This is a genomic window from Streptomyces venezuelae (assembly GCF_008642355.1).
In the GTDB taxonomy this organism is placed as follows: Bacteria; Actinomycetota; Actinomycetes; order Streptomycetales; family Streptomycetaceae; genus Streptomyces; species Streptomyces venezuelae_B.
This window is the reverse complement of the sequence record NZ_CP029193.1, coordinates 570485-801170: the sequence shown is the minus strand read 5'-3', so window position 1 is coordinate 801170 and position 230686 is coordinate 570485. Positions and strand designations below refer to the sequence as shown.

The following is a 230686-nucleotide window of genomic DNA, read 5'->3' as shown; positions in this document are numbered from 1 at the left end:
TACCACCGCGCGCTCGTCGCCGACCTGCGCCGCTGGGCCGAGACGGGCTTCCAGGTGCCCGACTTCCTCGACTCGCTGCTCGCCTTCCAGCCCGCCGCGCACCGCGAGGACGGCCTGCAGCACCTGGTCGTCTTCCCGATGTACACGCAGAACGGCAACCCCGACCGCAACTTCGAAGCGGTCGTGCTGCGCATGGTCTGGCCCGACTGGCTGGCCGAGCTCGAGCGCACGCGGTACGACAACCCGCTGTTCTGCGGCATCACCTTCGAGGACTTCACCGCCGGGTACGACACGAACTCGGCCGTCCTCTTCCCCGAGACCATCGCCGTGCGCGAGGCCCCCGAGCGGTTCTCCTGGGGCGGCATCTTCTGCGACCGCGAGGCCGCCCGCTTCCGCCGCGTCACCGAGGCCGCCGTGGACCTCCTCGGGCTCGAACTGCCCGACGACATCCGCCAGATGGTCGCCGACCAGGACCGCTGCGAGCAGGCGTTCGTCCTGTGGGACATGGTCCACGACCGCACCCACAGCCACGGCGACCTGCCGTTCGACCCCTTCATGATCAAGCAGCGCCAGCCGTTCTGGATGTACGGCCTGGAGGAGCTGCGCTGCGACCTCACCGCCTTCAAGGAGGCCGTGAAGCTGGAGGCCGAGGGCGTCCCGCAGGCCCGCGACGTGCAGTACGCCGTCCTCTTCGACCGGATGTTCCGCTTCCCGGTCACCGGCGACCGCGTCAAGAACTACGACGGGCTCGGTGGACAGCTGCTCTTCGCGTACCTCCACAAGCACGATGTCGTCCGCTGGACCGACAACCAGCTCAGGATCGACTGGGAGCGCGCGCCGGAGATCACCAACCAGCTCTGCGGCGAGATCGAGGACCTCTACCGCGCGGGCATCGACCGCCCGAAGCTGGTCCACTGGTTCGCCGCGTACGACCTGGTGTCCACGTACCTCGCCCCGCACCCGGGCTCGCGCTGGGCCAAGGGCCCCGACGCCCTGGACACCTCGCTGCCGCCGCGCAAACTGGTCGACGAGGTGCTTCCCGACGAGTTTCCGCTCAGCATGTTCTATGAGGCGCTCTCCAAGAAGCTGAAGCACGTGATCGCCTCCACCAAGGGGATCACCGCTACCTCGGGCGCCGAGAAGGCCGCCGCGTGAGCGGCCGCCAGGAGGAGGCGAGGACCATGTCCGCACTCGATGGAGCCGTGGTGGCCGTGGCCGGAGCGGCCGGGCCCGCCGGACGCGCCACTTTGCTCAGGCTGGCCGAGGCCGGAGCCACCGTCGTGGCGTCGGACGCCGACGCCGCGCGCCTGGCCGAAGCGGTGGACGCCGCCCGGTACGCGCACGGCGGGGCCACCGTCATCGGTGACACCGTCGACCTCCTCGACCTGGACGCGGCCCGTGAGTGGGCGACGCGCACGGAGAAGGAGTTCGGGCGGATCGACGGCCTGGTCCACCTCGTCGGCGGCTGGCGCGGCAGCAAGAGCTTCGCCGAGACCAAGCTGGAGGACTGGGACCACCTGGAGAACCTCCTGATCCGCACCGTCCAGCACACCTCACTCGCCTTCGAGGACGGCCTGCGGCGCAGCGACCGTGGACGCTATCTGCTGATCAGCGCCGCGGGCGCCTCCAAGCCGACCGCGGGCAACGCCGCGTACGCCGCCTCCAAGGCCGCGGCCGAGGCCTGGACGCTCGCCCTCGCCGACGCCTTCCGCAAGGCGGGGGGCGAGGACGGGCCGCGTGCGGCGGCTGCGATCCTGGTGGTCAAGGCGTTGGTGCACGACGAGATGCGCAAGGCTCGGCCCGACGCGAAGTTCGCGGGCTTCACGGACGTCAAGGAGCTGGCCGAGGCCGTCGCCGGCGTCTGGGACAAGCCCGCAGGAGAAGTGAACGGAAACCGTCTGTGGCTGACCGAGAAGCCGTGACCGCACGCGACACGACCGGTCGTGACCGAGAAGCCGTGAACCCGCCGAAGACCGACGCCCGCCGTCACCACGACCCGGACGTCCGCGGCTTCGCCAGCGACAACTACGCGGGCGCCCACCCCGAGGTCATGGCGGCGCTCGCGCTCGCCAACGGCGGCCACCAGATCGCGTACGGCGAGGACGACTACACGGCCAACCTCCAGCAGGTGATCCGTGGCCACTTCGGCCCCACCGCCGAGGCGTTCCCGGTGTTCAACGGCACGGGCGCCAACGTCGTGGCGCTCCAGGCGGTCGCCGACCGCTGGGGCGCGGTGATCTGCGCCGAGTCCGCGCACATCAACGTGGACGAGGGCGGCGCGCCCGAGCGCATGGCGGGCCTCAAGCTGCTCACCGTCCCCACGCCCGACGGCAAGCTCACCCCCGAGCTGATCGACAAGCAGGCGTTCGGCTGGGACGACGAGCACCGCGCCATGCCGCAGGTCGTCTCGATCGCGCAGAACACCGAACTGGGCACGCTGTACACGCCCGACGAGATCCGCGCGATCTGCGACCACGCGCACCGGCTCGGCATGAAGGTGCACCTCGACGGCTCCCGGATAGCCAACGCCGCGGCCGCCCTCGACGTGCCCATGCGGACGTTCACGAACGCCGTCGGCGTCGATCTCCTGTCGCTCGGCGGCACGAAGAACGGCGCGTTGTTCGGCGAGGCCGTCGTGGTCATCAACCAGGACGCCGTCCGGCACATGAAGCACCTGCGCAAGATGTCGATGCAGCTCGCGTCGAAGATGCGCTTCGTGTCGGTGCAGCTGGAGGCCCTGCTCAGCAAGGACCTGTGGCTGCGCAACGCGCGTCACGCCAACGAGATGGCGCAGCGCCTCGCGGAGGGCGTCCGCTCGGTGCACGGCGTGGAGATCCTCTACCCCGTGCAGGCCAACGCGGTCTTCGCCCGTCTCCCGCACGACGTGAGCGAGCGCCTGCAGAAGCGGTACCGCTTCTACTTCTGGGACGAGGCCGCGGGCGATGTCCGCTGGATGTGCTCGTTCGACACGCGCGAGGAGGACGTCGACGGGTTCCTCGCGGCGCTCAAGGAGGAGATGGCCCGCTGAGCCGACGTGCTGCATAGGTATACGTCTGACCGTAAAGTAATTGACGTACGGTCGGGCGTATTCCTATGCTCCCGTGGCATGCGGCTGACCCAGGAAAAGCCCGACCTGTCTGTGTACTTGGCGGCGGACGAGGTCGTCGACCACCATCACCCCCTGGTCCGGGAGGTGGCGGCCGGTCTTGCACGAACATCCGCAGATGCGTACGCGTACGCCCGCGCCGCCTTCGAGTACGTGCGCGACGCCATCCCGCACTCGCAGGACGTGGGCCGCAATGAGGTCCCCTGGCGCGCCTCCGACGTCCTGCGGGAACGCACCGGCATCTGCACCGCCAAGTCCCACGCCCTCGCCGCCCTGCTGCGCGCCGAGGGCATTCCCACGGGGTTCTGCTATCAGCGCCTGCGCGACGACAACACCAGCGGATACTCCCTGCACGGCCTGGTCGCCGTCCGCCTCGACGGCGCCTGGCACCGGCAGGACCCGCGCGGCAACATCCCGGACGGCGTCGACGCGCAGTTCCGCATCGGCGAGGAGCGGCTGGCCTGGCCCGTGGACCCGGAGTGCAACGAAGTGGACTATCCGGTCCTCTATGCCGAACCAAGTCCTGTGGCCGTCCGCGCGCTCAGGGAAGCCCGGGACCGGCTGCATCTCTGGCAGACATACCCCTCGGGACTGTGAGGCACGACGGACCATGACCCTCCACCGGACCGTCTCCGACGAGGTCCGTGCCCTCGCGCCCGACTTCACCCACGTCGTCATCGAGGGCCGTGGACTCGTCAACGGGCCCGGCACCGACGCCACGGAGGCGCCCTCCTCGACGACGCGGCCCGCCGCCTCGCCGCCCGGCTCGCGGGACGCGCCCCGCGGCTCGACGACGCGCTCCCGCGCGGCGGCGGTCACGAAGTCCTCGTCGTGAAATCGTCTGGTGCGACGACGAGGGCGTCACATGCCGTCGCTGGAACTGGCGCCAGGGCCCGCGCACGCGCCTCACCGAGGAGTCGGTGAACGCGGTCTTCCTGCTGGAGGGCATGGGTCCGGACGCGGGCCTCGACGCGGCGTGTGCGGAACTGGCCGGGCTGCTCGCACAGTTCAGTCCGGGCGCGGATGTCACCGTCCGCTGACCGGGGTCAGCCGGCCTCGGCGGCCTTGACCTCCGCGGGGGTCGGCGCCGTGCCGCCGAGGTGTGCGGGCATCCACCAGGTGTCGTCCGGCCCCTTGGGGCGTACGGGGTAGGCGCGCTGCGCCGCCTCCAGGAGCTCCTGGCAGGCCTCGCGCAGCCGCCGCGTGATCGCGCCCGCGTACTGGTCCTTCGGCGCCTCCACCGGCTCGCCGACCCGGATCGTGATCGGGATGTGGCTGCGCTTGAAGTTGCGGGGGTGTCCCTTGGTCCACAGCCGCTGCGTGCCCCACAGGGCCATCGGGATCAGCGGCACGCCGGCCTCCTGGGCCAGTCGCGCGGCGCCCGACTTGAACTGCTTCAGGGTGAACGACTGCGAGATCGTCGCCTCGGGGAAGACGCCGATGATTTCCCCGGAGCGCAGCGAGTCCAGCGCGTGCGCGTAGGCGGTCTCGCCCTGCTTGCGGTCGACGGGAATGTGCTTCATGCCGCGCATCAGCGGCCCGGAGATCTTGTGCCGGAACACCGATTCCTTTGCCATGAACCGCACCAGGCGCTTCTGCGGCAGCGCGGCAAGACCGTCGAAGATGAAGTCGAGATAACTGATGTGATTGCTCACCAGAACCGCGCCGCCGGAGCGTGGGATGTTCTCCGACCCCTTGCAGTCGATCTTGAGGTCCCATGCCTTGAACAGCGTTTTCGCGGCACCGATGACGGGACGGTAGACAAGCTCTGCCATGGGTGGGAAGGGCCCTTCGTTTTCTGCCTGGGGAGGGGGGTCCCGGCATCAAGTTACGCAGCCGTAGGTTTTTCGGCGTTGCGCAGATCGTGCCCCATCAACGGACGGGTGACCAGCCTTGGTGCCGCGTATGCGGGAGATTCTCGTCACGTCGGAATCATTCGGGGGCGCATGAACGCTGTACTGGGGAGCGCATTGGTGCAGGACTGACGAGGGCGGAGGCGCACGTGCGGGAACAGGGGGCCGGGCAGCGGCTCGGCGCGGCCGACATCGGGGAGCGGCTGGGCGAGCGGGCGACGCTCGTACAGTTCTCCAGCGCCTTCTGCCAGCCCTGCCGGGCGACACGCAGAGTGCTCGCGGACGTGGCCGGAATGGTCCCCGGCGTGTCCCACGTGGAGATCGACGCCGAGGAACGGCTCGGTCTCGTACGGCGACTCGGCGTCCTCAAGACCCCCACCGTGCTCGTCCTGGACGCGGCGGGCCGCGTGGTCCGCCGCGCCGTCGGACAGCCGCGCAAGGCCGATGTGATCGCGGCGCTCGGCGAGGCCGTATGACGGGCCGACGCGCAGGTCACGGCGATCGGAACGGCTCCGCGGCAGTGATCCTTCTTTCATATTCCGGAACAGACTTGACTGCACGCGCCATCTATCGCGAGCCTGCTTGCATGCCCCGGGACCTCCTTCTGTACGAGCGCGTCCACGTGGACCTCGGCCGCCACGCCAGCGCCCGCTGTCCGCAGTGCTGAGCAACGACGCCTCCGCTCGCACCTCCGGCAACTCCCGGCAGAAGGACAACTCCATGACGGCATCGCCTGCCCTCAGCACGCCCCGGCTCGCCACCCCCGATCTGCTGCGCTCGGTCTTCCGGCAGCACGCCGCGGGGGTGGCCGTGATCACCGCCGCGCACGGCTCCCGCCCCGTCGGCTTCACCGCCACCTCGCTCGCCTCGGTCTCCGCCGAGCCCCCGATGCTCTCGTTCGGCATCGGCACGGGCTCCTCCTGCTGGCCCGCGGTCTCCGAGACCGAGCACGTCGGCGTCCACATACTCGGCGAGCACCAGCAGGAGCTCGCCGCCACGTTCGCCCGCAGCGGAGCCGACCGCTTCGGCCCGCCCACGAGCTGGCGCGAGGGCCCCGAAGGGGTTCCCGTCCTCGACGGCGCGCTCGCCTGGCTGGTCTGCCGGATCGTGGCGCGCGTGCCCGCGGGTGACCACCGCATCGTGCTCGCGCAGGCGGTCGTCGGCGACGGCGTGGAAGAGGGCCGCCCGCTCCTGTACCACCACGGGCGCTTCAACGCGTTGCGTGACTGAAAGTTCCCGTTCGGGGGGGCCGCGCCCCGATTACGGAGCGTTGGGAAGGTCACAGTTCAAAGCGCTTGCTCAGGGGGAATGAACTGGGTGTACTCATGAGTAATATTTCGGGAGGAGCGCGGGCCGCCCCGACCGGGATCCGCCGCTTCAGGCGCCTATGCTGCCTGCAAGAAGGCAGTAGCCATAAGCCTAGGCAGCAGCCCAGTAAAGACGATGCAGTAGGAGAGCCGGCGTGAGCTTGAGGATCGTTGTCTGTGTGAAGTACGTGCCCGACGCCACCGGCGACCGGCACTTCGCCGATGACCTGACCGTCGACCGCGACGACGTCGACGGCCTGCTGTCGGAGCTCGACGAGTACGCGGTCGAGCAGGCGCTGCAGATCGCCGACGAGGCGGACGACGCGGAGATCACCGTGCTGACCGTCGGCCCCGAGGACGCCAAGGACGCGCTGCGCAAGGCGCTCTCCATGGGTGCCGACAAGGCCGTCCACGTCGAGGACGACGACCTGCACGGCACCGACGTCATGGGCACCTCGCTGGTGCTCGCCAAGGCCATCGAGAAGACCGGTTACGACCTGGTCATCGCCGGCATGGCCTCGACCGACGGCACCATGGGCGTGCTGCCGGCGATCCTCGCGGAGCGCCTCGGCGTCCCGCAGGTCACGCTGCTCTCCGAGGTCTCCGTCGCGGACGGCGTCGTCAAGGGCCGCCGTGACGGCGACAGCGCGAGCGAGCAGCTCGAGGCGTCCCTGCCGGCCGTCGTGTCCGTGACGGACCAGTCGGGCGAGGCCCGCTACCCGTCGTTCAAGGGCATCATGGCCGCCAAGAAGAAGCCGGTGGAGTCGCTCGACCTGGACGACCTGGACATCGACGCCGAAGAGGTCGGCCTCGAGGGTGCCTGGACCAAGGTCGACTCCGCCGCCGAGCGCCCGGCCCGTACCGCCGGGACGATCGTCAAGGACGAGGGCGAGGGCGGCAAGCAGCTGGCTGAGTTCCTCGCCGGCCAGAAGTTCATCTGAGCTTCAGTCGCCCCCTCAACCGCCCAACTTCTTCGTAATCGCAGGAGATTGAAGTCCCATGGCTGAAGTTCTCGTCTACGTCGACCACGTGGACGGCGCCGTCCGCAAGCCCACCCTTGAGCTGCTGACCCTGGCCCGCCGCGTCGGCGAGCCCGTCGCCGTCGCCCTCGGCTCCGGCGCCGAGGCCACCGCCGCCACGCTCGCCGAGCACGGCGCGGTGAAGGTCCTCACCGCTGACGCCCCCGAGTTCGCCGACTACCTCGTCGTACCGAAGGTGGACGCGCTCCAGGCCGCGTACGAGGCCGTGTCCCCGGCCGCCGTGCTCGTCCCGTCCTCCGCCGAGGGCAAGGAGATCGCGGCCCGCCTCGCGGTCCGCATCAAGTCCGGCATCATCACGGACGCCGTCGACCTCGAGGCCGGCGACGAGGGTCCGGTGGCCACGCAGTCCGCGTTCGCCGCCTCGTACACCACCAAGTCCCGTGTCTCCCACGGCACCCCGGTCATCACGGTCAAGCCGAACTCGGCCGCCGTGGAGGCCGCCCCGGCCGCGGGCACCGTCGAGGCCCTCACGGTCTCGTTCTCCGAGAAGGCCACCGGTACCAAGGTCGTCTCGCGCACCCCGCGCGAGTCGACGGGCCGCCCCGAGCTGACCGAGGCCGCGATCGTGGTCTCCGGCGGCCGCGGAGTCAACGGCGCCGAGAACTTCACGATCATCGAGGCCCTCGCCGACTCGCTCGGTGCCGCCGTGGGCGCCTCGCGTGCCGCGGTCGACGCCGGCTGGTACCCGCACTCCAACCAGGTCGGCCAGACCGGCAAGTCGGTCTCCCCGCAGCTGTACATCGCGTCCGGCATCTCCGGCGCGATCCAGCACCGCGCCGGCATGCAGACCTCGAAGACCATCGTGGCCATCAACAAGGACGCCGAGGCCCCGATCTTCGACCTGGTCGACTACGGAGTCGTGGGCGACCTCTTCGACGTCGTCCCGGCGCTCACCGAAGAGGTCAAGTCCCGCAAGGGCTGAGCTCAGCGAACCGACGAGGCCCTCGCACCGCACCACGCGGCGCGGGGGCCTCGCGCGTCACAGCGTCAGGCTCGCCTGCACCGGCAGGTGGTCGCTCGGGAACTGCCCGTCCAGCGAGAACGTGTTGATCGCGGCCTCGTGGATCCGCACCCCGGGTGTCGCGAGGATCCAGTCGATGCGGTCCCCGTCGGGGGTGAGCGGCTTGTACCCGTGGAACGTGGCGTACGCCTTGCTGCGCCGGTCCGCCGCGTCCCAGGTGTCGACGAGACCGGCGCCGAGCAGCGTGTCGTACACCGGGTTCTTGTGTGCGGCCACGTTGAAGTCGCCCGTCACGAGCAGCGGCAGGGACCGGTCCAGGCGGGCGAGGCGCTCGACGACGAGTTGCGCGGCACGCGCGCGTGCGTACTGCGACGCGTTGTCGAGGTGCGTGTTGAGCACGTACAGCTCGTCGTCCGTCCGTAGGTCGTGGAAGCGGACCCAGGTGACCATGCGGATGGATCCGCCGCCCCAGGTGTTGGAGCCGATCATCTCCGGGGTGTCCGACAGCCAGTAGTGGTCGTACTCGACCGGGGCGAGCCTGCGGGTGTCGTAGAAGACGGCCATGAACTCGTCGCGGCTGCCGCCCGCGCGTCCGGTGCCGATCCAGTCGTAGTGCGGCCCGAGGTCGGCCGCGATGTCCCGCACCTGCTGGTAGAGGCCTTCCTGGGTGCCGACGATGTGCGGCCTGGTGCGGCGCAGCAGCTCGCGGGTGACCGGGCGGCGGTCGGCCCAGGTGTTCGGCGGCGTGGTGCTCGCGTAGCGGAGGTTGAACGACATGACCTCCAGTCGGCGTCCCGGGCGCTGCACGGCGTGTGCGGGCGCGGTGGCCAGCGCGGTGGTGAGCAGGGGGAGCGCGGCGGCTGCGGCGAACGCCGTCCGCAGGCCGGAACGGCGCGTGACGCGGGGGTCGGTCGGCACACGGTCTCCTTCGGTTCGGGGCGCGCGGTCAGGATGAGGTGCGCGCGTACGGGTGCGGAAGCAGGATCTGAGACAGCGGCAGAAGAATCCGGGACCGGCGTGAACTCCTGTGGTCCGCGACGGGTCGGCGGCGCGACGGAGGCGGGTCCACGGCGCGAGAGGGTGTTGACCAGCACGAAGGTCACGGATAACTTCGCTATACGGATTGTTGATTCCGTGAAGCGGAAATTTCGGGCGCGGCACCGAGCGTGTGGAGGATGCAGGAATGGGTCAGCAAGAGAAGGTGGCGACGAGCCTCGCCGGAGCGGTCAGCGACGGCATCAGCGCTTCCCTCGCCCCGGTGGACGCGGAGCTGGAGCGCCGCTACCCCGGAGACCCAGGAACCCGCCAGCCCGTCCACACCGTGTACGTCCCCGGGGAGCAGTTCGACGCCGACTCGATCCGTACCTGGGGCGACAAGGCCCTGGCGATGCTCGACGAGCACGCACCGGACGCCGCCTCCTTCGCCGCCGTCCTCGGCCTGGGCGACGACCTCGCCGAATCCGTCTACACGCGCGTGCGCACCAAACTGGAGCGCGAGCCCATCGAAGACCTGCGCATCGACTTCGAGGACGGTTACAAGGGCGCCGACGAGGACCAGGACGCCGCCCGCGCGGCCCGCCTCGTCGCCGAGGCCTACAAGAACGGCACCGCCGCCCCGTACATGGGCATCCGCATGAAGTGCATGGAAGAGGCGGTGCGCGCCCGCGGCATCCGCACCCTCGACATCTTCCTGTCCGGCCTCATGGAGGCCGGCGGCCTGCCCGACGGGCTCGTCCTGACCCTGCCCAAGGTGACGTACCCGGAGCAGGTCACCGCGATGGTGCGCCTCCTGGAGGAGTTCGAGAAGGCCCGCGGCATCGAGCCCGGCCGCATCGGCTTCGAGATCCAGATCGAGACCAGCCAGTCCATCCTCGCGACCGACGGCACCGCCGCCGTGGCCCGCATGATCCAGGCCGCCGAAGGCCGCGCCACAGGACTGCACTACGGCACCTTCGACTACAGCGCCTGCCTGCACGTCAGCGCCGCCTACCAGGCCAGCGACCACCCGGCCGCCGACCACGCCAAGGCCGTCATGCAGGTCGCCGCGGCCGGCACGGGAGTACGCGTCTCGGACGGCTCCACCAACGTCCTGCCCGTCGGCTCCACCGCGAAGGTTCACGACGCCTGGCGGCTGCACTACGGCCTCACCCGGCGCGCCCTGGCCCGCGCCTACTACCAGGGCTGGGACATGCACCCCGGCCACATCCCGACGCGCTACGCCGCCGTGTTCGCGTTCTACCGCGAGGGCTTCGAGGCGGCGGCCGCCCGCCTGGCCGCCTACGCGGGCCACCACGAGGGCGGCGACGTCGCCGACGAGCCCGCCACCGCCAAGGCGCTCGCCGGTTACCTCCTGCGCGGCCTGGACTGCGGCGCCCTCGACGCCGGCGAGGTCACCCGCCTCACCGGCCTCACCCTGGCCCGCCTCCAGGGTTTCGCGGGCCCGCGCCGCGGCGACCTCACGGTCTCCGGCAAGTAGCGGCGTGCCAGGTCGGTAACAGCAGACACTGACGGTCACCGCTGCCCCGTACTCTGTACGCCACAGAACGTGGCGTGACAGGAACGGGGCAGCGGTGTTTTCGGGGGATCAGGAACAGACGGGCGAGGCGGGCAGACTCCTCGCCGGGCGCTACCGCGTCGTGGCACAGCTCGGCCGGGGCGGCATGGGCGTCGTGTGGCGCGCCGTCGACGAGGTGCTGCACCGCGAGGTCGCCGTCAAGGAACTCCGTACGTATACGGACGCGGCAGGCCCCGAACTGGCCGACCTCCGCCTGCGCATGCAGCGCGAAGCACGCGCCGCCGCGCGCGTGCGCCACCCCGGAGTCGTCGCCGTGCACGACGTGACGGAGGTCGACGGACGGCCCCTCATCGTCATGGAGCTCGTCGACGGGCCCTCCCTAGACGACGTGCTGCGCGACCGCGGCGCCCTCGACCCCCGCCAAGCCGCCGACATCGGCGCCAAGGTCATGGACGCGCTGGCTGCCGCCCACCGCGTCGGTGTCCTGCACCGCGACGTGAAGCCCGGCAACATCCTCCTGGAGACCGGCGGCCGCGTCGTCCTCACCGACTTCGGCATCGCCACGATGGAGGACCCGAACGACGGCTCGGCCACGCACCTCACCCGCAGCGGCGAGCTGGTCGGCTCCCTCGACTACCTGGCGCCCGAGCGCGCCCAGGGACACGACCCGGGCCCTGCCTCCGACGTCTGGGCCCTCGGTGCCACGCTGTACGCCGCGGTGGAGGGCTCCTCGCCGTTCCGTCGTACGTCGACGTGGTCCACGCTCACCGCGATCGTGGTCGACCCACTGCCCGAGCCGCGGCGTTCGGGGCCACTGACCCCCGTACTGCGCCGGCTCATGGACAAGGACCCGCAGGCGCGCCCCGACGCGGAGGCGGCACGGCTGCTGCTCGCGGAGGTGGCGGCCGCGGGGCCCGGCAGCGCGGGGCCGCCCGCGCAGCCGCCCCACGGGCCGACGGAGCGCAGCATCCCGAGCACACCGCCACCGGGCTTCGGGCCGCCGCCGGAGGTGCCGCAGCCGCCTCCGACGTCGCAGAGCCCCGTGGCGCCGAGCCGCGCGGAGACCCGTGCCGAGATGCGCTCCACGCAGCGCCGTCCGCGCCGCGGGCGCGCACTTCTGGCCGCCGCTGCCGTCGCGGTCGTCCTCGCGGCGACCGGGGCCACGGTCGCCGTCCTCAACGGCGAGGAGGACAAGGGCAACCAGGCCCGGGAGGGCACGACAGCCGGAGGCGCCGCGTCGAACGACGACGACGGCAGCAGCGGTCCCCTCGGCGGCGAGTCGGAGCGGCCCAAGCCGTCGGGGCAGGGCGACGAGAAGCCCCGCGAGCGGCGCACGAAGCCGTCCGACGACGCGGCCGACGCCGCCAAGAGGGACGGAACCGGCAAGGACGGCAAGGACGCCTCCGACCGGGACGCCGACACGAGCAAGGACGGCGGCAAGACCCCGTCCCGCCCCGACGCCACCACCAAGCCGACCGAGGGCGGCTCCGCGCCGGACCCGGTCTGCCACCCGGCGGGCGGCGGCAAGTACAACTGCGAGGTGTGGCGCACGGCGAACTCGTACACCGCGGGCGGCGCCCGGGTCGGCACGCTGAACGCGGGCACCAACTACTTCTACTGCCAGCAGAACCTGGGCCGCCGCGAGACGTCCGGCCAGTGGACGAACGTCTGGTGGGCCAAGACGGACGACGACAGCGGCAACACGAACGTCTTCGTCAGCGACGTCTACGTGAAGGGCGGCGACAACGACAAGCCGCTGCCCGGACTGCCGGTCTGCTGATGAGTGACACGCTCTACGCCCGCGTCCAAGCCGCCGCGGAGGACACGTCGTACCGTCTGCGGCGGACCGGGCGCGGCTTCGACATGACGGTGGACGTACCGGGGCTGGGCCGCAACACCACCCAGGTGCACACCTACCGCGTCGAACTGCACCCGCGCGACAAGACCTTCACGATGACGGACATCGTCCGCACCCACGAGCGGGGCGCCTTCGGGACATCGACCCGCACGGTGAAGCGGGGCCGCGTTCGATACCGGACCTGGAGCCGCTCCCTGGACGGCAGCGAGCGGACCTCGTTCTCCTCCGCGGACGGCCGCCGCCTGATCCGCGGAGCGGCCCAGGAACTGGGCTGGCGGGAACTCCGTCCCCCTACGGGCAAGGCGGCCCTCGTCTTTGGAGCCATCGGAGGCCTGACAGCCCTCGGCACGCTCATCGCTCTCGCGGTGGTCTTCTGGCCCTGAGTGCCCTGAGTGCCCTGGAGCCCTGAACGAGGTGGCGGCGGCAGGTGTCCCGACTACCGGTCCGCGGGCGGCAGTTCCCCCGACCCGCGCTGGATGAGCCGCGTCGGCAGCTCGACCCTTTCCGGCGCCTCCGACGCGCCGTCGAGCTGGCGGAACAGCCGTTCCGCCGCCGTCCTGCCCAGCTGCGCCGCGTCCTGCGCGACGACCGTCACTCCCGGGTCCAGCAGGTCCGCCAGCTCGATGTCGTCGAAGCCGACGAGGGCCACGGGACGGTCGAGAGCGGCCAGGACGCGGACGACCGTCACCGTCACACGGTTGTTGCCCGCGAACACCGCCGTGACCGGCTCCGGGCCGCTCAGCATCGTCTCGGCCGCCACGCGCACCCGCTCCGGATCGGTGACGCCGAGCGACACCCACGCCTCGTCGACGGGAATGTCCGCGTCCTCCATCGCCGCGCGATAGCCGCGCAGGCGCTCTATCGCGGTGTGAATGCGCGGCTGGTCGCCGATGAAGCCGATACGGCGGTGACCGTGGGCGATGAGGTGCGCGACGCCGTCCCGCGCGCCGCCGAAGCTGTCGGAGAGGACCACGTCGGCGTCGATCTTCCCGGCGGGCCGGTCGACGAAGACGGTGGCGACACCGGCGGCGATCTCCGGCTCCAGATAGCGGTGGTCGTCCCCGGCCGGAATCACCACGAGACCGTCGACGCGCCGCGCGCACAGCGCGAGCACCAGCTCCTGCTCGCGGTCCGGGTCCTCCGCGCTCGACCCGTTGATCAGCAGCGCGCCGTGCGCCCGCGCGACCTCCTCGACGGCGCGGCTCAACGGGCCGTAGAAGGGGTCGGCCAGATCCTCCAGTACGAGGCCGATACTGGCGGTGCGCCCCTTGCGCAGCACGCGCGCGCTGTCGTTGCGGCGGAACCCCAGCGCGTCGATCGCCTCCTGCACCCGGCGCTCGGTGTCGGGCGTGACGCCCGGCTCTCCGTTCACGACGCGTGAGACGGTCTTCAGGCCGACTCCCGCGCGCGCGGCGACATCCTTCATGGTCGGCCGGTTGCCGTACCGGTTCTCGGGTCGTCGGGCGGCGGTCTCGGCCACGGTGCGCTGTCCTGTCCTGTCGTCCACGAGGGGGTCCATGATGTGGTCCATGAGCATGTGGCGTCGAGCATAGGGCCTGGACAACGTTGTCAGATGCAAGGGAGACTGACCTTCGCACTCTCCGGCCTGCCGATACACCAGGAGACCCGACACAGATGCACATGGACCTCGTCGCCGCACTCGACATCGGCGGCACCAAGATCGCCGGAGCCCTGGTGGACGGGCACGGCCGTATCCTCCTGCGCGCGCAGCGTCCGACGCCCGCGCGTGAGGACGGCGACACGGTGATGCGGGCGGTCGAGGAGGTCCTCGGCGAGCTGACCTCCAGCGGCCTGTGGGGGCGCGCGACGGCCGTGGGCATCGGCAGCGCGGGCCCCGTGGACGCCTCAGCCGGCACGGTCAGCCCGGTCAACGTTCCCGGCTGGCGCGGCTACCCGCTCGTCGACCGCGTCCGCGCGGCGACCGGCGGGCTCCCCGTCGTCCTGGTCGGCGACGGCGTGGCGATGACCGCCGCCGAACACTGGCAGGGCGCGGCGCGCGGCCACGACAACGCGCTGTGCATGGTCGTGTCGACAGGCGTCGGCGGCGGCCTCGTCCTCGGCGGCAGGCTCCACGCGGGCCCCACGGGCAACGCCGGACACATCGGCCACATCAGCGTGGACCTCGACGGCGACGCCTGCCCGTGCGGTGCGCGGGGCTGCGTCGAGCGGATGGCGAGCGGCCCGAACATCGCGCGCCGCGCCATCGAGGGCGGCTGGCTCCCCGGCGCCGACGGCGACACGTCGGCGGCCGCGGTGGCGAACGCCGCCCGTGCAGGCGACCCCGTGGCGCTCGCCTCCTTCGAGCGGGCGGCGCAGGCGCTGGCCGCCGGGATCGCCGCCACGGCCACCCTCGTCGAGATCGACATCGCGGTGATCGGCGGGGGAGTGGGGAAGGCGGGCGACGTGCTCTTCACCCCGTTGCGCCGCGCCCTGCGGGACTACGCCACGCTGTCCTTCGTACGCCGCCTGACCGTGGCGCCCGCGCTGATGGGCACGGACGCGGGGCTGGTGGGCGCGGCCGCGGCCGCGCTCGACCTGGAGCCGAGCGCGGCGGCACGCCTCACCGCTCCCGCGGCCGGGCGCTAGGGCTTGTGCCGGACGCCGCCGGGCAGGCGGGACTTCCGGCACGAGCCCTAACAGCTCAGCGTGGCCTCCGCCCAGTCGCCGTGGTCGGAGTCGATGCCGTCGCCGCCGTCCGTGACGACGAGGCGTACGACCTGGGCGCCGGTCACGTCCGCGGAGAGTTCCTGCGCGGGCATGGCGTTGGTGAGGACACCGGTCGACGCGGCCTTCTTGCCGTCCGCCCAGATCTCGAAGGCGACCGTGCCCTTCGCGATCGTCTCGTCGTCGACGCCGACCTGCGCGGTGACCTTCTCGCAGGCCGCCCCGGCGTAGTACTCGACGGTGCTCTCCGCGTGCACGCCGAGTCCCTTGGCGTACACCTTGCCGCCGATGGTGATCGGCCGCCCGTCGCCGAGGCCCCTGTCTCCGTTGCTGGTGTTGCGCTCCACCGGGCCCCAGCCGTTGGTCGCCGACAGCCACGGCAGGTCGCCGAGGAGCGAGTCGCCGGTCGGGGGTGCCACGACCACCTGGGCGGTGAGCGGCAGCACCGTCTCCGCACGGACGCCCTGCGGCGAGCGGTACGTGGCCTTGAGGCGCACGTCGTACGATCCCGGCTTCGTGCCCGTCGGCGCGGTGACGGTCCAGGACGTGGCGAGCGACGTGCCGGTGCGCAGCGAGCGCGCCGTGCTGGGCGAGGTCGCCTTCACGGTCCACCCCGAGGGCGTGCCGAGCGTCACGGCGACCCGCCGGGCGGGCGTACGGCCCAGGTTGGTGACCTCGGACGTGACATGGGCGGGCTTGTCGGCCTCCACGAACAGGCCGCCCTTGAGGCCGAGTTCGGTGGCCGGCGGGTGGTGCGCCCACTTGCCGTCGGCGGAGACGCGCAGCAGTACGGTGCCGTGCGCGGGGACGGTGGCCGCGATCCGGCCCGCCGTGTTGTAGGTCTTGTGCTGCCACAGGTCGCGCAGTGTGTACGCGTCGGCGCCGGGGAGTCCGACCGCCTTCGCCGTCGTGGCGACGGACTGCGGGCTGTTGGTCTCGTTGAAGAGGGCGACGGCGCGGCTGCCGTCCTTCATCTCCTTGGCGACGACCCAGCGTCCGCCTCGGGACGAGACGACCTCGCCCTGCTTGCCCAGCGGGTCCTGGTCGACGGCGATGACTTCCCTGTTGCCGAGGATCTCGAAGGTCTCGGGGGAGGCCTTGCGCAGGTCGGAGCCGATGAGCAGGGGCGCGGCCATGATCGACCACATCGAGAAGTGGGTGCGGTACTCGGTGTCGGTCATGCCGCCGTTGCCGACTTCCAGCATGTCCGGGTCGTTCCAGTGGCCGGGCCCGGCGTACTTCGCGAGCGGCAGGTTCCTCTTCATGATCGACAACATGGAGCCCCAGTTGTCGCTGATGTCACCGGTGGTGCGCCAGAGGTGACCGACGTCCGCCGCCCATTCCCACGGCTTGTTCTCGCCCCATTCGCAGATGCTGTAGACGATGGGCCTCCCGGTGCTTTCGGAGGCGGCCTTCAGGGCGTCGCGCATGGCGATGTACCGCTGCCTGGCATCGACACCCTGGTTGTTGCAGTTGTCGTACTTGAGATAGTCGACGCCCCAGTCCGCGAACTGCTGGGCGTCGCTGCGCTCGTGCCCGAGCGCACCGGGGAAGCCCGCGGAATTGCAGGTCTTGGTGCCCGCGCTCGTATAGATGCCGAGTTTGAGGCCTTTGGAGTGGACGTAGTCGGCGACCGCTTTGATCCCGTCGGGAAAACGGACGGGATCGGGCACCAGTTTGCCGTTCGCGTCGCGCTGCGGAAGCGCCCAGCAGTCGTCGAGATTGACGTACTGGTATCCGGCGTCCTTGAGGCCCTTCTCGACGAAGATGTCCGCGATTCCCTTGACCATCGCCTCGTCGAACTCCGCCCGGCAATGCGTGGAGTTCCAGTTGTTGAAGCCCATGGGCGGAGTGAGGGCGAGGCCGTCGGGGAGCTTGGCCGAGGGCACGGCGGAGTTCGGCATGGCGACGGTTCGGGTGTCGGCGGCTGAGGTGTCGGCGGCTGTGGTGTCGGCAGCCGGGGCGGCGGTGTCACGGGTCGTGGCGACCGCGGTCGGTGTGGCGAGCCCGGCGGCGCAGAGCAGGGCGGCGGTCAGTGATCCGACCACTCTCGTCCGGGTCGTGCGGGCTGGGAGATGACGCATCGTTACGTTCCTCCGTACTCGCGTATCCGCGTACCTGCGTACGCGCGAGAGATGGGGGGTGAGGAGCTTGCATGGACGTGTCACGCGGGCGCTTACGGTAGAGCTTGTTGGACTCTGTTGGAAGAGGAGCGGTAAGGGTTCGGTTGCCTGGTGCCGGAACCCTCGACGGCGGTGACTGTTGGGCGTGAGATCCACCCCGCCCGTTCGGTTGTGTTCGGTTGCGGTCCGAGGAGGGGCACATGGCACAGTCGTCGTTCAGCGGGCCTGTCGGGCCCTCAGGGGTGAGCGGCATGGCAGGACATCGGATGTCCTGCCCATTCATACCCGCCAGACGTTCTGCCGCGTCGTCTTCCCGCCCCTGCGCCCGGTCGACGTCATCGTCGGAGTGATCACGGTCATCGAGGCGCTGCGGGCCTTCGCCATCGCCTACGCGGTGAACATGGGCCGCGACGGCCTGGAACTGCTCTCCGTCCTCATCACCGCGTCGTCTCCCCCGCCTTCCCGGCCCGACCGCCTCTCCCTCGACTACTACCGGCAGGCCTACACACGTTTCCGGTACGGGCACAGACTCCCCCGCCGGGAGCGGGGAAGGGGTGAAGACATCGGAGCCTCGCCGTCGACGAAGTTCTGTCGCGTCCAAAGGTGCCGCATCCAGAACCGCCCCTGCACACGAAGTACTTGAGGCAGGGACGTACCCGGACCCCCGACCGGGCACGGCCCTGCACCTCGGTGCGGCCGCTGGCGTCGGGCGGTGAGCGACCCCGACGTCAGCGGCAATAGCCAGTGGCGGCGGTGAGCACGCCGGAGCGAGGCCGTCGGCTCCTGCGTACTTCTCGGGTCGCCGGGCGAGGTGAGGCCGTGGCGGTGACCGCGCCTGTGCCTGGCCCTGTTGCCGTGGCGGGGAGCGTGTGCGACGGGCTCGCCCGGCTTGTGGACGAGGAGAGCAGCGGTGGTGGGATCGGCCGCGACGCTTACCGGTCCTCCTGGTCGAGGCGTGCGTCCGGAGGAACTGGTGGAGCGGGTCGGGGCGGGACCACTCGGGACCACTGGAGCCGGTGGCGAGCGGGGCGCATCACGGTCCACGGGCGAACCGCCTCCAATGGGGCCCGCCTCCAATGGGGCGCGACCTCCCCGCGGACCTCACCCCCGACCCCCTGTCCCCGGACCCCGCCGGACCGGCGGCCGACCGCTCGGACGAGATCCGTGCTTTGCGCGCGACGGCGGACACGTACGACGTGACGCTGCCGCGTCTCGCCCTCACCCAGGGCGGATCGCCGACCCAGCCGACCCGACCGTGGAGCAGACCGGTGGGGCCGTGGAGGGGTACGCGGCGGTCACGACAATTCCCTGCTGAGCAGCGATGCGATGACCCTGGAGAGGCGGCTCAGAACACGCGCCGGAAGCGGAGTTCCGTGAGGGTGACCTCGTCATAGACGTCGTCCTGCGTGGCGCTGTCCGCTTCGTAGCCCGACCGTTCGTAGAACTGTTGGGCTCGTCGGTTGTCGGCGAGGACCCACAACACCGACCCTCCGAAGCCCCGGGCCTTCATCTGCGCATGCGCCTCCTCCAGGAGCTTGCCGCCGATGCCCTGGCCGGTCAGGTCGGGGGAGACGTACAGGGCGTACACCTCGCCCAGGCTGTACACCTCGCCCAAGGCGTACGCCTCACTCCGGCACGGTCCGAAGCAGACCCATCCCACCGCGTCGCCCCGGTCGTCGATCGCCACCAAGTCCCGGGAGGTCCGGCCGGGGTGGGAGAGCATCCGCCGTCGTTGTGCCGCGTCGTCCTCGATGGTCAGCGCGCCCAGGTAGGTCCGGGGAACGATGCCCGCGTACGCCGCCCGCCACCCCCGGACACGTATCGCCGAGACGGCCCCGACGTCAGCCTCATCCATCTCTCGTACGTGAACCATCGCGTCAGCGTAATGCCGCGAACGCCGCGCTACCGAAGTGTTTTTGGGGTCGCCGCTTGCGGTGTGGGTCGGTCAGGAGTGGTGGTGCCGGGGTACCGGAACCCGCGGGCGACGGCGAACCGGATCAACCGCATCGCCTCGCAGCCGGCCCATGCCCTCACAGCCTGCGCGCACCTGCGGCGGCGGCGCCTCGAACGCGCGGTCGGAGTTGGTGCGAGCGGCGGACTGCCGACCCGGGGAGCGGGTGTTCGCCAAGCCGGTGCCGGCCCTGTACGGGCTGTGGACGCTTCGTGGTCTCACGCCCGACGAACGGAGACCGAAGGACTCGGCGTAGAGCCGGGAGTCAGACCGCCTCCGCCCTGATCCTCCGCGCCATCAGGCCTCCCGCCCCCGCCAACACCGCCGTCAGCGTGAACGTCGCCATGAGCGCCGCCGCCACCGACGAACCGTGCGCGTCCGACAGAGCCACCGCCGCGCCCCCGAGACCGCTGAGCACCGCGACCGCCAGCGTCTGCGCGAGCTGCATCGCGCCGCTCGCCTCGCCCTGCCGGTCGGCGGGAGCCTGTTCCATCGTGTCGGTGGTGGCCGCGTTGAAGGCGATGCCCATGCCCGCACCACCGATCGCCCACCCCGCCACAGCCGTCAACGAAGGTGTCGCGTCGACCAGGATGCCCAGCGCCATCACCACGATGCCGACGAGCAGCACCGCGAACCCCGCCCCGATCGGCACCGCCCTCGACCGCCCGCTCCAGCGGACGTCGGCTCGGCCCTGCCAGGCCGCGCCCAGCACCCACGCGATCGCGCCCGCCGACAGTCCGAGCCCCGCCTCCGTCGCGCTCATCCCCCGTAGCTCGACCAGGCCGAGCGGCAGGAACGCCTCGCTCCCGAAGTACGCGCCGCAGAGCAGGAACCGCAGGACGACACCCGTCGGCACACCCCGTCGCGCCCTGAGCGTGCCGGCCGGAGTGACCGAGCGCAGCGCCACGAGGGCCGCGCCGCCACCGGCCAGAACCAGCAGGGCCAGTAGAACGGGCCGGCGCAGTTCGAGACCGGCCAGGAGAACACCCGTGCCCGCGGCGAGCAGCACGCTGCGCGCCACCGGCGTGGACCACCACGGTCCGGCATCCGCCGCGGGCACCCGTTCGGGCCCCCCGAGACGACGCAGCGGCGGCAGCGCGAGCGCGGCTGCCAGAGCCACCAGCGGCAGCAGGAGCACGAACACGCCCCGCCACGACACGTGGTCGGAGATGAGCGCGGCGATCGTCGGGCCGATCAGCGAGGGAACGGTCCAGCCGCCCGACACGAGCGCGAACATCCGGGCGCGAAGCCGCTGCGGATAGGCCAGGGCGATCGCGGTGTACGCGAGTGCCATGACGGCGCCGACTCCCAGCCCTTGCAGGAAGCGGCCGGTGAGGAACAGCGGCCAGTTCGGCGCCGACCCGGCCAGCGCGCAGCCGACGGCGAACACGGCGAGTCCGAGGGCCAGCGGGCGTGCGGGGCCGTGCCTGTCGGCGGCGCGGCTCGCGGCGACGGTGCCGATGAGGTTGGCGAGCATGAGCGCGGACAGGCCCCAGCCGTACGCGCCGAGGCCGCCGAGCTTGCCGGCGATCTCGGGCAGGACGGTGGCCACGCCCATCGACTCGAAGGCGACCAGGCCGACCGAGAGGACGATGCCCCAGGTCAGCGCGGCATAGGGAGCGCATAAGGCACTTTCGTTGGCGACATCCGCGGTGTCTGTGGTGTTCCTGGCGTCCGCGGCGGACGTGGTGTGCGTGGCCTCCACCGAAGATGTATCACCCGCCGCCTTCGGCTCCTGCTCGGGCACGGCGACCCCTCCTTTACGTTTCGATCCGGATCGGAACGAAACGACATGCTACCTATACTCGCCCCCATGGCAACACCCGACCCCGCGCAGGCCCGCCCCGCCGGGCGCCCTCGCGACACCCGGCTCGACGAGGCGATCCTGACGGCGACTCAGGAGCTGCTCGAGGAGACGGGCTACCCCGGCCTGACGATGGAGGCGGTGGCCCGGCGGGCCGGTACGACCAAGCCCGCCATCCGGCGCCGTTGGCCGTCGAGGCAGCGTCTCGTCATCGCCGCGCTGGCCGACACGATGGGGACCGCGCCCACACCGGACACGGGGTGCACGCACTGCGACCTGATCCAGGGCATCGACACGCTCAGCCGCGCCTTCGGGGGGAGCCTCGGGCGGCGTACGCTGCCCGCCCTCACGGCCGAACTCGCCGACGATCCCGCACTGGACCGCGTCTTCACCGAGACGATCTTCCATCCCAGGAGGGCCACCACGGAGGCCGCCCTACGGCGTGGCGTCGAGCGCGGCGACATCAGGCCCGACGCCGACATCGACCTGCTTCTCGACATGCTCGGCGCCCCGACCTACCACCGGGTCCTCTTCGGCCACCTGCCCGTGACGGACACCCTCGCCCATGACGTCGTGATGACCGTCATGGGCGGGGCGGCGACACCGAGTTGGCGCGAGCACTACCAGCTCCACCACGAAACGGCGCAGGACCTCAGGGCGCCTCGTGGCCGGGCGGGTCGAGGAGCGCCGCGCTGAGCGTCGGCGCCGGTGACAGGGTCGCGCTGAGCTTCGTGACACGCAGCATGCGCAGGGTCAGCCGGTGCGAACAGACGATGCGCAGGTGGCCGCCTCGCGCCGTCACCCTCCGGTGGGCCCGCATGAGGAGGGAAAGCCCGGAACAGTCGATGAACGTGATCCGGCTCAGGTCGATGACCACGACGGACTCGGGGCCCGTGGTCACGGCGTCCATCAGCGCCACGGTGCGGTGGTAGGCCACCAGGTCGATCTCTCCGTGGAGTTCGATCACTATCGCGTGGTCGAGTCCATACACCCGTGGAGGCTGATCGAAGTCCTCACGCGTGTGTGTCTTCAGTTCGTGCTGCCGCATTCATCCCCCCAGCGCCGGCGCCGACATACCCCTGGAGGAGCGTGGCGCAACGGGAGTGCCAGTTACGAGAGGCGCCCGGGGACTGGGGGGCCTGCCGGGAAAACGCTAGCGGGGGTGGATGCGCCCCGAGGTGCGGGAACGATTCACGGAAGGGCAGCGCCACTCCTTGGGGTGAAGTTGCGGCGTTCTCCTTGACGGTGGGGTGTGAAGCGACACGTGAGGGCCGTGGGTGGCCTCCCCTTCCATCAGGGCCGGGTTTCCATGGCAGGGTGTTGCGGGCAAGCCACAGGGGGCCAACAGAAGAGGGGGAACCGTGATCGTCTGGATCAATGGTGCGTTCGGCGCGGGGAAGACGAGCGCCGCACGGGAACTGATCGAGCTGATCCCGAACAGCACGCTCTTCGACCCCGAGGTCATCGGCGGCACCCTGCCCCACCTCCTGCCGCCCAAGCGCCTCGACGAGGTGAACGACTATCAGGACCTGCCGATCTGGCGACGTCTGGTCATCGACACCGCGGCCGCGATGCACGCCGAGGTCGGCGGCGTCCTCGTGGTGCCGATGACGCTGCTGCGACAGGAGTACCGCGACGAGATCTTCGGCGGTCTCGCGGCGCGCAGGATCAGTGTGCACCACGTTCTGCTCGCCCCCGACGAAACGATCCTGCGCGAGCGGATATCCGGTCGGCCCGTGCCGCCGGAGCCCGACGGCGACCTCCGGGTGCGCCAGTGGGCCTTCGACCACGTCGAGCCTTACCGCGCGGCCCGCGCCGAATGGATCGACGGCGACGCCCACGTCGTCGACACCAGCGTCCTCACACCCTTCGAGACCGCCGAACGCGTCGCCGAAGCCGTCCGCAGCGGCGCCGCGCCCGTCTGCGACATCGTGCAGACACCGGAGCCCACCGCCGAGACCCTCGCCGCCGGGGTGCTGCTCTTCGATGAACAGGACAGAGTGCTGCTGGTCGACCCCACGTACAAGCCCGGCTGGGAGTTCCCCGGCGGTGTCGTCGAGCCCGGCGAGGCGCCCGCGCGCGCGGGAGTGCGCGAGGTCGCGGAGGAGACCGGCATCCAGCTCACCGGCACGCCGCCCCTGCTGGTCGCCGACTGGGAGCCGCCGAACCCGCCCGGCTACGGGGGGATGCGCTTCCTCTTCGACGGCGGGCGGCTCGACAGCGGCGCGGTCAGCATGCTCCTGCCGGGGCCCGAACTCCGCGACTGGCGCTTCGTCACCGAACAGGAAGCGGCCGACCTGCTGCCCGCCGTGCGCTACGAACGACTGCGCTGGGCGCTCCGCGCACGGGAACGCGGCGCCACGCTCTACCTGGAGGCAGGGGTCCCCATCCGCGGATAGCGGATAGCCGTCAGCCGTCAGCGGCGGCGCGCAGCACTGTGCCGAGCACAAGAAGGAGCCCCGTCCGAGGACGAGGCTCCTGGGCTGCCGGCCAGAGGCCGGCCCGGCGGATCGCGCTCAGTTCGCCGCGTACTTCTGGAGGAACAGCGCCTCGGCCACCGAGAGCCGCTCCAGTTCCTCGGGTGACACGCTCTCGTTGACCGCGTGGATCTGCGCCTCCGGCTCGCTCAGGCCGATCAGCAGGATCTCCGCACGCGGGTACAGCGCCGAGAGGGTGTTGCAGAGCGGGATCGAGCCGCCCTGGCCCGCGTACTGCATCTCCTCGCCGGGGTAGGCCTCGCCCATCGCCTCGGCCATCGCCGCGTACGCCGGGCTCGTCGTGTCCGCGCGGAACGGCTGGCCCTGCCCGATCTGCTCCGTCCGCACCCGAGCACCCCACGGCGTGTGCGATTCCAGGTGCGCCTGGAGCAGCTTCGTCGCCTCGGCCGCGTCCACGCCCGGCGGCACCCGCAGGCTGATCAGGGCCCGCGCGGCCGCCTGCACCGACGGCGTCGCGCCGACGACCGGCGGGCAGTCGATGCCGAGGACGGTGACGGCGGGTCGCGCCCAGATGCGGTCGGCGACCGTGCCCTCGCCGATCAGTTCCACACCGTCGAGGACCTTCGCGTCCCTGCGGAAGTCGCTCTCCTCGTACTGCAGCCCGTCCCAGACGGCGTCGCTCGTCAGACCGTCGACCGTCGTCGAACCGTCCTCGGCGCGCAGCGAGTCCAGGGCGCGCACCAGCGCGGCGAGCGCGTCCGGGGCGGCGCCGCCGAACTGGCCGGAGTGCAGGTTCCCTTCGAGGGTGTCGACACTGACGCGTACGAGCGTCATGCCGCGCAGCGTCGACGTCACCGTCGGCAGGCCGACGCGGAAGTTGCCCGCGTCACCGATGACGATGGTGTCGGCCGCCAGGAGGCCGGGGTGCTCCTCCGCGTACCGCTCCAGGCCGCCCGTGCCCTGCTCCTCGGAGCCTTCCGCGATCACCTTCACGTTCACCGGGATGCCGCCGTTCGCCTTGAGGGCGCGCAGCGCGAGCAGGTGCATGATGACGCCGCCCTTGCAGTCGGCGCTGCCCCGGCCGTACCAGCGGCCGTCGCGCTCCGTCAGCTCGAACGGCGGCGTCGCCCACGCGGCCTCGTCGAGCGGCGGCTGGACGTCATAGTGCGCGTAGAGGAGGACCGTCGGCGCGCCCTCGGGGCCCGGCAGGAAGCCGTACACCGACTGTGTGCCGTCCGGGGTGTCGAGCAGTGCCACGTCCTGGAAGCCCTCGGCACGCAGCGCGTCCGCCACCCAGCCGGCGGCGGCCTCGCTCTCGCTCCTCGGGAACTGGTCGAAGTCCGCCACCGACTTGAAGGCCACCAGTTCGGTGAGCTCCGCCTTCGCCCTCGGCATGAGTGAGGCGACGGTCTCGGCGATCGGATTCGGCGACATGGGCACGCTCCTCGTGGGTGCGACGTTGTACGTGTGAGTACATGTGATCCTCCCACAGGAGGGACCCGGGAGGGTCCGCCGTAGGATGCCGGGGGAAAGCGCGGCCAACAGCGGGATCAGGAGCGGTAGACCAACGTGAGCAGCGAGAACTCAGCGGACGACACCCGGCACGTGTGGGACGTCGTCGTGGTCGGAGCCGGCCCTGCGGGGGCCTCGGCGGCCTATGCGGCGGCGGTCGCGGGACGTACCGTCCTCCTCCTGGAGAAGGCCGACATCCCTCGGTACAAGACGTGTGGCGGCGGCATCATCGGCCCCTCGCGCGACTCCCTGCCGCCCGGCTTCGAGCTGCCGTTGCGCGACCGGGTGCACGCGGTGACGTTCACCCTCGACGGCAAGTTCAGCCGCACCCGCCGCTCACGGCAGATGCTGTTCGGGCTGATCAACCGCCCCGAGTTCGACCAGCAGCTCGTCGAGCACGCGCAGAAGGCGGGCGCCGAGCTGCGTACGGGTGTCACCGTCGCGCGCGTGGAGCAGCACGGCTCCGAGGTGCCCGACCGGCGGACCGTCGCCGTGGTGCTGCAGGGCGGCGAGACCGTCCTGGCCCGCGCCGTGGTCGGCGCGGACGGCAGCGCGAGCCGCATAGGCGCGCACGTCGGCGTGAAGCTCGACCAGGTCGACCTCGGTCTGGAGGCCGAGATCCCGGTGCCCGAGACCGTCGCCGAGGACTGGGCGGGGCGGGTCCTCATCGACTGGGGCCCCATGCCGGGCAGTTACGGGTGGGTGTTCCCCAAGGGCGACACCCTCACCGTGGGTGTCATCTCCGCGCGTGGCGAAGGTGCGGCCACCAAGCGGTATTTGGAGGACTTCATCGCCCGGCTCGGCCTCGCGGGCTTCGAGCCCAGCATCTCCTCCGGGCACCTGACGCGCTGCCGCGCCGACGACTCGCCGCTCTCCCGCGGCCGCGTCCTCGTCTGCGGCGACGCGGCGGGTCTCCTGGAGCCGTGGACCCGCGAGGGCATCTCCTTCGCGCTGCGCTCCGGGCGGCTCGCGGGGGAGTGGGCGGTGCGGATCGCCGAGGCGCACGACGCGGTCGACGCGCGCCGCCAGGCCCTGAACTACGCCTTCGCCATCAAGGCCGGGCTCGGCGTGGAGATGAGCGTCGGCCGCCGCATGCTCAAGGCCTTCGAGCGCCGCCCCGGCATGCTGCACACGGCGATCACGGGCTTCCGCCCCGCGTGGAACGCGTTCGCGAGGATCACCCGCGGCTCGACGACGCTGGGCGAGCTGGTGCGTACGCATCCGATGGTGGGGCGAGTTCTGCAGGCGCGGGGCGAGAAGGAAGACCGCTAGCGGCGCCCGTCGTCGCCTTCCCGGCGTCGGTCAACTGGCACCGGTTCCCCTCGTACGTGTACGTCTTGCCGACGTACAGGTCTATTCCACGCGCACCACGAAGTAGCCGCACGGGTCAGGAGTGGCCTGCGGGGCACCCCGGGGAACGGGCGCTCTTCTCGCACTGGTCTCCGCGGCCTGCTGCGGCATCGTCGACTTCACGGGCGGCCTGCTGTCGAGACGGATCCACTTCACCGTGGTGACGTTCCTCGGGCAGTTCGGCGGCCCGCTCCTCGCCCCGGGAGTCGCTCTCGCGGCGACTGTGCCCGTGGATTCGGTCCGGGCCGTCGACTTCGCCTGGGCCGTGCCGCGGTGGTCCTCCTGCTGCTGCCGAACGCGTGCCGGTACGTGACAGCGTTCCGTCAGCCCCTCAGGCTGTCGGGCCTCGCGGTACTGATCGGGGCGGGAGCGGCGCTCGGTCGCATCCTCCACCTGCGGGCGGCCCAGCAGCAGATGCCGTCCATCGCCGTCGTCCTGGCCTCGCTGCACCCGCCGTCCCGACCGTCCTCGGCGTCGCGGCGCCGGGCGAGAGGGTCACGCGCGCGCAGACGACCGGCCTGGTGGGAGCGGTCGTGGCCGTCGTCCTGCTCATCCTGGGCTGACGGCCCCGCAACCTCGGGGCGCGCCGCTCCTACTCCCGGCGGAGTACGTGTGATCACCTCGCCCGTCGGACGCCCGCGCCGCCCGCCCCGGTCTAGCGTGACCGGCATGGACGAGCAGCGCGAAGGCAGGCCGGGCGGTCCGCTCCCTAGGTGGGGCGGACCGCCCTGGTGGAATTCCGGGGGCGGCGCCGAAGGGACGAGCGGCCCCGGAGCCTCGGCGGCGCGTCGGCTGCCCTGGGCGACCACCGCCGCGCTCACCGTCTTCGTCCAGGTCGGGTCGCGTTTTGCCGAGCGCGGGCAGCTCGAACGGCAGCCCCTCGACACCTTCGCGCGGGTACTGCTGTTCCTGGCCACGGCGGTGCTCCTGTTCCGCCACCGGCACCCCGTGCCGGTCGTGTACGCCACCGCGGCACTCACCCTCGTCTACGTCGCCGCCGGGTTCCCCTACGGCCCGGTCTTCCTCGCCGTCGCCGTGGGCTGCTTCGCCGCGATCGTCGCGGGGCACCGGCGGGCGGCCTGGGGAGCGGTCGGCGGGCTGTGGGCGGGGCACCTGCTGATCGCCCACTGGCTCTACCCGTGGCTGCCGCCCGGCGACGACGGCGCCCGCCCGTGGAGCGAGGAACTGGCCGTCGCCGTCTGGGTCGTGGCGATCGTCGCCGTCTCCGAACTCGCCCGCGTACGCCGTGAACAGTGGGCGAAGGAACGGGCCGAGCGCGCGCGGGCCGCGCAGCGGCGGGCGGACGAGGAGCGGCTGCGGATGGCACGCGAGCTGCACGACGTCCTCGCGCACAGCATCTCCGTGATCCACGTGCAGGCGGGCGTCGGCCTCGCGCTGCTCGACTCCGACCCGGAGCAGGCCCGCACCGCTCTGACCACCATCAAGGCCGCCAGCAAGGAGGCGCTGGGCGAGGTGCGGCAGGTCCTCGGCACCCTGCGCACCCCCGGGGACGCGCCGCGCGCCCCGGCTCCCGGACTCGACCGGCTCCCCGAACTCGTCGAGCAGGCCGGAAGCGCGGGCCTCACCGTCGAAGTCACCACGGAGGGGCCGCTGTTGCAGCCCGCACCCGGCACGGACCTCGCCGCGTTCCGGATCGTCCAGGAAGCGCTGACCAACGTCGTACGCCACTCCGGTTCACGTCACGCACGCGTGCTGGTGCGCCACGAAGCGGCGTCCCTCACCCTGCGGATCGACGACGACGGACCCGCCACCGGAACCGACGCCGGCGGCAGCGGCAACGGACTCGCCGGAATGCGGGAGCGCGCCGCCGCCCTAGGTGGCACGATCGAGGCGGGCCCGCGCCCGGAAGGCGGCTTCCGCGTGACCGCCGTACTGCCCCGGGCGGTGGACGAGGATCCCCGGGCCCGCACCGCACCTCGGGAGGACCAGTGATCCGCGTACTGCTCGCCGACGACCAGTCGTTGGTCAGAGCGGGTTTCAAGGCGCTGCTCGACGCACAGGACGACATCGGCGTCGTCGGGGAGGCCGCGGACGGCGACGAGGCGGTGCGGAAGGTGCGGGAGCTGCGCCCCGACGTCGTCCTGATGGACATCCGCATGCCCGTTCTCGACGGACTCGCCGCCACCCGCGCGATCACCGGAGAGCCCGGCCTGGGCGACGTGAAGGTGGTCATGCTCACCACCTTCGAGCTGGACGAGTACGTCTTCGAGGCGATCCGCTCGGGGGCGTCGGGCTTCCTGGTCAAGGACACCGAACCGGACGAACTGCTGCGGGCCGTGAGGGCGGTGGTCGAGGGGGACGCGCTGCTGTCACCGGGTGTGACGCGCCGCCTCATCGCCGAGTTCGCGGCGCGTTCCAAGGAGCCCGCGACCGCCGGCAGCCTCGCGGGCCTGACCGAACGGGAGCGGGAAGTGATGGCGCTGGTCGGCATCGGCCTCTCCAACGGGGAGATCGCGCGCCGTCTGGTCGTCAGTCCACTCACGGCCAAGACCCATGTCAGCAGGACCATGGTGAAGCTCAACGCCCGGGACCGCGCCCAACTCGTCGTCCTGGCCTACGAGTCGGGTCTCGTCCGCCCGGGCTGGCTGGGCTGAACCGGCTCGTCGTGCCGCCGCGACGCCCGTCCGTGGCGCAGGAGGACGGCGGCGAGGACCGTGAAGAAGACGACGGACCCGGCGATCACGCCGGCCCGGACCAGCGTGCCCTCGCCGGGTGAGCGCACGCCGAAGAAGAGCGCCGGTGACGCCACCGCGAGCAGCGTGCCTCCGGCGAGGAACGCCGCCACGAACAGCGCGTAGGCGATCTCGACCGTGTCCGCGTCGCGCTGCGCCTGCGTCCGTCGCCCCATCCTCCGAGTGTGCGGTGCGCGCTCCCCGCGGGCAATGACCCGGCCGCACACGGGGAGAGGCGCGGATGCCGTGCGTGCCGCCGGGAAGGCCCCCTCCGGTGGCGGGCCGCATGAAGCGTGCATACAACGGGATACACGCTCACGTGCGGGGCGAGGGTGTCCCGCTGAAATGGAGAGACGACATGGCCGCTGAGTCATTCTCCGCCGCAGGGGAAACATCCGGGACCGGCGAACCGCTGGTGTCCACGTCGGTCCATTGGGGCACCGCGCAGCTCGGCGTCCCGACCCGCGTGGACCCCGCCCCCTGGCAGCACCCGGCAGGCCACACCACCGACCAGGCCGTCCCCGCACGGGAAAGGGCCGCGGACGTCGCCGAGGGCGTTCCCCCCGAGCGGGCCCGGCCCGTCGACGCCACCGAGGACAGGCCCCGGGATCCGGCGGCGCCCGAGGCCGAGGACGATGCCGTGGACGAGCTCATACGCGTCGCGGTGGTGTCGAGGCCACTGGACGACGTGGTCGACCTGGTGACCCTCCTGGAGCAGTCACCCGACGGCATGCCGACCGCCGCCTCCGTACTCCGTCTGGCGGCCGTGGCCCGTTCCGTCGACGACGTCACCCGGCTGGTGGAGCTCCTCGGCCCGCCGAAGCACCCCGCCGACCACATGGACGAGGCCATCCGGCACGCCGCCGAGGAACGGCCCATCCCCGAGGTGAGCCGACTCGTGCACATCCTCTCCCGTCCGCCGCACGACCCGCACAGCGGCGCCGAGGTGGTGCACGCGGCGGGTACGACCAGGTCGGTCGAGGACCTGATGCAGCTGATCGGCAGCCTGCGGGAGCAGAAGGAGACCGGTGGCGCCCCAGGTGCCGCGGGCGCACCTGCCGCCGACAGTGCCGCGGGCGGCACCCCGGGCACCAGCGCCCCCCAGGGCATCGCCGGCACCGACGCCGGGAACACGACCGCCACTCCGTCCGCTCCGAACGCCTCCGACGCCCCGGCCGCGCAGGTGCGGACCCGGACCTCATTGGTGTGGCTGCGTCGCGTGGCGGGTGTGCTGCTCCTGCTCTGCGCGGCGGCCCACTTCCCGCTGACCTGGTCGGGGGCGCCCACCGTCGGCCTCGCCGTCGCGCTCGGGGTCTCCGTCATCTGCGCCGTGACGGGCGCGGCACTGTGTCTGAGCGGCTCGCCGTTCGTGGCCGTGGCGGGCACCCTGGTGGCCGGTGCGCTGACCGTCGCCCATCTGGTGGACGACCGGCTCGATTCGAAGGCGCTCGCCTTCGTCCTGCGGCCGGAACGGGTGACGGCGCCGCTGCCCACCCTGTCCGCGGCGATCGCGACACTCGCCTCGCTGCTGGTCGTGGCGCTCACGATCGCCGCACTCAGGGCCGCGGCCGGGCGGGACCGCACCTGACCACTTTGAATGCGTATGCATTTAATGCTGGTGCAATGAACGCTCGGAACTCTGCTACCGTGCGGTTCCATGGCGGCGAAAACGGCCGAGCAGGGGCTCGACGAGCGCGAGCAGGGGCTCGTGCAGCAATGGCGCGGCATCCTCGCGGTGCATGCGCGCACCCTGTGCGAGCTCGACCGGGAGCTGCACCCGCACGGTCTGGGCGCGAGCGACTTCGAGGTCCTCGACGTGCTGGCCGAGGGTTCCTCGGACGACGGTGGATGTACGTTCCGCGTGCAGGAGATCTCCGCGCAGGTCCACCTGAGCCAGAGCGCGCTCTCCCGTCTCATCGGGCGCCTCGAGAAGGACGGCCTCGTGGAGCGCGGGATGTGCAGCGAGGACCGTCGCGGCGTACGCGTCTCCCTCACCGACAAGGGTCGCGCACTGCACCAGGAGGTGCGGCCGCTGCAGCGGGCCGTCCTCGGGCGGATGCTCGGCAGTTCCGCGATCTGACGCCCGTCCGGGCCGACGGCCCCCGCCGGCCCGCTGCTGACGTCACCCCATGACGATGGCGGACCTCTCCCGCCACAGCGCCGCCAGTGCGGTGTCGCCCGTCACCTCCGGGAACGGCAGCCGGTTCCACAGCGCCAGGTAGAGGCGCGCCGCGGGTCCCGACACCTCGCAGTCGGCGGGCGCCGTCGCGCCGTGCTCGGCGGCCGGGGGCCCGTCGGTGAGGCGCACGGTCCAGGTCGGCCCGTCCGTGGCCCGCACCCGCAGCGCCCGCGGGGTCACACTGCGCACGCGGCTCTTGTCGCGCGCGTGGAAGCCGAACAGCAGCTCCTCGATCCCGTCCACGGCGAAGGCAGCGTCCAGCGGCGACGGCGTACCCCCACGCGCGGACTCGGCGTCCACGCGATGGACGGTCGTCTCGTTCGCCTGCCGCCGGGCCCAGAAGGCCAGCGAGGAGGGCGCGGGCAGGAAGGTCCAGCACTCGACGTCCGGCGGAGCCGATTCGAGCGTCGCGACGAGAGCGGCGTGGCCCTCGCGGAACCACTCGACGAGGGCGTCGCCGTCCAGGTCGGGGAGTTCGCCGCCGAGCTGATACGAGGTGCGCCGCTCGGCGAGGAACGCGGCGGCCCAGCGGTGAACCATCCCGACGTGCCGCAACAGGTCCCGTACCTGCCAGTCGGGACAGGTCGGCACCTTGGCGTCGGTCCCCGCCTCGGCGGCGGCACGGGCCAGCAACCGGCCCTCGTCGGCAACTATTTGAATGTGCTCGGAAATCTCCATGCGGGCGATTGTGTCGGATGGAGTGCCCTGGAACCGGAACCTCCGGGCGATCTGGGACCGATTGCGTACGCTCCGTGGCCACCGGGAAAGCGGACACGGGGCCGGGACCGACCGATGCCGGTCCCGGCCCCGTGTCCGCCCCCGTCTCAGACCATGAACTGGTCGTACTTCGCCATGTGTTCGCGCAGCTCCTCCATGCTGGGATTGCGCCCGTCGGCCGTCAGCCGGCCCAGTCCGCGGAAGTAGTCCTCACGGTCGTAGATCGGGTAGAACATGATCAACAGGGTGGCGTCCTCGGTGCCCCGGTTGGTGAAGCCGTGCGGCTCCCCCTTGGGGACGTACGCGAACGCGCCCGGCTCACCGACCACCTTGCGGTCCCCGATGGTGAACTCGATCTCGCCCTTGACCACGTAGAACATCTCCGTGGACTGCTTGTGGATGTGCGGGGCCGCGCCCTTCGCCTCCGGAGCCATGTGGTGCTCGAAGAAGCCGAACTCCCCGTCGGAGTCGGGCGTGGTGAGTTTCAGATACGTCCTCTTCGTGTCCCGGATGTCGACGTATTCGCCTTCACCTGCGGGGACGTACAGCGGAACGGACATGGATCCCTCCTGGAATCATGAGCTGACGGGTTGACCGAGTTGCGGGTTCATGGAGGCGCGGGCCTGCGCCCACCGGCCGATCATTGGCGCGGCGAGGCCGCAGACGGCGAACAGCGCGGCCAGCACGGCCCACCCGGTGGTGCCTGCCGTGATGACGAGGCCGACCACGAGCGGTGCCGCGATCTGCTGGACGGCGACGCCGAGCCAGAAGACCGACAGATAGACGCCTTCCTGGCCGGGCGCCGCGAGCAGATACGAACCGCCCCAGCCCCCGGCGGACTGGAACAGCTCGCCCGCGGTCAGCGCGACCATGGCGAGAAGCAGCACACCGACCGCCGCGAGGACGGGCGGCTTCGGTGCCGCGATCAGGAGCAGGCAGCACACGGCGAGGGCGATGCCCGCCCGCACGAGCGCCCGCGCGGAACCGGCGATGGTCTCGGTGCCGCGGCTCGCGCGCACCTGCAGCGCCACCGCGAGCACCGTGTTGACCGCCACCAGGGGTGAGATCACCGCGGCCGGGGCCTGTGTGTGCTCGACGATCCACAGCGGGATGCCGATGCTCAGGAGCGTCATGTGCATCGTGAGCACCGCGTTGATGCCGGTGAACGACAGGAACGGTCTGTCCCGCAGCGCGTCGACGGAGAAGCGGCGCCGCAGGCTCTTCGCCGGGGTGGTGAGCACCGGAAGGCGGTGGGCGAGCAGCGCGAGTACGGCGAACGAGGCGGCGTTGAGCAGGAGGATCGCGGCGTAACCGGGCCGGGTGTCGATCAGCAGGCCGACACCGCCGAGGAGGGCACCGACGGTGAAGCCGACGTTGCGCAGCGACCGCAGCACCGCGACGACCTTGACCCGGTCGTCGGTCGCCGTCACCTGCCCCACCAGGGCCTGTTCCATCGGTGCCGCCGCCTTGTCGACGAGGCCGAGCAGGCAGACCACCGTCAGGAACTGCCACAGGTTCTGGACGAACGGATAGAGGACGAAGCAGCCGCAGCGCCACAGGCCGACGCCGATCAGGACCTTCTTCGGGCCGATCCGGTCGGCGAGGATGCCGAGGGGGACGGCCGTGGCCAGCGCGACAGCGGCGGACAGGGTCAGGCCGAGGCTCAGCTCGCCCACGGAGAGTCCGACGGACCGCGTGATGAACGGCACGGAGACGGCCAGGAAGGCACCCGTGCCGACGGCGTCGATCATCGCCATCACGGAGAGCCGCAGGCCGACCCGTCCGCCGGGGACGGACCGCCGCCATCCGCGGGCGCGCTGCCGGAGAACAGACATCTGCTTCCTCACTCCGTGGTGATGTGGATGGCCGCGTCCGCGTCGAGGACGCTTCGGCGCGCGCTGTCCGCGTCGGGTCCCGTCGCGATCACGTGTCCGGCGCGGTCCCACGAGGACGCCCAGGGCCGCACCTCCTGACCCGGCTCGACGTCGATCTCCACCGTCCGTACGCCGGGCAGTGCCCGTGCCGCGTCCGCCCCTTCGACCGCCGTGACGGTGCCGGGGTCGGCGGCCAGGAACCGGATGGCGGAGGTGCGTTGCGCGGTACGGGGGAGAGTGACCGGACGGCCCGCCAGCAGGTCGATGAGGGCCAGCCTGATCCGCGTGCCGTACGCCAGGTCGTTCAGGTCGATCAGGTAGTCGCCGGGACAGCGTCCCGCGCACTCCACCAGCGCCGGTCCGGACGCGGTGAGGATCCACTCGGCGTGCAGGATGCCGGTGCGGTAGCCGGTCGCGGCGACGAGCAACCGCATGGCCTCCTCGAAGGCCGCCCGGGTGTCCCGGTCGAGCGGAGCGGGCAGCAGATGGCCGAGCTCCACCGGGTACGGTCCCGGGATCACCGTCTTGGCGGTGACGTTGTGGAAGATGATCTCGCCCTGGCGTACCAGTGCCTCGACGCTGTACTCGGGCCCGCGCAGGCGCTCTTCGGCGAGGAAACGCCACGCCAGGTGCCGGTCGGGGACCTGCTCGTACTCGGCCGCGGACGACGTGCGTTCCCACGCCGCCGCGGCGGTGGCCGCGTCGACGGAGTCGAGGAGCTGCACGCCGACGCTGGCCTGCCGGTTGGCCGGCTTGACCACCACGGGCCCTCCGCCCGCGAAGGCGAGGATGTCCTCGGGCCCGTGCACCTCGCGCCAGCGCGGGCCGCGGACGCCGCCCGCGTCGCACACCTCGCGCAGCCGGACCTTGTCCCGCAGCGCCCGCGCGGCGGGTTCGGTCGCGCCGGGCAGCCCCAGCTTCTCGGCGAGCGCGGCCGCCGCGGGCACCGCGTACTCCAGACCCGGCACGACGGCCGCCACCGGGCGCGCGGCCTCCAGGTCGGCCGCCAGGTCCAGGGCCCCGGCGGACTGCTGGTAGTGCGCGGGCACGATCCGGTCGAGGCAGCCGAAGCGCGCCGCCGCGTCCCGCAGGTCCCGCTTGCGGATGATGTCGGGCTCTTCGAGGACCACGACCGACCCGTCGGGAACACTCCCGTCGATGGCACGCAGGTAGGCCGCGTTGTAGCCGACGAACACGACCTGTGCGTCGGCACCCGGCGCGGCCGGTGACTTCACGGCCCGGCCGTCCGCGCGTACCGGCGTCCCGTCGACGACGACCTCAAGGGTGGCGAGCGCCTCCGCGAGGCGGCTGCGGGCCTGCTCGGGCGTGGCGCCCGAGACGATGACGTGCCCTTGGCGGGCCTTGGAGTCACGCACCTCGTCGACGGTGTCGCCGGGACGCAGCCGCAGCGTCAACTCATCCACGTACGACTGGCGTTGGAGTCGCTGCAGGCCGCGGATCGCGTCGACGCGCCCCGGCGGGAAGGTGAAGAACCGCACCGCCGCCGTCGCCGTCGGCTCCGGCACCTCGGCCGGTGCCCTCGCCAGACCCGCGAAGATCGCCCGCTCGACGTCGAGACCACCGGCCAGCTCGATGAGCCGCGGGATGCGGTCGCCGCCGAGCCGGGCCTGCGACTCGACGACGCGCGGCCCCCGCTCGGTCCAGATCACCTCGGTGTGCGCGGGCCCGAACCGGTACCCGCACACGGTCAGGAAGCGGACCGCGAGCTCCTCGACGGCTTGCGCGCGCTCCGGAGGCAGCGGCGCCGGATGGACGTGCCCCACCTCCACGAACAGCGGTGGCGGCCCGAGCACCTTCTCCGTGATGCCGACGACCTGGTGCACGCCGTCCTGGCTCAGCGTCTCCACGCTGTACTCCGGACCGCGCAGATACTCCTCGACCAGGAAAGGGCCCTCATAGCCGTACGTGTCCACGAGCGCCGTCCAGGCCGCCAGGTCCCGCGGCTCCCGCCACAGGAACACGCCTCGGCTGCCCGCGAGCGCGACCGGTTTGACGACCGCCGGAAGACCGACCCGCTCCACCGCGGATGGAACCTCGCGGCGGGAAGGCGCCGACTCGTACACCACGGGGGACAGTTCACGCCGCGCGAGCAGCTCACGCATCGCGTGCTTGTCGGAGAGGAAGCGGATCGCCGCCGTCGGGTTGACCTCGGCTCGCAGTTCCTCGGCCACCTCGTGGGCCGTCACCATCGTCTCCTCCCTGCCGAGGTGGAGGATCGCCGACGCGCGGTGTTCCGTGGCCACGTCGCGCAGGGTGCGCCGCAGCAGCTCCGGGTCCGCGAAGTCCACGGTCACGAACAGGTCCGCGGCGGCGCGCACGTCGTCGAGGTAGCCGGGTGTCTGCAGGCGCGGATCCCAGACGGCGCCGACCCAGAACCCTTCGGCCCGCGCCTTGCGCACGAGCTGCCGGTAGGGCATGACCATCAGCAGCCGCGGCCGCTCACCGGTGTCCCAGTCCGTCAGGGGCGGGGGAGCGGTCATCGGACACCGCCCGGGGTCTTCTCGTGGGCGAGCACGCCGAGATACCGCTCACCGGTGTCCGGCAGCAGTGTCACGATGCGTCGGCCCCGGTACTCGGGCCGGGCGGCGAGCACGCCGCACGCGTGGACGACCGCGCCGCCCGAGACACCGGTCATCAGGCCGGCGTGCCGTGCGAGTCGCCGGGTGGTGTCCAGGGCGTCCGCGTCGGACACCGTGATCACCTCGTCGATGAGGCTCTGCTGCGTGGTCGGCGCGATGAAGCCGCCGTTGAAGCCCGGGATGCCGTGCGCGCCGGGCTCACCGCCGGACAGCAGCGGCGAGCCCGCGGGCTCCACCGCCACGATCCGCACAGCGGGGTGACTCTCGCGGAGATAGCGCCCCGCGCCGCTGAGCGTACCGCCGGTTCCCACTCCGCAGACGAACACGTCGACGCGTCCGCCGACGTCGCTCCAGATCTCGGGGCCCGTGGTCTCGTAGTGCGCCCGCGTGTTGTCCGGGTTGTCGTGCTGGCGGCAGAACCAGGAGCCGGGCGTGCGCCGATGGAGCTCCTCGGCCAGGTCGACCGCCGCGCGATAGCCGCCGGAGTGCGGGGTCCGTACCACTTCGGCGCCGAGCGACCGCAGCATCGCCACCCGTTCCGGGGTCGCGTTGTCCGGCAGCACGATGACGCACCGGTAACCGCGGTCCGCGGCCAGGGCGGCCAGCGAGATACCGGTGTTGCCGGACGTCGCCTCGATCACGGTGCCGGAGCCCGGCACGAGCAGCCCCCGCTTCTCGGCGCCCCGCAACATGGCGAGGGCCGCCCTGTCCTTGCTGCTGGACCAGGGGTTGAACAGCTCCAGCTTCGCGAGCACCTCGGCGTCCGCGGGGGCGCCGTCCACGATCCGGTCCAACGGCAGCCGCAGCAGCGGCGTGCCGCCGACGAGGTCGACGAGGGAGTCCGCGACCGGACGCCGGGCGACCGGCTCGGTACGGATCCCGATCTCCTGGACGGCCGCCTCCGCCGTGCGCGCCGCCAGCTCGGCCGTCTCCGCCACCGCGAGCACATGACCGGACCGGTCGCCGTTGCGTCGTAACTCCCGCACCACAGAGCCCGGTCGGGGCTTGATGACGACCTCCTCGACGCCCGGCAGCGCGGCGGCGCGCTCCCGGCCGGCGACCGACACCACCCGGCCGGGCCGCGCCGTCAGATAGCGGATCGCGGCGCCCCCGGACGGATGCCGCGGCAGCACCGGGTCGGGCAGCGGCTGACCGAGGTACTGCCGGGCGACCAGCTCCAGGGACTTGACGCCCAGGGCCCGGTCGACCAGATACGTGATCTTTCCGCCGGCGGGCCGCGGGTTGATCTCGACGAGCTTGGGCCCGGACGCGGTCAGTTTCACCTCGACGTGCGCCATGCCCAGGTCGAAGCCGACCGCCCGCAGCGCCTGCACGGCCAGGTCGCCGCAGGCGCGCACGAGCGGCTCGGGCAGTCGGGAGGGGAAGGTGTGCGCCAGCTCGACGAAGTGGCCGAGGCCGACGACGGACTTGTCGGTCACGCCGAACACCTCGTACCGGTCGCCGTCGGCGAGCACCTCCACGCTGACCTCGGGACCGCTCATGTACTCCTCGACCAGCAACTCGTCGTGGCGGGCCTGGCCGCGCGTGTTCTCCGCGCGGGACCGGATCAGGGCGACGTGTTCGGCGGCCTCCTCCGCCGTGTCGACGAGGCGGACGTCCGCGCTGCTCGTCTCGTCGGCCGGCTTGACCACACAGGGCAGGCCGACCTCCACGGCGGCCACCGCCGCCTCGCCCGGCGTCCGTACGGCGCGGAACTCCGGTATGGGCACGCCGAGTTCGGCGCAGCGGCGGCGCATCAGCGCCTTGTTGCGTGCGGTGGCGACACCGTCGACGCCGACGGTGGGCAGACCGAGGTGGGCGGCCACCTCGGCGGCCACGACCACGTCGTACTCGGCCAGGGTCAGGAACGCGTCGAAGGGCTGCTCGGCCCCGGCGGCGTGCACGTGCGGCAGGAGCTCCTCGAAGACGTTCGTCTCGCACCGGACGACGTCGTCGACGTAACGCTCGAAGTAGGCGGGCCCGCCCGGGACCGCGAGGTAGCGCTCCAGGTCGCGGGTGAAGAAGGTGACGCGGCAGTCGAGTTCCTTGATGATCTGCAGGCCCTCGAAACCGGAACCGGAGAGATTGCTCTCCAGGACTCCGACATGGATCATTCTGTGCCTCCGTCGGCAGACCGGCTCATGGCCGGGGTCAAGTACGGTGCTGGATGGATGAGTTCCGGGTGCACGGGCCGTCACCAGCACCCGGTGGTGGCCAGGGTGCGGAGCAGCTGCTCCGACTCGGCGCGTTCCGCGGGCGACAGCGGTACGGTGACCGCGGCCACGGGGGCCGCCACGCGGGCCCGGGGCGGCACATCGCCCAGGACCAGCGCCCCCGCACCAATCAGCGCGTCGTCGCCGACGGTGACAGGGCCGAGGACGATCGCGTTGGTGCCGAGCACCACCCGGTCGCCGACGACGGGGTGGCGCCGGGCACCCGGCGCGCGCCGCCCGTCCCGCCACCAGCCGACCGCGCCCAGGGTGACCTGGTGGAAGATCGTGACGTCGTCGCCGATCTCGGCGGTCTCCCCGATGACGACGGCGGCCCCGTGGTCGATGAACACGCGCCGGCCGAGCCGCGCGCCCGGATGGATCTCGACGCCGCCGGTCGCTGCCCGCGCGACATAGGCGATGGTCCGGGCGAGTCGGCGTCGGCCGCGGGTGTGGAGGAGGTGCGCCGCCCGGTGGGCCCACAGGGCCGGCAGGGCGGGATGCAGCAGTGCCTGCGCGCGGGTGTGGATCGACGGGTCCCGCTCCACGATCATGGAGAGGTCCTCGCGCGCCCTGGTGAGTGTCCTGCGCATGGGACCAGCCCCCTCAGTAGTCCGGACTCTGGACGAGGTGGCCGGGATCTTCGACGATCTCCGGGATGTAGACCCGCTCGTTCCACACGTCCTGGGCCACGGGCTCCAGGGCGATGGACACCACCCCCTCGTCGACGGAGAAGGCGGTCCTGACCGCGCTCGTGATCGCGTCCACGAGCGCTGAGATCTTGGCCTCTTCGAGGTTGTCCGGGAAGTGCTTGATGTTGACGTGGGGCACCGGGATGACCTTTCGGGTGAGGCGCGCGCCGCGCAGGGCGGTGACGAGTTCGTCCACTCCGTGCGCGCGCAGCAGTGCGTAGTGGTCGGCCTGCAGCCGGTTGACCCGGGGAGGCCTGGCCGACAGCGCGGGGCCATGGCCGTGATCGATGAAGGAGTCCTGGTCGCCCGCGGCCCGGAACACCGTGACCGGCGCCGCGAGCCGTTGCCCCGCCATGTCCTCGGGGCCGTACTCGAACAGGAACGTCAGCCGGACCACGCCGACGATCCTGCGCACCAGCTCGCGGTCCAGATGCTCGAACCGGTCGCAGAGGCACGCGATGAAGGACTCCTCGTCGTGCGTCGACGCGAGGCATTCGGCGATCGCGGACCGCTGGACGGTCCCCGCGAAGACGGAGTAGAGGATCGCCACGAAGGCGGGGTCGGTGAAGTCGACCGTCGCCTCACCGGGTGCGCCGTCCCGCACCTCCACGGGGGGTTTGCCCGGCGCCAGGAGGATCACCTCGTCGACGCGCTCACCGGCCTGCTCCAGCCGCCGGGCCACCGCGAAGGCGACGCGGGCCCCGAAGGAGTATCCCCACAGCGTGTACGGGCCCTTCGGCTGCGCCTGCCGGATCAGTTCGATGTCCTTGGCGACCATCTCCTCGAACGTCGGGTACGCGCGCTCGCCCGGGTTGATGCCGTATGCCTGGACGCCGAGGAACGGCCGGGTGAGGCCGAGCCGTCCCGCCAGGAGCCGCAGGCTCATCGGGTAGCCGCCGAGGCCGGGCCAGCAGAAGACCGGCCGCCCGTCGTCCGTGCCGCCGAGCCGCACCAGCCGGGACAGCGCGGTGGTCGGCGTGCGGTCGACGAGCCGGGCGAGACCCGCGATGGTCGGCGCGTCGAACAGCACCTGCAACGGCAGGGAACTGCCCAGCTCACGGTTGATCCGGCCGACCAGGTTGACGGCGGTCAGCGAATGGCCGCCGACGGCGAAGAAGTCGTCCCGGATCGAGACCCGCTCTTGGCGCAGCACCTCGCGCCACAGCGCGGCGACCGCCTCCTCGGTCGGCGTGCGCGGCGCTACGACGGGTGCGTCGGCGTCGTCGACCGCTGCCCGGTCAAGCTCGCGCAGCGCCTGGTGGTCGATCTTGCCGTTGGGGGTGAGCGGGAAGGAGTCGAGGACGGTGACCCGGTTGGGCACCATGTACGGAGGCAGGGTCTCGGCCAGGTTCTCCTTGAGGATCTCGGCGGGACCCCGCATGTGGACGGAGTCCTCCTTCATGCCCTCACTCAGCCGCTGCTCCTCGCTGATCCGGCCGCCCACGGCGAAATAGGACGCCGTGTCGCCCGGGTTCGCGCCGAGGAGGGCCGTGATGCGCCGGGCCGATGCCAGCGGATGGCCGGTCTCCGAGCTGTAGCCGGAGGACATGAGGCCCAGGCCCAGGTCGTTCATCTGGAGGCGTTGCAGTTCACGGCCGAGGTCGGTGTAGCGCTGCCAGGGCTCTGCCGCCCGGCCGATCATGGTGACCCCGAAAGCGGCGCGTGTGTAGACCTCCTGGTTGATGGCGATGACGTCCTGCTTGCGGACCAGTCCGTCGGAGACCCGCGCCAGAGCCCCGTCGCGGTACCGGTACTGGCCCTCCGCGAGGTCGGCGATCCGGCCGGGGTGCGCCTGCACGTACAGGTCGACCGGGTGGGGCGCGGCCGGGTCCGCGGCTGTCCCGATCTCGTACGCGGCCAGGTAGAGGTCCTCGTCCGGGCAGCGCAGCACGTCCTTGACCCCGGGCTCGTCCGCGCGGGCGGTGACGCGCAGGCCGTACTCGGGGAGGACGTGGTCGAACAGGCCGACCATGTGGCCCGCTTCGAACCCGAGGACCTCCCGGATGTTGTTCCGGTAGACCGGCTCGATGGCCGAGCGGCGCCCGACGAAGTGGACCCGCATCCTGGACGCCGACCGGCCGGTACCGGGCGCGGGTGTGGGCGTGGGCGCGATCAGCGTGAGGCGGTGGTCTACCGGGTGGTAGTAGTAGTGGCCCGCCTCCAGGCCGGCGATGCCGGACAGCTCCAGGTACAGCTGGGTGGCGTAGAGGGAGCCGGGGGAGGCGTACCCGTACTTGGGCAGAAGGCGTTCGCCGCTGGGGAACTGGCCGAAGTGGCGGAGCAGGGCACCCAGTTCGTGCCGGGTGAGGGTGGCCGGGTCGCGGGGTGCGGCGGTCCGTTCGGCGGGCCGGGCGAGCAGGGCCAGGAGGTCGTCGCGGGTGACGGGGCCGCCTTCGTAGAAGCGGTACGTCTTGCGGGCGAACACGGTGCGGCGCTGCCGGGCCGTCGCGGCCCGCCCCGGTAACGCGACGGCGGGCAGCCCCTCGTCCTCGCGGACCCCCAGATTGCCGAGCTGCGCCTTGAGCTGCAGTTTGCTCTGCTTGGACCGGTGGTGGGAGCCGTGATTGCCCTGGTCCATCAACGCGGCTCGCTCCGGGTCGAGTTCGACGAAGGCGACGAGGTTGGCGCCGGTCCGCGGATCGTCACGGACCAGTACGGCGGCTGACTTCACCCAGTCGTGCTTCTCGACGGACACCTTGATCTCGTCCAGCTCGACCCGGAAGCCGCGGAGCTTGACCTGGCTGTCGGTGCGGCCGAGGAACTGCACCGTGCCGTCGGCGTTCCACCGTGCCAGGTCTCCGGTGCGGTAAAGGCGGGTGGCGCGGGCCTCGCCGCCGCCGGAGACGAACCGGTCCGCCGTCAGCACCGGCTTGTTCAGGTAGCCGCGGGCCAACTGGGGCCCCGCTATGTACAGTTCGCCGGACTCGCCCGACGGGACCGGCCGCCGGTCGGTGTCGAGGATGTGGAAGCGCATGCCGCGCACGGGCCGTCCGATGGACAAGTGCTCCGGACCGTGCCGGAGGGCGTGCCGGTCCACGCGGTGCGACGAGGCGTTGATGGTGCACTCGCTCGGGCCGTACAGGTTGACCAGTTCACAGCCGGGCAGCGCGTCGAGAAGTTCGGTCGCCAGACTCCTGGTGAGCGCCTCGCCACCGCTGAAGACCTGCGTGAGCGAGGTGCAGTCGGCCAGCCGACCCGTGTCGGCGAGCGCCCGCAGCAGCGTCGGCACGCCCTGGAGCGTGGTCACCTCGTTGGCCATGACCAGGTCGAGGAGCCCGCCGGGGTCGGCATAGACCCCCGGCCGGCTCATCACCACGCTCGCGCCGCAGGCCGGGGCGAGGATCTCCCACTGTGCCGCGTCGAAACTCAACGGCGTCTTCTGCAGCACTGTCTTCGTCCGGTCGAGCCCCTGCTCGTCGGCCAGCCAGCGCATCTGGTGGACGATGCCGCGGTGCTCGATGCCGATGCCCTTGGGACGGCCCGTGCTCCCGGAGGTGTAGATCACGTACGCGAGGTCGTCGCCCCGTACGAGCCCGGGGACATGTGCTCCCGTGGCACTGTCGTCCCCGGTCACGGTGAGGATCCGCGTCTCCGGTGGGGTCAGGGCCGACAGCCGGTCGGACAGGGACGCGTCCGTCAGGACGACCGCGGTCCGCGAGTCCGCGACCATGTAGCGCACGCGCTCGTCCGGATACTCGGGCGACAGCGGCAGATAGGCGGCGCCCGCGCAGAGCACGCCCCAGACGCTCACCATGAGGTCGACGGAGGGCGGCAGGAAGATGCCGACGGGTTCATCCGCCGCGACGCCGAGGTGCCGCAGGCGTTCCGCCAGGTTCTGGCTCCGCTCGCCGAGCTGCCGGAAAGTCAGTCTGTCCGCGCCGCAGGAGACGGCGGTCCGGTCGGGCTGGGCGAGAACAGCCGCGCGCAGCATGTATGGCAGGGACAATTCCTGAGGCCCCGTGAAGTTCGTCATCATTCTCTGACCTGAAATCCATAGAATTTTGGAATGCGTCATTGCAGAGATCGGCCCGCGGTCGAAGACCGGCGCGGCGCGAGAGCAGCCAAACAGGATGAGAAAAATTGGAAAGGGCGCGACGAAACGAGGTCACCGGTACAGATACGCCTGGGTTTCGTCACGAGTGAGACGCGCCGAGACGTGCCGAGGCGCGCGTGCAATGCGTGAAGTGCGCGAAGTGCGTGAGGTGCGTGTCGCGCATGTCAGGCGTACGGGGTGTGACATGCGGACGAGCGGTCGCCAGCGGTGAGGGCCCAGAAGGGCTCAGCAGCGTGATCCGGTGTGCCGAGTCGCTTCAAGGAATTTCACGTACATGCCCTTACACTCTCCCCCGTTTTGACCTGACCGGCTTGCGATCGGGCGAAGCGGTGCGGATCAGAAAAGTCCGACCTTGAATTGCCGATACCAGCAAGCCGTCTCTAGTTGAGCGCTCACCTTAATTCCTGACGGGACCGCTTGTAAAACAGTAATTTCGATGCATTGCTCAGGAATTGGCCGGACTGCATGCGGTGTGGGCACTCGATCGGCATCCGGTTGCGCCGCGCGACGAAAGGCGGGAGTGCGCGTGCTGGTGAAACGGACGTCCGCTTTACAGACGCCGCGTTCCGGCAAGGGTCGGCCGGATGGCCGGATATGAGGGTTGACGTGGCGCCTGGCGCGGTGCTCTCGGGTCACTCCGTGCCCAGGACGCTCGGAGGTGCGGCTTTCTACCGGTGACGCGTCGTGCAGCCGATCACGGCGGCCAGACCCGCGAGCACGGCCACGCTGGTGAGGGCGATCGGCAGGGTGAACCACTCGGCCATGAAGCCGATGGCGGGCGGGCCGAGGAGCATGCCGCCGTAGCCGAGGGTGGAGGCGGTGGCGACCCCGTCGGGCCCGGCCAGCGCGCCCGCGCGCTCGATCGCGACGGGGAAGATGTTGGCGAGCCCGAGACCGGTGACGGCGAAGCCGAGGAGCGCGAGCCAGACCGTCGGCGCGAGCGCGCCAAGCAGCATGCCGGCGGCGGCCGTGGCGCCGCCGGTGACGAGTATCGGGGTCTGGCCGAGGCGTTCGAGCAGCGTGGTCCCGCTGAGTCGGCCGATGGTCATGGCGAGGGCGAAGCAGGAGTAGCTGGCGGCTGCGACGCCCGGGTGGGCGGCCAGGTCTTGTTCCAGGTGCAGGGCGCCCCAGTCGGCGAGCGCACCCTCGCCGAAGGCGGTGCAGAGCGCGATGAGACCGAAGACGAGGACGAGGCGGCGGGTGCGGGGGGCGGGGCGACGGGGGGTGCTGTCAGGGGTGCGGGTGCCATTCGGGGCGGGTGCGCAGGTGCTGTCGGGGGTGGATGTGCAGGTGCTGTCCGGGATTGGGGGGCTGTTCGTGCCCGGCCTGCTGTCGCGGCTGTCCCGGGTGTCCCGGGGGCCCCGGATGTTTCGGGCGTCTCGGCCGTCCCGGCTGTCTCGGGCCTCTCGGGCCTCCGCGGGTGCGGGCGGCTCGATGCGCAGCAGGGCGCGTCCGGCGACGGCCGTGACGAGCAGGCCGATCACGGTGAGGCCGAGCAGGTGGCGCGTGGGGGAGAGGGAGCCCGCGATCAGTCCGCCGAGCCCGGCGCCGGCCATGCCGCCGAGGCTGAACGCCGCGTGGAAGCTGGGCATGATCGGGCGGCGCAGCGCGGCCACGAGGTCGACGGCGGCACTGTTGAAGGCGACGTTGATGCCTCCGTACGCCGCTCCGAAGACCAGCAGCACCGCGCCCAGAGCCGGTGCCGAGTGCGTCAGGGGAGGCAGGGCGACGCTGAGGGAGAGCAGCACGCCGCAGGCGACGGTCACGGGGTGGGTGCCGAAGCGGCGGCAGAGCCGTCCGGTCAGCGTCATCGTGATCACGGCGCCGACGGAGACCCCGAGCAGCGCGAGCCCGAGGTCGCCGGCCGACGCGCCGGTCCGGTCCTTGATGGCGGGGATGCGGACGACCCATCCGGCGAAGATGAATCCGTCCAGAGCGAAGAAGATCGTGAGGATGACGCGGAGGCGGCGGAGGCCGGGGGGTGTGGGGGAGGGTCGCGGCGCTGTGGTCCCGATTTTGTTTAGTAGCGGCACAAAGTCAGAGTAGGGGTGCGCGCGGGGCGCGGACAAGACGAGTGCGTGGGGGTGTGCGCGAGGGTGACGTGGCCGGTCGGGGGACGGATTCGCGGCGTGTCGGCGGCGTACGCGACGGTGCGGGGAAGGAACGTGCGGATGACGAGCGAACGGCGGGCCCGTGTACGGATCATGGGAGACTCGCCCTCATGAACGGCAAGGCTGACCCCCGTGCCGAGGGGGAAGTGACCACGCGTACCCGCCTGGAGCGAGGGCGCGGCGCGCTGGGCCCCGCGCTCGAACTGGTCCACACCGGGCGCGCCCCCACCCGTGCCGTGCTCACCGCGGAGCTGGGCGTCACCCGCGCCACGGCGGGCGCGGTCGCCGCCGAGCTCGAGGCGCTCGGGCTGATCCGGATCGACGCGAAGCCGAGCGCGGCCGCGGGTTCGCAGGGCAGGCCGTCGCACCGGCTCGCCGTCGCGGAGGAGGGGCCTGTCGCGCTCGCCGCGCAAGTGCACGCCGACGGGTTCAGGGCGGCGCTGGTCGGGCTCGGCGGGGGCATCGTGGCGACGGCGCCGGGTTGTGAGACCGTCGACGCCGACCCCGCGCAGGTCCTCGGGGCGGTCGTCGACGCGGGCGCTCGACTGCTGCGCGAGACCGGGCGGCGGTGTGTGGGCGCCGGTCTCGCCGTGCCGTCCGCGGTCGCCAAGCCGGAGGGCACCGCGCTCAACCCGCTGCACCTGGCATGGCCCGCGGGTGCGCCGGTCAGCGAGATCTTCGCGCAGTGCGTACGGGAGGCGGGCATCGAAGGGCCGGCCTTCGCGGGCAACGACGTGAACCTCGCGGCGATCGCCGAGCACCGCCATGGCGCGGGCCGGGGCGCGCGGGACCTCCTCTGTGTGGCGACCGGTCACCGGGGCGTGGGCGGCGCCCTCGTCCTCGACGGCCGCCTGCACACCGGGAGTTCGGGCCTCGCCCTGGAGGTGGGTCACCTCACGGTGAACTCCGAGGGGCGCCCCTGTTACTGCGGCAGCCGGGGCTGCCTGGACGTCGAGACGGACCCTCTGGCCTTCCTGACGGCGGCGGGCCGCGAGCCCGGCCCCGAGGGACTGCTCGTGCAGGCCCGGGGGCTGCTCCGCGACGCCTATGGCGACCCGTCCGTGCGCTCCGCCGCCGAGGCGCTCATCGACCGGCTCGGCCTCGGGCTCGCGGGCCTGGTCAACATCCTCAACCCCGACCGCATCATCCTGGGCGGCCTGCACCGCGCCCTGCTGGAGGCGGACCCGGACCGCCTGCGCGCGGTCGTCGCGGACCGGAGCCTGTGGGGACAGAGCGGCGGCGTACCGATCCTGGCGTGCACGCTGGACCACAACAGCCTGGTGGGGGCGGCGGAGTTGGCCTGGCAGCCGGTCCTCGACGATCCGCTGGGGGCGTTGGGGTAGAGCGGCGCCCGCGCGATTCCCACGCCGCTGCCGCCCTCAACCGGACCGCCGTACCCGCTCGGCCACCCCGCCGGACAGCTCCAGTTGGCCGTCCTCCAGGTTCCACTTCCCTTTCCGGTAGGCGTGGTTGCTCACCCAGAACACCATGACCCGCCCGCGCCGGTACTCCGCGGCCGTCGCCAGTGACCAGTCGTTGCCGCCGTCGTGCCAGGCCACCCGGCCGTCGTCGGAGTCGACGACGACCCAGCCGTAGCCGTACGAGCCGTCCAGCTCCGGCACCCGCACCCGCGGCGCGAACAGTTTCCGTTTCGCCTCCTCGGAGAGGATGGTGTCTCCGGTGAGGGCGCGGTGCCAGCGGAACATGTCCCGGGCGGTGGAGAGCATTCCGCCGTTGCCGTGCAGATTCCAGTACGGTCCGTCGGGAGCCCACGGGTGGTCCATCGGCCGTCCCTGCGCCCGCCCGTGCCGGTTGTACTCGACGGCGACCTGCGCGCGGTCCCAGTCGGGCAGCACGTAACCGGTGCGGGTCATTCCGGCGGGGCGGAACAGACGCTCCGAGAGGAAACGCTCGTAACTCTGCCCGGAGGCCTCCTCGACGACCGCGGCCAACAGGCTGTAGCCGACGTTCGAGTAGTGGAATTCCTCGCCCGGCACCGACCGCAGCCGTGCCTTCATCGCTTCGTCGAGCATCTCCGCGCGTGAGACCGGCTCGTAGTCGTCGCCGAGCCCTTCGGGCAGCCCTGCCGTGTGAGTGAGGAGCTGGTGGAGGGTGATGCCCCGCTTGTCCTCGGGGACCGGTCCGAGGTACCGGTCGATCCGGTCGGTGACCCGCAACTCGCCCGCCGTCTCCAGCTTCAGGACGGCGGCTGCGGTGAACTGCTTCGTGATCGACATGACGTCGTACACGGTGTCGCACGTGGCGGGAGTCCTCCTTGCGTGGTCGGCGAGACCGCGCCCCGCGCAGTGCTTGAGCCTGTCGCCGCGGGCGGCGGCCACGGTGATGCCGGGGCCGTCGGGCAGCGCTCCGTCGAGGAAGCGGTCGACAGCGGGATCGACCCGCTCCGACGGGACCGACGCTTCCCTCCCGTGACCACCCCCCGATCCGGCCGCGGTGCGGACATCCGAGCATCCGGCGGACGAGGCTGCGAGCACGAGCAACAGCACGAGGGAACCGAGGCGCTTCACACGGGACTCCAAGACAGCGACGACAGATACGAGGCCGAGGCTGACTCATGCCGTGTCGCTCGTTCGACGGATGAGCTGTTCGACAGTGTGCGAGTTTCCGTACGCGCAGGTCAGCGGAGTACGCCGGAACCGGAGGAGCCCCACATGACATCCCCGATGTCACCACCCACGCCACCCACATCGCCCGATCCGCTCACACCGCCCGCGCCGCCTCACGCGGCGAGCCCCGCCGCGGAAGCCGCCTTCATGGCCGAGCTGCGCCGCCTCAAGGCCTGGTCGGGCCTCAGCTACCGGGAGGTGGAGCGTGCGGCGGCCGCGGCGGGCGAAGTGCTGCCGTACTCGACGGCGGCGACCATGCTGCGCAAGGACCGGCTGCCCCGCGAGGCCGTCCTCGTCGCCTACCTCGTCGCATGCGGCGTCGACGCCGACGACACCCGGCGCTGGGTGGCCGCCCGCAGGGAACTCGCGGCGGGCCCGCCGCCGCCCGCACCCACCGCGGAACGGCCGCTGCCGCCCGTACGAAACGGGCGGCAGCGGCCGCGTCTCATGCTGGCCGGCCTCGCGGCGGCCGTGGCGGTCCTCGTCGGCGCGGGCGCGGTGGCGACCGGCGCGACGACCGTGCAGGAGGAGCAGCAGACGGCGGGACTCGCCGGGCAGCCATAGCGTTTGCCGGCCCCCAATCGCGCGTCAGGCCGGCGGATACACCAGCGTGATCTCGCGGGTCAGGCCCGTCTCGTCGGCGTCCGGGTACATGGACACCTCACCGTCGGACCAGCGCACCAGGAAGTCGTCCGGGTGGCGGTTCTCCGTGTAGTCGCCCGCGGCCAGGACCGTGGCGTGCTCCCAGAGCCGGTTGGGCTTCTTGAGCTGTGTCTCGCCGTGGAAGCCGTTCTGGTCGATGTCCTTGTAGAGCGTCAGCTCGCCGTCGGTCCAGCGCACCATCAGGTCGTGCTGGTCGTTGCCGGTGAAGTCGCCCGAGGTGAGCGTCGAGGCGTGCTTCCACGTGGCGTTCGGGGCGGCGAGCTTCTTCTCCCCGTGGAAGCCGTCGCGGTTGACGTTCGTGTACAGGGTGACTTCACCGTCGCTCCAGCGGACCAGCAGGTCGTCGGTCCACTTGTTGTCACTCGTGTAGCGACCGCCGGTGATCGAAGTGGCGTTCTTCCACAGGCCGTTGGGCTTCTGGAGCTGGACCTCTCCGTGGAAGCCCTTCTCGTCGACGTCCGGGTAGAGCGTCAGCTCGCCGTCGGACCAGCGGACGATGAGGTCGTCACGGTCGGCGCCGGTGAAGTCCCCGGACGCCATGGTGGCCGCGTGCTTCAGGTGCCGTTGGGGCCCGTGAGGCGGATCTCCTTGTCGAAGTTGTCCGCGTCCTCGCCCGCGCCCCGGAACAGGGTGACCTCGCCGTCGGACCAGCGCACGATCAGGTCGGAGTAGTCCCACGTCCCGGGGTTGCCCTCGGTGAAGTAGCCGCCCGCCATGGCCTCGGCGTGCTTCCAGGTCTCGGCCTTGCCCAGGACACCGCGGCCGGCCGGCGGCCGGTTGTTGACCGCGTCGTCGTACAGCGCCTTGGCGTCGCCGTCGAGGTAGGAGCTGTACGAGATGTCGTCCTTGTCGCCACCGGTCTTCCAGCCGCCGATGACGCCGATGAGCCCCCAGCCGTTGCCCTGCTTGACGAGGAACGGGCCCCCCGAGGCCCCGCCGGAGTATTTGTCGCACTGGATGCGCAGGAAACTGCCGGGGATCTTCGGGTCGGTGCTGTTGTAGCGGACGGTCTTGTCCGTGCAGTCCAGCGGGCGCTTCTGGTTGGCCGGGTAGCCGATCAGACGGGCCGGGGAGTGGTCGTACCCCGCGTTGATCTTCAGTTCGGCGCCGCCGACGACGTCCTCGACGTTCTTGCCGCCGCGCGGTTCGAGCTGCAGGAAGTTGAAGTCGAGGTCCGCCGCGGCGTCAGGGCCCTTCGCCAGGTACCGCTTGTCGACGTAGATGCGTCCGGGCTTGACGGTGAAGGCGCCGTGCGGCTTCTTGCCGTCGTCGTACTGCGGGACGAACGTCAGGTTCTTGCGCGCGTCCTGATCGTCGAAGCAGTGCCCGGCGCTCATCACGAGGTTCTTGCCGGGGCTCTTGACGACGGTGCCGCCGCAGAAACGGCCGGTGTTGGTGCCGTCGTTCCAGAAGAAGGTGCCGACGATCGGCAGCCCCTCGAACGGCCGGCTTGCGGAGCGCGGCATCCGGGTCGGGGCGGAGAAACGCTTCTCCTCCTGCTCCTGCACGGGCCGGGCCTCCCGCATCCGCTGCGGCGTCCAGTAGTCGTCGGCGTCGGCCGGCGTGAACCCGCGCGCGTCCTCGTCACCGTGGTCCGGGACGGGAGTCGGCGGGACGGTGGCCGGAGGAGTGGCGGTGGCCGGAGGAGCGGCGGTGGCTGAAGGGGTGGCGGTGGCCGGAGGGGTGGCGGGCTGCCGTGCCTCGGCGGTTTCCCCCTGGGGCGTCGGATCGCCGGGGTCCGCGTACGCCGGGAGGCCCGGCAGCAGGATCAGTGCCGCGGCCCCCGCCGCGACGCCCAGCGCTCTGCGCACATGCATGGTCGTTTTCCCCCACATAAGACGAGAGGCGGGTCACCGTTTGTGGCGTGACCGCGCCAATATGAGTCATGATCGTAGAACTATGGCGGACTGGAGGACATATGGACAACTTCACTTCTCTGTCCGCACGTAGCGGATATGTCGTAATTGCCGTGCCTGTACTGCTTCTTGGGGCGGCAGCCGCGGCCCACGGCGACACCCTGCCGTTCCCTGGGCGGGGCTACGTCTCCGTGGGAGGCCCCGCGCGAGCGGGTGAGGTCGTGGACATCACGGTGAAGGAACGTCCCGGCAATCCCCGTCCGACGGCGGTGGACGTCGCCAGCCCCGCGCTGACCGACGACACGGTCCTGGGGGACTCCGGACGCGCCTGGGTGGGCGCGGGCCGCATCAAGGGGAACGTCCGGCCGGGCACGTACGACGTGAAGGTGACCCTCCGACACAAGGACGCGGACTGCGTCGGCGAAGGGGAGCAGGAGTACGTGTGCGACTACCCCCCGATCGTGCTCAAGGGGAAGGTGAAGGTGGCGGCCGAGTCCGGGGAAGCCGCCCGGAGCGGGCCCGGCTTCGGCGCGGGCATCGCGGTCGGAGCCGGTGCGACCGTCGTCGTGGCGGCGATCGGCGCGGGAGCGGTGTGGACGCGCCGCAAGCGCCGGGCAGGGAGCGGAACCTCGTGATGACGCGACGCGCGTCGAGAACCGCGCTACGCACGACGAGAGCGACCGAACGCACGCCGAGAGCGGCCGAACGCACGACGAGAATCGAGCGACGCACGACCAGAACCACGCGACGCAAGACGAGAGAACGGGCAACGCTCCTCGCCGCGCTGCTGCTTCTCGCGACCACCGCCTGCACCGACGGCAACGACGGCACCGGCACCCCGACCGCCCGGCCGGGTGCGAGCGGTGTCGAGGACGCCCTCACCCCCACCCTCGGCAACGGGGGTTACGACGTCGCCCACTACGCCCTCGACCTCGACTACGTCCCCGACACCAACCGCCTCAAGGGCACCGCGGTCATCACCGCCCGCGCCACCCAGAACCTCAGCCGTTTCAACCTCGACCTGGCGGGTCTGAAGGTGCGCACCGCCACGGTGAACGGCGACAGGGCCCGCGTCAGCCGCTCGGGGAACGAGCTGACGGTGACGCCCACCGAGGCACTCGGCGACGGGGACACGTTCAAGACCACCGTCACCTACGACGGCACCCCCAAGATGATCGAGGGCGCGGACGGCGGCCTCGAGGGATGGATCGAGACGGACGACGGCTCCACCGCCCTCGGCCAGCCGACCGGCTCCATGACGTGGTTCCCCGGCAACCACCACCCTTCCGACAAGGCGACGTACGACATCGCCGTCACCGTCCCCAAGGACGAGGACGGCGATCCCTACGACGTCGTGAGCAACGGGGAGTTGACGAAGGAGCAGGACAAGGGCGACCGCGTCACCCGCCGTTGGCGGACGAAGGAGCCCATGGCGAGTCACGTCGCCAACGTCACCGTCGGCTACTTCGAGGTGCACAAGGGCAAGACCTCCGACGGCGTGCCTCTCTACATCGCCGTCGACCCGGACGAGAGCGAAGACGCCGAGGACGTCGAGGAGTTGGTCCCCGACGTCGTCGACTGGGCCACCGAGAACTTCGGGCCCTACCCCTTCTCCTCCGCGGGTGCGGTCGTCGACCACCTCCCCGGACTCGACTACGCCCTGGAGACCCAGACCAAGCCGTACTTCGAAGAGGCACCCGACGAAACGCTGATGGTGCACGAGATGGCACACCAGTGGTTCGGCAACTCGGTCACCCCGCGCGCATGGAAGGACCTCTGGCTCAGCGAGGGCCTCGCCACGTACGCGGAGTGGCTCTGGCAGGAGGACCAGGACGGCAAGTCCGCGCAGCAGACCTTCGAGGAGTTCTACGAGGGCACGCACCCGGAGAGCGAGGGGATCTGGGACTTCCCGCCCGCTGCACCGCCCAGCGGCGGGCGCATGTCGGACTCGCCCGTCTACGGGCGGGGCGCCATGGTCGTGCACAAGGTGCGCGAAGCCGTCGGCGACGCCACCTTCTACGACATCCTCCACACCTGGACGAAGCGCCACCGCCATGGGAACGCCGACACCCGGCAGTTCGTCGACCTGTGCGAGGAGAAGTCGGGCAAGGACCTGTCCGAACTGTTCGACACCTGGCTCTTCGGGGCGGAGAAGCCGTCAGGCATCTGACGGGGCGGCCAGTTCCAGGCGGGCCGCGGCGGCCCGGCGTCGCAGGTCGGGCACCAGGGAGACCAGACCGAGCACGGCCAGGCCCGCGCCGATCCACAGCGGCGCGCGCAGCCCGAACGTGTCGATGGCGGGGCCGCCGACGGACGTGGCGATGATGATGCCGAGCGTGATGAACGACGAATGGACCGTGTTCACCAGGGACCGGGCGTTGCCGACGCGCTGCACGCGGGTCACCAGCGCCGGGTTCATGGTGACGCCCACGAGACCGATGCCCAGCATGAACACGACGGCGGGGGCGGTCAGTTCGGCGAAGAGCGCGAATCCGACGAGGAAGGCCAGGTTGAGCGCCAGACCGAGGACGAGCACGGGGAGCGTGCGCCGGTCGGCGAACCGACCGACGACGGTGTTGCCGATGACGGTGGCGGCGCCGTACGCGACGAGGAGGAGTGGCACGGCTCCGGTGGAGAAGCCCGTGAGCTCGGTGAGGATCGGGTTGAGGTAGCTGAAGGCGGAGAAGGTCGCGCCGATCACGAACGTGCTGGTGGTGAGGGTGAGCCACAGCCGGGGGCTGCGGAAGGCGCCCAGCTCCTGGCGGAGGCCGCCCTGCTCCTCGCTCTCGCCGTCGGCGCCCGGTACGCCGATGAGCGTGGCCGCCGCGGCGAGCACGGTCAGCACGGTGATCGCCCAGAACGCGGCGCGCCAGCCCAGGTGTTCGCCGACGACCGTGGCGAACGGCAGCCCGAGCAGCGTGCCCAGCATCAGCCCGTTGAGGGCCACCGCCACGGCGCGGCCGCGCACTTCGGGCCGGGTGATGCGGGAGGCCAGCGAGATGGAGACGCCGAAGAACGCCTGCGACGCGATGCCGGTGAGGACACGGGCCACCAGCATGGTGCGGTAGTCGGGGGCGAGGGCGGCGAGCACGTTGCCTGCGAGGAAGACGCCGAACAGCAGCACCAGGGCGGACTTCTGACGCATCCTCAGTACGGCGACGGTGAGGAAAGGACCGCCGAGAGCCATCGCGGCGGCGAAGGCGGTGATCAGGTAGCCGATCTCGGAGATCGTGGCATCAAGACCGTCCGCCATCTGCGGCATCAGTCCCGCGACCACGAATTCACTGGTCACCATGGCGAAGATGCCAAGGGCTAGTACGTATACGGCGCGAGGCATGGCGGAGTACTCCCGTCGGACATGTTTTGGATGGATCAGTACAGAAAAAGGGCATGGGGAGACAGGGCGGGGCGCACCCGGTGAAGTGAAAGGAGTCGGGAGGGGCGTCGCGTCGCTAGATGCCCGTGAGCGCGTCCATCGCGGTGTCGGCGATGGCCTGCAGCGCGGCCCGGTCGGCGCCGCCCTGCGCGGAGACCCGCATGCCGCCGATGACGGCGTTGATGTAGCGGGCCAGCGTGTCCGCGTCGCGCCCCGAAGCGATGTCGCCGTCCTGCTGGCCGGCGCGGATCGTGGCGGCGAGCGCGGTGAGCCGCACGGCGAGGTCCCGCTCCAGCATCGCGGCGGCCTCCGGGTCGCGCCCGGCGAGCTCGACCGTGGTGTTGACCGTGAGGCAGCCGATGCTGTGCCCGCCCCTGCGCTGCTGGAACTCGCCCTCGATGACCCGGTCGAACAGTGCGCGCAGGCGTTCCGTGGCCGGTCGCCCGGCATCCTCCAGGATCTGGAGCTGGCCGGCGTTCATGCCGTCCATGTAGCGGGTCAGGGCGCGCCGGAACAGGTCGTGCTTGCTGGTGAACGTGTTGTAGATGCTGCTGCGGCCCAGGCCGGTGGCTTCGCACAGGTCCTGGGTCGAGGTGGCTTCGTAGCCGTTCGCCCAGAAGGCATGCATCGCCGCGTCCAGGGCCCGCTCCTCGTCGAAGCTCCTCGGTCGGGCCATGGCGGAGACGGTACAGGTTTTGGAACGATCAGTGCAATACGAGATCTCCCGGGCGCTCCAGGCGCACCTACGTCCACCGCACTCCGAAAGCCTGCCCCGGATTGACCGTCAGGATCTGCTCCACCAGCTCCTCGCCCACGTCGGTCACGAGTCGCGGACGCACCCGCCGCAGCAGATGCGGCATGCCGGGGCCGCCGTGCACCGACCGCGCCCCCGCCGTCGTCGTGTCGCCGCCCAGGAGCAGGCGGTCGCCGAACCCCGCGTCCGCCAGGGCCCGCACCGCGTCCGGCATGCGCCAGTCCGTGGCGTGATGGGCGCGGGAGGGCCCGTCCAGGGCCACATAGGCGCCCGACTCGGCGGCCCGGAGGTGGGCGGTGAGGTCGGGGGAGCGGTTGAGGTGACCGAGGACGACGCGGTGCGGCGGTACGCCGCACTCGCCGCAGAGCAGGTCGAGTACGTCGAGCGCGCCCGTGCCCAGCTCCAGGTGGACGGTGATGGGCGCGCCCGTCGCGTGGTGTGCCTCGGCCGCCGCCGTCATGGTCCAGCGGGCGTGCGCGTCGAGGCCGTGGAACCCGCCCGCGACCTTGATGAGCCCTGCCCGCACCCCGGACTCCCCGATGCCCGCGGTGAGTTCACGGACGAAGAGCGCCGCGAGCCCGTACGCACGCAGCTGTTCCAGCGATTCCGCGCTGTAGTGGACGGCCTGATGCAGCCCCGTCGCCGCGACGACCCGCACACCCGTCGTCTTCGACAGCTCCGGCAGCAGTCCGGCGCGGCGCCCCATCCCGTGCGGCGTCCACTGGATGACACTCCGCCCGCCGGCCTCGCGGAACGCGGCCAGCTCCGCCGCCGCCGCGGAGGGGGAATCCAACTCCTGGCCCGGGAGCTGCGGGCTGCGCAGGAAGAGGTGGTCGTGGGCGTCGCAGACGCCGAGATCCGCGGGGGAGATGTCCCCGAGGACCGTACGGACCGCGGGAGCGTCCGCCCGCCTCGGCTCGGACCCGTTCACCACTGCCGCCCCCTGCGCGACGCGCCGCGCTCCGGCGCCGACACGTGCAGCACCTGGAAGACATCACCGACCTCCCGCGGTGCCCCGCTCTCCCGGAGTGAGAAGTGCACGGCCTCCCACCTCTGCGGATCGACGGCGGTCAAAGCGCTCACCGCACCCTCGCGCCGCGCCAACCGCTCGGCCTCCGCCGCGAGTTCGGCAGCGAGTCCCGGGAGGGGGGTCGCCGACGGAATGCGCTGCCGACGGCGGACGGCGACCCTCGGCACGGCTCCTGACGCCGGTCCCTCCTCGTACGCGAGTGTCGTCCAGTGCTCCACCACCGGCCGCCCGAAGTCCTCGCACAGCCCCTGAAATCCGGGCCCCCACAGGAACGCGTTCATGCCCTCGGTCGTGTTCCATAGGTAGAACGGTGCGTACTGGTTCACGGGCGAACCGTCCACACCACGCTCCCGCATCAGATACGCCTTGAAACCGAGCCCGGGAAATTCGTCCAGCAGATGGCCCTTCGACGCGACCCGGTGGCGTATGACGCCCATGTCGTAGTCGGCGGGCAGGGTGATCTCGTACTGCATCGCATGCATGACGTATTCCTTCCGCGGCAGGCTCAAACGGCGCAGTCGTGGGCGTCGACCAGGTCGCCCCATTCGGTCGTCGTGCCGTCGGCCGCCGCCTCGACCATGGCCAGGTGCGTCATGTCGGCTCGACCGGGCCGCCCTCGCGCTGCGCACGCCCATCCTTGCTGGGTGAAGGCCGACTGGGGTCAGGAGCGGGCGGGAGGGGTGCGGGCCGCGGCGAGCAGCGCGAGCAGTCCCCGCACCGCCGTGTCGAACGCGGCCGGCGAGCCCGACGACCGCGCCAGGACGTAGCCGCCCTGCACCGTCGCGACGACCGTCGACGCGATGTCCTGCGGAACGAGCGCGTCGGTGAACTCGCCCTGGGAGCGCCCCTCTTCGACGATTCCGGCGATCCGGTCGCGCAGCCAGTCGAGGGTCTCGGTCACGGGTGCGCGCAGTTCGTCGCTCGCGATGACGTCCGGGTCCATCGTGAGCCGTCCGACCGGGCAGCCCTTCAGCACGTCGCGCTCGCGCAGCAGGTACGACTCGATGCGGGCGTACGCCGATCCGTCGCCGCCCAGGACCGCATCGGCCGTGGCGCGCATCTCCTCGGCGGTGCGCCGGATCGCGGCGAGCGCGAGATCGGGCTTGCCGGCGAAGTGGTGGTACATGCTGCCCTGGCCCGCGCCCGCGTGCTGCTGGATGGCCTTGGGGCTCGTGCCGACATACCCCCGCTCCCACAGCAGCTCGCGGGTGGACTCGATCAGGCGCTCCGGAGTGCTCATGAAGACACTGTACATACTAGTAGGTACAGAGATCCAGTGAGCTCGTACTCCCACGGTGGTACGCGCGGTGCCGCTGGCCGTACGACGACGTGAGGGCACCCCCCGGGCGAGTTTGGAGGCATCGCAGAAACCGCTTCGGAGGAGATGAGTCCAGATGCAGACGCTCGCGCACTGGGACGGCGGGCCCGGCCCGTGGATCCTGTTCTTCCCGCTGGTCTGGGCGGCCGTCGTCGTCGGCGCCGTCGCCCTGCTCCGCCGCACCGTGTGGCGCGGGCGCCGCGGTCCGTTCCGGGGGACGGGCGGAGCCGCCGGACCCATGGGGTACGCCCGGCACACCGCCCTCGACGAGAACTCGCCCATCGCCGTGCTCGGCCGCCGCTTCGCCTCCGGTGAGATCGACGAGGACGAGTACTGGCGCAGGCTCACCGTCCTCAACGAGGAGTTCGGCCGCACCTCCAAGGGGGGACCGGCATGAGCACCACCACCGGACGGGTCGCCGCGATGCCCGTGGACACCGGCGCCGCCGCCCGCGTCGCCGATGCCGTGAAGGTGTACGGCAGCGGGGACACCGCCGTACGGGCCCTGGACGGGGTGAGCGTCACGTTCGGCGCCGGACGCTTCACCGCGATCATGGGCCCGTCCGGGTCCGGCAAGTCCACCCTGATGCACTGCGCGGCGGGCCTGGACACGCTCACGTCGGGCGCCGCGTACATCGGCGACACGGAGCTCGGGAAGCTGGACGACCGACGCCTCACCCTGCTGCGGCGCGACCGCGTCGGCTTCGTCTTCCAGGCGTTCAACCTGGTGCCGACGCTGACCGTCGCCGAGAACATCACCCTGCCCCTGGACCTCGCGGGCGTCCGCGGCGACCGTGAGTGGGCGGACGCGCTGATCGACGTCGTCGGCCTCCGCGACCGACTGCGTCACCGGCCCGCCGAACTCTCCGGCGGCCAGCAGCAACGCGTCGCCGTGGCACGGGCGTTCGCCGGGCGCCCGGATGTCGTCTTCGCCGACGAACCGACCGGCAACCTCGACTCGCGCACCGGCGAGGAGGTCCTGAACCTGCTCGGACGTGCGGTACGGCGGATGGGCCGCACCGTCGTCATGGTCACGCACGACCCGGTGGCCGCCGCCCACGCCGACGAGGTCGTCTTCCTCGCCGACGGACGCCTCGTGGACCGCATGGAATCACCGACGGCCGACCTGGTCCTGGACCGGATGAAGGCGTTCGACGCTCGGCAACCGACTCCCCCCGCGCCCGCGACCACGCACTCCGCCGCGCCCGCGGTTGCCCACTCCATCGCGCCCGCCGTGACGCATTCCGCCGCCCCGCCGCCTTCGCCCGGTGCGCGGCCCAGCGCCAAGGAGCCGCAGTCATGGACTCCCTGACCGCCACCGTACGGCTCAGTGCCTCCTCGCTGCGCGGCCACCGGCGACGCTTCGCCGGTACGTTCCTCGCCGTCCTGCTCGGCGTCGCCTTCCTCGCGGGCACCCTCGTCATGGGCGACACACTGCGCGCCGGCTTCGACACGATGTTCGGCAACGCCACGAGCGGCACCGACGCCGTCGTCCGCAGCGCCGGCACCATCACCACCCCCGACGACAGCCAGGGCACCCGCAAGCCGGTCGACACCGACCTCGTCGAGACCATCGAGAAGGCCGAACACGTGGCCGCCGCCGCGCCCGACATCCAGGGCGCGGGCCAGCTCCTCGGCAAGGACGGCGAACCCATCGGCGGCCAGGGCCCACCCACCCTCGCGGGCAACTGGATCGACGACAGCGAGCTGAACGCGTACCGACTCGCCGAAGGCCGCGCCCCGTCCGGCCCCGGCGAGGTCGTCGTCAACCGCGGCGCCGCCGAGACCGGTCACCTGAAGATCGGCGACACCACGACACTGCGCACCCCCGACCCCGTGCAGGTGCGCATCGTGGGCCTCGCGACCTTCGGCGGCGAGGACGGCATGGCGCAGACCACCTTCACCGGCATGGCGCGCGCCGACGCCGAGAAACACCTCACCCCGAAGCCCGGCGAAGCCTCCGCCATCCGCGTGCGGGCCGGCCCCGGAGTGAGCCAGCAGGAGCTCGTCGACGCGCTGACTCCCGTACTGCCCACGGGCGTTGAGGCCATCACCGGCGAGGCGTCGGCAGCGGAGAGCACCGACAACATCTCCGGTCAGTTCCTCTCCGTCTTCACCACGCTCCTGCTGGTGTTCTCCGGAGTGGCCCTGCTGGTCGCCACGTTCAGCATCCACAACACCTTCGCCATCGTCGTCGCCCAGCGCACCCGCGAGAACGCGCTCCTGCGCGCACTCGGCGCCTCGCGCCGCCAGGTGGCGGTGTCGACCCTCGTCGAGGCGAGCGCCGTCGCCGTCATCGCGTCGACCGCGGGCCTCGCGGGCGGCATCGGTGTCGCGGCAGGACTCCAGGCGCTCTTCCCCGCCATCGGATTCCCCTTTCCCGAGGGGGACTTGGTGATCGGCGCACTCTCCATGCTGCTGCCGCTCGCCGTCGGCGTCGCCGTCTGCCTGGGCTCCGCGCTGCTGCCCGCCGTACGGGCCGGGCGCACCGCACCCCTCGCCGCGCTGCGCGAGACGGCCGTCGACCACTCCGGCGTCTCACGTCGCAGGGCCGTCGTCGGCACCGGCCTCGCCCTGGCCGCCGTGGGCCTCACCCTCACCGGCGTCCTGGTCAGCCCCTCCGTCTGGCTCGCCGCCGGGGGAGCGGTGCTCGCCCTCGTCGCCTTCGTGGTGCTCGGCCCCGTCGCCTCCTCGCGGGCCGTACGCGTCCTCGGCGGCCCCCTCGACCGGCTGCGCGGCGTCACCGGCGGCCTGGCCCGGCGCAACGCGCTGCGCAGCCCGAAGCGGACCGCGGCCACCGCGAGCGCGCTGATGATCGGTGTCGCCGTCGTCTCGCTCTTCACGGTCTTCGGCGCCTCCCTGAAAGCCACGATGGACCAGACGGTCAACCGCTCCTTCGCCGGGGACGTCGCGGTGAGCACCCCCGGCTTCGGCGCGGGCGGCAGCGGCCTGAGCCCGAAGCTGGCCCCGGCCCTCGCGCAGCGGCCGGAGGTCGCGACCGCCGTCGGCCTCGGCAAGGGCGCCGCGGAGGTCAACGGCGAGGGCCGGGCCCTCACCGTCACCGACCCGAAGCCCTTCGCCCGGTCCTTCGACCTCGGCGACGTCGACGGTTCGCTGGGCGCGCTAGGCGACCGGGGCATCGCGATCACCAGGTCGGAGGCGGAGAAGCAGGACCTGCAGGTCGGATCGCGGGCCGAACTGGCCTTCGCCGACGGGAAGAAGGAGACCTTCACGGTCCGCGCGGTCTACGGCAGGTCGGAGCTCGCAGGAGACTACGTCGTCACCCGCGAGGCCTGGGCGCCGCACCGCATGCAGGACTCCGACACGCTCGTGTCCGTCACGTTCAAGGACGGCGTGAGCACCGCCGAAGGGAAGGCCGCGGTCGCGGCGACGGCGCGGGACTTCGGGAATCCGGACGTGCAGACCCGCTCCGAGTACGCGGAGACCTCGGCGAGCGGCATCGACATGATGCTCACCCTCGTCTACGCGCTGCTCGCCCTCGCCGTGCTCATCGCCCTGCTCGGCATCGCGAACACGCTGACCCTCGCGATCCACGAACGCACCCGCGAGCTGGGTCTGCTGCGCGCGGTCGGCCAGACCCGGGCACAGCTGCGCGCCATGGTCCGCTGGGAGTCGGTGCTCGTCGCCGCCTTCGGGACGGCGGGCGGGCTCACGCTGGGCGGCTTCCTCGGCTGGGTGCTCGTCAAGGCGTCCGACAGCACGACGGAGAGCGCCTTCGCGTTCGCCGTGCCACCGGCGCAGCTGGCCGTGGTCGCCCTGGTGGGCCTGGCGGCGGGCGCGTTGGCGGGCCTGCGCCCGGCTCGGCGGGCGGCGCGTCTCGACGTGCTGCGCGCCATCGCCACCGAGTGAGGCCTCGCCCGCAGGGAACGCCCGCCCCGTCCTCGTACCCGAGGGGCCCGCGGCATCCGGGGGAGCGGACGATCACCGCCCGGTCAGCCGACAACGGCCGACCGGGCGGGAGTCTTCTCTGCCGCCCCGTACACGGGATACGGAGCGAGGGTCACCGCGGGGGACACCGCGGGGAGTGTGAACCACACGACCTTTCCCGCGTCGCCCTGCGGCCGGACGCCCCAGCTCTCGCTCACCGCCGCGACCATCGCGAGGCCCCTGCCACAGGTGGCGAAGGGATCCGTGTCACGGAGTTCGGGAAGCCGGGGATCGTGGTCGTGGACGGAGACCGTGAGCCGGTCGAGCAACAGCTCGATCTCCACGGTGCACATCTTGTCCGGCTCGGCATGCCGGTGGACGTTGGTGAGAAGTTCCGTCACACCGAGGGCGGCCTGGTCTATCAACGGATCGAGATGCCAGTAGCGCAACTGCGCAGATACGATTCTGCGGACCTGACCGATCCGCGACGGCAGGGCTTGGAGCTCTACCATGCAATGCCTGCTTGGCTGGCTGATCACGGCTGCGACTCCCCGAATTGAGGTCCGGAAGAAGACGACGATCGGATCCAGCAGGGGCCGCGTGGTCTGCCGCCTGCTGTGTGGCCGGCGGGGCTGGTTCGCAGCGTCATCGCCGGTAAACCCAGAGTGATGTGAGACCAGAGTGACCCAGGGGGTGCGGGCATGCAACTCGCGCGTCGTGTCGCGGGGTCCGGTCAGCTCCGTCGGACCCGGTGTTCCGTGGCGTCGCGCACCGCCTCCATGAACCGGCGCACCGTGGGCGGGCCCGCTTCTCCCGGACGCGGTTCGTGGTCGGCGAGCGTGAGCCGGTAGCGGGTGCCGTTCACTTCGGCGAGGGCGCGGTCGTCCGGGGCGAACCAGGGCTTGCCCGTGCGCACCGCCTGCAGCGGCGCGCTGTCGATCTCCGTGCCGTAACTGGTCAGCAACTCCAGCCTGCCGTCGGCGATGCGGATCTGACCGGCACGGGTGAGGGAGCGCAAGCGCCGCCCGATCCGCACACCCGTGGCCGTGAACTCCGGCTCCGCCATGGCACTCCGCCCCCTTGTGCGTTTCGGGTGAATCGCTCCGACTCGGGGACTGGTGCCCCGTGCCGTGAAGTCTGCACGTCCGAAGCGTCGAGCACCAGTACGTACGGGGATGTCCGTGCAGGGCTTCCACCGCACCCGTCGACGGTGCGCCGTCAAGCTCTGCCCAAGGCTGTCGCGGCTGCTCCTTTGAGGTGCCCAAAGGCGTGTTTATGCAGGTGAGGCGGGTGTTGGAGGTGTTTAAGATCGAGGGGTACGGCCGCGTCCGAATCGCGTCCGGCACGACGCGAAGGAGCCCCGCCGTGAGCACCCCACAGCAGTTTCGAGCCGACGGACCCCAGCCGACGCTCGACGTCGACCACAGCGATGCGACGTACCGAGCATGGCTCAAAGAGGCCGTCCGCAAGGTGCAGGCGGACGCCAACCGTTCGGCCGACACCCACCTCCTGCGCTTCCCGCTGCCCGAACACTGGGGCATCGACCTGTACCTCAAGGACGAGTCGACCCACCCCACCGGCAGCCTCAAGCACCGCCTCGCCCGCTCGCTCTTCCTCTACGGCCTGTGCAACGGCTGGATCCGGCCCGACCGGCCGGTCATCGAGGCGTCCAGCGGCTCCACCGCCGTCTCCGAGGCGTACTTCGCGAAGCTCATCGGGGTGCCCTTCATCGCGGTGATGCCCCGCACGACAAGCGCCGAGAAGATCCGTCTCATCGAGTTCCACGGCGGCCGGTGCCACTTCGTGGACGACCCGCGCACGATGTACGCGGAGTCCGCCGCCCTCGCCGTCCAGACGGGCGGTCACTACATGGACCAGTTCACCTACGCGGAACGGGCCACCGACTGGCGGGGCAACAACAACATCGCCGAATCGATCTACCAGCAGCTGCGTCTGGAGCGGTACCCGGAGCCCACGTGGATCGTCGCCACGGCGGGCACCGGCGGCACCTCGGCGACCATCGCGCGCTACGTCCACTACATGCAGCACGACACCCGCATCTGCGTCGCCGACCCGGAGAACTCCTGCTTCTTCGACGGCTGGACGAAGAACGACCCGGACGCGACGAGCGACTGCGGCTCCCGCATCGAGGGCATCGGCAGGCCCCGCATGGAGCCGAGCTTCGTGCCCGGTGCGATCGACCGCATGATGAAGGTGCCGGACGCGGCGTCCGTCGCCGCGGTCCGCGCCCTGGAGCAGGCCATCGGCCGCAAGGCGGGCGGCTCGACCGGCACGGGCCTGTGGAGCGCACTGAAGATCGTCGCCGAGATGGTGGCCGCGGGGCAGACGGGCAGCGTCGTCACCCTGATCTGCGACCCCGGCGACCGCTATCTGGACAAGTACTACTCGGACGCGTGGCTGGCCGAACAGGGCCTGGACATCACGCCCTACGCGCAGGCCGTCGAGACGCTCCTCGGGACGGGGGCGTGGCCCGAGCTGCGGACGCGGTGACGCTCGCTCGCGGCGGGTCATGCCGCCCGTGAGGCGAGCGGGCGGGTCACCCCGCCCGCGAAGCGAGCCGCTCGTCCAGCGTCGTCACCGCGTCCCGGAACGCCCGGCCGAGACCGGCGCGGCCGAGCTTCAGGGCGACGCGCAGGACCGCCGCGCCGTCCATGGCGAACGTCCACTGCACGCGGGTGCCGGGACCGGTGCCACCGGCCGTCGGGGAGAGCCGCCACTCCTCGACGAGGGCGCGCAGACCGGGCGCGTTCGTACGGTCCACGCGGTACACGTAACGCTCGGGGCCGTCCGCCGCCAGTATCGACTCCTGGAAACGCGTGCCGCCCTTGAGCCGGACCTCGCGGCCCGTGCCGCCCCCGGTCGGCCGGCACAGGGTGACCGCGGCGAACCACTGCGGCCAGCCCGTCACGTCGTCCGCCAGCGCCGCGTACACCGCCTCCGGCGGCGCACTCACCTCGCGCGTGAAGACCAGCCGCACCGGAGCGGACGCGACGAAGTCGAGCCCCACGGGGTTCAGTCGGTGTGCCATCGGACTCTGCCCCCAGCGGAACGTGACGGTTGACCGGGCGTCGTCACGATAGCTGGCGGGCCGTCAGATGTCTGCGTCGGCCCCGGAGTCAGCGAAAGCCTCGGAGTCATCGGAAGCCTCGGAATCGGCGGAGTCGCCGGAACCCTCGGTGGATGCCGCGCGCTCACCCGTCACCACGACCCGGTTCACGTGCTCGGAGATGTCCACGTGCGCCTCCGCGGGCAGCCCCGCGTCCGTCACCAGCGTGTCGACCTGCGACAGCGAGGCGAACGAACTCAGCCCCACCGTCCCCCACTTGGTGTGGTCCGCGACGACCACGACGCGCCGCGCCGACTGCACCAGACGCCGGTTGGTCTCCGCCTCCGCCAGATTCGGCGTCGACAGGCCGGCCTCCAGCGATATGCCGTGCACACCGAGGAAGAGGACGTCGAAGTGGAGCGCCCGGATCGCCTGGTCCGCGACCGGACCGACCAGCGAGTCCGACGGGGTCCGCACACCTCCGGTCAGCACGACCGTCGCCGCGCCCGGCCGCTGCCCCGAGGTGCGCTGCGCGGAGTGGAAGACATCCGCAACCCGCACCGAGTTCGTCACCACCGTCAGGTCCGGCACGTCCAGGAGGTGGTGCGCCAGCGCATACGTCGTCGTACCCCCGGACAGGGCGATCGCCGTGCCGGGCGCCACCAGGGACGCCGCGGTCCGCGCGATGTCCTCCTTGGCGGTCAGCTCGAGGCCCGACTTCGCCTCGAACCCCGGCTCGTGCGTGCTCGCCTCGACCACCGGGACCGCGCCGCCGTGCACCTTCTCGAGCATGCCCTGACGGGCCAGCGCGTCGAGGTCGCGGCGGACCGTCATGTCGGACACGCCGAGCTTGCGGGTGAGCTCGTTGACCCGGACCCCGCCGCGGCGGCGCACCTCGTCCAGGATCAGGGCACGGCGCTGCTCGGCCAGGAGGTTCTGATGGTCGCTCACGCCTGGTCCGGCCCTTCTGCCTCGGCATCCCCGGCGCGCCCGCCCGGCGCGCTGCCTCATCCTCGCACGCGCCACCGACAGCCGTGCCACCGACCGGGTGGGGCGTGCGCCGCCGGGGAAGAACACGGGAGGGGGAGATTACGTGACGAGGGGTGCGCGGAGGCCCGCGCCCCTGGATCCTTGTCCTCTCACCACGCGCATCTCGGGGGAAGCGGAACAGTGGAGCGAGCAACGCAGGACGAGACGGCCCTGGAACTCCTGGTCCACGGAGTCGGGGGCACCACACCGGAAGAGATGCTGGGCGACCCGCGCACCGTGCGGATCTCCGGCGACGACACGGCGGCCGTGTTCCGCCGCACCGAGGACGCCGACGCGGAACGCCGCCCCGACGACTACCGCGGGAAACCGGTCCCCGAGGCGTACGTATGGTGCAACCTGACCTCAGGCAACGGCTCCCGTGCCCTGTGGCTCCTGCTGCTGCCCTTCATGGTGGTCAACCTCGCCCACTGGATGCGGCCCACCTCCCGCCACCGCAAACGGCTCGTGCGCACCTACGGCCTGCTGGTGCGGCTCGTCGGCCTCACCCTCACCGTGCTGCTCGTCGCCGCCGCCTGCGAGCTCGCACTCGACCTCACCGCCTGGCAGTGCGCGGGCACCCCCGACTGCTCGGGCGACCGCGCCTGGCTCGGCTTCCTCGCCGCCGACGCCTCCGGCGACGGCGGCTGGTGGTCCCAGCCCGGCCGCCGCCTCGCCCTCGCCGCGCTCCTGCCCGCCGCCCTCACCGGCCTCCTCTGGTACCTGTCCCACCGCACCTGGAGCGCGTACGAATCCCAGCAGCCGCTGCCCCAGCAGCCCGACCCGGAGGAGGAGACCAGCCGCACCGCCCTCGGCAGGCCCGGGTTCTGGTACGGGCGGCGCCTCGTGGCCCGGCTGCGCGCCGCGCACACCGCGGCGGGACTGCTCACCGTCGCCGCGGCGGTCGGCACCTCCGCCGCACGTCACGACCGGCGCGCCGGCGGCCCCGGTCTGCTCGACGCCCTCGGCTGGGCACTGGACGCGACGCTCGTCCTGGGCGGCGCGGTCGTCGTGTGGGTGGTGTGCCGCAGGGGGCGTACGGAGAACCGGCTCGACCGGCGGCTGGACAAGACCCTCGTCCGCTGGCTGCCGCTCGGCGCCCTCGTCCTGCTCGCCCTCGTCCTCCTGTACGCGGGCTGGTCGCGCCCCGGCTGGCGCTCCGAGGGCAGGCTGCCGGGCGACGCGACGTTCGGCGGCATCGCGCTCGTCCAGGGCGTCCTGATCCTCGGCCTCGCGGTCGTCGCCCACCTCCTGTACCGCACGTCGCCCGACTCCCGCACCGCGATCCGCGGCTTCGCCGGGCCCGCCGTCGCCATGCTGTCCTGCGCGCTCGGCGGCGTCATGACCGGCGGCGGTGCGCAGCGCGTCTCCGACTGGCTCGACGGCAGCGACGGCTCCATCGACGGACCCGCACTGGTGCTCACCTGGCAGGCCTCCGTGATCCCGCCGCTCCTCGTGGTCGTCGCGGTGCTGTGCGGGTGGTTCGGGTTCCGTACCGTCCAGCGCAAGCGCCGGGAGATGGACCGGATGGCGGCCGACTACCCCGACGAGCGCAAGGACTCCACCCGCACCCGCCGCATCGCGGGCACACGCGCGCGTGCCGCCCTCACCGATCGCGCGCCCCTGCTCGTCGGCATCATCTCCGCCGTCACGCTGCTCCTGGGGGCGGCCGCGCTCACCGGCGCCTGGGTGACGGACGAGGTACCTGCGAAGGCCGCGGGCGGCCTGCCCGACACAGTGGAAGGGGCGGCGCAGGCCTCCCAGGCCCTCGGCTCCTGGCTGATCGGCTTCGGCTTCATACTGTTCGTCACCTGGGGCCGCCGCGCCTACAAGGACCCCTCGGCCCGCCGCACCATCGGCATCCTCTGGGACGTCGGCACCTTCTGGCCGCGCGCCGCCCACCCCTTCGCGCCGCCCTGTTACGCCGAGCGCGCGGTCCCCGACCTGACCTGGCGGATGGCCGGCTGGACGCGCGCCACCAGCGCCACGGGAGGCCGCCTCGTCCTCTCCGGCCACTCGCAGGGCAGCGTCCTCGCGGCGGCCGCCGCCTGGCAGCTGCGCCCCTCCGTCCGCAGGCGCGTCGCCCTGCTCACCTACGGCTCGCCCCTGGAGCGCCTCTACGGACGCTGGTTCCCCGCCCACTTCGGCCCCGCCGCCCTGACGTCCCTGCACCGCGAGGTCGACTGCTGGCGCAACCTGTACCGCACCACGGACCCGATCGGCGGCCCCATCCAGCTGCACGGCGACTGCGGCCCGCAGGTCGACCGCGCCGCCCTCAAGGACCCCCTGGCATACGGCCGCACCGAGGAACACCCGCTGCCCGCACCGATTCTCGGCCACGGCGACTACCAGGCGGACCCCGCGTTCGCCGAGGAACGGGCACGGCTCCTGGCCCGCCTCAAGGCGAGCGTCCCGCCCCCGAGGCCCGAACCGACGCCCTCGGCTGCGGCCCAGGGAGCCCCGGAGGCGGAGGGCTTCACACCGGCTCCGGCAGATCCTCCGGGTACAGCAGGGTGAGGTCGTCCGTGCTCGGCTCGCCGAGCTGCGCGACCCGCCCCGCGTGCCGCTCCACCATCGCCTCGAACGTCTGGCGGGCGGTACGGCCGTTGCCGAACGCGGGGCCCTTGGGGAGCGCCGTGAAGTACTTCAGGAGCGCCTCGGACGTACCCGCCCCGAGGCGGTACTCGTGCTCCTCGGACTGCTGTTCCACGATCCGCAGCAGCTCCTCGGGGGCGTAGTCGCTGAAGGTGATGGTCCGTGAGAAGCGGGACGCCACGCCGGGGTTGACGGAGAGGAACCGCTCCATCTCCGCCGTGTACCCGGCGACGATCACCACGACGGCCTCGCGGTGGTCCTCCATCAGCTTCACGAGCGTGTCGATGGCCTCGCGGCCGAAGTCGCGCCCGGAGTCCTCGGGGGAGAGGGCGTACGCCTCGTCGATGAACAGCACGCCGCCGCGCGCCCGGTCGAACGCCTCCTGGGTGCGGATCGCCGTCGAGCCGATGTGCTCGCCGACCAGGTCGACGCGGGACACCTCGACGAGGTGGCCGCTCTCCAGGACGCCGAGCGAGGCGAGGATCTCGCCGTAGAGGCGGGCGACGGTCGTCTTGCCGGTGCCGGGGGAGCCGGTGAAGACCAGGTGGCGGCGGACGGAGGCGGCCTTGAGTCCGGCCTGCTGCCTGCGGCGGCCCACCTCGATCATGTCGGTGAGGGCGCGCACCTCGCGCTTGACGCTGTCCAGGCCGACCAGGGCGTCGAGCTCGCCGAGGACCTCCTTGGAGGCCCGGGAGGTCTTCTCGGCGGTGGACGCCGCGGGCTGCGGGGTCTGGGAACTCGATGGGCCCGGCGGGCTCTGCTGGGCGGGCAGGGTGCCGAGGAGCCCGACGGTCTGGGTGGCGGTCTGCACGGCGGGTGCCGGCTGTGCCGGTGCCGCGGGAGTACGCAGGCCGCCGCTCTCGTCGCTCGCGCAGTCCTCGACGAGCGGGCCCTCCTCCGAGAACTCGAAGCCGCCTCGGGCGCACCGCTCCGTGCGGCACTTCTTCAGCGTCGTACGGCACCCGTCTATGACGTGGAAGCCGTAGCCGCCGCTGTCGCTGACCCGGCAGCCGTGGAAGCTGCCGCGACCACCCGCCGACACGTAGAAACCGGCCTCGGCGGGCGAGGTGACCGTGCAGCGCTCGATCGTCGGGTCCGCGCCCTTGGTGACGATCACACCCGTCTGGACGGCGTCCACCGTGCAGTTGGCGAGCGTGCCGCCGCTGCCGTGATCGCGGAACCAGGCGCCCGTGGCCGCCTCGCGGATACGGCAGTCGTCGAGCTGGGCGGTCGCCCCGTCGCTCACCGAGACCGCCGTGTTGCGCACCTGCGAGAGGTCGCTGTCGACGACGTCGGTGCGCGAGCCGCGGTCCAGGACGAACAGCGCGTCCGGTACGTCGTGCACCCGGCACGACTCCAGGACGGCCGTCGCGCCGTCGCTGACCCACACCGCCGGATAGTCACCCGTACTGTCGTGGATCTCGCACTGATTGGCGTCCACGCGCGTGCCCGGGTCCCAGACGGAGAGGCCGTTGCGCCCGAACCGGCTGACCGCGGACCGGGTGAGGGTGAGCACGGAACGCGAGCGCAGGTCGATCGCGTTCTCGGGGATGTCGTGGATGCGGCAGTCGGCCATCGTCAGCACGGCGTCCGTGTCGAGCGTGACGCCGTCCGAGGTGGTGCGGTGCACGTCGCAGTCGGTCAGGTGCGCCGTGGCCCGCCCGGTGACCTGCACGCCCGAGCCCTTGACCTCGTACACCTCGCAGCCGATCGCCTCAAGACCCGTGTGCTCCCCGGTCACCGAGAAGCCCGCGCCCGACGCGTGGTGCACCCGGCACCGCTCCAGACGCGGGTGGGCGCCGCCGCGCACCGCGACGCCGGACTGGCCCGCCGCGACGATCTCGCACTCCTCGAAGACACCGCCGCCCCCGTCGAGCACCGCGATGCCGATGCCGCCCGGGTTGTCGACGGTGCAGCGGCGCACCGTCGGCCGCGCGCCGCCGCGCACTTCGAGACCGGCCGCCGACCGCGTCACCACGCGGATGCCGATGAGTTCGGGGGCGCCGTCCTCGACGAGGAGCGCGGGCGCGGACGAGTCCTGGCCCTCGACGTGCAGGTCCTGGACGACCGCGGAGGCGCGGACGGTCAGGGGCACGCCGTCGGAGGGCGCGATGCGCACCGAGCCGGGGGAGCTCTCCGGGCCGCGCAGCGTCACCGCGCGCTGGACGACGAGGTTCTCGCGGTAGGTGCCCGCGGCAACGGTCAGTACGTCCCCGTCGTTCGCGGCCTCCAAGGCAGCGGCGAGCGATGCGTACTCGCCGGTGCGGCGCCGCCACCGCGACGTGCCGGTGTGCGTCACCTGGACCGTGCCCTGTGCCATGGAGTTGCTCTGCCCCCACCTTGTCGTACGCGGGACCTCGCGGCGCTTGATGTGTCACTGCCTGTCGTGGCACCGCGCGAGGGGCCGAGGAGTTCGGCCGGTCCACCGTAGCGCGCGCGAGCAGGCCGAGTTGACCTGATGGCCGGGGCGGGCGCTTCAGGAACCGGTGCCGGTCCGGCCCCAGTCGGGTCCCGCCTTCTCCCAGGCCCGGTCGAGCCGTGTGTGCCGCGCCTGGACCATGCGCCAGAGGATCAGCCTGCGGGCGCCCTCGACGAGGCCGGCGCTCGCCGTGGCGGCACCGAATCCGGCCAGGACGGCGTGCGTCGTCGCCGTCGCGCCGTCCAGGGGGCGGCCGACGACCTTGCCGCGCTCGTCGGTCCATATGCGGAAGTGGTCGCCGGGGTCGGGGGACTTGAGGTCGGAGAGCACCACGCCGTAGTGATCCGTGCGGTCCGGGGCCTGCCAGCGGGCCAGGACGCGGCTGTGCGCGTCGCGTGTCGACGAGGTCTCGGGGTCGGGGTCGATCGGGGAGTGTCCGACTTCGCGCAGGACGGTGCCGGTGACCGCGTGGCGGGTTTCGTGCTGCTGCCGCACCGAGGCGAGCAGGGCGTCCCGCGACAGGCTCGTGGTGAGGACCCCGACGACCGGGACGGCGACGAGGATCAGTACCAGGGCGGCCAGGGCCAGCCAGGCCTCGGCCAGGTCGGTGCCACGGCGCAGTGGGTTGTGCCGCCACCGCCAGAGGCCGACGATTGCTCGCACTGACCCGCACCCCCTTCCGCGTCCCTCCGCTGTGCTGCGTGCCCAGGATCCCAACGTCCGTGGTCCGGCGTCGAGTTCCCCGCCGGACATCGATCATTCGGGGAGTCCGTGTGCGTATCGGATGCGGATTTTTCCGGGCGAGTCGGGTGCCTGGGTGTGCGCTCGTGACCGGACGCGGACACACGAAAGCCGCCGCCGGGTCGTGACCCGGCGGCGACCGGCGTCATGCGGGCCCGGCGGCGGCCTCACGCGGAGCGTGCCCCCTGGCCGCCTCGAACCCGGTGGCGATCAGTACCCGCGGTAGGGGCGGTTGTACGGATCCTCGTACGACGACGGGGCCGGGCGGGGCTGCGCGGGGCGCATCGCCTCGTACCCCGTGCCGGGGGCCGGCCGCTGGGGCTGAGCGCCCGGGTAGCCGCGCGGGCCCGCGGTCTGCTGCGGGATGTACGGCGCCGGGGCCTGCTGCAGCGGTGCGGGCTGCTGGGCCTGGGGGTAGCCGTACCCCTGCTGGGGGTGGGACGGGGCGGCCGGCAGGGCGGGCAGTGCGGCCGGCAGTGCGGGCAGGTGACTGCCCGTGTCGTACGCGGAGGGGACCCGGATCGGGGCGATCTGAGGAGTGCCCCGCTCTGCGACGAGGGAGTCATAGATCGGAGTGTCCGGGAAGGACGGCGCGGAGTAGTAACCGCCGCCATAGGTGGAGCGGGGGGAGGTCATGCTCCATAAGTTAAGCCCTAGATGTGCTGGTTGGGGAGACCGATAAGAGGGTTGTTTTACGTGTCGGCTGTGGCTGTGGATCCCCAATGCGAGCGAACTTGGGAAAATCGGTCGCCGAACGATGTTCGGATCGTGTAAAGGCCGAGCTCCTGAGGGGTTACCCGGGGTTGGCCCCAGGGGCTTCGCGGGCACGGTCGTGGGCCTGCCGAAGCTCCGGGTAATAGGTTGGTCATGAACGGAAACGGCGGCCCTGCCGGACGGCGACTTGCGATGGGGGCGGACATGACAATGTCTAAAGGATCGAATGTTCCCGTACCGGCACCCGCGGTACGGATCGAATTGGGGTGGGGTTCCGGGGCGGGAGTGCCCGACGCGGATGCCTCCGCGCTGCTGTTGTCGTCTTCCGGAAAGGTGCGCTCGGACGCGGACTTCGTCTTTTACAACCAGCCCGCGCACTCCTCCGGAGCGGTGCGCCACGACGGCAAGACGACCTCCGGCGCCGGGGTCAGCGATGTGCTCACCGTCGATCTCGCGCGCGTGGAGCCCGAGATCGAGACCGTCGTGCTCGCCGCGTCGGCCGACGGGGGCACGTTCGGCCAGGTGCCCGGTCTGTACATCCGCGTCCTCGACGCAGCGAACGGCGCCGAACTCGCGCGCTACGACAGCGCGGACGCCACCGTGGAGACCGCCTTCGTCCTCGGCGAGCTCTACCGGCGCCAGGGCGCCTGGAAGTTCCGCGCCGTCGGCCAGGGGTACAGCAGCGGCCTCGAAGGGCTCGCCACGGACTACGGCATCTCGGTGGACGAGCCGCAGCAGGCCGCCGCCCCGGCCCCCGTCGCCGCACCCGCCGCTCCCGTAGCACCTCCCGCCCCCGTCACCCAGCAGCCCGCCGCCCCCGCGCCGCCTCCGCCCCCGCCGGCCGCCGCCGCACCTGTGCGCCTGACCAAGGTCACGCTGACCAAGGACGCGCCGTCCGTCTCCCTGACCAAGCAGGGCGGCACATCGGGCGGCATGCGCGTGAACCTCAACTGGGAGGTGCGCAAGCAGTTCAAGGGCTGGGGTGCCAAGCTCGGCAGGGCCGTCGCCATGCACGCCGACCTCGACCTCGACCTCTGCGCCCTCTACGAACTCGCCGACGGCCGCAAGGGAGTCGTCCAGGCCCTCGGCAACGCCTTCGGAGCGCTCAACCAGCCCCCGTACATCCTGCTCGACGGCGACGACCGCACCGGCGCCGTCGCCACCGGCGAGAACCTCACCATCAACCTCGACCACATCAAGGACTTCCGGCGCATCGTCATCTTCGTGACCATTTACGAAGGAGCGCGGAGCTTCGCCGACCTCAACGCCACGGTCACCCTTCAACCGCAGCACGGCGCCCCCGTCGAGTTCTCCCTCGACGAGTGCACGGTCCCCTCGACCGTGTGCGCGCTGGCCCTGCTCACCAACAACGGCGGCGACCTCGTCGTCCAGCGCGAGGCCCGCTACCTGGTGCCCGACCGCGGCGTGAGCCCGCAGCGCACCATGGACCACGCCTACGGCTGGGGCATGAACTGGACGCCGGGCCGGAAGTAGCCGCTCAGGGCTGCTCGGGCGAGGGCTCCGGAGCGGTGGGGTCGGGACGGGTGTACGTACGCCCCTTCCACGCGGCGCCGCGTCCCCTGTAGTGCTGCACCGCCGAATCCACCGTCATCAGGAGGTAGAGGAAAGCGGTGCCGGGCAGCAGGGGCGCGAGGGTGAGCGGCTGACGGTAGTAGCGCAGCATCGGCAGATACGTCGCCGTCATCACGAGCCAGGCGAGGCCACCGGCGACCGCCGCCGCGCGGCTGCCCGTCGCAAGCCCCGCAATCAGCGCCACCGGGGGCACGAGATACACCACGGCGAGCCCCGCGACCGTGCCGACGAGCAGCGGGACGTTGTGCCGCAGCTGCGCGTACGCGCTGCGCGAGACCATCCGCCACAGGTCGGCCAGGCGCGGATAGGGGCGCACGCTGTCCACGCCGTCGGCGAGCCCGAGCCAGATGTGGCCGCCCGAGCCCTTCACCGCCCGCGCGAGCGCCACGTCGTCGATCACCGCCTGCCGGATGGTGTCGGGGATCCGGGCACGCTCGGCGGCGTCCGTGCGCAGCAGGACACAGCCGCCCGCCGCGGCGGCCGTCCGCGCCCCCTTCCGTGCGATCCACCGGAACGGATAGAGCTGCGCGAAGAAGTACACGAAGGCCGGGACCACCAGGCGTTCCCACGGGCTCTCCACCCGCAGCCGGGCCATCTGCGACACGAGGTCGTAGCCCTTGCCGCCCCCGCCGCGCGCGGCGGCCACCAACCGCCGCAGGCTGTCCGGCTCGTGGGCGATGTCCGCGTCGGTGAGCAGGAGGTATTCGGGGTCCCGCGCGCGGGCGAGGCCGATGCCGTGGCGTACCGCCCAGAGCTTGCCCGTCCAGCCCGCGGGCGGCTCACCGGGGGAGCCGACGGTCAGCGGCAGCCCGCCGTGCCGCTCGGCCAGCGTGCGGGCCAGCTCGCCCGTGCCGTCCGAACTCCCGTCGTCCACAAGGAAGACGTCGGCGCGCCCCGGATAGTCCTGCGCGAGCAGCGAGGGCAGGCTTTCCGCCAGTACGGCCGCCTCGTCCCGCGCGGGCACGACGACGCCGACCGAAGGCCAGACGTCCGGCTCCTCGCGCGGTGGCAGGCGCACGTCGGTACGCCAGAAGAAACCCTGCCCCAACAGAAGCCACAGCCACGCGGCAAGCGATCCGGTGGCGGTCCACGCAACGGCGCTCATCCGCCGAAGTCTGCCCCACGGGACGGTGCCTGTGGGGCCCATCGACTATGGTGACCGGGTGAAGATCGCGCTCATGGACTCCGGCATCGGACTGCTCGCCGCGGCGGCCGCGGTGCGTCGCCTTCGGCCCGACGCCGATCTCGTTCTCTCCTCCGACCCTGACGGCATGCCGTGGGGACCGCGTACGCCTGAGGACCTCACCGCACGCGCCGTCGCCGTCGCGGAGGCCGCCGCCGCGCACCGACCCGACGCGCTGATCGTGGCCTGCAACACGGCCTCCGTGCATGCGCTGCCCACCCTGCGGGCCCGCTTCGAGTCGGAGTTCCCCGTCATCGGGACCGTACCGGCGATCAAGCCCGCTGCCGCGGCGGCGGGCGGCGGGCCGGTGGCCATCTGGGCCACGCCCGCCACCACCGGCAGCCCCTACCAGCGCGGGCTCATCGAGGACTTCGCGAACGGCGTCGCCGTCACCGAGGTGCCGTGTCCCGGGCTCGCCGACGCCGTGCAGTACGCGGACGAGGCGGCCATCGACGAGACGATCGCCGCCGCGGCAGCCCTCACGCCCCCGGATGTAAGGGCCGTCGTCCTGGGGTGCACCCATTACGAGCTGGTCGCCGAGCGTATCCGTGCCGCCGTCCAGCAGCCCGGACAGCCGCCCCTCGTCCTGCACGGTTCGGCCGGAGCGGTGGCGGCGCAGGCTCTGCGCAGGGCGGGCGCCAACATAGGCGCCACGGACGCGGTGCCCGGACTGACCGTCCTGCTCAGCGGACGTGAGGAGCAGCTGCCCCCGGCGGCTCTCGCCTACGCCGAGGGCCGCATGCTCGCGGAGACCAGCCCGGCGCTCTGACCCGGAGGCCCGGGTCCGCGGTCGCTCTCCGTGACGCGGTGGCCTCGCGGCGGAATCTGAGTAGTCTCGGAAGCATGAAGGACCAAGCCCCCGAAGAGCGGGCCGCATCCGACAGCCCGCACGAAGTCTGGACCGGCCGCGCGACCAACCGCGTCCAGTGGCTCCTGGCCTGCGCCGGTGCCGCCTGTCTGGCGCTCGGCATCGAGCTCGCGGTCGACTCCATGTGGACCTCGGGCATCCTGCCGCTGGTCATGTCCGTCGTCGGGTGCATCGCGGCAGGGCTCCTGATGCTCTTCGGAACGCTCGCCTTCGTCCACGTGGCCGTGAAGGTCGAGAAGGACTACCTGGAGGTGCGCTGTGGCCACCTGGGCCTGCCGCGCCGCCTGATCCCGCTCTCCCAGGTCGTCGGTGCTGACTTCGCCCCCGCGGTGACGCCGCGGCAGTGGGGCGGCTGGGGATACCGCTGGCGCCCGGAGAAGGGCACCGCCGTCGTGGTCCGGCGCGGCGAGGGCCTGGTGCTCAGCCTGGGCGACGGCCACAAGTTCACGGTGACGGTCGACGACGCGGAGTCGGCGGTCCGGGCCATCAGAGCGCGACTCCGCCTCAGAGGCACGACGAGCTGACGCCCGGCGCGGGGGTCGCGGCAGGGCGGCGGGGCCGCACCTCGCGGCGTTGTCGTGCCGGACTCACTCGGGCTGTGCGACGGCGTCCTCCCCGTGGAGTCCTGTGGCCAGAGGGCGGGCCGTGGCGATGCCCGCCAGGAGGCCCGCTCCCGTGGTCACCGTCGTCACACTCAGCGCGTTGCCCACTGCCGCCACGGCCGTCAGTGCCGTGAGGGACGCCCCCGCCGACAGGACCACCTGGGTGGAACCGGGGGAGCGCCACAGGGCGTGGAGCAGCCAGCAGAACACCGCCGCCAGCAGCGCCACCCCGACGAACCCCTGCTCCGACGCCTGTTGCAGCGTCGCCGAGTGCGGCTTGCCGTCCGTGACGAGGTCGTCGGCGGCGACGGGACTGACATCGCCGAACCGGCCCGGTCCCACCCCCATGGCGGGCTCCCGCTCGGCGAGGCTCAGCGCGTCCTTCCACAGCACCACGCGGTGGTGGCCGACGCTGCCCTCCAGCGGCGCCGTCAGGCCCTCCGGGAGCGAATCGTCCGCCAGAGCCAGGGACACGCCCGTGACCAGGACCGCCGCGGCGGCGAGCCCGATGATGCCCGGAGCTCGATTGCGCAGCCGTGCCGCCGCCAACGAGCAGAGCAGCACCATGACGGAGCCTGCGCAGCCGACGGGCGAGCCGAGGACCGCCGCGACACCCGCGATGCTTGCGGCGAGCAGCCGCAGCGCCAGGCGGAGCGAAGGCGTACGGGCCGCCCAGGCCGCACAGCACGCCGCACCGGCCGAGAGGATCAGAAGGGCGGCGGTGGCGCCGGTGTGGCCCAGGGGAGAGGAGGGGCTGAGCGTGAGCCGCGGCGCCGCCACGGCGAGCCCGAGTCCGGCGAGCGCGCCCGCACACGGCGCGGCGACGGGGAGCAGTGCCCCGCAGATCCGTCCGCCCGCGTACCCCGCGGCCACGGCGAGGACTGCGAGCAGCATCCCCTCCGGGCTGCCGCCGTGCACGCCCGCGGTGATCAGCGCCCACGCCGCACAGGCGCCGAGCAGCGCCCCGCCCGTCGCGTCGGACGCGTTCCGCCGCTCGTGTGCCGCTTCCGGACAGGCCGAAGCGGCCGTACCCGTTGACCCCACCCCGTCGCCCCCCGGTATGTGACGGGCCCCCACCGGCACGGGAACGCCCCACGGTGACGTGGAGCGGACGGGCCTCGGGGACTCGGCCACACGCTAACGGCTGACGCCCCGCTTTGGGACCAGTTGTGCAGGAACGATTCGTCGAGCCGGCCCCGGGGCGGACCGGCAGGGGCCCCTTTGCCGCCCCGCCGACCGAGCTGTCGGCGCCCGCGGGACGCGCCGTACACTCCCCGAGTGACCGCCACCACCACTCCCGTAGACGAGCCGGATCAGCTCGATCCACGGCCCCCGCAGGCCTCCCGCGCCACCCGCCTCCTGCGCCGGTTCGTGCCCGCCGCCGTGGCGGCCCTCTCCGGAGTGCTGCTCTACGTCAGCTTCCCGCCCCGCACCTTGTGGTGGCTGGCGCTCCCCGCCTTCGGTGCCCTCGCCTGGTGTCTGCGCGGCCGCACCTGGAAGGCGGGCCTCGGCCTCGGCTACCTCTTCGGCCTCGGCTTCCTCCTGCCGCTCCTCGTATGGACCGGCGTCGAGGTCGGGCCAGGACCGTGGCTGGCCCTCGCCGCCGTCGAAGCCGTCTTCGTCGCCCTCGTCGGCGCGGGCATCGCGACCGTCTCACGCCTGCCCGGATACCCGCTCTGGGCGGCCGCCCTGTGGATCGCCGGAGAAGCGGCACGCGCACGTGTGCCGTTCAGCGGATTCCCCTGGGGGAAGATCGCCTTCGGCCAGGCGGACGGCGTGTTCCTGCCGCTCGCCGCGCTCGGCGGCACCCCCGTGCTCGGCTTCGCGGTCGTCCTGTGCGGCTTCGGGCTCCACGAGGTCGTGCGTCAGGTCGTCGACGTACGCGCCACCCGTGCCCCGCACCGCGGCGCGGTGGCCGTCGCGGCGCTCGCCGTGCTCGTCCCCGTCCTCGGCGCCTTCGTGTCGCGCCCGCTCGTCAGCGACGAGGCGGAGGACGGCACGGCCACCGTCGCCGCCATCCAGGGCAACGTCCCGCGCGCGGGCCTCGACTTCAACGCCCAGCGCCGCGCCGTCCTCGATCACCACGTGCGCGAGACCGAACGCCTCGCCGCCGAGGTGAAGGCCGGCAAGGTGGCGCGCCCCGATCTCGTCCTGTGGCCGGAGAACTCCTCCGACATCGACCCCTTCGCCAACCCGGACGCGCGCCTCGCGATCGAGGGTGCCGTCAAGGCCATCGGCGCGCCCGTCTCCGTCGGCGGGGTCGTCGAGAACAAGAACGGCAGGCTCTACAACGAACAGATCCTCTGGGACCCCGAGAAGGGACCCACGGACACGTACGACAAGCGGCAGATCCAGCCGTTCGGCGAGTACATCCCGCTGCGCTCCCTGGTCGGCGCGTTCAGCAGCGACGTCGACAAGGTGCGCAGGGACTTCAGCCGCGGCACCGACCCCGGCGTCTTCACCATGGCCGGGACGAAGGTGGGCATCGCGACCTGCTATGAGGCGGCCTTCGACTGGGCGGTGCGCGACACCGTCACCCACGGCGCGCAGATCATCTCCGTGCCCAGCAACAACGCCACCTTCGACCGCAGCGAGATGACCTACCAGCAGCTCGCGATGTCCCGCATCCGCGCGGTCGAGCACAGCCGCGCCGTCACGGTCCCGGTGACCAGCGGTGTCAGTGCCGTCATCATGCCGGACGGGAAGATCAGGTCGAAGACAACGTGGTACACCGCCGACTCGCTCGTCGAGGAGGTCCCGCTGCGCTCGTCGCGGACCCCCGCGACGCGTCTCGGTGTGCTCCCCGAAGGCATCCTGGTCCTGATCGCCGCGGGCGGTCTCGGCTGGGCCGTCACATCGGCGGCGCGGGCCCGGCGGAGCGCCGGCAGGTAGCGGAGCGCCGGGAAGCAACAGCCTGTGCCGGACGCGCGCGGCAACTGCCGCGCGCGGGGCCCGGATCGCCGGCCCCCGCCCCCGACTGGTCGGCGGCGCGGCGCCGTTAGGGTCGGAGCATGGCTACTCCTGATTTCATCCGTACCATCCGCGCCGACGCAGGCCAGCAGCTTCTCTGGCTCCCCGGAGTCACCGCCATCGTCTTCGACGACGAGGGGCGGGTGCTGCTCGGACGGCGCTCCGACAACGGCAGGTGGTCGGCGATCGGCGGCATCCCGGAACCGGGCGAGCAGCCCGCGCAGTGCGCGGTGCGCGAGGTGTACGAGGAGACGGCCGTGCACTGCGTGCCCGAACGCGTCGTCCTGGTCCAGGCCCTCGAACCGGTGACCTACGACAACGGCGACAAGTGCCAGTACATGGACATCACCCTGCGCTGCCGCGCCGTCGGCGGGGAGGCGCGGGTCAACGACGACGAGTCGCTGGACGTCGCCTGGTTCGACGTGGACGCGCTGCCCGCGCTGCACGAGTTCTCGCTGTCCCGGATCAAGCGGGCGCTCGCGGACGAGCCGACCTGGTTCGAGCCGGTACCGGCGGGACAGTGACCCGGTGAGCCATCGGCGCGCTCTCCGTTAGCCTGAGGGCACGATGAACCGTTTGAGCACGTCATGGGGCGCGTACGACCTCACCCGCTTCCCGGAGGACCCCCGCGACCAGCTGCGCGCCTGGTCGGCCGCCGACGCCTATCTGCTGCGGCACCTGGCGGGCGACGAGGACGCGGCGCCCGATGGGTTCCCCGCGACCGTCGGCCTCTCCGGGACGGTGGCGGTCCTCGGGGACCGGTGGGGCGCGCTGACCACCGCGCTCGCCGGGCACGCGCGCGTACCGGTGCAGATCACCGACTCGTTCCTCGCGCAGCAGGCGACCCGCGCCAACCTCGCGCGCGCGGGTCACGCGCCGGACGCGGCACGACTCCTGACGACCAGGGACGCGCCGCCCGCACGCGTCGACGTGCTCCTCGTCCGCGTACCGAAGAGCCTCGCGCTCCTGGAGGACCAGCTCCACCGGCTCGCGCCCGCCCTGCACGAAGGCACGGCCGTCATCGGCACCGGAATGGTCACCGAGATCCACACGTCGACGCTGGAGCTCTTCGAGCGGATCATCGGGCCCACCAGGACCTCCCTGGCCCGCCAGAAGGCGCGGCTCGTCTTCAGCGCCCCCGACCCGGCACGCGCGGCAGGCACCAGTCCCTGGCCGGGCCGTTACGTGCTGCCCGCCGACGCGGGGGCCGGCGCGGGCCTCACCGTCGTCAACCACGCGGGCATCTTCTGCGCCGACCGCCTCGACATCGGCACCCGGTTCTTCCTCAAGCACCTGCCGCGCGCCCGCGGCGGCGCCCACATCGTGGACCTGGGCTGCGGCAACGGCGTGCTCGGCACCGCCGCCTCCGTCGCCGACCCCGACGCCACGGTCACCTTCATCGACGAGTCCTTCCAGGCCGTCGCGTCCGCCGAGGCCACGTTCCGCGCCAACGCCGCCGAGGGAGCCAAGGCCCACTTCGTGGCGGGCGACGCCCTGTCGGCCGTACCGCCGGGGACGGTCGACGTCGTCCTGAACAACCCGCCGTTCCACAGCCACCAGGCCACGACCGGTGCCACCGCCCACCGCATGTTCACCGGCGCCCGCGCCGCGCTGCGCCCCGGCGGCGAGCTGTGGGTCATCGGCAACCGGCACCTCGGCTACCACGTCAAGCTCCGCAAGGTCTTCGGCAACGCGGACGTCGTCGCGAGCGACCCGAAGTTCGTTCTGCTGCGGGCGGTGAAGGGCGGCCGCTGAGCCCCTCCTCCGGACCCAGGCCCCCCTTCGGCCTTCGGGGCCTGTTCGGCCCTCCCGCGGGCGTACGAACGGTGGCAGCGTCGTGGTCCCGGTGGCGGGCGTCCCGCACGGCTGATGTGCTGGACGCGGAGAAGCCATGGGCGCCCCGCACGACTGACCCGCCCTTCCCGTGGAACCCGCGGGACACCCCGACCGCAGCCGTACGCACCGAACCTCGCGAGGAGGACCTTGTGGCACCCGTGGCGAAGGACCGCCTGGCGGCACTGGACGCCCACTGGCGCGCCGCCAACTATCTGGCCGCCGGCCAGATCTACCTGATGGACAACGCCCTGCTGACCGAGCCCCTGCGGCCCGAGCACATCAAGCCGCGCCTGCTCGGGCACTGGGGCACCTCACCCGGTCTCAACTTCGTCCACACCCACCTCAACCGCGTCATCCAGGAGCGGGATCTGGACGCGCTGTGCGTGTGGGGCCCGGGCCACGGCGGGCCCGCCGTGCTCGCCAACTCCTGGCTGGAGGGCAGTTACACGCAGACGTACCCGGACATCACACGGGACGCGGAGGGCATGGCGAAGCTGTTCCGCCAGTTCTCCTTCCCCGGCGGCGTGCCCAGCCACGTGGCGCCCGAGACGCCGGGCTCGATCCACGAGGGCGGCGAGCTCGGCTACTCGCTCGCGCACGCCTACGGAGCCGCCCTGGACAACCCCGACCTCCTGGTCGCCTGCGTGATCGGCGACGGCGAGGCGGAGACGGGGCCGCTGGCCGCATCCTGGCACTGCAACAAGTTCCACGATCCCGCGCACGACGGTGCGGTCCTGCCGATCCTCCACCTCAACGGCTACAAGATCGCCAACCCGACCGTCCTCGCCCGGCTCCCCGAAGCCGAGCTCGACGCGCTCCTCAAGGGCTACGGACACCAGCCGATCTACGTCGCCGGTGACGAGCCGCACGAGATGCACCAGGCGATGGCCGCTGCGATGGACCGGGCCCTCGACCGCATCAGGTCCATCCAGGAGGCCGCCCGGAGCGCCGACGGTGCCCAGGGCCGCGAACCCTGGCCGGTCATCGTGCTGCGCACCCCCAAGGGCTGGACCGGCCCGGCGGCCGTGGACGGCGAGCCCGTCGAGAACACGTGGCGCGCGCACCAGGTGCCGCTGTCCGGGGTCCGCGAGAACCCGGACCACCTGCGGCTGTTGGAGGAGTGGCTGCGCTCGTACCGGCCCGAGGAGCTCTTCGACGCCGAGGGCCGCCCGAGCGAGCAGGTCGTGTCGTGCGTCCCCGAGGGCGAGCGCAGGCTCGGCGCCACCCCGCACGCGAACGGCGGCAGGCTCACCCGCCGGCTGCCCGTCCCGCCGCTCGAACACTTCGCCGTCACCGTCGACAAGCCGGGCACGACACTGCATGAGCCGACCCGGATCGCGGGCGCCCTGCTCGCTCAGGTCATGGCGGACACCGCGCAGCGCAGGGACTTCCGGGTCGTGGGCCCGGACGAGACCGAATCCAACAGGCTCGGCGCGCTGTACGACGTCACGAGCAAGGTCTGGCAGGAGCGCACCCTCGACACGGACGAGCACCTCGCGCGCGATGGCCGGGTCATGGAGGTGCTCTCCGAGCACCTCTGCCAGGGCTGGCTCGAGGGGTACACGCTCACCGGCCGTCACGGCCTGTTCTCCTGCTACGAAGCGTTCGTGCACATCGTCGACTCGATGGTCAACCAGCACATCAAGTGGCTGAAGACCTCGCGCGCGCTGCCGTGGCGCGCGCCCGTGCCGTCGCTGAACTACCTGCTGACCTCGCACGTGTGGCGCCAGGACCACAACGGGTTCTCGCACCAGGACCCGGGCTTCGTCGACCACGTCCTGAACAAGAGCCCCCACGTCGTACGCGTCTATCTGCCGCCGGACGCCAACACCCTGCTGTCCGTCACCGAGCACGTCCTGCACAGCCGCGACTACGTCAACGTCGTCGTCGCCGGCAAGCAGCCCTGCTTCGACTGGCTCTCCCTGGACGAAGCCCGCGCCCACTGCGCGCGCGGCGCGGGCGTCTGGGAGTGGGCGGGAACGGAGCAGGGCACGCGCGACCCGGACGTGGTCCTGGCCTGCGCCGGTGACGTGCCGACGCAGGAGGTGCTCGCCGCCGCCGCGCTGCTGCGTGAGCACCTGCCGGAGCTCGCCGTGCGGGTCGTCAACGTCGTCGACATCGCCCGACTGATGCCGCGCGAGGAGCACCCGCACGGCATGGCCGACTCCGAGTTCGACGCGCTCTTCACCCGCGACAAGCCGGTGATCTTCGCGTACCACGGCTACCCGTGGCTGATCCACCGCCTCGCCTACCGCCGCACCGGCCACGCCAACCTGCACGTGCGCGGGTACACGGAGGCGGGCACGACCACGACGCCCTTCGACATGGTCGTGCGCAACAACCTCGACCGGTTCCGCCTCGTCATGGACGTCGTCGACCGCGTTCCGGGCCTGGCCGTGCGCGCGACGGCGGTGCGCCAGGCGATGGCGGACGCCCGCACGCGGCACCACGCCTGGATCCGCGAGCACGGCATCGACCTGCCCGAGGTCGCCGACTGGACGTGGCCGTACTGAACGAGCTGTTTCCGCGGGCCCGCACCGTCCTCGGCCCGGGGGCGGTGCACCTGCCCGACTGGCTGGCACCGGAGGCGCAGCTGCGGCTCCTGGAGGCGTGCCGTGAGTGGGCCCGGCCGCCCGCCGGACTGCGCACGGTCCGGACGCCGGGCGGCGGCGCGATGACGGCGCGGCAGGTGTGTCTGGGGTGGCACTGGTATCCGTACGGGTACGCGCGCACCGTCGTCGACGGGGACGGCGCCCCGGTGAAGCCGATGCCGTCGTGGCTCGCCGAGCTGGGCCGCGCGGGCGCCGCGGCGGCCGGTCACGCCGTCGAGGAGCCGTACGACATCGCCCTCGTCAACTTCTACGACGCCGACGCCCGGATGGGCATGCACCGGGACAGCGACGAGAAGTCGCAGGCCGCCGTGGTGTCCCTGAGCCTCGGGGACACGGGGGTGTTCCGCTTCGGCAACACGCGGACGCGCACGAAGCCGTACACGGACGTCGAGCTGCGCAGCGGCGACCTGGTGGTGTTCGGCGGGGCCTCGCGCCTCGCGTACCACGGGGTGCCGCGGGTGCTGCCCGGCACCGCGCCGCCCGCGCTGGGGCTGACCGGCAGGCTGAACATCACGCTGCGGGTCAGCGGACTCGGCGTGGCCGGGGACGAGGGCAGGGCCTGAGAGGCACGCCGTCTCGTCACGCCGTCTCCAGGTCGAGGAGCAGCTGCTTGCGCTCCAGTCCGCCCGCGTACCCGGTCAGGGAGCCGTCGGCGCCGATGACGCGGTGGCAGGGGCGGACGACGAGGAGCGGGTTGCGGCCGATGGCGGTGCCGAGGGCGCGGACCGCGGCGCGCGAGAGGCCGAGGCGCTCGGCGAGCCGTCCGTAGGTGGTCGTGGTGCCGTAGGGGACCGTGTCGAGGGCCTCCCAGACCTTGCGCTGGAAGTCGGTGCCCGCCCCGGCGGCGTACTCGATGTCGAAGCGGGTGAGGCTCCCGGCGAAGTACGCCCGCAGCTGTGCGGCGACCGCATCGAACGCCGCGTCGTCGCGGACCCAGTCCTCCCGGACGACGGCGCCGCCCTTCTGGCCCGGCACGGACAGCGAGACCAGCGCGGTGCCGCCCTTGGCGGTGGGCGACTCCTCGCCCACCAGCAGCAGCTCGCCCAGCGGGCTGTCGATCGTCGCGTAGACCGTCATCGGACTCTCCTCCACCGTTCGGTTCCTGTCTCCAGTCTGCGTCTCGCGGGAGGGCGCGGCTGGCGGGATTCGGACATGGCGCTGGACGCTCCCACGACCGGCGAGATACTGCTCACGTTTATGCAACTAGTTGCATACCGGCCTCGCGCTGGTCTACAAATGCTTCCGTAGACACCGCGTACGGAGGGGCCGCATGAGCCGTTACCCGAACCTGCTGAACCCGCTCGACCTGGGCTTCACCACCCTGCCCAACCGGGTCCTCATGGGCTCCATGCACGTGGGCCTGGAAGAGGCGCCGGGCGGTTTCGAGCGGATGGCGGAGTTCTACGCGACCCGCGCCCGCGGCGGCGTCGGCCTCATCGTCACCGGCGGCATCGCCCCGAACGAGCTCGGCAGGCCCTGGGACGGCGGCGCCAAGCTGACCACCGACGCCGAGGCGAAGGAGCACGAGGCGATCACCGCCGCCGTGCACGCCGAGGGCGGCAGGATCGCGATGCAGATCCTGCACTTCGGGCGGTACGCCTACCACGACAAGCTCGTCGCCCCGAGCGCGCTGCAGGCCCCGATCAGCCCGTTCGCGCCCCGCGAACTCACCGACGACGAGGTCGAGCAGACCGTCGAGGACTTCGTGCGCGCCGCCGAGCTCGCCAAGTCCGCCGGCTACGACGGCGTCGAGGTCATGGGCTCCGAGGGCTACCTCATCAACGAGTTCATCGCGGCCCCCACCAACCAGCGCACCGACCGCTGGGGCGGCTCCTACGAGAACCGCATCCGCTTCCCCGTCGAGATCGTCCGCCGCACCCGCGAACGCGTCGGAGCCGACTTCATCATCATCTACCGCCTGTCCATGCTGGACCTCGTCCCCGGCGGCTCGACCCTCGAAGAGGTCGTCCACCTCGCCAAGGAGATCGAGGCGGCGGGCGCGACCATCATCAACACCGGCATCGGCTGGCACGAGGCACGCATCCCCACCATCGCCACGTCGGTGCCGCGCGGCGCGTACAGCTTCGTGACGAAGAAGCTCATGGGCGAGGTCTCCGTGCCGCTCGTGACCGTCAACCGCATCAACACCCCGGAGATCGCCGAGCAGTTGCTGGCCGACGGCGCCGCCGACATGGTGTCCCTCGCCCGCCCGCTGCTCGCCGACCCCGACTTCGTCAACAAGGCGAAGGACGAGCGGCCCGAGGCCATCAACACCTGCATCGGCTGCAACCAGGCCTGCCTGGACCACACCTTCAACCTGCAGATCACCTCCTGCCTGGTGAACCCGCGCGCCTGCCACGAGACCGAGCTCGTGCTCTCGCCCACCCGCACCAGGAAGCGCCTCGCCGTCGTCGGCGCGGGCCCCGCCGGCCTCGCCTTCGCCGTCTCCGCCGCCGAACGCGGCCACGACGTCACCCTCTTCGACGCCGCCGACGAGATCGGCGGCCAGCTCAACGTCGCCAGGAAGATCCCCGGCAAAGAGGAGTTCGACGAGACCCTGCGCTACTTCCGCACCCAGCTCGACCTGCGCGGGGTCACCGTCCGGCTGAACACCGTCGTCACCGCGGACGAGCTCGCCCAGGACGCCTTCGACGAGGTCGTCGTCGCCGCGGGCGTCACCCCGCGCACCCCCGATATCCCGGGCATCGACCACCCCAGCGTCGTCGGCTACCTCGACGTGCTGCGCGACGAGGCACCCGTGGGGGAGCGCGTCGCGATCATCGGCGCGGGCGGCATCGGTTTCGACGTCGCCGAGTTCCTCACCGACGGCGGCGAGAAGGCGAGCCTGGACCCGGCGACGTACTTCCGCCAGTGGGGCGTCGACATGGACTACCGTGAGCGCGGCGGCCTGACGAAGCCCGAGCGGCCCACGCCGCCGCGCACCGTCCACCTGCTGCAGCGCAAGACGTCCAAGGTCGGCAAGGGCCTCGGCAAGACCACGGGCTGGATCCACCGCACCGAACTGCGCCACCGCGGCGTCGCCATGGTGGCGGGCGTCAGCTACGACCTGATCGACGACGCGGGCCTGCACATCACCGTCGACGGCGAGTCGTCCGTCATCCCCGTCGACACCGTCGTGCTCTGCTCCGGCCAGGAGCCGCGCCGCGACCTGTACGAGGAACTCGTCGCCGCCGGAGTCGCCGTGCACCTCATCGGCGGCGCGGACGTGGCCGCCGAACTGGACGCCAAGCGCGCCATCAAGCAGGGCACGGAGCTGGCCGCCGCGCTGTGAGGCGGCCCCGCGGCACGGGCCGTCGTCCCTAGGATTGCCGCATGTCACTCCCGCACGCGATCCTCACCGCCCTCCTGGAGAAGCCCTCGTCCGGCCTCGAACTGACCCGCAGGTTCGACAAGTCGATCGGCTACTTCTGGTCGGCCACGCACCAGCAGATCTACCGCGAGCTGGGCAGGCTGGAGCGGGACGGCGCGATCCGCGCACTGCCGCGGCAAGGGGCGACGCGCGGGCAGAAGAAGGAGTACGAGGTGCTGCCGGCGGGCCGCGAGGAACTGGCCCGCTGGACGGCGGCGAGCCAGGACCCCAAGCCGCTGCGCGACACGCTCCTGCTGCGCCTGCGCGCCGCCGCGGTCGTCGGCACGCAGGGCATCCGGGAGGACCTGCACCGCCATCTCGACCTCCATCGGCGGCAGTTGGCCGAGTACGAGGAGATCGAGCAGCGGGACTTCCCGCCGGGCAAGGACGCCGTCGAGGACCGGCTGCGCCATGTGGTGCTGCGCGCGGGCATCGACCTGGAGACGTTCTGGACGCAGTGGCTCACGCGGACGATCGAGGAGCTGGAGGCGCCGTAGCCCTCGATGGGCTCGCGGCTGCGACCGTCACGGCGACGCTCCCTCCCCGTGGCCGCGGCTTCCGGCCCCCAGGGTCGGCTCCTCGGGGTCCCAGTCCTCCGGCAGCGGTTCGGGCGGCACCACCTGCGCGGCGAGCGGCACGAACTCCGCCCGGTCCGCGGAGTGCGTGATCGCCGTCATCGTCTGCAGGACGTGCAGCGCGAGCGCGCCGGACGCCCGGTGCGGCCCGCCGCCGCGCACGGCCCGCGCCATGTCGACCACGCCGAGCCCCCGCCCGTCGGTCCGCCCCCGCACGGGCAGCTCACGCCACGTGCCGGAACCGTTGGGCAGCAGCCTCAGCGGGCCGCCGAACGTGTTCGGGTCGGGCACGGACAGCGTGCCTTCAGTGCCGGTTATCTCGAACCGGATGCGGGGGAGTGCCGAGTCGAAGCTGAACGTCGAGTGGGCGCGCACCCCCGAGGCGAACCGTAGGAGCGACGACACATGCGTCGGTACGTCGACGGGGAACGCCTGCCCCGCCTTCGGCCCCGAACCGACGACCCGCTCCTCACGGGCGCGCGCCGCCGTCGCGGCCACCTGCTCCACGCTGCCGAACAGGGCGACGAGCGAGGTCAGGTAGTACGGACCCAGGTCGAAGAGCGGGCCCGCGCCCGGCTGATAGAAGAACGCGGGATCGGGGTGCCACGCCTCCGGCCCGAGGCCCTGCGTGACCGTCGTCGCCGCCACGGGAGCGCCGATGTGCCCGGCCGCGACGGCGCGCAGCGCCGACTGCAGGCCCGCGCCGAGGAACGTGTCCGGCGCGTTCCCGACGAGGAGCCCGCGCTCCGAGGCCTCGGCCAGCAGCTTCTCCGCCTCCGCGGGGACGAGCGTGATGGGCTTCTCGCCGTAGACGTGCTTCCCGGCGCGCAGGGCGGCCGCCGCCACCCGCGCGTGCGCGGTGGGCACGGTGAGGTTGACGACGAGTTCCACCTCGGGGAGGGCCAGCACGTCCGCGGGGCCGCCGGACACGGGTATGCCGTGGGTGCGGGCCACGGCGGCGGCGCGCTCCTCGTCGAGGTCGGCGACGGCCACGATCCGGACGTCAGGAAACCGGCTCACCGTACTCAGGTACTGGGCGCTGATGACACCGGCTCCGACGACGGCGACGCCGACGGGTCCCGCGCCCCCGGGTGCCGCGGTCATGCCGCCGCCAGCGAGGCGAGATAGACGCGGCTTGCGGCGAGCTCGTCGAAGAGGGTGTCGCCGTCGCCCGCGCAGGAGTCGAACTCGACGATCCGCAAGGCGTCCGGTGCGGCGGCGAGGATCTCCGGCACCGGCATGGTGCCGCCGCCGACCGCCACGTTCGGGTCCTCCTTCGTGCCGGGCCCGTCCTTGAGGTGCAGGGCCCACACGCGGTCGCCGAGGCGCCGCAGGAGCGCCGGGACGTCGGCGCCGCCGACCGCCGCCCAGTAGGTGTCGACCTCCAGGAAGACGGCGGGGTCGAGCAGGCCGGCGAGGAGGTCGACGGCGTGCAGGAGCCCCGCTCCTCCGTCGTCGAAGCGGGGCTCCATCTCCCACCAGTGGTTGTGGTAACCGATGCGTATGCCGTGCCGTCCGGCCACGTCGGCGAGGGAGTTGAGGCGGTCTGCGGTCCGTGCCAGGCCGTCGCGCGAGGTGAACTCCTCGGGCGGGATGCCCGCCGGGACGATCGCCAGATCGGTGCCGAGCGTCGCCACCGCGTCGAGGACGGGGCCGGGTTCCGGGCCGAGCAGCTGCACGGTGTGCGTGCCGGACACGGCGAGCCCGAGGTCGTCGACGATCCGCCGCAGCCCCTTCGGGTCGCCGAGCACGTCGTACGCCTCCACGGCGCCGTACCCGAGACCGGCGAGGCGGCGCAGCGTCCCCTCCCGGTCGGCGACGAGCTGATCGCGCACGGTGTAGAGCTGAACGCTGAGCGGTCGTGGCATGAACGCGCCCTCCCTGTCGGCTGGGAGGACGGTAAGTCGGTTCGGTGGGGCGGGCAAGGGTGCCTCGGGCGCGCGGGCAAGTGCGCCTCACCGCACGGGCAGGGGCCCCCGCACGCGGCTGCCGCCCACCCGCGGTGGTGGCGGATGGGCGGCAGTCCGAGGCGTCCGGGACGCCGCGCCGGTCGTGGTCCCGACGCCCGTCAGGTACGCCCGGCCGACGCGCGACGGCGCAGGTACCAGATGCCGCCGCCGAGCGCCGCCGCGGCCACCAGGGTCCCGCCGCCGACGAGCGTCAGCGTGCCCCGGTCCTCCGTGCCGCCGCCGAGCCCGCCACGGACGCCGCGCGCGGGCGCGTGCGTCGAGGAGGTCGTCGGCGCGGCGCCGACGGCGACGGTCTGCGGCCCGACCGACGTGCCGTCCTTGCAGGAGACGAGCACGGTGTAGGAACCGGCGCCGACGTTCTGCCACGTCGCGCTGCCGTTGACCAGCTCCGCCTGTTGGCCTCCGGCGAAGCTGGCATTGGCGGGGTTCATCAGCGAGGCCGTGCCGCCGTCGGTGCACGCGCCGGTGGTGGCCCGCACGGTGGAACCGGTGGCGGTGACGGTGAGGTCGCCGGCAGCGGACGCCGACGGCGCGGCCAGGAGCAGCGGCAGCGCCGCGGCAGTGGCGATCAGGCCGGTACGGACGCCTATCCGAGTGGTACGCATGAGTCTGCCCTCCGGTGCACGGGAGGCGGTACAACCCATGCGCCGCCGGAGTCGGGGAACGGCCCGTGCTACCTGACGAAGAGCCAACGCGGCGCGGCCGGGGACCGCATGCGGACGGCCGCCGGGCAGGTGACGGAATCCTTCGTCCGGCGCAGACGCCTCACTGCGGGGCCGGGGCCAGCCCGGCCGCGACGAGTCCCTCGTGGACCGCCTGCCCGAGCGCAAGGACCGCCGACTGCGGGCGCACCATCACCGTGAACTCCTTGATCCGCCCCTCCTCGTCGAAGTGCAGCAGGTCGATGCCGTGGATCTCCTTGCCGTTCACGGTGGTGCGGAACAGCAGCACGTTCGACTCGGCCTCCGTGCCGTCGACGCTGGTCCGCGCCTGCCCGGCGTACGCACCCACGTACCGGAAGTCCTCGAACGTGCGCAGCAGCACGCCGAAGAGACCGAGCACCATGGGCCGCCCCTCGAAGGGCGTGAACTTGACCGGGCTGTAGAGCCGCACGTCCGGAGTGAACAACTCCTCCAGGGCGCCGAGATCGCCCTGCTCGACGAGGGCGCGGAAGCGCGCGGCGGTGGGATGGGTAGCGGTCCGGTTCACGAAGTCCTCCATCGGCCCATAGTCATCAATCTGACTAGTCACATTGATGACTATGATGAGGGTGCTGGACGGTGAAAGGGAAGAGCCGAAAGGGAAGGGGCCCGACGGATGGCTCTGCGGCACGCGGTGCTCGCGGCACTGCTGGACGGCGAGTACAGCGGATACCAGTTGGCGAAGGGTTTCGACATCGGCGTGGCCAACTTCTGGCACGCGCTTCCCCAGCAGCTCTACGCCGAGCTGGCCAAGCTGGAGACGGAGGGCCTGGTCACCGGGCGCGAGATCGTCCAGGAAGGGCGGCCCAACAAGCGGCTGTTCCGGGTCACCGACGAGGGCCTCGCGGAGATGGAGCGGTTCGCCGCGCGGGCCGCGAAGCCGTCCTTCATCCGCGACGACCTGCTCGTCAAGGTGCAGGCCGTCGACGGCGTCGCCGCCGCGCCCGTGATCGAGCAGCTCACGGAGAGGGCGGCGGTCGCCGACGCGAAGATCGAGGTCCTGGAGAAGCTCCTCGTGCGGCTGCGGGGCGGCGCCGACGAGGACGAGTTCCTGCGCACCGGCGAGCGCGTCGGACCCTATCTGACGTGCCTGCGCGGGCTCGCCTTCGAGCGCGAGTCCCGCGACTGGTGCCGGCGCGCGGCGGCCCTGCTGAGCGAACGCCGCGATCGCCGCGATCAGCCCGTGGTGACGGTCCGTTCGGGGGAGTAGCCGCCCCAGGTCCCGTCCGGCAGCTTCGGCCGGATGCGCACCCGGTGCCGCTCCCCGGCCTTCTTGCCGATGTAGAAGCTGTGCTCGGCCTTGTCGGTGGGCGCCGTCCCACCGAAGACGAGCGAGGTGGCGGTGCGCCCGTCCAGCTGGATCTGGTACTCCGCCACGGCGCCGCCGGTGCGCGGCGGGGTCCACGCCAGGTCGATGTAGTACGCCCCGTCGGCGCGGTGCGTGCCCGCGCGGAACCCCGTCGGCGCGGTGCCGCGCCCCGAGTCCTTGCCCGGCGCGGTCCTGACGCGGACCTCGCTGCTCGCGGGCGAGAAGTTGTCGGCGGCGTCCCGCGCCTTGACGGTGAAGGTGTAGTCGGTGCCGGGCCGCAGGCCGGTGACGAGGGTCGCGGTCTGGTTCCCGCCCACGCTGTGGATCTTCGAGCCCCCCTGGAAGATCTCGTACGAGGCCACCTTGTTGTCGTCCGACGACTTGCTCCACGAGAGCATCGCCGCCCGGCTCCCCTCGGCCTCGCCCTTCAGCCGCTCCGGCCGGGACGGGGGCTTGCGGTCGGCGGCGGTCGCGGCGGGCATCGTGACCGTCAGCTGCTTGCTGTCCTCGCTGACGTTCCCCTCGGCGTCGCGGGCGCGGACGGTGAAGCGGTACGTGGCGGACGGTTCGAGGCCGACGACGTCCACCATGGACTCGCGCCCCGGCACCTCCTTCACCCTCTTGGCGTCGCGGTACACCTCGTAGGCGGTGACTTCGGTGTCGTCGGTGGCCTGGTTCCACATGACGTGGGCGGTGGTGGAGCTGCCGGCCTGCACGGTGAGGCCGCGGGGCGCCGCCGGGGCACTGGTGTCCTCGGTGCCGCCGCCCCACGCGCACCCGCCCAGGGCGGCGGCGGTCACGGCCATGAGGGTGAGCAGGGCCGGCGGGGCCGGATGGCCGGACGGGCGGGGGATCCGTCGCACGGTGCTGCTGCCTTCCACTCGACGACACGGGTACGGCATGGGTACGACACGGGCGTGTATTGGTACGGACCTATTTGACACAGGTGACGAGAGCACATCAAGGGGTGGGGCGTCCGCCGTACGGACCGTGATCGTCGGAAGGGGCATATGGCGGTGCACAAATTGGCATATGTGGCTTTCGAGTCGTCAGCTGTCCCCGACGTCCTCGGCGTCCGTGCCCTAGGTGTCCCCCTACGAAAGGCCCTTCCCCGTGCGCAAGAAACAGACGGCCTTGGTCGTCGCCAAAGCCGCTCTGCTCGTCCCCGTCTGTTACACCGCCGCGGCGCACCAGGCGCTGTCCGAACCGGACGTCAAGTTGCCCACCGCGGCGGCGGGCGCGACGGCCGAACCGGTCCGTGCGGGAGCGCCTCCTGTGGGAACGGCCAGTGCGGGAGCGCCCCGTGCGGGAGCGCCCCCTGTGGGAACGGCCAGTGCGGGAGCGCCCCCTGTGGGAACGGCCGGTGAGGGAACGGTCCGCGCCGCCGACCTGCTCGCCGCGACCCGGTCCTGCACGCAGGTATCCCTCGGCAAGTACCGCACGGACGACGATGCCCCCGAGGACATCCCCGTCTGCGCCACGCGCGACGCGGTCTTCTGGAAGGCCGACATGGACATCGACTGCGACGGCCGCGAGGGCAAGACCTGCAACCCCCGCACGGACCCCCTCTTCCAGCCCACCACCGCCTACCAGCAGTCCGACGGCCGCCAGCTGGACGCGGAGAACCTGCCCTACGTGGTCGTGCCCGGCGCGAGCCACCGCTGGAACCACACCGAGCACGGCGTCACGGGCGGCACCGTCGCCGCCGTCGTCCACCGGGACAAGGTCCAGTACGCCGTCGTCGGCGACACCGGCCCCACGGACCTCATCGGCGAGGCCTCGTACGCCACGGCCCGCGCGCTCGGCATCAACCCCGACCCGCGCAAGGGCGGCGCGGGCCCCGACGTCACGTACATCCTCTTCAAGGGCTCCAAGGCGCAGCCGATCGAGAGCCACCGGGCCGCGGTCGCCCGGGGCGACGAGCTGGCCCGGCAGCTGGTGGCACGCAACTGACGCACGCCGGGCGGAGCTTGGCGGTACGGTCACACCTTCCGACAGGCGTACGCCTCCGCTGCCGCCGCCTCGACCGCCGCGAGGTCGGCGCCCGCGGACGCGGAGACCACCGCGGCCACCGCGCCCTCGACGAACGGGGCGTCCACCAGACGTGTGCCGTCCGGCAGTTCATCGCCCTCGGCGACCAGTGCCTTCACGGTCAGGACCGCGCTGCCGAGGTCGGCGAGGACGGCGACCCCGGCTCCGCCGTCCACGCGTGCCGCCGCCGTCGAGATCAGCTCCGCGCTCGTGCCGAGACCGCCGTCCGCCGTTCCCCCGGCGGCGGCGACCGGCGCCGTGCTGCCGCCGCCCGCGAGCGCGACGGCGAGCGCCGCGACCGCCTCGGCGACGGCCCCGCTGTGCGACACGAGGACGATGCCCACCAGCGGACCGTCAGTCACGGCTGCCCTCCCGCGAGCCGCGGATGCCGTCCGCGGTCTCCGCCAGGGCCGCGAAGAGCAGCGCCGAGGACGTGGCGCCAGGGTCCTGGTGCCCGATGCTCCGCTCACCCAGGTAGCTCGCGCGCCCCTTGCGCGCCTGCAGCGGAGTCGTGGCCAGGGCGCCTTGGAGCGCGGCCTCGCGCGCCGCGCCGAAGGAGCCGAAGGAGCCGGGGGAGTTGTCGAGCGCGTCGATGCCGGGGACGAGCGCGTCCAGCATCGTCTTGTCGCCGGGCGCGGCACCGCCGAGCGCGGCCACCGCGTCGACGCCGGTGCGCAGCGCTTGCGCGAACCGTGCCGGATCGACCTCGGGAGCGTCGCCGAGGTCCTTGCCGGTACGGCGAAGGAGCGTCCCGTACAACGGACCCGAGGCCCCGCCCACCGTCGAGATCAACTGCCGCCCGGCGAGCATCAGTACGGCGCCGGGCGTGTCCGGTGCCTCCTTCTCCAGGACGGCGGCGACGGCCCGGAAGCCGCGCCGCAGATTGCTGCCGTGGTCGGCGTCGCCGATGGGCGAGTCCAGTTCCGTGAGCCGTTCCGCCTCACGGTCGACGGCGTCGGCGGCGGCCACCAGCCAGCGGCGGACGAAGAGGGCGTCCAGCACGGGGTCAGCACCCCCACCGCAGCGCGGGTGTGCGCACCGGCGCGTCCCACAACCGGAGCAACTCCTCATCGATCTGGCACAACGTCACCGACGCGCCCGCCATGTCCAGCGAGGTGACGTAGTTGCCGACGAGGGTGCGCGCCACGGCGACACCGCGCTCGACGAGGACGCGCTGCACGTCGGCGTTGAATCCGTACAACTCGAGCAGCGGCGTCCCCCCCCATCCCGTTGACGAGCAGGAGCACCGGGTTGCGTGGCGCGAAGTCGTCCAGCACGGCGTTCACGGCGAAGTCGGCGATCTCGCGGGACGTCATCATCGGGCGCCGTTCACGCCCCGGTTCCCCGTGGATGCCGACCCCCAACTCCAGTTCGCCCGGCGGCAGATCGAAGGTCGGGCCGCCCTTGGCAGGCGTACTGCACGCGCTGAGCGCGACACCGAAGCTGCGCGTGTTCTCGTTGACGCGCCGGGCGACCGCCTCGACCCGCTCCAACGGCATGCCCGTGTCGGCGGCTGCCCCGGCGAGCTTCTCCACGAAGAGCGTGCCGCCCGTGCCCCGCCGCCCCGCGGTGTACAGACTGTCGGTGACGGCGACGTCATCGTCGACGAGCACCTTCGCCACCTGGATGCCCTCGTCCTCGGCGAGCTCCGCTGCCATGTCGAAGTTGAGGACGTCGCCGGTGTAGTTCTTCACGACGAAGAGCACGCCCGCGCCACTGTCCACGGCCGCCGCGGCCCGCACCATCTGATCGGGCACCGGGGACGTGAACACCTCGCCGGGCAGCGCGGCCGACAGCATCCCCGGCCCCACGAACCCGCTGTGCAACGGCTCGTGCCCGGACCCGCCGCCCGACACGAGGGCGACCTTCCCCTCGACGGGAGCGTCCCTGCGTACGATCACCCGGTTCTCGACGTCGACGGTCAGCTCGGGATGAGCGGCGGCCATCCCGCGCAGCGCATCGGCGACGACGGTCTCCGCGACGTTGATCAGCATCTTCATGGGCGTCTCCTAGAAGGGTCGAGTCGCGGCTGAAGCGTTGCTGTCGGCAGTATCGGCCTTGCGGCAGCGAAGGTCACGTGCGAGGACTGCAGGGGTGCGTCTGAACCCCGGATCGGCAACGGACTCTCGCGGCCGGGAGCCGGGAGCCGGGAGCCGGGGCTGGCGGCTGGGCGTCCGACGGCGGCCACCCGAGATGGCAGGGAGACAGTGCGACGACTTCACCGAACCGGCCGCTTCCGAGCAGTAGATGCGAAAGGCCATGTGTTCCGGATTCCGAATCGATGTCGGAGTTCGCGGAATTCGGCTCAACTCATGTGAATGCCGAAATGGCATCGTCGCGCTGCAGGGGCCAAGCGGCGTCATAAACGAGCCGACAGTCGACCGATAACGCACTTTCGGGATGCTTCGAGTCTGACGTCTTCCAGAAGGCGTCCAGGTGCGCCGAGGCGTTTCACGGGGTCTTCTCTCGCTCATGCATCGAGCGCCGGATACACGTGGAACATGCCGTTTCGCCTGTTTGGTGCCCCGGTCTTGCGTCCCGATGTGTGAGGGCGGCTCGAATGATCCGCGTGATTTGGTGAAGAAACTATGAAGGCGGGATTGACTGTCCGTCAAGTGCATCTCTTGAATTTGTCCGCCTTGCCCGAAAATTCACGGCAAGACGCCAATCCGCTCCCTTGTAGAGCTTGTAAACATTTCTCCGTCATAAAGCGGACATGGGCTTGACATGAGGGCCGCAAAGGCAATTACCTTGCGCCCGCTCGGTCGACGCGCAGTCAGAAAAGTCGAAGTTTCAAATGGCATGCATCGGCGGAGTGAAAACGACATATGGAGGGGTGGGGGGGGATGACTCATGCGTAGACGCATGAGCGGGGCCGGGCTGGTGGCGATCGTGGCCGCAGTCTTTGTGGTGACCGGCGGGCCGGGCGCGCAGGGGCAGCAGGCCACGGCGGCTGCCGCGTGCACCGGGGGAACCGCGACAGACTTCAACGGCGACGGCGTCACGGACACCGTCGTGGCCGATCCGAACGCGACCGTGTCGGAAGCCGTGCGAGCCGGCCTCGTCCGCGTGGTGCTCGGTGGCGGCAAGGGCGTCTTCGAGATCTCGCAGGCGACCAGTGGGATGAGCGCGAATCCGGAGCGGGGGGACCAGTTCGGGGCCTCGCGCGCGGCCTACGACGCCGATGGCGACGGGTGTACCGATCTCGTGGTCGGCGCGCCCTTCGAGGACGTGACGAAGGACGGGGACGATCTGCACGATGCCGGTGCCGTCTACGTCATCCACGGCACCCCCTCCGGCATCGGTGCCGGCTCGCCGATCGAGAGCTACACCCAGGCCCAGTTCGACCCGGACACCGTGACGGAGGAGTACGACCGCTTCGGCTTCGCCCTCCAGGCAGGCACCACGTCGACTGGTGCTCCCTACCTGGTCATCGGCGCGCCCGGAGAGAACATCACCAAAGATGGCAAGGACTTCGCGGACGCGGGCTGCATCCACTACATGCAGGGCAAGGACACGTCCACCGCGAACGAGGGAGACCCGGGCGTCCCTGGCGCCGTCGAGGCCCACGACCGCTTCGGTTACTCGTTGACGGGCACGAACCGCTACTTCGCGGTGGGTTCTCCGGGCGAGACCATCGGCGCCGACGCCATGTTCGCCGGGGCGGTCACGGTGTTCAACCACACCCTCTCGGGGGGTGCGCCCAAGGCCCTGGTCGGCCTCGACCAGGGTGCGTCGGGGGAGGGCCTGGACGGTACGGCTGAGGCGAACGACCAGTTCGGCACGTCGATCGACATGACGAACTTCCGTCCCGCCGACCAGACGTACAACTCTGACGCCCTGCTGGCGATCGGCACGCCGGGCGAGGCCGTCGGCGAGGTGACCAACTCCGGTGCGGCCACCGTCGTACGGATCAAGCCGTCCGGTGCCTACACCGAGGTGGCGGCGATCGACGCCACTGGGGACGGCGTCGAAGGCTATCCCGCCAAGGGCGGCTTCTTCGGCCAGCGCGTGGCCATCGCCAACACGGACGCCTCGGTGGTGAGCAGCGACGCCACCATCCGTATGGCGGTGGGTGCTCCCGGCCACGACGCCAAGGACGCCGAGGATTCGGGAGCCGTGCACATACTGCGGCCCATGGACACCTCGATCGGCGCGAACGACAAGGTCGTCTCGCGGGCGCCGAACGGAAGCGTCCTGCCCGGCACGGCCGCGGCACGCGACTTCACCGGCATCAGCCTGACCGCGGGTGCCGACAACCTCTACGTCGGTGTGCCGTACAGCAAGGCAGCGGACACGCCCAAGGGCGTCCTCTACATCGTCCCGTGGACGGACATCGCCGGGTCGACCACCGCGGGGACCACGATCCTCAAGCCGGGCAAGGGCGGCATCCCCGACGCGGGGACATCCTTCGGCGTGGTCGGGTGACCGGCGACATGGGCAGCAGAAAGCAGAGCGACATGAACCGCCGTGGGACTGACGCCCGCCCCAAGTACCGGGCCGCCACGATCGCCGTCACACTGACCGCGCTGCTGGCTTCGGGCCTGGGCGCGGGAGCCCTGGGGCTCGGAGGCACCGCTCAGCCGGCGGCCGCCGCGGACAAGAAGTCATCGGCGGACAAGAAGTCACCGGCCGCCATGGGCGCCTCCGACGCCCAGGCCGAGGCCGCCGGGTCCGGCAGGAAGGTGGAGGTAGCGGCCCTTCGGGACGAACGCAGCACCACCGTCGCCAACCCGGACGGCACCTTCACCACCACCCAGTACGTCCAGCCGGTCCGCACCCGCAAGGCCGGCAAGTGGACTGACATCGACACCACGCTCGTCAAGCAGGCCAACGGCACGTACGCGCCGAAGGCCGCGTTGTCGTCCATGTCGTTCTCCGGTGGCGGTGACACCACCTTCGCCGAGATCGACAAGGACGGGCGCTCGTTGTCCCTCGACTGGCCGCACAAGCTGCCCCGGCCGAAGATCACCGGCTCCACCGCCACGTACGCCGACGTGTTCGACGGCGTCGACCTCAGGGTGAGCGCCAACGCCGAAGGTTTCTCCCACGTCCTGGTCGTCAAGAACGCGAAGGCCGCAGCCCTGCCCGACCTGGCACAGCTCGAACTGCCGCTGGACACCGACTCCGTCACGCTCAAGAAGACGGCCGACGGCGGTCTCGAAGCCGAGGCCGACGGCAGTGGCGGCACGGTCTTCGAGGCGCCGCAGCCGATGATGTGGGACTCCAGCCACACCGCCGACGACCCTAAGGCCAAGAGCTCCGCACCGCCCGCCTCCCCGGCGGACGGCGGTGAATCGGGCAGCGCGGTCACCCCGCCCGAAGGCGCCCAGGTCTCCGACGTCGCGGTGGACACCGAGGCCGACTCGGTGACTCTGAAGCCCGACGCCGACCTGCTTCAGGGCGAGGACACCGTCTACCCCGTCTACATCGACCCGGTCTACAAGACGGCCAACCGGACCGGCTGGACCATGGTGTCGTCGTACCACTCCTCCTCGGAGTTCTGGAAGTTCGACGACGACGAGGGGGTCGGGCGCTGTCCGGCCGACGTCTCCTACCGCTGCACCAGCAGCAGCGACGTCAAGCGGCAGTTCTTCGCGCTCCCGACGGGGACCTTCGAGGACAAGGACATCGTCTCCGCCGAATTCGCGGTGACGATGGTGCACACGTACAGCGAGTCCGCGAAGGGCGTGCAGCTCGGCCGGGTCAACTCGGGCGGCGCGAGCGCGATCAGCTCCAAGACGAACTGGGGCAACCAACCGTCGCTGAAGGACGCCATCACCACGAAGTCGCCGACCAATCCGGCCGGTTCGTGCACGTCCACCAACCAGAACGTCCGTTTCGACGTGCGCGGCACCGTGCAGAAGGCCGCGAGCAGCGGATGGGACACCACGACCTTCCGCCTCAAGGCGGAGGACGAGGGCAGCTACACGTACTGGAAGCGCTTCTGCGGCAACGCACACCTCGAGGTCACCTACAACCGTCCGCCGCTGCAGCCCGCGATGGACGACCTGAAGATGACCCCGGGCGGCGCCTGCGAGTACGGCAGGGCCGAGGAGCACTACGTCTCCGACGCCCCGAAGCTGAAGGCGTTCCTGAAGGACTACGACCACGGCGACACCGGCAGCAACTCCGAGACGCTGCGCGCCGAGTTCCACGTCTTCTGGACGGTCGGCGGAAAGACGTACGACCATTACTCGACCACGAAGGCGCAGAGCACCACCGACGCCTCGAAGAGCGGTCAGACGGGCGGCGCGTCGTTCTCGTACACGGTCGGGACGAACCTGGAATCCGACGAAAACGACGACAACTACACCATCCCGCAGAACGTGGCCGTCGGCTGGGCGGTACGCGGGCACGACGGCGAGTCGTGGGGGCCGTGGAGCATGGCGGGCGACGGAACCCGCTGCGAGTTCATCTACGACACCACGGCACCCAAGGCCCCGAAGATCAACTCGTTCAAGTACCCGGACGACGACGCCTGGCACACGGGTGTCGGAGAGTACGGCCGATTCATCATCGAATCGCCGTCGCCGGACGTGCAGCAGTACAAGTACCGTTTCATCGGCGAGAGTTGGGTGACCGTCGACGCCATACACGAGGGCGGCCCGGTCTTGCTGAACTGGATGCCGCCGGACGAGGGACCCATGTCCCTGGAGGTCAAGGCCGTCGACGGCGCCGGTAATGCCGGGAAGACACCCACCTCGTACGTCTTCCTCGTCAGCGACGGGCGCGCGCCCGCCGCGGGCTGGACACTCGGTGACGCCAAGGGCGCCACGGTGGCGGCGGGCATGAGCGGAGCACCGGCGGCCACCGCGGGCTCCGGCGTGACCTTCGGCTCGGAGGGGCCGATGGGCCCGACGGACACCGCCGCCTCGCTCGACGGTACGGAGAAGGCCTACCTCGACGCGGGCAAGCCCGCGGTCGACACGAGCGGCACGTTCTCGGTGAGCGCCTGGGTGAAACTGCCCGAGCGTCCGAAGGACGACGTGACCGTGGTCAGCCAGGACGGCACGGGGTCCCCCGGATTCGACCTCGGCTACGACGTGGACAGCCGGTCGTGGACGTTCCGGACGCCGATGACCGACATGGAGGGCATGGGATCGTGGAAGGTGTCCGGTGCCAGGGCCGTGCCCGGCAGCTGGACCCATCTCATCGGTGTCTACGACGATCAACTCGGCACCCTCAGCCTCTTCGTCAACGGTGACCTGATCGAGGAGGACGTCCAGCAGCGCCGCACGAAGTGGAACGCGACCGGCGGCGTGCAGATCGGCCGCAAGCTCTCCCTGGACGGCTACATCTCCCACTTCAAGGGCAGCATCGCCGACGTCAAGATCTACGACCGGGTGGTGCCGGAGGCCGAGGGTGAAGCGCTGGGCGGAATCTCCGCGAGGCAGCTCGCCTACTGGCAGGTCGACGGCGACACCGCCGGAGTGTCCCCGGAAGAGGCGGGAGGCACCGGCCTGACTCTGGGCGGTGGCGCCGCGATCTACGTGCCGGACGAGTCCTGCGACCCGGAGGCGGACCCCGAGTGCGTGCCGCCCGCCGAACCGGTCTGGGGCGACGGGCACCTGCTCCTGAACGGCACCGGCGCCCACGCGAAGCGCGCGGCGGGTCTGCTCGCCGAGGAGGACAGCTTCACCCTGACGGCGCGTGCGCGTCTCGCGGCCGTCGGATCGACGAAGGACCAGACGGTCCTGTCACTGGCGGGAGCTCGCGGAAGCGCTCTGACCGTGCGGTATTTGGCCGCCGAGAAGCGCTGGCAGCTCGCCGTGACCGACAAGGACGCGGTCGACGCGAGGACATCGGCCGTCACCGCCAAGGGCGTGGCGCCGAGCACCGAGGGCGACGGCGACCACCTGGCATTGGTCTACTCGGCGGTCTTCGGTGACGCGCTGCTGTACGTCAACGGCACCCTCGCCGCGCAGGTGGCCTGGGACAACGCCTGGGACTTCACCAAGGCATCCCTCCAAGTCGGCAGGGTCCTGACAGGTTCCACGCCGTCCGGCTTCTTCGACGGCGCGGTCGACGAACTGCGGGTGTTCCGGGGTGCGCTGGACGCGAGTGCCGTGCCCACGGTCGCGATCCTGCCGGCCGGTTCCAGCATCGAGGAGACCGTCACGTGACGGCGTGACGGGGGTGGGCGCTCCGCGGCGCCGGTCGTGAGGCCACGGCCGCGGGGCGCCCTCCCAGCTTTCTTCTGCTTCTTTCTTTTGTCGACATCTCTCTATCCCTCCATCTCTCCCTCCCTTCATTTCTCCCTACGGAGCTGCCATGCGCTCGCCTTTTCGGTCACGGTGGCGAATACCGGCCGCCAGGAGTACGGCGCTCGGGCTCGGCGTCGCCCTGGCCGTCGGCCTGCTGCCGCAATACGCCCCTGAAGCCCTCGCAAAGGACGGCGGACTGACCCGCCCCGCCACCCAGAAGAACCTCGACGACCCCGTCGACGGCAAGAACGTCAAGGCCAAGAGGTACGACAAGGCGAACCCGGCCGCGCGTGCCGCCGTGAAGTCCGCCGACACCCCCCGATGGCCCAAGGCGGCCGCCGACGACGTCGCCCTGGCCAAGAACAAGAAACCCGCACGGGCCGCGGGTCTGCCCCTCAAGGTGGCCACCACCGGCGAGGCGGGCCCCGCCTCCGTTCGCGTGGCGGTCCTCGGGCGCAAGAAGTCCGCAGCCGCCGGCGCCGAGACCCCGCTGATGACGGTGGCCCGTACCGACGGATCCAAGCGGTCCGCGCCGGTCAAGGTCAACCTGGACTACGCGGACTTCGCCGGTGCCTACGGGGGAAGCTACGGATCGCGGCTGCGCCTGGTCCAGTACCCGTCCTGCGTACTGACGACCCCGCGGAAGAAGGCCTGCGCCACGCCCAAGCCGCTCAAGAGCGGCAACGACACGGCCAAGCAGACGCTGACCGCGACCCTCCCCGCGGCGGCCGACAGCACCTCGGCCGACAAAGCCGACAGCGCATCGTCCGTCACCGTGTTCGCCGCGGCGGCAGGGGCCTCCGGCGATCAGGGCGACTTCGGCGCCACGTCCTTGCAGGCCTCATCGAAGTGGAGCGTCTCGAACGCCTCCGGCGCCTTCAACTGGTCGTATCCGATCACATCCCCGCCCGTGCCGGGTGCCCTGTCACCCGGGGTCTCCCTCGGTTACAGCTCGCAGTCCATCGACGGCCAGACCGCGACCACCAACAACCAGGGCTCCTGGATCGGCCAGGGCTTTTCCTACGAGCCGGGCTACATAGAACGCCGCTACAAGCCGTGCGCCGACGACGGGCACAGCGATACGTACGGCGACCAGTGCTGGGGCGGCTACAACGCCACGATCTCCCTGGCGGGCGGTGCGTCCGGAGAGCTGATCCAGGACGACAAAACCGGCGACTGGCGCGTCAGCTCCGACGACTTCAGCAAGGTCGAGAGGCTCACCGGCACCACGAACGGTGACGACAACGGCGAGCACTGGAAAGTCACCGACAATGACGGCACCCAGTACTTCTTCGGCCTGAACCGCCTCCCGGGATACGCGACCGGCGACGAGTCGACCAACTCCGCCTGGACCGTCCCCGTCTACGGTGACGACGCCAAGGAGCCCTGCTACGACGCGGTCTTCGCGAACGCCCACTGCCTCCAGGCCTGGCGCTGGAACCTCGACCACGTCATCGACCCGCACGGCAACTCCATGTCGTACTACTACGGCAAGGAGACCAACCACTACACGCAGGGCCTGAAGACCGGCGAGAACGGCAAGGCCTACACCCGCGGCGGATACCTCAAGCGCATCGACTACGGCGAGCGCGCAGGCAAGGTCTACGGCACCGAGCCCGCCGCCCGCATCGTCTTCACCACCGGCGAGCGGTGCGTGGGCGACCTGACGGACTGCTCGGCCGGCGCGCTGAAGGACTCCACGGCAGCCGACTGGCCGGACGTTCCCTGGGACAGCAACTGCAAGGCCGACACCAAGTGCACCGGCCAGAACTCACCGACGTTCTGGACCCGCAAGCAGCTGAACAAGATCACGACCCAGATCCGCACGGGCACCAGCACCTTCGAGGACGTCGACTCATGGACGCTGGACCACGACTTCACCGACAACGGTGACGCCTCCAGGTCGCTGTGGCTGAAGTCGATCGACCACACCGGTCTGGTGGGCTCCGACGAGTCCGTCCCCTCGGTGAAGCTGTACGGCAAGCAGCTGGCCAACCGCGTCGACGACCCCAAGGACAACATCCAGCCGTTCATCCGCTTCCGCATGTCGGCGGTGGAGAGCGAATCCGGGGGCGTCCTGTCGGTCAACTACGCCGACACCCAGTGCACACCGACGGATCACCCCTCTCCCGGCAAGTCCACCGTCCGCTGCTACCCCGTCAAGTGGAACCCCCCGGGCGTCAAGGACCCCGTCACCGAGTGGTTCCACAAGTACGCCGTCTCGTCCGTGGTGGAGAAGGACCTGGTGGGCAACAGCCCCGACCAGATCACCTCCTACACCTACCTCGGTGACGCGGGCTGGCGGAAGGCCAAGGGCGACGCGCTGACCAAGGCGGAGTACCTGACCTGGAGCGACTGGCGGGGCTATGGCAAGGTCCGGGTCACGACCTCCGACGGCACCGATAACTCCTCCAACACCAGGACCGAACACGTCTTCTTCCAGGGCCTCGACGGGGACAAGGATCCCGACGGCGGCACGCGGGCGTCCTCGGTGAAGGACTCCACGGGAACGAGCCACACCGACTCCGACTGGAAGTCCGGCTTCGAGCTGGAGACGACCACGTACAACGGCGACAAGGTCGTCACCAAGTCGGTCAACACACCCTGGACCAAGGTCACCGCCACCCACGCCTCCACGGAGTGGGGCGACCGGGAGGCCCGCTTCGTCCGGCCCGAGCGCACGGACACCTACGAGGCGCTCGCCGCGGGCGGCTGGCGCCAGTCGGCCTCCGTCACCAGCTACGACGACGAGACCGGCCGTGTCACCCGGGCCAACGACCTGGGTGAACTCAATGTCTCGGACAACCGGTGCACCCGTACCGAGTACGCCGACAACGTGGCCAAGCACATGTATGCCTACGTCTCCCGGGTGGAGACGGTGAGCGTCGACTGCGCCACCTCGCCGGACCGCTCCGAGCACGTACTCAGCGACGACCAGACGTTGTACGACGACACCACCACCCTCGGCGCCGCGCCCAGCCTGGGCAACGCGACCACGGTCAAGCGGCTCGCCTCGCACAACGGCACGGTCGGCACGTACCAGACGGTCTCCACCAGCAAGTACGACCAGTTCGGGCGCCCGGTGAAGGTCACCGACGCGGCCGGAACGCCGAAGACCATCGACTACACCGACACCAACGGCCTCGCGTCCGCCAAGACCGAGACGAACGTGCTGGGCTGGACCACCAAGACGGAGTACGCCCCACAGTGGGGCACGCCGTCCGCGCAGATCGACGTCAACGGCAAGCGCACCGAACTGGCCTATGACGGCCTGGGCCGACTGACCTCGGTCTGGCTGCCCGACCGCCCCAAGGCCGACTCCTTCACCCCGTCGATCAAGTACACGTACGGCATCCGCACCACCGGCCCCAACTACATCCGCACCCAGCGGATCGAGAACGGCGGCACCACCTACGGCAGCGAGTACACGCTGTTCGACGGAATGCTGCGCCCGCGCCAGGTGCAGACGGACGGCCAGGACGGCGGCCGCCTCATCGCGGACACCTACTACGACGGCTCCGGCCGCACGGTGAAGACGAACGAGACGTACTGGACGAAGGACGCTCCCTCAGCCACGCTCTTCGCACCGCGCAACGAGGACATCGACGCGCAGACGGTGACGGAGTTCGACGGCGACAGCCGACCCACGGCGACGATCCTCAAGGTCGCCGGCGCGGAGAAGCACCGCACCACGTACACCTACGGCGGCGACCGGGTCCACACGGACCCGCCGACGGGCCAGACCGCGACCACGACGATCACCGACACCGAGGACCGCACGGTCGAGCTGCGGCAGTACAAGGGTGACAAGCCCGTGCCCGCGGGCACCTCGGCGGACTACGTCTCCACCACGTACGGTTACACGCCAGACGGCAAACTCGCCAAGGTCAAGGACAACGACGGCAACACCTGGACGTACGAGTACGACCAGCGCCGCCGCAAGACCGCGGCCGTCGACCCGGACATCGGCCGGTCGACCTTCGGTTACGACGAGCTCGACCGCCAGACGACGGTCACCGACTCCCGTGACAACATCACGACGACGGTCTACGACCAGCTGGGCCGCACGAAGTCGACCTGGCAGGGCGCCGCGGACACGGGCACGAAGCTGTCCGTCTCCACCTACGACACGATCGCCAAGGGCGCGCTGTACGGCACCTACACCTACAAGAGCGGCGCGGTCCACTCGTCGGTGACCCATCCGGTCCTCGACGAGAAGAACGACTACAAACCGACCTCGACGAAGTACTTCCTGTCCAAGACGGCCGAGCCCGAACTGGGCGGCACGTACGAGTTCCAGACCCAGTACAACGACGACGGCACCGTCCAGGGGCAGAACTTCCCCCCCGCAGGCGGCCTCGCGGCCGAAGCCGTCTCGTACCAGTACGACGCGCTCCAGCGCCCGAAGGCGCTCAACACCTCCCTCGGCGGCGGCACCTACGTCCCCCAGGTGAAGTACTCGCCCACGAACCAGCTCGAGCAGCTCGAACTGTCGACGGGCGGGGCGTCCGACAAGAAGACGTGGCTGAACTACAGCTACGAACAGGGCACCCAGCAGATCAACAACGCCCGGGTCGTGGTCGAGGGCGCCTCCTCGGTGGCCTACGACGCGGACTACACGTACGACGCGGGCGGCAACGTCCTCTCCGTCGTCGACGACCCGACGGGCGGGACGCGCGACACCCAGTGCTTCCGCCACGACAGCCTGCGCCGGACGACCGACGACTGGACGTCCTCGCTGGCGTCGGACGGCGCGGTCGGCACGGGCAAGACGGACGCGGCCTGCGCCTCGGGCCCGTCGGCGAGCTCGGTCGGCGGGGTGGCCCCGTACTGGCACAGCTACGAGTACGACGCCACGGGGAACCGCACCGCGGAGACCGACCACGGCATCGACGGGGCGGCGACGTCGTCGAAGAAGTACAAGTACGGAGAGAACGGCGAGGGCCCGCACCAGCTGACGTCGGTCACGACCGACACGGCGGCAACCGGCACCAAGCCGGCGGTCACCTCCCTGGACACCTACACGTACGACAACACGGGCAACACCGAGACCCGCGTCCTCGGCGGTGACACCCAGAACCTGACCTGGGACAAGCAGAACAAACTCACCAAGGTCACCAACGCCGACGGCAGCTCCTCGTCCTACGTCCACGACGCGGCGGGCAGCCGCGTGTTGCGCAAGTCGCCGACCGAGACGACGTTCTACCTGCCCGGCATGGAGCTGAAGCTCGACACGTCGACCAAGGCGGTCAAGGCCACCCGCTACTACGCCCTCGGCGGGCAGACCGTGGCGGTGCGCGACTCCGGTGGCGTCACGTTCCTGGCCGGTGACCACCACGGCACGGCCCAGCTCGCCGTCGACCCGACCACGGGCGCGACGCAGCGCCGCCGCCTCGACCCCTTCGGCACGGGCCGCGACGCCGACTCGGCGGACCCGTCCAAGTGGGTGACCGACAAGGGATTCGTCGGCGGCACGAACGACGACACCTCGGGCCTTGTCACCCTGGGCGCACGTGAATACGACGCCTCCACGGGCCGCTTCATCTCGGCCGACCCCATCATCGACTACACCGACCCACAACAGATCAACGGCTACGCCTACAGCTACAACAACCCGGTCAGCTTCTCCGACCCGGACGGTCTGAAGCCCGACGACTGCATGTACGCCGGCGTGCAGTGCAGCATGAAGAGCAACGGCGGCTGGAGCGTCAAGCCCACCAAGACCTACTACACGTACTACGGCGTCCAGGCCCCCAAGGAATCACCGGCCGCCTACAAGGCCCGCCAGCAACGCGCCAAGGCCGACGTCGCCAAGCAGCGCACCATCGCCATCGCCAAGGAACTCGGCAAGATCCTGGCCGACGAACTCGGCATCACCGACGCGCTGGACTGCTTCACCACGGGCGCACTCGGCGCGTGCGGTGCGACGGCGGCCAACATCGTCACCTCGCTCGTCGGTGGCGGTCCCGTCGGCAAGCTGGTCGCGAAGTACTGGAACCGCCTCGACAAGGCCTACGCCCTGGGCAAACGCATCGTCAGGCTGAGCAAGCAGCTGTGGGGGACGTTCAAGGACTGGCGCAAGAGCAACAAGGCTGCGGACGCGGCCGAAGCGTGCGTGACCAGCAATAGCTTCACGCCGAAAACCAAGGTGCTGATGGCCGACGGATCGACCAAGGCCATCGAGGACGTCGACATCGGCGACAAGGTCTTGGCCACCGACCCGAAGACCGGAAAAACCAAGGTCGAAACGGTCACCGCGGAGATCAAGGGCAAGGGCATCAAGCACCTCGTCCGGGTCACGATCGACGTGGACGGCAAGAAGGGCTCGAAGACCGCCTCGCTCACGGCCACGGACGGGCATCCGTTCTGGGTCCCGGAGCTGGGGGAGTGGATCGACGCCACGGACCTCAAGGCGGGCGCGACACTGCGCACCGGCGCGGGCACGTACGTCGAGATCACGGCCGTGAAGCGCTGGACGGCGCAGGACTCGACGGTTCACAACCTCACCGTCGGTGAGCTGCATACGTACTATGTGGTGGCGGGCGAGACGCCGGTACTCGTTCACAATTGCAGTACACCTCGGGGATATCCTGACCGAAAGCTTCCGAGGGATGCCCGGACTGGTGAACCGGCTCCGGATTCGGCGGCCGCTGGGCATCCACACACGCAACTTGGGGTGCAGAACAGCAGACGCACTGGCCCGTACGCTCAGGCCCGAGAGTTCGATGCAGCAGGCAAACCCGTCAGGGATGTCGACTTCACCGATCACGGGAGACCGCAGAACCATGACAATCCGCATCAGCATCCCTGGAATGAAAACGCGACCGGCGGTACCCGAAGTCGCGGTGACGCCGAACCATTGGATTGGGGCGACCAATGAGCGAACTCGTGGAATTTCGGATGCATGACACTGAGGGCGGAATAGTCGGGCTCGACAACCTGCTTGCTCTGGTCCCGGACAACAACTGGGTTTGGTCCGTGCTCGACTTCGACGGTATTTGTCAGGGTGCGGCCGGCCTGGGTTATGTAGAAATCCGGGAGAAGGTAGCTTCCTCGCCGCAGGGGTACGTCATGTCGTGGACGCAGGTTCGGGAATTCGCGGCCGGTGTCCGCCAGTTCTTCGATCTACTGCTCGTAGCAGCAAGAGAGCAGCGCCTGTTCGATCCGAAGCGGCTCGCTGCGGGCGATTTCGCAGGATGCTGCATGGTTCTGACTGCGAGCGACAGCACCTGGTGGTCGGTGGAGATCGATGCCAGCACCGACGGGGCATCTGTTCTCGCGGCAGGACTCCGAGCGCGCTATGGAGTCGAACGGAGATAGAAGGCGGCGAGCGTGATTAGTCGCTGAGGTAAACGTGAAGCCCCGCCAGGTGTGTCCTGGCGGGGCTTGCGCGTGGGGTGGCGGCGGTAGTTGCCGGTGGCGTCAACGGACGACACGGTGACTGAGGTGGAGACGGTCACGGCGGAGATCAAGGGCAAGGGTGCGTCGACATCACGGCCGTGAAGCGCTGGACGACACAGCGCGCAACGGTTCACAACCTCACCGTCGGTGAGCTGCATACGCTGCGTGTCGGTCCTCATGCCGATGAGTCGGTGCCTGCGACCGGGCCGATAGTTACCCCGGAGCAGAGCGCGGCCGTGCAGGGAAGGCCGTGCCACTCTTGCGGTGGGAGCAGTCCGACGAGGACGGGGGACCACCAGCCGTCTACTGGAATTGGACCTACTGGCCTTCCGCGCAGCCTGTTTCCTCACTGTGAAACGTGCAGTGATAATCAGGCGGTTGCTGTATCGAAAGCCCAGCAGATGCTGCGGAATCACGGCTATCACGATCCCACGTTTACAGGGGTGCCAGGGATCCCGACTGCAGCGCAGAAATCAGCGGAGCTACTGCCAGGCCATACGCGGTAGTAGGGTCAGGGTGCGCCCGGGTGACGCGGGTGTCGACCGGGCGCACCATCAAGCACCAAATTCGGTAGTTGGCGGAGGAATGCTCATTGGTAGTGCCGAGCTTCACTTGAACCATCGCGTGCTCCGCATTGGATCGCCGGCCCCGCCGGAGGAGGTTCTGGCGCTGGCCGGTGCGCCACTCGTGGCGTCCAGGACTCACGTCCACATTGCCGCACGTGCGCAGGCAGGACTGGTTCGGGTCAGGCTGTGGAACAGGGCCGGCCCGGCCGGGGGCAGCGTCTTGTTCGACGGGGAACTGGTGCTCGACGACGGGGCCATCGCAGTTGGCGACATCCTCGGCGTGTCACGTTTCGTGCAGAGCGTCGGGGACCCTGGCGTGCATCACATCCGAGGCACTGTCGATGATCCAGGGGTTGCTTCCCGTGTCGACGTAGTTATCGATTCCGGTCGTGACGGGCAATCGCTGACAAGCGTGGATGGTTACCCGCTGCCCCAGTTCGTGGTAGCGGAGGACTTCGATCTCGGTAGATCTGATGAACTCGCGCTGATTCTTTCGGTGCACGATATGCCGCACAATCGCCTTGCTGCCGCGTTCAAGGTGATCAAGCTGGCCTCGGAGTCGGATCCTTTGCCTCGCGTGGAAGTTCTCAGGGAATTTCGAATGCGCATGGTCTGCGAGTGGCTCAGGTGGCTCGCCCCCGTGGCCTCTGCGGATGAGGTGTTCGCTATGTCCGGTTACATGTTTGAACGTTTGGACGGAACGGCGGCGGGTCTCGACCACGCTGCAGCAGAGCTCGCTGCGGATGTGCTTGCCCGGGGGTGAAGCCTGCTGTAGGGGGAGGTTATTGACGGGAGTAGTGATGGTGGATATCGAGCTACTGATGGATCAGTTGGGGAGGGTCGGTGTCACTGTCCTCCTCAAGGTTGACCATAAGCGCATGCAAACCGGGCGTAAGCCTTGGACGATGGTGATGTCAGGTCCGGGGCTCGGTGAGCGCGAATTGATTCGCACGGATGCGTCCACTCTGCAGAATTGCCTGAAGTACTGCCTTCGAGAGCTGCGCACGTGTCCCGGTGAATGGGAATGGCTCGAGCTGTATTCGTAGGTGCGTTGAGAGGCTCCGCCGGTGAAAAGTCGGCGGAGCCTCTTGCGCAGGAGGCTGGGAGAAGTCGCGTGGTAGACCGTAAACCTCAGAGCATGATGGATTTCCTGCAATCGTGGTATCGATCTCAGTGCGATGGGGATTGGAAGCACGAGTTCGGGATCCGGATCGAAACGCTCGATAATCCCGGTTGGAACATCGAGATTGATCTCACCGGTACCGATGTCGAGGGACGCACCCTCCCGAAGACCGATATGTGGAAGAGCCCTGGCGGGAGATGGCTCTGGTTGTCCTCCGACGGGCAGAAGTTCACGGCATCGTGTGACTCGATCTCCATGGATCATGCAATTCTTCGGTTCAAGGAGCTGATGGAGGGAGATGGGAAGGGGGCGGGCTTCGTGGGCTCCTAGGCGGTGCCCGCGATTTCGTTGAGGTGGGTGTCAAGCGCTGCCAGGTCGGGATGGGTGAGGAGTTCGGGGATGGTTTTCCGTCGCATCTCGCCGAGGTAGGCGCGGGTGAGTTCCCGGGATGTGACGCCGAGTGCGTCGGCGATGTGCCCGGTGGTCTCGGGGGTCAGTCCCTCGCTGAGTGCCACGGAGGTGATCATGATGATCTCGGTGTGCGTTTCCAGGGCGTCGATGTCGTACCCGGCCCTCCGGCACTGAGTGAGCAGCCAGCGGTAGAACGCGGTGTTGGTGGTTTCGTTGGCCATCGGAGATCTCCGCGGGTTGTTGCGGCTCGACGTGCGAGCGTGGATCCGAGTGTTCAGAGAGCGAGCAGTCCGGCGAGTACGCGCTCCAGCATGGGTGTGGCCGGAGAGCCGTCAGGGGACTGTGCGGCCAGGGGCTGGACGTCGACGACACCGGTCTCGGTGAGGTCGGCGAGGAGGACACGGGTCGTGCCCAGTGGGAGGCGCAGGAGCGCGGACACCTCGGCGACCGAGGTCACCTCGCGGCACAGCCGGGCGATCCGCCGGTGGCGCACCGGCTGTTCCGCCAGGGACGCCTCGTCCGCTGTCGTGATCACGAGTGTTTCGACGGCCAACTGGTAGCGAGGCCGGGTGCGGTGGCCGGTCCGCCGCCAGGTGTGACACAGGCCGGTCGGCCGTCGGGCGGTCTCGTTCGTGCCACGGGCGTCGGGGAAGGCGAGTCGGGACGGGTGTGGTGTGCGCAGGGTGGTCAACGGTTCCCCCTGAGGAGTGGAGCGGTCGGTGCGAGGCCGTCAGCCGAAGGAAGCGGCCTGGAGCGAGCAGCGGTCGCCGGGAGACTTGGGCGGCAGGGTGCGGGCGGCGTGCCACAGCGGGCGGACGTCGGTGGGACGGCCCCGCAGGGCGCTGACGAGGCGCACGGTGGTGGGCCAGTCCGGCACGTATACCTGAGTCAGGACCTGGTCCACTTCGGTGACGCCGAGCTCGTGGTTGCCGGGTTGAACCAGCAGGCTGGGGTCCGGCCGGTCGGCCGCGAGGTGCAGGCTGCGGATGAAGCGGTGGAACTCGAGAGCCGCTTGCTCCGAGGTGACCACCCGGACGTCCACGGGCTGACCGTGGGCAAGGCGCCACAGTGGATACAGCACGGCGGGCTCCTCGCCGCAGGATTCCACGATGGCGCGGGTGACCGGCCAGGAAGGGCGGCGTTCGCCGCTGAGTACACGCGAGACGTAGGAGGGAGTGATCCCCGCGTGGTCCGCGAGCTCACGCAGTGATCCGCCCTGGTGGCGCTGCAGTTGGGACAGGGCTGCGCAGAGGAGCTGGCGGGCCGTGCGAGGGGCGGCGGCGTCACCGGTGAGGGGTGAAGGCGTAGGCGTGGGGGGCGTTGTGTCGTCCGCGCGCGTTCTGGGCACCTGCCCGACCATGGTGCCTCGCTGACGCGGCAGGAAGACCGGGCCGTCGGGTGGTCTGGCCGAGGGTTCGGCCGAACTGGACACGCGCCGCTCCAGGCGCCGTTCCAGGGCCTGCGCCGACCACTTCTTGCGCAGCGTTTCGTTGCTGATCCGGAGTGGGGCGGCCAGGGTCTGCCAGGACTCGCCGGCGACGCGAGCACGACGGATCACGGCGGCCTCCAGGTCCTCCAACTGCCGAGCCAGCTCCACGCGGTGCCTCAGCAGTTCGCTGCTGCCCTGTCGCTCGTGGACGGAGGCGATCAGGGAGTCCGCCTGCACACGGAGGGTCTCGGCTATCTCGACTATCAGCTCGTGGTGCGATGCGTCGGTCGCTGCGTCGTCGGGCGGGGCTTTGCGGTGGGCCGCCGCACGGCAGGTGGTGGTGCAGTACAACCTGGGTCGGCCGGGGCCGCCTTTGGGAGTGAAGGAGCGCCGACAGTTCGCGCAGCGTCGGGTGGCCGTCATGACGAGGGTGCCTCTTTCGGGGGACACAGCGCGTCGATTTCGTGCGGCGAACGGGGCGTTGACTGCCTGTCTCACAACGAATCGCGCCGTGGGTGGGCGGGGGAATGGGCGGGCCGGCCCGGTCCGGCAGGACTGGCCCGCTCTACGCGACGTCAGGTGTCACGAGGTGTCAGTGACGGTGAACTCGCCGGTAGATGAGATGCGAGGACTGCGCCGCGGTCACACAGACCGCTGCCAGCGTGACCATTCCGGTGTGCTCGGCGCCGTAGATGGCGATGAGGGGCAGCACCACGAGCGAGATGAAGAAGGCACCGCGTGCCGTGACAGTGAAGGTACCGGCCGTTTCAAATCCTCTGCGAGGCGGCATGATAGCTTCGCAGCCCGCGGTCAAGGGCACAGTAGGGCCCTGACCTCGGTGTTGATGACGGTCTGAGGGCATGAGGGGTCTCCCTTATTTCGTCGGACTGGTTGCAGAAGATCGGCAGGCCCTGGCTCGCTTTGGACGGCCGCCAGGGTCACTGTCGTTTCCGGCGATGGCCGGTGCCCGGACCTTACTGGCCCGACCGATCGTTGCGCGACCGCCACGGACAGTTATGGGCATATGCGCCCACGCGTTTACTCAAACTCTTGTAGCCCTGTCAGAATTGGCCATGTAGGCTCAAATTGCGCCCCAGTGAGCGTTGACGGAACCTGACCGGAAGCAAATGGGCATTTGCTTTCGGATTTGATCGTCTGTTGACGCTTGAGCTCTGGCCATGGGCGCTCCCCGGCGGGGATCGCGGGACAGAACGCGTGTGGGCACGCATGATTGCCGCCCTCTCAGAACTGAGCGAACTGTCAACGACCGTGACTCAACTGGACGGCCGCTCAGCAGTGAACTCCTGGGACGGGGCGTCGGCGGCATCGCCTGGTGCGTCGGCGGGCGGAATGCGGGGTATGCACGTGCCGTGACCGAGACCGCCGGCGATGACAGCAGCGCACCCGACCTGGGCGAGGACAGCAGCGCACCCGACATCGAGGCGTCGACCCGCCGTTACTACGAGACGAGTGACGTCGACGCCTTCTACGACGCCGTCTGGGGCGGTGAGGACATCCACATCGGCCTCTACGCCCACGAGCGCGAGGCCATCGCGGACGCCTCGCGCCGCACTGTGCGGCACGTCGCGGACCGTGTCGAGGATCTGCTCGGGCCGGACGCCGCCGTGCTCGACCTCGGTTCGGGGTACGGCGGTTCGGCCCGTGCCCTCGCGGAGCGTTTCGGCTGCCGGGTGATGGCGCTCGACCTCAGCGAGGAGCACAACGTACGCCACCGCGCGGCGAATGCCCGACGAGGGCTGGACGACCTGATCGAGGTCGTGTCGGGCTCCCTCAACCGCCTGCCCTACGAGGCGCACCGCTTCGACGTGGTCTGGTCCCTGGAGGTCCTGTGCCATGTGGCGGACCGGGACGGCGCGTTGGGCGAAGCCGTACGCGTGCTGAGGCCCGGTGGCGCACTCGTCTTCTCGGACATCATGGCGGCCGAGGACGCGTCGGCGCAGGAGCTGCGGCCCGCGCTGTCCCGTCTCGGCGTCCGGAGCCTCGCGACGCCGTCGTACTACCGGGACAGCCTGTCCGCCCTCGGCCTCGAACTCGACTTCGAGGACCGCACCGAGGACCTCGCCACGCACTACGCACGCCTCCACGAAGAGGTGCGGCACCGCAGCGGGGAACTGCGCGGTGTCATCAGCCCGGCGTACGTGGACGGGCTGCTCGCCAACCTGCCGCTGTGGGTGGACATCACGCGGCACGGCCTGCTGCGCTGGGGGATTTTCCACGCGCGCCGGGCCCCCGCTGCCTGACGGTCGGGGCCGCCCGGGTCCTGACGGAAGGCGTCGCACACCCTCGTCGCACACCCTCACGGATAATGGCCGGATGTCCAGTTCTGTGGTCTCGGCTCGGGAAGCCGACGTGCTCGCTCTGCTCGGGGAGCACCTCAGCAACGCGGAGATCGCCGCGCGGCTCTTCATCTCCGTGCGCACTGTCGAGTCCCATGTCTCTTCGCTGTTGCGCAAGTTGGAGGTGCCCGACCGGCGGGCGCTGTCCCGCCGGGCGGCGGCGTCGAGCCGTGGCCCGGCACCCGACGCGGTGGGCCGACTGCCCGCACCCCTGACGACGTTCGTCGGCCGCGGGCGGGAACGCGAGGAACTGGCGACGGCGGTGCGGACGCACCGGCAGGTGACCGCGGTCGGCCCGGGCGGGGTGGGCAAGACGCGGCTCGCCCTCGCGGTGGCCGCGGACGTCACGGACGACTTCGCCGACGGCGCGTGGTTCGTCGATCTGGCCCCGCTCACCGACCCCGGCAGGGTGGACGCGGCGGTCGCGGCCGCGGTGCACGTGGGCGAGCAGCCCGGGCGCGGACTCGCCGAGGTGCTCACGGCGGCTCTGGCGGGCCGTGAGGCCCTGCTGGTCCTGGACAACTGCGAGCACGTGAGGGAGGGCGTCGCGCCCTTCCTGGAGCGGCTGTTGGCGGCCTGCCCTCGGTTGCGGGTCCTCGCGACGAGCCGGGCCCGGCTTCTGGCGCCCTTCGAACGGGTCTTCTCCGTCCCGCCGCTGTCACGGGCCGGTGGCGACGAGTCGGAAGCGGTGACCTTGTTCATGGAGAGGGCGGCGGCCGTGGGGTGGCCGCCGGGCCCTGCGGTCGGCGAGGGGGTCGTGGACCTGTGCGAGCGGCTCGACGGCATGGCGCTCGCGATCGAACTCGCGGCGGCACGGTGGCCGACGCTCGGTCTCGACGGGCTGACGGCCGGTCTCTCCGACCAACTGCGGATGCTGGCGGGCGGCGCCCGCGCCGACGACCGGCACCGGTCGTTGCGGGCCGTGCTCGACTGGAGCCATGGCCTTCTCGCCCCGCAGGACCAGGCGCTGTTGCGGCGGGTTGCGGTGTTCGTGGCGCCGTTCACGGTGGACGCGGCGGTGAGTACGGCCCTGGGGGGTGACGCGGAGGTGGGCGGGGCCGACTCCGTGGCCGGGTTCGACTCCGCGGACGGGGTCGACTCCGTGGCCGGGCCCGGCTCCTGGGCTGCGGTCGCCGACGGGCTCGGGCGGCTTGCCGAGCACAGTCTGCTGACCGCGGTCCCCTCCGCGACCGGCACCCGGTACCAGGCGCTGGAGACCATCCGCCAGTACGGCACGGAACAACTCGTCCACGCCGGTGAACTGACCGGCGTCCGGTCCCGGCACCTGGCGTGGTGCCTGGCCGGTGCGGAAGACCTGCGGGACGGCGCGGACACCGGCGGCGACGAGTGGCGGGCCCGCTTCGACGCGGGGGCGCAGGACATCAGGGCCGCCCTGGCCTGGGCGCGCGGCAGGCCCGAGCAGCGCGCCGACGCCCGTCGTCTCGCCGGACTCCTCGCCGAGCTGGCCTTCGCCCGCCATCTCGTCGCCGAGTCGCAGGAGCGGTTCGAGCAGGCCGCCGAGCTGGCCGGGGAGTCGTCGGACGACGCCGGGGCCGCCGCGGCACTGCGTCGGGCCGCCGGGGTGGCCGGGTGCCGCCGTCTCGGCGACGACATGTTCCGCCTGCACCGGGCCGCCGCCGACGCCGCTCGCCGAGCCGGCGACACCGCCGACGCCTGCCGCGACCTCGCGGCGGCCGCCACCGTCGCCTACCGCTTCTCCACGTCGTTCCCGGCCATCCCCGTCGAGGCGGAGATCAAGGACGTACTGGCGCAGGCGCACGAGATGTCCGACGCGGGCGACACGGCGGCCGAGGCGGCGCTCGCGCTGGCCGAGGCGGCGGTGACCGCGGATGCCTTCGGCGCGCTGCAAGGGGGCGCGGACAACACCGCGCGGGAGACGGTCGCGTACGCCGAACGCGCCGTCGCGCTGGCCCGGCTGACCGGCGACCCCGTGGCCGAGTCGGCCGCTCTCGACGCGCTCTCGGGCGCCCGGTGCTGGGCAGGCGAGTCCTTCGGCGCGGCTGAGGCCGCCCGCCGCCGGATCGACGTCCTGGCGAGGTCGCCGCGCACCCCGGCGGCGACGCACGAGGTGATGGACGCACTGGCCATGGCGGCCGGAACGGCGCTGGGCGTGGGGGAGTTGCCGCAAGCCCGGCGCTGGAGCGGGCAGCTGGCGAGTCATCCGTTGCTGGCTGAGGCGGGCCATCAGGCCACGTCGTGGCTCCTCGTCACGGACGCGTTCGCCGGCCACGCCGATGACGTGCTCGCTCGCGCCGTCGGATTCCGCGAGGCGTGGGAGCGCAGCGGCCGCCAGCGCTCACTCTCGCTGGGCGCCGCGGCCGCGTCGGTCGCCATGATCCACGGCCTGCGCGGCGACGTGGAGGGGCGGGCGGACTGGCTGGCCCTCGTGGAGCAGGCCGACACCGCCGAACAGCACCGCAAGGGTTACGGCGCCGTCTTCGACGCCATGGTCCGGCTCCACCACGGAGATCCGGACGCCGCCCTGTCGAGCGTCGCACGGTCCCCGGACGCGGTGTGGAAGTGGGTGTGCTGGGTCTGGCTGCACTGGTACGTGACTCTCCGGGCGGAGGCGTCGGTGCTGGCCCGCCACCCGGAGGCCCAGTCCCGCGTCGACTCCGCCCGCACCGTCGTGGCGGGCGACGCGCTCGCCGCCGCGCAGGTGGAACGGGCACAGGCGCTGCTCGACGAGGACGTGCCACGCCTCCTCGCGACCCGGGCCGCGTTCCAGGCGGCAGGCTGCCCGTACCAGGCGGCGCGGACGCTGCTGCTCGCGGGCGGCGCGCACGCGGACCGGGGGAGGGCGGCACTGACGTCCCTCGGCCTCGACCCGATCACCGGCCGACAGGAACAGCGAACCGAGCCGCCCGAGTGAGGCCACCCCGCCCCGACCTCACCCCACCGCCCGTCTGACGAGCGCACCGATCCGCGCCTCCACGTCCGGGATCACCTCGCGCAGCGCGAAGCCGGCCGCCCACATCGGTCCCTCGTCCAGCTGGGCCAGATCGCTGAACCCGAGGGTCGCGTAACGGGCCTTGAACTTGGCGGCACTCTGGAAGAAGCAGACGACCTTTCCGTCGAGCGCGTAGGCGGGCATCCCGTACCAGAGCTTCGGCGCGAGGGCCGGGGCGTTCGCCGTGACGACGGCGTGCACCCGCTCCGCCATGATCCGGTCGGAGTCCTCCATCTCGGCGATCCTCGCGAGAACGTCCCGCTCGGCCTCCGCCGCCTTGTCCGCACGCGAGCCGCGACGGGCCGCCGCCTTCAACTCCTTGGCGTGGTCCTTCATCGCGGCCCGCTCCTCGGCCGAGAACCCCTCGTGAACGTCTACGGTGCTCATCTTCCACCCCTGCGCTGTCGATCCATGATCCGTGCCGCCGCCGTTGGACGGCGGCCCGTTCGCTGTGATCACAGCCTGCCCGGTCGCAGGTGCGGACGGCTTCCGTGCTCACCACGGAAAGCACCACGGAAAGCACCGCGGAAGCCACGGACCGCGCACTCGGAGAGGAGGACGGTGAGAGTGCCCGCTAGGATCGCCGTGTGATGACGGCCTGGTCTTCTTCCGGTACGCGTCGGAGCCGCTCGATGGTGGCTCTGTGGCGCGTCGTGGGGCTGGGGATCGTTCTGTTCGGACTGGTGTTCACGCATGTGGCCAGTCCCGAGACGACCAGCCGTCACCTCGGGTCGAGCCATGGTGTGGTGGCGGCGGGTTCGGCCGCCGTTTCGGGGGACTCGGCGGGGCGTGATGCGTCCGTCGTCGCGGATGTGCCGGGGCAGGAGCGGCACGACCATCCCCCCTCGCACACTGTCGAGGAGTGCGCGTTGGGGCAGCCTCCGCAAGGGCCCGGTGTCGATCTGCCCTGTCTCTCGCCGCTGGACTCCACGTGGCGGGATGACGCGCCCGCGCCTGTGACTGCTCAGCGCGTCGCGGGGCGCGACTTCGTGGCTCCGATAGCGCACGCCGCCGACCTGACGATCCTCCGCGTCTAGACCGGCCGGTCTGCTTCGACCGGTCTGTCCTCGTCCCGGCCGCAGGTGCCAGTGCGCCTCCGGTCCGGGCAGCTGTCGCGCGGAGGGTCTGTGCTGCCTCGGCCGTACGTCCGCAATCTGTTGTACGTCCTCCTGCTTGCCGCCGTGCTCGTGTGCTCCGGCGGGCATCATTACGGCCAGGGTGCCGAAGGGCCGTTGGCGTCTTCCGGACTTCATGTGAGCACGGGGGGCGCCGACGATGCGGCGGGCGAGGGGGCCGACGAGGGCGACGGGGGTGATGTGCCCGTGCCCCCGTCTTCCGGTCACTGTCACGAGATCGGTTCGAGCCCCGGTCCCGGCGGCTCCGGTTCCGGCGTGCCGTCGTCCATCCGGCTCTACGCACTGGTGAGCGCCACCGCCCCGGCCGCGAGCGCGGAGCACGCGTCGGCGTCGCGTCCCCCGGGCGCCGCGCCGGGCGGTGACACGGGCGGCGGAGGCGGTCGGGCCGCCCTCAACTCGCTGTGCAGGTGGCGCATATAGGGGGCCCGTGGTCCCCGTATGCCTCCACCCCCCAACGAGAGCGAAGAAGAAGCGAAGAGATGCATTCTCCGATCGCGCACGAATCCGCCCACGCCGCTCATTCCGCCCATGTCCCCGACTCCGCGAACGCCCCCGACTCCGCGAACGCCCCCGAGTCCGCCCACGCCGCCGCCTCTGCCCACGCCGCAGGCTCCGTCCGCTCCGCCCACCCCGTCCATCAAGTCGTCGCCCCCACCGGATCCACCCTCTCCGGCCTCGTCGGAAACACCCCCGTCCTGCGCGTCTCCGACCCCCTTACCCCGCCCGGCCACGGCTTCTGGGCCAAGTTGGAAGGCTTCAACCCCGGTGGGATCAAGGACCGGCCAGGGCTGCACATGGTCGAACGAGCGCGTGCGCGCGGTGAGTTGCGGCCCGGCTGCCGCATCGTCGAGTCGACCAGCGGCACCCTCGGCCTCGGCCTCGCGCTGGCCGGTACGGTCCACGGGCACCCCGTCACCCTGGTCACCGACCCGGGCCTGGAGCCGTCCATGACGCGACTGCTCGCCGCCCATGGCGCGACCGTCGACACGGTGCCCGAGCCGCACCCCACCGGTGGGTGGCAGCAGGCCCGCCGCGACCGCGTCGCCGAACTCCTCGCCGAGCACCCGGGATCCTGGTGCCCCGACCAGTACGGCAACCCCGACAACGTCGCCGCCTACACCCCGCTCGCCCTCGAACTCGCCGCGCAGCTCGGCCACATCGACGTCCTGGTGTGCAGCGTCGGCACGGGCGGCCACTCCGCCGGCATTTCCCGCGTCCTGCGGCAGCTCTACCCCGGGCTGCGCCTCGTCGGCGTGGACACCGTCGGCTCGACCATCTTCGGCCAGCCCGCCAGGCCCCGGCTCATGCGCGGCCTGGGATCGAGCATCTACCCGCGCAATGTCGCCTACGAGAACTTCAGCGAGGTCCACTGGGTCTCGCCCGCCGAATCCGTCTGGGCATGCCGGAAGTTGGCGACCTCGCACTACGCGACCGGCGGATGGAGCGTCGGCGCGGTCGCGCTGGTGGCGGGCTGGCTCGCCCGGACGCTGCCACGCGACACTCGTATCGTCGCGGTCTTCCCCGACGGGCCGCAGCGCTACTTGGAGACCGTCTACGACGACACGTATTGCGCCCGGCACGGGCTCCTCGACGGGGCACCGGCCGACGATCCGGACGTCGTGCACAGTCCCGACGAGAAAGAGGTCGGCCGCTGGACCCGCTGCACCACCGTCCGGGACCCGCTGCGCGCCGAGAGCGAGGCGCGATGACGACGGCGATTGTCACGCAGGTCCGGTCCTACGACCGGAGCGTCCAGCTGCTCCTGGCCAACCAGTTCACCATCAACCTCGGCTTCTACATGCTGATGCCGTACCTCGCCCAGCACCTCTCCGGCACCCTCGGCCTCGCCGGATGGCTCGTCGGACTCGTGCTCGGCGTACGCAACTTCAGCCAGCAGGGCATGTTCCTCGTCGGCGGCACGCTCGCCGACCGGTTCGGGTACAAGCCGTTGATCGTCGCGGGATGTGTCCTGCGTACCGTCGGATTCGCCACCCTCGGACTCGTCGACTCGGTGCCCGCGCTGCTGGTCGCCTCCGCGGCCACCGGGTTCGCCGGGGCGCTGTTCAATCCCGCGGTACGGGCCTACCTCGCCGCCGACGCGGGGGAGCGCCGCGTCGAGGCCTTCGCGCTGTTCAACGTCTTCTACCAGGCGGGCATCCTGCTGGGGCCGCTCGTCGGCATGCTGCTCACGGGCGTGGACTTCCGGGTCACCTGCCTCGTCTCGGCGGTGATCTTCGCGCTCCTGAGCGTCGTGCAGATCCGCGCGCTGCCCGCACGCAGGGGCGACGACGCGGGGACGAAGGGGGAGGCCGGTGCCGGTGAAGGTGCCGGTTCGGGTGACGGCGTCCTCGCGCAGTGGCGCCGCGTCGTCCGCAATCGTGCCTTCCTGCTCTTCTCGACGGCCATGATCGGCTCGTACGTCCTGGCCTTCCAGGTCTACCTTGCGCTGCCCCTGGAGGTACGACGCCTCGGCGGTGACGGCGACTTCGGTACCGTCGCCGTCGCGCTGCTCTTCGCAGTCTCCGGCCTCGCGACCATCCTCGGGCAGACCCGCGTGACCGCCTGGTGCAAGGAACGGCTGACGCCCGGACAGGCCCTGGCCCGGGGCCTGTTGTGCATGGGTGTCGCCTTCGTGCCGCTCCTCGCGGCGACGGCTCTGCCGGTGCCGGACGGGGGAACCGGGCGGTGGCTGCTCGCCGCCGTCCCGCCGACGCTCGCCGCGCTGCTGCTCGCCCTGGGCACGATGATCGCGTACCCCTTCGAGATGGACACGATCGTCCGGCTGGCGGGGAACCGGCTGGTCGCCACGCACTACGGCCTCTACAACACCATCTGCGGCGTCGGCATCACGATCGGCAATCTGCTGACGGGAGCCGCCCTGGACGCGGCGCGGGAGGCGGGGATGTCGGCGCTGCCGTGGCTCGCGCTGCTGCTGCTCGGCCTCGGCTGCTCGGGAGCTCTGTACGGGCTGCACCGCGCGGGACGGCTGACCCCCGTGCCGTCGTCGGAGGAGCGGTCGGTGCGGGCCTGACCTGATGGACTGACCGAAGACCGCACACCACCCCGGTCCGGTCGGCGCGCGGCGTGAGTGCCGCGCGCCGACCGGGCCGGATCACGCGGAGTCGATCCCTCCGGCGCACGCGGCGCCCGGCTCCGGGGTCTGCGGGCCCTGCACGTACTTGCTGAAGAACTCCCCGACCCGCGGGTCGGCGGCGCTGTCCACGGTCAGCTGATGTCCCCAGGCCGACAGCATGATGGGGCTCCCCTGTTTTTCGACCGGGCTCATCAGGCTGTACGAGGTCCGGGAGACCTTGTCGGCCAGCTTCTTCACTTCGGCGTCGGGGGCCTTGCCGTTGTACGTGACCCAGACGGCGCCGTGTTCGAGGCTGTGCACGGCGTTCTCGTTCGGTATGGGCTTCTTGTAGACCTTGGCCTCACAGGTCATCCAGGCCTGGCTGTGGTCGCCGCCTACCGGCGGGGTCATCGGGTAGTCGACGGCCTTCTCGACGTGGTTGCGGCCCAGCTTCTTCGCGTCCCACGTCTTCTCGCCCCGCACGGGCTTCTTCGCGGCGGCGGCGTTCTGTTCCTCCTTGTCGTCGGCCCGGTCGACGGCGTACGCGCCGAAGCCGATGAGTGCGGCGACGATGACCGTGCTCACCGAGACGGTGATGATGCGGTTGCGGCGCTCGCGTGCCTGCTCGGCGCGCTGCATGGCCTCGACGCGGGCTCTGCGTTCGGCGGCGACGGCTTTCTTGCCGGGCTTGTTGGCGGTGGTGGGTCTGTTCGGCTTGCTGCCGGAGTTGGACTTGGCCTTGGCCATGGGGGTTCCCTGTCCCCGCCGCACGGGGCGCGGCGGTGGTGGCGGAGTCTGGGCGGTGGATGCCGTGTCGTGACGGGGTCCGCCTAGGTCCGCTGCACCTGGAGCATGTGGAGGTCGGGAGAGCCGCGGTTCGAGGGCTGTTCCGGCGCCGGGCCGGGCGCCGAAAGGGCCTGGGGGTAGGGCACTTGCCGGTGCGGGTCCGCGAGCGTCGGCCCTGCCGGGGCGGGCGTCGCGCGGACGCCGTGGGCGGAGGGCGCGCAGCAGTGGTCGTCGTCCGGGCAGTCGGGGCTTCCGACGGCTGCGGCGCGGTGGCGGGGGGAGGCGGAGCAGTCGGCAGGCGCCGTCCGGGTGACGACGGTCGCGTGGCCCGTACCCTCATGCGCTCCGTCGGGAGCGACTGGGGCGAGGCACATGAACAAGGTGGCGACGAGGGAGACGAGCGCAGCGGTGGGTGCGACGTGGCGCCAGGCGTGCTGGGCCGTGCGGGTCCACTGCGACGGTCGTCTCATCGCTGGGCATCGTAGCGATCGGTGGGCGGGGGCCGTGCGGCTCCCCCCTCCGCACCTGAAGGCCGCCCACCGCCTTGCCGCCGGGGCTTGTTGGGCGTCCGACCGCCGGTGGTCCCTACCCGCGCAGTTCCCCGCGCCCCTGACAGGCGGCTCGCCCACCTCCAGGGCTCGGTGCCGGTCCCGTCTCCCTCATCCCCCTCACGCCCGTCACCAACAGCGCCGCGCTGCGCAGTCGCAGCGCCCCGTCCTTCTCGTGGGGGCGCAGGGTTTCTGTGAGGAGGGCGTGGGCCCGGGTGCGGGTCTCGGGGGTGACCTGGCTGGTCAGGTGGCGGCCGGGGCCCGAGTCGAGGAGGAACGCCGCCGCGTCGGCCGCGTCCCTGCCCCACGTTCCGTACGTCTCGACCCGCCTCGCCTCGACGTGGTCGAACCCGGCTGCCGACAGTACCTCGCACGTCCTGGCGGCGTCCGCGAGGGAGAACATGCCGGGGCCGCCGGGAGCGCCGAAGCCGCCCAGGGGGAGCAGGTCGCCCAGTGCGGCGAACGCCCGGAGCCACTCGTTGGCCTCGGGGTACGCGCCGCAGATGAACGCCGCCCGGCCGCCGGGGCGCAGCGCGCGGGCGATGTTGCCGAAGCCTGCCACGGGGTCGGCGAAGAACAGGACGCCGTAACGGCTGATCGCCACGTCGTACGAGCCCGGGGCGAACGGGTGGACCTGGGCGTCGCCCTGCGTGAAGGAGACGTTGTCCAGGCCCTCGCGGCGAGCGGCCCGGCGTGCCCCGGCCAGCATGGGTGCCGACAGGTCGAGGCCCAGCGCGTGACCGCCGTGCGCGCGGCGGGCGGCCAGCCGGGTCGTCTGCCCGGCGCCGCAGCCGACGTCCAGGACGCGATCGCCGGCGCCGACCGAAGCGGCGTCCAGGAGCGGGGCGTTGAAGCCCGCGTTCACCGCGTCCCAGCGCTCCTGGTTGCCGGCCCAGTGCTCACCCTCGTAACCGTTCCACGCCTGTGCCTGCTCGGTGTTGATGATGCTCTGCACTCCGTCCCCCTGACGCATGCCGATATGGGCGCACCGATAGAATGGGCGCTCGCCCAAACAGTATGGGCGAACGCCCATACTTGCAACGGGGCGTTACGTGCGCCGAGTTGTGTCGGCGCCGTCGATGCCGAGGAGGAAGTCATGTCACCGCGCGGAGTCGCGATCCCCGATCTACGCGAGCGGCTGTTCGGCGCGGCGGAGCGGATCGTCGCGCGCGAGGGTGCCGCGGCGCTCACCAGCCGGGCCATCACCACTGAGGCGGACTGCGCCAAAGGCATACTGCACACGCACTTCGGAGGTGTGGACGCCTTCGTCGCCGAGCTCGTGCTCGACCGGTTCGCGCGCACCGCGGCCCGCGCCCAGGGGCTCCCCGGCCGTGCGGGTCAGGACACCGTCGCGGCGAACCTGACCGGCGTCGCGCTCGGGCTCCTCGACTCCCTCGACCCGAGGGTCGTCGGCCTGGCCCTGACGAGCAACGCCACCTCCCGGCACATCCGCGACGCACTGGCGGAGGGGTCCCCCGGCTTCTGCGCGATCCAGCGCGCGCTCACCGACTACCTCGACGCCGAGGTGCGGCTCGGCCGCGTCGCGGACGGCACCGACACCGCCATGACGGCGCTCGCTCTCGTCGGCACCGTCCACCACCTCCTGATGACGGGCGGCTGGGCCGGCGCGCCCGACCCGCGCGAGCAGGCCGAGCGACTGGTCGCCCTGCTCGTGTCGCGGTGAACGCGCGGCGGCCCCCGGCTCCGTGGCGGCGCGCGCTCACTCGTCGCAGCACGCCGCCACGGACTTCGTCAGCCGGGGACCCGCGAACCGCGTGCCGCTGACCAGTCGCATCGCGGGGCCGTACGTCGCCACCGCGGACGGCCCCGTGAAGTACAGGCCCGGCACGCTGGAGGAGAAACCCTTGTCCAGCACGGGGAATCCGCCGACACGTACCAGGTCCGCGCGGAGCTCGGGGGAGAGGAACTCCAGGGACTCCAGCTGGACGCGGTAGCCCGTCGCGGCCAGGACGTGCTCGGACTCGACGGTCTGGGTACGCCCGTCGGGCGTCGTCGTCCGCAGCGTGATCCCACCGCCGTACGCCTCCGCCCCCGTGATCTCCCGCCCCGCGAGGACGGGCACTCTGCCCTCGAACCGCTCCCTGAGCCACCACGCCCCGCCCGGCCGCAACGCGCGCTCGGCGAGCCGGAGCCGGGCGGCCGCGGGCAGCCGACGGAACGCGGCGGGCTGACGCGTGAGGCCGTACAGGGTCCAGGAGCGGCCCGCCGGGGTGTCGGGGCGCCACTGCGGTCCCGACGGCGGCGCGTCGAACCGCACCCGTGGACCGCGTGCCACCACCCGCACGTCCGCGCCCGCCTCATGGAGCAGCGCGGCACTCTCCAGTGCGGACTGACCGGCTCCGACGACGGTGACGCTCCGCCCCGCGAAGCTGCTCGGGTCGGTCTGCTGGGAGCTGTGCGAGATCAGGCCGAGGGCCGCGGGCCCGCCGGACGCCGCCGCCGCGAGCGGTGCGGGCAGATGCGCGAACCCGGTGAGTCCGGTGGCCACGACGACCGCCCCCGCCCTGAGCACCTCGCCCGACGACAGCTTCACGCGGAACCCGTCCGCGCCTCGGTCGACCGCGGCCACCCGCTCGTCCTCGACCCGGGGGACGAGCCGCTCCCGGAACCACCTCCCGTACCGCAGGAACAGACCCACAGGCACCTGGTCGTGGTCGCCGAGCCGCCGCTCGCCCGCGTCGCGGCAGTAGTCGTCGAGCGTGAACCCCTCGCGCGGGGTCGCCAGTTCGGTCGCGGCGGGCGGCGTCCGCAGGAGCATGCCGGCGGGCATGCGCCGGGCCCAGCTCGCCACGGGGGCGCCGAAGATCCGTACGGGCATGCCGCGTGCCCTGAGGTGTGCGGCGGCGGACAGGCCGTACGGGCCCGCCCCGATGACGACGACGGTCTTGGACATGGGGGTCCCTCCCAGCGGAACACGCGGAGCAGGCGGAACATGCGGATGGCAGGCCGGAGTCGCTCCCGTCCACGACGGCCAGCGCGGTGGACGCGCAGGAAGCCGGGTCAGACGGTCAGCGGCGGGCGGGCCGGAGGGCCCCGTCGTACCAGTGCGTCCGCGAGGAGGAGGGGGAGGGGGAGCGCGCGGGCCGGTCGCGTCGGACGGTGCGTTGCCGTCGAGGGCGGTGGCATGAGAGCCGACGGGGCCCGCAACGGGCGCAGCAGCCGCGCCAGGAAGGCCCAGAGGAGGCGCAGGGTCCGGACGAGGGAGACGCCGCCGACCGGGCGGGGCGCGACGGTCGGCGCGGGGGAGCGGGTGCCTGAGCGCGGCCTCCTGCGGGCCAGGGCCCACCGGGTGCGGCCCGTCCCGTCCTGCGGCAGGGCGAGGCGGAGCGACAGCGCGGTGTGGAACAGGACCGCGGCGGCGACCGTCCGGGTGTCCCACGCGGGCGCGGGCCCGAACATGGACCCGAACACGAGGTGATACGCGGCGACGGCGAACAGCGTGCCTGCCAGCGGGAGGACGGAGGACCGCGACGCCGGACGTGCGGCCGCCCCCGGCGGCGCGGTGGTCCTGCGACCGTTGCGCGGCCGGGAGCGAGGCGTCGGTCCCGAAGTCTCCATGACGCCACCATCATGGTGCGTCAGCTCGCGGCTGTCACCCGGGGCGGCGCGGTCACGGCCCCGCCGCCGCCCTGAACAAGCCGCATGTGAGCGGGAGTTGCCGGTTCGGCTGCGAACGCCTCGCGTACGGCAACGGCAACGGCAACGGCAACGGCAACCGTTACCGAAACGGCAACCGCTACCGCCTGAGCACCGCCTCCATCACCGCCTTCGCGATCGGCGCCCCCAGTCGGCCGCCCGCGATCTCGGAGCGGGAGATGTCCATGTCCTCGGGATCGACGAGCACCGCGACCGCCACCGGTGACGTGCCGTCCGGCTGCTTGGCGTACGAGACGAACCACGCGTACGGGCGTTCGTCGCGCACATCCGCGCCGTGCTGCGCGGTGCCCGGCTTGCCGCCCACGGTGACGCCCCGCATGCGCACCTTGTCCGCCGTGCCGTCGGTCACCGTGTGCTCCATCATGGCCTGCACCTTCTTCGCCGTGTCCACGGAGACGGCGCGGTCCAGCACCTCGGGTTCGGCCTTCTCGATCACCGACAGGTCGGGGCCGCGCAGCTCGTCCACCATGTACGGCTTCATCACCTTGCCGTCGTTGGCGAGGCCCGCGACGGTCATGGCCATCTGCAGGGGTGTGCTGGTCACGCTGCCCTGGCCCATGCCGGTCAGCGCGGTCTGCGGCTTGTCCAGTTCCTTCGGGTAGGCGCTCGCCGCCGACCGTACCGGCGTGAACTGCTCCTTGTTGAACCCGAACTTCTCCGCGGTCTCCCGCATCTTGTCCTTGCCGGTCTTCAGCGCCGCGTCCAGGAAGACGTTGTTGCACGACCACTGCATCGCCGTCTTCATCGACACCTCGTCGCACATCGAATTCGGAACGACGTTGCCGATCTCCGTGGTGCTGAGCGGCAACCGGTACGGGGCACGAGCGCCGGACGGGGCGTCGATGTCGGTCACCGTGCCGTGCTCCAGCGCCGCGGCAGCGGTGAGGATCTTGAAGGTGGAGCCGGGCGGGTAGGTCTCGCGCGTCGCCCTGTTGTTCAGCGGTTTGTCCTTGCGCCGGTCGAGCTCCCGGAACGCCTCGCTCTCCTTGCCGGAGATACCGGCGAAGACCGACGGGTCGTACGAAGGGGTGCTCGCCATCGCGAGGATCCTGCCGGAGCGCGGGTCGATGGCGACCACCGCGCCCTTCGCGTCGAGATCCGTCAGCCCCTTGTAGGCGGCCTTCTGCGCCTTGGGGTCGATGGTGGTGACGACGTCGCCGGGCCGCGGCTTCTCCCTGGTCAGGACATCCAGGGGGCTGCCGAGGAGCCTGCGGTCCTTGCCGCTCAGGAGGTCGTTCTCGACGCCTTCGAGGAACGTCGCGCCCTGGGCCTGCGAGAAGTAGCCGGTGACCGGCGCGTACATCGGACCTTCCTTGAAGGTGCGCTTGTACTTGAGGTCGGAACCCGGCGTCGCCACGGAGCCAGTGATCGCCTTGCCGCCGACGACGATGTCACCGCGCGGAGCGCTGAACGTGTCGATCTGCACCCGCCGGTTCTTCTTGTGCTCGGCGAGGCTGTCGGCGCGGGCGAACTGCACCCACGTGGCTCGTACCAGCAAGGACAGCACGAGGACCCCACAGAAGACGGCTATGTGCCGCATTGTCCTGTTCATGAGCCGAGCAGAGCAGCTCCATGGCCGATGTGTCCAAGATGGATATGGAGGGCGTACCGATCAAACTCGGATATCGTTGCTGTTCGTGGACCTGATACTGCATCTCCGGTGCTTCGTGGCTGTTGCAGAAGAGTCACATTTCGGCCGTGCCGCCGCCCGTCTCGGCACGGCTCAGCCGCCCCTGTCGCAGCGCATCCAGCGCCTGGAGCGTGAGCTCGGGGTGCGGCTCTTCGAGCGCAACAGCCGACAGGTGACGATCACCAAGGGCGGGACGCTCCTCCTTGACGAAGCCCGCGAGCTGCTGGCCCGCGCGGAGGCCCTGATGGCGACCAGCCGCCGCATCCGGGACGGCGACGCCGGGCTGCTGCGCGCCGCGCTGCCGCCCGACATCGCCGGGGAGACCGTCGCCGAGATCCTGGCGGAGTTCCGGCGGCGGCACGCGGACGTCGAACTGGAGCTGCACGAACTGTCCACCTCGGAGCAGCTCGCCCGGTTCGCCTCGCACGACCTCGACGTCGGGCTCATCCACCACCCCTGCGACGTCACGGGCCTCGGCCTCGGCCCCGTCCTCCGGCGCGAACTGGGCGTACTGCTGCCGCGCGACGCTCCCGCCGCCGCACGCGACGAGGTGCCGCTGAGCGCCCTCGCCGACCACGACCTGATCCTCTTCCCGCGCGCCAACGCGCCCGCCCTGCACGACGACCTGCTCACCACCTGTGCCCGCAACGGCTACACGCCCCCCGCCATCCGGCACGGTCAGGGCCCCAGCTTCATCCGCGGCCTCATCCGCTCCGCCGGCTCCGTGGCCTTCCGGCCGCGCGAGAGCCGCTCCGTCGACGGGACCGTCGATGCCCCCGTCGACGATCCCGAGATCGTGTGGCGCCCGCTGGCCGGAGCGCCCCTCGCCCTGCGCAGCTCGGTGGCGTGGCCGCAGGGGCGCAGCGACGCCGCCGTCACCGCCTTCGCCGACGCCACGACGCACGCCATGTGGAAAACTGCCGCGGTGACCACCGACCTGCCCTCGCGCCCCGTCCACCTGCGCCCGGCGGCGGAGTACTACCTGTGAGCAGCACCCGGGGCCTCCTGCGAGAGGCGTTCGCCCAGGCCGGTGTCACAGGCCGCCTGCACGCCGTCGACATCGACTCCGGCGTGGAGGTCGACTTCGGCGCGGACCAGCCGGTCGTCACCGCAAGCGTGCACAAGCTCTGCCTGCTCGTGACGCTCCACCAGCGGGCCGCGGCGGGGGCGTTGGACCTCACCGAGCAGGTCGAGTGCCCCGCGGACCTGCGTACGCCCGGGCCCACCGGCCTGTCCGCCATGCTCGACCCCGTCCGCATGTCCCTGCGCGACATCGCCTTCCTGATGATGGCCGTCAGCGACAACACCGCAGCGGACCTCCTCCTCGCCCGCGTCGGCCTGGACGCCGTCAACCTGACCACCGCCGCGCTCGGCCTGGACCGTACGCACGCGACACACACCTTCGGCGAACTCCTCGCCACGATGAAGGAGGACGCGGGGCCCGGCGGCGCGCAGGCGCTCACCGATCCCCACGTCATCGCACGGCTGCGGGCCCTCGACCCCGCTCGCGGCAACCGCAGCACCCCGCGCGACATGACCCGCCTCCTCGCCGCCGTCTGGCGGGACGAGGCGTGCGCCCCCCAGCACGGTCCCGCGCTGCGCCGCCTCCTCGGCCTCCAGGTCTGGCCGCACCGGATGGCGTCGGGCTTCCCCTTCGACGACGTCCACGTCGCGGGCAAGACGGGCAGCCTGCCCACGTTGCGCAACGAGGTCGGCGTCGTCGAGTACCCCGACGGCGGCCGCTACGCCGTCGCCGTCTTCACCCGCGCCGCGAGCACCGCGGCGATCCTCCCCGCGGCCGACGCGGTCATCGGCACGGCGTCCCGCATCGCGGTCGACGCGCTGCGGGCGGAGGCGGGGAGGGCGGCGCGAGGAGGCGCCGACTGAGGCTGCGCCCCGGCCCGTGACCGGCGCGGCGCTTGCCCGCGGCTGTGCCGCGCCTGCCTGCGGCAGTGTCGTGCCCGCGGTCGGCGGACGACGCCGCGCCCTCGGCCCGTGATGCGCGCCGGGGCCTCGGGCACGCGGCCGACGCCGCACCTCAGGCCCACGGACGCGCCGCCCGCAGCACCCCACGCCTGCCCCCGCCCCGCTGCTCACGCGGGTTCCCGTGCCGTGTCCCGCGCAGCCGACGGCACCGGTGGCGCGCTCCCGTCGCGTTCCGCGGCCCAGCGCCTCGACCAGGGCCCCGGCCACCAGAACCACCGGCCGAGGTCCACGTCCAGGTCCAGGACCGGTACCAGGACCGTGCGGACGGCGTAACTCGACGCTGATGATCGCCACCGGGGCCGTGGTGGCCGTGCTGCCGCTCCTCACGTACCGCGGCCCGGCCCTCCGGCTCTTCCCGCTGCTCTCCGTCGGGTCCGCCGCGGTGCTCACGCCCTGGGCGCGGCCGGGAGCTGCACCTCCCGGCCGCACCGCGTGCGGCGGGTCCCCGTGCGGGTGGGCCGGGGGCGCGGGCTATTCGATCTCGCGCATCATCTTCTCCATCGAGCCGACCGTGTGCCGGGTCTGCGCCAACTCCTCGCGGGTCTGCCGCATCTCCTCCAGGGAGCGCCGGTGCAGCTCGACGTTGTCCTCGAGCAGCTGCGCGTACCGCGCGGCGAGCGTCTTGTACTGCTCCTCGCGGGCGGCCAGCATCCGGGCGCGCCAGGTGGCGGCGATCTGCCAGACGAGGACGATCAGCAGCAGGAAGAACCCTGCCGCGCCGACCGCTCCGACCCAGTCGCCCACGTCCCCGCCGTCGGCGAGCGTCACCAGTTGTCCGTTCACTTCGCTGCCTCTTTCGCGGTCTCCACGGTTTTCTCCCGGGTGTCCGTGAGGGTCAGGACCGCCCGGTGGACGAGTTGTGGCGTCAACGCGTAGAAGAACGGCGCCACTTCGTAGTACTTCATCTGTTTTCCGTCCTCGCTCACCTCGAGCGAACCGACGACGAGGCCGGCCCCCTCGAGCAGCTTCAGGTGCATGTGCAGCAGAGGGCGGCCCATGCCGATCTCGCGGGCCAGCGCGCTGACGTAGTTGCGGCGCTCGGTGAGCGCCGCGACGATCCGCATGCGGTGTGGATTGCCCAGGGCGGTGAGCGCCTTCAGGAGCGCGTCGCCCGTCGGCTCCGGAACCGGTTCCTCGGTCATCGGGGTCTCTCCTCGGTGCCTGTCAAGAAACGCTGACACCTGTGCGGAGGACGTGTCAAAGATTCCTGACACATCTCAGGGTCAGATGGGGGACATCTCAGGGTCGGCCCTCGACCCTCACGGAACCCGTACGGGCGACGACGCCACCCCGACCCGTACGGGTCACCAGAACGCGCCGTCCCCCCGCACCTGCGCCTTGAATGAACGGGTGACAGCGCCTCCCGACGACTGCCTCGCGCGCAACGAGTGGATCTGCGGTGAGTACCTGAGCACCCGCCGCCAGATCCTGCTCGACGCGGTCGTCCAGCACCTCCAGCTGACGTCGCTCTCCGTCCTGATCGCGCTCGTCGTCGCCGTTCCGCTGGCCGTGCTCGCCCGCCGCTGGGGATGGGCCGCGGGCCCGGTCCTCGCGCTCACCACCGTCCTGTACACCATCCCCTCGCTCGCGATGTTCTCGCTGCTGCTCCCGGTGTACGGACTCTCCGCCTCACTCGTCGTCGCGGGCCTCGTCCTCTACTCGCTGACCCTGCTCGTGCGGAACATCCTCGCCGGGCTGCGCGCCGTCCCCGAGGACACCCGGCAGGCCGCCCGCGGCATGGGCTACGGCCCGGTCCGCCTCCTGCTCACGGTCGAACTCCCGCTCGCGCTGCCCGCCGCCATGGCCGGGCTGCGCATCGCCACGGTCTCCGCCGTCTCCCTCGTCACCATCGGCGCCATCGTCGGCTTCGGCGGGCTCGGCAACCTCATCTACACCGGCATGAACACCTACTTCAAAGCGCAGGTGCTCACCGCGTCCGTGCTCTGCGTCGTCATCGCCGTCGCCGCCGACCTGCTGCTGCTCGGCGTCCAACGCGTCCTCACCCCATGGGAACGGGCGACGAGGGCGGTACGCCCATGACGACACTCGGCGACGCCTGGTCGTGGCTCACCGACCCGGCGCACTGGGCCGGCGACGACGGCATCTGGCACCGGCTCACCCAGCACCTCGTCCTCACCGTCGTCTGTCTGCTGCTCAGCTGCCTCATCGCCCTGCCCGTCGCGCTCGTCCTCGGCCACCTCGGCAAGGGCGGCGCGCTCGCCGTGAACATCTCCAACGTCGGCCGCGCCGTCCCCACCTTCGCCGTCCTCGTCCTGCTGCTCCTCACCCCGCTCGGCACGTGGGGCGACGGCCCGACCGTCGTCGCGCTCGTCCTGTTCGCCGTACCGCCCCTGCTCACCAACGCGTACGTCGGCATGCGCGGCGTCGACCGCGGCGTCGTCCAGGCGGCGCGCGGCATGGGCATGACCGGACGGCAGATGCTGTGGCGCGTCGAACTGCCGCTCGCCCTGCCGCTGGTGCTCAGCGGCATCCGCATCGCCGCGGTGCAGCTCGTCGCCACCGCCACCATCGCCGCGCTCGCGGGCGGCGGCGGACTCGGCCGGATCATCACGGCGGGCTTCAACCTGGCGAGCACCCCGCAGGTCGTGGCAGGCGCCATCCTCGTCGCCGTGTTCGCGCTGCTCGTGGAGGCCGCCTTCGAGGTCGCCGAACGGTTCGCTCCGGGGTGGGCGCGGAACCGGGGGAGGGCCGGAGGATGAGGCGGCGTACGGGCGTCGCGGGCGCCGCGGCCCTGCTGCTCCTCGGCGGCTGCGCGACCGGCCCCTCCCTGGAGACCAGGGGCGAGGTCACGGAGCCTCCCGGCGACAGCAAGAGCCTCGTCGTCGGCTCCGCGGGCTTCACCGAGTCCGACCTGCTCGCCCAGATGTACACACTGCTCCTGAACAAGGCGGGCTACAGCACGCGCATCCTGTCCGTCGCCAACCGCGAGCTGTACGAACCCGCCCTGGAGTCCGGCCAGATCGACGTCGTCCCCGAGTACGCGGCGACCTTCGCCGACTGGCTCAACGCCAAGAAGAACGGCGCCGACGCGCGGCCCGTCGGCTCGCCCGACCTCGACGCGACCATGAAGGCCCTGCGCCGCCTCGCCGCCCCCCGCGGTCTCACCGTCCTCGACCCGGGCAAGGCCGTCGACCAGAACGCCTTCGCCGTCGCCGCGTCCTACGCCGAGCAGCACGAGCTCAAGACCCTCAGCGACCTCGGCCGGTCGGGTCTCAAGGTACGGCTCGCCGCGGGCGACGAATGCGTGCAGCGCCCCTACTGCGCCCCGGGCCTGAAGAAGGTGTACGGCATCGACATCACCGGAGTCGACCCCAAGGGCGTCGGCACGACCCAGGCCAAGAAAGCCGTCCAGGGCGGCCAGGACCAGATGGTGCTCACCACGTCCACGGACGCGACCCTGGACGACTTCGGTCTGGTGCTGCTCAAGGACGACAAGAAGCTGCAGAACGCCGACTACCTCGTGCCCGTCGTGAACCGCTCACGGGCGGGCAGCGAGGGCGTCGCCGCCGCGCTCGGTCGCCTCAATCCCGTCCTGACGACGTCGGACCTGGCATCGATGAACGAACAGGTCGACAGCTGGCGGCGACTGCCGCGGGACGTCGCGGAGAACTATCTGCGGGACAAAGGGTTGCTCTGACCGGCCTTCACCCGCCGGTCGGACGCGGCGTGTCGCGCGGTTCCCCGCGCCCCTCACGGGCGCTCTAGGCGTCTGACACCGAGTCGAACCACACCTCGGCCCGCTCGATGCCCTGCGCGTCCGCGTCCACCGAGCGGCGCAGCGCCTCATGCAGCTTCGCCGGGGTGAGCACGCCGAGGAAACGCGCCCCGTCGAGCACCGCGACCCACCCCGCGTCATGCTGCAGCATCACGCCGAAGGCCTGCTTGAGCGGGGCGCCGACCGGCACCCAGGACTTCATGCGGTGCGCCAGGTCGCCGACCGTGCCGCCGGTGCCGGCGAGCGCCAGCTCGTCGAGGCCCACCCAGCCGTGCAGGTCGCCGTCGGTGTCGAGGACGACGGCCCACCGCGCCTCTTCCTCGCGCAGCCGGGCCGCGGCCTGCGCGGCGGGTTCGTCGAGCCGGGCGAGCGGCGGCTCCTCCAGGTCGTCGGTCCGGATCTCGGTGACGGAGAGCCGCTTCAGGCCCCGGTCGGCGCCCACGAACTCGGCGACGTACGGCGTCTCGGGCGCCCCGAGCACCGCCCCCGGCGTGTCGAACTGCTCGATGCGCCCCTGCCCGTACACCGCGATCCGGTCGCCGAGCCGGACCGCCTCCTCGATGTCGTGCGTGACCAGCAGCACCGTCTTGCGGACCGCGGCCTGCATCCGCAGGAACTCGTCCTGCAACTGCTCGCGCACCACCGGGTCGACGGCGCCGAACGGCTCGTCCATCAGCAGCACGGGCGGGTCCGCGGCGAGCGCCCTGGCCACGCCGACGCGCTGGCGCTGGCCGCCGGAGAGCTGTTCGGGGTACCGGGAGCCGTACGTCTTCGGGTCAAGGCCCACCAGTTCGAGGAGCTCCGCCGCCCGTGCCCGTGCCTTCGCCTTCTTCCAGCCGACCAGGGCGGGGACGGTCGCCGTGTTGTCGAGGATCGTGCGGTGCGGGAAGAGGCCGACCTGCTGGATGACGTAGCCGATACGGCGGCGCAGGCGCACCGGGTCGACGTCGGCGATGTTCTCGCCGTTCACGAAGATGCGGCCCGACGTCGGTTCGATGAGGCGGTTCACCATCATCATCGTGGTGGTCTTGCCGCAGCCCGAGGGGCCGACGAGCGTGACCAGTTCGCCCTCGGCGACCTCGAAGGAGAGGTCGTCCACGGCTGTCGTGCCGTCCGGATAGCGCTTGGTCACCTGCTCGAACCGGATCATGCCCTCACGCTAGCCGCGCCCGTCACGCGCCGCTCATCAACACCACCTCAAGGGTGCGCGGTCCATGTACTCCCTCGACCCGGTCGAGCTCGATGTCGCTGGTCGCGGAGGGCCCCGAGATCCAGGTCAGAGGCCGCGCAGGGTCGAGCCGTTCGAGGGCCTGCGGCACCGAGGCGACGACCTGTCCGGGCACCCGGACGACGCAGACGTGGTGGTCCGGCACCAGGGTGATGCGGCGGCGGCCCTGGTCCGGTGAGCCGTCCAGCACGATCGTGCCGGTCTCGGCGATCGCGACGGCGCACCCCGTCAGGACGCTGTCGACCCGGTCGAGCTCGTGCGGGGTGCTCACCGCGCGGTCGTGGATCCGCACGGGGCCGACGGCCGCCGGCCAGTGCGGCGGCAGCTCCGGCGGCACGAGCACGGTCCGGGAACCGCGCTCCGCGTACAGCCGCATCAGCAGACCGGCCACCTCGTCCTCCGTGCAGCGGTGCACGATCGCGCGGTAGTCCGCGAGGTTCTCCGCGAGCAGGTCCACGGTCTCCTCGGCGGTCCGCTCCCCGTGCTCGCGCGCGTACCCGCGGTCCACCGCCTGTTCGTACGCGAGGCCGTCGGCCGGCACGTCGGCGAGCGCCCGCCGCACGCGCCCCAGAACCCGGTCCCTGCCGCTCACCTGCCGTTTCCTTCCGTCGTACGGTCGTCTCCGCTGCCACCGCCGCCGCCCCGCGTGCGCTGCCACCAGTCACGGAACGGCTCCACCGGCACCTCCGGCAGATCCCGCGTCGCGCTCCACGCCCTGCCGGGCCCGGGGAGCGCGCGCGGATGGAGCCGCCGGGTCCGCGACGCCAGACGCTGACCCGCGCGGAGCGCACCCGGCCGGGCGAACGCGAGACCCGCCGCGCGCATCGCCGCCCGCTCCGCCGCGTGCCCCTTGGCGGGCTTCAGCGTCACCCTGTTGCCGCCCCGCGTCGCCTCGCCGCCCTGCACGACCCGCTCCCGCAGGTGCACGAGGACCTCGGGGATGTCGATCGCCACCGGGCACACCTCGTAGCAGGCCCCGCAGAGCGAGGACGCGTACGGCAGCGAGGCGTCGATCTCGCTCCCGGTGCCCCGGAGCTGCGGGCTGAGGATCGCGCCGATGGGCCCCGGGTAGACCGACCCGTACGCGTGCCCGCCCGCCCGCTCGTACACCGGGCAGACGTTGAGACACGCCGAGCAGCGGATGCAGCGCAGCGCCTGACGGCCCACCTCGTCGGCGAGGGTGTCGGTGCGGCCGTTGTCGAGCAGGACGAGGTGGAAGGTGCTCGGGCCGTCCTCGTCGGTCGTGCCCGTCCACATCGACGTGTACGGGTTCATGCGCTCGGCGGTCGAGGAGCGGGGGAGCGTCTGGAGGAACACTTCCAGGTCACGCCACGCGGGCACGACCTTCTCGATGCCGACGACGGAAATCAGCGTCTCGGGCAGCGTGAGGCACATCCGGCCGTTGCCCTCCGACTCCACGACGACCAGCGTGCCGGTCTCGGCGACCATGAAGTTGGCCCCGGAGATCCCCACCTTGGCGCGCAGGAACTTCTCCCGCAGGTGCAGCCGCGCCGCCTCCGCCAGCTCGGCCGGGGTGTCGGTGAGACCGTCCGGCGCCGGGCGGCCCCAGCCGGCCATCTCCTCGCGGAAAATGTCACGGATCTCCCCGCGGTTGCGGTGGATGGCGGGCACCAGGATGTGCGAGGGCCGGTCGTGGCCGAGCTGCACGATGAGCTCGGCGAGGTCGGTCTCGTAGGCACGGATGCCCTCCGCCTCCAGGGCTTCGTTGAGGCCGATCTCCTGCGTCGCCATCGACTTGACCTTGACGACCTCCGTCTCGCCGGTGGCCCGCACCAGGCCGGCGACGATGCGGTTCGCCTCCTCGGCGTCGGCCGCCCAGTGCACGGTGCCGCCCGCCCGCTCGACGGACTCCTCCAACTGCACGAGGTAGCGGTCGAGGTGGCGCAGCGTGTGGTCCTTGATCCGCTTGCCCGCCTCGCGCAGCCGGTCCCAGTCGGACAGCTCGGCGACGGCACGGGCCCGCTTGTCGCGGATGGTGTGCGTGGCGTGCCGCAGGTTGGCCCGCAGCGTGGTGTTCCCGACCGCCTCCCGCGCGGCCGCCGGGAACGCGGGCATGCCGACGAACGTGCCGCCGCTCATGACGAGGCCTCCTCTTCCGTGCTCGCCAGGATCTCCGCGATGTGCACGGGACGTACGGCCGTGCGCAGCCGGGTCATCGTCCCGCCGATGTGCATCAGGCAGGAGTTGTCCGCCGCGCACAGCACCTCCGCCCCGGTCGACTCGGCGTTGCGCACCTTGTCGGCGCCCATCGCGGCCGAGACGTCGGCGTTCTTCACGGCGAAGGTGCCGCCGAAACCGCAGCACTCCTCGGCGCCGGGCAGCTCGACCAACTCCAGTCCCTTGACCGCCCGCAGGAGCCGCGTGGGCCGGTCGGCGAGCCCCAGCGCGCGCAACCCGTGACAGGTCGGGTGGTACGTCACCGTGTGCGGGTAGTAGGCGCCCACATCGGTGACACCGAGGACGTCCACCAGGAACTCCGTGAGTTCGTACGTCTTCGGGACCACCGGCGCGACCGCCCGCGCCAGACCGCCGCCCCGGCCCTCCGCACGGGCCCGCTCACCCATGCGCGGGTACAGTTCCCGCACCATCGCCCCGCACGACCCCGACGGCGTCACGACCGCGTCGTACGCGTCCGAACCGAAGACATCGGAGAAATGCCGGGCCAGCGGCTCGGCCTGATGCCGATAGCCGGTGTTGTAGTGCGCCTGCCCGCAGCAGGTCTGCGCCATCGGGAAGTCGACGTCAACTCCCAGTCTGGTCAGCAGTTTCACCACGGCCCGACCCGTCCCCGGATACAGCGTGTCGTTGACGCAGGTCAGGAACAGAGCGACACGCATCGCGGGCTCCTCCCAGTCGGTCATCGGATGGATGCAGCGTACCCGGCAGCCCTCCGGCTCCACGTGTGTGCTGGACTGGCCCTGCGCAGACACCCATCCGCCACCCGCCAGGAGCCCCAGTGACCTTCTCGTACCGTCAGCCTGGAGTCGTACTCGCCGACCGCCGCTTCAGCGTGCCGCTCGACCACGACGACCCGACGGGGGAGCGGATCGAGATCTTCGCGCGCGAAGCGGTCTCTGCGTCACGCGGCGGCGCGGACCGGCCCTGGCTGGTCTACCTCCAGGGCGGCCCGGGGTTCGGTGCCACGCGCTTCAACGGCGCGGAGTCCTGGCTCGCCCGCGCCCTCCAGGACTACCGCGTCCTCCTCGTCGACCAGCGCGGCACCGGCAGCTCCACGCCCGCCAACCGCCAGACGCTCCCGCTGCGCGGCGGACCCCGCGAACAGGCCGACTACCTCGCCCACTTCCGCGCCGACTCCATCGTCCGCGACTGCGAGGCCATCCGTCCCCAGGTGACGGGCGGCGCCCCCTGGACCGTCCTCGGGCAGAGCTTCGGCGGCTTCTGCGCCACCCACTACCTGTCGTCGGCGCCCGAGGGCCTCGCCGCCGCCCTGATCACCGGCGGCCTGCCCACCCTCGACGGCCACGCGGACGACGTGTACCGCGCGGCCTACCCGCGCATGGAGCGCAAGACCGCAGCGCACTACGCCCGCTACCCCCAGGACGTCGAGCGCGCCCGCCGCATCGCCGCCCACCTCGCGGAGCACGACACCGTCCTGGAGGGCGGCTACAGGCTGACCGTCCCGGCCTTCCAGTCCCTCGGCATGCTCCTCGGCACGGGCGACGGCAGCCACCGCCTGCACTACCTCTTGGAGGACGCCTTCGTGCCCACCCCGGCCGGGCCCGCGCTCTCCGACGCCTTCCTGGAGAACATGCGTACGGCCCTCTCGTATGCGGGCAACCCGCTCTTCGCCGTCCTGCACGAGGCGATCTACGGCCAGGGCGGGCGCCCCACCGCCTGGTCGGCCGAGCGGACGCGCGGCGAGTTCCCGCAGTTCGACCCGGAGAAGACACTGGCGGGCGACGCCCCGCTGCTCTTCACCGGAGAGGCCGTGCAGCGCTGGATGTTCGACAGCGACCCGGCGCTGCGCCCCCTGCGCGAGACCGCCGACCTCCTCGCCGAGCGCACCGACTGGCCGCGCCTGTACGACACCGGACGCCTCGCCGCGAACGAGGTGCCGACGGCAGCGGCGATCTACCACGACGACCTGTACGTCGACACGGAGCACTCCCTGCGCACCGCCCGCGCCATCCGCGGCCTGCGCACCTGGGTCACCGACGAGTTCGAGCACGACGGACTGCGCGTCAGCGGACCACGCGTGCTCGACCGGCTCCTCGCACTGGTGCACGGCGAAGCCTGAGGCGCCGCGGCTAGGCTGGGAATCATGACCGAGCCGCAGACTTCAGCCGCCCCCGCCGACCAGCTCACCCCCATGCCCGAGGACTGGCGGCGCGCGCTCGCCGTCGTCGCCCACCCGGACGACCTGGAGTACGGGTGCGCGGCGGCCATCGCGGGCTGGACCGACGGCGGCCGGGAGGTCGCGTACCTCCTGGCCACCCGTGGCGAGGCCGGCATCGACACGATCGACCCCGCCACCTGCGGGCCGCTGCGCGAGCGGGAGCAGCGGGCGAGCGCCGCCGTCGTCGGCGTCGACACCGTGGAGTTCCTCGACCACAAGGACGGCGTCGTCGAGTACGGCACGGCGCTGCGCCGCGACATCGCCGCCGCGATCCGCAGGCACCGCCCCGAGCTGGTCATCACGCTCAACCACCGCGACACCTGGGGCGGCGTCGCCTGGAACACCCCCGACCACGTGGCCGTCGGCCGCGCCACGCTGGACGCCGCCGCGGACGCGGGCAACCGCTGGATCTTCCCGGAGCTCATCGCGGAGCAGGGCCTGGAGCCGTGGAACGGTGTGCGGTGGGTCGCCGTCGCCGGTTCGTCGACGCCCACGCACGCCGTGGACGCGACGGCCGGTCTGGAGCGTTCGGTGGCCTCGCTCCTCGAACACCGCACGTACATCGAGGCGTTGACGGACGAGGACCCCGAGAAGTACTGCCGTACGTTCCTGACGGGCAACGCGCAGTCCCTGGCGTCGCGCTTCGGAGGGAAGCCCGCGGTGGCGTTCGAGGTCTTCAGCCGTTGAGTCTTCAGTCGTCGCGCCGATGCGCGTAGCCTGCGCGCGTGATCGACACCATCGGCACGGACATCCCGGAGGGCGAGGAACGACTGCGCCTCGACGTCGAGGACGGACTCGGCGTCCTCACCCTCTGCCGGCCGCGCAAGCTCAACGCGTGGAGCTGGGAATCCACCCGCCAACTCGGCCTGTTCGCCGACCGGATCCGCTTCGACGGGTCCATCAGGGCGGTGTTGCTGCGCGCCGAGGGCCGGGCGTTCTGCGCGGGCATCGACGTCACGGCGCCGGGCGGCGCGATCACCGGCCGCTCCGGCGCCGAACGCACCCATCACTACTACGAGGGGCTGCGCTGGGCCCATGAGCGCTTCCGGGCCTTCGCCCGGCTCCCGCAGCCGGTCGTCGCGGCCGTCCAGGGGTACTGCCTGGGCTTCGGCTTCGAACTGGCGCTCATGGCCGACGTACGGATCGCGGCGGACGACGCGGTCTTCGCGCTGCCCGAGGCGGGCCTCGGCGTCGCCGTGGACGCGGGCGGCGACCTGCGCATCGCCCGCGAGGCCGGTGCGGGGTGGGCGAAGCTGCTCGCCCTCACCGGCCGCCGGATCGAAGCGCCCACGGCGGAACGCCTGCGACTCGTCCAACAGTTCGTGCCGACAGCGGAGTTGAGCGGGACGTCCCGCGCCCTGGCGGCGGAGATCGCGGCGAACGCGCCGCTCGCCGTGCAGGGCATCAAGCGCGGCATCGACGCGTACGCCGACGCGGGGATGACCGAGGCCCTCGACCGCGTCGCGATGAACGCGGCGATCACCCTCACGTCGGAGGACTCCCGAGAGGGGTACGCGGCGAAGGCGGCGGGTCGGCCCGCGGCGTTCGAGGGGAAGTAGCGCCGCCGTCGAAAGCGGCCCTTCCCATCTGCTCCCGCACCGTCACCACCGGCGCACCGACCAGGCCCCTGCGCTGCCAGTTCGCGCCGTCGACCACCAGCGTGTGACCCGTGATGAAGCGGGCGTACGGGGACGCCAGGAACGTGGCGGCCCAGCCCAGTTCACGGGGCAGGCCGACGCGCAGGGCGGGCTGGCGGGCGGCCAGGGGTCCGGCCGGGTCCAGGTTGCCGCGGATGTCCGCGGTCATGTCGTCGTGCGGCATCAGCCCCGGCACCAGGCCGTTGACCTGAATGCCGTACGGCCCCCACTCCACCGCGAGGGTCTCCACCAGGCTCTTCACCCCGGCCTTGGCCGCCGCGCCGTGCGCGAATCCGGGGCCGCCCGTCCACGCGTACGACGCCCCGATGTCGATGACCGAACCAGGGACGCCCGCGGCCAGATGACGGCGGCCGAACTCCCGCGTCATCAGGAACGTGCCCGTGAGCGTGGTGTCCACGACCGCACGCCAGGCGCCCGGCGACATGTCCTCGGCGGGCACGGGAAAGTTGGCGGCGGCGTTGTTCACCAGCACCCCCGGCAGCCCGTACGCCTCCCGCGCCGCGTCGAAGACCTCGGCGACGCGGTCGGCGTCCCGGATGTCGCAGACCGCGGCCGTCACGCGTCCGCCCAGCGCGGCCAGTTCGTCCCGCGCCGCCCTGAGCCGGTCCTCGTTGCGGCTCGCGATCACCAGATCGGCGCCCAGCCGCGCGAACTCGGCGGCGACCGCCTTGCCCAGACCCGTTCCGCCACCCGTGACGAGGACGACCGTCCCGTCGTACGTGCCCGGCGGCAGGGCGGTCGCGCCCAGCGGGGGAGGCGGGGGCAGTCCGGGCAGCCCGCCGGACCCGCCCGGCGTGTCGTGGTCCGTCATGCGCGCATGGATACCTCGTGCGAGGCAAAACCTCCATCGACATGACAGGGGAGAACCGTGGCGGACCGCATCGGGATCATCGGCGTCGGCGAGATGGGCCGGGCCATGGTGGACGGCTTGTGCGACGGCGCCCGGAAGCCGACGGAGATCCACCTGTCGGCGCGGTCCGCGACCTCCTGGTTGTCGGCGCACACCCGTACGTTCGGGTAGCGGTGGGCCAACCCGGCGGCGGTACGGGCCCCGCGAGGCGAGAAGCGTCGGCGTCGACGAGGTGCGTGACCTGCTCGGCACCGCCGCCCCCGTGGTGCGGGCCATCCCGCTGCCCGCCGTGCGTGAGCGCAGGTCCGTCACCGTGACCTTCCCGGCCCACCCGGTCGTCGACACCTTCTTCGACGGGCTCGGCGGCGCGCTGCCCGTCGCGGCGAGGCGGACCACACCGTGTCCTCCACGCTGACGGGCACGCTGAGCGCCCACTACGCGTACCTGGCGACCCTCACCGACTGGGCCGCCCGGCAGGGCATCCCGGCCCGGGAGGCCGACCGGTACGTCCGCGGCCTCTTCCAGGCCGTCGGACGCGCCCGCGGCGACGAGACGCGCTCACCGAAGGGGCTGGCGGGCGACCACGAGACGCCCGGCGGCAGCAACGAGCGCATCCGCACCACGTGGTTCGACGCGGGCAACGCCGAGTCCCTCACAAGGCACTCGACGCGCTCCTCACCCACCTCCGGTAGGCGACCGCCGGCCGTCAGGCGGTGTCCGCCTCGTCGGGCACCGCGTTGTCCGCCGGGGCGTCGCTGCGTCCGTAGTGGTGCGTCGTGAACATGTACAGCAGTCCCGCGGCCACCACGACGCCGCCGCTCAGCAGCACGATCCAGTTGTCGTACCAGGGTGCCTCGGGCGTGCGGGGCCAGGCGATGTTGACGATGGCGAAGATCCCGTAGGCGAGCGCCCCGACGTTGACCAGCAGCCCCCACCGCCCGAGCCGGTACTCGCCGCTCGGCTTCCACCCCTTCAGGCGGGCCCGCAGCGCGGCGAGGACGACCATCTGGAACGACGCGTAGATGCCGAGGATCGCGAAGGACACGATCTTCGTCAGGGCGTCCTCCGAGATGAGCGAGCCGACGGCGATCAGCGCGGGCACGACAGCCGCGATGAACAACGCGTACGGCGGGACCGCGCGGGCCGACGAGAACTTCCGCAGCAGCCGGTGACCGAAGATCATCTCGTCGCGGGCGTACGAGTAGATCAGCCGTCCGGCGGCGGCCTGCAGGCTGATCGTGCAGGACAGGAAGGAGATGAGGACGACGGCCATGACCGTGCGCGCGCCCGCCTCGCCGAGGGCGTCGAAAAGGACCCTGACCACCGGGTCCGGGTCCTTCCCCGAGATGACGGCCCGGTAGTCGACGACGGCGAGGAGCAACGTCAGACAGGTGAACGTCGCCGCCGCTCCGCCGACGTAGATGGTGCGGCGCATCGCCTTCGGGATGACCTTGCCGGGGTGCTTGACCTCCTCGGCGACGTCTCCGCACGCCTCGAAGCCGTAGTACTGGTAGAAGCCGATGATCGCCGCGCCGAGGAAGACGGGCAGATAGGAGCTGTCACCGGCCGCGCCGTAGTCGTCGAAGAGGACGCCGAGGCCGTGGAAGCGGTGCGTGGTCAGCAGGATGATGCCGACGACGAGCGCACCGAGCAGCTCCGCGCTGAACCCGATGAGCGCCGCCCACGAAAGGGCCTTCGTGCCCGCGTAGTTGATGAGAACGGAGATCACGATCAGCGCGATGGTGCACAGCACCGTGGTGTGCACGGTCGGGCGGAAACCGAGCAGGATCGCGATGTAGGGTCCAGCGCCGTACGCGACGCTGGTGATGGTGACGAGCAGCGCCCACATGTAGACCCAGCCGGTCATCCACGCCCAGCGCACGCCCCAGAGCCGCCGCGCCCACGGGTAGACGCCGCCCGCGACGGGATACTGCGCGACGACCTCGCCGAAGACGAGGGCGACGAGGAACTGCCCGCACCCCGCCATGACGAACGCCCAGATCATGGGCGGCCCGCCGTCGGCGAGGGCCGTGCCGAAGAGGGTGTACGTGCTGACCACGGGGGAGAGGTAGGTGAAGCCCAGGGCGAAGTTCGCCCACGGCCCCATCTCCTTGCGGAACTCCGACTTCGCTTCCCCGGGGGCCGTCTCGGCGTCCGCGGTTCCGTCCGGGGTGCCAGGGGAGGTCACTGGTGGGCCCCTTCCGTGCCCGCGGCCCCGGGGGCGGGCCTAGCCATGATGAGGTCCGCGGCGCGTTCGGCGGCGAGGAGCACCGTGACCATCGGGTTGATGGTCGGCATGGTCGGGAAGATGGACGCGTCGACGATGCGCAGACCATCGTGTCCGCGCAGCCGCAGCTCCGGGTCGACGACCGCCATCGGGTCGTCCTCGGCGCCCATGCGGCAGGTTCCCGCCGGGTGGTAGACGGTGTGCGCGGCCCGTCGCCCGTACTCGGAGAGGTCCGCGTCCGACTGCACGTCCGGGCCGGGGGCGACCTCGCGCAGCAGCCAGTCGCTGAGCGGGGCCGTGGCGGCCACTTCCCGTGCGATGCGCAGACCGTCGACGATCGTGCGCTCGTCGTGCCCCTCCGGGTCCGTGAAGTACCGGAAGTCCAGGGCCGGTTTGACGGCCGGGTCGGCGCTGCGCAGCCACATGCGGCCGATGGACCGGGCGCGCGGCACGTTCGGCGTCATGCAGACACCGTGCTCGGGAACGGGATAGCCGAGACGTTCCGTATTGACCGTGAACGGCACTTGGTAGAAGTGGAACATCAGGTCGGGGCGCGGCCCGCCCGCCGCGTCGCGCCGCAGGAAGAGACCGGCGTCGGAGTCCATGGCGGAGTTGGGCGGCAGCGGCCCGCTCGTCTCCCACACCATCACCGACTCGGGGTGGTCCAGGAGGTTCTCCCCGATGCCCGGCAGATCCGCGCGGACCTCGATGCCGAGGTCGCGCAGCTGATCGGCGGGGCCGATCCCGGAGAGCATCAGGAGCCGGGGCGTGTCGATGGCGCCGGCGCAGAGCAGGACCTCAGCCTCCGCCTCCAGGATCGACACCGAGCCGTCCGGGTTGCGGACCTGCACGCGGGTGAAGCGGCCCTCCTCATCGCGCAGCAGCCGGTACGCCCACGTCTCCAGACGGAGCGTCAGGTTCGGACGGTCCAGGATGGGGTGCAGATAGGCGACCGACGCGGAGGAGCGGTTGTTGGTCTGCGGGTCGTACGCGAGGGAGAAGAAGCCGGCGCCGTCGGTGAACGGGCGGGCGTTGAAGTCCTCGACGACCGGGACGCCGAGTCGGCTCGTCGCCGCCGTCACGAAGTCCTGGGCGATCGGATTACGGTCGGCGGCGCCGACGGGCACGATCGTGTTCTGCAGCCGCGACCGGTACGGCAGGATCGTCTCCGGCCCCCATCCTTCGCAGCCGCTCGCCACCCACTCGTCGAGGTCCTGCGGGAACGGCAGGAAACTGATCAGGGTGTTGTGCGAGGAGCAGCCGCCGAGCACACGCGCCCGTGAGTGCAGGATGTGGGAGTTGCCCCGCGGCTGTTCCTCGGTGGTGTAGCCGTAGTCGAACTCGCCGCCGAGCAGGTTGATCCAGTTGCGGAGCTTCAGGATGCGGTCGTCGCCGACGTCGCTGGGTCCGCCCTCCACCACACAGACCCGGGACGCCGGGTCCTCGCTCAGGCGGGCGGCCAGTACGGAGCCCGCCGTACCGCCGCCGATGATCAGGTAGTCGTAGGTCGTCGTCTCGTCGGCCATGCCGTCGCCTTCCGTCTCGTCCGTGGAGTCCGCTCAGCCCTTGAACCAGCCGGAGGGACCCGGCCTGAGGTTCTGGTAGATGTGCTTGGCCTCCTGGTACTCGCGCAGGCCCGTCGGCCCGAGCTCCCGGCCGAAACCGGACATGCCGAAGCCGCCCCACTCCGCCTGCGGGACGTAGGGGTGGAAGTCGTTGATCCAGACCGTGCCGTGCCGCAGCCGGGCGGCGACCCGCTGGGCGCGGCTCGCGTCGTTCGTCCAGATGCCGCCCGCGAGGCCGTAACGGGTGTCGTTGGCCAGCTCCACGGCCTCGTCCTCGGAGCGGAAGCGCTCCACCGTGACGACCGGACCGAAGACCTCCTCCTGCACGATGCGCATGGAGCGGTCGCAGTCGGCGTAGATCGTGGGCAGCAGGAAGAAGCCGCGCGAGAGATCGGGGTCGTCCGGCCGACGGCCGCCGCACACCAGACGGGCGCCCTCCTCGCGGGCTACTTCCAGATAGCCCTCGACCTTGTCCCGGTGCTCCGCCGAGCTCAGCGGTCCGCTCTCCGTCTCCGGGTCGAGCCCGTTGCCGAGACGGATGGCCTGCGCGCGGGCGGCGAGCCGCTCCACGAAACGGTCGTGCAGGGAGTCCTCCACGAGCAGCCGGGAACCCGCCGAGCAGACCTGACCGGAGTGCAGGAACGATGCTTCCAGCGCATGGTCGACGGCCGTCTCGAAGTCGCAGTCGGCGAAGACCACGTTGGGGTTCTTGCCGCCGAGCTCCAGGGCGAGGTTCTTCACGCCCGGCGCGCACGCCTCCATGATGCGGCGCCCGGTGGCCAGACCGCCGGTGAAGGAGACCAGGTCCACCTCGGGGTGCGAGGACATGGCCGCGCCCACGGTGCCGCCCGGACCGAGCACCAGGTTCGCGACGCCCGCCGGAGCGCCCGCCTCGGCGATCAGCTTGATCATGTGGATCGTGGAGAGCGGCGTGATCTCACTGGGCTTGAGGACGAAGGTGTTGCCCGCGACCAGGGCGGGGGCGACCTTCCAGGAAGCCTGGAGCAGCGGGTAGTTCCACGGAGCGATCAGGGCGCAGACCCCGATGGGGTGGTACGTGACCCGGCTGAGCACGTCCGGGCCGACGTCCACGACACGGCCGCCGTCCTTGTCGGCGATCTCGGCGAAGTAGCGGAACGCGTTCGACACGTCCTCGACGTCGATGCGGGCCTCGGCGAGCGTCTTGCCCGTGTCGAGGGACTCGACGTGGGCGATCTCCTCCTGGTCCCGCAGCAGGAACCGCGACACCCTCAGGAGCACGTCGGCCCGCTCCCGAGTCGGCGCCGAGGACCAGTCGCCGCGGTCGAAGGCCCGCCGCGCGGCACGCACAGCGAGGTCCACGTCCGCCTCTCCGGCGTCGTCGACCTGCTGGACGACGGACGCGTCGAACGGATTGATCACGTCCCGCCGCGCCCCTTCGACGGCCCCCGTCCACTCCCCGTCGACGAACAGTTCCGGCATCGTGCGCTCCCTCGCTCTGGTCCCTGTCCGGTGCCGAAGCCGCAACCGGCACGCACACCGGCACCAACATCGTCCGAGCGGCCCGCGCGGGCTGCGGGGACGCACCGACGGGGGGAGGGTTGGGCGCAGATGTGACCTGGTTGGGCTAGGGACCGGCGCCGTGTGGCCGCGGTGCGAGAATCCCGCCATGGTCAACACCGAAGCGGTCAGCACAGAAGCGGTCAGCACAGAGTCGATCGGCACAGAGTCGATCAGCACAGAAGAGCCCGCCCGAACCGAGCTTCTCCCGGTTGGACCCGAACTCCGCCCCGTGGTCGAGCGATTGGCGCAGCTCTACCGTCACGACATGTCGGAGTTCATCGGCTACCTCCCCGAGCCCGACGGGACGTACGAGTTCGGCAAGCTGCCGGTGTTCTTCGCCGAGCCGGGACGGACGGCCCTGCTCATCCAGTACGGTTCCGTGCCCGCGGGCTTCGTGCTGACCCGCCCGATGGCCGAGGGCGCGACCTCGATCTCCGCGTTCTTCGTCGTACGGGCGCTCCGCAGACGCGGTGTCGGCCGGGAGGCCGCTCTCCAGCTGCTGCGCTCCCGGCCGGGCGCCTGGGCGATCGCGTTCCAGCCCGCCAACGCCGGGGCCGCCCGGTTCTGGCGCGGGGTCGCGACGGAGGCGGTCGGCTCCGCCTGGCGGGAGGAGTCGCGGCCCGTCCCCGCCTCCGTGGCCGCGAACGAGCCGGACGACCAGTGGATCCTGCTGGACACGGGCTCTATCCCGCAGTGAGTTCGTGGGTGCGGGCGCCGGCCGTTACGCGGGCCACCTCCGCCTCCAAGCGGGGTGAGAAGACGCCCGCCCGGCGCCTGGCCACCTCCACGTCGATGTCCGCCATGACGAGCTCCGCGTTGATCATCAGGCCGGCCCGGTAGCCCGCGCTCGCCGCGTTGATCACCTGTTCCATGGGGCTCGCCGCGTTGCCGACCGCCCAGACGCCCGGGACGCTGGTGCGGCCGGTCTCGTCCACCGTCGGGTACGGGCCGAAAGGGGTGTCCTTGTGCTCGGCCCCGAGATCGGCCAGGAGAGAGCCGCGCGCCACCGGCTTCGCCGCGACGAACAGCACCGAGCGGGGGAAGACCCGGCCGTCGGCGAGCCGCACGCCCGCCAGCCGGTCGTCCTCGACCGCGAGCCCGGCGACCTCGCCCTCGACGACCTGGACCCCGGCCGCGGCCAGACGCTCCCACTCCTCGTCCGGCAGGTCCCGCACGGTGTGCAGGAACAGGGTCACGTCCTTGGACCACTGGGTCACCAGGAGCGCCTGGTGGCTGTTGAAGGGCTCGGGGGCGAGGACGCCGAAGGACTCGTCCCGCACCTCCCAGCCGTGGCAGTACGGGCAGTGCAGCACGTCACGGCCCCAGCGCTCGGCGACGCCCGGCACGGCGGGCAGTTCGTCGACGAGGCCCGTGGCCACGACGACCCTGCGCGCGTGCACCTCGCCGCCGTCCGCGAGGGCGACCCGGAACTCCCCGGCGCCGTCAGGCCGCACGGCCGACACACGGTCGCGCACGGCCTCCACCCCGTACCGCTCCAGCTCCCGACGGCCCTCGGCGAGGAACTCGGCGGGCGGCATGCCGTCCCGCGACAGGTAGCCCTGCATGTGCGCGGCGGGCGCGTTGCGCGGCTCGCCCGCGTCGACCACGAGGACCCGTCGGCGGGAACGGCCGAGCACGAGCGCGGCGCTCAGCCCCGCGGTCCCTCCGCCGACGACCACCACGTCGTACGCCTGCCCGTTCCCCATGCCGATCTCCCTGTCCTGAGTGTTCTCGGTCATCGCGACCACCTCCACTCGCACCATGCCCCCGGTGGTGCGGAATCGACAAGCTGCCTTGCTGATACGGCAACAACTGGCATGATGGCGCCATGAGTGAAAAGCACGCCGGGCACGCCCGGGAGAGCGACGCCGCGGAACCGGAAGCCATGGACCAGGTCCTCACCGAGGTGGGGCCCCGGCTCCGCCGCATCCGCAAGGAGCGCGGCGCCACCCTCGCCGGTCTCTCCGCGGCCACCGGCATCTCCGTCAGCACCCTGTCGCGCCTGGAGTCCGGACACCGCAAGCCCAGCCTCGAACTGCTCCTGCCGATCGCCCGCGCCCACCAGGTCCCCCTGGACGAGCTGGTCGGCGCCCCGCCCGTCGGCGACCCGCGTGTGCGGGCCAAGCCGATCGTCCGGCACGGGCGCACCATGCTGCCACTGACCCGCCAGCCCGGCGGCCTCCAGGCGTACAAGGTCGTCGAACCCGCCCGCACCGCGCCCACCCCGGACCCGCAGACGCACGAGGGGTACGAGTGGCTGTACGTGCTCTCGGGCAGGCTGCGCCTGATCCTCGGCGACCACGACGTGGTGCTCGGGCCGGGGGAGGCCGCGGAGTTCGACACCCGGGTCCCGCACTGGTTCGGGGCGACGAGCGAGGGCGGCGCGGAGTTCATCAGCCTCTTCGGGCCGCAGGGGGAGCGCATGCACGTACGGGCCCGGCCCACCCGCAAGGGTGGGGCGGACTGAGCGGGCGGGGAGGGCGTCCGGGACTGTTCCCCTAAGGGCAAGCGACCGCTTAGTATGCGGTCGAGCACGGTCGACGACAGCCCCGTGGAGGCCCCGCATGCAGGCATGGCAAGTGCACGAGAACGGCGAGCCGGGCGAGGTGATGCGCCTCGCCGAGGTGGAACGCCCCGCGCTCGAAGAGGGGCAGGTGCTGCTGAAGGTCCGCGCCGCGAACATCAACTTCCCGGACGCGCTGCTCTGCCGAGGGCAGTACCAGGTCAGGCCGCCGCTGCCGTTCACGCCCGGCGTGGAGATCTGCGGTGAGACGGAGGACGGGCGGCGCGTGATCGCCAACTCCGTGCTGCCGTACGGAGGACTCGCCGAGTACGCCGTCGCGGACGCCGCCGGACTGCTGCCCGCACCCGACGCGCTCGATGACGCGGAGGCCGCCGCGCTCCACGTCGGCTACCAGACGGGCTGGTTCGCCCTGCACCGCCGCGCGCACCTCCAGGAGGGCGAGACGCTGCTCGTGCACGCCGCCGCCGGTGGCGTGGGCAGCGCCGCGGTGCAGCTCGGCAAGGCGGCGGGCGCCAAGGTCATCGGCGTCGTCGGCGGCGCGGAGAAGGCGCGGGTCGCGCGCGAGCTCGGCTGCGACCTCGTCCTCGACCGGCGCTCGGACGACGTGATCGGCGCCGTCAAGGAAGCGACCGGCGGACGCGGCGCCGACGTGATCTACGACCCCGTGGGCGGCGACGCCTACACGCAGTCCACGAAGTGCGTGGCCTTCGAGGGGCGCATCGTCGTCATCGGCTTTGCCGGCGGCGCCATCCCCACCCCCGCGCTCAACCACGCCCTCGTGAAGAACTACTCGATCCTGGGCCTGCACTGGGGCCTCTACAAGACCAAGGACCCGAGCTCCGTCCTGCGCTGCCACGAGGAGCTCACCGAGCTCGCCGCCAAGGGCGCCATCAAACCGCTGGTGAGCGAGCGCGTATCGATGGCCGACGGCGCCTCCGCCGTGCAGCGCGTCGCCGACGGCGTCACCACCGGCCGCGTGGTCGTCCTGCCGCACGGAGGTTCCGCATGATCGACGCCGGTGAACTGCGCACCCGTACCCGCGCGTTGCTCGAGGCGCATCCGCCCGCCACGACGGACCGCGCCGACTTCCTGAAGGCACGCTTCGACGCCGGACTCGCCTGGGTGCACTACCCCGAGGGCCTCGGCGGCCTCGGCGCGCCCCGCTCCCTCCAGGCTGTCGTGGACGCCGAACTGGAGGCCGCGGGAGCCCCCGACAACGATCCGCGCCGCATCGGCATCGGCCTCGGCATGGCCGCGCCGACCGTCCTCGGCTTCGGCACCGAGGAGCAGAAGCAGCGCTTCCTGCGCCCACTGTGGACCGGCGAGGAAGTGTGGTGCCAGCTCTTCAGCGAGCCGGGCGCGGGCTCCGACCTCGCGGCGCTCGGCACGCGCGCCGTCCGCGACGCGGAGAGCGGCGACTGGGTGGTGAACGGCCAGAAAGTGTGGACCTCCAGCGCCCACACGGCGCGCTGGGCCATCCTCATCGCCCGCACCGACCCGGACCTGCCCAAGCACCGCGGCATCACGTACTTCGTGTGCGACATGACCGACCCCGGCGTCGAGGTGCGACCGCTGCGCCAGATCACCGGCGAGGCCGAGTTCAACGAGGTGTTCCTCACCGACGTGCGCGTCCCCGACGCCCACCGGCTCGGCGAGGTCGGCGAAGGCTGGAAGGTCGCCCAGACCACCCTCATGAACGAGCGCGTCTCCATCGGCGGCATGCGCATCCCGCGCGAGGGCGGCATGATCGGCCCGGTCGCCAAGGCCTGGCGCGACCGCCCCGAGCTGCGCACCCACGACCTCCACCAGCGGCTCCTGAAGCTCTGGGTGGACGCGGAGGTCGCGCGCCTCACCGGCGAGCGGCTGCGCCAGCAGCTTGTCGCCGGACAGCCCGGACCCGAGGGCTCCGGCATGAAGCTCGGCTTCGCCCGCCTCAACCAGGAGATCAGCGGTCTGGAGGTGGAACTCCTCGGTGAGGAGGGCCTGCTGTACGACGACTGGACGATGCGCAGGCCCGAGCTGGTCGACTTCGTGGGCCGCGAGGCGGGATACCGCTATCTGCGCTCCAAGGGCAACAGCATCGAGGGCGGGACCAGCGAGGTCCTGCTGAACATCGTCGCCGAGCGCGTCCTGGGCCTCCCCGCCGAGCCGCGCACCGACAAGGACGTCGCCTGGAAGGACCTCGCGCGATGAGCGACCTGCTGTACTCCGAAGAGGAAGAGGCGCTGCGCCGGGCCGTGCGGGACCTGCTCGCCGACCGGTGCGACGCCGCCACCGTCCTCGCCCGCGCCGAAGCTCCGGCCGCCGAAGGACCGCACGACCGCGAACTGTGGAAGGCGCTCACCGAGGGCATGGGCCTCGCCGGGCTCCTCGTCCCCGAGGAGCTGGGCGGCCAGGGCGCGACGCACCGCGAAGCGGCCGTCGTCCTGGAGGAGTTGGGCCGCGCGGTCGCACCCGTGCCCTACCTCACCAGTGCCGTCGTCGCCACGGAGGCGCTGCTGGCCTGCGGGGGAAGCGAGGCCGCCGAGTTGCTGAGCGCGCTCGCCGCCGGACGGACGGTGGGCGCGCTCGCGGTGGGTCTCGCGACCGCCCCCGGAGCCCCCTTCCAGGACGTACGCCATGACGCGGGCGCCCTGCACGGCGAACTGACCGGCATCGCCGACGCGGCCGGCGCCGACATCCTGCTCGTTCCCGCCGACGACGGCGCGCTCTACGCCGTCCACACGGCGCAGGACGGCGTCACCGTCACCCCGCGGACCTCCCTCGACCTGACCCGCCCGCTCGCCGCGGTGACCTTCGAGGCGGCAGCCGCGCGAGAGCTCACCCGGGGCGCCGACGCGGCGGTACGGCGCGGTCTGCGGGCCGGTGCCGCGCTGCTGGCCTCGGAACAGCTCGGGATCGCCGAGTGGTGCCTGACCGAGACCGTCAGGTACACGAAGGAGCGGCACCAGTTCAACCGGCCCGTGGGCTCCTTCCAGGCGCTCAAGCACCGGCTCGCCGAGCTGTGGCTGGAGGTCGTGAACACCCGCGCCGCCGCGCGCAACGCCGCCGACGCGCTCGCCGCGGACAGCACCGACGCCGATGTGGCCGCCGCTCTCGCCCAGGCCTACGCCGCCCCCGTCGCGGTGCACGCCGCCGAGGAGGCGCTCCAGCTGCACGGCGGTATCGGCATGACCTGGGAGCACCCCGTCCACCTGTACCTGAAGCGCGCCAAGGCGGACTCGATCGCCTACGGCACGGCCGGCCGGCACCGCGAGGCGCTGGCGGAACTGGTCGACCTCCAGGCCCCCTGACGCGCGCTCGCCCCACATTCATGCAGCCCGCACCTACCAGGTGCGGGCTGCGCGTTTTACGCCGCTATTACATAAGGCATAATTGCGAGCCGTTCGCAACAACGGTTGATCTTCAGTAGGGGTGTGGAGCATGAGGGCCCGATCGATACGGGGCGCAGGCGCGACGGCGACGGCGGCCGCGATAGCGGTCGCCGCCTCCGCGTGCTCGGCGCCCGGCGACGGCGGCAGCGACGCGAAGGACTCCGCGGTCGTCGGCATCGCCTACGAACCCGAGACCCTCAGCCCGCTCCTCGGCTACGGCAAGGACGGCAACTCGAAGATCTTCGACGGCCTGCTCACGCACGACGCCGACATGAAGCTCAAGCCCGCCCTCGCCGCCGAGCTGCCCGAGGTCGCCGACGACGGCACGACCTACACGTACAAGCTCCGCAAGGGCGTCAAGTTCAGCGACGGCAAACCCTTCTCGGCGAAGGACGTCGTCTTCACGTACGAGACGATCCTCGACAAGAAGACGAACAACGCGTCCAAGACCGAGCTGGACGCCGTCAAGAGCGTCGAGGCCAAGGGCGACGACACCGTCGTCTTCCACCTCAAGTACCCCTACGCGCCGTTCGCCGAGCGCACCGTCCTGCCCATCGCCCCCGAGCACGTCGCGGGCAAGCAGGACGTGAACACCGGCACCTTCACCACCAAGCCGGTCGGCACGGGACCGTACAAGCTCGTCAAGTGGTCCAAGGGTGAGAAGCTCACCTTCAAGGCCAACCCCGACTACTGGGGCGGCGCGCCGAAGGTCAAGAACTTCACCATGGCGATCATCAAGGACGACGACATCCGCGCCACCCGGCTCGACGCCGGTGAGCTCGACGGCGCGATCCTGCCGCCCAACCTCGCCAAGAAGTACAAGAAGGACAGCGGCAAGAACACCTACGCCGCCAAGACCTTCGACTACCGCGTGGTGACCCTGCCCACCGGCAACAAGGTCACCGGCGACACCGACATCCGCCGCGCCCTCGACACCGGCGTGGACCGCAAGGCCATGGTCGACTCGATCCTGTACGGCGAGGGCAAGGAGGCCTACGGGCCCGTCCCGACCGACAGCCCCTGGTTCACCAAGGGCACCGAGCGCGAGTTCGACGCCGCGAAGGCGAAGAAGATCCTCGACGACGCCGGATGGAAGCCCGGCAAGGACGGCATCCGCGAGAAGGACGGCGTCCAGGCGAAGTTCCCCCTCTGGTACCTCTCCGGCGACAAGCTCCGCCAGGACCACGCCCTCGCCTACGCCTCCGACGCCAAGAAGCTCGGCATCAAGGTCGAGGTCCAGTCCGGCACGTGGGAGGTCATCGAGCCCCGCATGCCCAAGGACGCGGTCCTCGCCGGCGGCGGCTCCCCGGCCGACCCCGACTTCGACCAGTACACGCTTCTGAAGTCCTCCCTCGCCGGTGACGGCTTCAACAACATGGCGCACTACGACAACCCCAAGGTCGACAAGGCCCTGGAGGACGCCCGCAAGAGCGGCGACCACGCGAAGCGCCAGGCCGCGTACGACACGATCCAGCGCGAGCTCGTGAAGAACCCCGGCTACACGTTCCTCACGCACATCGACCACCTCTACGTCGTCGACAAGAAGTTCGGCGACCTGAGCACCCAGGTCGAGCCGCACGACCACGGCCTGGCCTCCGGCCCCTGGTGGAACGTCGAGGACTGGCAGCCGAAGAAGTGACACCGGCGACATCGAAAGCCGCGGGGGAGGCGACGCGCCGTCGCCTTCCCTGGGGGCCGATGGCCCGGTTGGTCGCCCGTCGGGCCCTGTTCGCCGTGCCCGTACTGCTGCTCGTCACCTTCGGCGTCTTCGCCATCGCCGCCGCGTCGCCCTTCGACCCCGTCAAGGCGTACGCGGGCACGGCGGGGCTCACCGCCTCGCAGGAGAACCTCGACCAGCTGCGCGCCAACCTCGGCGTCGACCGGCCGCTGACCGCCCGCTGGTGGGACTGGCTGACCTCGGCCCTCACCGGTGACTTCGGAGACTCCAGCACCCTCAGGCAACCCGTCGCGGACGCCATCGGCGAACGCATCGGCTGGTCCGTGCTGCTCGCCGCGACCGCGTTCGTCGTCGCCATCCTCCTCGGCACCGCGCTCGGCGTGCTCGCCGCCCGCAGGCCCGGCGGCTGGCTCGACCGCGCCGTGACGTCCCTCGCGTACACCCTCGAAGCGGCGCCGCCCTTCTGGCTCGGCCTGCTCGCCGTCTGGTTCTTCGCGCTGAAGCTCGGCGTCCTGCCCTCCGGCGGACTCACCGACACGGCCAGCTCGACCGTGACGGCGGGACAGGTCGCGAGTCACCTCGTGCTGCCCGCCGGTGTGCTCGCGATCTCGCAGCTGCCCTGGTTCGTCCTGTACGTGCGTCAGGGGGTCGGCGACGCCCTGGGCGACGACCCCGTGCGCGGGGCACGCGCGCGTGGCCTCGCCGAACGGACCGTGCTCCTCGGCCACGCGCTGCGCTCCGGCATGCTGCCCGTCCTCACGCTCATCGGCTCGCGCGTGCCCGAACTGATCACCGGAGCGCTCCTGGTGGAGACCGTCTTCAGCTGGCCCGGCATCGCCGCGGCCACCGTGCAGGCCGCGACCTCCGTGGACTTCCCGCTGCTCGCCGCGCTGACCGCGCTCGCCACGGTCGCTGTGCTCCTCGGCAACCTCGTGGCCGACCTCCTGTACGGCCTCGCCGATCCGAGGGTGGGATTCGATGGCTGAGATGGCCGAGATGGCAGAGGTGGCTGAGATGTCTCAGAAGGCTGAGGAGACCGCGACCGCTGACGTCGTGTGGCGCGACCGGGGCGGCGTGCGCCGCTCCACGCGCGCGTGGCGGGTGCGCACGTCCGCGGTGCTCGTCGCCGCGGTCGTCCTCGCCGTCCTCCTCGTACCGCCGCTCGTCCACCTCGACGAGCAGGCCGTCGACCTCGCGTCGAAGCTCCGGCCGCCGTCGCTGTCGCACCCCTTCGGCACCGACGACGTGGGCCGCGACCTGCTGCTGCGCTGCGTGTACGGGCTGCGGGTGTCACTTCTGGTCGGTGTCGTCGCGGCGGTGGTCGCCACCGTCATCGGCACGGCGGTGGGCGCGCTGGCGGCCGCCTCCGGAGGCTGGGTGGACCGCCTCGTCATGCGGCTCGTCGACGTCTTCGCGTCCGTGCCGCACCTGCTGCTCGGCATCTTCATCGTCGCGATGTTCAGGCCCGGCGTCTGGCCGGTCGTCGTCTCCGTGGCGCTCACCCACTGGCTGTCCACCGCCCGCATCGTGCGCGCCGAGGTCCTGTCGCTGCGCTCGCGGCCCTACGTCGACGCGGCGATATCCGGCGGCGCCTCGCGGCTGCGCGTCGCCGTGCGGCACCTCCTGCCCGGCGTCCTGCCGCAGGCCGGACTCGCCGCCGTCCTCATGGTGCCGCACGCCATCTGGCACGAGTCCGCGCTGTCCTTCCTCGGCCTCGGGCTCCCCTCCCACCAGGCCAGCCTCGGCACGCTCGTGCAGAGCGCCCGCGGCTCGCTCCTCGCGGGCGACTGGTGGCCGACGCTGTTCCCCGGCCTGTTCATCATCGTGCCCACCCTGGCGATCGCGGGCCTCGCGGGCGCCTGGCGGGAGCGGATCAACCCCCGGCGCCGATCGGAGCTCATGCTGTGACGGTCCCCGTCCTTTCCGTGAACGGTCTCTCCGTACGCTTCCGCATGCGCGGCGGCACGCACGTCTCCGCCGTCACCGACGCCACCTTCGACCTCGCGGCGGGGGAGTGCCTCGCCCTGGTCGGCGAGAGCGGCTGCGGCAAGTCGGTGCTCGCCTCCGCGCTGCTCGGCCTGCTCCCGGAGAACGCGCAGACCGCGGGGTCCGCGCTGATCGCGGGCCCGGACGGCCAGCCCCCCGTCGACCTGCTCACCGCCGACGAGCGCACGCTGGCCCGCACCGTGCGGGGCCGCCGCGTCGGCCTCGTACCGCAGAGCCCGGCCGCCCACCTGACACCCGTCCGCACCGTCCGCTCCCAGCTGGAGGAGACCCTCCGCGAACTCGTGGGCGTACGGAAGCCGCGGCTGAGGGCCGCCGCGGAAGCGGCCGCCGAACGCGCCGCGTTCCCCCTCGGCCACCTCGACCGCTACCCGCACGAACTGTCCGGCGGCCTCGCCCAGCGCGCCGCCACCGCGCTCGCCCTCATCGGCGACGCGCCGCTCCTCCTCGCCGACGAGCCCACCACCGGCCTCGACCGCGACCTGGTCGACCGCACCGTCGACGAGCTGCGCCGGCACGTCGGCGACGACCGCGCGCTGCTCCTCATCACCCACGACCTCGCCGCCGCCGAGCGCATCGCCGACCGGGTCGCCGTGATGTACGCGAGCCGCGTCGTCGAACTCGCCGACGCCGACACGTTCTTCGGCACGCCCGGCCCCCGGCACCCCTACGCCCGCGGCCTCCTGAACGCCCTGCCGGAGCGCGCCTTCACCCCCGTCCCCGGCATGCCGCCCGAACTCTCCGCGCTCCCCGCCGGGTGCGCCTTCGCGGCGCGCTGCGACCGGGCCGACGACGCGTGCGGTGCGCTGCCTGCGCTCACCGACGGCGCCGCCTGCCACCACCCCCACGCGGACGTGCTGGAGGCGCCCCGTGCTTGAACTGCGCTCCATCACCGCCGGATACGACCGACGCGCCCCCGTCGTCCGCGACGTGAGCCTCAGCCTCGCGCCCGGCGAGTCCGTCGGCCTCCTCGGCCCCAGCGGCTGCGGCAAGTCCACGCTGGCCCGAGTCGCCGCGCTCCTGCACCGCCCCGACGCCGGACGGGTCGTCGTCGACGGCGAGACCGCCCGCGGCTGGCGCCACCGCGCACCCCGGGAGCTGCGCACCGCCTTCGGCGTCGTCTTCCAGCAGCCGCGGCTCTCCGCCGACCCCCGCCTGACGCTCACCGCCTTGATCGCGGAACCCTTGCGTGCCACGGGCCGCGGCAACGAGGCGGCCGCCACGGTCCCTGACCTCGCCGCCCGGGTCGGCCTCGGCCCGGACCTCCTGGGCCGCCGCCCGCACGAGGTCAGTGACGGCCAGCTCCAACGCGCCTGCCTGGCCCGCGCCCTGGTGCTCCGCCCCCGCTGGCTGATCTGCGACGAGATGACGGCGATGCTCGACGCCTCCACGACGGCGGCGCTCGTCCACGTCGTGGAGGAGTACCGCGCCGAGCACGACGCGGGACTCCTCGCCGTCGGCCACGACCGCGTACTCCTGGAACGGTGGTGCGACCGCACGACGCACTGGGACGATCTCGTGACTCCATTCGCCGCGTAGGCCGACGGCCGCGTGACCACACGTGATCTCAGCGCCGCCGGCCAAGTAGGAATTTGCGGCGTGATGTCCAAGGCAGGCAGGACGCCGGAGTCCCGTCACGGCGGCTCTCGCGGTCCTCCTCTCGCCGGCCTCGCTCGCCATCGGTCTCCTGACCGCCGACCCGGCGTCCGCTCAACCTGACGCGAAGGAAGGGCCGTTGACGCGGCGCTCCGCCGAGCAGGCCAAGAAGTTCCACCCCGCGATCGACCGCGAGACGATGTTCGACGACCACGGTGCGGCGATCCGCGGCGTCGAGCGGACCGGCGCCGTCACCAAGGCGTCGCCGGCCGACGTCGCGACCTCGGGCCGACACACCGGGCGTCCGCTGTGCCACACGACGGGCATCAACGGCACGTTCCAGTACATCGGCTTCTGCTGGGACGAGGGCGACGACCTCACCGGCTCCTACGAACCCAAGGGCGGCTGGCACCCGCAGGCCCTGACCGCCTCGCACGACGCACAGCCGGGCGGCACCGTCGACGGCCACCACCTCTACGCCGGGTCGTGGTGCAACGGCATGGGTGACGGCAAGCGCAACCTCCTCGGCCGGATCTCCCTCGTCAACTCCACCGGCAGGAAGTGGAGTTACGGTCACGTCCTGCTGGTCATGCCGACGGGCGACGAACCAAGCGGCGACTTCAGCCCGGTGGACAACGTCCACGCCGACGGAACGGTCTGGTACGGCAACAAGCTGTTCGTGGCCCATGGCGGGGAGCTGCAGGTCTACGACTTCCAGCACCTGTGGAAGATGAGGGCGAGCGACGAGCGCACCGGCATCGAGAACGGCGTCTCCTCGGCCCGCTGGCACCAGAGGGCGCTGCCGATCTCAAGCCGTGTGCCGCCGACGGCAGCGGCCAAGTGCCTCGCCCTCGGCGCCAACGTCGCCAAGGGATCGCAGCTGATCCAGTACACGTGCGGCAAACAGGACCAGAACGGGGAGCAGCTTCCTCGCTGAGCCGTACCTGACGGCACGGCAACTCCGCGGCACGGACCACACGTCTGTGCCGCCCCTCGGCCCGCCCGTGAACGCACGGCGTCGATAGCGCCAACTCCCGGACAGGCAGGGTTTCCCGGCGCGGGTGGGACCCCATACTCACTGTGGTCCCGCCCGTCGTCGTGCGGCGACACCCCACATCCACTCGCCCCCGGGAGGCAGCATGGCCCTCACCACCCGTCGCAGAGCCCTCACCACCTTCGGAGCCGCCCTTGTCGGCGGCGTCGCGACGCCCGCCTACGCGCACGCGACCGGACGTGGTCACCACCCCAGGCCCCTGATCCGTGCCCACGCCCACAACGACTACGAACACCCCCGCCCGCTCCTCGACGCGCTCGACCACCGCTTCGGCAGCGTCGAGGCCGACATCCACCTCGTCGACGGGCAGCTGCTCGTCGCCCACGACCCCGTGGACCTCGACCCCACCCGCACCCTGGAGTCGCTCTACCTGGCGCCCCTGGCCGCCCGGGTGCGCGCCCAGCACGGTTCCGTGTACCGGGGGTATCACCGCACCCCCTTCCAGCTGCTCATCGACATCAAGACCGAGGGCGCGTCGACGTACGCGGAGCTCCACCGCCATCTGCGGCCCTACCGGCGCCTCTTCACGACGTACAGCCACGGGAAGGTGCGCCGCGGCGCCGTCACCGCCGTCGTCTCCGGGGACCGGGCGGCGCGCGGGCCGATGGAGGCTCAGCGCGTGCGGTACGCCTTCTACGACGGGCGGCTCGCCGACCTCGGCGGTCCCGCGCCCGCCTCGCTCATCCCGCTGATCAGCGACAACTGGTCCCTCAACTTCAGCTGGCAGGGCGTGGGGCCCATACCGTCCGCCGAACGCGAGAAGCTGCGCGGCATCGTCTCCGCCGCCCACGCGCGCCGGCAGCGCGTGCGCTTCTGGGCCACGCCCGACCTGCCGGGTCCGCAGCGCGAAGCGGTCTGGGGCGAACTGCTCGCCGCCGGGGTGGATCACCTCAACACCGACGACCTCGCGGGGCTCGAAGCGTTCCTCGACGCACACCGCGGATGATCTTCGAGGATCAACCCTCGCGCAAGTAACACCCGTTCGGAGCACAGGTCAGACGCCCGGACGCTCCCTCCGCTACGCCAGACTGACGGCCGGAAGCCGCGGTTCCACGTGGCGGAGGAGGTACTTCCCATGGCTGTCTCGATCTCTGTCGTGCTGCTCCTGGTGATCCTTGCGGTGGTCTTTCTGCGCAACGGAGCGCTGAAGGTGTCGCACGCCGTCGTCTGCGGGCTCCTCGGGTTCTATCTGGCGAGCACGAGCATGGCGCCCACCATCCACGACGGACTCACCGCCACCGCCGACATCGTCAGCTCGATCCGGCCGTGACACCGACCGTGGCACCGTCCCGTCTTGCAGGTTCGTGAACAACTGACGTTGTGTCATGGACAGTTGTGCGAGCGGCATCTAGCTTCGGCGCATGTCCAGCAGAATGCGCCGCATCGTACCCGCCGGAGTCGTGGCCCTGACCGTGTCCCTCGCGGTTCCCGCGTACGCCGACGAGATACCCAACGCCCCCGGGCACCGGCTCGTCGAGCAGTACCAGGGCGCGCCCGCCGAGGCCCGCCCGCTGCCCGGCACCCCGCCGCCCCAGCACCCGTACCTCGCGGCCAACGGCCGCAGCGGCATGCACGCCGACGCCGCCGGCAGCGGAACGTACCCCTGGAACGGGCCGCTCGGAAAGCGGCCGGTTGTCGACAGCGAGAAGATGGCGGCGCTCGGCGGCGAGTGCGCGACCGTCACCTTCGACCGCGACGGGCGCATCGTCACCGTGTGCGGCACGTTCACCGGTTTCCTGGTCAAGCTGCTCGACCCGGGGACGCTGGACACGCTCGCCGAGTACAAGCTGCCGCAGCGGCCCTCGACCGTCGAGGCCATCACCCGCCTCGACTTCTCGAAGATCTTCAAGGACACGTCGGGCGGTGCCTACTCGTACCTCGACGACCAGGACCGGCTCGTCCTCGCCGACTCGCGCCAGCACATCGTGCGGCTCGCGCACGAACGCACCGCGGACGGGAAGTGGCGCTTCGTCGTCGACAAGGAGTGGGACCTGACCGCCCACGTCCCGCACGACTGCGTGAGCTGGACCAACCTCTACCCGAGCGGCGAGTGCGACCCCGTCACGTCGGTGATGCCGGACTGGGACGGCCGCATCTGGTGGGTGACCCGGCAGGGCCGCGTCGGCACCGTCGACCCGGAGTCCGGCGGCATCCGCTCCGTCCGCCTCGACGGCGAGGAGATCCAGAACTCGTTCTCCGTCGCCGAGGACGGCGTCTCGATCGTCTCCGACCACGCCCTGTACAGCTTCCGTGCCACCGCCGACGGCACGCCGAAGGCCCAGTGGCGCCAGACGTACGACCGCGGCACGGGCACCAAGCCCGGCTCCGTCAACCAGGGTTCCGGCACGACACCCGACCTCTTCGGCGCGCACGACGACTACGTGGCGATCACCGACAACGCCGACGACCGCATGAACGTCCTCGTCTACCGGCGCGGCGCCGGCGTGCCGGACGACGAACGGCTCGTCTGCAAGGTCCCCGTCTTCGGCCCCGGTGCCTCCACCACCGACAACTCGCTGATCACCTGGGGCGACAGCATCGTCGTCGAGAACAACTACGGCTACGAGAACATCACCTCGCTCACCCTCGGCCGCAGCGTCGTCGGCGGCGTCAGCAGGATCGACGTGCGCGAGGACGGCAGCGGCTGCGACACCGTCTGGGAGAGCGGCGAACGCTCCCCGTCCACAGTGCCCAAACTGTCCACCGCGAACGGCCTGTTGTACTTCTACACGAAGGAACCCAACCGGCTCGGCATCGACGCCTGGTACCTGACCGCCGTCGACTTCCGCACCGGTGACACCCGCTGGAAGCGGCTCGCCGGCACGGGCATCGCGTACGACAACAACTGGGCGCCCGTGACACTGGGACCCGACGGCACCGCCTACGTGGGCGCCTTCAACGGGCTCGTGGCGGTGCGCGACACCGAGTGAGCGACCGGCTCGGGACCGTTCAGGACCGGGAGAACACGCCGATGCCGTTCGGTACCGGACGCTCGATCCCTCCGCTGGGGTTGTTGCGGACCACCACGGCCTCGGCGCCCGGAGGCCGCGCGACCAGCGTGGACGTGGCGGAGACCAGCGTGGAGGAACCGCCGCCGTCCAGACTGAAGCCGTCCCGTGCCCCGAGGTCCTGGAGCACCCGCGCCATCTCGGCGATCGTCAGGCCCGTACGGAACTGCGGCGACCCGTCGAGCGACAGGAGCAGCAGGCGCCGTCCGCCGTCGGCGATACCGGCGGCGGTCCGCACCGCAGACGTGGTCCCGTCGAGGCCGGGCAGCGGCTCGCCGCCGCGGAGCACCGGGTAGCCGCCGAGCGCGAAGCGCAGCGGCATGTGCGACTCGGCCGCCACCAGGCGGTGACTGACGCGCACCCAGTCGCCCGCCGACAGCTTCCGCAGCTCCTGCGCGCCCGCCTCGCGGCCCACGAGGACCGTGGTGCCGCGGGCGATCGGTCCGGTGCCCGGCGTGTCGGCCGAGGCCACCACGCGTCCGTCGCGGACCGTCACCTCGTGGGTGTCCGTGCTGCACGGCGCGCCGCGGTTCGTGTCCGTGCCGCAGGTCGTCCGCACCCGTGACGCGGAGCCCCAGTCGCCGGTGAACGCGCCGACGGAGCCCACCGGCAGCGCGTACTGGTTGAGGCCACCGAGCGGCAGCCGGGCGCCCTTGGTGCGGATCCACCCGTCCAGAGTGAGCCTGTCCAGGCGGGCCCTGCGGTCGTACCCGACGCCGAGGACGGCCTCCGTGGTCACGCCCGGCGGCATCGCGGGACCGAACCGCTGCCCGTTCGGCACGGCGCCCTTGAGCGCGTGGCCGCCCGTGATCGCGGGGCCGACGGGCGCGCCGGTCGCCTCCACGCCGGGGTGCTGCGTCTCGGTGATGTTGAAGAAGTCGCCGTTGATGCCGCCGACGGCACCGGCACCGTCCGCGAGCGCGGAGACGGGCGCACGCGCGGCGACCTTGCCCGGATACAGCAGGCCGACGCTGGTGCGCGGGTCGCGCAGATCCACGTCGAGCATGTGCACGCGGGCCTCTCCGTGGGATCCCGCCACATCGAAGTATCGATACTGCACACCCGGCGCCACCGGCCCGGACGCGCGCTCGTCACCCCTGGGAACGGCACCGGCCGGCGCCGCTCCCGTGAGAGCCGCGCCGGCCAGCATGCCGAGCGTCGTGACGAGGGTCAGGCCTGTTCTGAACCGTCCACCGCACAGCTTCTGGCGAGTCAACAGATCCCCCTGGGTTTCCGACCGGACAGCGAATCAACTGTCGCAGCAGCCAGAGGAGTTCACCAGACGGCGGTGGCTACGTCCCGACCAGCCGGGAACGGATCAGGAAACGTACGCCTTCCGGGGCCTCCAGCGAGAAGCCGCTGCCCCGCCCCGGCACGACGTCCACGATCAGCCGGGTGTGGCTCCACAGCTCGTACTGGCTCTTCGACATCCAGAACGCTACGGGCTCGGCCACCCCTTCGACCGTCAGCGACGCGAGGTGGACGTCGGATTGGCCGGTACGGAACTCGCCGTCCGGGTAGCACATGGGGGCGCTGCCGTCGCAGCAGCCGCCGGACTGATGGAACATCAGCGGCCCGTGGGCCTCCCGCAATGTCCGCAGGAGCCGGGCCGCGGCGGGGGTGAGCTCCACCAGGGGGACGTCGCTCCCGGTGCCCTTCGTCTCATGACGGTCATGACGGTCCATGGCGGGACTCTGCCCCGCGGCACGTTGCAACAGGGTTGCGAGGCGGGGACACGGGGGCCGCTGTTCGGAGCAATTGTGCGATGGTCGGGTCGTGTCGCCCGGGGAGAGGCCGCACACAGGTGAAGCTGGTGCGATGCGTTGGCTCCTTCCGGCGATCGCCGTACTGTCGTTGGCCGTCCCCGTGTCGTACGCGGCGCCTCCCGGGCCCGCCCACGGCCCCGCGTGCCGGGGCGGCACCGCCCCGTACCAGCGCCAGCTGGAGCGGGAGCTGCGGCTGCCCGTCGACGGGCGGCAGTCCGCCGCGGACTGCGCGGCCATCCGGCGGCTCCAGCAGCGGCTCGGCGTCCGTCCCGCGGACGGCAGGGCGACGCTGCGGACGTACCGCTTCCTCGTCGCCGACAAGATCCGGCGCGACCCGGCGCAGCGGCGGGCCTGCCCCGCGAAGCCGTACCGGATCACCTGCGTGGACCTGACGCGGCAGATCCTGTGGGCGCAGAGCGGACGCAGGCTGGTCTTCGATCCGGTGCCGGTGCGCAGCGGCCGGGACGGTCTGGAGACCCGCCGCGGCTGGCAGCGGATCTACCTGAGGCACCGTCACCACTACTCGACGATCTACCACGTCCCCATGCCGTACGCGCAGTTCTTCAACGGCGGACAGGCCCTGCACGGCACCCGCTCCGACCTCTTCAGGTCCGGTTCGGGAGGCTGCGTGAACCTGGCCGTGAACGACGCCCGGCGGCTGTACGACCTGTTGCAGAAGGGCGACCGCATCTACCTCTGGGGAACGAAGCCGGGCACGGGCGGCTGACGCCACCCGCACCCGGTAATCCGGTCACCCGGTCATTTCCCCTTCTTGCCACCGCCTCGCTGGTTGGTGAGCGTCACCGTGACGTCCTTGGCGGGCTTGTGCCCTGTCACCTTGTGCGGCCCGCTGACCCTCTTCGCGGGCATGACGTAGCCGTCGGGAACGGCGGTCTCCCTGAGGTAGTACGAGCCGGGCGTCAGGCCCTGGAAAGCGCACCGCCCGCGGCCGTCCGTGGCGCAGCCCCGGTCGGCGAGGGTGTCCCGGCGCGCGCCCGATGTCTGGAGTCCGGCCGTGCCGTTGCTCTCGCGCCAGAGCTGGAAGACCGCGCCGGCCAGTGGCCTGCCCGTCTTCCCGTCCTTCTTGACGACCGTGAGGGAGCCGCGGACGTCGGGCTGCCGTTCCTTGCGGTTCAGCGCCTCCACGGAGGCCCCGAGCGCGACGTCGGACCCGGTCAGGACGAGGGGGCCGAAGACCGCCGGGTCCGGCAGCTCGTAGCCGTTCGGCGCCTTGGTCTCCACCCAGTAGTACGTGCCGGGCTTGACGGTTTCGCGGCAGGCACCCTTCGCGTTCGTCGTGCAGGGCGATCCCTGGGCGGTGTCCGGGTCCGCGCCGCCGCGCTGGAGGCCCGGCGTGCCGTTGGTCTCGCGCCAGAGCTGGAAGACGGCACCCGGCAGGGGCTTCCCCGTGTCCTGGTCCTTCTTGTGGACCGTGACCGGGCCCTCCTTGACGGAGGGTTCCTCCTTCTTCCTGTTGGTGGCCGGTACCGACACGCCCTCGGAGGCGTTCGCCCCGGTCAGCTCCAGCGGTCCGAAGACGTTCGGGGTCGGGCGTTCGTACCCCTTCGGCGCCTTGGTCTCGCGCCAGTAGTACGTGCCGAGCGGCACGGTCTGCGCGCACTCGCCCTGCGCCTCGGTGACGCAGTCGTCGCCGACCTTCGTGTCCGGGTCGTCGCCGCCCGTCTGCAGCCCGTCGACACCGTTGGACTCGCGCCACAGTTCGAACTCGGCGCCCTTCAGCGGCTCGCCGCCGTCCTCGTCGGTCTTGACGACCTTCACCTCGCCGGTGGCGGGCGTGGTGGCGCAGTCCGGCAGGTCGCCGAGGAAGGGGTAGTTGTGGAACTCCTGGCCGCCGCCGCCCGACGCTGAGCTGGTGTGCGTGAGGGAGCCCGTGGTGAAGAAGCGGCCGTTCATGCCCGGCACGCTGACCGTCGTCATCGAGGCCTGGTTGCCGACCAGGACGCTGCCCTGGAACTGCCCGGTGCCCTTGACCTCCACCGAGGTGGCGTCGGGGAAGTTCCACAGCAGACGGCTGCGCAGCTTGTTGAGCTGACTGCTGTCGTCGATGGTGCCGCTGTACGTGTTGATGGTGCGCTTGGAGCCCAGGATGTTGACCAGGATCGTGGCGCCGTCCGGGATGCCCTCGAAGCGGATGCCTTCCTGACCGCCGCTGCCGCCCATCAGGTCGAAGTCGACGTTGAAGACCTGGAGCATGGAGGTGTTGTCGCCGCGGAACAGGGTCTCGCCGCCCGCGTGGACGGCCGTGCCGGTGGGCGTGCGTGTGCCGCCCTCGGGGTGCGCGTAGCACTGGCTGGCGGCGGTCAGCTCGTCGCGCAGCGGGATGTACGGCTTGGCGGCGTCGGGGTCCTTGCGCTTCGTGGCGAGGATCGTGCCGTCGGCGTCCTCGGCGTACCGGACCACGCCGTCCTCGGCGAGGAGCCGCTCTCCGCTGCCGACGGTGACGTTGCCGCCCGCGGTGAGCCAGTCGGCACCCTTGGGAGGCGCCACCCGGGAGCCGACGCCGGCCTCGCCGACGTTGTAGACGCCGCTGACACCGGCCGCCTTGTCCTGGTCGAAGTCGCCGAGGACGACGACCCGCCCCTCGGCTTCCGAGGCCTTCTCGCGGACGAGGAAGTCCCCGCCCACGTAGATGTTGATGCCGTTGTCGCGGTACTTGATCCCCCCGTTGTTGATCGGCGGGTAGTCGCCGTCGGGGCAGTTGCCCGGCACGCACGGCCCGAGGCCGCCGGGCAGGGGCTTCGCGGCGGCCTCGGCGAGAGGCAGGGCCGACAGGCTCGTCCCGGCCACGACGCCGAGGAGACAGAGGTACCTCGTCCCGGTCCGGACGAGGGAAGGAAAGGTCACGCGCACATCAGCTCCCACAAGGGTCAAATGAGACGTGGGGAGGCTCGCACGATCGACGTCCCGGACCGTTCAACCGATCCGCGCTTCATCGGAAGAGCACTGCAAAGGACGAGCGTTGCGCCGTCCGTGTGGCGGCACCTCCGTGTCTCCACGAGGATGTCCCCCTCGACAGGGCGCGGCCCTTTTCGCGGGGGCGTCCGTGGAGCGGAGGCGGCGCGATGGGATCACATGCTGCGGCCGGACGGCGGCGTCGGCGGCCGGTCGTGTTCGGGGCGCTCGGCGCGACGCTGCTGGGGGTCCTGTTCTGCGTTCCGAGCGCCGGGGGAGCGCCGGTGTCGGCGGACGCCTGCCGCACCGCGGGCAGCGCGCTGCCGGTCGGCGACTGCGGGCCGTTCTGGCAGGTGCTCGCCGAGGACTTCGACGGCGACCGGGTGCCGCTGGGCGCCTTCAGCGACTGCGACCACCACGCCGACACCTCCGCCGCGTACTGCGGGGGCCTCGACGGGTCGTACCGGGACAACTGGTGGGCCTACCCGACCGGCTGGCCCGACACGGCGGGTGACCGGGGCCGGGACGTCGTGGGCGTCTACCACCCGGAGGACACGGTGAGCGTGGGTCCTGCGGCGGACGGCGACGGGCGCATGCGCATCCGCATGTGGCGGCCCGCCGACGGAGGGCCCGTCCACGCGTCGGCGGTGGTACCACGCGCGGTCATGCAGATGAAGTACGGCAAGTACAGCGCCCGCGTCAAGGTGACCGAACCGGCCCCCGGCTACAAGTCGGCGTGGCTGCACTACGGCGGCGGCTGCGAGATGGACCACCCGGAAGGCGAGTGGACCGGCCCCCTCACCGCCTTCCACCACCCCTGCGGCGGGGGCGAACAGGGCGCGTACCCCGGCGCCGGTTCCTGGACCGACTGGCACACCGTCTCCACCGAGTGGACACCCGGCCACGTCCGGTTCTTCGTCGACGGAAGGGAGGTCGGGCACGACACGCGTGGAGTCCCCGACCGCCCGCTCTCCTGGGTCCTGCAGAACGAGAGCGCCCTGGAAGGACCGGGGGCCGCACCCGGCAGCAGCGCGCGGCTGGAGATCACCTGGGTGGCGGCGTACGCGTACGGATGGAAGTGACGCCGGATGGGAGTGACGCCAGATGGAAGTGACGGTTCCGCGAATTGCGAGCGCACGCTCCGGAAGCGGATCGTGAACCCCGTACAACCCTGGTGCCCCATCCCGTGTCGAACAGGGCGCCGGACAAGGAACGGGCCCTTTCCGGACACCCCCCGCGCCTGCCCGGCCACCTTCCTTCACAGGAGCCGCTCGTGCGCAAGAACCGTTCGGCCGCCCTCGCCGCGGCATCGTTCCTTCTGCTGACCGGGGCCGGTATCGCCGCCGCCCCCTCCGCCTTCGCCGGCACCCCTGGGGGTACCCGCGCCGACGACCGCAACAGCGACTTCAACGGCGACGGATACGAGGACGTGCTGGTCGGCGCCCCTGGTGCCACGGTGAGCGGCGCCAAGGGCGCAGGTCTCGTCACGGTCCAGTACGGCTCCACCGGCGGCATCAACACCAGCAACGTCGCCAGATTCAGCCAGTCGACGTCCGGTGTCTCCGGCGCCGCCGAGGCGGGCGACAACTTCGGCAAGGCCGTCGCGACCGGTGACCTCGACGGCGACGGATACGACGACGCGGTCATCGGCATCCCCGGGGAGGACCTCGACGCCGGCGCGGACGCCGGTGGTGTCGCCGTCCTGTGGGGCTCGAAGTCGGGGCTCGCCGGCTCCGCGAGCAGCTGGCTGCAGAGCCAGGACGCCGCCGCGGGCCAGCAGTTCGGCCTCGGTCTGGCCGCGGCGCACTTCACCGCGGACACCCCGGGCGACCTCCTCGCCGTCCTCGACAAGGACAACGTGGACCTGTACGTGTACGACCCCGCTCCGCAGGCCCGGGGCGAGGCGCCGCTGCGCCGTCAGGCCACCGAGCGGCTCGGCAGGTCGGCCGCCGCGAGCGCCATCGTGTCCAAGTCGCTGACCACCGGCGACTACGACAAGAACGGCTACGCGGACCTCGTCGCCTCCGGAACCACCGAAGGGGACGAGCCCGGTCACGGCTGGTCCGTGCAGTTCGCGGGCGGCGCCGACGGCCTGACGTACAAGAACGACCTGCGCGGCGGCCCGGTCGCGGCCTCCGGCGACATCAACAACGACGGCTACGACGACCTGGTGACCGGCGAGCCCGCGTCCCCGGACGACGGCGGCGAGACGATGACCGGCGGTCTGGTCGGCGTGCGCTACGGAACCGCGGACGGCCTCGTGAACGAGGCCAAGTGGTGGACGCAGGACGCCGAGGGCGTGCCCGGCGTCGCCGAGCAGGGAGACGGCTGGGGCGCCGACCTGTCGGTGGCGGACACCAACGGCGACGGTTACGCCGACGTGGCGATCGGCGCACCGGGCGAGGACATCGGGACGGTCGCCGACGCGGGCGCCGTCTGGGTGCTCCGCGGCTCGGAGAACGGGATGACGGCGAGCGGCGCGAAGTCGTTCGACCAGAACTCCGCGGACATCCCGGGTGACGCCGAGAAGGGCGACAAGTGGGGCGCGCAGGTGCGGCTCACGGACCCGAACCGCGACGGCCGCTTCGGGCTCCTCGCGGCGGCACCGGGCGAGAACACCGGGGACGGCGTGGTGTGGGTCCTGTCCGCGAACTCCGGCGGGGTCACGGCTGCCGGGTCCTGGACGTACGGCGCGGGTTCGCTCGGCGCGCCGTCCGCGGACGCGGCGTTCGGGGCGGCGATCGACGAGTAACAGCAGGTAACAGCGTGTAACGAGAGGTCCCCCGGGGCAGGACGTTCCCGCCCCGGGTCTCAGGAGGCGTCACCGCGCGCGGTGACGCCTCCCTTCTTTTGGTCCGGACCAACTACCCGCCGGTAGGCCCGAGTTGAGCTGCGGGATCTTTGCCGAATCCACATATGGCGGGCGAGTGAACTGGGGGTAAATGTCGCCTTTTTATCCCTCAAGGCGCCCAATTCAATTGTTGACACGGAGAGTTGGTCTAGTCCATTTTGGTGATCCGGCGTGGAGATCTGCCGCCGGAGATGAGAACCGATCCTTGGAGCACCACATGGCAGCGAGTGACCGCTACCTCCATCGAGCCCCCTCCGATGTCCCGTACTTCAGCTCGGACGCCGACACGTACCTGGCCCAGACGCAGCTGCGCGACCTCGAGAAGACCCGGCCCCTGCGCGTCCTCTCCGAGGAGGACTTCGCGCACTGGCAGACGTACGGCTACATAGTCGTGAAGCAGGCGATCTCCCGCGAGGCCGCCAAGGACCTCCTCGACTTCGCCTGGGAGTTCCAGGGCCTGGACCGCGGCCGCCCCGAGACCTGGTACGAGGACCGCGAGTGGCGCTCCGACCTCGACCGCGAGCTGCACGTCTACGGCTTCGTCGAGGCCTATCACCACCAGCTGATCTGGGACAGCCGCCAGACGCAGCGGGTCTACGACGCCTTCGTCGACGTATGGGACTGCGAGGAGCTCTGGGTCACCCTGGACCGCCTCAACCTCAACCCGCCCAACATCAGGAACCGCTCCCGCTCGCTGATCGCACCCACCGAGCGCGGCTTCGACATCAACCTTCACTGGGACGTCGACACCACCCTCGGCGTGCTGCCCCAGCGTGTGCAGGGCATCATCGCCCTCGACGACACCCAAGAGGACCACGGCGGCTTCCAGTGCTGCCCCGAACTGTTCCGGCAGTTCGACCGGTGGAAGGCCCTCCAGCCCGACGACCGCGACCCCATCCGCCCCGCGATCGACCGCGACGAGATGCCCGTCGTCCGCCCCGAGCTGGAAGCCGGCGACCTGCTCATCTGGAACGGCCTGCTGGCCCACGGCGTCGCCCCCAACACCTCGAAGGACGGCGTCCGCGCGGTCCAGTACCTCTCGATGATGCCCGCCCTGGAGTCCCACGAGGAGCTGCGCCGCTCCCGCATCGACTCCTGGTCCAACCTGAGCACCCCCGAGTGGAACGCCACGCTGCTCGGCGACGCCCACAAGCACGAATCGCTGCGCTACGGCACCGCCGCCCTCAACGACCTGGGCGCCAAGCTGCTTGGCCTCAAGTCCTGGAACGGGGAAGCCGCATGCGACGCATCTGCCTGACCCTCCCCACCAACCGCTCCTGCCCCGAGACCATCGCGGCGATCGGTGCGGAAGCCGCGTACGCGGCCGCGCACTTCGGCATCGAGGCGCACCTGCTGATCCTGGACTCCTCCGACACCGCCACGTTCGCCGAGCACACCCGGGCCGTCGCCGCACTGCCCGACGTGCCGCACGTCGTCGTGCACCACCTCGACGAGGCGGCCCAGCGCGACTTCCTGCGCGCCGTGATCGACCGGGCGCAGGTCGCCAAGCCCGAGCTGATGCTCGACCTGATGCTGCCGGACCGCCTCTCCTACGGAGCCTGCACCAACCGCGCCTTCCTGATCGCCCGTGCGCTCGGCTGCGAGTCCGTCCACCGCAGGGACTCCGACAGCCGCTACCAGAGCGTCGACGGCGAGCCCGTCTTCCCGGTGCACCACGAACTGATGTCGCTCGGCAAGCCCGCGCGGGAGGCCGCGCACGGCGTTTCGGAGAGCGCTCTCGACCCGCGCCTCGCCGACCGGCGCGTGGCGATGGTGGGCAGCTCCTTCGTCGGGGAACTCTCCGTCGACATCGGCGAGATCCAGCGCATCGACCCGGACGTCTACTACGACGTGGTCAGCCTCTGGGCGCCCGAGCACTGGTCCGACGCCGAGAAGCGGGCGCTGGTCGAGGAGTCCTTCCGGGGCGCGGGCACCGACCCGTTCGAGCGCGACCACGCACTCCTCGGCCTCGTGGACCCGATGCGCGTCGACATGTGCAACATCAGCTTCCACGACGTGCACGAGCGCGTGCCGCTGCCGCCCGCGACCGACACCATCGGCAGTGACTACTTCCTCATCCACCTGGTCCACGACGCCGCCCTGCCCGGCGTCCTGCACAACAGGAACATCGTCAACTACTACACCGGGGAACGCAGGACCGACGCCGGTTTCCTCGCGTACCAGACCCGCTACGCGAAGTTCCTCCTGTCGATGCTCTACTTCAACCACATCTACGACCGCATGGCTGCGGCCGGCGAGGGCCTGCTCGACGAGCAGGGCCACGTGCGCCCCTCCGTCATCGCCGAGTTCGCCCGGCAGAGCACCGCACTCGACCAGGCGGAGAACGTCCGGCGCCTCGACCGTCTCGACGCCGCCCACCGCACGCTCGGCGGCCGGTACGCCGATGTCGCCGACCACCTGGCCGCACACCGCGAACGCCTCCTCGACGAGGCACGCGGCGACATCGAGGACTTCGCCCTGCTGACCGAGGCATGGCAGCCGTTGATGCGCGCGGCCCAGGACACCGGCCCGCTCCCGGCGACGGGAAGCTCCGCGTGAACGCCACGACGACGTACGAGCCCGACAGCGCCTCGCTCCGCGCGGCCCTCGCGGCCGCCGCCGAGGACCAGATCGTCTTCGACCTCCTCGGCATCGAGGAGGGGTACGACACGCTGCTGCGCGAACTCCCCGGAGTCGCCGTCCGCTTCGCCATGAAGGCCTGCCCCGTCGACGAGGTCCTCGCCCTCCTCGCCCGGCACGGCTCCGGCGTCGACGCGGCGAGCCCCATCGAGGTGGAACAGGCGCTGCGGGCGGGCGTGCCCATCGGGCGCGTGCACTACGGCAACACCGTCAAGTCCGACCGCAACATCGCCGACGCGTTCCGGCTCGGCATCAGGGACTTCGCGACCGACAGCCTGGAGGACGTGCGGGCCGTCGCCGAACACGCGCCGGGCAGCCGGGTGTTCTGCCGCCTCGCCACCACCGGCGAGGGCGCGCTCTGGGGACTCAGCAACAAGTACGGCTGCTCGCCCGAGGACGCCCTCACGATCCTGGGGACGGCACGCGACCTGGGACTCACCCCCGCGGGTCTCTCCGTGCACGTCGGGTCGCAGCAGATGACCGCCGACGCCTGGAACGGCGCGTTCGACCGCATCGCCGACGTACTGACCGCGCTCGCGGGCCGCGGCATCGCCCTCGACCACGTCAACCTCGGCGGCGGCCTGCCCGCGCTCGGTTACCGCGACAAGCACGGCACGCCCCTCGAACCGCCGATGGACAAGATCTTCACCGTCATCCGCGAGGGCATGGCCCGCCTGAGCGCGCTGCCCGGACACGACCTGGGCTTCGTCATCGAGCCGGGCCGCTACCTCATCGCCGACCACGGCGCCATCCGCGCCCACGTCTCCCGGCTCTCCGCGCGCCGCGGGCCGGACGGCGAGCGTCAGTACTGGCTGTACCTGAGCTGCGGCAAATTCAACGGACTCTACGAGATGGACCAGCTGCAGTACCGGCTCGTCTTCCCCTCGCACCGCGACGCCGAGTCCGTCCCCGCCGTGGTCGCGGGGCCCACCTGCGACAGCGACGACGCCTACTCGCACGAGGACGGCCTCGTGCCGGTGCCCAAGACGCTCGTCTCGGGCGACCCGGTCTGGGTGATGTCCTGCGGCGCGTACGCGACCAGCTACATGACGCAGGGCTTCAACGGCTTCAGCCCGCTCCCGTACACCTGGATCGACGGCGAGGCGGCATGACCGAGGCCGTACGCATCCGCCGCATCGCCGACGCCGACTGGCCCGGCATCGTGGAACTGGAGTCCCGCGCCTACGCGCCCCTCGGCCTCTCCGAGGGGCGGGAGGCGCTGGAGTCCCGGGCCGACGCGTCACCCGGGACGTGCTTCGCACTGGACCTCGGAGAGCAGCTCGCGGGCTATCTGCTCGCCCTGCCGTACCCGGAGTCCGCGTACCCGGAGCTGAACGGGCCCGAACGCGGGCCGTCGCCCGCGTCGCGCAACCTGCACCTGCACGACATCGTCGTCGCGGAACACCTGCGGCATCGGGGGCTCGCCCGGCACCTCCTGCGCCACCTCATGGCGACGGCCCGCGCGCACGCGTACGAGCAGATCTCCCTCGTCGCCGTCGGCGGCAGCGAGACGTTCTGGTCGGGCCGCGGCTTCGCCGCACACCCGGGCCCGCCCCCGGCCGGCTACGGCCCGACGGCCGTCTACATGTCGAGAACGACGGGTCCCTCGACGACGAGAACCACACGACCGGTGACCGTACCGGCGCAAGAACCGGAGAAGTGGGCTGATGCGGGTGCTCCGCGTGCGTGATCCTTTCCATCGGAGCCAGCTGGCGATCGCGGCACTGTTCTGCTCGCTCGGCTTCCAGTACGCGACCTGGGCGTCGCGCATTCCGGCCATCAAGGAGGACCTCGGCCTGTCGGCGGCCGAGGTCGGCGTGCTCCTGATGGCCGCGGGCATCGGCGCGGCCGTGTCGTTCCCGCTCGTCGCCGTCCTGATGCGCCGCCTCGGCTCGCAGCGCCTCGCGCTCCTGTCGGCGCTCTGTCTGGCGCTGTTGCTCCTGGCGCTGGCCGGGGCGCCCAACTATCCCGTGGCGCTGCTCGTCATGTGCGTCGACGGTGTCCTCGTGGGCTGTCTCAACGTGGCCATGAACGCGCAGGGTGCCGAGCTGGAGAAGCGGTACGAGCGCAACGCCATGGCCCGCCTGCACGCGACGTTCAGCGGCGGTTCACTGCTCGCCGCGCTGCTGGCGTCCGGCATGAACGCGGTGACCTCGGCGGTCGCCGCGCACTTCGGGGCGGCCGCGCTGTTCCTGCTCCTGCTGGTGGTGTGTGCCCGCACGGGTCTGCTGACGGAGGAGCGGGCGGTCGACGGCGCGGCGGGGGAGTCGGACGCGGCGCCGGACGCGTCGGCCGGGAAGAAGAAGTCCAAGTGGACGGTGCCGTCCAGGATGACGCTGTGGATGTGCGTCGCCATGGCCTTCGGCACCGTCACCGAGGGCGCCATGAACGACTGGTCGGCGCTCTATCTGGAGGACGTCGCCGAGGCGTCCGCGGAGCTGGCGCCCCTGGGCATCGCCGTCGTCTCCGGAATGATGGTCGTCGCCCGCCTCTTCGCCGACGGGTGGCGCAGCCGCTGGGGCGACGGGCGTGTCGTCCTGACCGGGAGCGTGCTGGCCGGGGCCGGTCTGGCACTCGCCCTGCTGAGCGGGGGTCTGGTGCCCGCGCTGCTCGGCTTCGCCTGTGTCGGGCTCGGCATCGCGGCCGTCACGCCGTGCGTCTACGTGGCCGCGGCCGGACAGGGCTCGGACTCGCTGACCCTGGTGGCGGCGATGGGGACGACGGGTCTGCTGGCCGGGCCGCCGCTCATCGGCTTCATCGCCCACGCCAGCAGCCTGGTGTGGGGACTGGCAGCCGTCGCCGCCTCCGCGCTGGTCGTCTCGGCGTGCAGCACGCGGATCCGCTGGCCTGCCACGACCGGCTGACCAGCACGGCTTTACGGCTCCACCGGCTCTGTCCAATTCCTTTCTTACTCGAGGGTAGGCGTACCCGACCCCCTTGTTATACGTTCTGTCTAACAAGGGGGTCGCGGCCCGCTGTGTGACGAGGCGCCGTGCCCGCTGCCTTGACGCCGTCGGAGCCGACGCGTCACCGAGCCAAGGAGCCGCAGCATGGCAAGCAGCAGTGTTCGGCCGAGCACACAGGGCAGTTCCCCGGAGGGCGATGTCGCCCGGCGGCTGTTGGACTCGGCCGCGGTGCTGGCGTACGACCCGGCCGTCGAAGTCGACTGGGACACCCCCCTCGACCGCGACTGCCACGGCGCCAGCCCGGAGTGGAGCACGCTCTACGGCACCGCCTACTGGCAGGAGATGACCGAGGAGCAGCGCAAGGAGCTGACCCGGCAGGAGGCCGCCTCGGTGGCCAGCACGGGCATCTGGTTCGAGATGATCCTGCAGCAGATGGTGCTGCGCGACGTCTACGCCAAGGACCCGACCAGCACCGAGGTGCAGTGGGCGCTCACCGAGATCGCCGAGGAGTGCCGCCACTCCATCATGTTCGCCCGCGGCGCCGAGAAGCTCGGCGCCCCCGCCTACCGGCCGCGCCGCTGGGCGACCGAACTCGGCAGGGTCTTCAAGTCCGTCGCCTTCGGCGAGGCCGCGTACGCGGCGATCCTCGTCGCCGAGGAAGTCCTCGACGTGATGCAGCGCGACTGGATGCGGGACGAGCGTGTCGTGCCGTTCGTCCGCACCATCAACAACATCCATGTCGTCGAGGAGTCGCGGCACATGAAGTTCGCCCGCGACCAGACGCGCAAGCAGCTCGCGGGCGCCGGCCGGGTGCGCCGCGAGATCAACTCGCTCGTCATCGCCATCGCGTCGTACGTCATCGTCACCAGCATGGTGAACCGCAAGGTGTACGCGAACGCCGGACTCGACGAGGAGCGCGCGGTCGCCGAGGCCAAGGCCAACGAGCACCACAAGTCCATGATGCGGTCGAGCTGTTCGGGCCTCATGGAGTTCCTCGCCTCGTGCGGCCTGCTCACCAAGCCGGCCCTGGTCTTCTACAAGCGCGCCCACCTCATCTGAGCCGACCCGACCCACCTGAGCCGAGCGAGCCGACGAACATGACCTACGCCATCACCCAGACCTGCTGCAACGACGCCACCTGCGTCGCCGTGTGCCCGGTCAACTGCATCCACCCCACGCCACAGGAGCGGGCGTTCGGCAGCACGGAGATGCTGCACATCGACCCGAAGACGTGCATCTCCTGCGGCGCCTGCGCCGACGCGTGCCCCGTCGACGCGATCTTCCCGGTGGACACCCTGCCGCTCGCGCAGAAGGAGTACGCCGCCATCAACGCGGCCTACTACGAGGACGCGTCGGCGGACGACGCACCCGAGCCCGACCCGGACGGACCCAACTTCCATGCCTGGGGCGAGCCGACCTTCCCCCGCGTCCTGCCCGCGGACTTCGCGCCGCCGAAGGTCGCCGTCGTCGGCACGGGCCCCGCCGGAATGTACGCCGTGCAGGATCTGCTGCTCCACACCAGCGCCGAGGTCACCCTCATCGACCGGCTCCCCGTCGCCGGTGGACTCGTGCGCTACGGCGTCGCGCCCGACCACCCCGCGACCAAGAAGGTCGGCGAGACCTTCGCCCGCTTCCACACGCACCCGCGGGTCCGGATGCACCTCGGCCTCGACGTCGGCACCGACGTCACCCCGGAGGAGATCGCGGCCCACCACGACGCGGTCGTCTACGCCGTGGGCGCCTCGGCCGACCGACGCCTGTCGATCCCTGGCGAGGAACTGCCCGGCAGCATCTCCGCGACCGCGTTCGTCGCCTGGTACAACGCCCACCCGGACGCGAAGCCGGACGGCATCGACCTGTCGGCGGAGCGCGCCGTCGTCGTCGGCAACGGCAACGTGGCCCTGGACGTCGCCCGCATCCTGCTCGCCGACCCCGACACACTCGCCCGCACCGACATCGCCGACCACGCCCTGCGCGCCCTGCGCGGCAGCAAGGTCCGCGAAGTCGTCCTGCTCGCCCGGCGCGGCCCCGGGGACGCCGCGTACACCACGTCCGAACTCCTCGCCCTCAAGCACCTGCCGGGCGTGGACCTGGTCGTCGACGACCACGACCCGCGCGTCGCGGACGCCATCGACACGGCGGGTACGAAGGACAAGGCAGCGGTCCTGCGGGGCGTCACCCGCGCGCGCCCGGACTGGGAGCGGCAGCCGGAACCCGGCCGTCGCATCGTGCTGCGGTTCCACTGCGAACCCGCCGAAGTCCTCGGCACGGAACGGGTCGACGCGGTGCGCGTGACGACGGCCGCGGGGGAGGAGTCGATCCCGGCGGGCCTCCTTCTGCGCGCCATCGGCTACCGCGGCACGCCCGTCCCGGGACTGCCCTTCGACGAGACCGGCGGCACCGTGCCCCACGAGGGCGGCCGGGTCGAGGGACGGCCCGGCACCTATGTGGTGGGCTGGATCAAACGCGGCCCGAGCGGTGGCATCGGCGCCAACCGCACCTGCGCCGCCGAAACGGTCGCCACGCTTCTCGCCGACGCGGTCGCGGGCGCGCTGCCCGCCCCGCTCCACCCGACGAAGGCCTTCCACCGGCTGGCGCGCCGCCGCAACCGCCACGTGGTCGACGCGCGCGGCCTGGCAGCCATCGAACGCGCCGAGGTGACCCGGGGCGCGAGCGCGGGCCGCCCGCGCGTCAAGATCGCCACGATCGCCGAACTCGTCTCCACGGCACGGTCGGGCCGCGCGGGCCTGCTGCGCTGACCGGTGGCCCGCGACCTTCGCGGGTTCAGTCCACCGCGGACGTCGCGTCGACCTCGAACGCCTCCAGGCCCGGGGTCGCGAGGATGTCGGCGACGCACTGCGCCGAGCCTCCGACGTAGGTGCTGACGAGGCCGACGTCGCCGCCCACACACCAGGCGCGGTCCTCGGGCCACCACAGGTCGGGGAGTTCGGGCACTCCGTCGACCCAGCCGGGTGCGGGCGAGTCGGCGTCGTCGAGGGGGCCGGAGAGCAGGATCTCCTCGCGGCCCGGCGTGTCGAAGACGGGCACGCCGTCCCATTCCACGTGTCCATAACCGGCCCAGAGTCCGTACCAACACCGGTCGGGCGTCCCGGTGTGCCGGGCCAGGACGGGGATCAGGGTTCGGGCCACATCGCCCGACGTCGGCCCTTCGTGCGGGTGTTCGTCCCAGACGCCGGGGACGGCCGGGGTGTCGTCGTTGCGGTAGAGCAGACGGTCCTCGGCGCCGATCAGTTCGTGCCAGCGCGTCGCCGCACCGACCGTCGCGCCGTACGCGGCGGCGGCCCGGTCCCACCGCACCGGTGCGGTGCCGAGCCGCGCGGGGTGCAGGATGCGCGCGTACGCCTCGAACCCGGGGGCGCACACGGCGGCGACCGTCCCGAACCCGTCCGCGTCCCCAGGGCGTTGTGCCAGCCAGCGGGTGGGGGACAGGTCGTCGCGCTCGACGCGGAGACGCCCGTAGAAGTGCGGGGGAAGAAGACGGTCGACGAACATGGTCCCAGTGTCCCAGTCTCGCCTGCGCGAGAAGGCCCCGGTCTCCGTGACGGAGGCCGGGGCCTTCTCTCCTTGAGCGCTGGGCAGGCCTTGCACCTGCATCTCCCCACAGGAAGTGGGGCGCCTTTCCTTGGACCACCAACGCGCGGGCCCTGCGCCGTCGTTCCGGCGTCGAGCACATGATCGACTGTACCCCATGGACCGGGCGGAAGGGAAACGCGCGGCCAGGAGCGGCTCAGGAGCGGGTGTCGAGCAGCGCGCCCATCCACTCCTCGATGCCCGCGACCGTGCGCGGCAGCGCTCCCGACATCAGGCGCGCACCTTCCGCCGTGACGACCAGGTCGTCCTCGATCCGGACGCCGATGCCGCGCAGCTCGGCGGGGAGCGTCTTGTCGTCGGGCTGGAGGTAGAGGCCCGGCTCCACGGTGAGGACCTGGCCTTCCTCCAGGACGCCGTCCAGGTAGGTCTCGGCGCGCGCCGTGGCGCAGTCGTGCACGTCGAGCCCGAGCATGTGGCCGCTGCCGCACAGGGTGTAGCGGCGGTGCAGGTCGCCCCGCGCGCCCTTCAGCACACCCCACTCGACGAGCCCCTCCGAGATGACCCCCATCGCCGCGCGGTGGAAGTCACGGAAGCGCGCACCGGGACGCAGCGCCGCGATGCCCGCTTCCTGGGCGGCGAGCACCAGCTCGTACACCTGGCGCTGGACGGGGGAGAAGCGGCCGGAGAGCGGCAGGGTGCGGGTGATGTCCGCGGTGTAGAGGCTGTCGGTCTCCACGCCCGCGTCCAGGAGCAGGAGGTCGTCGCGGTGCAGACGCCCGTCGTTGCGGATCCAGTGGAGCACGCAGGCGTGGGCTCCGGAGGCCGCGATGGTCTCGTAGCCGGTGCCGTTGCCCTCGGCGCGGGCACGCAGGCCGAAGACCCCCTCGATCCACCGTTCCCCGCGCGGATGCGCGAGCGCGCGCGGCAGCGCTCGGACCACGTCCTCGAACCCCGCGGTGGTGTGGTCGACGGCCAGCTGCAGCTGCTCGATCTCCCAGGCGTCCTTGACGAGCCGCAACTCGGAGAGGGCGGAAGCCAGTTCGGGGTCGGTGGCGGCGTTGCGGCCTGTCGGTGTCCCCAGCGCGTCCAGGTGGGCGCAGCGGATGCCGGTGAGCCGTTCCGCCTCGGCGAGGTCGGGGCGGCGGCCCACCCAGAACTCGCCGTGGCGCCGGTCCCGGTAGAACTCCTCGTCGCCGTCGACGCGCGGGGAGCGCGGCCGCAGATACAGCACCGCTTCGTGCGCGTGCGGTCCCGAGGGTTCCATGACCAGTACGGCGCCGGCCTGGTCCTCACCGGTGAGCCCGGTCAGCCAGGCGTACGCGCTGTGCGGCCGGAAGCGGTGGTCGCAGTCGTTCGACCGGACGGTGAGCTCGCCCGCGGGCACGAGGAGCCGCTCGCCGGGGAAGCGGTCCGAGAGCCGCGCCCGACGGGCCGGGGTGACGGCGTGCGCGGGGACCCGTGCGGACTCGGGCGGGGCGGACGGTGCCCAGGACTCCGTCATGAAGCGGGAGAGCTCGGCGGAGGCGGGCAGGTCGTGGCTGCCGGTGTGGAGCGGGGAGACGGTTTGCGGCATGCCGGATGCGGTCACGAGGACTCCCTGAGGACGACGCACGGACGGACGGGGGTGCGGAAGCCGGTCAGTAAAATGTCACATTACTATGGCGCGGTCCATGGGCAATCCGTCGTGCGTCGTCAAATCCGTTGCGGTGCGGCCAAGTTGGTGGCCGCGGCTCAGCCCTCAGAGCCGTCCGCCAGCGCCGCGATCTCCGTCAGGGACAGCTCGAGCACCTCGTGCAGGAACCGCACGACCGTCCAGTGCGGCAGTGCGTCCTCGTCGTACGGGCCGAACGCCGCCGTGTAGAGGGGGATCCAGCGCAGCGCCTCCTCCGCCGCCGTCTCGCGCCCCGGCTCCTGCTGGTAGGTGTCGTACGACACGCTCCGGTGGTGGATGAAGTGGCCGCCGGGAAGCCGCTGTTCGCACAGTTCCCGGTACTCCCGCGTCTGCAGGATCAGGTAGTGCCAGATCTCGTCGATGTCCTGCTCGACGGGGAGGAAGAGGCCGGCGAGGCGGTCGGGGTGGCGGGAGACCAGGTAGAGGTAGCGGAGGCACTCGCGGACCTGGTGGGTGATGTACGCGAGGTCCGGGGCGTCGGGCTTCGCCGCGAAGTGCCGTACGACCTCGCCGTGCAGGTCGGCGCCGAGCAGTTCCTCGGCGGTGGGGGCATGCGAGACAGAAGTGTGCATGAGGGCTCCGGTCCGGTGGGTCGAGGCGGCGGTCACTGGGGCGCGGCAAGCCAGGCGTACTTGCCGGAGCGCCCGATCGGCACGTGGGCGCGGTGCTCCACGTGACAGGCGCGTCCGGTCAAAGCCCCTACAGCCGCCGCGAGTTCGGCGGCCTCCCCGGCTTCGAGCGGTTGCCCGTCGAACGTCGTGCACCACAGGGCGCATCGGTCCTCGCCGTCGAGGTGCAACTGGTGCAGGAAGACGCGGGGCGAGCCCGCGGAGACCCGGGCGTCGAGGTCGGCCTGGGCGACCGGACCTTCGGGCGTGGCGAGCAGTTCCTTCTCACGGCCGCAGAAGGAGACGATCCGCTCCGGGTCGGTGCTGCCGTCGGAGGTGCGGACGCAGTCGCCGGAGCGGTAGCGGACCAGCGGCATGTACGGGTTGCGGACGCTGGTGACGATGAGGCTGTGGATGCCGCTGCCCGGCTCGACCGGGATCAGTTCCACGCTCATGTCGTGGAGGTAGGGGCGGTAGCGCCCTTCGCCCTCGCTGTAGAAGAGGTAGCCCAGTTCCGTGCTGCCGAAGAGGTCGACGATGGGGCAGTCGAAGTGGGTGCGCAGGTACGCGCGTACGTTCAGCGGCGTGTACTCGTAGGCGTGGATGATCCCGGCGGGCCGCGGGAAGCGGTCCCACAGGTCCCACTCGGTGACCTTCCCGGCCAGGTGCGCGAGATGGTAGCTCGAGCAGTCGAGGAGGTACGCGCCCGTGGGATGCGCGGCGCTCACCTCGCGGATCTCGGAGAGCATCCGCTCCACCTCGGCGCGGCCCCAACCGCTCGGATCCAGTTCCCGGTTGAGGTACAGCGTCCGGTCGTCCAGCCAGCGTTCACCGGGCGTCGCGCCGGGTTTGCGGGCGTTGACACGGGCGACGTGCTCGGTGGCGAGGACGGTGGTCAGCGAGACGCGCCGGGCCCCTCCGTGCCAGAGGGGGCCGAGTTCGGGGTGCTCGCTCCACAGGCGGTAGTAGGAGCGGAGCAGGAAGTAGGGCGGCCGGATGAGCTGCATGCGGGCGTGATTGGTCCCGGTGGACAGCACGAACTCGGCGTCGCCCGTCTCCAGCGCCCGTTCCAGTTCGGGGGTCATCCAGTTGGCGGGGAAGTCCCGGGCGATCTCCGGCTTCTCCAGGACGGGGAAGTCGCCGCGCTCGACGGACGCGCGGTACAGGGGGATGTCCCGGACCTTGTCCAGGACGTCGGCGCTCGGCAGGCGGTTCAAAGGGGCTCCGGTGCTGGGCGGGGTGGAAGTGGGCACGGGGGCGTGCGGGCGGGGCGTACGGGTGGATGGCGGGGCGGGGCGGGGCGGTGACCGCGGCTCGTGTCGCCGCCGTCACCGCCACCGCCCGCCGCGTCGGCGGCGCTGCTAGGAGATGCAGCCGGTCTTGCCGGTGGCGCTGATGCAGCCGCTCTTCGGCGTCGCGCTGATGCAGCCCTCCTTGGAGCCCGTGCCCTGGGCCGAGTTGACCGCGACCCACTTCTGCCAGACGGACTCCTGCGTCATGCGCTTGATGAGTTGTTGCACGGTGAAAACCTCCATGGCTGATCGGCACGCCGTGCCGAGGGTTGGGTGGGACACCGGGGACCGGGCCTCGATGTGCTGGGTCCGGCCCCCGGAGCAGAGGGGAGAGTGCGAGCGGCGGAGGACGGAAGGAGCCTCGTCAGGCCTCGGCCTTGGCCGTGGCCCTGGTCTCGCTCCTGGCGTCGTCCCCGGTCTCGCTCTTGCTCTTGACCTCGACAGTCGGAAGCATCTTCATCCGTACGGCTTCCGTGCCGCTGTCGTTGTGCCGCAGCGCCCAGTTCTCCAGTGTCGTGCGGCAGGCGTGGTCCAGATGGCGCACGGCCGTCAGGTCCAGCTCGATGGGGCGGTCCTGCGGCATGGCCTCCAGGGTCTCCAGGATGCGCGGGAGCCGCAGGAACGTGGCGTTGCCGGTGAGGGTCACCACCATGCGCCCGTCGGTCAACTCCCGTACGTCGACGTGGACATGGGAGGTGTCCCAGGCGGACTTGGCCACCGCGAGGACCAGGCCGAGGATGACGCCCTCGAACATGTTGGTCACCACGATGGCGATCGCCGTGACGGCGAGGACGACGGCCTCGCCGCGGTGGGTGCGGGCGAGCGGGACGATCTCCTTGACGGGGATCAGCTTGCAGCCCGCGTGCACCAGGACGCCGGCGAGCGCGGCGAGAGGGATGATGCCGAGCGCGGCCGGCAGGAGCACCGCGAACAGCAGCAGCCACGCGCCGTGCAGGATCCGGGAGAGCGGTGTGCGGGCCCCGGCGTTGACATTGGCGGAGCTGCGCACGATCACCGCGGTCATCGGCAGGGCGCCGAGCACACCGCACACCGTGTTGCCGACACCCTGGGCGACGAGCTCCTTGTCGTAGTGCGTGCGGGGACCGTCGTGCATGCGGTCCACCGCTGCCGCGCTGAACAGCGACTCCGCCGAGGCGATCAGGGTGAACGCGAGGACGGTGCCGAGCACCGCGACGCTGCCCAGGTCCGCGAGGTCGCCGAAGCCGGGCGGCTGGATGGCGTCGACCATGCCGCGCACCGACACGTTCGCCACGTCGAGGCCGAACCCGGCGGTCACGGCCGTGGCGAGGGCCACGGCGGCCAGCGGGGCGGGCACCACACGCGCCGCGGAGGGCAGCTTCGGCCACAGCACGAGGACGGCGATCGTGCCGAGTCCGACGGCCGCCGCGGTCAGCGCCGTGGTGTCCCCGACCGTGTCGGCGAGGAGCCCCGGCACGCCGGTGATCTTGTCCATGCCGGACAGCGGCTGCTTCGCCCCGGCCATGGTGTAGAGCTGGCCGAAGATCAGTACGAGGCCGATGCCGGCCAGCATGCCCTGGACGACGGAGACCGATATCGCGCGGAACCACCGGCCACAGCGGAGCAGGCCGAGGGCGATCTGGAGCGCGCCGGTGAGCAGCACGATCGCGCCGAGCATGCTCAGTCCGAACTCGCGCACGGCTTCGAAGACGAGCACGGTGAGACCGGCGGCCGGGCCGCTCACCTGCAGTGCGCTGCCCGGCAGACAGCCGACGACCAGGCCGCCGACGATGCCGGTGACCAAACCGAGTTCGGCCGGAACGCCGGAGGCGACCGCCACGCCGACGCACAGCGGCAGGGCGACGAGGAAGACGACGAGTGAGGCGAGGATGTCCCGTCGCAGCACGCCCGGTTCGCGCAGAGCGCGGTAGGGCGAACGCCAGGGGGAGGAAGAAGGGGAAAGGGAGGACATGAGGGTGGGGGTCCTGTCGTGGGAGCGGGCCGGTCAGAAAGGAACGGCGGTGCTCACAGCGGACTGAACGACGCCCGGCCGGTGTCCGACGGCCGGTGGGCGCTGACGGTGCCCGTGTGCACTTCGTAGTACCAGGCGTGCAGTGTCAGGGAGTTGTCGGCGACGCGCTCGCGCACACAGGGGTACGTGTGCAGCCGCTCCACCTGCGCCAGCACGTGGGTCTGGACGGCCTCCGCCACGTCGGGCGAGGTCGCGGCCAGGGAGCGAAGGGCGGCGTCGGGGCCGACGGAGTGCTCCAGCCAGTCACGTACGGCCGGTACCGCCGACAGATCCTCGCGCCGCACCAGCGCGCCGACGGCACCGCAGTGGGAGTGTCCGCAGACGACGATGTCGCGGACGCCGAGCACGCACACCGCGTACTCGATGGTGGCGGCCTCGCTCATGGGGCCATCGGCGCGGCCGTCGATGCCGGCCGCGGGGTACGGCGGTACGACGTTGCCCGCCGTGCGGAGTTCGAAGAGCTCGCCCGGTCGTGCTCCGGTGATCAGGGCCGGGACGACGCGCGAGTCGGAACAGGTGACGAACAGGGCTTCGGGTGACTGTCCGGCTTCGAGAGCACGGAAGGCCGCTTCGTTGTGGGGGTCCGCCACGTGCGTCGCGGCGAACGAACGGGCGTTGTCGATCAGGGACTTCAAGGTGGCCTGCCTCCTGCGTCGCTCAAGCGGGGCTGGGACGCGGTGTGGTCGGGTCGAGGGTGACGGCGGGGCAGCACTGGCCCGCCGTGACGGTGGGCGCCAGCCGCCCTGAGAACAGCCTGGGCGGCCGTCGTGACCAACACTTTGCCATCGCATTACCGACAGATGACAGAGCAAAATCCTGCCAAAAAATGAGTAATTACCGCCCCTGAGCTGGGAATTGGTACATCAATCAACCGTTGGGTAAAGATCGAGAGGGGGAGTGTGGAGGCGATGTGAAGTACTTCTGTTCGCGCCGCGTTGCAGTCGCACCGAATACAGGGTGAACCCTGAGCCCCCGGCGCATAGGCTGACGCGGTCGCACAGGTCGTGAACGTGGGGAGTGGGAAACATGCCGGACACCTCGTTCCAGGGGCAGATCGTCGACACGGAACCCGCCCCGCACGTGTTCCTCGTCGTCGGCATTCCGGGGTCGGGAAAGAGCTCCGTCTCGGACGGCCTCGCCCGCAGGTTCCCCCTCGGCGCGCACATCGAGGGCGACCACCTCCAGGACCTGATCGTCTCGGGCGGTCACCTCCCCAGCCCCGAGGAGGACCTCGAAGCGGACCGCCAACTCCTCCTGCGCGCACGCAACGCGGCGGTCCTCGCCCGCAGCTTCCACGCCGCCGGAGTCGTACCGGTCATCGACGACGTGGTCGTCCGCCGCGCACACCTGGAGTTCTACCGGGAACACCTCAAGGACCTGCCGCTGCGCCTGATCGTGCTGGCCCCCTCCATCGACGTCGTGTCGCGGCGGCTCACCGCGCGCGACAAGGTCCTCGCCGACGACTGGTCGTTCCTGGACGACGCGCTGCGCGCCGAACTCCGCGGCGAGGGCGAGTGGTTCGACAGCTCCGGACTGACACTGGACGAGACGGTCGACGCCATCCTGGCCACCTGATAGGGACGGCCCATGCCCCGAGACCTCACGCGCACCACGGTCGGCATCGTCGGCGCGGGCCCGGCCGGCCTCATGCTCTCCCACCTCCTCGCCCGCGAGGGCATCCGTTCCGTCGTGGTCGACCACCGCACCCGGGCGCAGATAGAGGGCACCAGCCGGGCGGGCATCCTGGAGGCGGACAGTGTCCGGCTGCTGACCGACACCGGAGTCTCCGACCGCGTGCTGCGCGACGGGGAGCGGCACGACGGCATCGAGCTGCGCTTCCGGGGCGCCGGTCACCGCGTCGACTTCCGGGGACTCGTCGGCGAGAGCGTGTGGCTCTATCCGCAGACCGACGTGTTCACCGACCTCGCCGACGCCCGCGAGCGCGACGGTGCGGACGTGCGCTTCGGTATCACAGGCACCCGGGTCGTCGACCTGACGACGGAGTCCCCCGGCATCCTGTTCGACGGCGCCGACGGGCGGCCCTGCGAAGTGCGGTGCGACATCCTGGTCGGCGCCGACGGGGCGCACGGCGTGTCCAGGACCGCGGTGCCCGAGGCATCCCGTACGCACTACTTCCGCGCGTACCCGTTCGCCTGGTTCGGCATCCTCGTCGAGGCACCGCCCAGCGCCGCCGAACTCGTCTACACCCACTCCGAACGCGGCTTCGCCCTCATCAGCCGACGCACCGACACCGTCCAGCGCATGTACTTCCAGTGCGACCCCGACGAGAACCCGGCGGACTGGTCCGAGGACCGGATCTGGACGGAACTTCAGGCCAGAGTGGCAGGACCGGACGGCTTCGCCCTCAAGGAGGGACCGGTCACGGACCGCTCGGTCCTCAGGTTCCGCAGCCTGGTGTGCGACCCGATGCGATACGGCAACATGCTGCTGGCCGGGGACGCGGCCCACACCGTCCCGCCCACCGGCGCCAAAGGGCTCAACCTCGCACTGGCCGACGTACGGGTGCTCGCCGAAGCGGTGGAGGCCGCCGTCCGCACCCGTGACCGCGCCGTCCTCGACACGTACGGACCCCGGGCACTGCGCCGCGTGTGGCGGGCCCAGCACTTCTCCTACTGGATGACGTCGATGCTGCACCGGCACCCCGACACCGGCGACTTCGACACGCACCGCCAGCTCGGCGAACTGGCGGCCGTGACGGACTCCGCCGCCGGGTCCACGTACCTCGCCGAGGCCTACACCGGGTGCGGGGCGTTCTCCTCGATGTGAGGATGACCAAAAGTCGTGATCGTCGGCTCGGGGACCAGGAAAGGCGAGGTCAGCGGTATGACGGCTTACGACGGTTCGCACCCGCAGGGATGGCAGCAGCCCCAGGGAGGTGGGCAGCCGCCGCAGCAGCCCCCGTCCGGAGCGGCACCCGGCCGGGGCCTCGCCGTCGCGGCACTCGTCCTCGGCATCCTGGCCTGCGTGCTGTTCTGGACGGTCGTGGGCGGCGTCCTGCTGGGGCTGCTCGCCGTGATCCTCGGCATCGTCGCCGCGGTGCGCGCGCGTCGCGGGCGGGCCGGCGGGCGGGGCATGGCCATCGCGGGGGCGGTGCTCGGTCTGCTCGGGCTGATCGCGTCGGCGCTGATCATCGCCCTGGGCGTGTCGATCCTGAATTCGGACTCGGCGCAGACCTTCAAGGAGTGCATGAAGGACGCCGACGGCCAGGACGACCGCCGCGACTGCGAGAAGAAGTTCAAGAAGGACTTCGAGAAGGACTGGGACCGGGAAGTCGGGAACTGACCGCTTCGCGACCGCGTGATCAGCGGTGTGGTCGGCTTCCCGTGGCCGTGCTCCACGCGCCCGGTCCTCCTGGTCGCCGAGAGCGCGGCGGCGGTGGCGGAACTCCTGGCCGGGCACCCCGACCGCGACGGGGCGGACACGAATGGGCGCGAACGTGTGTACTCGCCCGCGCCGTGGGCACGCGACCGGTGCAGGGGTGACATCCTGACGGGGCCGCTGACCGGTCAGTGGGCGGCTCCACCTCCGAGCTGAGCGGCCGCGCGCCTTCGTGGGACAGGGACGCGGCCGCTCATGCGTTTCGGGGCACAGGCTCTAGCGTGCCGCCCACGCCAGGACGCCGCCCAGGACGAACAGCAGGCACATCGCGATGTTGGTGCGCTTGTAGGCGACGAGGACGGCCACGAACTCGCGGATCGTCGCGTTGGGCCAGAAGTACGCCGCCGTGGTCGAGCCGACCACCTGTCCCCTGACGCCGGCCCGGCGCGCCATGAGCGCCGCACGGAAGGCGTGGTAGTTGTTCGTGACGACGACGCACCGGTAGTCCGCGCCGGTCTTCTCCATGATCGCCTTGCTGAACCGGAGGTTCTCCTCCGTCGTCGTCGACCGGTCCTCCCGCTCGATGAGGTCGGCCGGGAAGCCGCGCTCCACCAGGTAGTCCGCCATGGCGTGCGATTCCGGCAGGTCCTCGTCCGGGCCCTGCCCGCCCGAGGTGATCAGCACCGGTGCGGCGCCGCGCCTGCCGAGCTGCGCGTGCACCTCACGCGCCCGCTCCAGTCGGCTCGCGAGGAGCGGCGGCACCGTCGACCCGCCGACGAGGCCGGAGCCGAGGACGACCACGTAGTCCGCCTTGCGGCGGATCCGCATGCGGCCGTAGAGAAACGCGTACACGACGAAGCTGAGGAACAGGAACGAGAGGTAGCAGGTGAGGCCGAGTGCCGCCGTCCCCACGCCGATCAGCACCGGCGTACGCAGCACCGCCGCCGTGACCCCGAGGGCCACGACGCCGATGACGCACAACGCACCCATCAGGGACAGCAGATTGGACGGGCTTCTGCCCTCCTTGCGCACCATCTGCAGCCCGTTGAGGAAGAGCAGGCCCACGAGCACGAGGATGCCCACCGCCCCGAGGGCGAGCAGTGTGGCGGCGATGACGAGCCCGGCCGTCGAGCCGGACGAGACCAGCCGGTACATCCAGGCCGCGAGCGCGCAGAGCACGGCGAGGCCGAGGAGCACCGCATTGCCGAACCGGCGGCGCTCGCGCACCATCCGCCAACAGAAAACGAGGAAGAGCAGGGCCGCCGGGGCGTAGAGCAACATCCGCACAGATTAGAGTCAGTGCAGCACGTCGAACACATTCTTCTGCAGGCCGTTGGCGTAGGCCTCGTGCTCGACGAGCCGCAGCTTCTGGGCGTCCTTGTCCGCGTCGCTGAACAGGCGCTTGCCCGCTCCGAGGAGGAGCGGGAAGACGAGCAGGTGGTAGCGGTCGATCAGACCGGCGTCCGAGAGGCTCCGGTTGAGGGTGGCGCTGCCGTGGACGATGATCGGGCCGCCCTCGGTCTTCTTCAGCGCGGCGACGTCGTCGAGCGAGCGCAGGATCGTGGTCTCGCCCCAGTTGTCGACCAGGTCGCCCTCGCCGAGGGTGGTGGAGACGACGTACTTCGGCATCACCTTGTAGTCCGCGAAGTCCTCCATGTCCGGCCAGACGGCGCTGAACGCCTCGTAGCTGACCCGGCCCATCATCAGCGCGGCGGCCTCCTGCTGCTCCCGGCCCTTGATCTCGTACGCCTCCGGGAGGAAGTCGATGTCCTTGAACGTCCAGCCGGAGTTCCGGTAGCCGGGCTCACCGCCCGGAGCCTCCACGACGCCGTCGAGTGAGACGAAAGCGGTGCTGATCAAGGTACGCATGTGAGTTCTCCCGGCAATGTCGGATCTGCGGCAACCATCTCTGAAGACTGCCGCACGCGCGAGAACTCATCGCTGTCCCGGCCGCCGGTTCAGCGGCGGCCCCGCAGCCGGGAGAGGAGCGAGCGGGCCTGGGCGCGCTTGCGCGGGTCGGAGGCTGCGCGGCGCGCCGACGCCATGGTGCGTCGGCCCTGCGGGGTGCGGCTGTAGGCCCGGAGGCGTGAGATCAGTCCGGCCATGAGGTCCTCCCTGGTTCGGCCCGCCGTCACGGCGGGTGGTGTGTGGTCGGTCGGTGTCCGCTCCGTGTCCCCGTACCCGGAGCGGGCCGCCTGATGCCGCCCGACCGAGGACCGGAGACCGGGGCTGGACGGCCGGGGCCGTATGACGGGACCGGATGACCGCGACTGACCGCGCGCAATACGGGCAGCCGAAGGGCATGGCTGTTCTCAGGAAATGCGCACGTCCGATGCTCGCCTCCGTCTTCGTCACGGGCGGGCTGCAGACCCTACGGGACCCTCGACGCGCGGCCCCCGCCGCCGAGCCCGTGGTCGCGCCCGTGGCCTCCCGGATTCCCTGGCTCACCGAGGACCCCGAGCGGCTCGTCCGCATCAACGGCGCGGTCCAACTGGGCGCCGGCCTGATGCTGGCGACCGGCCGCGTCCCGCGCGTCGCGGCCCTCGCGCTCGCCGGCACGCTGGTGCCGACGACCCTGGCGGGGCACGCGTGGTGGAAGGAGAAGGACCCGGAGCAACGGGCCGCCCAGCGTACCCAGTTCACCAAGAACCTCTCACTGTTCGGCGGCCTCCTCGTCGCGGCGGCCGACACCCATGGCAAGCCGTCCGTCGCCTACCGCACCCGCACCGCGGCCGCGACCGGTCGCAAGGCGGCCCGCCGCACCCGCCGCGACGCCACGAAGGCGCTGAGCGGAGCGGCGGGGAACGCGAAGGGGACGGTCCGGTCGCTGACCGGGAGCGCGCAGAAATCGGTCGCCCGCCAACAGAAGGCTGTGGCGCGCCGTTTCTGACGCGGTGAGGTCGTGAAAGGTTCAGACCTCTGATGTGAAAGCGCTTGCTGCCAAGGTGGGGGAGTGGCACCCTCGTGGCCGCCCCACCCCCCACCTCGCAGGAGTACGCCGTGAACCGGACCGCGAAGACACTGACCTCGGCAGGCGGCATGGTCGTGGCCGGAGTTCTGGCGTGGGCCGTCGCCGCGCCGCACGGCGGCGGTGCCGCGGCGCACGACAAGGGCAAGCCCATCGAGCGGGCCAGGAGCGCCCAGAACGCCGACAACGCCAAGAGCGTGCTGTGGGACGGTGACGCGTCCCATGGGCTCGGTGTCTTCGGGACCACGCTGTGCGACGCTCCCGGCAGTGTCACCGTCGACAACTGGGGCACGGCCCGCGGTGACTTCTTCAAGTTCAACAAGCCCATCGGTGTGCCGCGCTGCGAGGCGCACAACGTGCGGACCGCAAGCGGTGAGTACGCCTTCCGCGACGGCCGGACGTACTGGTTCGGGTGGGACTCGATGACGAAGACGGGGGAGGCGCAGACCGTCTTCCAGTGGAAGTCCAACGGCACCAACGACCAGCACAGCCAGAACTATCCCGTCATCATGAAGGTCGAGGACGGCAGGCTGAAGGTCTGGTACGTCGCCCCCGGCGAGGAGTGGATCGCCATCGGCTCGGCCCCGTGGTCGGCCGGTGCCTGGCACTCCGTCCAGCTCGGCATCACCACGAGCTCCGGCGGCTCGGGGAAGCTCTCCGTGTACATGGACGGCAAGGAGATCGCCTCCCGCACCGGTGCCCGCACCTGGGACGATCTCGGCAACAAGCCGCGGTGGGGCACCTATTGGGGCACCGACTCCAGTACGGCGGCCATCAACTGGATCGACGGCCTTGCGATGGGGGAGTCCCGGGCCGACGTCGACTGAGTCCCTCGCGCGGGACTGGTTCGGCCGCGGGGTTGCGGGCATCCGGCCGGTATGACGACACGTGATGAGCACAGCGGCGCGTACGGAATGGGTGAGATGGAGCGCGGCACCCAGCAGAGACTCGAGGCGCGGCAGCGCATGCGGACCCTGGCCTGGGGCGCCCTGTGCATCCTGCTCGCCGTGTGGTCCGTGGCCTGGGGTGTGGGCGCCGCCAGGGGCACGGCCAACGCGTGGGCGTACTTCATCCCCGGGGTCGCCCTGCTGGCGCTCGCGCTGTGGGCGCGCCGCTCGGCCGTCCGCAACAGCCCGCCGCGGCACCTGTGACGCGCACGGACTGGGCGTGGGTGCCGACGCAGGCGGGCGTGGGCACCGCTCCGGAGGTGTGCCGAGACCATATGTGGATACTCTCCGTATATGCGACACCATGATCTCCTCGTCCTCGGCGTCGGCTCCGGAAACGTGCTGATCGACGACCGCTTCTCCCATCTGGACGTCGCCGTCGTGGCGGAGGGCCCCTTCGGCGGCACCTGCCTCAACGCGGGCTGCATCCCCAGCAAGATGCTCGCCGTGACGGCCGAGGTGGCCGACGGCGTGCGGGAAGCGGGCCGGCACAACGTGCGGGCGACGTCGGACGGCATCGACTGGCCGGCCGTCCAGGAGCGCGTCTTCGGCCGCCTCGACGCCGTGGCGCGGGACGGCGAGGACGACCGTCGCGCCTCGGACTTCGTGACCGTGTACCGGGGTCACGCCCGGTTCACCGGAGAGCGCGAGCTCCTGGTCGAGACGGACGACGGGCCCGAGACGCTGCACGCGGACCGTATCGTCGTCGCGGCGGGCGGCCGACCCGTCGTCCCGCCCCCGGTGGCCGACTCCGGTCTGCCCTACGAGACGTCCGACACCGTGATGCGGCTGGACGAGGTGCCCGAGCGGATGGTGGTTCTCGGCGGCGGCTACATCGCGGCCGAACTCGCCCACGTCTTCCACGCGGCGGGCACCTCCGTCACGGTCGTCGAGAAGAAGGAGACGCTCCTCGCCGAGCAGGACGAATCGGTCGCGTCGGCCTTCACCGACGCCGTCCGCGACCAGTACGACCTGCGGCTCGGTCGCGAGCTCGTCCGCGTGGAGGGAAGCCCCGGACAGCTGCGCATCACCCTCGACGACGACTCGGTCATCGAGGCCGACGCGCTGCTCGTCGCCGTGGGCCGCAAGCCCAACAGCGACACGCTCGACCTGGACAAGGCGGGCATCACGTGCGACGACAACGGCATGATCGAGGTCGACGCGCAGTTGCGCACCGGCGCCACCGGCGTCTGGGCGCTCGGCGACATCGTCCCCGGGCCGCCCCTGAAGCACGTGGCCAACCGCGAGGCCGAAGTCGTGGCCCACAATCTCCTGCACCCCGACGCGCCGCGCACGATGTCGTACGACGTGGTGCCCGCGGCCGTGTTCACGCGCCCCCAGATCGCCCAGGTGGGCCTCACCGAGCAGGAGGCCCGGGAGCAGGGCAAGGAGTTCGTGGTCGGCACGCGCGCATACGAGGACGTGGCGTACGGCTGGTCGCTGGAGGAAACCCGGGGATTCTGCAAGGTGTTGGTGGATCGAGGGACCGGCCGCCTGCTCGGCGCCCACGTGCTGGGGCCGCAGGCCGCCACCCTCGTCCAACCGCTCGTCCTCGCGATGACCTTCGGGCTGACGGCGCGGGACGTCGCCGAGCGTCCGCTGTGGATCCATCCGGCCCTGACCGAAGTGGTCGAGAACGCCCTGCGCGACGCCATGTGACATCTCGGCACGCGGCACGGAACAACGGGAGGTCTTCGCACAGGCCTCCCGTTTTCACGTGATCATCCCGGCTAGGTTAGGTTAGCCTTCCCTGAGTGCGGACCGGGGGAAGAGAGTCCGTGCTGCGTGTTTCGAAGGAGCCGTCCGATGAACCAGACCCTGTCGCCCGAGCGCGTCCGCGCCGACATCGCGGAGCTGCTCGACTGCGACCCCGCCGAGATCGCGCCGGACGAGGACCTGTTCGACCTCGGTCTGGACTCGGTGCGGATCATGACCCTGGTTCAGCGGTGGCGTGCCGCGGGAGCGACCACGCTCGAATTCCCCGACCTGGCCGAGCAGCCCGAACTGGGCCACTGGACGGCACTCCTGACGGAGCGTGCCGCATGACCCGGGTCGACCACCGCCACCGCCACCTGGACCGGATCGCCGAGGTCCGCGCGGGACGGCACGCCGAGAAGGTGGGCTATCCGATCGGCATCCGCGAGGCCGAGATCGTACGCACCGTCAAGGTCGGCGAAGGCCTGCTGCGGCTGACCCTGGGCGGACCCGGCACCGAGGGGTTCGAGGCACACGCTCCCGACGAGCACGTGAAGCTCATCTTCCCCGAACCGGACGGCGAGCTGCGGCTGCCCGAGCGCAACGGCGCGATGCTGCGCTGGCCCCGGCCCGCGCCCACCTCGCGTGAGTACACCGTGCGCCGCTACGACCCCGTCACGGGCGAACTCGACATCGACATCGTCCCGCACGAGGGCGGCCTCGCGTCGGACTGGGCGCACACGGTCGAGCCCGGCGCCGTCGTGCACGTCGCGGGCCCGCCCGGCGGCCTGATCGTCCCGCACGCCTACGACCGCTACCTGCTCGCCGGCGACATCACGGCGCTGCCCGCCATCGCGCGTCGGCTGGAGGAACTGCCGCGGACCGCGAAGGGCTGGGCGTTCGTCGAAGTGGCCGACGCCGACGAGGAGATCGAGCTGTCCGCGCCCGAGGGCTTCGAGGTGCACTGGCTGCACCGAGGCGGACTGCCCGCGGGCACGGGCGGCGCGCTGGAGCGGGCCGTGACCGCCGTGACCGTGCCCGCGGGGGAGCGCGTCTACGTGTGGGTCGCCGGCGAGGCGGGGCAGATCAAGCCACTGCGCCGCTGGGTCCGCGACGAGTTGGGGCTCGGCAAAGCGGACCACGACATCACCGGGTACTGGAAGCGCGGCGTCGCCGACTTCGACGAGGACGACCACTGATCCACCGGCCGGACAGGGCGCGCGACATCGTCACGCGCCCCGATCGACCTGCCGAGAGGGCCATCTATTAAGGTGAGCCTTACCTAAGTACCAAGGAGCGAAAACATGTCCATACGCAGATCGTCGGGCCTCGTCGGTGCCGTGGCGCTGGCACTGTTGGTGACCGGGTGCGGTTCGTCGGACGGCGGATCGGACGACTCGGGCAAGGGGAAGACCCGGACGTTCGCCGCGGACAACGGCAAGATCAAGATCCCGTCGAACCCGAAGCGCGTGGTGGCCACGGGTTACGCGGTCCCGGCCCTCATCGAGGGCGGCGCCCCCCTCGTCGGCATCTCGTCCTGGAAGCGGGGCGAGTCGATGATGAGCAAGCAGGACCTCGCCACGTACAAGAAGACGCCCAAGGTGGCGGGCGAGCTCGCGACCGAGACCAACTACGAGGCCATCGCCGAGGCCGAGCCCGACCTGATCGTCATCGGTGTCCCCGCCCCGGTCCTCGGCGACATCGACGTCAAGCGGCTCGAAGGCATCGCCCCCGTCGTCGCGATCGGCCCGACCGTGCCGTCCGCCTGGCGCGATCTGGCCCACAAGCAGTCCGACGCGGCCGGCGCGCTGAAGAAGTTCGACGCCGCGAAGGAGAAGTACGAGGCCGAGGCCGACAAGCTGTCCAAGAAGTACGAGGACGTGCTGCCCAAGCTGAAGCTCGGCCACGTCGGCGCGTACGGCGAGACCGCGAAGGGCACGTTCCAGCGGGAGTTCGGCGGCTCGTGGGGCACCAACATCGCCGAGGACGTCGGCGCCAAGTACTACGGCAAGGTCAAGAAGCCCGGCCCCGGCTCGAAGGCCGTCAGTGAGTACCCCTCCATCGAGGAACTGCCGGACGCCCTCGGCAAGGCCGACGCCATCACCTACTCCGTCAACCCCGACGGCAGCGTCCCGAAGCCGGTCAAGTACGTCATGGACTCCAAGCTCTGGAAGAACCTGCCCGCCGTCAAGGCGGGCAAGACCTTCCCGATCCGCTACACCGAGGCCGCGACGTACGGGCAGGCCATGCAGACCCTGGGCGCGATCGACACGTCGTTCGCTCCGCTCCTGAAGCGGTGACCGTCGCGGGCCGCGCCTGTGAGGCGGCCGGAACCAGAAAGGCCGTGTCGCGGACCGGCCTGCTCGTCGGCGGCCTCGTCCTGCTCGCCGTCGTCGCCGTGCTCAGCATCGGCATCGGTGCCCGCTCGGTCGCGCCCGGTGAGGTCGTACGGGCCCTGTTCGACTACCAGGGCTCCCACGACGACCACGTCATCGTGCGGGATGTCCGCGCACCGCGCGCCCTGCTCGCCATCGCGGTGGGCGCGGCCCTCGCGGTGGCGGGCGCCCTCATCCAGACGCTGGCCCGCAACCCGCTCGCGGAACCCGGCATCCTCGGGGTCACCGCGGGCGCCGGATTCTCCGTCACCATCGGCTCGGCCCTCGGGCTGACGGTCAATCAAGCCGGTGAGCTGGGCTTCGCGGTCGTCGGCTCGGTCGTCGCCGCGCTCCTCGTCGTCGCGGTCGGACGGCATTCGCCGCTGCGCCTGGTGCTCGCGGGCGTCGCCCTGACCGCCGTCCTGAACGGCGTCGCCCTGGGTCTGCGGCTGATGCTTCCCGACACCTTCGACGCGTACCGGTTCTGGTCGGTCGGCTCGCTCGCGGCGCGCGAACAGGCCCCCATGGCGCTGCCCATGACGGTCATCGCCCTCGCCCTGACCGGCGCGCTGCTCCTGAGCCGGGCGCTGAACGCCCTGTCGCTCGGCGAGAGCGTCGCGCACACCCTGGGCGCGAACGTCGGACGGGTGCGGATCGCCGCCCTCGTACTGATCACCGTGCTCAGCGGCGCGGCGACCGCGGTGGCGGGACCCATCCTGTTCGTCGGTCTGATCGTGCCGCACCTGGTCCGCAGGCCCGCGGGCGGCTCCGTGCCGTGGCTGGTCCTCTACACGATGGTGCTCGGCCCGATCCTGCTCCTCGTCGCCGACATCGGCTCGCGCGTCCTGCTGCCCACCGGCGAGGTGCCGGTGGCCATCGTGACCGCGTTCCTCGGCGGCCCCATGCTCATCTGGGCCGTGCGCCGCTACGGGGCGGGGTCGCTGTGAACACACTCGTGACGAAAAGAGCCGTGCACACACTCCTGCCGAGAACCGAACGCCGCACGGTGGTCCTCGTCGCCGTCATGACCGTCCTGATGCTCGGCCTCGGCCTGCTCGGACTCTGCTACGGCACGTCATGGTCCACCCCCGGCGAGGTGTTCGCCTCGCTGACCGGCACCGACCACTCCGTCGTCATCTCCGACTGGCGGCTGCCCCGCGTCCTCGCCGGACTGGTCTTCGGAGCCGCCCTCGGCGTCGCGGGCGCCCTCTTCCAGAACCTCACCCGCAACCCGCTGGGCAGTCCCGACGTGATCGGACTCGACGCGGGCGCCTACACCGGCGCCCTCTTCGCCCTCACGGTCCTCTCGGGCACCTCCGCCCAACTGGCCACCGGATCGGTGGTCGGCGGACTGATCATCGCCGCCGTGATCTACCTGCTCTCGTTCGACCGCGGCTTCTCCGGCCTCCGCCTCGTCGTGATCGGCATCGCCGTCAACGCGATGGTGACCGCGATCAACTCGTGGATCGTGCTCCGCGCCGACCTGGAAGTCGCGATCGCCGCCGTCGGCTGGAGCGCGGGCTCCCTCGCCGGCGTCGGCTGGGAGGACCTCGGCATCCCCTTCACGGTCATCGCCGTGCTCCTCGCCCTCATGGCGTCGCGGGCACACGCCATGCACCAGGCGGCACTCGGCGACGCGATCGCCGTGACCACCGGCGTCGGCCTGGGCAGGCTCCGGCTGCTCATGGTGCTCGTCGGTGTCGGCTGCACCGCCACGGTGACCGCCGTCGCCGGACCGATCGCGTTCATCGCCCTCGCCGCCCCGCAGATCGGCCGCAGGCTCGCGGGCGCCGCCGGCGTACCGCTGCTCCCCGCCGCGCTGACCGGCGCGGTGCTGCTCCAGGGCGCCGACCTGATCGCCCAGATGCTCCTCGCACCCGTCGCCCTGCCGGTCGGCGTGGTGAGCACCGCCATCGGCGGCTGCTACTTGATTTGGCTGCTCAGCAAGGAGGTGGCGCGCGCGTGACCGCACGCCTGACCGCGCGGGACATCACCCTGCGCTACGGAGACCGGGTGGTCTCCACACGGCTGAACCTGGACGTCCCCGACGGCGCGTTCACCGCCATCGTGGGCCCCAACGCCTGCGGCAAGTCCACCCTGTTGCGCGCCCTCGTGCGGCTGCTGCGCCCCCACGAGGGGCGCGTCGAGTTCGACGGCCGCGAAGTCGGCGGCTACCCCGCCAAGGCCCTCGCCAAGCAGCTCGGCTTCCTGCCGCAGGACCCCCTCGCACCCGAGGACATCAAGGTCCGCCAGCTCGTGGCCAGGGGCCGCTTCCCGCACCAGTCGCTGCTCGCCCTGCGGTCGCCCGACGACGACGCGGCCATCGACGAGGCGATGGTGGCCGCGGGCGTCGAGGACCTCGGTGACCGGCCCGCGCAGCAGCTGTCCGGCGGACAGCGCCAGCGCGTGTGGATGGCGATGGTCCTGGCCCAGGAGACGCCCTACCTCCTGCTCGACGAGCCGACGTCGTTCCTCGACATCACGCACCAGTACCAACTGCTCGGCCTGCTCGCCAGGTTGCGCGACGAGGGCCGCACCGTCATCGCCGTGCTCCACGACATCAACCAGGCGTGCCGCTTCGCCGATCACCTCGTCGCCATGAAGGACGGCCGGGTCGTCGCCGAGGGCGACCCCGGGGACATCGTGGACGCCGCGCTGATCAAGGACGTCTTCGACCTGCCGAGCGTCATCGTCCCCGACCCGGTCACCGCCACGCCGATGGTCGTCCCCACCCTGCAAGGAGAGTAAGTTGAGCACCGCAAGCGTCTCCTCGGACGGCCTGCTTCCCCTGACCGGCGCCCAATTGGGCATCTGGAACGCACAGCGCCTGGAGCCCGACTCGCCGTACTACGTGGTCGGCGACGTCGTGGAGATATCCGGCGCCGAACCCGTCGACGTCGACGCGCTCGTCGAGGCCGTCCGGGCCACCACCGAGGAAGCCGAGACGCTGCGGCTGCGCGTGTACGACACCCCGGAAGGGCCGCGCCAGACGGTTTCCCGGGACCCCGTCGCCGCACCGGAGGTGATCGACGTCAGCGGGGACCCCGACCCGGTCGCCGCCGCCCACGCCCTCGTCGACGCCGAACGGGCCCGGACGGGCGCCGCCTGCCGGGGCATGGTGGACCGGCCGCTGTACGCGCGTACCGTCATCAAGCTCTCCGACCGCGAGGTCTGGTACACCCAGCTCGGCCACCACCTCATCTTCGACGGCTACACCGCCGCGATGCTCGCCCGCCGCACCGCCGCCCGCTACACCGCCCTCGTCAACGGCACCGAGCCCCGCACGTCGACGTTCGGCGGGTTCGCCGCCCTCGTCGAGGCCGACCGGGCCTACCGCGAGAGCGACCGCTTCACCGAGGACCGCGCGTACTGGGTCGAGCGGTTCACCCCGCTCCCCGAACTCGGCGACGACGCCGACGCCGCCGCGGGCGCGCCGGACAGCACGCTGACCGCCCGCGCCGCCCTCACCCCCGACGAGACGGCCGCACTCCGCGCGTTCGCCGACGCCGAGGGCGTCACCTGGGGCGAGGCGCTCGTCGCCGCCTATGCCGCGTTCCTGCACCGCATGCTGGGCCGCACCGACGTCGTCTTCGCCCTGCCGCTCATGTGCCGCACGGGCTCGGTCGAGCTGCGCACCCCCGCCATGGCCGTCAACGTGCTGCCGCTGCGCGTCACCGTGCAACCCGGCGACGCCTTGGGCGAGTTGAGCCGCCGCGTCGCCACCGCCATGAAGGAGATGCGCGACCACCAGCGCTACCGCGGCGAGGACCTGCCCCGCGACCTCGGCGTGCCCGGCGCGGGCGCGCTCCTGCACGGACGCGGCATCAACCTCAAGGCCTTCGACCTCGCCCTCGACTTCGCGGGCGCCGGCGGCGTGATGCGCAACGTCGCGGGCGGCCCGCCCGAGGACATGGGCCTGAGCATCCTGCCCGCCCGCGACGGAGGCCTGCTGCTCGGCTTCGAGGTCGACGCCAGGTCCCAGGACCAGGCCTCCGTGGACGGCCTCCTCTCCGGCCTGCGCGCCCTGCTCGCCGGGCTGATCGACGGCCGGCCCGTCGGCCGGATCCCGCTCGCCGGAAGCGCGCAGGACACCGAACGCCTCCTCGCGGCCTGGTGCCCGCCCGCCCTGCCCGGCGCACCCGCCGACATCCCGGCCGCGTTCGACGCGATGGTCGCCGCCGACCCCGGACACACCGCCCTGGTGTGCGGCGACGACCGGCTGACCGCCGCCGAACTGGCCGACCGCGTGCACCGCCTCGCCCGCGCCCTGCGCGCCCGCTCCATCGGCACCGACGACGTCGTCGCCCTCGCGCTGCCCCGCTCCGCCGACTCCGTCGTCGCCCTCCTCGCCGTACTCGACGCGGGCGCCGCCTTCCTGCCCCTGGACACCGCGTACCCCACCGAGCGGCTGCGCGGCCTCATCGACGACACCCGCCCCGCGCTGGTGCTCACCGCCGCCGACGACATCGACGGAGTGCCGTGGAGCACGCTGCTCGACGAGGCCGCCGACCTCTCCGGCGCCCCTCTGACCGACGGTGAACTGGCCGCGCCCCGCCACCCCGAACACCTCGCCTACGTCATCCACACCTCCGGATCGACCGGCCGCCCCAAGGGCGTGCTCGGCCGGGCCGGCGGCCTCGCCGCGCTCCTGCACCACCAGCGCTCGACGGTCGTCGCCGAGGCCGAGGGCGCCGCGGGCAGACAACTGCACGTCTCCCACACCTACTCCTTCGCCTTCGACTCCGCGTTCGACCACCTGATCTGGCTGCTCTGCGGGCACCGGCTGCACGTGTACGACACCGAGACGGCCCGCGACGCCGACGCCCTGCTCGCCGCGTACGCCCGCGACGCCATCGACATCGTCGACACCACGCCGTCCATGGCGGCGCCGCTGATCGACGGGGGCCTCCTCGACCGCAGGCCCACGCTCCTCGTCCTCGGCGGCGAGGCCACCCCGCCCGCCCTGTGGCAGCGCGTCGCCGCGTCCGGCATCACCGCACGCAACATGTACGGTCCGACCGAGGCCACCGTCGACGCCACCACCGCCCGCGTCGACGGCGGCGAGCCGACCATCGGCCACCCCCTCGCGGGCACCCGCGTCTACGTCCTCGACAGCGCGCTGCAGCCCGTCTCGCACGGCCGCACCGGTGAGCTGTACCTGGCGGGCCCGCACCTGGCCCGCGGCTACCTCGGCCGTCCCGGGGCGACCGCCGACCGGTTCGTCGCCGACCCCTTCGGCCCGCCCGGCGCGCGCATGTACCGCACCGGCGACCTCGCCCGCTGGATACCGGGCCGCGGCCTCACCTACCTCGGCCGCGGCGACGGACAGGTCAAGATCCGCGGCCACCGCGTGGAGACCGGCGAGGTCGAGGCCGCGCTCGGCGCCGTGCCCGGCGTCACCGCGGCCGCCGCCACCGTCCGCTCCTCCCGACTCATCGGGTACGTCGTGTCCACCTCCGTCACCGGCGAGGCGGTCCGCGCCGAACTGGCCGCGCGGCTGCCCGAGCACATGGTGCCCGCGGCCGTGGTGGTCCTCGATGAACTGCCCGTCACCACCAACGGCAAGCTCGACCGGGCCGCCCTGCCCGCCCCCGCGACCTCAGGCGGCGGCCGTGAGCCGAGCACGGAGCGGGAACGGCTCCTGTGCGCCGTCCTCGCCGACGTCTTCGAGGTCGAACGCGTCGGGGTCGACGACGACTTCTTCTCCCTCGGCGGCGACAGCATCACCGCGATCACCATCAGCAGCCGCCTCCGGGCGAAGGGCCTCGAACTGCGCCCGCGCGACCTCCTCGCCCGCCGCAGCTTCGCCGCGCTCGCCGCCTCCGCCACCCTCGTGGAGGACGTCACGGGCCCGGTGGACGAGCCGACCGGGCCCGTGCCCGCCCCGCCCATCGTGCGCGGCCTCCTCGACCCGCACCCGGACGTCGACACCGTCGCCGGATACGCCCAGTGGACCGCCCTGCACGTCGACGACGACCTCACCCACGGCGACCTCGTCGCGGGCGTGCAAGCGGTCCTCGACCACCACGACGCGCTGCGGCTGCGCGTGGACGACGGACTCGACGTGCTGCCCCGCGGCGCGGTGCGCGCCGTCGTCGACGAGGTCCACGGCGAGGACGACGTCACCGCGCTCGCCGAACGCCTCGCCGCCCAACTCGACCCGCGTACGGGCGACGTGGTGCGAGCCGCGCTGCTCCGTACCGGCGACAGCGCGGCGGACCGGCTCGTCATCGTCGTCCACCACCTCGCCATGGACGGCGTGTCCTGGCGGATCCTCCTGCCCGACCTGCACACCGCCTGCACGGGCGCCGCACTCGAACCCGGCGGCACGTCCTGGCGGCGCCACGCCACGCTCCTCGCCGAGCAGGGCGCGTCCGGCGCCCGCCGCTCCGAACTCGACCACTGGCGCGCCGCCCTCGGCTCCGCCTCCCGGCTCGGCGCCCGCCCCCTCGACCAGAAGCGGGACACCGTCGCGACCGCCCGCCGGTCCGTCACGGTCGCCTCGCCCGAGGTCACCGAGGCGCTCCTCACCACGCTGCCCACGGCCTACCGCGCCGGGGTCGACGAAGTGCTGCTCGCCGCCCTGGTGCTCGCTCTGCGCGAGTCGGGCCCCGTGGACGACGACGCGGTGACCGTCACCATGGAGGGCCACGGCCGCGAGCACCTCGACCTGTCGCGCACGGTCGGCTGGTTCACCAGCGAGTACCCGGTCCGCGTCCCTCTGGCAGGCGGCGTGGGGCAGGTGCTGCGCGCGGCCAAGGAGGCCCGGCGCGGCGTCCCCGACGCCGGGATCGGCTACGGCGTCCTGCGCCACCTCGACCCGGAGGCAGGCGCCGAGCTCGGCGCCGTCGCGCCGCCCGACGTCCTGCTCAACTACCTGGGCCGCTTCGGATCGCTGCCCGGCACCGGCTGGCGCCTGCCCGAGCGCGACGCGTTCTCCGTCATCGAGCCCGACGCCAAGGCACTCGAACAGGTCCTCGCCCTCAACTGCTTCGTCCACGAGGAGGGCGCGCCCCGGCTGGCCGTCGAGTGGACGGCCGCGTCCGAGGTGCTCGGCACCGAAGCGGTCGAAGGCCTCCAGGCCGCCTGGACCGCCGCGCTCGACGCGCTCGCCGAGCACGCGCGCCACACCGCAGGCGGACTCACCCCGTCGGACCTGCCGTTCGTCGACCTCGACCAGCACACCATCGACGCCCTCGAACGCGGGGGCCGTGTCGCCGACGTCCTGCCCGCCACACCGCTGCAGGTCGGCCTCTCCTTCCACACCCTCGTCCGCGACGACCACGAGGCCGACGTCTACGTCGTGCAGGCCGTGACGACCCTCGTCGGGGAGGTGCGGCCGGAAGTGATGGCCGAGGCGGCACGCGAACTCCTCCGCCGACACCCCGCGTTGCGCGTCCACCTGGGCACGGCGGGCGACGACGTGGTGCAGGTCGTCCCCGCCGACGTCCACCTCGACTGGCGCGAGGACGACCGGTTCCCCGAGGCCGCCCGCGAGGACCTGGAGCGCCCCTTCGACCCGGCGCGCCCACCGCTCATCCGCTTCCTGCTGTCCCGCGTCGGCCCGGACGAGCACAAGCTCGTCATCACCAACCACCACGCGCTGCTCGACGGCTGGTCCATGCCGATCGTCGGCCGCACCCTCCTCGCCCTCTACGCCGAACTGACCGGTGGCCCCGCCGCCCCCGCCGCCCCGCCGCTCTCCGAGTACTTCCGGTGGCTCGCGGACCGCGACCACGCGGCGTCGGTCAACGCCTGGCGGGACGCCCTCGCCGGCGTCGACGACGCGACCCGCCTCGCCCCCGCGAGCACCGGGACCGCCGTCGAGCGGCCCGGACGCGAAAGCGTCACCCTCGACCGCGAGTTCAGCGACCGGCTGCGTGCCTTCGCCCGCGAACAGGGCATCACCCTCACCACCGTCCTCCAGACCGCGTGGGGCCTGCTCCTCGGCAAGCTGACCGGGCGCCGCGACGTCGTCTTCGGCTGTCCCGTGTCGGGCCGCCCCGCCGAGGTCCCGGGCGTGGAGTCGATGATCGGACAGCTCGGCACCACCATCCCGGTACGCGTGCGGCACACCCAGGACCAGACCGCGAGCGACCTCATGGCGCACGTGCACGCCGAGAGCATCGCGCTCGCCGAGCACCACCACGTCGGCCTGCCCGGCATCCAGCGGGCGGTCGGCGTCGGGGAACTCTTCGACACCATGCTGGTGATGGAGAACTTCCCGCTGTCCAGCAGGAAGCGCACCCCGCTCGCCCCCGGACTGGACCTGACGGGCGTCGACATCACCGACGCCACGCACTACGCGCTCACCGTCATCGTCATCCCCGACGACGAGATCACCATCGGCCTCGGCTACCAGCCGCACGCCTTCGACGCGCACACCGTCCGCGACTACGGCCGCTGGCTGCACCACCTCCTGCGCGAGATCGTCGCCGACCCGGCGCGCCCCGCCCTGCGGCTCCCCGCACTCGGCGCCGACGAGCGCGAGCGGATCCTGCGCACCGGCACCGAGATCGTCCCCGCCAAGGCGCGCGGCCACTGGCTCGACGAGTTCGCCGCCCAGGTGCGCCGCAAGCCCGACGCCGAAGCCGTCGTCTGCCGCGACCGCAGCCTCAGCTACACCGAACTCGACCGCGAGGCCAACCGCCTCGCCCACGCGCTGATCGCCCGCGGCGTCCGCCCGCAGGACCCGGTCGCCGTGCTGCTCGGCCGCGACATCGAGATGACCGTCGCGCTGTTCGGCGTGGCCAAGGCCGGTGCGGTGTACGTGCCGATGGACGCGAGCTACCCGCGGGAGCGCCTCGCGTTCATGTTCGACGACATCGCCCCGACCGCCGTGGTGTCGACCGGCGCCGATCTGCCCGTCGACCGCGACATCCCCGTCCTGCGCCTCGACGACCCCGCCACCCTCGCCGCCGCCCCGGACACCGATCCGACCGGGGCCCGCGCCCGCCTCACCGAGGACGCCCTCGCGTACGTCATCTACACCTCGGGAACCACCGGGCGCCCCAAGGGTGTCGGCGTGACCCACCGGGGCGTGCCCGACCTGATCGCGCTGCAGGAAGAGGTCGTCGGCGTCACCGAGCACGACCGGTACCTGCACTTCGCGTCGACCAGCTTCGACGTCGCGTTCTGGCAGACGATGGTGCCGCTCCTGTCCGGCGGCACGTCCGTCATCGCCCCCGAGGAGGTGCGCGTCCCCGGCGACGAACTCCTCGACTACATCGTCGAGCACCGGGTGACGGGCGTGAACCTGCTGCCGTCGTTCCTCGCCGCGATGCCCGACGACCGCACCGTCGACCCCGACGTGTTCTTCGTCGTCGGCGCCGAACGCCTCGACCCCGAACTGGCGCGGCGCTGGGGGCAGGGACGCCGGGCGCTCTTCAACGCGTACGGCCCGACCGAGGTCACCATCAACTCCGTGACCTGGCACTACGACCCGGACGACGAGGGGCCGCTGCCCATCGGGCTGCCCGACCCGAACGTCCGCGCGTACGTCCTCGACGGCGGCCTCCAGCCGGTCGGCGTGGGCGTGACGGGTGAGCTGTATCTCGCGGGGCCCAGCCTGGCCCGCGGCTACCTGGGGCGTCCCGGCCTCACCTCCGAGCGGTTCGTCGCCGACCCGTTCGGGCCGCCCGGCGAGCGCATGTACCGCACCGGCGACCTGGTGCGGTGGCGGCCCGACGGACAGCTGGTGTTCCTCGGCCGCGTCGACCACCAGGTCAAGGTCCGTGGTTTCCGCGTCGAGCTCGGCGAGATCGAGTCCACGCTCACCGCGCACCCCGACGTCCGCGCCTGCGCCGTCATCGTCCGCGACGGACGGCTCGTCGGCTACGTCATCCCGACCGACGGCGCCGACCTGGACACCGCCCGCGTACGGGAGTTCCTCGCCGAAGAGCTGCCCGACCACATGGTCCCGACCGTCCTCGTGCCCATCGACCGGCTGCCACTGAGCCCCAGCGGCAAGCTCGACCCGACCGCACTGCCCGCCCCCGAGACCGTGACCGCCGCACGCCGCGAACCCGCCACCGAGGCCGAAGCGGTCCTGCTGGGCGTCTTCCGTGACGTCCTCGCCACCGATGCCATCGGCCCCGACGACGACTTCTTCGCCATCGGCGGCGACAGCATCGTGTCGCTGCAAGTCGTCTCCCGCGCCCGCCGCCAGGGCCTCGGCCTGACCGCAAGGGACGTCTTCGAGGGGGCGACGGTCGCCGGCATCGCGGCCCGCGCCCGCACCCTCGACGACGGTGACGCCCCCGCGACCGGCGACGCGCCGCTCACCCCGATCATGCGCGACCTGCTGCGCCGCGCCGGAACCGCCGCCGACGGCTTCTGCCAGTGGGTGGAGATCTGCGTCCCGCCCGGCGGCGACACGGGGGAGTGGCAGGCCGTGCTCCACGCGCTCCTCGCCCGGCACGACGTGCTGCGGGCCCGCCTCGGCGCGGACGTCCTGCACATCCCGCAGGCCGGCGCGGTCACCGGCGCCGACATCCTCACCGTCGTCCGCGCCGCCGACGGTGACCTGCGCACCCTCGTCGACGCCTGCGTCACCGGCATCCGGGACGCGATGGACCCGCGCACAGGGCCGCTGCTGCGGGCCCTGTGGGTGGACGCCGGACCCGACCGGCCGGGCAGGCTCGTCCTCGTCGCCCACCACCTGGTCGCCGACGGCGTGTCCTGGCGCATCCTGCTCGACGACGTACGACATGCGTACACCGGAGGCGAGTTGACCCGGCACGGGCAGTCCTTCCTCGGCTGGGCGCAGTCCCTGCGCGAGGCGGACCGCCGGGACGAACTCCCGCACTGGCAGCGGATGACCCCCACCCCGGCCCTCACCGCACCTCTGGACCCCGCGAGGGACACCGTCGCCACCGCACGCCACCACGAGATCCACCTCGACACCGACAGCACCCGCGCGCTGATCACGACCCTCCCCGCCGCCCACCGCACCACACCGGACGCCGTGCTGCTCACCGCGCTCGCCCGCGCCGTCCGGGCCTGGCGCGGCACACCGCAGGTCCTTGTCGCGCTGGAGAGCCACGGCCGCCCGCGGCACGTCGACCTCTCCCAGACCGTCGGCTGGTTCACCGCCGTCCATCCGGTACGCCTCGACGCGGACGACGACGTGCAGCGGGTCAAGGAGCGGCTGCGCGCCCAGGGCGACGGACTCGGGTACGGCATCCTCACCACGGCGGGCCTCCTCGACCCCGTCACGCCGGAGATCGCCTGGAACTACCTCGGACAGTTCCCCGGCGCCCCCACCGACGAGACACCGTGGCAGCCGTCCCCGGACGCCGACCCCCTCGGCTCCGGCGGCACCGACGCCCTGCCCCTGCCGCACAGCCTGATGGTCAACGCCCTCGTACGCGACGACGCGCTCGGGGTCCGCATCACCTGGCCCACCGCCCTGTTCACCGCCGCCGAGACGGAGGAACTCGCCGAGTGCCTGCGCACGGCACTCCTCGAACTCGCCGCCGCACCGGAGATCAGCGCACTCGACGGCGGGAGCGTCGCCGAGATCCAGCCGCTGACCCCGCTGCAAGAAGTGATGCTCCGGCACTCGCGCACCGAACGCCCCGACCCGTACACCGTGCAGTCGGCCTTCACCCTCGAAGGTCCGCTCGACCTCGACGCCCTGCGCACGGCGGGGGCCGACCTGATGGCCCGCCACCCGAACCTCGGCGCCGTCTTCCCCGCCGACCTCGCGGTGCTCCCCACGGCGCCGCGGCCGGACTTCCGCGTCGTCGAAGGGCCCGCGGACGAGGCACTCGCGGCGGACCTGGCCGAGCCGTTCGACCTCGCCGAAGGACCGCTCCTGCGTCTGACCGTGATCCGCGACGGCGCCGACCGCTCCCACCTCGTCATGACCAGTCACCACGTCCTCTCCGACGGCTGGTCCGCCCCGCGCATCCTCACCGAACTCTTCGACCTCTACACGGCGCGCAGCCGCGGCGTCCCCGCCGACCTGCCCGCCCCCGTCCCGTTCGGCGACTACCTGCGCTGGCGCGCCGACCACGAACCGGACCTCGGCCTCTGGACCACCGAACTGGCCGGACTGCCCGAAGGCGACTACCTGAGCGACGGCGAACCGGGCCCCGCCTGGCAGGAACCCGCGCTCATCACCTTCGACGCGGACCTCGTCGACGCCCTCACCCGCCTCGCCGCACGCCGCGGCCTCACCCGCAACACGCTGGTGCAGGGCGCCTGGTCGGTGCTGCTCGCGCGGCGCTCCGGCCGTACGGACGTCTGCTTCGGGGCCATGGTCGCCTGCCGTCCCCCGGAGCTCGCGGGCGTCGAGGAGATCGTCGGCCTCCTCGCCAACACCGTCCCGGTCCGCGCTCGGCTCGCGGGCACCCTCGCCGAGACGCTCGCCGGGCTCCAGGCCGGCCAGCGCGGCCTGGTCGAGCACCACCACGTCGCCCTCTCCGACCTGGAGCGGCTGACCGGGCGGCGCAGGCTCTTCGACAGCATGGTGGTCTTCGAGAACTACCCGGTCGACCCGGACCGGCTCCGTGAACCCGCCCCCGGCCTCGCGGTCGTCGGCACCCGCTTCCGTGAGTCCACGCACCACCCGGTGACCCTGACGGTCATGCCGGACGGCGACGGCTGGACCGGCGTGCTCGCCCACCGCGCGGGGGTGCGCGTCGACGGTCTCGCGGACGAGCTCCTCGACCTGCTCCGCACCCTGGACGGGCACCTCGACCGCGACGTCCGCGACCTCCTGGAAGGCCGATGACCAGCGCTCCCGGAGGACGGACGACGGAGACCGCGCCACCACCGGCCGACCGGGTCGACGGACAGCTGCTGCGCATCGCGTTCATCCTGGTCCTCGGCACCTTCATGGCCACGCTGGACGCCACCATCGTCAGCGTCGGCATCGACCGCCTCACCGAGGAGTTCGACGCGTCGGTCGCCGACATCCAGTGGGTCAGCACCGCCTACCTCCTGGCCGTCGTCGCGGCCGTCCCCGCCTCCGGCTGGCTGGCCGACCGCTTCGGCGGCCGACGCACCTGGCTCGCCGCCGTGGGCGTGTTCCTGCTCGGCTCGGTGCTGTGCGCCCTCGCCTGGTCGGCGGCCAGTCTGATCGTGTTCCGGGTGGTCCAGGGGCTCGGCGGCGGGCTGCTGCCCGCGACCGGGCAGGCGCTGCTCGCGCGCGTCGCGGGACGCAACCGCACCGGCCGCGTGATCAGCGTCGTGGCCGTCGTCCCGCTGCTCTCCCCGGTGTTCGGCCCGCTCGTCGGCGGCGCCATCCTCAGCACGGCGTCCTGGCCGTGGCTGTTCCTCGTCAACCTGCCGATCGGCGCCGTCGCGGCCGTCCTCGCCCGCCGCTACGTGCCCGCGGTGCCCCCCGCGGAGCGGCGCACCGCGTTCGACCTGCGGGGCGCCGTGCTGCTGTCGCCCGGCCTCGCCGTCCTCGTGTACGGGCTGACCGAGGTCGCCCACGGCCGTGACGTGCCCGCGGCGCTGGGTGTGACGGCGGGCCTCACGATGCTGGCGGGCTTCGCCGTGCACGGGCTGCGCACCCGCGCCACCCCGCTGGTAGACCCCCGGCTGTTCGCCCGGCCGCCCTTCGGGGCGGCGGCCCTCGCGCTGCTCGTCCTCGGCGCGTCGGTGTTCGGCACGACGTTCCTGCTCCCGCTGTACTTCCAGAGCGGCCGCGGCCTCTCCGCGTGGGAGGCCGGGCTGCTGCTCGCCCCGCAGGGCCTCGGCGCGGCGGCCGGATCCGTCCTGGTCAACCGCACCATCGACAAGGTCGCACCGCGGACCCTCGTCGTCACCGGCATCGCCCTGATCCTCGCGGGGACGGTCCCGTTCACCCTGCTCGGCCACGAACCGCCGGACGCGGTGATCATCGCGGCGCTCGCGGTCCGCGGCATCGGCATGGCGATGATCGGCGCGCCCGTGATGAACATCGTCTACAGCCGCATCGAGCCGGCACACCTTCCGCGTGCGGCGGGAGCGCTCAACCTGCTGAACACGGTGGGCGGTTCGGTCGGCACGGCCGCCCTCGCCGTGGTCCTGGAGAACCGGCTCGCGGCCCGGGGCCCCGACGTCTCCGCGGCGTTCGGCGACACCTTCTGGTGGGTCCTCGGCTTCTGCCTGCTCGCCGCGGCGGGAGCGACGAGGCTGCCGAGGACCCGGCCCGGGAAATGAGGGCTCGTCGTCAGGGGGCGAAGCTGTCCGGGTCCGCCGCGTGCCAGTCGGCGGCCCAGCTCGCGGGCGGCCCGGCGATCAGCTCGCCGGGGGAGAGCCAGTCGTACAGCTCGGCGTAGGACCGGAACCTGCCGTTGTCCTCCCGGCGCCGCACGAGGTGCGGGCCCAGATCGGCGGCGTCGCGCACGCCCATCGCGGCCATGATCTGCAGCGCGCTGTGGACCGTGGCCTTCTGGAACCGTTCCACGCGCGCCGACTTGTCGACGACGTCGAGGGCACGGGCACGGCGCGGGTCCACCGTGGTGACGCCGGTCGGGCAGCGGTTGGTGTGGCAGCGCTGGGCCTGGATGCAGCCGACGGCGAACATCATCGCGCGGGCCGCGTTGGTGTAGTCGGCGCCCATGGCCAGGCGCTTGACGATGTCGGAGCCCGTCGCCACCTTGCCGCTCGCCCCGATGCGGATACGGTCCCGCAGCCCCGCGCCCGTCAGGGCGCTGTGCACGGTGATGAGCCCTTCGGTGAGCGGCATGCCGAGGTGATCGGCGAACTCCAGCGGCGCCGCGCCGGTCCCGCCCTCGGCGCCGTCGACGATGACGAAGTCCGGCGTGATGCCCTCCGCCGCCATGGCCTTGCACACGGCGAGGAACTGGGTCCGCGACCCGGGACAGAGTTTGAACCCGACCGGCTTGCCGTGTGCGAGCTCCCGCATCCGGGCCAGGAAATGGACGAGTTCGCGGGGTGTGGAGAAGACCCGGTGGTACGGCGGCGAGACGACGGTCTCGCCCTGTGGCACGCCGCGTACGGAGGCGATCTCGGCGTTGACCTTGCTGCCGGGCAGCACGCCGCCGATGCCCGGCTTCGCGCCCTGGGACAGCTTGAGCGACACACAGCGCACGGCGGGGTGGGCGGCCTTCTCGGCGAACTGCCGGGCGTCGAACTCCCCGTCCCGGTTGCGGCAGCCGAAGTAGCCCGTCCCGATCTCCCAGACGAGGTCGCCGCCGGGCCGCAGGTGGTGGTCGGACAGGCCGCCCTCGCCGGTGTCGTGCGCGAACCCGCCCCGGGCCGCCCCGGTGTTCAGGGCCAGGATCGCGTGGGCGGAGAGGGAGCCGAAACTCATCGCCGAGACGTTGAGGAGGGCCATGTCGTACGGCTGTGTGCAGTCGGGCCCGCCGACCCGTACGCGGGGCGGCTCCTTCGGCACCGGCGCGGGCGCCATGGACGGCACGAGGAACTCGTACCCCCGGTCGTCCATGTCGCGCTCGCTGCCGAACGGCTCCTCGGCCGCGACCCCCTTCGCCCGCTCGTAGACGATGCTGCGGGTGTCGCGGTCGAAGGGCCTGCCGTCGTAGTTGCGCTCCACGAAGTACTGCTGCAGCTCCGGCCGCAGGCTCTCCATCAGGAACCGCAGATGACCCAGGACGGGATAGTTCCGCAGCACGGAGTGCCGGGGCTGTACGAGGTCGTACACACCGGTGAGTGCCACGGCCAGGAGTGGCGCGGCTGCCGCCCACCACCAGGGCGACGTCAGCAGGGCGAGCACCATGCCGCCGACCGCGCAGGCCAGCAGCGCGCCCACCGTCACGAAACGCGTCATGATGTCGCGACGCCTCCGCCGAACCCGATGTCCTTGCCGTTGGTGATGCGGGCCCCGAGGTTGATGCGCATCATCTCCAGGGCAGCTTCGGCGAGGTGCGGGTGGATGTGGGCGACCGCGTCGGCGACCACGGTCACGTCCAGGTGCCGGATGTGGGCGTCCAGCGCCGAGTACAGCACGCACTGCTCGGTCACCTGACCGCACAGCGTCACCTTGCGGACGCCCAGCTCCCACAGCAGATAGGTCAGCGGCGTCTCGTAGAAGATCGAGTGCCGTGCCTTCACGACGAACAGCGAGTCGTCGTCCGGCCGCACCGGACCCACCAGGTCCGCGTGCGGCCCCGCCATGGCGGCCTCGACCAGTTCCCCGTGGTGGGAGCGCCACTGGCCGAAGTTGTCGTTGACGTAGATCACCGGTGCCCCGCTCCCGCGGGCGGCGGCGAGGAGGTCCGTGATCACCGGCACGACCTCGCGCACCGACGGCAGGAGCTGCTCGGCGTCCTTGTGCTCGTACGTGTTGATCATGTCGATCACGATCAGGGCGCCGGGGTCGTCGCCGTGCCGTGCGCTCATGGCCGCAGAAGCGTCTTGATCATGCCGTCCTCCTTGGCCTGGAAGGTGGCGTAGGCCGACGGGGCGTCCTTGAGCGGCAGGTGGTGCGTGGCGAACGTGTCGACGCCCAGCGGGTCGTCGTCCGTCAGGTGCGGGCGGATGTCCTCGACCCAGCGCCACACGTTGGCCTGGCCCATGCGCACCTGGATCTGCTTGTCGAACATGGTCAGGAGCGGCAGCGGGCTCGCGGCTCCGCCGTAGACACCGCTGATGGACAGGGTGCCGCCGCGCCGGACCGCGTCGATGCCCGCGAGGAGGGCGCTGACACGGTCGACGCCCGCCTTCTCCATCAGGGGGCGGGCCAGCTTGTCGGGCAGGAGCGCGGTGGCGCGCTGGGCGGCCGTCGCCACCGGTGAGCCGTGTGCCTCCAGGCCTACCGCGTCGATCACGGCGTCCGTGCCGCGGCCGTCCGTGAGGTCACGGATGGCATCGCCCAGGTCCTTGCCGTGTTCGCGCAGGTCGAGCACGGTGGTGCCGTTGCGGCGTGCGCGCTCCAGGCGGGCGTCGACGAGGTCGACACCGATGACGAGCTCCGCGCCGCGCAGCCGCGCGATGCGGGTGGCCATGTCGCCGATGGGCCCGAGACCGAGGACCGTGACGCTGCCGCCCCGCGGGATGTCGGCGTACTCCACCGCCTGCCACGCCGTGGGCAGCACGTCGGACAGGTACACGAAGCGGTCGTCCGGCGGGCCGTGCGGCACCTTGATGGGCAGCGTGTTGCCGAAGGGCACCCGCAGCAGCTCGGCCTGCCCGCCGGGCACCTGTCCGTACAGCTTGGTGTACCCGAACAGCGAGGCGCCGCTGCCCATCGACTTGACCTGGGTTGTCTCGCACTGCGACTGCAGGCCCTGCCCGCACATCCAGCAGGTGTTGCACGAGACGTTGAACGGAATCACCACACGGTCGCCCACGGCCACCTCGGTGACCTCGGGACCCGTCTCCGCGATGACACCCATGGCCTCGTGGCCGAGGATGTCGCCCACCTCCAGGTAGGGCCCGAAGACTTCGTAGAGGTGCAGGTCGGAGCCGCAGATACCGGTCGACGTCACCTGGACGATCACGTCGTCGGGCTTCTCGATGCGGGGGTCGGGCACCTCGTCGACGCGCACGTCGCGCTTGCCTTGCCATGTCAGAGCACGCATGATGACGCACCTTTCTTGCTCGGCCCGCACGGGCCCCACCGGGCCCGTGCGGGTGAACGGGCAGCCTGCTCAGCGCCCGACGGCGCGGGCCAGCTCCGACTTGTTCATCGACGAGCGGCCCTTGACGTTCTTCTTCTTCGCCTCGGCGTAGAGCTGGTCCTTCGTCGGGCCCTGCGCGCCCTGGTGGGAGCGCTCACCGCCACGCTGCGACGCGGACTTCGGGTCCTTCGTGGACGTGCGGCTCGCCGTGCGGGACTCGCCGGAACGCGCACGTTCCTTGTTGACCGTGCGGGCGGCGATCTCCTTCGCGCGGGCCTTGGACTCGCCGCGGTCCTCCGCGCTCTCCTTGATGTGCTCGTACTGCCGTTCCCTCTTGCGATTCGATCCTGCGGGCATGATCTGCTCTTTCGACTGGGTCGTGTCCGGCCGGTGTGGGCCCCTCCCACGGTGCTCACACAGTCCGCCGGTCCGCCACACGGGCGATCGCGGCCTGTGCCGAGTACCCGAGATCCCCGGCGTGAGACGTGAGGCGGAAGATCAAGTGCTTCCGTGCGCTCCCCGGGGGGTCTTGAGAACCGGGGCGCCGGACGGTGGAGTGGGGGGACGTTGCGCCGTCAGGGAGGGGACCGGCCATGCCGGAGGACCAGCACAGCTCGCCGCCCGCCGCCCGCTGGGAGCGGGCCGTCGTCGTCGGGGGCGGGTACGCCGGTCTCGTGACCGCACGGGTCCTCGCCGACCACTTCTCCGAGGTGCTGGTCCTGGAACGCGATCCGGTGTCGCCGGACACCGGCGTCCACCCGCACGTCCCGCAGGGCCACCACGCGCACGCCCTGCTCGCCCGCGGCGGCGAGGTCCTGGAAACCCTCTTCCCCGGGCTGCGGGCGGAGCTCGCCGACGAGGGCGCGCCCGTCTTCGACTACGGCGAACGGATCAGCTTCCTGCTGCCCACCGGGTACGCGCCGACCGACCCGGTGGGCGTCCGCATCCAGACCTTCACACGCGACGAACTGGAGCGTCGGCTGCGGCAGCGCGTCTCGGCGCTCACCGCGGTGCGCCTCGTCCCCGCGGCCCACTGCGAGACGGTCACCGCGAGCGCGCCGGGACGCCTGGACCGGGTGCGGTACCGCACCGAGGGAGAAGACGTCACCGAGATCACCGCCGACCTCGTCGTCGACGCGTCGGGCCGCACCACGTCCGTCGACCGCTGGCTCGGCGACGCACACCTGCCCGTCTCACCGAAGAACGTCATCAAGGCCAAGATCACCTACACCTCCGCGTGCTACGTACGCCCGCCGAAGGACCGGCAGGACTTCGACGTCGCCTACCAGATGGCCTTCGCTCCGGACGTACCGCGCGGCGGAGTGGTCCTCGCCGTGGAACGCGACCGCTGGATGTGCTCGCTGTTCGGCGTCGACGAGCAGGTGCCGCCCACCGACGACGAGGGCTACCTCGACTTCGCCCACAGCCTCGGCACCCCCCGCCTCGCCGAACAGATCAAGCGCGGCACCCGCGAAGGAGAGATCCGGCGCTACACGAACACCGGCAACGAATGGCGCCTGCACCACAAGAACGCGCACTGGCCCGAACGCCTCGTCGCGGTCGGCGACGCGCTCTGCGTCTTCAACCCCGTGTACGGACAGGGACTCACCGTCGCCGCGCTCGAAGCGCAGCTGCTCGGCCGCCTCCTCGACCGGCACAGGACCGGCGGCCTGGACGGGCTCAGCCGCGCCTACCAGCGTGCCGCGGCCCGCGTCATCCAGGTCCCGTGGACCATGGCCACCAGCTCGGACCTCATGTGGGCGCCCACCGGCCACCCGCTCCCCGCCCGCTTCGCCCACTGGTACAACCAGCACGTCTTCGCGCTCGCCGTGCACGACCCGAGCGTCTGGGCACGTTTCGTACGGGTCCTGAACATGACGGCACCGCCCGCACTCCTCTTCCGCCCTGCCGTGCTGGCCAAAGTGGTACGCCACGCACTCACCCGCCGCACGAGCTGACGGAGACCCGCCCCCGACCGGCACCGTCCGGCCGCGCCCGGGGCCGTCACCCGGCCATCTGCCTCCTCTGTGCGCATCGGGCCCCCCAACGGCGGGGCACGGTCGCGGAGGCGGGCATGCCGAACCGCGCTCACCGTGTTCGGGGCACAGATTCTCGTACGGACGGGACTGCGCCCCCGGGAGAGCGGGCCCGTCGCCGTCCTCGAGCTGCGTGCGGCCACTGTCGTGGAGGACCGGGACCGTGACGCGGCCGGACGGGCGCGGCAGGGAAGGACGGCGCAGGGTCGCCGAGCGGTTCCCCGACGGACTGCTCCACGCCGACCCGCGCGGCTCACCCCGCGACGAGCACCCCGTCCCGCCCGCCGTCGTCCTGCTCCGCTTCCTCGGCGCCTGTGTCATGACCCCGGCCGGGTCGCCCCCGTCCGGCACGCGCTTCCCAAGGCCTGAGGGGTCAAGGGGGGACTCCCACCCAGGACGCTCCGGCGCCTTGCGACCGCACGCACCAGACGGCGCCCACTGAATCCGACCGGGGTTGTGACACAGGCCCTCACCGCACGCCGTGCGGCCGGAACTGGATGCTGATGCGTCCGCCGGAGGCGCGCGTCGACTTGGGGACGGCGTGCTCCCAGGTGCGCTGGCAGGAGCCGCCCATCACGATCAGGTCGCCGTGTCCGAGGGGCTGCCGGACGGTCGCGCCGCCGCGGCGGGGGCGGAGCAGGAGGTCGCGCGCGGCTCCCACGGAGAGGATGGCGACCATCGTGTTCTCGCGGGCGCCCCTGCCGATCCGGTCGCCGTGCCAGGCCACGCTGTCGCGCCCGTCCCGGTAGTGGCACAGGCCCGCCGTTGTGAACGCCTCGCCGAGCTCGTCGGCGTAGTGCTCGGAGAGGGCTCGGCGGGCCTCGTCGAGGACGGGGTGGGGGAGCGTTTCACCGGTGCCGTAGAAGGCGAGGAGGCGGGGCACGTCCACGACCCGTTCGTACATCTGGCGGCGTTCCGCCTTCCAGGGGACCTCCGTGGCCAGCTGTTCGAACAGGGCGTCGGCGCCGCTCAGCCAGCCCGGCAGCAGATCGATCCACGCGCCGTCGCCGAGGACGGTCCGGCGGATTCCGGCGAGGGAGCCCAGGCGTACGTCGTCGCTCTGGTCGAAGAGCGATCCCTGGAGCTGGTGGGTTGCCATACGGGCAGTGTAACCAGGATTCGAACAGGCGAGCTAATATGCGGAGCCCGGCAACGCCTCGGGGGCGCGCATCCGCGTCGGATGCGCGCCCCCGAGAGGCCCTACAGGTGGGTCCTACCGCTTGCCCGTGATCATCCGGTAGGCGAACAGAACGATCACGGAGCCGATGATGGCGGCGATCCACGTCGACAGGTGGAAGAACCCGTTGATCGAGTGGACGCCGAAGATCACCTTGCCCAGCCAGCCGCCGAGCAGCCCGCCCACGATGCCGATCACCATGGTCACCAGGCAGCCTCCCGGATCCTTGCCGGGGGTGAGGGCCTTGGCGATGGCTCCCGCGATGAGACCGATCAGGATCCAGGCGATGATGCCCACGAGAACGTTCCTCTCTTTGTGCTCGGGCCGGCCTGGATCCCCAGGCCGACACAGAGCGAATGTCCCGACAACGACGAGTCACACAGGACCAAGGTCACGTTTGGCGGGACCAACGGCACCCCGGACTCCGGCGGGCGGGTGATGCGCGAGCGGCATATGGTGGCCGAGCGGCATACCGGAGACCACCATGACGTCAGCGAAGAAGACATCCGTCGATGTGGAACAGTGCCTGCTCCTCACCGGCGTGGGCGGTTTCGACTGGGACCTGAGGACCGGCGCGCTCGGTCTCGACGCCGGCTCCCTCGCGGTGCTCGACCTGCGCCCCGAGGAATTCAACGGCCGGGTGACCTGCCTGACGAGGCGCATCCCGCCCGAGGAGGCCGTGCGCATCAACTACGCCGTCACCGAGGCCGTCGCCTCCGGCACGGACCGGTACGGCGTCTACTTCCGGGCCCGGCGCAGGGACGGCACGATCCACCTCGGCCACGCGCGCGGACGCATCGTGCGCGACGGCGAGGGCCGGGCCGTCCGCGTCCTCGGCGTCCTGCGGTCGGCGTCGGACGACGGGGCGGAACTCGCCGCCATCGACCCCAGGGAGGAACGCCGCCAGGGCATCGCCCTGATGGTGCAGGGCACCACACAGGCCCTCTCGCGGGCCGTCACGGTCGACGACGTGGTCGCCGTCCTGTCCGGTGCGAGCGGCCTCGACCGGTTCGCCGCCGACGGACTCGTCCTCGGTCTCGTCGAGGGCGACAAACTGAAGCTGATCGCCCTGGTCGGCCAGACGATGCAGGCCCTCGACGAACTCAAGCTGCACAAGTTCGACGAGTCCCAGCCGCTGGCCGAGGCCGTCATGACGCGGCAGCCCCGCTTCGTCGCCTCACTGCCCGACCTGGCACGCCGCTTCACCCGCCTGCGGCCCTACATCGAGCACATGCGGCTCGACTCGGCGGCGTTCCTGCCGCTGGTCGCCCAGGACCGTGCCATCGGCGGGCTCGGCCTCTTCTACCGGGGCCGCAAGGACTTCACCGACGCGGACCGCAACCTGTGCATCGGGCTCTCCGGCATCGTCGCCCAGTCGCTGCAGCGCGCCATGCTCTTCGACGAGGAGCGGGACCTCGCCAGGAGCCTGCAGGCCACCATGCTCCCGCGCGGCGTGCCCGCCGTCGCGGACTGCGAGGTCGCCGTGCGCTACCACGCCGCGTGGGGCGGCCGCGACGTCGGCGGCGACTTCTACGACGTCGTCGCCCTGCCCCGCGGCCGCATCGGCCTGGTCGTGGGCGACGTACAAGGACACGACACGCACGCCGCGGCCATCATGGGCCAACTCCGCATCGCCCTGCGCGCCTTCGCGGGGGAGGGCCATCCGCCGAGCACGGTCCTCTCGCGTGCCTCCCGCTTCCTCGCCGAACTCGACACGGAGCGGTTCGCCACCTGCACGTACGCCCAGTTCGACCCCGCCACCGGCATCGTGCGCGCCGTCCGCGCCGGGCACCTGCCGCCCCTCCTGCGCCACGTGGACGGCCGGGTCGGCGTGCCCCGGGTCCCCGGCGGACTGCCCCTCGGCCTGGCCACCGAGTTCGGCATGGAGGACTTCCCCGAGGTGCGGCTCGACCTGGTGCCGGGCGAGACCATGGTGCTCTGCACCGACGGACTCGTGGAGGACGCCGCCCTCGACGTCGACACCGGCATGGCCAACCTCGCCGACGTGATGCGCGAGGGCCCCGAACGCGCCGAGGCCCTGGCGGACCACCTCTCCCAGGCGCTGTGGCAGCGGTGGGGCACGAGCGACGACGTGGCCCTCCTCGTCCTGCGCAGAATGCCCGACCCCGGGACGCCCCAGGAGCCGCGCATCCACCGGTACGTCCACCAGGCCGACCCCGAAGGGCTCGCCGACGCGCGGGCAGCGCTGCGCGAACACCTCGCCTCGTGGGGGTTCGGCGCCGTCGCCGACGACGTGGAAGTGGCGGCCGGTGAGCTCCTCGTCAACGCCCTCGTCCACACCGACGGCGGCGCCATCCTCACCCTGGAGGTGCTCTCCGGGCCACCACGCCGCGTCCGCCTCTGGGTCAAGGACCGCTCCAGCGACCGCCCCCGCAGGAGATCGCCCGCCGAGACCGCCACGTCCGGGCGCGGGCTGCTCCTCGTGGAGGCCGTCGCCTCCTGCTGGGGCGTCGAGCCACGCGGCGAGGGCAAGGCCGTATGGTGCGACTTCGCCGTAGCGGACGCCTGAGCCGTGCCGACGGCACCGTGCCCGCCGCCACCCGGGGAGACGTCCAGCGGGCGCCCGAGAGTCTGTGCCGTACCGGGTCCCGCCCTGGATACCGTTCCGCCATGGCCGACTACCGCATCGAGACCGTACGCAACGGCGAGCGCGACTGGACCGCCCGCAACGACCGCGGCGCCGAGGTCCGCATCGCCGCCGCCGACAACCCCGACGCCCAGCCCTCCTTCACCCCCGTCGAACTCCTCCTCGCCGCACTCGGCGGCTGCGGCGGACTCGTCGTGGACCGCACGGCACGCGCCGTCGAGCACGACGCGCTGCGCGTCACCGTCGAGTCGGTGTCCAGGACCGAGGACGACGGCCGGGTCGGCGTCGTCCGGGTCTCCTACGAACTCGATCTGCCCGAGGGCGACACCCGCGCCGCCGAGGCACTGGAGCGCGCCATCCGGCTGACCCACGAGAAGTACTGCACGGTCAGCCGTACCGTCGAACACGGCGCCCGCGTCGAGGCACTCGGCCCCGACGGGACGACCCTGTTCGCCGGGGGGTGACGGCCGGTCAGGACACCGGCTCCACCCACACATTCCGGAAGCGGACCTTGTTGCCGTGGTCCTGCAGCCGGATCGCGCCGGCCGCCGCGGACTCGGCGTCACCCGCACCGGTCGGACCGTCCACGGCCACGTCGTCGTGGACCTTCTCGCCGTTCCAGACGACGGTGACCCGGGCGTCCGACGTCTTCTTGCCGTCCGCGTCGAACCGGGCGGCACGGAAGGTGATGTCGTACGTCTGCCACGTCTCCGGCGGCTTCGACGCGTTCAGGTCGGCGGCCTTCTTCTGGTAGATCGCCCCCGCCTCGTTGTCCGCGAGCTTCGCCACGCCGTACGAGTCCAGGATCTGCACCTCGTACCGCTCCTGGAGGTAGACCCCGCTGTTGCCGCGGTCCTGCCCCGTCACGTCGTCGGGCAGCTTCGGCACCCGGAACTCGACATGCAGCTTGAAGTCCCCGAAGTGCTGCTTCGTGCGCAGGTCGCCGCAGCACACCTCCATGGACTTCTCGGCCTTGTGCGGCCACTCCGCGCTGCGGCCGTCACTGTGCTGCCAGGCGGTGGAGACACTGCCGCCGGAGAACAGGTCGATGCGCGTGCCGGGTCTGCGTACGTCGAGCGCGTCGAGGTTCACGTGACCGGTGTCGTCGGCGCCGACGGCGTACGTGATGGTGTTGTGGCCCTTGCGCAGGGAGAGCCGCTCGGTCTTCGTCGACCAGCGGTTCCACGCGACCGTGGACGGCAGGCTCGTCTGTTTCGCCGCGCCGCCGTTGACGCTGACGCCGACCGTCTTGGTGCCGGGGGCGGGGTGCGGGCCGTTCGCGTAGCGCAGCCCCACGTCGTACGTGCCGTTCTTGTCGACGACGACGTCGAAGGTCGCCTTCGCGCCCTTGTCGCCGAAGCCGTCGACGAAGCCGCCCCCGGTGAACCCGGCGTGCTCGTTGTCGATGTCCGCGCCACCCGACAGCTTCGCGGACTCGGCGTCGTACGTCGTGACGGGCTCCTGCGGGCCCGGCTTGGCGTTCAGGGTGTACCAGGCCTCGGTGGACCACAGCTCCTCGCCGCCCGCGGAAGAGAACGGGCGGGGCGAGCGGACGTGCACGACCCGGTCCGGCTTCAGGCCGGGGATGGTGAGCCGCACCGTGCGCCGGTCGTCCGAGAGCTTCGCCGACGCGACCGGCAGCGACTCCTCGTCGACCTTCGGACCGCCGTAGTCCGGCGTCGGAACGTAACGCCACTGCTCGACCGCGTACGCGCCCTCGGCGAGCTTGGCCGCGGTCTCTTCGGAGAGGGGCTTCGTGTAGGTGAGGTCGAAGCCGTCACGCGTGGCGCGCATCGTCTTGATGTCGAAGGCGGTCTTCCCGTTCGGCGTCAGTTTCTGCAGGCCGAAGCGGAGCTTGCCCTCCTGACCCCAGTTGCCGTCCGCACCCAGACCGCCGGTGTAGATGGCGCCGTCGGGGCCCTCGCTGATCCGCGAGATGCCGGCCTCCAGGCCCTGCGTGTGGCGGAACACCGCGCCCTGGTACTCACCGGCGACCTTCTCCAGGTCCGCGCGCTGCAGTCCGCCGTACGTGACATCGCCGAACACCATCTGCCCGGCGAACGGCCCCTTCTTCAACCGCATCGGCGTGCTGGGGGAGTTGGCGATCTCGTTCTGCGGCAACCACAGCACGGGCTTGGTGACGGGCTTGTCGTCGTAGGGCCCGTCGGGGTTCGTGTAGTGGTTGAAGAACCGGTCCTGCTTGATGTGGACGAGTTTGGAGGCGGGCAGCCAGCCGCCCTGGTTGTCCGTGACGAACAGGTCGTTGCCCGGACCGCGTCCGATGCCGTTCGGGGTGCGCAGACCTCCGGCGAGGTAACTCACCTTGCCGGTCGCCTTGTTGACCTTGATGGTGGTGCCGCGGTTCGGGGCGGGCTGCGGGTCGGTCGTCGCGCCGCCGTAGTTGATGGCGACGGAGAGGTTCAGATAGAAGTCGCCCTTCTCGTAGAGCAGTCCGAAGGCGAACTCGTGGAAGTTCTTGCCCCACGGCCACTCGGCGACCCTCCGCTTCTCGTCGGTGACGTCGTCCCTGTTCGTGTCGTTCAACTCGGTGAGCTGGTGCTTCTCCGACACGTACAGCTTCCCGTCCACGTACTTGATGCCCATCGGCTCCCTGAGACCGTCGGCGATCTTCTTGTACGTGACCTTCTCGGGGCTCGTGTCACCGGCGACGTGGTCGAGGAGGTACACCTCGCCCTTGGTCTCGTCGCTGCCGCCCCACGTCGATATCGCGAGCCGCCCGTCGGGCAGCCAGTCCATCGCGGAGACCTGCGGCTCGAAGCCCTTGGGGCGCAGGTCTGTGAGCTTGTAGCCGGGGTTGACCTCGCTGAGCGGCAGCCCGTCACCGGGCGTGTCGTGCGTTCCCTCGCACTCCTTGCGGCCGGGCGCGGTGACCCGTACGACGTCGGCGTCCGTGCTCAGCACGGAGTTCGGCACGGTCGTGAACTCGCTCGCACCCGGTGGCTTCCACTGGAGGGTCACCTGCTGGCCGCCGCCCCGGTCGAAGTGGTCGATGCGCAGGGACTGGTGGCCCGCGTTGAGGGTGATGCTCCCGTCCTTCGGCTCGGCGCCGTGCAGCCCGTCGTGGTCGATGACCTGCTGACCGCCGAGGAAGAGCCGCGAACCGTCGTCGCTGATCAGCCGGAAGTCGTACGCGCCCGCCTCCGGCACGTTCAGGTTCCCGATGATCTGCGACACGAAGTTGTCGCTGAAGCCGAAGCCGTCGGTCGACGTCCAGTCGGCCGTCGGGATCAGCTTGTCGACGTTGGGCGTCTGGGCCGGCTTGAGGTCGCACAGCTTCTCCAGCGGCGTCCGCACGTCGAACACGCGCAGGGTGACGCCGGGTTCCTGGGGCGGCAAGTCCGCGAACGGCCGCTTGTCGTCGTCCGCGGCCGCGCCGGGCGCGAGCAGACCCGCTCCGAGAAAGGCGGTGAGCAGCAGTCCCGTGGATCTTCGGGCTTTGCGGTGAGGCTTCACTCGTCCTCCTGCGTGGTTCCGTCGTGGGTTACGCAGATCTCTGTGGCAGAGCGACGCTCAGCGTAGGGATGGTGCCGGGGGACGTCCACACTTTGTCCAGGAAAAGGAAAAACGAGGGCGCGGTGGGAGACCGGAGCGGCCCGGGGGCCCCACCAATCGGGCGAACGGCGGTCTGCGGTCGGCTGTGCGGGCCGGGCGTGGCCGCGGGGAGCGTTATGTCTGGGGGGTGATCACGCTTCGAGCCCGTGCGTTCCTCGCACTCACCGTTCCGGCCGCACTTCTCCTCACCGCCCTCGGCCCGCCGTCCGCCGCGGCGGACACGCAGCGGGAGCCCGCGTTGGACACACGGGAGCCCGCCCTGGACGCGCGGGTCAGCGCCGTCTCGGCGCGCGACCTCGGCCGCAGCTGGCATCCGGGGTGCCCCGTCGCGCCCTCCGGCCTGCGCCTCATCCGCATGAACCACTGGGGCTTCGACGGCCGCGTCCACGCCGGTGAGCTCGTCGTGCGCGAGCGGGCCGTGCGGCCGATGCTGTACGTCTTCGGCCGGGCGTTCGACGCCCGGTTCCCCGTCCGCCGGATGCGGACCATGGCGGCGTACGGCGGCAGCGACGTCGCGGCGATGAAGGCGGACAACACCTCGGCGTTCAACTGCCGTGCCGTCACCGGCGATCCGTCGCGCCTGTCGCAGCACTCGTACGGGGACGCGGTGGACATCAACACGCTGGAGAACCCGTACGTGGACAGGAACGGGCGCGTCTACCCCGCGGCGGGCGTCGCCTATCTGGACAGGCGACGCACCTCCAAGGGCATGATCAAGAACGGTGACGTCATCACGACGGCGATGCGCGAGGTGGGCTGGCAGTGGGGTGGGCGCTGGCCCGCACCGGACTACCAGCACTTCTCGGCCAACGGACGGTGAGAGTGCCCGTGCGCCGCCGGACCCGCCCCGCGGGCCTTACGCCGCGGGGTCGATGCGGGACACCGGGCCGCCCAGGTCGAGCACGTACAGCTCGCCGTTTCCGCCCTGGACGAACGAGACGACCTCGCCGCCGTTGACGCCCAGATCGCTCACCCCGGTCACCTTGCCGTCCTTCAGCTTCAGGGCGCGGACGGTGCCGTCGCAGTAGTCGCTGAACAGGTACTGGCCCCTGAGCCCGGGGATCGCCTTCCCCCGGTACACGAACCCGCCGGTCACGGAGCAGCCGAGGCCGGTGCGGTCGTACTCGTGGACGGGCGGCACATGGTTGGCGGGCTCGGTGCCGTCACGGAAGGGGTGGGTGCCCTCCATCTGCGACCAGCCGTAGTTCTCACCGCCCTTGCCGGCCGCGGGCGCCCGGTCGATCTCCTCCCAGGCGCTCTGCCCGACGTCACCGATGAACAGGTCGCCGGTGCCCTTGTCGAAGGAGAACCGCCACGGGTTGCGCAGTCCGTACGCCCAGATCTCGTCCTTCGCCTTCGGGTCGCCGACGAACGGGTTGTCCTTCGGGATCGCGTACGGCTTGCCGCCCCGCGGGTCGATCCGCAGCAGCTTGCCGAGGAGCGTGTCGAGGTTCTGCCCGTTGCCGTGCGGGTCGCCGCCTGAGCCGCCGTCGCCGAACGCGATGTAGAGGTAGCCGTCGCGGCCGAACTTGATGTCGCCGCCGTTGTGGTTCGCGTACGGCTGCGTCTGTGTCAGGACGGTGCGCCGGGTCTCCGGCCGCAGCTTGCCCTTGCGCACGGCGAACTCGTCGATGGTGCTGGTGCCTTCGAGGTCCGTGTACGAGATGTAGAAGTGCTTGAAGTCGTTGGCGAACGCGATGCCGAGCAGGCCGCGTTCGCCGTCAGTGGTGGTCTCGGCGGAGATGTCGAGCACGGGCTCACCGAGCCCCTGCTTGCCCAACACGCGTACGGTTCCCGCGCGTTCGGCGATCCAGACGGCGCCGCCGGGACCCGCGGTGCCTGCGGACGGGTTCTTGGCCGTGGCCACCTTGGTGAGCGCGACCTTCGCCGCGTCTTCGCGGGGGGAGGCGGACGCCGAGGTGAAGGCGACGGACGTGACGAGGCAGAGAGCGCCGATGATCGCAGAGCTTCTGGTGCGAACGTTCACCGTGATCCTCCTGGAGGCGGCGAGGGGGGGGGAGGTCACCATGGTGTGCTGCTGGCCACGGACGAGAGTACTGGGACACGGGCGCCTGGTGTAGACCAAGGACACCACTGTCTTCCGCTTCCGCTCTTCTCCTCGACCCGCGCGACGCTCTCTGCCCCGGCCTACTCGCCGTTCTTCTGCGCCAGGCAGTCGTAACCGAGCTGCATCGCGTCGGCAGCAGCCAGCACGGAAAGGCCGCCCGTCACCGTGCGCGTGGCCCTCGGCCACAGCAGGGCGGCCCCGGTGGCGGTGGCGGTCAGCCAGACGCTCAGGCAGAACGGGCAGGTGACGAGCTCGCCCACGGTCGCCCGCACGCCGTTTCCGCGAGGGCTCTCGCTCACCTCGGCGGGCCCGGACGCCTCCTCGTAGCGGGTGAACGGCGCCCGCAGCGGGCTCGTCACCGACCCCTTGCTGAGGAGCCGGCCGAGCCGGAAGGTGGCCGCCGCCGCGAACAGCACGTCCCAGGGCTCGGGGCGCTCCGGGAGAGGGGCTTTCCGGAGCCGGACGGCCGCACCCCAGGCCGCCGTGTACGCGCCGAACGCGGCCACGGCTCCGGCGTGCCCACCGAGCCGGTGTTCCTCTCCCGAGGAGTAGGCCCTGCCCGCACGCCGAAAGGCTCCCCTGATCCGTCGCACGCCGGCGCCCTTCTCACGACTGTCCTGAACCACCGCAACCTCCACTGAAGCGTGTCGCAGGCTTTCGCGCCTCAGGGGCGGATCCACCCAGGCGAGCCTGCGCACCAGGTAACCCTTCCGCGCGGCCGGAAACGGACCGATGCCCGATGGTCTCTCCACCGTGCGGTGGTAGGCGCGCGGGGCGCGGGGTACTCGCCGCGGCCAGGCGCTCATCCGGAGCGCTCAGGAAGAAGGTCGCCATCATGACTACGCACACCCGTGCGACGCGCGACGCCCGGTCCCCGGTCCAGCAGGCCGCCCTGCTGGTCGGAGCCGTGTTCCTGCTGGTGGGGGTGCTCGGCTTTGTCCCGGGCGTCACCACGGACTACGACACCATGGAGTTCGCCTCGCACGACTCCGGTGCCGAGCTGCTCGGAATCTTCCAGATCTCCGTCCTGCACAACCTCGTCCACCTGGCGTTCGGCGTCGCGGGTCTGGTGATGGCCCGGACCGCTTCCGCCGCCCGCACCTATCTGATGGCCGGAGGAGCCGTCTATCTCGTGCTGTGGCTGTACGGCCTGTTCGTCGGCCACCACAGCAGTGCCAACTTCGTGCCGCTGAACAACGCGGACGACTGGCTGCACTTCGCCCTCGGCATCGGCATGATCGCCCTGGGCGCGCTGCTGACCCGCCGCCCCGCCACCACCACGGCACGGACGTGACGGGCACCAAAATCCAACCCGACAGCTGAACGGCGGAACCCCGGGCGTCTGGCGCGGCGCCCCCGGCCCATCTGTGTGATCGTGGACGGGCCGGGCACCGGGGTTCCACCGTCCGGCCCGCACGCGTGCCGGAACGCAGGTCCGCGCACGCGGTCACTCGTCAAGGAGCCGACGGTCATGACGGACGTATCGAGCATGGGTTCACCCGCGGACGACTCCCGGCCGGTGCTCACCGACCGACAGGGTCACCCCATCTACGACAACCAGAACCAGCGCACGGTCGGCGCGCGAGGCCCGGCCACGCTGGAGAACTACCACTTCCTGGAGAAGATCAGCCACTTCGACCGCGAGCGCATCCCGGAGCGCGTCGTCCACGCCCGGGGCGTCACCGCCTTCGGATACTTCGAGGCGTACGGGAAGTGGGGCGACGAACCCATCAGCCGCTACACCCGGGCCAAGCTGTTCCAGGAGAGCGGCAAGCGCACCGACGTCGCCCTGCGCTTCTCCACCGTCATCGGAGGCCGCGACTCCTCCGAGGCCGCCCGCGACCCGCGCGGTTTCGCCGTGAAGTTCTACACGGAGGACGGCAACTGGGACCTGGTCGGCAACAACCTCGGTGTCTTCTTCATCCGGGACGCCGTGAAGTTCCCCGACGTCATCCACGCGCTGAAGCCCGACCCGGTCTCGCACGAGCAGAAGCCCGCCCGGATCTTCGACTTCATGTCGCAGACCCCGGAGAGCATGCACATGCTGGTCAACCTGTTCAGCCCCCGCGGCATCCCCGCCGACTACCGGCACATGCAGGGCTTCGGTGTGAACACCTACAAGTGGGTCGACGCCGAGGGGGGCACCGTCCTCGTCAAGTACCACTGGATGCCCAAGCAGGGCGTGCGCAGCATGACCGAGGAGGACGCGGCGAACGTGCAGGCCGGCGAGCTCGGCCATGCCACCAAGGACCTGTACGAGGCGATCCGCCGGGGCGACTACCCCGAGTGGGAGCTGCTCGTGCAGGTCATGGAGGACGGCGACCACCCGGAGCTCGACTTCGACCCGCTGGACGACACCAAGACCTGGCCGGAGCAGGACTTCCCGCCCAAGGCCGTCGGCCGCATGGTCCTCGACCGCACGGTCGACGACTACTTCGGCGAGAACGAGCAGATCGCGTTCGGCACCGGCGTCCTGGTCGACGGCCTCGACTTCTCCGACGACAAGATGCTGGTAGGGCGGACCTTCTCGTACAGCGACACCCAGCGCTACCGCGTCGGCCCGAACTATCTGCAGCTGCCGGTGAACCGGGCCAAGAACGCGACCGTGCGCACCAACCAGCGCGACGGTGCGATGGCGTACGACAACCGCGCGGCGAACGAGAACCCCGAGGTCAACTACGAGCCGTCGATCACGGGCGGCCTGCGCGAGGGCCAGTACCCCACGCACGACGAGCAGGGCCCCGAGGTCCGCGGCCGGCTCACCCGCAAGCGCATCCCGCGCACCAACGACTACCTCCAGGCCGGACAGCGCTATCTGCTCCTGGAGGACTGGGAGCGCGACGACCTCGTGCACAACTTCGTGACCCTCATCTCCCAGTGCGACCGGAAGGTGCAGGAGCGCATGGTCTGGCACTTCCTGCTGGTCGAGAACGACCTCGGGCTGCGCGTCGGCAAGGGGCTCGGCATCGGCCCCGACGACGTGTCCCACCTCGAACCGCTGCAGGGCCAGACCATGACGGACGAGGACCGCAGCCGCCTCGTACGGCTGGGGAACAACCCGCCGCGCGACGTCTCCGGCCTGACGATGACGCACTGCGTCCCGAACGAACGCCACGTGGTCAAACGCTGACCGACGCTCTACGGCGGGTCCCGCGGGTCACGGTTGCCGCGGGACCCGCCGTCGCACGTCCTCGTACAGGTTCCGCATCGCCATGCGGTAGAGCTCGCCCTGGTGGACGCCGAGGAAGCCGGTGTGCCCGAACACCTCCAGGGCGACCATGCCGTGCAGATAGCCCCACACGCTGAGCAGCAGGGCCGTCGCCGACGGCGGCAGGGCGGTGCCGCTCGGGGGCGCCTGCCGAGCCAGGTGGCCGAGGAACGCGGGGGACAGGGACCGGGTGTCGGCCGCCGCCAGCTGCTCCGGTGTGAACCCCCGGAACAGCTCCCGTTCGAAGACCGCGCTCATCCGCCGGTTCGCCTCCGTCGTGGGGCCGTCGACGGGTGCGTGGTAGTGCCTGAGCGGTGCTCCGTAGAGGAGTTGGAACCGCTCGGGATGGTCGATCGCCCATCGCCGGTAACCCTCCGCGGCAACGACCATTCCCGGCACGTCCGGGTCGTCCGGCGCGGTCTCCGCCGCGGCCCGCACCGCGTCCGCCAAGTCGTCGTACGCCTTCGTGACGAGGGCCGTCACGAGATCGTCCCGGCTCGGGAAGTAGTGGTAGAGCGCCTGCACGGTCATGCCGAGGCCGCGGGCCACCGCGCGCAACGACAGGGCGTGCGGGCCGTGTTCGGCGATGTGCGCCTCGGCCGTGCTCACGATCTCGTCGACGGCGACCGCACGTCGGCGCTCGCGCAACGACGGCCTGGGCGTGGGGATTTCGTGGGTGGACATACCGCGACCGTACGTCGCTCTGCCACTCCCCGGGGCCGTAATCCGGCATCCCGTGAAGAAAATCTGACACTGCTCAAATTTGTTGTACCCCGCTAGCGTCGGCTGCGCCCGTCACCACAACACCCGTACACCAACCCGTACATGAAGGAGACAGCGCGTGTTCGAACGCATGGCCGAGCTGGCGATCCGCCGGTCGCGGCTGGTACTCGTCGTCGCCGCAGTGATCGTGGCTCTCATGGGCGTCCTGGGAGCCGGTGCGTTCGGGAAGCTGCTGGGGGGCGGGTTCGACGATCCGGCCTCCCCGTCCTCCCGGGCCAGGAACGTCATCGACGAGAAGCTCGGCGGAGAGACGAACCTGGTACTCCTCGTCCGCGCCACCGACGGCAGGATCGACGCCCCCGCCGCACGGCGCGACGGCGAGTCGCTGATCGCGGACCTGAAGAAGGAGCCGGACCTGGAGAACGTCGTCTCGTACTGGGACACCGAAAGCCCCGACCTGCGCTCCGAGGACGGCCGCGAGGCCCTCGTGCTGGCCCGCGTCAAGGGCCACGACGCGCAGCAGCAGGAGAACGCCAAGGGCGTCATCGACGACTACGCGGGAACGTACGAGGACACGCTCACCGTCAAGGCGGGCGGCAGCGCCGGCGTGAGCCACGAGATGGGGCCGCAGACCGAGAAGGACCTCGTCCTCGCCGAGACCATAGCCGTCCCGCTCATCCTCCTGCTGCTCCTGGTCGTCTTCGGCACCGTCGTCTCCGCGCTGCTGCCGCTCGCCGTCGCGCTCATCGCCATCGTGGGGGTCTTCGCGGAACTGTACGTGGTCGGCGGAGTCACCGACGTCTCCATCTTCGCGATCAACCTGACCACGGCACTCGGCCTCGGACTCGGCGTGGACTACGCCTTGTTGATGATCAGCCGGTTCCGGGAACAGCTCGCGGCGGGAGCGAGCGTCGAGGACGCCGTCCGCAGGACGATGAGCACGGCGGGCCGCACCGTCGCGTTCTCCGCGGCGACCGTGGCCGCCGCCCTCGCCGCGCTCATGGTGTTCCCGCAGTACTTCCTCCGCTCGTTCGGCTACTCCGGCGTCGGCGTCGTCGTCATCGCGGCCCTCGCCTCCCTGTTCGTGATGCCCGCGCTGCTCAACGTCCTGGGGCACCGCGTGAACAAAGGGCGGATGCCGTGGGCGAAGCGGGCACGCACCGGG

General features: G+C 71.6%; 198 protein-coding genes and 4 pseudogenes (2 of these 202 cut by a window edge). 112 read left to right on the top strand and 90 right to left on the bottom strand.

Going from position 1 to position 230686, the window contains the following annotated elements:
• The 5 genes and pseudogenes from DEJ47_RS03480 to DEJ47_RS03460 all read left to right on the top strand — a co-directional run.
• A protein-coding gene (locus DEJ47_RS03480; RefSeq protein ID WP_150164804.1) for a DUF6421 family protein crosses the window boundary here: on the top strand, nt 1-1155 show its 3' portion. Its footprint begins 249 nt before the window's first position; the window shows 1155 of its 1404 coding nt (coding positions 250-1404); its start codon lies off the left edge, out of view; the stop codon is at nt 1153-1155.
• Between the two features lie 26 nt (nt 1156-1181).
• Nucleotides 1182-1922, top strand: coding sequence for an SDR family NAD(P)-dependent oxidoreductase (locus tag DEJ47_RS03475; RefSeq protein ID WP_150164802.1), 741 nt, complete (start codon nt 1182-1184; stop codon nt 1920-1922).
• Between the two features lie 35 nt (nt 1923-1957).
• Entirely contained in the window at nt 1958-3028 is a 1071-nt protein-coding gene (locus DEJ47_RS03470; protein WP_150175410.1) for a threonine aldolase family protein, read from the top strand.
• 78 nt (nt 3029-3106) lie between these two features.
• Complete coding sequence (locus DEJ47_RS03465) at nt 3107-3703, top strand: transglutaminase-like domain-containing protein (RefSeq protein WP_150164800.1); 597 nt, start codon at nt 3107-3109, stop codon at nt 3701-3703.
• 13 nt (nt 3704-3716) lie between these two features.
• A pseudogene (locus DEJ47_RS03460) lies at nt 3717-4146 on the top strand (hypothetical protein).
• A gap of 6 nt (nt 4147-4152) precedes the next feature.
• On the opposite strand, the gene DEJ47_RS03455 reads toward DEJ47_RS03460, so the two are convergent.
• The gene (locus DEJ47_RS03455) at nt 4153-4881 is read right to left on the bottom strand and encodes a lysophospholipid acyltransferase family protein (protein ID WP_150164798.1); all 729 of its coding nucleotides are present in this window, start codon (nt 4879-4881) and stop codon (nt 4153-4155) included.
• A 227-nt stretch (nt 4882-5108) separates the two neighbouring features.
• Here DEJ47_RS03455 and DEJ47_RS03450 point away from each other — a divergent pair, with 227 nt between their 5' ends.
• The 4 genes from DEJ47_RS03450 to DEJ47_RS03435 all read left to right on the top strand — a co-directional run bounded on the left by DEJ47_RS03450 (nt 5109) and on the right by DEJ47_RS03435 (nt 8228).
• Complete coding sequence (locus tag DEJ47_RS03450; protein ID WP_223828218.1) at nt 5109-5435, top strand: TlpA family protein disulfide reductase; 327 nt, start codon at nt 5109-5111, stop codon at nt 5433-5435.
• Between the two features lie 244 nt (nt 5436-5679).
• Entirely contained in the window at nt 5680-6189 is a 510-nt protein-coding gene (locus DEJ47_RS03445; protein WP_150164796.1) for a flavin reductase family protein, read from the top strand.
• A gap of 232 nt (nt 6190-6421) precedes the next feature.
• Nucleotides 6422-7207, top strand: a complete 786-nt coding sequence (locus DEJ47_RS03440) for an electron transfer flavoprotein subunit beta/FixA family protein (protein ID WP_150164794.1) — start codon at nt 6422-6424, stop codon at nt 7205-7207.
• A 58-nt stretch (nt 7208-7265) separates the two neighbouring features.
• Nucleotides 7266-8228: an electron transfer flavoprotein subunit alpha/FixB family protein gene (locus tag DEJ47_RS03435; RefSeq protein WP_150164792.1), complete on the top strand. Its 963-nt coding sequence runs from the start codon at nt 7266-7268 to the stop codon at nt 8226-8228.
• Nucleotides 8229-8285: 57 nt separating this feature from the next.
• Here DEJ47_RS03435 and DEJ47_RS03430 read toward each other — a convergent pair whose 3' ends face one another.
• Nucleotides 8286-9185 (bottom strand): endonuclease/exonuclease/phosphatase family protein, encoded by a 900-nt coding sequence (locus tag DEJ47_RS03430; protein ID WP_150164791.1) that lies wholly within the window; start codon nt 9183-9185, stop codon nt 8286-8288.
• A gap of 265 nt (nt 9186-9450) precedes the next feature.
• Here DEJ47_RS03430 and DEJ47_RS03425 point away from each other — a divergent pair, with 265 nt between their 5' ends.
• The 3 genes from DEJ47_RS03425 (at nt 9451) to DEJ47_RS03415 (ending at nt 13023) form a co-directional block, all read left to right on the top strand.
• The gene (locus DEJ47_RS03425) at nt 9451-10743 is read left to right on the top strand and encodes a DUF6986 family protein (RefSeq protein WP_150164789.1); all 1293 of its coding nucleotides are present in this window, start codon (nt 9451-9453) and stop codon (nt 10741-10743) included.
• Between the two features lie 94 nt (nt 10744-10837).
• Nucleotides 10838-12562 carry a serine/threonine protein kinase gene (locus DEJ47_RS03420; protein ID WP_150164787.1) on the top strand — a complete coding sequence of 575 codons (1725 nt, stop codon included), beginning with the start codon at nt 10838-10840 and terminating at the stop codon, nt 12560-12562.
• Nucleotides 12562-13023 (top strand): hypothetical protein, encoded by a 462-nt coding sequence (locus DEJ47_RS03415; protein ID WP_150164786.1) that lies wholly within the window; start codon nt 12562-12564, stop codon nt 13021-13023. Before DEJ47_RS03420 ends, DEJ47_RS03415 begins: the two co-directional genes overlap by 1 nt.
• 53 nt (nt 13024-13076) lie before the next feature.
• Here DEJ47_RS03415 and DEJ47_RS03410 read toward each other — a convergent pair whose 3' ends face one another.
• Nucleotides 13077-14159 carry a LacI family DNA-binding transcriptional regulator gene (locus DEJ47_RS03410; RefSeq protein ID WP_150175408.1) on the bottom strand — a complete coding sequence of 361 codons (1083 nt, stop codon included), beginning with the start codon at nt 14157-14159 and terminating at the stop codon, nt 13077-13079.
• A 116-nt stretch (nt 14160-14275) separates the two neighbouring features.
• On the opposite strand from DEJ47_RS03410, the gene DEJ47_RS03405 reads away from it, so the two are divergent.
• Complete coding sequence (locus tag DEJ47_RS03405) at nt 14276-15247, top strand: ROK family protein (protein WP_150164785.1); 972 nt, start codon at nt 14276-14278, stop codon at nt 15245-15247.
• A gap of 47 nt (nt 15248-15294) precedes the next feature.
• Here DEJ47_RS03405 and DEJ47_RS03400 read toward each other — a convergent pair whose 3' ends face one another.
• Complete coding sequence (locus DEJ47_RS03400) at nt 15295-17409, bottom strand: NPCBM/NEW2 domain-containing protein (protein ID WP_190415250.1); 2115 nt, start codon at nt 17407-17409, stop codon at nt 15295-15297.
• Nucleotides 17410-17734: 325 nt separating this feature from the next.
• Between DEJ47_RS03400 and DEJ47_RS03395 the strand changes: the two are divergent.
• Nucleotides 17735-17890, top strand: a pseudogene (locus DEJ47_RS03395) (sugar ABC transporter permease); the annotation flags it as partial.
• Nucleotides 17891-18793: 903 nt separating this feature from the next.
• Here DEJ47_RS03395 and DEJ47_RS03390 read toward each other — a convergent pair.
• Nucleotides 18794-19321: a GNAT family N-acetyltransferase gene (locus DEJ47_RS03390; RefSeq protein WP_150164783.1), complete on the bottom strand. Its 528-nt coding sequence runs from the start codon at nt 19319-19321 to the stop codon at nt 18794-18796.
• Between the two features lie 343 nt (nt 19322-19664).
• The gene (locus tag DEJ47_RS03385) at nt 19665-21146 is read right to left on the bottom strand and encodes an MFS transporter (RefSeq protein WP_223828217.1); all 1482 of its coding nucleotides are present in this window, start codon (nt 21144-21146) and stop codon (nt 19665-19667) included.
• A 66-nt stretch (nt 21147-21212) separates the two neighbouring features.
• Here DEJ47_RS03385 and DEJ47_RS03380 point away from each other — a divergent pair, with 66 nt between their 5' ends.
• Complete coding sequence (locus DEJ47_RS03380; RefSeq protein WP_223828216.1) at nt 21213-21899, top strand: TetR/AcrR family transcriptional regulator; 687 nt, start codon at nt 21213-21215, stop codon at nt 21897-21899.
• Here the strand turns inward: DEJ47_RS03380 and DEJ47_RS03375 are convergent.
• Nucleotides 21856-22194 (bottom strand): STAS domain-containing protein, encoded by a 339-nt coding sequence (locus DEJ47_RS03375; RefSeq protein ID WP_223828215.1) that lies wholly within the window; start codon nt 22192-22194, stop codon nt 21856-21858. The two genes, DEJ47_RS03380 and DEJ47_RS03375, sit on opposite strands and share 44 nt — an antisense overlap.
• Before the next feature lie 370 nt (nt 22195-22564).
• On the opposite strand from DEJ47_RS03375, the gene DEJ47_RS03370 reads away from it, so the two are divergent.
• On the top strand, nt 22565-23602 hold the full coding sequence (locus tag DEJ47_RS03370; RefSeq protein ID WP_150164777.1) for an NUDIX hydrolase: 1038 nt from the start codon (nt 22565-22567) through the stop codon (nt 23600-23602).
• Nucleotides 23603-23719: 117 nt separating this feature from the next.
• Here the strand turns inward: DEJ47_RS03370 and DEJ47_RS03365 are convergent, their stop codons facing one another.
• The gene (locus DEJ47_RS03365; RefSeq protein ID WP_150164775.1) at nt 23720-25075 is read right to left on the bottom strand and encodes a dipeptidase; all 1356 of its coding nucleotides are present in this window, start codon (nt 25073-25075) and stop codon (nt 23720-23722) included.
• 135 nt (nt 25076-25210) lie between these two features.
• On the opposite strand from DEJ47_RS03365, the gene DEJ47_RS03360 reads away from it, so the two are divergent.
• Nucleotides 25211-26425: a geranylgeranyl reductase family protein gene (locus DEJ47_RS03360; RefSeq protein ID WP_150164773.1), complete on the top strand. Its 1215-nt coding sequence runs from the start codon at nt 25211-25213 to the stop codon at nt 26423-26425.
• Between the two features lie 81 nt (nt 26426-26506).
• Here the strand turns inward: DEJ47_RS03360 and DEJ47_RS03355 are convergent, their stop codons facing one another.
• On the bottom strand, nt 26507-26953 hold the full coding sequence (locus DEJ47_RS03355) for a hypothetical protein (RefSeq protein WP_150164771.1): 447 nt from the start codon (nt 26951-26953) through the stop codon (nt 26507-26509).
• Between the two features lie 219 nt (nt 26954-27172).
• On the opposite strand from DEJ47_RS03355, the gene DEJ47_RS03350 reads away from it, so the two are divergent.
• Together DEJ47_RS03350 and DEJ47_RS03345 are read left to right on the top strand one after the other, a co-directional pair.
• A complete protein-coding gene (locus DEJ47_RS03350; RefSeq protein WP_150164769.1) occupies nt 27173-28456 on the top strand; it encodes a sensor histidine kinase in 1284 nt (427 codons plus the stop codon).
• Nucleotides 28453-29118 (top strand): response regulator, encoded by a 666-nt coding sequence (locus tag DEJ47_RS03345; RefSeq protein WP_150164767.1) that lies wholly within the window; start codon nt 28453-28455, stop codon nt 29116-29118. Before DEJ47_RS03350 ends, DEJ47_RS03345 begins: the two co-directional genes overlap by 4 nt.
• Here DEJ47_RS03345 and DEJ47_RS03340 read toward each other — a convergent pair.
• On the bottom strand, nt 29079-29372 hold the full coding sequence (locus tag DEJ47_RS03340; protein WP_150164765.1) for a DUF6332 family protein: 294 nt from the start codon (nt 29370-29372) through the stop codon (nt 29079-29081). The two genes, DEJ47_RS03345 and DEJ47_RS03340, sit on opposite strands and share 40 nt — an antisense overlap.
• Before the next feature lie 182 nt (nt 29373-29554).
• Between DEJ47_RS03340 and DEJ47_RS03335 the strand changes: the two genes are divergently transcribed.
• On the top strand, nt 29555-30784 hold the full coding sequence (locus DEJ47_RS03335; RefSeq protein WP_150164763.1) for a cytochrome d ubiquinol oxidase subunit II: 1230 nt from the start codon (nt 29555-29557) through the stop codon (nt 30782-30784).
• A 69-nt stretch (nt 30785-30853) separates the two neighbouring features.
• On the top strand, nt 30854-31276 hold the full coding sequence (locus DEJ47_RS03330; protein ID WP_150164761.1) for a MarR family winged helix-turn-helix transcriptional regulator: 423 nt from the start codon (nt 30854-30856) through the stop codon (nt 31274-31276).
• 42 nt (nt 31277-31318) lie between these two features.
• Here the strand turns inward: DEJ47_RS03330 and DEJ47_RS03325 are convergent, their stop codons facing one another.
• From DEJ47_RS03325 to DEJ47_RS03290, 9 genes and pseudogenes are all read right to left on the bottom strand, one after another.
• Nucleotides 31319-32053 carry a maleylpyruvate isomerase family mycothiol-dependent enzyme gene (locus tag DEJ47_RS03325; protein ID WP_150164759.1) on the bottom strand — a complete coding sequence of 245 codons (735 nt, stop codon included), beginning with the start codon at nt 32051-32053 and terminating at the stop codon, nt 31319-31321.
• Nucleotides 32054-32199: 146 nt separating this feature from the next.
• Nucleotides 32200-32652 (bottom strand): cupin domain-containing protein, encoded by a 453-nt coding sequence (locus DEJ47_RS03320; protein WP_150164757.1) that lies wholly within the window; start codon nt 32650-32652, stop codon nt 32200-32202.
• 15 nt (nt 32653-32667) lie between these two features.
• A complete protein-coding gene (locus tag DEJ47_RS03315; RefSeq protein ID WP_150164755.1) occupies nt 32668-33927 on the bottom strand; it encodes an MFS transporter in 1260 nt (419 codons plus the stop codon).
• Between the two features lie 8 nt (nt 33928-33935).
• A complete protein-coding gene (locus tag DEJ47_RS03310) occupies nt 33936-36467 on the bottom strand; it encodes an ATP-grasp domain-containing protein (protein ID WP_150164753.1) in 2532 nt (843 codons plus the stop codon).
• Nucleotides 36464-37699 carry a pyridoxal-phosphate dependent enzyme gene (locus DEJ47_RS36745; RefSeq protein ID WP_223828669.1) on the bottom strand — a complete coding sequence of 412 codons (1236 nt, stop codon included), beginning with the start codon at nt 37697-37699 and terminating at the stop codon, nt 36464-36466. Before DEJ47_RS36745 ends, DEJ47_RS03310 begins: the two co-directional genes overlap by 4 nt.
• A 96-nt stretch (nt 37700-37795) precedes the next feature.
• A pseudogene (locus DEJ47_RS37305) lies at nt 37796-38680 on the bottom strand (ATP-grasp domain-containing protein); the annotation flags it as partial.
• Between the two features lie 80 nt (nt 38681-38760).
• Entirely contained in the window at nt 38761-39369 is a 609-nt protein-coding gene (gene epsC / locus DEJ47_RS03300) for a serine O-acetyltransferase EpsC (protein ID WP_150164749.1), read from the bottom strand.
• Between the two features lie 13 nt (nt 39370-39382).
• Nucleotides 39383-43414 carry an amino acid adenylation domain-containing protein gene (locus DEJ47_RS03295; protein WP_223828214.1) on the bottom strand — a complete coding sequence of 1344 codons (4032 nt, stop codon included), beginning with the start codon at nt 43412-43414 and terminating at the stop codon, nt 39383-39385.
• Between the two features lie 776 nt (nt 43415-44190).
• On the bottom strand, nt 44191-45555 hold the full coding sequence (locus tag DEJ47_RS03290) for an MFS transporter (protein WP_190415248.1): 1365 nt from the start codon (nt 45553-45555) through the stop codon (nt 44191-44193).
• Between the two features lie 188 nt (nt 45556-45743).
• On the opposite strand from DEJ47_RS03290, the gene DEJ47_RS03285 reads away from it, so the two are divergent.
• On the top strand, nt 45744-46976 hold the full coding sequence (locus DEJ47_RS03285) for an ROK family protein (RefSeq protein WP_150164745.1): 1233 nt from the start codon (nt 45744-45746) through the stop codon (nt 46974-46976).
• 36 nt (nt 46977-47012) lie between these two features.
• On the opposite strand, the gene DEJ47_RS03280 is transcribed toward DEJ47_RS03285, so the two are convergent.
• A complete protein-coding gene (locus DEJ47_RS03280; protein ID WP_223828213.1) occupies nt 47013-48161 on the bottom strand; it encodes a serine hydrolase domain-containing protein in 1149 nt (382 codons plus the stop codon).
• A gap of 144 nt (nt 48162-48305) precedes the next feature.
• Between DEJ47_RS03280 and DEJ47_RS03275 the strand changes: the two genes are divergently transcribed.
• Nucleotides 48306-48824 (top strand): hypothetical protein, encoded by a 519-nt coding sequence (locus DEJ47_RS03275; protein WP_150164741.1) that lies wholly within the window; start codon nt 48306-48308, stop codon nt 48822-48824.
• 24 nt (nt 48825-48848) lie between these two features.
• On the opposite strand, the gene DEJ47_RS03270 is transcribed toward DEJ47_RS03275, so the two are convergent.
• Both DEJ47_RS03270 and DEJ47_RS03265 read right to left on the bottom strand, forming a co-directional pair.
• Entirely contained in the window at nt 48849-49463 is a 615-nt protein-coding gene (locus DEJ47_RS03270; RefSeq protein WP_150164739.1) for a hypothetical protein, read from the bottom strand.
• A 14-nt stretch (nt 49464-49477) separates the two neighbouring features.
• Complete coding sequence (locus DEJ47_RS03265) at nt 49478-50740, bottom strand: trypsin-like serine peptidase (protein WP_150164737.1); 1263 nt, start codon at nt 50738-50740, stop codon at nt 49478-49480.
• 152 nt (nt 50741-50892) lie between these two features.
• Between DEJ47_RS03265 and DEJ47_RS03260 the strand changes: the two genes are divergently transcribed.
• Both DEJ47_RS03260 and DEJ47_RS03255 read left to right on the top strand, forming a co-directional pair.
• Nucleotides 50893-51414, top strand: a complete 522-nt coding sequence (locus DEJ47_RS03260) for a hypothetical protein (RefSeq protein WP_150164735.1) — start codon at nt 50893-50895, stop codon at nt 51412-51414.
• Complete coding sequence (locus DEJ47_RS03255) at nt 51414-52949, top strand: M1 family metallopeptidase (protein ID WP_150175404.1); 1536 nt, start codon at nt 51414-51416, stop codon at nt 52947-52949. The genes DEJ47_RS03260 and DEJ47_RS03255 overlap by 1 nt, the downstream gene beginning before the upstream one ends.
• Here DEJ47_RS03255 and DEJ47_RS03250 read toward each other — a convergent pair.
• From DEJ47_RS03250 to DEJ47_RS03225, 5 genes are all read right to left on the bottom strand, one after another.
• Nucleotides 52938-54116, bottom strand: a complete 1179-nt coding sequence (locus DEJ47_RS03250) for an MFS transporter (RefSeq protein WP_150164733.1) — start codon at nt 54114-54116, stop codon at nt 52938-52940. The genes DEJ47_RS03255 and DEJ47_RS03250 overlap by 12 nt on opposite strands.
• Nucleotides 54117-54231: 115 nt before the next feature.
• Nucleotides 54232-54831, bottom strand: coding sequence for a TetR/AcrR family transcriptional regulator (locus DEJ47_RS03245; RefSeq protein WP_150164731.1), 600 nt, complete (start codon nt 54829-54831; stop codon nt 54232-54234).
• A gap of 67 nt (nt 54832-54898) precedes the next feature.
• Entirely contained in the window at nt 54899-55840 is a 942-nt protein-coding gene (locus DEJ47_RS03240) for a phosphotriesterase (RefSeq protein WP_150164729.1), read from the bottom strand.
• Nucleotides 55837-56421, bottom strand: coding sequence for a DUF4865 family protein (locus tag DEJ47_RS03235; RefSeq protein ID WP_150164727.1), 585 nt, complete (start codon nt 56419-56421; stop codon nt 55837-55839). The genes DEJ47_RS03240 and DEJ47_RS03235 overlap by 4 nt, the downstream gene beginning before the upstream one ends.
• A 179-nt stretch (nt 56422-56600) precedes the next feature.
• Nucleotides 56601-57194 carry a TetR/AcrR family transcriptional regulator gene (locus DEJ47_RS03225; RefSeq protein ID WP_150164725.1) on the bottom strand — a complete coding sequence of 198 codons (594 nt, stop codon included), beginning with the start codon at nt 57192-57194 and terminating at the stop codon, nt 56601-56603.
• 139 nt (nt 57195-57333) lie between these two features.
• Between DEJ47_RS03225 and DEJ47_RS03220 the strand changes: the two genes are divergently transcribed.
• From DEJ47_RS03220 to DEJ47_RS03210, 3 genes are read left to right on the top strand one after another with little or no spacing between them, the layout of a single operon-like run.
• The gene (locus DEJ47_RS03220; protein ID WP_150164723.1) at nt 57334-57654 is read left to right on the top strand and encodes an SHOCT domain-containing protein; all 321 of its coding nucleotides are present in this window, start codon (nt 57334-57336) and stop codon (nt 57652-57654) included.
• Nucleotides 57655-57680: 26 nt separating this feature from the next.
• The gene (locus tag DEJ47_RS03215) at nt 57681-58568 is read left to right on the top strand and encodes an ABC transporter ATP-binding protein (RefSeq protein WP_223828668.1); all 888 of its coding nucleotides are present in this window, start codon (nt 57681-57683) and stop codon (nt 58566-58568) included.
• Nucleotides 58565-61126, top strand: a complete 2562-nt coding sequence (locus tag DEJ47_RS03210) for an ABC transporter permease (protein ID WP_150175403.1) — start codon at nt 58565-58567, stop codon at nt 61124-61126. The genes DEJ47_RS03215 and DEJ47_RS03210 overlap by 4 nt, the downstream gene beginning before the upstream one ends.
• A gap of 83 nt (nt 61127-61209) precedes the next feature.
• On the opposite strand, the gene DEJ47_RS03205 is transcribed toward DEJ47_RS03210, so the two are convergent.
• Together DEJ47_RS03205 and DEJ47_RS03200 are read right to left on the bottom strand one after the other, a co-directional pair.
• Nucleotides 61210-61683, bottom strand: coding sequence for an ATP-binding protein (locus DEJ47_RS03205; RefSeq protein WP_150164721.1), 474 nt, complete (start codon nt 61681-61683; stop codon nt 61210-61212).
• A gap of 194 nt (nt 61684-61877) precedes the next feature.
• Complete coding sequence (locus tag DEJ47_RS03200) at nt 61878-62210, bottom strand: hypothetical protein (RefSeq protein WP_150164719.1); 333 nt, start codon at nt 62208-62210, stop codon at nt 61878-61880.
• Nucleotides 62211-62509: 299 nt separating this feature from the next.
• On the opposite strand from DEJ47_RS03200, the gene DEJ47_RS03195 reads away from it, so the two are divergent.
• Nucleotides 62510-63655: a PLP-dependent cysteine synthase family protein gene (locus tag DEJ47_RS03195; RefSeq protein WP_150164717.1), complete on the top strand. Its 1146-nt coding sequence runs from the start codon at nt 62510-62512 to the stop codon at nt 63653-63655.
• 46 nt (nt 63656-63701) lie between these two features.
• Here the strand turns inward: DEJ47_RS03195 and DEJ47_RS03190 are convergent, their stop codons facing one another.
• Both DEJ47_RS03190 and DEJ47_RS03185 read right to left on the bottom strand, forming a co-directional pair.
• Nucleotides 63702-64193 (bottom strand): SRPBCC family protein, encoded by a 492-nt coding sequence (locus DEJ47_RS03190; RefSeq protein ID WP_150164715.1) that lies wholly within the window; start codon nt 64191-64193, stop codon nt 63702-63704.
• Between the two features lie 63 nt (nt 64194-64256).
• A complete protein-coding gene (locus DEJ47_RS03185) occupies nt 64257-65162 on the bottom strand; it encodes a DeoR/GlpR family DNA-binding transcription regulator (RefSeq protein ID WP_150164713.1) in 906 nt (301 codons plus the stop codon).
• Nucleotides 65163-65381: 219 nt separating this feature from the next.
• Here DEJ47_RS03185 and DEJ47_RS03180 point away from each other — a divergent pair, with 219 nt between their 5' ends.
• A complete protein-coding gene (locus tag DEJ47_RS03180) occupies nt 65382-67754 on the top strand; it encodes a hypothetical protein (RefSeq protein ID WP_150164711.1) in 2373 nt (790 codons plus the stop codon).
• Here DEJ47_RS03180 and DEJ47_RS03175 read toward each other — a convergent pair.
• The 3 genes from DEJ47_RS03175 to DEJ47_RS03165 form a co-directional block, all read right to left on the bottom strand.
• Nucleotides 67714-70152 carry a right-handed parallel beta-helix repeat-containing protein gene (locus DEJ47_RS03175; RefSeq protein ID WP_150164709.1) on the bottom strand — a complete coding sequence of 813 codons (2439 nt, stop codon included), beginning with the start codon at nt 70150-70152 and terminating at the stop codon, nt 67714-67716. The genes DEJ47_RS03180 and DEJ47_RS03175 overlap by 41 nt on opposite strands.
• Before the next feature lie 156 nt (nt 70153-70308).
• Complete coding sequence (locus tag DEJ47_RS03170; RefSeq protein ID WP_150164706.1) at nt 70309-70914, bottom strand: hypothetical protein; 606 nt, start codon at nt 70912-70914, stop codon at nt 70309-70311.
• Between the two features lie 288 nt (nt 70915-71202).
• Entirely contained in the window at nt 71203-71628 is a 426-nt protein-coding gene (locus tag DEJ47_RS03165; RefSeq protein WP_150164704.1) for a DUF6643 family protein, read from the bottom strand.
• Between the two features lie 282 nt (nt 71629-71910).
• On the opposite strand from DEJ47_RS03165, the gene DEJ47_RS03155 reads away from it, so the two are divergent.
• Entirely contained in the window at nt 71911-73200 is a 1290-nt protein-coding gene (locus tag DEJ47_RS03155; protein ID WP_150164700.1) for a TerD family protein, read from the top strand.
• 4 nt (nt 73201-73204) lie between these two features.
• On the opposite strand, the gene DEJ47_RS03150 is transcribed toward DEJ47_RS03155, so the two are convergent.
• The gene (locus DEJ47_RS03150; RefSeq protein ID WP_150164698.1) at nt 73205-74404 is read right to left on the bottom strand and encodes a glycosyltransferase; all 1200 of its coding nucleotides are present in this window, start codon (nt 74402-74404) and stop codon (nt 73205-73207) included.
• Nucleotides 74405-74462: 58 nt separating this feature from the next.
• Here DEJ47_RS03150 and DEJ47_RS03145 point away from each other — a divergent pair, with 58 nt between their 5' ends.
• Nucleotides 74463-75251, top strand: a complete 789-nt coding sequence (locus DEJ47_RS03145; protein WP_150164696.1) for a glutamate racemase — start codon at nt 74463-74465, stop codon at nt 75249-75251.
• Between the two features lie 74 nt (nt 75252-75325).
• Nucleotides 75326-75874, top strand: coding sequence for a hypothetical protein (locus tag DEJ47_RS03140; RefSeq protein WP_150164694.1), 549 nt, complete (start codon nt 75326-75328; stop codon nt 75872-75874).
• Between the two features lie 63 nt (nt 75875-75937).
• On the opposite strand, the gene DEJ47_RS03135 is transcribed toward DEJ47_RS03140, so the two are convergent.
• A complete protein-coding gene (locus tag DEJ47_RS03135; protein WP_150164692.1) occupies nt 75938-76996 on the bottom strand; it encodes an O-antigen ligase family protein in 1059 nt (352 codons plus the stop codon).
• A gap of 234 nt (nt 76997-77230) precedes the next feature.
• Here DEJ47_RS03135 and lnt point away from each other — a divergent pair, with 234 nt between their 5' ends.
• The 5 genes from lnt (at nt 77231) to DEJ47_RS03110 (ending at nt 83933) form a co-directional block, all read left to right on the top strand.
• Nucleotides 77231-78844 (top strand): apolipoprotein N-acyltransferase, encoded by a 1614-nt coding sequence (lnt, locus tag DEJ47_RS03130; RefSeq protein ID WP_150164690.1) that lies wholly within the window; start codon nt 77231-77233, stop codon nt 78842-78844.
• Between the two features lie 119 nt (nt 78845-78963).
• Nucleotides 78964-79446 carry an NUDIX hydrolase gene (locus DEJ47_RS03125; RefSeq protein WP_150164688.1) on the top strand — a complete coding sequence of 161 codons (483 nt, stop codon included), beginning with the start codon at nt 78964-78966 and terminating at the stop codon, nt 79444-79446.
• A gap of 43 nt (nt 79447-79489) precedes the next feature.
• Nucleotides 79490-80677, top strand: coding sequence for a methyltransferase (locus DEJ47_RS03120; protein ID WP_150164686.1), 1188 nt, complete (start codon nt 79490-79492; stop codon nt 80675-80677).
• Between the two features lie 230 nt (nt 80678-80907).
• Nucleotides 80908-83271, top strand: a complete 2364-nt coding sequence (locus DEJ47_RS03115) for a phosphoketolase (RefSeq protein ID WP_150164684.1) — start codon at nt 80908-80910, stop codon at nt 83269-83271.
• Nucleotides 83259-83933, top strand: coding sequence for an alpha-ketoglutarate-dependent dioxygenase AlkB (locus tag DEJ47_RS03110; RefSeq protein WP_150164682.1), 675 nt, complete (start codon nt 83259-83261; stop codon nt 83931-83933). The genes DEJ47_RS03115 and DEJ47_RS03110 overlap by 13 nt, the downstream gene beginning before the upstream one ends.
• A gap of 16 nt (nt 83934-83949) precedes the next feature.
• Here DEJ47_RS03110 and DEJ47_RS03105 read toward each other — a convergent pair whose 3' ends face one another.
• A complete protein-coding gene (locus tag DEJ47_RS03105; protein ID WP_150164680.1) occupies nt 83950-84447 on the bottom strand; it encodes a methylated-DNA--[protein]-cysteine S-methyltransferase in 498 nt (165 codons plus the stop codon).
• 193 nt (nt 84448-84640) lie between these two features.
• Here DEJ47_RS03105 and DEJ47_RS03100 point away from each other — a divergent pair, with 193 nt between their 5' ends.
• Together DEJ47_RS03100 and DEJ47_RS03095 are read left to right on the top strand one after the other, a co-directional pair.
• A complete protein-coding gene (locus DEJ47_RS03100; protein WP_150164678.1) occupies nt 84641-86662 on the top strand; it encodes an NADPH-dependent 2,4-dienoyl-CoA reductase in 2022 nt (673 codons plus the stop codon).
• A gap of 41 nt (nt 86663-86703) precedes the next feature.
• Nucleotides 86704-87237 (top strand): PadR family transcriptional regulator, encoded by a 534-nt coding sequence (locus DEJ47_RS03095; RefSeq protein WP_150164676.1) that lies wholly within the window; start codon nt 86704-86706, stop codon nt 87235-87237.
• Nucleotides 87238-87264: 27 nt separating this feature from the next.
• Here DEJ47_RS03095 and DEJ47_RS03090 read toward each other — a convergent pair whose 3' ends face one another.
• From DEJ47_RS03090 to DEJ47_RS03075, 4 genes are all read right to left on the bottom strand, one after another.
• Nucleotides 87265-88419 carry a Gfo/Idh/MocA family protein gene (locus DEJ47_RS03090; RefSeq protein WP_150164674.1) on the bottom strand — a complete coding sequence of 385 codons (1155 nt, stop codon included), beginning with the start codon at nt 88417-88419 and terminating at the stop codon, nt 87265-87267.
• Entirely contained in the window at nt 88416-89183 is a 768-nt protein-coding gene (locus tag DEJ47_RS03085; protein ID WP_150164672.1) for a sugar phosphate isomerase/epimerase family protein, read from the bottom strand. The genes DEJ47_RS03090 and DEJ47_RS03085 overlap by 4 nt, the downstream gene beginning before the upstream one ends.
• Nucleotides 89184-89383: 200 nt before the next feature.
• Nucleotides 89384-89890, bottom strand: coding sequence for a hypothetical protein (locus tag DEJ47_RS03080; protein ID WP_150164670.1), 507 nt, complete (start codon nt 89888-89890; stop codon nt 89384-89386).
• A gap of 160 nt (nt 89891-90050) precedes the next feature.
• On the bottom strand, nt 90051-90494 hold the full coding sequence (locus DEJ47_RS03075; protein ID WP_223828212.1) for a nuclear transport factor 2 family protein: 444 nt from the start codon (nt 90492-90494) through the stop codon (nt 90051-90053).
• Between the two features lie 108 nt (nt 90495-90602).
• Between DEJ47_RS03075 and DEJ47_RS03070 the strand changes: the two genes are divergently transcribed.
• Entirely contained in the window at nt 90603-91196 is a 594-nt protein-coding gene (locus DEJ47_RS03070) for a PadR family transcriptional regulator (protein ID WP_150164666.1), read from the top strand.
• Here the strand turns inward: DEJ47_RS03070 and DEJ47_RS03065 are convergent.
• Complete coding sequence (locus tag DEJ47_RS03065) at nt 91163-92158, bottom strand: fibronectin type III domain-containing protein (protein WP_223828211.1); 996 nt, start codon at nt 92156-92158, stop codon at nt 91163-91165. The genes DEJ47_RS03070 and DEJ47_RS03065 overlap by 34 nt on opposite strands.
• Nucleotides 92159-92408: 250 nt before the next feature.
• Between DEJ47_RS03065 and DEJ47_RS03060 the strand changes: the two genes are divergently transcribed.
• Nucleotides 92409-93248 (top strand): glycoside hydrolase family 75 protein, encoded by an 840-nt coding sequence (locus DEJ47_RS03060; protein ID WP_398338111.1) that lies wholly within the window; start codon nt 92409-92411, stop codon nt 93246-93248.
• Nucleotides 93249-93277: 29 nt separating this feature from the next.
• Here the strand turns inward: DEJ47_RS03060 and DEJ47_RS03055 are convergent, their stop codons facing one another.
• The 3 genes and pseudogenes from DEJ47_RS03055 to dhaK all read right to left on the bottom strand — a co-directional run bounded on the left by DEJ47_RS03055 (nt 93278) and on the right by dhaK (nt 95326).
• On the bottom strand, nt 93278-93688 hold the full coding sequence (locus DEJ47_RS03055) for a PTS fructose transporter subunit IIA (RefSeq protein WP_150164664.1): 411 nt from the start codon (nt 93686-93688) through the stop codon (nt 93278-93280).
• Complete coding sequence (dhaL, locus tag DEJ47_RS03050) at nt 93681-94328, bottom strand: dihydroxyacetone kinase subunit DhaL (RefSeq protein ID WP_150164662.1); 648 nt, start codon at nt 94326-94328, stop codon at nt 93681-93683. The genes DEJ47_RS03055 and dhaL overlap by 8 nt, the downstream gene beginning before the upstream one ends.
• 4 nt (nt 94329-94332) lie before the next feature.
• A pseudogene (gene dhaK / locus DEJ47_RS03045) lies at nt 94333-95326 on the bottom strand (dihydroxyacetone kinase subunit DhaK).
• Between the two features lie 853 nt (nt 95327-96179).
• On the opposite strand from dhaK, the gene DEJ47_RS03040 reads away from it, so the two are divergent.
• From DEJ47_RS03040 to DEJ47_RS03010, 6 genes are all read left to right on the top strand, one after another.
• Entirely contained in the window at nt 96180-97754 is a 1575-nt protein-coding gene (locus DEJ47_RS03040; protein ID WP_150164660.1) for a VCBS repeat-containing protein, read from the top strand.
• A 32-nt stretch (nt 97755-97786) separates the two neighbouring features.
• A complete protein-coding gene (locus DEJ47_RS03035) occupies nt 97787-101452 on the top strand; it encodes a LamG-like jellyroll fold domain-containing protein (RefSeq protein WP_150164658.1) in 3666 nt (1221 codons plus the stop codon).
• A 148-nt stretch (nt 101453-101600) separates the two neighbouring features.
• Nucleotides 101601-108413, top strand: coding sequence for a polymorphic toxin-type HINT domain-containing protein (locus DEJ47_RS03030; RefSeq protein WP_150164656.1), 6813 nt, complete (start codon nt 101601-101603; stop codon nt 108411-108413).
• Complete coding sequence (locus DEJ47_RS03025; RefSeq protein WP_150164654.1) at nt 108410-108853, top strand: hypothetical protein; 444 nt, start codon at nt 108410-108412, stop codon at nt 108851-108853. The genes DEJ47_RS03030 and DEJ47_RS03025 overlap by 4 nt, the downstream gene beginning before the upstream one ends.
• Before the next feature lie 867 nt (nt 108854-109720).
• Entirely contained in the window at nt 109721-110263 is a 543-nt protein-coding gene (locus tag DEJ47_RS03020) for a hypothetical protein (RefSeq protein WP_150164652.1), read from the top strand.
• A gap of 375 nt (nt 110264-110638) precedes the next feature.
• Nucleotides 110639-110953, top strand: coding sequence for an Imm53 family immunity protein (locus tag DEJ47_RS03010; protein ID WP_150164648.1), 315 nt, complete (start codon nt 110639-110641; stop codon nt 110951-110953).
• On the opposite strand, the gene DEJ47_RS03005 is transcribed toward DEJ47_RS03010, so the two are convergent.
• The 4 genes from DEJ47_RS03005 to DEJ47_RS37300 all read right to left on the bottom strand — a co-directional run bounded on the left by DEJ47_RS03005 (nt 110950) and on the right by DEJ47_RS37300 (nt 113178).
• A complete protein-coding gene (locus DEJ47_RS03005; RefSeq protein WP_150164646.1) occupies nt 110950-111255 on the bottom strand; it encodes a hypothetical protein in 306 nt (101 codons plus the stop codon). The two genes, DEJ47_RS03010 and DEJ47_RS03005, sit on opposite strands and share 4 nt — an antisense overlap.
• 53 nt (nt 111256-111308) lie before the next feature.
• Complete coding sequence (locus DEJ47_RS03000; protein WP_150164644.1) at nt 111309-111725, bottom strand: DUF742 domain-containing protein; 417 nt, start codon at nt 111723-111725, stop codon at nt 111309-111311.
• A 39-nt stretch (nt 111726-111764) separates the two neighbouring features.
• Complete coding sequence (locus DEJ47_RS02995; RefSeq protein ID WP_150164642.1) at nt 111765-112886, bottom strand: helix-turn-helix domain-containing protein; 1122 nt, start codon at nt 112884-112886, stop codon at nt 111765-111767.
• 169 nt (nt 112887-113055) lie between these two features.
• A complete protein-coding gene (locus DEJ47_RS37300; protein ID WP_263398881.1) occupies nt 113056-113178 on the bottom strand; it encodes a hypothetical protein in 123 nt (40 codons plus the stop codon).
• Between the two features lie 655 nt (nt 113179-113833).
• Here DEJ47_RS37300 and DEJ47_RS02990 point away from each other — a divergent pair.
• Together DEJ47_RS02990 and DEJ47_RS02985 are read left to right on the top strand one after the other, a co-directional pair.
• A complete protein-coding gene (locus DEJ47_RS02990) occupies nt 113834-114724 on the top strand; it encodes an SAM-dependent methyltransferase (RefSeq protein ID WP_223828210.1) in 891 nt (296 codons plus the stop codon).
• A 73-nt stretch (nt 114725-114797) separates the two neighbouring features.
• Nucleotides 114798-117713 (top strand): ATP-binding protein, encoded by a 2916-nt coding sequence (locus DEJ47_RS02985; protein ID WP_150164638.1) that lies wholly within the window; start codon nt 114798-114800, stop codon nt 117711-117713.
• 18 nt (nt 117714-117731) lie between these two features.
• On the opposite strand, the gene DEJ47_RS02980 is transcribed toward DEJ47_RS02985, so the two are convergent.
• Entirely contained in the window at nt 117732-118178 is a 447-nt protein-coding gene (locus DEJ47_RS02980) for an iron chaperone (RefSeq protein WP_150164636.1), read from the bottom strand.
• A gap of 245 nt (nt 118179-118423) precedes the next feature.
• Here DEJ47_RS02980 and DEJ47_RS02975 point away from each other — a divergent pair, with 245 nt between their 5' ends.
• The 4 genes from DEJ47_RS02975 to DEJ47_RS02965 all read left to right on the top strand — a co-directional run bounded on the left by DEJ47_RS02975 (nt 118424) and on the right by DEJ47_RS02965 (nt 121958).
• Nucleotides 118424-118828, top strand: a complete 405-nt coding sequence (locus tag DEJ47_RS02975) for a hypothetical protein (RefSeq protein ID WP_150164634.1) — start codon at nt 118424-118426, stop codon at nt 118826-118828.
• 354 nt (nt 118829-119182) lie between these two features.
• Nucleotides 119183-119347: a hypothetical protein gene (locus DEJ47_RS36240; RefSeq protein WP_161237237.1), complete on the top strand. Its 165-nt coding sequence runs from the start codon at nt 119183-119185 to the stop codon at nt 119345-119347.
• A 59-nt stretch (nt 119348-119406) separates the two neighbouring features.
• A complete protein-coding gene (locus DEJ47_RS02970; protein WP_150164632.1) occupies nt 119407-120636 on the top strand; it encodes a PLP-dependent cysteine synthase family protein in 1230 nt (409 codons plus the stop codon).
• A complete protein-coding gene (locus DEJ47_RS02965; protein WP_150164630.1) occupies nt 120633-121958 on the top strand; it encodes an MFS transporter in 1326 nt (441 codons plus the stop codon). The genes DEJ47_RS02970 and DEJ47_RS02965 overlap by 4 nt, the downstream gene beginning before the upstream one ends.
• 81 nt (nt 121959-122039) lie before the next feature.
• Here DEJ47_RS02965 and DEJ47_RS02960 read toward each other — a convergent pair whose 3' ends face one another.
• The 3 genes from DEJ47_RS02960 to DEJ47_RS02950 form a co-directional block, all read right to left on the bottom strand.
• Complete coding sequence (locus DEJ47_RS02960) at nt 122040-122747, bottom strand: DUF3105 domain-containing protein (RefSeq protein WP_150164628.1); 708 nt, start codon at nt 122745-122747, stop codon at nt 122040-122042.
• 83 nt (nt 122748-122830) lie between these two features.
• On the bottom strand, nt 122831-123256 hold the full coding sequence (locus DEJ47_RS02955) for a hypothetical protein (RefSeq protein WP_150164626.1): 426 nt from the start codon (nt 123254-123256) through the stop codon (nt 122831-122833).
• Nucleotides 123257-123371: 115 nt separating this feature from the next.
• Nucleotides 123372-124289, bottom strand: coding sequence for a class I SAM-dependent methyltransferase (locus DEJ47_RS02950; RefSeq protein WP_150164624.1), 918 nt, complete (start codon nt 124287-124289; stop codon nt 123372-123374).
• A 141-nt stretch (nt 124290-124430) separates the two neighbouring features.
• On the opposite strand from DEJ47_RS02950, the gene DEJ47_RS02945 reads away from it, so the two are divergent.
• Nucleotides 124431-125018 (top strand): TetR/AcrR family transcriptional regulator, encoded by a 588-nt coding sequence (locus tag DEJ47_RS02945; protein ID WP_150164622.1) that lies wholly within the window; start codon nt 124431-124433, stop codon nt 125016-125018.
• 36 nt (nt 125019-125054) lie between these two features.
• Here DEJ47_RS02945 and DEJ47_RS02940 read toward each other — a convergent pair whose 3' ends face one another.
• The 3 genes from DEJ47_RS02940 to DEJ47_RS02930 form a co-directional block, all read right to left on the bottom strand.
• The gene (locus tag DEJ47_RS02940) at nt 125055-126248 is read right to left on the bottom strand and encodes an FAD-dependent oxidoreductase (protein ID WP_150164620.1); all 1194 of its coding nucleotides are present in this window, start codon (nt 126246-126248) and stop codon (nt 125055-125057) included.
• A 107-nt stretch (nt 126249-126355) separates the two neighbouring features.
• The gene (locus DEJ47_RS02935; protein WP_150164618.1) at nt 126356-126913 is read right to left on the bottom strand and encodes a hypothetical protein; all 558 of its coding nucleotides are present in this window, start codon (nt 126911-126913) and stop codon (nt 126356-126358) included.
• Between the two features lie 178 nt (nt 126914-127091).
• Complete coding sequence (locus tag DEJ47_RS02930; RefSeq protein ID WP_150164616.1) at nt 127092-128564, bottom strand: peptidoglycan D,D-transpeptidase FtsI family protein; 1473 nt, start codon at nt 128562-128564, stop codon at nt 127092-127094.
• Nucleotides 128565-128649: 85 nt separating this feature from the next.
• Here DEJ47_RS02930 and DEJ47_RS02925 point away from each other — a divergent pair, with 85 nt between their 5' ends.
• Both DEJ47_RS02925 and DEJ47_RS02920 read left to right on the top strand, forming a co-directional pair.
• Nucleotides 128650-129630, top strand: coding sequence for a LysR family transcriptional regulator (locus DEJ47_RS02925; RefSeq protein ID WP_223828209.1), 981 nt, complete (start codon nt 128650-128652; stop codon nt 129628-129630).
• Nucleotides 129627-130529, top strand: coding sequence for a serine hydrolase (locus DEJ47_RS02920; RefSeq protein WP_150164612.1), 903 nt, complete (start codon nt 129627-129629; stop codon nt 130527-130529). Before DEJ47_RS02925 ends, DEJ47_RS02920 begins: the two co-directional genes overlap by 4 nt.
• A 570-nt stretch (nt 130530-131099) precedes the next feature.
• On the opposite strand, the gene DEJ47_RS02915 is transcribed toward DEJ47_RS02920, so the two are convergent.
• Both DEJ47_RS02915 and DEJ47_RS02910 read right to left on the bottom strand, forming a co-directional pair.
• A complete protein-coding gene (locus DEJ47_RS02915) occupies nt 131100-131411 on the bottom strand; it encodes a hypothetical protein (RefSeq protein WP_150164610.1) in 312 nt (103 codons plus the stop codon).
• Nucleotides 131408-131770 carry an ArsR/SmtB family transcription factor gene (locus DEJ47_RS02910; RefSeq protein WP_150164609.1) on the bottom strand — a complete coding sequence of 121 codons (363 nt, stop codon included), beginning with the start codon at nt 131768-131770 and terminating at the stop codon, nt 131408-131410. The genes DEJ47_RS02915 and DEJ47_RS02910 overlap by 4 nt, the downstream gene beginning before the upstream one ends.
• Before the next feature lie 208 nt (nt 131771-131978).
• Here DEJ47_RS02910 and DEJ47_RS02905 point away from each other — a divergent pair, with 208 nt between their 5' ends.
• Genes DEJ47_RS02905 through DEJ47_RS02895 form a run of 3 tightly spaced genes read left to right on the top strand, consistent with a single transcriptional unit; the run spans nt 131979 to nt 134286 of the window.
• A complete protein-coding gene (locus DEJ47_RS02905) occupies nt 131979-132668 on the top strand; it encodes an ABC transporter permease (protein ID WP_150164607.1) in 690 nt (229 codons plus the stop codon).
• Nucleotides 132665-133348, top strand: a complete 684-nt coding sequence (locus DEJ47_RS02900) for an ABC transporter permease (RefSeq protein WP_150175400.1) — start codon at nt 132665-132667, stop codon at nt 133346-133348. Before DEJ47_RS02905 ends, DEJ47_RS02900 begins: the two co-directional genes overlap by 4 nt.
• Nucleotides 133345-134286, top strand: a complete 942-nt coding sequence (locus tag DEJ47_RS02895) for an ABC transporter substrate-binding protein (RefSeq protein WP_150164605.1) — start codon at nt 133345-133347, stop codon at nt 134284-134286. Before DEJ47_RS02900 ends, DEJ47_RS02895 begins: the two co-directional genes overlap by 4 nt.
• Before the next feature lie 64 nt (nt 134287-134350).
• On the opposite strand, the gene DEJ47_RS02890 is transcribed toward DEJ47_RS02895, so the two are convergent.
• Genes DEJ47_RS02890 through DEJ47_RS02875 form a run of 4 tightly spaced genes read right to left on the bottom strand, consistent with a single transcriptional unit; the run spans nt 134351 to nt 138450 of the window.
• A complete protein-coding gene (locus DEJ47_RS02890) occupies nt 134351-135514 on the bottom strand; it encodes an ABC transporter ATP-binding protein (protein WP_150164603.1) in 1164 nt (387 codons plus the stop codon).
• Between the two features lie 22 nt (nt 135515-135536).
• Nucleotides 135537-136184, bottom strand: coding sequence for a lactate utilization protein C (locus DEJ47_RS02885; RefSeq protein WP_150164601.1), 648 nt, complete (start codon nt 136182-136184; stop codon nt 135537-135539).
• The gene (locus DEJ47_RS02880) at nt 136181-137692 is read right to left on the bottom strand and encodes a LutB/LldF family L-lactate oxidation iron-sulfur protein (protein WP_150164599.1); all 1512 of its coding nucleotides are present in this window, start codon (nt 137690-137692) and stop codon (nt 136181-136183) included. The genes DEJ47_RS02885 and DEJ47_RS02880 overlap by 4 nt, the downstream gene beginning before the upstream one ends.
• Nucleotides 137689-138450, bottom strand: coding sequence for a (Fe-S)-binding protein (locus DEJ47_RS02875; RefSeq protein ID WP_150164597.1), 762 nt, complete (start codon nt 138448-138450; stop codon nt 137689-137691). Before DEJ47_RS02875 ends, DEJ47_RS02880 begins: the two co-directional genes overlap by 4 nt.
• Nucleotides 138451-138569: 119 nt before the next feature.
• On the opposite strand from DEJ47_RS02875, the gene DEJ47_RS02870 reads away from it, so the two are divergent.
• From DEJ47_RS02870 to DEJ47_RS02860, 3 genes are read left to right on the top strand one after another with little or no spacing between them, the layout of a single operon-like run.
• Nucleotides 138570-139871: an alpha/beta fold hydrolase gene (locus tag DEJ47_RS02870; RefSeq protein ID WP_150164595.1), complete on the top strand. Its 1302-nt coding sequence runs from the start codon at nt 138570-138572 to the stop codon at nt 139869-139871.
• Between the two features lie 24 nt (nt 139872-139895).
• On the top strand, nt 139896-140657 hold the full coding sequence (locus tag DEJ47_RS02865; RefSeq protein ID WP_150164593.1) for a PIG-L deacetylase family protein: 762 nt from the start codon (nt 139896-139898) through the stop codon (nt 140655-140657).
• A 38-nt stretch (nt 140658-140695) separates the two neighbouring features.
• Nucleotides 140696-141529 (top strand): enoyl-CoA hydratase/isomerase family protein, encoded by an 834-nt coding sequence (locus tag DEJ47_RS02860; RefSeq protein WP_150164591.1) that lies wholly within the window; start codon nt 140696-140698, stop codon nt 141527-141529.
• Here the strand turns inward: DEJ47_RS02860 and DEJ47_RS02855 are convergent.
• A complete protein-coding gene (locus DEJ47_RS02855) occupies nt 141456-142439 on the bottom strand; it encodes an SDR family oxidoreductase (RefSeq protein WP_190415246.1) in 984 nt (327 codons plus the stop codon). The two genes, DEJ47_RS02860 and DEJ47_RS02855, sit on opposite strands and share 74 nt — an antisense overlap.
• A gap of 57 nt (nt 142440-142496) precedes the next feature.
• On the opposite strand from DEJ47_RS02855, the gene DEJ47_RS36235 reads away from it, so the two are divergent.
• On the top strand, nt 142497-142649 hold the full coding sequence (locus DEJ47_RS36235) for an NAD(P)-binding domain-containing protein (protein ID WP_164440791.1): 153 nt from the start codon (nt 142497-142499) through the stop codon (nt 142647-142649).
• Between the two features lie 61 nt (nt 142650-142710).
• On the top strand, nt 142711-142893 hold the full coding sequence (locus tag DEJ47_RS36230) for a hypothetical protein (protein WP_190415244.1): 183 nt from the start codon (nt 142711-142713) through the stop codon (nt 142891-142893).
• Nucleotides 142894-143184: 291 nt separating this feature from the next.
• Here DEJ47_RS36230 and DEJ47_RS02840 read toward each other — a convergent pair whose 3' ends face one another.
• The 3 genes from DEJ47_RS02840 to DEJ47_RS02830 are packed head-to-tail and all read right to left on the bottom strand — an operon-like array spanning nt 143185 to nt 147731.
• The gene (locus DEJ47_RS02840; RefSeq protein WP_223828208.1) at nt 143185-144666 is read right to left on the bottom strand and encodes an APC family permease; all 1482 of its coding nucleotides are present in this window, start codon (nt 144664-144666) and stop codon (nt 143185-143187) included.
• The gene (locus DEJ47_RS02835; protein ID WP_150164589.1) at nt 144663-146231 is read right to left on the bottom strand and encodes a GMC family oxidoreductase; all 1569 of its coding nucleotides are present in this window, start codon (nt 146229-146231) and stop codon (nt 144663-144665) included. The genes DEJ47_RS02840 and DEJ47_RS02835 overlap by 4 nt, the downstream gene beginning before the upstream one ends.
• A gap of 33 nt (nt 146232-146264) precedes the next feature.
• A complete protein-coding gene (locus DEJ47_RS02830) occupies nt 146265-147731 on the bottom strand; it encodes an aldehyde dehydrogenase family protein (protein WP_150164587.1) in 1467 nt (488 codons plus the stop codon).
• 187 nt (nt 147732-147918) lie between these two features.
• On the opposite strand from DEJ47_RS02830, the gene DEJ47_RS02825 reads away from it, so the two are divergent.
• Nucleotides 147919-148509, top strand: coding sequence for a GNAT family N-acetyltransferase (locus DEJ47_RS02825; protein WP_362638405.1), 591 nt, complete (start codon nt 147919-147921; stop codon nt 148507-148509).
• On the opposite strand, the gene DEJ47_RS02820 is transcribed toward DEJ47_RS02825, so the two are convergent.
• The gene (locus DEJ47_RS02820) at nt 148496-149551 is read right to left on the bottom strand and encodes an NAD(P)/FAD-dependent oxidoreductase (protein WP_150164584.1); all 1056 of its coding nucleotides are present in this window, start codon (nt 149549-149551) and stop codon (nt 148496-148498) included. The genes DEJ47_RS02825 and DEJ47_RS02820 overlap by 14 nt on opposite strands.
• Nucleotides 149552-149640: 89 nt before the next feature.
• On the opposite strand from DEJ47_RS02820, the gene DEJ47_RS02815 reads away from it, so the two are divergent.
• The 13 genes from DEJ47_RS02815 to DEJ47_RS02755 all read left to right on the top strand — a co-directional run bounded on the left by DEJ47_RS02815 (nt 149641) and on the right by DEJ47_RS02755 (nt 162972).
• Nucleotides 149641-150279 carry a helix-turn-helix domain-containing protein gene (locus tag DEJ47_RS02815; protein ID WP_398338137.1) on the top strand — a complete coding sequence of 213 codons (639 nt, stop codon included), beginning with the start codon at nt 149641-149643 and terminating at the stop codon, nt 150277-150279.
• A 97-nt stretch (nt 150280-150376) separates the two neighbouring features.
• Nucleotides 150377-151345 carry an NADPH:quinone oxidoreductase family protein gene (locus DEJ47_RS02810; RefSeq protein WP_150164582.1) on the top strand — a complete coding sequence of 323 codons (969 nt, stop codon included), beginning with the start codon at nt 150377-150379 and terminating at the stop codon, nt 151343-151345.
• Entirely contained in the window at nt 151342-152529 is a 1188-nt protein-coding gene (locus DEJ47_RS02805; RefSeq protein WP_150164580.1) for an acyl-CoA dehydrogenase family protein, read from the top strand. The genes DEJ47_RS02810 and DEJ47_RS02805 overlap by 4 nt, the downstream gene beginning before the upstream one ends.
• Nucleotides 152526-153629 carry an acyl-CoA dehydrogenase family protein gene (locus tag DEJ47_RS02800; RefSeq protein ID WP_150164578.1) on the top strand — a complete coding sequence of 368 codons (1104 nt, stop codon included), beginning with the start codon at nt 152526-152528 and terminating at the stop codon, nt 153627-153629. The genes DEJ47_RS02805 and DEJ47_RS02800 overlap by 4 nt, the downstream gene beginning before the upstream one ends.
• A gap of 130 nt (nt 153630-153759) precedes the next feature.
• Nucleotides 153760-155349 carry an ABC transporter substrate-binding protein gene (locus DEJ47_RS02795; protein WP_150164576.1) on the top strand — a complete coding sequence of 530 codons (1590 nt, stop codon included), beginning with the start codon at nt 153760-153762 and terminating at the stop codon, nt 155347-155349.
• A 59-nt stretch (nt 155350-155408) separates the two neighbouring features.
• The gene (locus tag DEJ47_RS02790; RefSeq protein WP_150164575.1) at nt 155409-156374 is read left to right on the top strand and encodes an ABC transporter permease; all 966 of its coding nucleotides are present in this window, start codon (nt 155409-155411) and stop codon (nt 156372-156374) included.
• 28 nt (nt 156375-156402) lie between these two features.
• Nucleotides 156403-157296: an ABC transporter permease gene (locus tag DEJ47_RS02785; RefSeq protein ID WP_150164573.1), complete on the top strand. Its 894-nt coding sequence runs from the start codon at nt 156403-156405 to the stop codon at nt 157294-157296.
• Nucleotides 157297-157340: 44 nt separating this feature from the next.
• Nucleotides 157341-158270 (top strand): ABC transporter ATP-binding protein, encoded by a 930-nt coding sequence (locus DEJ47_RS02780; RefSeq protein WP_150175395.1) that lies wholly within the window; start codon nt 157341-157343, stop codon nt 158268-158270.
• Complete coding sequence (locus DEJ47_RS02775; RefSeq protein WP_150164571.1) at nt 158263-158931, top strand: ABC transporter ATP-binding protein; 669 nt, start codon at nt 158263-158265, stop codon at nt 158929-158931. Before DEJ47_RS02780 ends, DEJ47_RS02775 begins: the two co-directional genes overlap by 8 nt.
• A 196-nt stretch (nt 158932-159127) precedes the next feature.
• Nucleotides 159128-159925 carry a hypothetical protein gene (locus DEJ47_RS02770; RefSeq protein ID WP_150164569.1) on the top strand — a complete coding sequence of 266 codons (798 nt, stop codon included), beginning with the start codon at nt 159128-159130 and terminating at the stop codon, nt 159923-159925.
• A gap of 202 nt (nt 159926-160127) precedes the next feature.
• Nucleotides 160128-160988 carry a phosphatidylinositol-specific phospholipase C/glycerophosphodiester phosphodiesterase family protein gene (locus DEJ47_RS02765; protein WP_150164567.1) on the top strand — a complete coding sequence of 287 codons (861 nt, stop codon included), beginning with the start codon at nt 160128-160130 and terminating at the stop codon, nt 160986-160988.
• A 129-nt stretch (nt 160989-161117) separates the two neighbouring features.
• Nucleotides 161118-161312, top strand: coding sequence for a hypothetical protein (locus DEJ47_RS02760; protein ID WP_150164565.1), 195 nt, complete (start codon nt 161118-161120; stop codon nt 161310-161312).
• Between the two features lie 103 nt (nt 161313-161415).
• Entirely contained in the window at nt 161416-162972 is a 1557-nt protein-coding gene (locus DEJ47_RS02755) for a hypothetical protein (RefSeq protein WP_150175394.1), read from the top strand.
• A 19-nt stretch (nt 162973-162991) separates the two neighbouring features.
• Here DEJ47_RS02755 and DEJ47_RS02750 read toward each other — a convergent pair whose 3' ends face one another.
• On the bottom strand, nt 162992-164200 hold the full coding sequence (locus DEJ47_RS02750) for a phosphodiester glycosidase family protein (protein WP_150175393.1): 1209 nt from the start codon (nt 164198-164200) through the stop codon (nt 162992-162994).
• A gap of 142 nt (nt 164201-164342) precedes the next feature.
• Nucleotides 164343-164735 carry a DUF779 domain-containing protein gene (locus DEJ47_RS02745; protein ID WP_150164563.1) on the bottom strand — a complete coding sequence of 131 codons (393 nt, stop codon included), beginning with the start codon at nt 164733-164735 and terminating at the stop codon, nt 164343-164345.
• A gap of 133 nt (nt 164736-164868) precedes the next feature.
• On the opposite strand from DEJ47_RS02745, the gene DEJ47_RS02740 reads away from it, so the two are divergent.
• On the top strand, nt 164869-165543 hold the full coding sequence (locus DEJ47_RS02740; RefSeq protein WP_150164561.1) for a L,D-transpeptidase: 675 nt from the start codon (nt 164869-164871) through the stop codon (nt 165541-165543).
• Between the two features lie 32 nt (nt 165544-165575).
• Here DEJ47_RS02740 and DEJ47_RS02735 read toward each other — a convergent pair whose 3' ends face one another.
• Nucleotides 165576-167681, bottom strand: coding sequence for a choice-of-anchor A family protein (locus DEJ47_RS02735; RefSeq protein WP_223828206.1), 2106 nt, complete (start codon nt 167679-167681; stop codon nt 165576-165578).
• Nucleotides 167682-167899: 218 nt separating this feature from the next.
• Between DEJ47_RS02735 and DEJ47_RS02730 the strand changes: the two genes are divergently transcribed.
• From DEJ47_RS02730 to DEJ47_RS02690, 9 genes are all read left to right on the top strand, one after another.
• Nucleotides 167900-168811, top strand: a complete 912-nt coding sequence (locus tag DEJ47_RS02730; RefSeq protein WP_150164557.1) for a glycoside hydrolase family 16 protein — start codon at nt 167900-167902, stop codon at nt 168809-168811.
• 191 nt (nt 168812-169002) lie between these two features.
• Nucleotides 169003-170481 (top strand): FG-GAP-like repeat-containing protein, encoded by a 1479-nt coding sequence (locus DEJ47_RS02725; protein ID WP_150164555.1) that lies wholly within the window; start codon nt 169003-169005, stop codon nt 170479-170481.
• A gap of 316 nt (nt 170482-170797) precedes the next feature.
• The gene (locus DEJ47_RS02720) at nt 170798-171838 is read left to right on the top strand and encodes a phytanoyl-CoA dioxygenase family protein (RefSeq protein WP_150164553.1); all 1041 of its coding nucleotides are present in this window, start codon (nt 170798-170800) and stop codon (nt 171836-171838) included.
• Nucleotides 171820-173139, top strand: coding sequence for a DUF6271 family protein (locus tag DEJ47_RS02715; protein ID WP_150164551.1), 1320 nt, complete (start codon nt 171820-171822; stop codon nt 173137-173139). The genes DEJ47_RS02720 and DEJ47_RS02715 overlap by 19 nt, the downstream gene beginning before the upstream one ends.
• A complete protein-coding gene (locus DEJ47_RS02710; RefSeq protein ID WP_223828205.1) occupies nt 173136-174332 on the top strand; it encodes a type III PLP-dependent enzyme in 1197 nt (398 codons plus the stop codon). Before DEJ47_RS02715 ends, DEJ47_RS02710 begins: the two co-directional genes overlap by 4 nt.
• Nucleotides 174329-174910 carry a GNAT family N-acetyltransferase gene (locus DEJ47_RS02705; RefSeq protein ID WP_150164547.1) on the top strand — a complete coding sequence of 194 codons (582 nt, stop codon included), beginning with the start codon at nt 174329-174331 and terminating at the stop codon, nt 174908-174910. Before DEJ47_RS02710 ends, DEJ47_RS02705 begins: the two co-directional genes overlap by 4 nt.
• Entirely contained in the window at nt 174888-176084 is a 1197-nt protein-coding gene (locus DEJ47_RS02700; protein WP_161235858.1) for an MFS transporter, read from the top strand. The genes DEJ47_RS02705 and DEJ47_RS02700 overlap by 23 nt, the downstream gene beginning before the upstream one ends.
• 186 nt (nt 176085-176270) lie before the next feature.
• The gene (locus DEJ47_RS02695; protein WP_150164545.1) at nt 176271-177185 is read left to right on the top strand and encodes an AurF N-oxygenase family protein; all 915 of its coding nucleotides are present in this window, start codon (nt 176271-176273) and stop codon (nt 177183-177185) included.
• Nucleotides 177186-177223: 38 nt separating this feature from the next.
• The gene (locus DEJ47_RS02690; protein WP_150164543.1) at nt 177224-178885 is read left to right on the top strand and encodes an FAD-dependent oxidoreductase; all 1662 of its coding nucleotides are present in this window, start codon (nt 177224-177226) and stop codon (nt 178883-178885) included.
• 25 nt (nt 178886-178910) lie between these two features.
• Here DEJ47_RS02690 and DEJ47_RS02685 read toward each other — a convergent pair whose 3' ends face one another.
• The 7 genes from DEJ47_RS02685 to DEJ47_RS02660 all read right to left on the bottom strand — a co-directional run bounded on the left by DEJ47_RS02685 (nt 178911) and on the right by DEJ47_RS02660 (nt 185896).
• Entirely contained in the window at nt 178911-179639 is a 729-nt protein-coding gene (locus DEJ47_RS02685) for a hypothetical protein (RefSeq protein WP_150164541.1), read from the bottom strand.
• Between the two features lie 235 nt (nt 179640-179874).
• Nucleotides 179875-181251 (bottom strand): aminopeptidase P family protein, encoded by a 1377-nt coding sequence (locus DEJ47_RS02680; protein ID WP_150175391.1) that lies wholly within the window; start codon nt 181249-181251, stop codon nt 179875-179877.
• 158 nt (nt 181252-181409) lie between these two features.
• Nucleotides 181410-181922 carry a hypothetical protein gene (locus tag DEJ47_RS02675; RefSeq protein ID WP_150164539.1) on the bottom strand — a complete coding sequence of 171 codons (513 nt, stop codon included), beginning with the start codon at nt 181920-181922 and terminating at the stop codon, nt 181410-181412.
• Nucleotides 181923-181954: 32 nt separating this feature from the next.
• Nucleotides 181955-183175 (bottom strand): hypothetical protein, encoded by a 1221-nt coding sequence (locus tag DEJ47_RS02670; RefSeq protein ID WP_150164537.1) that lies wholly within the window; start codon nt 183173-183175, stop codon nt 181955-181957.
• 144 nt (nt 183176-183319) lie between these two features.
• Nucleotides 183320-183478: a hypothetical protein gene (locus tag DEJ47_RS36225; RefSeq protein WP_190415240.1), complete on the bottom strand. Its 159-nt coding sequence runs from the start codon at nt 183476-183478 to the stop codon at nt 183320-183322.
• A gap of 136 nt (nt 183479-183614) precedes the next feature.
• Nucleotides 183615-185201 carry a SulP family inorganic anion transporter gene (locus DEJ47_RS02665; RefSeq protein WP_150164535.1) on the bottom strand — a complete coding sequence of 529 codons (1587 nt, stop codon included), beginning with the start codon at nt 185199-185201 and terminating at the stop codon, nt 183615-183617.
• Nucleotides 185202-185254: 53 nt separating this feature from the next.
• Nucleotides 185255-185896, bottom strand: coding sequence for a carbonic anhydrase (locus DEJ47_RS02660; protein ID WP_237527556.1), 642 nt, complete (start codon nt 185894-185896; stop codon nt 185255-185257).
• A 391-nt stretch (nt 185897-186287) separates the two neighbouring features.
• Here DEJ47_RS02660 and DEJ47_RS02655 point away from each other — a divergent pair, with 391 nt between their 5' ends.
• Genes DEJ47_RS02655 through DEJ47_RS02640 form a run of 4 tightly spaced genes read left to right on the top strand, consistent with a single transcriptional unit; the run spans nt 186288 to nt 188816 of the window.
• On the top strand, nt 186288-186836 hold the full coding sequence (locus DEJ47_RS02655; RefSeq protein WP_150164531.1) for an AAA family ATPase: 549 nt from the start codon (nt 186288-186290) through the stop codon (nt 186834-186836).
• Between the two features lie 12 nt (nt 186837-186848).
• Nucleotides 186849-188048 (top strand): 4-hydroxybenzoate 3-monooxygenase, encoded by a 1200-nt coding sequence (locus DEJ47_RS02650; RefSeq protein ID WP_150164529.1) that lies wholly within the window; start codon nt 186849-186851, stop codon nt 188046-188048.
• A gap of 57 nt (nt 188049-188105) precedes the next feature.
• A complete protein-coding gene (locus DEJ47_RS02645; protein ID WP_150164527.1) occupies nt 188106-188564 on the top strand; it encodes a DUF4190 domain-containing protein in 459 nt (152 codons plus the stop codon).
• Nucleotides 188565-188579: 15 nt separating this feature from the next.
• On the top strand, nt 188580-188816 hold the full coding sequence (locus tag DEJ47_RS02640) for a hypothetical protein (RefSeq protein ID WP_150164525.1): 237 nt from the start codon (nt 188580-188582) through the stop codon (nt 188814-188816).
• Between the two features lie 60 nt (nt 188817-188876).
• On the opposite strand, the gene DEJ47_RS02635 is transcribed toward DEJ47_RS02640, so the two are convergent.
• The 3 genes from DEJ47_RS02635 to DEJ47_RS36220 form a co-directional block, all read right to left on the bottom strand.
• Nucleotides 188877-189881 (bottom strand): YdcF family protein, encoded by a 1005-nt coding sequence (locus DEJ47_RS02635; RefSeq protein ID WP_150164523.1) that lies wholly within the window; start codon nt 189879-189881, stop codon nt 188877-188879.
• Between the two features lie 15 nt (nt 189882-189896).
• A complete protein-coding gene (locus DEJ47_RS02630; RefSeq protein WP_150164521.1) occupies nt 189897-190469 on the bottom strand; it encodes a dihydrofolate reductase family protein in 573 nt (190 codons plus the stop codon).
• Nucleotides 190470-190558: 89 nt separating this feature from the next.
• Complete coding sequence (locus DEJ47_RS36220) at nt 190559-190705, bottom strand: hypothetical protein (RefSeq protein WP_165284308.1); 147 nt, start codon at nt 190703-190705, stop codon at nt 190559-190561.
• A gap of 197 nt (nt 190706-190902) precedes the next feature.
• Between DEJ47_RS36220 and DEJ47_RS02625 the strand changes: the two genes are divergently transcribed.
• The 12 genes from DEJ47_RS02625 (at nt 190903) to DEJ47_RS02570 (ending at nt 210742) form a co-directional block, all read left to right on the top strand.
• Nucleotides 190903-191490 carry a DoxX family protein gene (locus DEJ47_RS02625; protein ID WP_150175390.1) on the top strand — a complete coding sequence of 196 codons (588 nt, stop codon included), beginning with the start codon at nt 190903-190905 and terminating at the stop codon, nt 191488-191490.
• 74 nt (nt 191491-191564) lie between these two features.
• Nucleotides 191565-192395, top strand: a complete 831-nt coding sequence (locus DEJ47_RS02620; protein WP_150164519.1) for a heparin lyase I family protein — start codon at nt 191565-191567, stop codon at nt 192393-192395.
• 51 nt (nt 192396-192446) lie between these two features.
• Nucleotides 192447-192719: a hypothetical protein gene (locus DEJ47_RS02615; protein WP_223828204.1), complete on the top strand. Its 273-nt coding sequence runs from the start codon at nt 192447-192449 to the stop codon at nt 192717-192719.
• 90 nt (nt 192720-192809) lie between these two features.
• Nucleotides 192810-194174: a mycothione reductase gene (locus tag DEJ47_RS02610; RefSeq protein ID WP_150164517.1), complete on the top strand. Its 1365-nt coding sequence runs from the start codon at nt 192810-192812 to the stop codon at nt 194172-194174.
• A gap of 147 nt (nt 194175-194321) precedes the next feature.
• Nucleotides 194322-194561 (top strand): phosphopantetheine-binding protein, encoded by a 240-nt coding sequence (locus tag DEJ47_RS02605; protein WP_055569977.1) that lies wholly within the window; start codon nt 194322-194324, stop codon nt 194559-194561.
• Nucleotides 194558-195409, top strand: coding sequence for a siderophore-interacting protein (locus DEJ47_RS02600; protein ID WP_150164516.1), 852 nt, complete (start codon nt 194558-194560; stop codon nt 195407-195409). Before DEJ47_RS02605 ends, DEJ47_RS02600 begins: the two co-directional genes overlap by 4 nt.
• Before the next feature lie 105 nt (nt 195410-195514).
• Complete coding sequence (locus DEJ47_RS02595; RefSeq protein ID WP_150164514.1) at nt 195515-196510, top strand: ABC transporter substrate-binding protein; 996 nt, start codon at nt 195515-195517, stop codon at nt 196508-196510.
• The gene (locus DEJ47_RS02590; RefSeq protein ID WP_150164512.1) at nt 196507-197532 is read left to right on the top strand and encodes a FecCD family ABC transporter permease; all 1026 of its coding nucleotides are present in this window, start codon (nt 196507-196509) and stop codon (nt 197530-197532) included. The genes DEJ47_RS02595 and DEJ47_RS02590 overlap by 4 nt, the downstream gene beginning before the upstream one ends.
• A gap of 77 nt (nt 197533-197609) precedes the next feature.
• Nucleotides 197610-198551, top strand: a complete 942-nt coding sequence (locus DEJ47_RS02585) for a FecCD family ABC transporter permease (protein ID WP_150175388.1) — start codon at nt 197610-197612, stop codon at nt 198549-198551.
• Nucleotides 198548-199333, top strand: a complete 786-nt coding sequence (locus tag DEJ47_RS02580; RefSeq protein ID WP_150164510.1) for an ABC transporter ATP-binding protein — start codon at nt 198548-198550, stop codon at nt 199331-199333. The genes DEJ47_RS02585 and DEJ47_RS02580 overlap by 4 nt, the downstream gene beginning before the upstream one ends.
• Before the next feature lies 1 nt (nt 199334).
• Nucleotides 199335-209324 carry a non-ribosomal peptide synthetase gene (locus DEJ47_RS02575; protein WP_150164508.1) on the top strand — a complete coding sequence of 3330 codons (9990 nt, stop codon included), beginning with the start codon at nt 199335-199337 and terminating at the stop codon, nt 209322-209324.
• Nucleotides 209321-210742: an MDR family MFS transporter gene (locus DEJ47_RS02570; protein ID WP_150164506.1), complete on the top strand. Its 1422-nt coding sequence runs from the start codon at nt 209321-209323 to the stop codon at nt 210740-210742. The genes DEJ47_RS02575 and DEJ47_RS02570 overlap by 4 nt, the downstream gene beginning before the upstream one ends.
• A gap of 10 nt (nt 210743-210752) precedes the next feature.
• Here the strand turns inward: DEJ47_RS02570 and DEJ47_RS02565 are convergent, their stop codons facing one another.
• From DEJ47_RS02565 to DEJ47_RS02550, 4 genes are all read right to left on the bottom strand, one after another.
• Nucleotides 210753-212336, bottom strand: a complete 1584-nt coding sequence (locus tag DEJ47_RS02565) for an FMN-binding glutamate synthase family protein (RefSeq protein WP_150164504.1) — start codon at nt 212334-212336, stop codon at nt 210753-210755.
• Nucleotides 212333-212908 carry an isochorismatase family cysteine hydrolase gene (locus DEJ47_RS02560; protein ID WP_150164502.1) on the bottom strand — a complete coding sequence of 192 codons (576 nt, stop codon included), beginning with the start codon at nt 212906-212908 and terminating at the stop codon, nt 212333-212335. Before DEJ47_RS02560 ends, DEJ47_RS02565 begins: the two co-directional genes overlap by 4 nt.
• A complete protein-coding gene (locus DEJ47_RS02555) occupies nt 212905-214089 on the bottom strand; it encodes an alcohol dehydrogenase catalytic domain-containing protein (protein ID WP_150164500.1) in 1185 nt (394 codons plus the stop codon). The genes DEJ47_RS02560 and DEJ47_RS02555 overlap by 4 nt, the downstream gene beginning before the upstream one ends.
• 69 nt (nt 214090-214158) lie before the next feature.
• On the bottom strand, nt 214159-214485 hold the full coding sequence (locus tag DEJ47_RS02550) for a plasmid stabilization protein (RefSeq protein WP_150164498.1): 327 nt from the start codon (nt 214483-214485) through the stop codon (nt 214159-214161).
• A gap of 236 nt (nt 214486-214721) precedes the next feature.
• Between DEJ47_RS02550 and DEJ47_RS02545 the strand changes: the two genes are divergently transcribed.
• Nucleotides 214722-216086: an FAD-dependent oxidoreductase gene (locus DEJ47_RS02545; protein ID WP_150164496.1), complete on the top strand. Its 1365-nt coding sequence runs from the start codon at nt 214722-214724 to the stop codon at nt 216084-216086.
• A gap of 547 nt (nt 216087-216633) precedes the next feature.
• Here DEJ47_RS02545 and DEJ47_RS02535 read toward each other — a convergent pair.
• Together DEJ47_RS02535 and DEJ47_RS02530 are read right to left on the bottom strand one after the other, a co-directional pair.
• Complete coding sequence (locus tag DEJ47_RS02535) at nt 216634-217263, bottom strand: alpha-ketoglutarate-dependent dioxygenase AlkB (RefSeq protein ID WP_150164494.1); 630 nt, start codon at nt 217261-217263, stop codon at nt 216634-216636.
• Between the two features lie 114 nt (nt 217264-217377).
• Nucleotides 217378-217638 (bottom strand): GlsB/YeaQ/YmgE family stress response membrane protein, encoded by a 261-nt coding sequence (locus DEJ47_RS02530; RefSeq protein WP_150164492.1) that lies wholly within the window; start codon nt 217636-217638, stop codon nt 217378-217380.
• 187 nt (nt 217639-217825) lie between these two features.
• Between DEJ47_RS02530 and DEJ47_RS02525 the strand changes: the two genes are divergently transcribed.
• Nucleotides 217826-219871 carry a SpoIIE family protein phosphatase gene (locus tag DEJ47_RS02525; RefSeq protein WP_150164490.1) on the top strand — a complete coding sequence of 682 codons (2046 nt, stop codon included), beginning with the start codon at nt 217826-217828 and terminating at the stop codon, nt 219869-219871.
• Nucleotides 219872-219972: 101 nt separating this feature from the next.
• Nucleotides 219973-220413, top strand: a complete 441-nt coding sequence (locus DEJ47_RS02520; RefSeq protein ID WP_150164488.1) for an OsmC family protein — start codon at nt 219973-219975, stop codon at nt 220411-220413.
• A gap of 7 nt (nt 220414-220420) precedes the next feature.
• Here DEJ47_RS02520 and DEJ47_RS02515 read toward each other — a convergent pair whose 3' ends face one another.
• Entirely contained in the window at nt 220421-223423 is a 3003-nt protein-coding gene (locus tag DEJ47_RS02515) for a family 16 glycoside hydrolase (protein WP_150164486.1), read from the bottom strand.
• Between the two features lie 226 nt (nt 223424-223649).
• On the opposite strand from DEJ47_RS02515, the gene DEJ47_RS02510 reads away from it, so the two are divergent.
• Nucleotides 223650-224342: a M15 family metallopeptidase gene (locus tag DEJ47_RS02510; protein WP_223828203.1), complete on the top strand. Its 693-nt coding sequence runs from the start codon at nt 223650-223652 to the stop codon at nt 224340-224342.
• A 36-nt stretch (nt 224343-224378) separates the two neighbouring features.
• Here DEJ47_RS02510 and DEJ47_RS02505 read toward each other — a convergent pair whose 3' ends face one another.
• Nucleotides 224379-225509 (bottom strand): PQQ-dependent sugar dehydrogenase, encoded by a 1131-nt coding sequence (locus DEJ47_RS02505; protein ID WP_150164484.1) that lies wholly within the window; start codon nt 225507-225509, stop codon nt 224379-224381.
• A gap of 161 nt (nt 225510-225670) precedes the next feature.
• A complete protein-coding gene (locus DEJ47_RS36735; protein ID WP_223828202.1) occupies nt 225671-226096 on the bottom strand; it encodes a DUF1360 domain-containing protein in 426 nt (141 codons plus the stop codon).
• 329 nt (nt 226097-226425) lie between these two features.
• Here DEJ47_RS36735 and DEJ47_RS02495 point away from each other — a divergent pair, with 329 nt between their 5' ends.
• Entirely contained in the window at nt 226426-226884 is a 459-nt protein-coding gene (locus DEJ47_RS02495; RefSeq protein ID WP_150164480.1) for a DUF4383 domain-containing protein, read from the top strand.
• Between the two features lie 177 nt (nt 226885-227061).
• Nucleotides 227062-228720 carry a catalase gene (locus tag DEJ47_RS02490; protein WP_150164478.1) on the top strand — a complete coding sequence of 553 codons (1659 nt, stop codon included), beginning with the start codon at nt 227062-227064 and terminating at the stop codon, nt 228718-228720.
• Nucleotides 228721-228747: 27 nt separating this feature from the next.
• Here DEJ47_RS02490 and DEJ47_RS02485 read toward each other — a convergent pair whose 3' ends face one another.
• Nucleotides 228748-229482 carry a TetR/AcrR family transcriptional regulator gene (locus tag DEJ47_RS02485; RefSeq protein ID WP_150164477.1) on the bottom strand — a complete coding sequence of 245 codons (735 nt, stop codon included), beginning with the start codon at nt 229480-229482 and terminating at the stop codon, nt 228748-228750.
• 157 nt (nt 229483-229639) lie between these two features.
• Here DEJ47_RS02485 and DEJ47_RS02480 point away from each other — a divergent pair, with 157 nt between their 5' ends.
• Nucleotides 229640-230686 carry the 5' end (the start) of an MMPL family transporter gene (locus tag DEJ47_RS02480; protein WP_150164475.1) on the top strand. Its footprint extends 1173 nt past the window's final position, so the window shows 1047 of its 2220 coding nt (coding positions 1-1047); it begins with the start codon at nt 229640-229642; the stop codon falls past the right edge of the window.

Bases quoted from the DNA above. Each gene is read 5' to 3' on its own strand.
- DEJ47_RS03475 (WP_150164802.1), top strand. From the start codon at position 1,182: ATGTCCGCACTCGATGGAGCCGTGGTGGCCGTGGCCGGAGCGGCCGGG.
- DEJ47_RS03465 (WP_150164800.1), top strand. From the start codon at position 3,107: ATGCGGCTGACCCAGGAAAAGCCCGACCTGTCTGTGTACTTGGCGGCG.
- DEJ47_RS03455 (WP_150164798.1), bottom strand. From the start codon at position 4,881: ATGGCAGAGCTTGTCTACCGTCCCGTCATCGGTGCCGCGAAAACGCTG.
- DEJ47_RS03445 (WP_150164796.1), top strand. From the start codon at position 5,680: ATGACGGCATCGCCTGCCCTCAGCACGCCCCGGCTCGCCACCCCCGAT.
- DEJ47_RS03435 (WP_150164792.1), top strand. From the start codon at position 7,266: ATGGCTGAAGTTCTCGTCTACGTCGACCACGTGGACGGCGCCGTCCGC.
- DEJ47_RS03425 (WP_150164789.1), top strand. From the start codon at position 9,451: ATGGGTCAGCAAGAGAAGGTGGCGACGAGCCTCGCCGGAGCGGTCAGC.
- DEJ47_RS03415 (WP_150164786.1), top strand. From the start codon at position 12,562: ATGAGTGACACGCTCTACGCCCGCGTCCAAGCCGCCGCGGAGGACACG.
- DEJ47_RS03410 (WP_150175408.1), bottom strand. From the start codon at position 14,159: ATGGACCCCCTCGTGGACGACAGGACAGGACAGCGCACCGTGGCCGAG.
- DEJ47_RS03405 (WP_150164785.1), top strand. From the start codon at position 14,276: ATGCACATGGACCTCGTCGCCGCACTCGACATCGGCGGCACCAAGATC.
- DEJ47_RS03400 (WP_190415250.1), bottom strand. From the start codon at position 17,409: ATGCGTCATCTCCCAGCCCGCACGACCCGGACGAGAGTGGTCGGATCA.
- DEJ47_RS03390 (WP_150164783.1), bottom strand. From the start codon at position 19,321: ATGGTTCACGTACGAGAGATGGATGAGGCTGACGTCGGGGCCGTCTCG.
- DEJ47_RS03380 (WP_223828216.1), top strand. From the start codon at position 21,213: ATGGCAACACCCGACCCCGCGCAGGCCCGCCCCGCCGGGCGCCCTCGC.
- DEJ47_RS03365 (WP_150164775.1), bottom strand. From the start codon at position 25,075: ATGTCGCCGAATCCGATCGCCGAGACCGTCGCCTCACTCATGCCGAGG.
- DEJ47_RS03350 (WP_150164769.1), top strand. From the start codon at position 27,173: ATGGACGAGCAGCGCGAAGGCAGGCCGGGCGGTCCGCTCCCTAGGTGG.
- DEJ47_RS03340 (WP_150164765.1), bottom strand. From the start codon at position 29,372: ATGGGGCGACGGACGCAGGCGCAGCGCGACGCGGACACGGTCGAGATC.
- DEJ47_RS03335 (WP_150164763.1), top strand. From the start codon at position 29,555: ATGGCCGCTGAGTCATTCTCCGCCGCAGGGGAAACATCCGGGACCGGC.
- DEJ47_RS03330 (WP_150164761.1), top strand. From the start codon at position 30,854: ATGGCGGCGAAAACGGCCGAGCAGGGGCTCGACGAGCGCGAGCAGGGG.
- DEJ47_RS03325 (WP_150164759.1), bottom strand. From the start codon at position 32,053: ATGGAGATTTCCGAGCACATTCAAATAGTTGCCGACGAGGGCCGGTTG.
- DEJ47_RS03320 (WP_150164757.1), bottom strand. From the start codon at position 32,652: ATGTCCGTTCCGCTGTACGTCCCCGCAGGTGAAGGCGAATACGTCGAC.
- DEJ47_RS03315 (WP_150164755.1), bottom strand. From the start codon at position 33,927: ATGTCTGTTCTCCGGCAGCGCGCCCGCGGATGGCGGCGGTCCGTCCCC.
- DEJ47_RS03310 (WP_150164753.1), bottom strand. From the start codon at position 36,467: ATGACCGCTCCCCCGCCCCTGACGGACTGGGACACCGGTGAGCGGCCG.
- epsC (WP_150164749.1), bottom strand. From the start codon at position 39,369: ATGCGCAGGACACTCACCAGGGCGCGCGAGGACCTCTCCATGATCGTG.
- DEJ47_RS03285 (WP_150164745.1), top strand. From the start codon at position 45,744: ATGAACGGCAAGGCTGACCCCCGTGCCGAGGGGGAAGTGACCACGCGT.
- DEJ47_RS03275 (WP_150164741.1), top strand. From the start codon at position 48,306: ATGACATCCCCGATGTCACCACCCACGCCACCCACATCGCCCGATCCG.
- DEJ47_RS03270 (WP_150164739.1), bottom strand. From the start codon at position 49,463: ATGGCGTCCGGGGACTTCACCGGCGCCGACCGTGACGACCTCATCGTC.
- DEJ47_RS03265 (WP_150164737.1), bottom strand. From the start codon at position 50,740: ATGCATGTGCGCAGAGCGCTGGGCGTCGCGGCGGGGGCCGCGGCACTG.
- DEJ47_RS03255 (WP_150175404.1), top strand. From the start codon at position 51,414: ATGACGCGACGCGCGTCGAGAACCGCGCTACGCACGACGAGAGCGACC.
- DEJ47_RS03250 (WP_150164733.1), bottom strand. From the start codon at position 54,116: ATGCCTCGCGCCGTATACGTACTAGCCCTTGGCATCTTCGCCATGGTG.
- DEJ47_RS03245 (WP_150164731.1), bottom strand. From the start codon at position 54,831: ATGGCCCGACCGAGGAGCTTCGACGAGGAGCGGGCCCTGGACGCGGCG.
- DEJ47_RS03235 (WP_150164727.1), bottom strand. From the start codon at position 56,421: ATGCATGCGATGCAGTACGAGATCACCCTGCCCGCCGACTACGACATG.
- DEJ47_RS03225 (WP_150164725.1), bottom strand. From the start codon at position 57,194: ATGTACAGTGTCTTCATGAGCACTCCGGAGCGCCTGATCGAGTCCACC.
- DEJ47_RS03220 (WP_150164723.1), top strand. From the start codon at position 57,334: ATGCAGACGCTCGCGCACTGGGACGGCGGGCCCGGCCCGTGGATCCTG.
- DEJ47_RS03215 (WP_223828668.1), top strand. From the start codon at position 57,681: ATGCCCGTGGACACCGGCGCCGCCGCCCGCGTCGCCGATGCCGTGAAG.
- DEJ47_RS03200 (WP_150164719.1), bottom strand. From the start codon at position 62,210: ATGGCGGAGCCGGAGTTCACGGCCACGGGTGTGCGGATCGGGCGGCGC.
- DEJ47_RS03190 (WP_150164715.1), bottom strand. From the start codon at position 64,193: ATGGCACACCGACTGAACCCCGTGGGGCTCGACTTCGTCGCGTCCGCT.
- DEJ47_RS03175 (WP_150164709.1), bottom strand. From the start codon at position 70,152: ATGGCACAGGGCACGGTCCAGGTGACGCACACCGGCACGTCGCGGTGG.
- DEJ47_RS03165 (WP_150164704.1), bottom strand. From the start codon at position 71,628: ATGACCTCCCCCCGCTCCACCTATGGCGGCGGTTACTACTCCGCGCCG.
- DEJ47_RS03155 (WP_150164700.1), top strand. From the start codon at position 71,911: ATGACAATGTCTAAAGGATCGAATGTTCCCGTACCGGCACCCGCGGTA.
- DEJ47_RS03150 (WP_150164698.1), bottom strand. From the start codon at position 74,404: ATGAGCGCCGTTGCGTGGACCGCCACCGGATCGCTTGCCGCGTGGCTG.
- DEJ47_RS03140 (WP_150164694.1), top strand. From the start codon at position 75,326: ATGAAGGACCAAGCCCCCGAAGAGCGGGCCGCATCCGACAGCCCGCAC.
- DEJ47_RS03125 (WP_150164688.1), top strand. From the start codon at position 78,964: ATGGCTACTCCTGATTTCATCCGTACCATCCGCGCCGACGCAGGCCAG.
- DEJ47_RS03120 (WP_150164686.1), top strand. From the start codon at position 79,490: ATGAACCGTTTGAGCACGTCATGGGGCGCGTACGACCTCACCCGCTTC.
- DEJ47_RS03105 (WP_150164680.1), bottom strand. From the start codon at position 84,447: ATGACGGTCTACGCGACGATCGACAGCCCGCTGGGCGAGCTGCTGCTG.
- DEJ47_RS03100 (WP_150164678.1), top strand. From the start codon at position 84,641: ATGAGCCGTTACCCGAACCTGCTGAACCCGCTCGACCTGGGCTTCACC.
- DEJ47_RS03095 (WP_150164676.1), top strand. From the start codon at position 86,704: ATGTCACTCCCGCACGCGATCCTCACCGCCCTCCTGGAGAAGCCCTCG.
- DEJ47_RS03090 (WP_150164674.1), bottom strand. From the start codon at position 88,419: ATGACCGCGGCACCCGGGGGCGCGGGACCCGTCGGCGTCGCCGTCGTC.
- DEJ47_RS03085 (WP_150164672.1), bottom strand. From the start codon at position 89,183: ATGCCACGACCGCTCAGCGTTCAGCTCTACACCGTGCGCGATCAGCTC.
- DEJ47_RS03080 (WP_150164670.1), bottom strand. From the start codon at position 89,890: ATGCGTACCACTCGGATAGGCGTCCGTACCGGCCTGATCGCCACTGCC.
- DEJ47_RS03070 (WP_150164666.1), top strand. From the start codon at position 90,603: ATGGCTCTGCGGCACGCGGTGCTCGCGGCACTGCTGGACGGCGAGTAC.
- DEJ47_RS03040 (WP_150164660.1), top strand. From the start codon at position 96,180: ATGCGTAGACGCATGAGCGGGGCCGGGCTGGTGGCGATCGTGGCCGCA.
- DEJ47_RS03035 (WP_150164658.1), top strand. From the start codon at position 97,787: ATGAACCGCCGTGGGACTGACGCCCGCCCCAAGTACCGGGCCGCCACG.
- DEJ47_RS03030 (WP_150164656.1), top strand. From the start codon at position 101,601: ATGCGCTCGCCTTTTCGGTCACGGTGGCGAATACCGGCCGCCAGGAGT.
- DEJ47_RS03025 (WP_150164654.1), top strand. From the start codon at position 108,410: ATGAGCGAACTCGTGGAATTTCGGATGCATGACACTGAGGGCGGAATA.
- DEJ47_RS03010 (WP_150164648.1), top strand. From the start codon at position 110,639: ATGATGGATTTCCTGCAATCGTGGTATCGATCTCAGTGCGATGGGGAT.
- DEJ47_RS03005 (WP_150164646.1), bottom strand. From the start codon at position 111,255: ATGGCCAACGAAACCACCAACACCGCGTTCTACCGCTGGCTGCTCACT.
- DEJ47_RS02995 (WP_150164642.1), bottom strand. From the start codon at position 112,886: ATGACGGCCACCCGACGCTGCGCGAACTGTCGGCGCTCCTTCACTCCC.
- DEJ47_RS02985 (WP_150164638.1), top strand. From the start codon at position 114,798: ATGTCCAGTTCTGTGGTCTCGGCTCGGGAAGCCGACGTGCTCGCTCTG.
- DEJ47_RS02980 (WP_150164636.1), bottom strand. From the start codon at position 118,178: ATGAGCACCGTAGACGTTCACGAGGGGTTCTCGGCCGAGGAGCGGGCC.
- DEJ47_RS02975 (WP_150164634.1), top strand. From the start codon at position 118,424: ATGGTGGCTCTGTGGCGCGTCGTGGGGCTGGGGATCGTTCTGTTCGGA.
- DEJ47_RS02970 (WP_150164632.1), top strand. From the start codon at position 119,407: ATGCATTCTCCGATCGCGCACGAATCCGCCCACGCCGCTCATTCCGCC.
- DEJ47_RS02965 (WP_150164630.1), top strand. From the start codon at position 120,633: ATGACGACGGCGATTGTCACGCAGGTCCGGTCCTACGACCGGAGCGTC.
- DEJ47_RS02960 (WP_150164628.1), bottom strand. From the start codon at position 122,747: ATGGCCAAGGCCAAGTCCAACTCCGGCAGCAAGCCGAACAGACCCACC.
- DEJ47_RS02955 (WP_150164626.1), bottom strand. From the start codon at position 123,256: ATGAGACGACCGTCGCAGTGGACCCGCACGGCCCAGCACGCCTGGCGC.
- DEJ47_RS02945 (WP_150164622.1), top strand. From the start codon at position 124,431: ATGTCACCGCGCGGAGTCGCGATCCCCGATCTACGCGAGCGGCTGTTC.
- DEJ47_RS02940 (WP_150164620.1), bottom strand. From the start codon at position 126,248: ATGTCCAAGACCGTCGTCGTCATCGGGGCGGGCCCGTACGGCCTGTCC.
- DEJ47_RS02935 (WP_150164618.1), bottom strand. From the start codon at position 126,913: ATGGAGACTTCGGGACCGACGCCTCGCTCCCGGCCGCGCAACGGTCGC.
- DEJ47_RS02930 (WP_150164616.1), bottom strand. From the start codon at position 128,564: ATGAACAGGACAATGCGGCACATAGCCGTCTTCTGTGGGGTCCTCGTG.
- DEJ47_RS02910 (WP_150164609.1), bottom strand. From the start codon at position 131,770: ATGACCGAGGAACCGGTTCCGGAGCCGACGGGCGACGCGCTCCTGAAG.
- DEJ47_RS02900 (WP_150175400.1), top strand. From the start codon at position 132,665: ATGACGACACTCGGCGACGCCTGGTCGTGGCTCACCGACCCGGCGCAC.
- DEJ47_RS02895 (WP_150164605.1), top strand. From the start codon at position 133,345: ATGAGGCGGCGTACGGGCGTCGCGGGCGCCGCGGCCCTGCTGCTCCTC.
- DEJ47_RS02890 (WP_150164603.1), bottom strand. From the start codon at position 135,514: ATGATCCGGTTCGAGCAGGTGACCAAGCGCTATCCGGACGGCACGACA.
- DEJ47_RS02880 (WP_150164599.1), bottom strand. From the start codon at position 137,692: ATGAGCGGCGGCACGTTCGTCGGCATGCCCGCGTTCCCGGCGGCCGCG.
- DEJ47_RS02875 (WP_150164597.1), bottom strand. From the start codon at position 138,450: ATGCGTGTCGCTCTGTTCCTGACCTGCGTCAACGACACGCTGTATCCG.
- DEJ47_RS02865 (WP_150164593.1), top strand. From the start codon at position 139,896: ATGACCGAGCCGCAGACTTCAGCCGCCCCCGCCGACCAGCTCACCCCC.
- DEJ47_RS02855 (WP_190415246.1), bottom strand. From the start codon at position 142,439: ATGACGGACCACGACACGCCGGGCGGGTCCGGCGGGCTGCCCGGACTG.
- DEJ47_RS02835 (WP_150164589.1), bottom strand. From the start codon at position 146,231: ATGGCCGACGAGACGACGACCTACGACTACCTGATCATCGGCGGCGGT.
- DEJ47_RS02830 (WP_150164587.1), bottom strand. From the start codon at position 147,731: ATGCCGGAACTGTTCGTCGACGGGGAGTGGACGGGGGCCGTCGAAGGG.
- DEJ47_RS02825 (WP_362638405.1), top strand. From the start codon at position 147,919: ATGGTCAACACCGAAGCGGTCAGCACAGAAGCGGTCAGCACAGAGTCG.
- DEJ47_RS02820 (WP_150164584.1), bottom strand. From the start codon at position 149,551: ATGACCGAGAACACTCAGGACAGGGAGATCGGCATGGGGAACGGGCAG.
- DEJ47_RS02815 (WP_398338137.1), top strand. From the start codon at position 149,641: ATGAGTGAAAAGCACGCCGGGCACGCCCGGGAGAGCGACGCCGCGGAA.
- DEJ47_RS02810 (WP_150164582.1), top strand. From the start codon at position 150,377: ATGCAGGCATGGCAAGTGCACGAGAACGGCGAGCCGGGCGAGGTGATG.
- DEJ47_RS02805 (WP_150164580.1), top strand. From the start codon at position 151,342: ATGATCGACGCCGGTGAACTGCGCACCCGTACCCGCGCGTTGCTCGAG.
- DEJ47_RS02800 (WP_150164578.1), top strand. From the start codon at position 152,526: ATGAGCGACCTGCTGTACTCCGAAGAGGAAGAGGCGCTGCGCCGGGCC.
- DEJ47_RS02795 (WP_150164576.1), top strand. From the start codon at position 153,760: ATGAGGGCCCGATCGATACGGGGCGCAGGCGCGACGGCGACGGCGGCC.
- DEJ47_RS02790 (WP_150164575.1), top strand. From the start codon at position 155,409: ATGGCCCGGTTGGTCGCCCGTCGGGCCCTGTTCGCCGTGCCCGTACTG.
- DEJ47_RS02785 (WP_150164573.1), top strand. From the start codon at position 156,403: ATGTCTCAGAAGGCTGAGGAGACCGCGACCGCTGACGTCGTGTGGCGC.
- DEJ47_RS02780 (WP_150175395.1), top strand. From the start codon at position 157,341: ATGCGCGGCGGCACGCACGTCTCCGCCGTCACCGACGCCACCTTCGAC.
- DEJ47_RS02765 (WP_150164567.1), top strand. From the start codon at position 160,128: ATGGCCCTCACCACCCGTCGCAGAGCCCTCACCACCTTCGGAGCCGCC.
- DEJ47_RS02760 (WP_150164565.1), top strand. From the start codon at position 161,118: ATGGCTGTCTCGATCTCTGTCGTGCTGCTCCTGGTGATCCTTGCGGTG.
- DEJ47_RS02755 (WP_150175394.1), top strand. From the start codon at position 161,416: ATGCGCCGCATCGTACCCGCCGGAGTCGTGGCCCTGACCGTGTCCCTC.
- DEJ47_RS02750 (WP_150175393.1), bottom strand. From the start codon at position 164,200: ATGCTGGCCGGCGCGGCTCTCACGGGAGCGGCGCCGGCCGGTGCCGTT.
- DEJ47_RS02745 (WP_150164563.1), bottom strand. From the start codon at position 164,735: ATGGACCGTCATGACCGTCATGAGACGAAGGGCACCGGGAGCGACGTC.
- DEJ47_RS02740 (WP_150164561.1), top strand. From the start codon at position 164,869: ATGCGTTGGCTCCTTCCGGCGATCGCCGTACTGTCGTTGGCCGTCCCC.
- DEJ47_RS02730 (WP_150164557.1), top strand. From the start codon at position 167,900: ATGGGATCACATGCTGCGGCCGGACGGCGGCGTCGGCGGCCGGTCGTG.
- DEJ47_RS02720 (WP_150164553.1), top strand. From the start codon at position 170,798: ATGGCAGCGAGTGACCGCTACCTCCATCGAGCCCCCTCCGATGTCCCG.
- DEJ47_RS02715 (WP_150164551.1), top strand. From the start codon at position 171,820: ATGCGACGCATCTGCCTGACCCTCCCCACCAACCGCTCCTGCCCCGAG.
- DEJ47_RS02705 (WP_150164547.1), top strand. From the start codon at position 174,329: ATGACCGAGGCCGTACGCATCCGCCGCATCGCCGACGCCGACTGGCCC.
- DEJ47_RS02700 (WP_161235858.1), top strand. From the start codon at position 174,888: ATGCGGGTGCTCCGCGTGCGTGATCCTTTCCATCGGAGCCAGCTGGCG.
- DEJ47_RS02695 (WP_150164545.1), top strand. From the start codon at position 176,271: ATGGCAAGCAGCAGTGTTCGGCCGAGCACACAGGGCAGTTCCCCGGAG.
- DEJ47_RS02690 (WP_150164543.1), top strand. From the start codon at position 177,224: ATGACCTACGCCATCACCCAGACCTGCTGCAACGACGCCACCTGCGTC.
- DEJ47_RS02685 (WP_150164541.1), bottom strand. From the start codon at position 179,639: ATGTTCGTCGACCGTCTTCTTCCCCCGCACTTCTACGGGCGTCTCCGC.
- DEJ47_RS02680 (WP_150175391.1), bottom strand. From the start codon at position 181,251: ATGCCGCAAACCGTCTCCCCGCTCCACACCGGCAGCCACGACCTGCCC.
- DEJ47_RS02675 (WP_150164539.1), bottom strand. From the start codon at position 181,922: ATGCACACTTCTGTCTCGCATGCCCCCACCGCCGAGGAACTGCTCGGC.
- DEJ47_RS02665 (WP_150164535.1), bottom strand. From the start codon at position 185,201: ATGTCCTCCCTTTCCCCTTCTTCCTCCCCCTGGCGTTCGCCCTACCGC.
- DEJ47_RS02655 (WP_150164531.1), top strand. From the start codon at position 186,288: ATGCCGGACACCTCGTTCCAGGGGCAGATCGTCGACACGGAACCCGCC.
- DEJ47_RS02650 (WP_150164529.1), top strand. From the start codon at position 186,849: ATGCCCCGAGACCTCACGCGCACCACGGTCGGCATCGTCGGCGCGGGC.
- DEJ47_RS02645 (WP_150164527.1), top strand. From the start codon at position 188,106: ATGACGGCTTACGACGGTTCGCACCCGCAGGGATGGCAGCAGCCCCAG.
- DEJ47_RS02635 (WP_150164523.1), bottom strand. From the start codon at position 189,881: ATGTTGCTCTACGCCCCGGCGGCCCTGCTCTTCCTCGTTTTCTGTTGG.
- DEJ47_RS02630 (WP_150164521.1), bottom strand. From the start codon at position 190,469: ATGCGTACCTTGATCAGCACCGCTTTCGTCTCACTCGACGGCGTCGTG.
- DEJ47_RS36220 (WP_165284308.1), bottom strand. From the start codon at position 190,705: ATGGCCGGACTGATCTCACGCCTCCGGGCCTACAGCCGCACCCCGCAG.
- DEJ47_RS02625 (WP_150175390.1), top strand. From the start codon at position 190,903: ATGGCTGTTCTCAGGAAATGCGCACGTCCGATGCTCGCCTCCGTCTTC.
- DEJ47_RS02615 (WP_223828204.1), top strand. From the start codon at position 192,447: ATGACGACACGTGATGAGCACAGCGGCGCGTACGGAATGGGTGAGATG.
- DEJ47_RS02610 (WP_150164517.1), top strand. From the start codon at position 192,810: ATGCGACACCATGATCTCCTCGTCCTCGGCGTCGGCTCCGGAAACGTG.
- DEJ47_RS02605 (WP_055569977.1), top strand. From the start codon at position 194,322: ATGAACCAGACCCTGTCGCCCGAGCGCGTCCGCGCCGACATCGCGGAG.
- DEJ47_RS02600 (WP_150164516.1), top strand. From the start codon at position 194,558: ATGACCCGGGTCGACCACCGCCACCGCCACCTGGACCGGATCGCCGAG.
- DEJ47_RS02595 (WP_150164514.1), top strand. From the start codon at position 195,515: ATGTCCATACGCAGATCGTCGGGCCTCGTCGGTGCCGTGGCGCTGGCA.
- DEJ47_RS02585 (WP_150175388.1), top strand. From the start codon at position 197,610: ATGACCGTCCTGATGCTCGGCCTCGGCCTGCTCGGACTCTGCTACGGC.
- DEJ47_RS02570 (WP_150164506.1), top strand. From the start codon at position 209,321: ATGACCAGCGCTCCCGGAGGACGGACGACGGAGACCGCGCCACCACCG.
- DEJ47_RS02565 (WP_150164504.1), bottom strand. From the start codon at position 212,336: ATGACGCGTTTCGTGACGGTGGGCGCGCTGCTGGCCTGCGCGGTCGGC.
- DEJ47_RS02560 (WP_150164502.1), bottom strand. From the start codon at position 212,908: ATGAGCGCACGGCACGGCGACGACCCCGGCGCCCTGATCGTGATCGAC.
- DEJ47_RS02555 (WP_150164500.1), bottom strand. From the start codon at position 214,089: ATGCGTGCTCTGACATGGCAAGGCAAGCGCGACGTGCGCGTCGACGAG.
- DEJ47_RS02550 (WP_150164498.1), bottom strand. From the start codon at position 214,485: ATGCCCGCAGGATCGAATCGCAAGAGGGAACGGCAGTACGAGCACATC.
- DEJ47_RS02545 (WP_150164496.1), top strand. From the start codon at position 214,722: ATGCCGGAGGACCAGCACAGCTCGCCGCCCGCCGCCCGCTGGGAGCGG.
- DEJ47_RS02535 (WP_150164494.1), bottom strand. From the start codon at position 217,263: ATGGCAACCCACCAGCTCCAGGGATCGCTCTTCGACCAGAGCGACGAC.
- DEJ47_RS02525 (WP_150164490.1), top strand. From the start codon at position 217,826: ATGACGTCAGCGAAGAAGACATCCGTCGATGTGGAACAGTGCCTGCTC.
- DEJ47_RS02520 (WP_150164488.1), top strand. From the start codon at position 219,973: ATGGCCGACTACCGCATCGAGACCGTACGCAACGGCGAGCGCGACTGG.
- DEJ47_RS02495 (WP_150164480.1), top strand. From the start codon at position 226,426: ATGACTACGCACACCCGTGCGACGCGCGACGCCCGGTCCCCGGTCCAG.
- DEJ47_RS02490 (WP_150164478.1), top strand. From the start codon at position 227,062: ATGACGGACGTATCGAGCATGGGTTCACCCGCGGACGACTCCCGGCCG.
- DEJ47_RS02485 (WP_150164477.1), bottom strand. From the start codon at position 229,482: ATGTCCACCCACGAAATCCCCACGCCCAGGCCGTCGTTGCGCGAGCGC.